Source organism: Paraburkholderia sp. RAU2J, from assembly GCF_003634845.1.
Lineage (GTDB): Bacteria > Pseudomonadota > Gammaproteobacteria > Burkholderiales > Burkholderiaceae > Paraburkholderia > Paraburkholderia fynbosensis.
The window spans coordinates 684,578-913,668 of record NZ_RBXG01000001.1 but is presented as its reverse complement, the minus strand read 5'-3'; the positions used below and the strand labels follow the sequence as shown (position 1 = coordinate 913,668).

The 229,091-nt window shown below is 63.9% G+C and carries 205 protein-coding genes, 4 tRNA genes, 3 rRNA genes, 1 other RNA gene, 2 pseudogenes and 1 riboswitch (2 of these 216 running past the window's edge); of the genes and pseudogenes, 132 read left to right on the top strand and 83 right to left on the bottom strand.

Annotation, left to right across the window (positions count from 1 at the left end; translation table 11 throughout):
* Positions 1-340, bottom strand: the start of a protein-coding gene (gene paaN / locus B0G69_RS04210) for a phenylacetic acid degradation protein PaaN (protein WP_121315786.1). The gene continues 1,361 nt to the left of window position 1, outside the view; 340 of the gene's 1,701 nt are visible here — the first part of the coding sequence; its start codon is at positions 338-340; its stop codon lies off the left edge, out of view.
* A 133-nt stretch (positions 341-473) separates the two neighbouring features.
* Between paaN and B0G69_RS04205 the strand changes: the two genes are divergently transcribed.
* The 6 genes from B0G69_RS04205 (at position 474) to rrf (ending at position 7,106) form a co-directional block, all read left to right on the top strand.
* Positions 474-1,250, top strand: coding sequence for an enoyl-CoA hydratase (locus B0G69_RS04205; RefSeq protein WP_121315785.1), 777 nt, complete (start codon positions 474-476; stop codon positions 1,248-1,250).
* Between the two features lie 470 nt (positions 1,251-1,720).
* A 16S ribosomal RNA gene (locus B0G69_RS04200) occupies positions 1,721-3,253 on the top strand.
* Between the two features lie 66 nt (positions 3,254-3,319).
* Positions 3,320-3,396: transfer RNA gene (locus B0G69_RS04195), tRNA-Ile, on the top strand.
* A 54-nt stretch (positions 3,397-3,450) separates the two neighbouring features.
* Positions 3,451-3,526, top strand: a tRNA-Ala gene (locus B0G69_RS04190).
* 384 nt (positions 3,527-3,910) lie between these two features.
* Positions 3,911-6,791: ribosomal RNA gene (locus tag B0G69_RS04185) — 23S ribosomal RNA — on the top strand.
* A gap of 201 nt (positions 6,792-6,992) precedes the next feature.
* Positions 6,993-7,106: ribosomal RNA gene (gene rrf, locus B0G69_RS04180) — 5S ribosomal RNA — on the top strand.
* Together the 16S, 23S and 5S rRNA genes with 2 tRNA genes alongside form the textbook arrangement of a ribosomal RNA operon.
* A 291-nt stretch (positions 7,107-7,397) precedes the next feature.
* On the opposite strand, the gene B0G69_RS04175 is transcribed toward rrf, so the two are convergent.
* Positions 7,398-8,594: a M20 aminoacylase family protein gene (locus tag B0G69_RS04175; RefSeq protein WP_121315784.1), complete on the bottom strand. Its 1,197-nt coding sequence runs from the start codon at positions 8,592-8,594 to the stop codon at positions 7,398-7,400.
* A gap of 188 nt (positions 8,595-8,782) precedes the next feature.
* Here B0G69_RS04175 and B0G69_RS04170 point away from each other — a divergent pair, with 188 nt between their 5' ends.
* Both B0G69_RS04170 and B0G69_RS04165 read left to right on the top strand, forming a co-directional pair.
* A complete protein-coding gene (locus B0G69_RS04170) occupies positions 8,783-10,861 on the top strand; it encodes a molybdopterin oxidoreductase family protein (RefSeq protein WP_121315783.1) in 2,079 nt (692 codons plus the stop codon).
* Between the two features lie 146 nt (positions 10,862-11,007).
* Positions 11,008-12,681 carry a long-chain fatty acid--CoA ligase gene (locus B0G69_RS04165; protein WP_121315782.1) on the top strand — a complete coding sequence of 558 codons (1,674 nt, stop codon included), beginning with the start codon at positions 11,008-11,010 and terminating at the stop codon, positions 12,679-12,681.
* Positions 12,682-12,879: 198 nt separating this feature from the next.
* Here B0G69_RS04165 and B0G69_RS04160 read toward each other — a convergent pair whose 3' ends face one another.
* Positions 12,880-14,049: a porin gene (locus B0G69_RS04160; RefSeq protein WP_121315781.1), complete on the bottom strand. Its 1,170-nt coding sequence runs from the start codon at positions 14,047-14,049 to the stop codon at positions 12,880-12,882.
* Positions 14,050-14,350: 301 nt separating this feature from the next.
* Here B0G69_RS04160 and coq7 point away from each other — a divergent pair, with 301 nt between their 5' ends.
* The 18 genes from coq7 to lpxC all read left to right on the top strand — a co-directional run bounded on the left by coq7 (position 14,351) and on the right by lpxC (position 34,846).
* A complete protein-coding gene (gene coq7 / locus B0G69_RS04155) occupies positions 14,351-14,989 on the top strand; it encodes a 2-polyprenyl-3-methyl-6-methoxy-1,4-benzoquinone monooxygenase (RefSeq protein WP_121315780.1) in 639 nt (212 codons plus the stop codon).
* Positions 14,990-15,450: 461 nt separating this feature from the next.
* Positions 15,451-15,879: a division/cell wall cluster transcriptional repressor MraZ gene (mraZ, locus tag B0G69_RS04150; protein WP_120289375.1), complete on the top strand. Its 429-nt coding sequence runs from the start codon at positions 15,451-15,453 to the stop codon at positions 15,877-15,879.
* Between the two features lie 15 nt (positions 15,880-15,894).
* Positions 15,895-16,848: a 16S rRNA (cytosine(1402)-N(4))-methyltransferase RsmH gene (gene rsmH / locus B0G69_RS04145; protein ID WP_121315779.1), complete on the top strand. Its 954-nt coding sequence runs from the start codon at positions 15,895-15,897 to the stop codon at positions 16,846-16,848.
* Positions 16,845-17,195, top strand: coding sequence for a cell division protein FtsL (gene ftsL, locus B0G69_RS04140; protein WP_121315778.1), 351 nt, complete (start codon positions 16,845-16,847; stop codon positions 17,193-17,195). The genes rsmH and ftsL overlap by 4 nt, the downstream gene beginning before the upstream one ends.
* Positions 17,192-19,057, top strand: coding sequence for a penicillin-binding protein 2 (locus B0G69_RS04135; protein ID WP_121315777.1), 1,866 nt, complete (start codon positions 17,192-17,194; stop codon positions 19,055-19,057). The genes ftsL and B0G69_RS04135 overlap by 4 nt, the downstream gene beginning before the upstream one ends.
* Positions 19,054-20,601 carry a UDP-N-acetylmuramoyl-L-alanyl-D-glutamate--2,6-diaminopimelate ligase gene (locus tag B0G69_RS04130; protein ID WP_121315776.1) on the top strand — a complete coding sequence of 516 codons (1,548 nt, stop codon included), beginning with the start codon at positions 19,054-19,056 and terminating at the stop codon, positions 20,599-20,601. Before B0G69_RS04135 ends, B0G69_RS04130 begins: the two co-directional genes overlap by 4 nt.
* Complete coding sequence (murF, locus tag B0G69_RS04125; protein WP_121315775.1) at positions 20,598-22,010, top strand: UDP-N-acetylmuramoyl-tripeptide--D-alanyl-D-alanine ligase; 1,413 nt, start codon at positions 20,598-20,600, stop codon at positions 22,008-22,010. Before B0G69_RS04130 ends, murF begins: the two co-directional genes overlap by 4 nt.
* 17 nt (positions 22,011-22,027) lie before the next feature.
* A complete protein-coding gene (gene mraY / locus B0G69_RS04120) occupies positions 22,028-23,197 on the top strand; it encodes a phospho-N-acetylmuramoyl-pentapeptide-transferase (RefSeq protein ID WP_063497428.1) in 1,170 nt (389 codons plus the stop codon).
* A gap of 30 nt (positions 23,198-23,227) precedes the next feature.
* Positions 23,228-24,742: a UDP-N-acetylmuramoyl-L-alanine--D-glutamate ligase gene (gene murD / locus B0G69_RS04115; protein ID WP_121315774.1), complete on the top strand. Its 1,515-nt coding sequence runs from the start codon at positions 23,228-23,230 to the stop codon at positions 24,740-24,742.
* Positions 24,739-26,016, top strand: a complete 1,278-nt coding sequence (ftsW, locus tag B0G69_RS04110; RefSeq protein WP_121315773.1) for a putative lipid II flippase FtsW — start codon at positions 24,739-24,741, stop codon at positions 26,014-26,016. Before murD ends, ftsW begins: the two co-directional genes overlap by 4 nt.
* Positions 26,013-27,131 (top strand): undecaprenyldiphospho-muramoylpentapeptide beta-N-acetylglucosaminyltransferase, encoded by a 1,119-nt coding sequence (murG, locus tag B0G69_RS04105; protein ID WP_121315772.1) that lies wholly within the window; start codon positions 26,013-26,015, stop codon positions 27,129-27,131. The genes ftsW and murG overlap by 4 nt, the downstream gene beginning before the upstream one ends.
* A complete protein-coding gene (gene murC, locus B0G69_RS04100) occupies positions 27,128-28,531 on the top strand; it encodes a UDP-N-acetylmuramate--L-alanine ligase (RefSeq protein WP_121315771.1) in 1,404 nt (467 codons plus the stop codon). Before murG ends, murC begins: the two co-directional genes overlap by 4 nt.
* 1 nt (position 28,532) lies before the next feature.
* Positions 28,533-29,474 (top strand): D-alanine--D-alanine ligase, encoded by a 942-nt coding sequence (locus tag B0G69_RS04095; protein WP_121315770.1) that lies wholly within the window; start codon positions 28,533-28,535, stop codon positions 29,472-29,474.
* A gap of 24 nt (positions 29,475-29,498) precedes the next feature.
* Positions 29,499-30,251, top strand: a complete 753-nt coding sequence (locus B0G69_RS04090; protein ID WP_121315769.1) for a cell division protein FtsQ/DivIB — start codon at positions 29,499-29,501, stop codon at positions 30,249-30,251.
* Between the two features lie 27 nt (positions 30,252-30,278).
* Positions 30,279-31,511: a cell division protein FtsA gene (gene ftsA / locus B0G69_RS04085; protein WP_007180311.1), complete on the top strand. Its 1,233-nt coding sequence runs from the start codon at positions 30,279-30,281 to the stop codon at positions 31,509-31,511.
* A gap of 157 nt (positions 31,512-31,668) precedes the next feature.
* Positions 31,669-32,871 (top strand): cell division protein FtsZ, encoded by a 1,203-nt coding sequence (ftsZ, locus tag B0G69_RS04080; protein WP_121315768.1) that lies wholly within the window; start codon positions 31,669-31,671, stop codon positions 32,869-32,871.
* A 264-nt stretch (positions 32,872-33,135) separates the two neighbouring features.
* Positions 33,136-33,639 (top strand): peroxiredoxin, encoded by a 504-nt coding sequence (locus B0G69_RS04075; RefSeq protein WP_121315767.1) that lies wholly within the window; start codon positions 33,136-33,138, stop codon positions 33,637-33,639.
* 289 nt (positions 33,640-33,928) lie between these two features.
* Positions 33,929-34,846 (top strand): UDP-3-O-acyl-N-acetylglucosamine deacetylase, encoded by a 918-nt coding sequence (gene lpxC, locus B0G69_RS04070; protein ID WP_121315766.1) that lies wholly within the window; start codon positions 33,929-33,931, stop codon positions 34,844-34,846.
* A gap of 67 nt (positions 34,847-34,913) precedes the next feature.
* On the opposite strand, the gene B0G69_RS04065 is transcribed toward lpxC, so the two are convergent.
* Positions 34,914-35,399: a DciA family protein gene (locus B0G69_RS04065; protein WP_121315765.1), complete on the bottom strand. Its 486-nt coding sequence runs from the start codon at positions 35,397-35,399 to the stop codon at positions 34,914-34,916.
* A gap of 290 nt (positions 35,400-35,689) precedes the next feature.
* Here B0G69_RS04065 and secA point away from each other — a divergent pair, with 290 nt between their 5' ends.
* The 4 genes from secA to B0G69_RS04045 all read left to right on the top strand — a co-directional run bounded on the left by secA (position 35,690) and on the right by B0G69_RS04045 (position 41,240).
* Positions 35,690-38,506: a preprotein translocase subunit SecA gene (gene secA / locus B0G69_RS04060; RefSeq protein WP_121315764.1), complete on the top strand. Its 2,817-nt coding sequence runs from the start codon at positions 35,690-35,692 to the stop codon at positions 38,504-38,506.
* 150 nt (positions 38,507-38,656) lie between these two features.
* Positions 38,657-39,898, top strand: a complete 1,242-nt coding sequence (gene argJ, locus B0G69_RS04055; RefSeq protein ID WP_121315763.1) for a bifunctional glutamate N-acetyltransferase/amino-acid acetyltransferase ArgJ — start codon at positions 38,657-38,659, stop codon at positions 39,896-39,898.
* Between the two features lie 53 nt (positions 39,899-39,951).
* Entirely contained in the window at positions 39,952-40,821 is an 870-nt protein-coding gene (locus tag B0G69_RS04050; protein ID WP_121315762.1) for an ATP-binding protein, read from the top strand.
* Positions 40,818-41,240: an NUDIX domain-containing protein gene (locus tag B0G69_RS04045; protein ID WP_121315761.1), complete on the top strand. Its 423-nt coding sequence runs from the start codon at positions 40,818-40,820 to the stop codon at positions 41,238-41,240. Before B0G69_RS04050 ends, B0G69_RS04045 begins: the two co-directional genes overlap by 4 nt.
* A 59-nt stretch (positions 41,241-41,299) precedes the next feature.
* On the opposite strand, the gene yacG is transcribed toward B0G69_RS04045, so the two are convergent.
* The 9 genes from yacG to B0G69_RS04000 form a co-directional block, all read right to left on the bottom strand.
* Positions 41,300-41,497, bottom strand: a complete 198-nt coding sequence (gene yacG, locus B0G69_RS04040) for a DNA gyrase inhibitor YacG (RefSeq protein WP_121315760.1) — start codon at positions 41,495-41,497, stop codon at positions 41,300-41,302.
* A 125-nt stretch (positions 41,498-41,622) separates the two neighbouring features.
* Entirely contained in the window at positions 41,623-42,378 is a 756-nt protein-coding gene (gene zapD, locus B0G69_RS04035; protein WP_042320771.1) for a cell division protein ZapD, read from the bottom strand.
* A 240-nt stretch (positions 42,379-42,618) separates the two neighbouring features.
* Positions 42,619-43,221, bottom strand: a complete 603-nt coding sequence (gene coaE / locus B0G69_RS04030; RefSeq protein ID WP_121315759.1) for a dephospho-CoA kinase — start codon at positions 43,219-43,221, stop codon at positions 42,619-42,621.
* 3 nt (positions 43,222-43,224) lie between these two features.
* The gene (locus B0G69_RS04025; RefSeq protein ID WP_121315758.1) at positions 43,225-44,166 is read right to left on the bottom strand and encodes an A24 family peptidase; all 942 of its coding nucleotides are present in this window, start codon (positions 44,164-44,166) and stop codon (positions 43,225-43,227) included.
* A gap of 27 nt (positions 44,167-44,193) precedes the next feature.
* Positions 44,194-45,423 carry a type II secretion system F family protein gene (locus B0G69_RS04020; RefSeq protein ID WP_121315757.1) on the bottom strand — a complete coding sequence of 410 codons (1,230 nt, stop codon included), beginning with the start codon at positions 45,421-45,423 and terminating at the stop codon, positions 44,194-44,196.
* A complete protein-coding gene (locus B0G69_RS04015; RefSeq protein ID WP_121315756.1) occupies positions 45,420-46,715 on the bottom strand; it encodes an ATPase, T2SS/T4P/T4SS family in 1,296 nt (431 codons plus the stop codon). Before B0G69_RS04015 ends, B0G69_RS04020 begins: the two co-directional genes overlap by 4 nt.
* Positions 46,716-46,868: 153 nt before the next feature.
* Complete coding sequence (locus B0G69_RS04010) at positions 46,869-48,167, bottom strand: HlyC/CorC family transporter (protein WP_199731138.1); 1,299 nt, start codon at positions 48,165-48,167, stop codon at positions 46,869-46,871.
* Positions 48,168-48,364: 197 nt separating this feature from the next.
* Positions 48,365-48,441 (bottom strand) — tRNA-Pro (locus B0G69_RS04005).
* A gap of 48 nt (positions 48,442-48,489) precedes the next feature.
* Positions 48,490-49,482 carry a polyprenyl synthetase family protein gene (locus tag B0G69_RS04000; protein ID WP_042320787.1) on the bottom strand — a complete coding sequence of 331 codons (993 nt, stop codon included), beginning with the start codon at positions 49,480-49,482 and terminating at the stop codon, positions 48,490-48,492.
* Between the two features lie 240 nt (positions 49,483-49,722).
* On the opposite strand from B0G69_RS04000, the gene rplU reads away from it, so the two are divergent.
* The 4 genes from rplU (at position 49,723) to proB (ending at position 52,863) form a co-directional block, all read left to right on the top strand.
* Positions 49,723-50,034, top strand: a complete 312-nt coding sequence (rplU, locus tag B0G69_RS03995) for a 50S ribosomal protein L21 (protein WP_007180329.1) — start codon at positions 49,723-49,725, stop codon at positions 50,032-50,034.
* 25 nt (positions 50,035-50,059) lie between these two features.
* Entirely contained in the window at positions 50,060-50,323 is a 264-nt protein-coding gene (gene rpmA, locus B0G69_RS03990; protein WP_020071242.1) for a 50S ribosomal protein L27, read from the top strand.
* Between the two features lie 227 nt (positions 50,324-50,550).
* A complete protein-coding gene (gene cgtA / locus B0G69_RS03985; protein WP_121315755.1) occupies positions 50,551-51,669 on the top strand; it encodes an Obg family GTPase CgtA in 1,119 nt (372 codons plus the stop codon).
* Positions 51,670-51,744: 75 nt separating this feature from the next.
* On the top strand, positions 51,745-52,863 hold the full coding sequence (gene proB, locus B0G69_RS03980) for a glutamate 5-kinase (protein WP_042320793.1): 1,119 nt from the start codon (positions 51,745-51,747) through the stop codon (positions 52,861-52,863).
* Positions 52,864-52,991: 128 nt separating this feature from the next.
* Here the strand turns inward: proB and B0G69_RS03975 are convergent, their stop codons facing one another.
* Both B0G69_RS03975 and B0G69_RS03970 read right to left on the bottom strand, forming a co-directional pair.
* Entirely contained in the window at positions 52,992-53,549 is a 558-nt protein-coding gene (locus B0G69_RS03975) for a CNP1-like family protein (RefSeq protein ID WP_121319090.1), read from the bottom strand.
* 76 nt (positions 53,550-53,625) lie between these two features.
* On the bottom strand, positions 53,626-54,366 hold the full coding sequence (locus B0G69_RS03970; protein WP_121315754.1) for an RNA pyrophosphohydrolase: 741 nt from the start codon (positions 54,364-54,366) through the stop codon (positions 53,626-53,628).
* A gap of 304 nt (positions 54,367-54,670) precedes the next feature.
* On the opposite strand from B0G69_RS03970, the gene B0G69_RS03965 reads away from it, so the two are divergent.
* Both B0G69_RS03965 and B0G69_RS03960 read left to right on the top strand, forming a co-directional pair.
* The gene (locus tag B0G69_RS03965) at positions 54,671-56,407 is read left to right on the top strand and encodes a proline--tRNA ligase (RefSeq protein ID WP_121315753.1); all 1,737 of its coding nucleotides are present in this window, start codon (positions 54,671-54,673) and stop codon (positions 56,405-56,407) included.
* A gap of 12 nt (positions 56,408-56,419) precedes the next feature.
* Positions 56,420-57,019 carry a MarC family protein gene (locus B0G69_RS03960; protein ID WP_121315752.1) on the top strand — a complete coding sequence of 200 codons (600 nt, stop codon included), beginning with the start codon at positions 56,420-56,422 and terminating at the stop codon, positions 57,017-57,019.
* A 161-nt stretch (positions 57,020-57,180) separates the two neighbouring features.
* Here B0G69_RS03960 and B0G69_RS03955 read toward each other — a convergent pair whose 3' ends face one another.
* Positions 57,181-57,732 (bottom strand): hypoxanthine-guanine phosphoribosyltransferase, encoded by a 552-nt coding sequence (locus B0G69_RS03955; protein ID WP_121315751.1) that lies wholly within the window; start codon positions 57,730-57,732, stop codon positions 57,181-57,183.
* A gap of 166 nt (positions 57,733-57,898) precedes the next feature.
* Complete coding sequence (ffh, locus tag B0G69_RS03950) at positions 57,899-59,266, bottom strand: signal recognition particle protein (protein WP_121315750.1); 1,368 nt, start codon at positions 59,264-59,266, stop codon at positions 57,899-57,901.
* Between the two features lie 81 nt (positions 59,267-59,347).
* Between ffh and ccsA the strand changes: the two genes are divergently transcribed.
* From ccsA to B0G69_RS03910, 8 genes are all read left to right on the top strand, one after another.
* Positions 59,348-60,274: a cytochrome c biogenesis protein CcsA gene (gene ccsA, locus B0G69_RS03945; protein WP_121315749.1), complete on the top strand. Its 927-nt coding sequence runs from the start codon at positions 59,348-59,350 to the stop codon at positions 60,272-60,274.
* A gap of 10 nt (positions 60,275-60,284) precedes the next feature.
* The gene (locus B0G69_RS03940) at positions 60,285-60,605 is read left to right on the top strand and encodes a PP0621 family protein (protein ID WP_121315748.1); all 321 of its coding nucleotides are present in this window, start codon (positions 60,285-60,287) and stop codon (positions 60,603-60,605) included.
* Positions 60,602-61,198 carry a 1,6-anhydro-N-acetylmuramyl-L-alanine amidase AmpD gene (gene ampD / locus B0G69_RS03935; RefSeq protein ID WP_121315747.1) on the top strand — a complete coding sequence of 199 codons (597 nt, stop codon included), beginning with the start codon at positions 60,602-60,604 and terminating at the stop codon, positions 61,196-61,198. Before B0G69_RS03940 ends, ampD begins: the two co-directional genes overlap by 4 nt.
* A 526-nt stretch (positions 61,199-61,724) precedes the next feature.
* Positions 61,725-64,721: a ribonucleoside-diphosphate reductase subunit alpha gene (locus B0G69_RS03930; RefSeq protein WP_121315746.1), complete on the top strand. Its 2,997-nt coding sequence runs from the start codon at positions 61,725-61,727 to the stop codon at positions 64,719-64,721.
* A 220-nt stretch (positions 64,722-64,941) separates the two neighbouring features.
* On the top strand, positions 64,942-65,397 hold the full coding sequence (locus B0G69_RS03925) for a hypothetical protein (protein ID WP_121315745.1): 456 nt from the start codon (positions 64,942-64,944) through the stop codon (positions 65,395-65,397).
* Between the two features lie 11 nt (positions 65,398-65,408).
* A complete protein-coding gene (locus B0G69_RS03920) occupies positions 65,409-66,632 on the top strand; it encodes a ribonucleotide-diphosphate reductase subunit beta (protein ID WP_121315744.1) in 1,224 nt (407 codons plus the stop codon).
* Between the two features lie 86 nt (positions 66,633-66,718).
* On the top strand, positions 66,719-67,036 hold the full coding sequence (locus B0G69_RS03915) for a hypothetical protein (protein ID WP_121315743.1): 318 nt from the start codon (positions 66,719-66,721) through the stop codon (positions 67,034-67,036).
* 30 nt (positions 67,037-67,066) lie between these two features.
* Complete coding sequence (locus B0G69_RS03910; protein ID WP_121315742.1) at positions 67,067-67,699, top strand: histone H1-like repetitive region-containing protein; 633 nt, start codon at positions 67,067-67,069, stop codon at positions 67,697-67,699.
* A 290-nt stretch (positions 67,700-67,989) separates the two neighbouring features.
* Here B0G69_RS03910 and B0G69_RS03905 read toward each other — a convergent pair whose 3' ends face one another.
* From B0G69_RS03905 to B0G69_RS03860, 10 genes are all read right to left on the bottom strand, one after another.
* Positions 67,990-68,466, bottom strand: a complete 477-nt coding sequence (locus B0G69_RS03905; protein WP_121315741.1) for a hypothetical protein — start codon at positions 68,464-68,466, stop codon at positions 67,990-67,992.
* A 25-nt stretch (positions 68,467-68,491) separates the two neighbouring features.
* A complete protein-coding gene (locus B0G69_RS03900; protein WP_121315740.1) occupies positions 68,492-69,430 on the bottom strand; it encodes a carbohydrate kinase family protein in 939 nt (312 codons plus the stop codon).
* A 96-nt stretch (positions 69,431-69,526) separates the two neighbouring features.
* Complete coding sequence (gene tpx, locus B0G69_RS03895) at positions 69,527-70,027, bottom strand: thiol peroxidase (protein ID WP_121315739.1); 501 nt, start codon at positions 70,025-70,027, stop codon at positions 69,527-69,529.
* A 73-nt stretch (positions 70,028-70,100) separates the two neighbouring features.
* The gene (locus tag B0G69_RS03890) at positions 70,101-71,396 is read right to left on the bottom strand and encodes a zinc-ribbon and DUF3426 domain-containing protein (protein WP_121315738.1); all 1,296 of its coding nucleotides are present in this window, start codon (positions 71,394-71,396) and stop codon (positions 70,101-70,103) included.
* A 48-nt stretch (positions 71,397-71,444) separates the two neighbouring features.
* Positions 71,445-72,347, bottom strand: coding sequence for a 50S ribosomal protein L11 methyltransferase (gene prmA / locus B0G69_RS03885; RefSeq protein ID WP_121315737.1), 903 nt, complete (start codon positions 72,345-72,347; stop codon positions 71,445-71,447).
* Between the two features lie 3 nt (positions 72,348-72,350).
* Positions 72,351-73,718, bottom strand: a complete 1,368-nt coding sequence (accC, locus tag B0G69_RS03880; RefSeq protein ID WP_020071265.1) for an acetyl-CoA carboxylase biotin carboxylase subunit — start codon at positions 73,716-73,718, stop codon at positions 72,351-72,353.
* A gap of 117 nt (positions 73,719-73,835) precedes the next feature.
* Entirely contained in the window at positions 73,836-74,300 is a 465-nt protein-coding gene (gene accB, locus B0G69_RS03875) for an acetyl-CoA carboxylase biotin carboxyl carrier protein (RefSeq protein ID WP_121315736.1), read from the bottom strand.
* A 77-nt stretch (positions 74,301-74,377) separates the two neighbouring features.
* Positions 74,378-74,833: a type II 3-dehydroquinate dehydratase gene (gene aroQ / locus B0G69_RS03870; protein ID WP_121315735.1), complete on the bottom strand. Its 456-nt coding sequence runs from the start codon at positions 74,831-74,833 to the stop codon at positions 74,378-74,380.
* Between the two features lie 194 nt (positions 74,834-75,027).
* Positions 75,028-75,576, bottom strand: a complete 549-nt coding sequence (locus B0G69_RS03865) for a TlpA disulfide reductase family protein (RefSeq protein ID WP_121315734.1) — start codon at positions 75,574-75,576, stop codon at positions 75,028-75,030.
* Positions 75,577-75,587: 11 nt separating this feature from the next.
* Positions 75,588-76,241: a UDP-N-acetylmuramate--alanine ligase gene (locus B0G69_RS03860; protein ID WP_121315733.1), complete on the bottom strand. Its 654-nt coding sequence runs from the start codon at positions 76,239-76,241 to the stop codon at positions 75,588-75,590.
* A gap of 203 nt (positions 76,242-76,444) precedes the next feature.
* Here B0G69_RS03860 and mpl point away from each other — a divergent pair.
* The 20 genes and pseudogenes from mpl to pyrF all read left to right on the top strand — a co-directional run.
* Positions 76,445-77,836, top strand: a pseudogene (gene mpl, locus B0G69_RS03855) (UDP-N-acetylmuramate:L-alanyl-gamma-D-glutamyl-meso-diaminopimelate ligase); the annotation flags it as partial.
* The gene (locus B0G69_RS03850) at positions 77,836-78,438 is read left to right on the top strand and encodes a YqiA/YcfP family alpha/beta fold hydrolase (RefSeq protein ID WP_121315731.1); all 603 of its coding nucleotides are present in this window, start codon (positions 77,836-77,838) and stop codon (positions 78,436-78,438) included. The pseudogene mpl and the gene B0G69_RS03850, both read left to right, overlap by 1 nt.
* Before the next feature lie 308 nt (positions 78,439-78,746).
* On the top strand, positions 78,747-80,882 hold the full coding sequence (locus B0G69_RS03840; protein WP_121315729.1) for an RNB domain-containing ribonuclease: 2,136 nt from the start codon (positions 78,747-78,749) through the stop codon (positions 80,880-80,882).
* Entirely contained in the window at positions 80,879-81,742 is an 864-nt protein-coding gene (aroE, locus tag B0G69_RS03835) for a shikimate dehydrogenase (protein ID WP_121315728.1), read from the top strand. Before B0G69_RS03840 ends, aroE begins: the two co-directional genes overlap by 4 nt.
* 48 nt (positions 81,743-81,790) lie before the next feature.
* Complete coding sequence (mtgA, locus tag B0G69_RS03830) at positions 81,791-82,513, top strand: monofunctional biosynthetic peptidoglycan transglycosylase (protein WP_121315727.1); 723 nt, start codon at positions 81,791-81,793, stop codon at positions 82,511-82,513.
* Between the two features lie 55 nt (positions 82,514-82,568).
* A complete protein-coding gene (locus tag B0G69_RS03825; RefSeq protein WP_121315726.1) occupies positions 82,569-83,489 on the top strand; it encodes a LysR family transcriptional regulator in 921 nt (306 codons plus the stop codon).
* A gap of 178 nt (positions 83,490-83,667) precedes the next feature.
* Positions 83,668-85,125: an FAD-dependent tricarballylate dehydrogenase TcuA gene (tcuA, locus tag B0G69_RS03820; protein ID WP_121315725.1), complete on the top strand. Its 1,458-nt coding sequence runs from the start codon at positions 83,668-83,670 to the stop codon at positions 85,123-85,125.
* Positions 85,112-86,335, top strand: coding sequence for a tricarballylate utilization 4Fe-4S protein TcuB (tcuB, locus tag B0G69_RS03815; protein ID WP_121315724.1), 1,224 nt, complete (start codon positions 85,112-85,114; stop codon positions 86,333-86,335). The genes tcuA and tcuB overlap by 14 nt, the downstream gene beginning before the upstream one ends.
* 57 nt (positions 86,336-86,392) lie before the next feature.
* Positions 86,393-87,703 (top strand): MFS transporter, encoded by a 1,311-nt coding sequence (locus B0G69_RS03810; RefSeq protein ID WP_121319087.1) that lies wholly within the window; start codon positions 86,393-86,395, stop codon positions 87,701-87,703.
* A gap of 422 nt (positions 87,704-88,125) precedes the next feature.
* Positions 88,126-89,079, top strand: a complete 954-nt coding sequence (locus B0G69_RS03805; RefSeq protein ID WP_121315723.1) for an IclR family transcriptional regulator — start codon at positions 88,126-88,128, stop codon at positions 89,077-89,079.
* Positions 89,076-90,134: a 2-dehydro-3-deoxygalactonokinase gene (locus B0G69_RS03800; RefSeq protein WP_121315722.1), complete on the top strand. Its 1,059-nt coding sequence runs from the start codon at positions 89,076-89,078 to the stop codon at positions 90,132-90,134. Before B0G69_RS03805 ends, B0G69_RS03800 begins: the two co-directional genes overlap by 4 nt.
* Positions 90,135-90,181: 47 nt before the next feature.
* Positions 90,182-90,862, top strand: coding sequence for a 2-dehydro-3-deoxy-6-phosphogalactonate aldolase (locus B0G69_RS03795; protein ID WP_121315721.1), 681 nt, complete (start codon positions 90,182-90,184; stop codon positions 90,860-90,862).
* A complete protein-coding gene (locus B0G69_RS03790) occupies positions 90,859-91,635 on the top strand; it encodes an SDR family oxidoreductase (protein WP_121315720.1) in 777 nt (258 codons plus the stop codon). Before B0G69_RS03795 ends, B0G69_RS03790 begins: the two co-directional genes overlap by 4 nt.
* Before the next feature lie 144 nt (positions 91,636-91,779).
* Positions 91,780-92,778 (top strand): arabinose ABC transporter substrate-binding protein, encoded by a 999-nt coding sequence (locus B0G69_RS03785; protein ID WP_121315719.1) that lies wholly within the window; start codon positions 91,780-91,782, stop codon positions 92,776-92,778.
* Positions 92,779-93,007: 229 nt separating this feature from the next.
* Positions 93,008-94,546 carry an L-arabinose ABC transporter ATP-binding protein AraG gene (araG, locus tag B0G69_RS03780; RefSeq protein WP_121315718.1) on the top strand — a complete coding sequence of 513 codons (1,539 nt, stop codon included), beginning with the start codon at positions 93,008-93,010 and terminating at the stop codon, positions 94,544-94,546.
* Between the two features lie 55 nt (positions 94,547-94,601).
* Complete coding sequence (araH, locus tag B0G69_RS03775; RefSeq protein ID WP_121315717.1) at positions 94,602-95,618, top strand: L-arabinose ABC transporter permease AraH; 1,017 nt, start codon at positions 94,602-94,604, stop codon at positions 95,616-95,618.
* A 52-nt stretch (positions 95,619-95,670) separates the two neighbouring features.
* Entirely contained in the window at positions 95,671-96,471 is an 801-nt protein-coding gene (locus B0G69_RS03770; protein ID WP_121315716.1) for an SDR family oxidoreductase, read from the top strand.
* 8 nt (positions 96,472-96,479) lie between these two features.
* The gene (locus B0G69_RS03765) at positions 96,480-97,382 is read left to right on the top strand and encodes an SMP-30/gluconolactonase/LRE family protein (RefSeq protein WP_121319085.1); all 903 of its coding nucleotides are present in this window, start codon (positions 96,480-96,482) and stop codon (positions 97,380-97,382) included.
* Between the two features lie 210 nt (positions 97,383-97,592).
* Positions 97,593-98,699, top strand: coding sequence for an aldose 1-epimerase (locus B0G69_RS03760; RefSeq protein WP_121315715.1), 1,107 nt, complete (start codon positions 97,593-97,595; stop codon positions 98,697-98,699).
* A 107-nt stretch (positions 98,700-98,806) separates the two neighbouring features.
* Complete coding sequence (pyrF, locus tag B0G69_RS03755) at positions 98,807-99,622, top strand: orotidine-5'-phosphate decarboxylase (protein ID WP_121315714.1); 816 nt, start codon at positions 98,807-98,809, stop codon at positions 99,620-99,622.
* Positions 99,623-99,804: 182 nt separating this feature from the next.
* Here the strand turns inward: pyrF and B0G69_RS03750 are convergent, their stop codons facing one another.
* The 4 genes from B0G69_RS03750 to thiL form a co-directional block, all read right to left on the bottom strand.
* A complete protein-coding gene (locus B0G69_RS03750; RefSeq protein WP_121315713.1) occupies positions 99,805-100,317 on the bottom strand; it encodes a cupin domain-containing protein in 513 nt (170 codons plus the stop codon).
* A 23-nt stretch (positions 100,318-100,340) separates the two neighbouring features.
* Positions 100,341-100,841 (bottom strand): CinA family protein, encoded by a 501-nt coding sequence (locus B0G69_RS03745; RefSeq protein ID WP_121315712.1) that lies wholly within the window; start codon positions 100,839-100,841, stop codon positions 100,341-100,343.
* 64 nt (positions 100,842-100,905) lie between these two features.
* Positions 100,906-101,478 carry a phosphatidylglycerophosphatase A gene (locus tag B0G69_RS03740; RefSeq protein WP_121315711.1) on the bottom strand — a complete coding sequence of 191 codons (573 nt, stop codon included), beginning with the start codon at positions 101,476-101,478 and terminating at the stop codon, positions 100,906-100,908.
* Complete coding sequence (thiL, locus tag B0G69_RS03735) at positions 101,468-102,478, bottom strand: thiamine-phosphate kinase (RefSeq protein WP_241991259.1); 1,011 nt, start codon at positions 102,476-102,478, stop codon at positions 101,468-101,470. The genes B0G69_RS03740 and thiL overlap by 11 nt, the downstream gene beginning before the upstream one ends.
* A gap of 197 nt (positions 102,479-102,675) precedes the next feature.
* Here thiL and B0G69_RS03730 point away from each other — a divergent pair, with 197 nt between their 5' ends.
* The 4 genes from B0G69_RS03730 (at position 102,676) to B0G69_RS03720 (ending at position 106,435) form a co-directional block, all read left to right on the top strand.
* Positions 102,676-105,015, top strand: a complete 2,340-nt coding sequence (locus B0G69_RS03730) for an NADP-dependent malic enzyme (RefSeq protein WP_121315710.1) — start codon at positions 102,676-102,678, stop codon at positions 105,013-105,015.
* A gap of 40 nt (positions 105,016-105,055) precedes the next feature.
* Positions 105,056-105,259, top strand: a complete 204-nt coding sequence (locus B0G69_RS40560) for a hypothetical protein (RefSeq protein ID WP_147440694.1) — start codon at positions 105,056-105,058, stop codon at positions 105,257-105,259.
* Positions 105,260-105,441: 182 nt separating this feature from the next.
* Positions 105,442-105,858: a ribonuclease gene (locus B0G69_RS03725; RefSeq protein WP_121315709.1), complete on the top strand. Its 417-nt coding sequence runs from the start codon at positions 105,442-105,444 to the stop codon at positions 105,856-105,858.
* 16 nt (positions 105,859-105,874) lie between these two features.
* Positions 105,875-106,435, top strand: coding sequence for a barstar family protein (locus tag B0G69_RS03720; protein WP_121319081.1), 561 nt, complete (start codon positions 105,875-105,877; stop codon positions 106,433-106,435).
* A 131-nt stretch (positions 106,436-106,566) separates the two neighbouring features.
* Here the strand turns inward: B0G69_RS03720 and B0G69_RS03715 are convergent, their stop codons facing one another.
* The 3 genes from B0G69_RS03715 to speE all read right to left on the bottom strand — a co-directional run bounded on the left by B0G69_RS03715 (position 106,567) and on the right by speE (position 108,724).
* Positions 106,567-107,307 carry a 16S rRNA (uracil(1498)-N(3))-methyltransferase gene (locus tag B0G69_RS03715; RefSeq protein WP_121315708.1) on the bottom strand — a complete coding sequence of 247 codons (741 nt, stop codon included), beginning with the start codon at positions 107,305-107,307 and terminating at the stop codon, positions 106,567-106,569.
* A 19-nt stretch (positions 107,308-107,326) separates the two neighbouring features.
* A complete protein-coding gene (locus tag B0G69_RS03710) occupies positions 107,327-107,740 on the bottom strand; it encodes a VOC family protein (RefSeq protein ID WP_121315707.1) in 414 nt (137 codons plus the stop codon).
* Positions 107,741-107,851: 111 nt separating this feature from the next.
* Positions 107,852-108,724: a polyamine aminopropyltransferase gene (speE, locus tag B0G69_RS03705; protein ID WP_121315706.1), complete on the bottom strand. Its 873-nt coding sequence runs from the start codon at positions 108,722-108,724 to the stop codon at positions 107,852-107,854.
* Positions 108,725-109,003: 279 nt separating this feature from the next.
* Here speE and tkt point away from each other — a divergent pair, with 279 nt between their 5' ends.
* Positions 109,004-111,025 carry a transketolase gene (gene tkt / locus B0G69_RS03700; protein WP_121315705.1) on the top strand — a complete coding sequence of 674 codons (2,022 nt, stop codon included), beginning with the start codon at positions 109,004-109,006 and terminating at the stop codon, positions 111,023-111,025.
* A gap of 95 nt (positions 111,026-111,120) precedes the next feature.
* Entirely contained in the window at positions 111,121-112,131 is a 1,011-nt protein-coding gene (gene gap, locus B0G69_RS03695) for a type I glyceraldehyde-3-phosphate dehydrogenase (RefSeq protein WP_121315704.1), read from the top strand.
* Between the two features lie 106 nt (positions 112,132-112,237).
* On the opposite strand, the gene B0G69_RS03690 is transcribed toward gap, so the two are convergent.
* Positions 112,238-112,930: a FadR/GntR family transcriptional regulator gene (locus B0G69_RS03690; protein WP_121315703.1), complete on the bottom strand. Its 693-nt coding sequence runs from the start codon at positions 112,928-112,930 to the stop codon at positions 112,238-112,240.
* Positions 112,931-113,158: 228 nt separating this feature from the next.
* Here B0G69_RS03690 and B0G69_RS03685 point away from each other — a divergent pair, with 228 nt between their 5' ends.
* The 3 genes from B0G69_RS03685 to B0G69_RS03675 all read left to right on the top strand — a co-directional run bounded on the left by B0G69_RS03685 (position 113,159) and on the right by B0G69_RS03675 (position 116,158).
* Positions 113,159-114,487 (top strand): C4-dicarboxylate transporter DctA, encoded by a 1,329-nt coding sequence (locus B0G69_RS03685; protein WP_121315702.1) that lies wholly within the window; start codon positions 113,159-113,161, stop codon positions 114,485-114,487.
* 135 nt (positions 114,488-114,622) lie between these two features.
* Entirely contained in the window at positions 114,623-115,633 is a 1,011-nt protein-coding gene (gene alc / locus B0G69_RS03680) for an allantoicase (protein ID WP_121315701.1), read from the top strand.
* A gap of 12 nt (positions 115,634-115,645) precedes the next feature.
* Positions 115,646-116,158: an ureidoglycolate lyase gene (locus B0G69_RS03675; RefSeq protein WP_121315700.1), complete on the top strand. Its 513-nt coding sequence runs from the start codon at positions 115,646-115,648 to the stop codon at positions 116,156-116,158.
* A gap of 107 nt (positions 116,159-116,265) precedes the next feature.
* Here the strand turns inward: B0G69_RS03675 and fur are convergent, their stop codons facing one another.
* Positions 116,266-116,694, bottom strand: a complete 429-nt coding sequence (gene fur, locus B0G69_RS03670; RefSeq protein WP_121315699.1) for a ferric iron uptake transcriptional regulator — start codon at positions 116,692-116,694, stop codon at positions 116,266-116,268.
* A 158-nt stretch (positions 116,695-116,852) separates the two neighbouring features.
* Here fur and bamE point away from each other — a divergent pair, with 158 nt between their 5' ends.
* The 9 genes from bamE (at position 116,853) to B0G69_RS03625 (ending at position 126,648) form a co-directional block, all read left to right on the top strand.
* Positions 116,853-117,701 (top strand): outer membrane protein assembly factor BamE, encoded by an 849-nt coding sequence (bamE, locus tag B0G69_RS03665; RefSeq protein ID WP_121315698.1) that lies wholly within the window; start codon positions 116,853-116,855, stop codon positions 117,699-117,701.
* Positions 117,702-117,857: 156 nt separating this feature from the next.
* Entirely contained in the window at positions 117,858-118,655 is a 798-nt protein-coding gene (gene dapB / locus B0G69_RS03660; RefSeq protein ID WP_121315697.1) for a 4-hydroxy-tetrahydrodipicolinate reductase, read from the top strand.
* An 89-nt stretch (positions 118,656-118,744) separates the two neighbouring features.
* The gene (locus tag B0G69_RS03655) at positions 118,745-119,455 is read left to right on the top strand and encodes a MotA/TolQ/ExbB proton channel family protein (protein WP_121315696.1); all 711 of its coding nucleotides are present in this window, start codon (positions 118,745-118,747) and stop codon (positions 119,453-119,455) included.
* Between the two features lie 89 nt (positions 119,456-119,544).
* Positions 119,545-119,991 carry a biopolymer transporter ExbD gene (locus tag B0G69_RS03650; RefSeq protein WP_121315695.1) on the top strand — a complete coding sequence of 149 codons (447 nt, stop codon included), beginning with the start codon at positions 119,545-119,547 and terminating at the stop codon, positions 119,989-119,991.
* A 179-nt stretch (positions 119,992-120,170) separates the two neighbouring features.
* Entirely contained in the window at positions 120,171-122,762 is a 2,592-nt protein-coding gene (leuS, locus tag B0G69_RS03645; RefSeq protein ID WP_121315694.1) for a leucine--tRNA ligase, read from the top strand.
* A gap of 91 nt (positions 122,763-122,853) precedes the next feature.
* Positions 122,854-123,405: an LPS assembly lipoprotein LptE gene (lptE, locus tag B0G69_RS03640; RefSeq protein WP_241991258.1), complete on the top strand. Its 552-nt coding sequence runs from the start codon at positions 122,854-122,856 to the stop codon at positions 123,403-123,405.
* Positions 123,406-123,471: 66 nt separating this feature from the next.
* A complete protein-coding gene (gene holA, locus B0G69_RS03635; RefSeq protein ID WP_121315692.1) occupies positions 123,472-124,590 on the top strand; it encodes a DNA polymerase III subunit delta in 1,119 nt (372 codons plus the stop codon).
* 292 nt (positions 124,591-124,882) lie between these two features.
* Positions 124,883-126,154, top strand: a complete 1,272-nt coding sequence (locus B0G69_RS03630) for a glutamate-5-semialdehyde dehydrogenase (RefSeq protein ID WP_121315691.1) — start codon at positions 124,883-124,885, stop codon at positions 126,152-126,154.
* 77 nt (positions 126,155-126,231) lie between these two features.
* On the top strand, positions 126,232-126,648 hold the full coding sequence (locus B0G69_RS03625) for a CopD family protein (RefSeq protein WP_121315690.1): 417 nt from the start codon (positions 126,232-126,234) through the stop codon (positions 126,646-126,648).
* 112 nt (positions 126,649-126,760) lie between these two features.
* Here the strand turns inward: B0G69_RS03625 and B0G69_RS03620 are convergent, their stop codons facing one another.
* Positions 126,761-127,606, bottom strand: a complete 846-nt coding sequence (locus B0G69_RS03620) for a MurR/RpiR family transcriptional regulator (protein ID WP_121315689.1) — start codon at positions 127,604-127,606, stop codon at positions 126,761-126,763.
* A gap of 288 nt (positions 127,607-127,894) precedes the next feature.
* On the opposite strand from B0G69_RS03620, the gene edd reads away from it, so the two are divergent.
* From edd to B0G69_RS03600, 4 genes are all read left to right on the top strand, one after another.
* Positions 127,895-129,835, top strand: a complete 1,941-nt coding sequence (gene edd, locus B0G69_RS03615; RefSeq protein ID WP_121315688.1) for a phosphogluconate dehydratase — start codon at positions 127,895-127,897, stop codon at positions 129,833-129,835.
* A gap of 26 nt (positions 129,836-129,861) precedes the next feature.
* Positions 129,862-130,503, top strand: coding sequence for a bifunctional 4-hydroxy-2-oxoglutarate aldolase/2-dehydro-3-deoxy-phosphogluconate aldolase (eda, locus tag B0G69_RS03610; RefSeq protein ID WP_121315687.1), 642 nt, complete (start codon positions 129,862-129,864; stop codon positions 130,501-130,503).
* Positions 130,504-130,753: 250 nt separating this feature from the next.
* The gene (locus B0G69_RS03605; RefSeq protein ID WP_121315686.1) at positions 130,754-132,145 is read left to right on the top strand and encodes a GntP family permease; all 1,392 of its coding nucleotides are present in this window, start codon (positions 130,754-130,756) and stop codon (positions 132,143-132,145) included.
* An 18-nt stretch (positions 132,146-132,163) separates the two neighbouring features.
* Positions 132,164-132,658 carry a gluconokinase gene (locus B0G69_RS03600; RefSeq protein ID WP_121315685.1) on the top strand — a complete coding sequence of 165 codons (495 nt, stop codon included), beginning with the start codon at positions 132,164-132,166 and terminating at the stop codon, positions 132,656-132,658.
* 115 nt (positions 132,659-132,773) lie between these two features.
* Here B0G69_RS03600 and purB read toward each other — a convergent pair whose 3' ends face one another.
* A complete protein-coding gene (purB, locus tag B0G69_RS03595) occupies positions 132,774-134,162 on the bottom strand; it encodes an adenylosuccinate lyase (protein WP_121315684.1) in 1,389 nt (462 codons plus the stop codon).
* Between the two features lie 332 nt (positions 134,163-134,494).
* Here purB and B0G69_RS03590 point away from each other — a divergent pair, with 332 nt between their 5' ends.
* The 6 genes from B0G69_RS03590 to B0G69_RS03565 all read left to right on the top strand — a co-directional run bounded on the left by B0G69_RS03590 (position 134,495) and on the right by B0G69_RS03565 (position 140,341).
* Entirely contained in the window at positions 134,495-135,451 is a 957-nt protein-coding gene (locus B0G69_RS03590; protein ID WP_121315683.1) for a LysR family transcriptional regulator, read from the top strand.
* Positions 135,452-135,641: 190 nt separating this feature from the next.
* A complete protein-coding gene (locus tag B0G69_RS03585; protein WP_121315682.1) occupies positions 135,642-136,964 on the top strand; it encodes a Glu/Leu/Phe/Val dehydrogenase in 1,323 nt (440 codons plus the stop codon).
* A gap of 263 nt (positions 136,965-137,227) precedes the next feature.
* Entirely contained in the window at positions 137,228-138,121 is an 894-nt protein-coding gene (locus tag B0G69_RS03580; RefSeq protein WP_121315681.1) for a glutamate/aspartate ABC transporter substrate-binding protein, read from the top strand.
* Positions 138,122-138,201: 80 nt separating this feature from the next.
* The gene (locus B0G69_RS03575; RefSeq protein WP_121315680.1) at positions 138,202-138,942 is read left to right on the top strand and encodes an amino acid ABC transporter permease; all 741 of its coding nucleotides are present in this window, start codon (positions 138,202-138,204) and stop codon (positions 138,940-138,942) included.
* Positions 138,942-139,619: a glutamate/aspartate ABC transporter permease GltK gene (gene gltK, locus B0G69_RS03570; RefSeq protein WP_121315679.1), complete on the top strand. Its 678-nt coding sequence runs from the start codon at positions 138,942-138,944 to the stop codon at positions 139,617-139,619. Before B0G69_RS03575 ends, gltK begins: the two co-directional genes overlap by 1 nt.
* Entirely contained in the window at positions 139,616-140,341 is a 726-nt protein-coding gene (locus B0G69_RS03565; RefSeq protein WP_042320997.1) for an amino acid ABC transporter ATP-binding protein, read from the top strand. The genes gltK and B0G69_RS03565 overlap by 4 nt, the downstream gene beginning before the upstream one ends.
* A 104-nt stretch (positions 140,342-140,445) precedes the next feature.
* Here the strand turns inward: B0G69_RS03565 and B0G69_RS03560 are convergent, their stop codons facing one another.
* The gene (locus B0G69_RS03560; RefSeq protein WP_121315678.1) at positions 140,446-141,387 is read right to left on the bottom strand and encodes a class II glutamine amidotransferase; all 942 of its coding nucleotides are present in this window, start codon (positions 141,385-141,387) and stop codon (positions 140,446-140,448) included.
* Positions 141,388-141,555: 168 nt separating this feature from the next.
* On the opposite strand from B0G69_RS03560, the gene pyrC reads away from it, so the two are divergent.
* The 3 genes from pyrC (at position 141,556) to rnpB (ending at position 144,057) form a co-directional block, all read left to right on the top strand.
* Positions 141,556-142,617: a dihydroorotase gene (gene pyrC / locus B0G69_RS03555; protein WP_121315677.1), complete on the top strand. Its 1,062-nt coding sequence runs from the start codon at positions 141,556-141,558 to the stop codon at positions 142,615-142,617.
* 11 nt (positions 142,618-142,628) lie between these two features.
* On the top strand, positions 142,629-143,489 hold the full coding sequence (locus tag B0G69_RS03550; RefSeq protein WP_121315676.1) for a DUF3025 domain-containing protein: 861 nt from the start codon (positions 142,629-142,631) through the stop codon (positions 143,487-143,489).
* Positions 143,490-143,643: 154 nt separating this feature from the next.
* An RNA gene (gene rnpB, locus B0G69_RS03545) (RNase P RNA component class A) lies at positions 143,644-144,057 on the top strand.
* Positions 144,058-144,168: 111 nt separating this feature from the next.
* On the opposite strand, the gene B0G69_RS03540 is transcribed toward rnpB, so the two are convergent.
* The gene (locus tag B0G69_RS03540; RefSeq protein ID WP_025602559.1) at positions 144,169-144,591 is read right to left on the bottom strand and encodes an OsmC family protein; all 423 of its coding nucleotides are present in this window, start codon (positions 144,589-144,591) and stop codon (positions 144,169-144,171) included.
* Between the two features lie 689 nt (positions 144,592-145,280).
* Between B0G69_RS03540 and rplM the strand changes: the two genes are divergently transcribed.
* The 3 genes from rplM (at position 145,281) to erpA (ending at position 146,757) form a co-directional block, all read left to right on the top strand.
* Positions 145,281-145,709 (top strand): 50S ribosomal protein L13, encoded by a 429-nt coding sequence (gene rplM, locus B0G69_RS03535; RefSeq protein ID WP_020069304.1) that lies wholly within the window; start codon positions 145,281-145,283, stop codon positions 145,707-145,709.
* Positions 145,710-145,720: 11 nt separating this feature from the next.
* On the top strand, positions 145,721-146,113 hold the full coding sequence (gene rpsI, locus B0G69_RS03530; protein ID WP_011489810.1) for a 30S ribosomal protein S9: 393 nt from the start codon (positions 145,721-145,723) through the stop codon (positions 146,111-146,113).
* Positions 146,114-146,391: 278 nt separating this feature from the next.
* The gene (gene erpA, locus B0G69_RS03525) at positions 146,392-146,757 is read left to right on the top strand and encodes an iron-sulfur cluster insertion protein ErpA (RefSeq protein ID WP_013340463.1); all 366 of its coding nucleotides are present in this window, start codon (positions 146,392-146,394) and stop codon (positions 146,755-146,757) included.
* A gap of 82 nt (positions 146,758-146,839) precedes the next feature.
* On the opposite strand, the gene B0G69_RS03515 is transcribed toward erpA, so the two are convergent.
* Positions 146,840-147,970, bottom strand: coding sequence for an anhydro-N-acetylmuramic acid kinase (locus tag B0G69_RS03515; RefSeq protein ID WP_121315674.1), 1,131 nt, complete (start codon positions 147,968-147,970; stop codon positions 146,840-146,842).
* A 228-nt stretch (positions 147,971-148,198) separates the two neighbouring features.
* Between B0G69_RS03515 and tyrS the strand changes: the two genes are divergently transcribed.
* From tyrS to B0G69_RS03500, 3 genes are all read left to right on the top strand, one after another.
* Complete coding sequence (gene tyrS / locus B0G69_RS03510) at positions 148,199-149,449, top strand: tyrosine--tRNA ligase (RefSeq protein ID WP_121315673.1); 1,251 nt, start codon at positions 148,199-148,201, stop codon at positions 149,447-149,449.
* 48 nt (positions 149,450-149,497) lie between these two features.
* A complete protein-coding gene (gene dtd, locus B0G69_RS03505) occupies positions 149,498-149,956 on the top strand; it encodes a D-aminoacyl-tRNA deacylase (protein WP_121315672.1) in 459 nt (152 codons plus the stop codon).
* 114 nt (positions 149,957-150,070) lie between these two features.
* Complete coding sequence (locus tag B0G69_RS03500) at positions 150,071-150,745, top strand: histidine phosphatase family protein (protein ID WP_121319079.1); 675 nt, start codon at positions 150,071-150,073, stop codon at positions 150,743-150,745.
* 113 nt (positions 150,746-150,858) lie between these two features.
* Here the strand turns inward: B0G69_RS03500 and B0G69_RS03495 are convergent, their stop codons facing one another.
* The 4 genes from B0G69_RS03495 to ruvC form a co-directional block, all read right to left on the bottom strand.
* Complete coding sequence (locus B0G69_RS03495; protein ID WP_199731137.1) at positions 150,859-151,800, bottom strand: oxygenase MpaB family protein; 942 nt, start codon at positions 151,798-151,800, stop codon at positions 150,859-150,861.
* A gap of 61 nt (positions 151,801-151,861) precedes the next feature.
* Positions 151,862-152,926 carry a Holliday junction branch migration DNA helicase RuvB gene (gene ruvB / locus B0G69_RS03490; RefSeq protein WP_121315671.1) on the bottom strand — a complete coding sequence of 355 codons (1,065 nt, stop codon included), beginning with the start codon at positions 152,924-152,926 and terminating at the stop codon, positions 151,862-151,864.
* A gap of 226 nt (positions 152,927-153,152) precedes the next feature.
* Complete coding sequence (gene ruvA / locus B0G69_RS03485; RefSeq protein WP_121315670.1) at positions 153,153-153,734, bottom strand: Holliday junction branch migration protein RuvA; 582 nt, start codon at positions 153,732-153,734, stop codon at positions 153,153-153,155.
* 250 nt (positions 153,735-153,984) lie between these two features.
* Positions 153,985-154,527 (bottom strand): crossover junction endodeoxyribonuclease RuvC, encoded by a 543-nt coding sequence (ruvC, locus tag B0G69_RS03475; RefSeq protein ID WP_042321028.1) that lies wholly within the window; start codon positions 154,525-154,527, stop codon positions 153,985-153,987.
* 129 nt (positions 154,528-154,656) lie between these two features.
* On the opposite strand from ruvC, the gene B0G69_RS03470 reads away from it, so the two are divergent.
* Positions 154,657-154,896 (top strand): hypothetical protein, encoded by a 240-nt coding sequence (locus B0G69_RS03470; protein WP_121315669.1) that lies wholly within the window; start codon positions 154,657-154,659, stop codon positions 154,894-154,896.
* A gap of 249 nt (positions 154,897-155,145) precedes the next feature.
* On the opposite strand, the gene purH is transcribed toward B0G69_RS03470, so the two are convergent.
* The 5 genes from purH to B0G69_RS03445 all read right to left on the bottom strand — a co-directional run bounded on the left by purH (position 155,146) and on the right by B0G69_RS03445 (position 161,025).
* Positions 155,146-156,711, bottom strand: coding sequence for a bifunctional phosphoribosylaminoimidazolecarboxamide formyltransferase/IMP cyclohydrolase (gene purH, locus B0G69_RS03465; RefSeq protein ID WP_121315668.1), 1,566 nt, complete (start codon positions 156,709-156,711; stop codon positions 155,146-155,148).
* A 46-nt stretch (positions 156,712-156,757) separates the two neighbouring features.
* Positions 156,758-156,991: a Fis family transcriptional regulator gene (locus tag B0G69_RS03460; protein WP_007180440.1), complete on the bottom strand. Its 234-nt coding sequence runs from the start codon at positions 156,989-156,991 to the stop codon at positions 156,758-156,760.
* Positions 156,988-158,064, bottom strand: coding sequence for a tRNA dihydrouridine synthase DusB (gene dusB / locus B0G69_RS03455; protein WP_121315667.1), 1,077 nt, complete (start codon positions 158,062-158,064; stop codon positions 156,988-156,990). The genes B0G69_RS03460 and dusB overlap by 4 nt, the downstream gene beginning before the upstream one ends.
* A gap of 228 nt (positions 158,065-158,292) precedes the next feature.
* Positions 158,293-159,600, bottom strand: a complete 1,308-nt coding sequence (locus B0G69_RS03450; RefSeq protein ID WP_121315666.1) for a UbiH/UbiF/VisC/COQ6 family ubiquinone biosynthesis hydroxylase — start codon at positions 159,598-159,600, stop codon at positions 158,293-158,295.
* Positions 159,601-159,606: 6 nt separating this feature from the next.
* Positions 159,607-161,025: an aminopeptidase P N-terminal domain-containing protein gene (locus B0G69_RS03445; RefSeq protein WP_121319075.1), complete on the bottom strand. Its 1,419-nt coding sequence runs from the start codon at positions 161,023-161,025 to the stop codon at positions 159,607-159,609.
* 182 nt (positions 161,026-161,207) lie between these two features.
* Here B0G69_RS03445 and B0G69_RS03440 point away from each other — a divergent pair, with 182 nt between their 5' ends.
* Positions 161,208-161,822: a glutathione S-transferase C-terminal domain-containing protein gene (locus B0G69_RS03440; RefSeq protein WP_175158144.1), complete on the top strand. Its 615-nt coding sequence runs from the start codon at positions 161,208-161,210 to the stop codon at positions 161,820-161,822.
* A gap of 331 nt (positions 161,823-162,153) precedes the next feature.
* Here B0G69_RS03440 and lnt read toward each other — a convergent pair whose 3' ends face one another.
* From lnt to B0G69_RS03405, 7 genes are all read right to left on the bottom strand, one after another.
* On the bottom strand, positions 162,154-163,908 hold the full coding sequence (gene lnt, locus B0G69_RS03435; RefSeq protein ID WP_121315664.1) for an apolipoprotein N-acyltransferase: 1,755 nt from the start codon (positions 163,906-163,908) through the stop codon (positions 162,154-162,156).
* Positions 163,909-163,975: 67 nt separating this feature from the next.
* Positions 163,976-164,869 carry a transporter associated domain-containing protein gene (locus B0G69_RS03430; protein WP_121315663.1) on the bottom strand — a complete coding sequence of 298 codons (894 nt, stop codon included), beginning with the start codon at positions 164,867-164,869 and terminating at the stop codon, positions 163,976-163,978.
* A 444-nt stretch (positions 164,870-165,313) separates the two neighbouring features.
* The gene (locus B0G69_RS03425; protein WP_121315662.1) at positions 165,314-166,015 is read right to left on the bottom strand and encodes a gamma-glutamylcyclotransferase; all 702 of its coding nucleotides are present in this window, start codon (positions 166,013-166,015) and stop codon (positions 165,314-165,316) included.
* A 62-nt stretch (positions 166,016-166,077) separates the two neighbouring features.
* Positions 166,078-166,539 carry an rRNA maturation RNase YbeY gene (gene ybeY / locus B0G69_RS03420; protein WP_121315661.1) on the bottom strand — a complete coding sequence of 154 codons (462 nt, stop codon included), beginning with the start codon at positions 166,537-166,539 and terminating at the stop codon, positions 166,078-166,080.
* Positions 166,540-166,618: 79 nt separating this feature from the next.
* The gene (locus B0G69_RS03415; protein ID WP_121315660.1) at positions 166,619-167,686 is read right to left on the bottom strand and encodes a PhoH family protein; all 1,068 of its coding nucleotides are present in this window, start codon (positions 167,684-167,686) and stop codon (positions 166,619-166,621) included.
* Between the two features lie 34 nt (positions 167,687-167,720).
* Positions 167,721-169,091 (bottom strand): tRNA (N6-isopentenyl adenosine(37)-C2)-methylthiotransferase MiaB, encoded by a 1,371-nt coding sequence (gene miaB, locus B0G69_RS03410; RefSeq protein WP_121315659.1) that lies wholly within the window; start codon positions 169,089-169,091, stop codon positions 167,721-167,723.
* A gap of 237 nt (positions 169,092-169,328) precedes the next feature.
* Positions 169,329-170,303, bottom strand: a complete 975-nt coding sequence (locus B0G69_RS03405) for a LysR family transcriptional regulator (RefSeq protein WP_121315658.1) — start codon at positions 170,301-170,303, stop codon at positions 169,329-169,331.
* A 132-nt stretch (positions 170,304-170,435) separates the two neighbouring features.
* Between B0G69_RS03405 and B0G69_RS03400 the strand changes: the two genes are divergently transcribed.
* The 4 genes and pseudogenes from B0G69_RS03400 (at position 170,436) to ribB (ending at position 174,468) form a co-directional block, all read left to right on the top strand.
* Positions 170,436-170,852 (top strand): VOC family protein, encoded by a 417-nt coding sequence (locus tag B0G69_RS03400; protein WP_121315657.1) that lies wholly within the window; start codon positions 170,436-170,438, stop codon positions 170,850-170,852.
* Between the two features lie 16 nt (positions 170,853-170,868).
* Positions 170,869-172,050 (top strand): MFS transporter, encoded by a 1,182-nt coding sequence (locus B0G69_RS03395; protein WP_121315656.1) that lies wholly within the window; start codon positions 170,869-170,871, stop codon positions 172,048-172,050.
* Positions 172,051-172,549: 499 nt separating this feature from the next.
* Positions 172,550-173,203: pseudogene (locus B0G69_RS03390) on the top strand (XRE family transcriptional regulator); the annotation flags it as partial.
* A gap of 220 nt (positions 173,204-173,423) precedes the next feature.
* A riboswitch (FMN riboswitch) is annotated at positions 173,424-173,606 on the top strand.
* Between the two features lie 145 nt (positions 173,607-173,751).
* Positions 173,752-174,468, top strand: a complete 717-nt coding sequence (gene ribB / locus B0G69_RS03385) for a 3,4-dihydroxy-2-butanone-4-phosphate synthase (RefSeq protein ID WP_121315655.1) — start codon at positions 173,752-173,754, stop codon at positions 174,466-174,468.
* A 160-nt stretch (positions 174,469-174,628) separates the two neighbouring features.
* Here ribB and B0G69_RS03380 read toward each other — a convergent pair whose 3' ends face one another.
* The 3 genes from B0G69_RS03380 to glpD all read right to left on the bottom strand — a co-directional run bounded on the left by B0G69_RS03380 (position 174,629) and on the right by glpD (position 178,777).
* The gene (locus tag B0G69_RS03380; RefSeq protein ID WP_121315654.1) at positions 174,629-175,315 is read right to left on the bottom strand and encodes an HAD family hydrolase; all 687 of its coding nucleotides are present in this window, start codon (positions 175,313-175,315) and stop codon (positions 174,629-174,631) included.
* Positions 175,316-175,576: 261 nt separating this feature from the next.
* Positions 175,577-177,076: a glycerol kinase GlpK gene (gene glpK, locus B0G69_RS03375; protein WP_121315653.1), complete on the bottom strand. Its 1,500-nt coding sequence runs from the start codon at positions 177,074-177,076 to the stop codon at positions 175,577-175,579.
* Between the two features lie 171 nt (positions 177,077-177,247).
* Positions 177,248-178,777 (bottom strand): glycerol-3-phosphate dehydrogenase, encoded by a 1,530-nt coding sequence (glpD, locus tag B0G69_RS03370; RefSeq protein WP_121315652.1) that lies wholly within the window; start codon positions 178,775-178,777, stop codon positions 177,248-177,250.
* Positions 178,778-178,978: 201 nt separating this feature from the next.
* On the opposite strand from glpD, the gene B0G69_RS03365 reads away from it, so the two are divergent.
* Complete coding sequence (locus tag B0G69_RS03365) at positions 178,979-179,353, top strand: hypothetical protein (RefSeq protein WP_199731136.1); 375 nt, start codon at positions 178,979-178,981, stop codon at positions 179,351-179,353.
* Between the two features lie 436 nt (positions 179,354-179,789).
* Here B0G69_RS03365 and B0G69_RS03360 read toward each other — a convergent pair whose 3' ends face one another.
* Both B0G69_RS03360 and B0G69_RS03355 read right to left on the bottom strand, forming a co-directional pair.
* On the bottom strand, positions 179,790-179,987 hold the full coding sequence (locus B0G69_RS03360; protein WP_175158158.1) for a hypothetical protein: 198 nt from the start codon (positions 179,985-179,987) through the stop codon (positions 179,790-179,792).
* Positions 179,988-180,289: 302 nt separating this feature from the next.
* On the bottom strand, positions 180,290-181,069 hold the full coding sequence (locus B0G69_RS03355; RefSeq protein WP_121315649.1) for a DeoR/GlpR family DNA-binding transcription regulator: 780 nt from the start codon (positions 181,067-181,069) through the stop codon (positions 180,290-180,292).
* Between the two features lie 329 nt (positions 181,070-181,398).
* Between B0G69_RS03355 and B0G69_RS03350 the strand changes: the two genes are divergently transcribed.
* The 4 genes from B0G69_RS03350 (at position 181,399) to B0G69_RS03335 (ending at position 186,554) form a co-directional block, all read left to right on the top strand.
* Entirely contained in the window at positions 181,399-183,036 is a 1,638-nt protein-coding gene (locus B0G69_RS03350) for a gamma-glutamyltransferase family protein (RefSeq protein WP_121319066.1), read from the top strand.
* A gap of 295 nt (positions 183,037-183,331) precedes the next feature.
* Positions 183,332-184,696 (top strand): MFS transporter, encoded by a 1,365-nt coding sequence (locus tag B0G69_RS03345; protein WP_121315648.1) that lies wholly within the window; start codon positions 183,332-183,334, stop codon positions 184,694-184,696.
* Positions 184,697-185,064: 368 nt separating this feature from the next.
* Positions 185,065-185,892, top strand: a complete 828-nt coding sequence (locus tag B0G69_RS03340; RefSeq protein WP_121315647.1) for a ferritin-like domain-containing protein — start codon at positions 185,065-185,067, stop codon at positions 185,890-185,892.
* A 137-nt stretch (positions 185,893-186,029) separates the two neighbouring features.
* Positions 186,030-186,554, top strand: a complete 525-nt coding sequence (locus B0G69_RS03335; protein ID WP_121315646.1) for a hypothetical protein — start codon at positions 186,030-186,032, stop codon at positions 186,552-186,554.
* A 45-nt stretch (positions 186,555-186,599) separates the two neighbouring features.
* Here B0G69_RS03335 and B0G69_RS03330 read toward each other — a convergent pair whose 3' ends face one another.
* The 4 genes from B0G69_RS03330 to B0G69_RS03315 form a co-directional block, all read right to left on the bottom strand.
* Positions 186,600-188,147 carry a DEAD/DEAH box helicase gene (locus tag B0G69_RS03330; RefSeq protein ID WP_121315645.1) on the bottom strand — a complete coding sequence of 516 codons (1,548 nt, stop codon included), beginning with the start codon at positions 188,145-188,147 and terminating at the stop codon, positions 186,600-186,602.
* A 212-nt stretch (positions 188,148-188,359) separates the two neighbouring features.
* Positions 188,360-188,980 carry a hemolysin III family protein gene (locus B0G69_RS03325; RefSeq protein WP_121315644.1) on the bottom strand — a complete coding sequence of 207 codons (621 nt, stop codon included), beginning with the start codon at positions 188,978-188,980 and terminating at the stop codon, positions 188,360-188,362.
* Positions 188,981-189,098: 118 nt separating this feature from the next.
* Positions 189,099-190,397 (bottom strand): cytochrome c, encoded by a 1,299-nt coding sequence (locus B0G69_RS03320; RefSeq protein ID WP_121315643.1) that lies wholly within the window; start codon positions 190,395-190,397, stop codon positions 189,099-189,101.
* A 21-nt stretch (positions 190,398-190,418) separates the two neighbouring features.
* Entirely contained in the window at positions 190,419-191,150 is a 732-nt protein-coding gene (locus B0G69_RS03315; protein ID WP_121315642.1) for a c-type cytochrome, read from the bottom strand.
* A gap of 403 nt (positions 191,151-191,553) precedes the next feature.
* Here B0G69_RS03315 and copC point away from each other — a divergent pair, with 403 nt between their 5' ends.
* Positions 191,554-191,931: a copper homeostasis periplasmic binding protein CopC gene (gene copC / locus B0G69_RS03310; protein WP_121315641.1), complete on the top strand. Its 378-nt coding sequence runs from the start codon at positions 191,554-191,556 to the stop codon at positions 191,929-191,931.
* Positions 191,928-192,857, top strand: a complete 930-nt coding sequence (locus B0G69_RS03305) for a CopD family protein (protein WP_121315640.1) — start codon at positions 191,928-191,930, stop codon at positions 192,855-192,857. The genes copC and B0G69_RS03305 overlap by 4 nt, the downstream gene beginning before the upstream one ends.
* Before the next feature lie 347 nt (positions 192,858-193,204).
* Here B0G69_RS03305 and B0G69_RS03300 read toward each other — a convergent pair whose 3' ends face one another.
* The 4 genes from B0G69_RS03300 to dgoD all read right to left on the bottom strand — a co-directional run bounded on the left by B0G69_RS03300 (position 193,205) and on the right by dgoD (position 195,315).
* A complete protein-coding gene (locus B0G69_RS03300; RefSeq protein WP_121319064.1) occupies positions 193,205-193,435 on the bottom strand; it encodes a YodC family protein in 231 nt (76 codons plus the stop codon).
* A gap of 26 nt (positions 193,436-193,461) precedes the next feature.
* Positions 193,462-193,764 carry a hypothetical protein gene (locus B0G69_RS03295; protein WP_121319062.1) on the bottom strand — a complete coding sequence of 101 codons (303 nt, stop codon included), beginning with the start codon at positions 193,762-193,764 and terminating at the stop codon, positions 193,462-193,464.
* Positions 193,765-194,004: 240 nt separating this feature from the next.
* Positions 194,005-194,136, bottom strand: a complete 132-nt coding sequence (locus B0G69_RS42650) for a hypothetical protein (protein ID WP_277873504.1) — start codon at positions 194,134-194,136, stop codon at positions 194,005-194,007.
* Between the two features lie 30 nt (positions 194,137-194,166).
* Positions 194,167-195,315 (bottom strand): galactonate dehydratase, encoded by a 1,149-nt coding sequence (dgoD, locus tag B0G69_RS03290; protein WP_064268791.1) that lies wholly within the window; start codon positions 195,313-195,315, stop codon positions 194,167-194,169.
* A gap of 255 nt (positions 195,316-195,570) precedes the next feature.
* Here dgoD and B0G69_RS03285 point away from each other — a divergent pair, with 255 nt between their 5' ends.
* On the top strand, positions 195,571-196,248 hold the full coding sequence (locus B0G69_RS03285) for an FCD domain-containing protein (RefSeq protein ID WP_121315639.1): 678 nt from the start codon (positions 195,571-195,573) through the stop codon (positions 196,246-196,248).
* A 20-nt stretch (positions 196,249-196,268) separates the two neighbouring features.
* Here B0G69_RS03285 and B0G69_RS03280 read toward each other — a convergent pair whose 3' ends face one another.
* Positions 196,269-197,807 carry a DHA2 family efflux MFS transporter permease subunit gene (locus B0G69_RS03280; RefSeq protein ID WP_121315638.1) on the bottom strand — a complete coding sequence of 513 codons (1,539 nt, stop codon included), beginning with the start codon at positions 197,805-197,807 and terminating at the stop codon, positions 196,269-196,271.
* A gap of 136 nt (positions 197,808-197,943) precedes the next feature.
* Between B0G69_RS03280 and B0G69_RS03275 the strand changes: the two genes are divergently transcribed.
* Positions 197,944-198,387, top strand: coding sequence for a MarR family transcriptional regulator (locus tag B0G69_RS03275; RefSeq protein ID WP_121315637.1), 444 nt, complete (start codon positions 197,944-197,946; stop codon positions 198,385-198,387).
* A 62-nt stretch (positions 198,388-198,449) separates the two neighbouring features.
* Here the strand turns inward: B0G69_RS03275 and B0G69_RS03270 are convergent, their stop codons facing one another.
* The 5 genes from B0G69_RS03270 to B0G69_RS03250 all read right to left on the bottom strand — a co-directional run bounded on the left by B0G69_RS03270 (position 198,450) and on the right by B0G69_RS03250 (position 203,442).
* Positions 198,450-198,788: a hypothetical protein gene (locus B0G69_RS03270; RefSeq protein WP_121315636.1), complete on the bottom strand. Its 339-nt coding sequence runs from the start codon at positions 198,786-198,788 to the stop codon at positions 198,450-198,452.
* 287 nt (positions 198,789-199,075) lie between these two features.
* A tRNA-Met gene (locus B0G69_RS03265) sits at positions 199,076-199,152 on the bottom strand.
* A gap of 86 nt (positions 199,153-199,238) precedes the next feature.
* A complete protein-coding gene (locus B0G69_RS03260; protein WP_121315635.1) occupies positions 199,239-200,897 on the bottom strand; it encodes an MFS transporter in 1,659 nt (552 codons plus the stop codon).
* A gap of 217 nt (positions 200,898-201,114) precedes the next feature.
* Complete coding sequence (locus tag B0G69_RS03255) at positions 201,115-202,665, bottom strand: sensor histidine kinase (protein WP_121315634.1); 1,551 nt, start codon at positions 202,663-202,665, stop codon at positions 201,115-201,117.
* A 9-nt stretch (positions 202,666-202,674) separates the two neighbouring features.
* The gene (locus B0G69_RS03250) at positions 202,675-203,442 is read right to left on the bottom strand and encodes a response regulator transcription factor (protein ID WP_121315633.1); all 768 of its coding nucleotides are present in this window, start codon (positions 203,440-203,442) and stop codon (positions 202,675-202,677) included.
* Between the two features lie 231 nt (positions 203,443-203,673).
* Here B0G69_RS03250 and recA point away from each other — a divergent pair, with 231 nt between their 5' ends.
* From recA to B0G69_RS03205, 9 genes are all read left to right on the top strand, one after another.
* Positions 203,674-204,750 carry a recombinase RecA gene (recA, locus tag B0G69_RS03245; protein ID WP_121315632.1) on the top strand — a complete coding sequence of 359 codons (1,077 nt, stop codon included), beginning with the start codon at positions 203,674-203,676 and terminating at the stop codon, positions 204,748-204,750.
* 7 nt (positions 204,751-204,757) lie between these two features.
* The gene (gene recX, locus B0G69_RS03240) at positions 204,758-205,465 is read left to right on the top strand and encodes a recombination regulator RecX (protein ID WP_121315631.1); all 708 of its coding nucleotides are present in this window, start codon (positions 204,758-204,760) and stop codon (positions 205,463-205,465) included.
* Between the two features lie 167 nt (positions 205,466-205,632).
* Positions 205,633-206,358 carry a DUF2889 domain-containing protein gene (locus B0G69_RS03235; RefSeq protein ID WP_121315630.1) on the top strand — a complete coding sequence of 242 codons (726 nt, stop codon included), beginning with the start codon at positions 205,633-205,635 and terminating at the stop codon, positions 206,356-206,358.
* Positions 206,355-207,524 carry an ADP-forming succinate--CoA ligase subunit beta gene (gene sucC, locus B0G69_RS03230; RefSeq protein WP_064268774.1) on the top strand — a complete coding sequence of 390 codons (1,170 nt, stop codon included), beginning with the start codon at positions 206,355-206,357 and terminating at the stop codon, positions 207,522-207,524. Before B0G69_RS03235 ends, sucC begins: the two co-directional genes overlap by 4 nt.
* Before the next feature lie 116 nt (positions 207,525-207,640).
* The gene (gene sucD / locus B0G69_RS03225) at positions 207,641-208,522 is read left to right on the top strand and encodes a succinate--CoA ligase subunit alpha (protein ID WP_062124510.1); all 882 of its coding nucleotides are present in this window, start codon (positions 207,641-207,643) and stop codon (positions 208,520-208,522) included.
* A gap of 146 nt (positions 208,523-208,668) precedes the next feature.
* The gene (locus B0G69_RS03220) at positions 208,669-209,373 is read left to right on the top strand and encodes a TerC family protein (RefSeq protein ID WP_121315629.1); all 705 of its coding nucleotides are present in this window, start codon (positions 208,669-208,671) and stop codon (positions 209,371-209,373) included.
* 178 nt (positions 209,374-209,551) lie between these two features.
* The gene (locus B0G69_RS03215; RefSeq protein ID WP_121315628.1) at positions 209,552-210,175 is read left to right on the top strand and encodes a pilin; all 624 of its coding nucleotides are present in this window, start codon (positions 209,552-209,554) and stop codon (positions 210,173-210,175) included.
* A gap of 1,264 nt (positions 210,176-211,439) precedes the next feature.
* Positions 211,440-213,146: a group II intron reverse transcriptase/maturase gene (gene ltrA, locus B0G69_RS03210; protein WP_121315627.1), complete on the top strand. Its 1,707-nt coding sequence runs from the start codon at positions 211,440-211,442 to the stop codon at positions 213,144-213,146.
* A 127-nt stretch (positions 213,147-213,273) separates the two neighbouring features.
* Complete coding sequence (locus tag B0G69_RS03205) at positions 213,274-215,061, top strand: Wzy polymerase domain-containing protein (protein WP_121319060.1); 1,788 nt, start codon at positions 213,274-213,276, stop codon at positions 215,059-215,061.
* Between the two features lie 66 nt (positions 215,062-215,127).
* Here the strand turns inward: B0G69_RS03205 and moaC are convergent, their stop codons facing one another.
* Positions 215,128-215,604 carry a cyclic pyranopterin monophosphate synthase MoaC gene (gene moaC / locus B0G69_RS03200; RefSeq protein ID WP_121315626.1) on the bottom strand — a complete coding sequence of 159 codons (477 nt, stop codon included), beginning with the start codon at positions 215,602-215,604 and terminating at the stop codon, positions 215,128-215,130.
* Positions 215,605-215,747: 143 nt separating this feature from the next.
* Here moaC and B0G69_RS03195 point away from each other — a divergent pair, with 143 nt between their 5' ends.
* Positions 215,748-217,457, top strand: a complete 1,710-nt coding sequence (locus B0G69_RS03195; RefSeq protein WP_121315625.1) for a M48 family metalloprotease — start codon at positions 215,748-215,750, stop codon at positions 217,455-217,457.
* Between the two features lie 79 nt (positions 217,458-217,536).
* On the opposite strand, the gene B0G69_RS03190 is transcribed toward B0G69_RS03195, so the two are convergent.
* The 6 genes from B0G69_RS03190 to B0G69_RS03165 form a co-directional block, all read right to left on the bottom strand.
* A complete protein-coding gene (locus B0G69_RS03190) occupies positions 217,537-218,118 on the bottom strand; it encodes a DUF2946 family protein (RefSeq protein WP_121315624.1) in 582 nt (193 codons plus the stop codon).
* Positions 218,111-219,181: an alpha/beta fold hydrolase gene (locus B0G69_RS03185; protein WP_121315623.1), complete on the bottom strand. Its 1,071-nt coding sequence runs from the start codon at positions 219,179-219,181 to the stop codon at positions 218,111-218,113. The genes B0G69_RS03190 and B0G69_RS03185 overlap by 8 nt, the downstream gene beginning before the upstream one ends.
* Before the next feature lie 50 nt (positions 219,182-219,231).
* Positions 219,232-219,678 (bottom strand): nuclear transport factor 2 family protein, encoded by a 447-nt coding sequence (locus B0G69_RS03180; protein ID WP_121315622.1) that lies wholly within the window; start codon positions 219,676-219,678, stop codon positions 219,232-219,234.
* Positions 219,679-219,860: 182 nt separating this feature from the next.
* Entirely contained in the window at positions 219,861-220,886 is a 1,026-nt protein-coding gene (gene waaF, locus B0G69_RS03175) for a lipopolysaccharide heptosyltransferase II (RefSeq protein WP_121315621.1), read from the bottom strand.
* A 369-nt stretch (positions 220,887-221,255) separates the two neighbouring features.
* A complete protein-coding gene (locus B0G69_RS03170; protein WP_121315620.1) occupies positions 221,256-221,450 on the bottom strand; it encodes a zinc-finger domain-containing protein in 195 nt (64 codons plus the stop codon).
* Between the two features lie 85 nt (positions 221,451-221,535).
* Positions 221,536-222,459 (bottom strand): branched-chain amino acid transaminase, encoded by a 924-nt coding sequence (locus B0G69_RS03165; RefSeq protein ID WP_121315619.1) that lies wholly within the window; start codon positions 222,457-222,459, stop codon positions 221,536-221,538.
* Between the two features lie 222 nt (positions 222,460-222,681).
* Between B0G69_RS03165 and B0G69_RS03160 the strand changes: the two genes are divergently transcribed.
* From B0G69_RS03160 to B0G69_RS03135, 6 genes are all read left to right on the top strand, one after another.
* Complete coding sequence (locus B0G69_RS03160) at positions 222,682-223,428, top strand: AzlC family ABC transporter permease (protein ID WP_121315618.1); 747 nt, start codon at positions 222,682-222,684, stop codon at positions 223,426-223,428.
* The gene (locus B0G69_RS03155) at positions 223,425-223,751 is read left to right on the top strand and encodes an AzlD domain-containing protein (RefSeq protein WP_121315617.1); all 327 of its coding nucleotides are present in this window, start codon (positions 223,425-223,427) and stop codon (positions 223,749-223,751) included. Before B0G69_RS03160 ends, B0G69_RS03155 begins: the two co-directional genes overlap by 4 nt.
* 272 nt (positions 223,752-224,023) lie before the next feature.
* Positions 224,024-225,217, top strand: a complete 1,194-nt coding sequence (locus B0G69_RS03150; protein WP_121315616.1) for a phosphoglycerate kinase — start codon at positions 224,024-224,026, stop codon at positions 225,215-225,217.
* 421 nt (positions 225,218-225,638) lie between these two features.
* The gene (gene pyk / locus B0G69_RS03145; protein WP_121315615.1) at positions 225,639-227,075 is read left to right on the top strand and encodes a pyruvate kinase; all 1,437 of its coding nucleotides are present in this window, start codon (positions 225,639-225,641) and stop codon (positions 227,073-227,075) included.
* A 220-nt stretch (positions 227,076-227,295) separates the two neighbouring features.
* Positions 227,296-228,360: a class II fructose-bisphosphate aldolase gene (fba, locus tag B0G69_RS03140; protein WP_121315614.1), complete on the top strand. Its 1,065-nt coding sequence runs from the start codon at positions 227,296-227,298 to the stop codon at positions 228,358-228,360.
* Positions 228,361-228,489: 129 nt separating this feature from the next.
* Positions 228,490-229,091 carry the 5' portion of a phosphoribosylaminoimidazolesuccinocarboxamide synthase gene (locus tag B0G69_RS03135; RefSeq protein WP_042321200.1) on the top strand. The gene runs 289 nt beyond the window's last position, so 602 of the gene's 891 nt are visible here — the first part of the coding sequence; its start codon is at positions 228,490-228,492; its stop codon lies beyond the right edge, outside the window.

Below are 229,091 nucleotides of genomic sequence, written 5' to 3'. Positions count from 1 at the left end.
CGCCGATCCACGCCTGCGGGCCTGCCGCGCGCCAGTCACGCTGCGCGGCGGCGGCTGCTTCGATCAGTGCGTCAGGGTCCGCTTTCGGATAGCGCACGCCGAGCGGGAAGCCGAACGGCGAAACTTCGGCGCCGACCGTTTCTCCCGTTGACGGTTGATCCAGTTCGAACGTCGTATTGAGCAGCGCCTTGAAAGCGGCTTCGCCGTCCGCGTTGGCTGTTTCCCCGTACACTTTCGGACTGGGCATTTCGACGAACGGGCTCCAGTAGCCGCGCGTTTCAACCGCGGTGAGAGCCTTTTGCAGCGTGTCTTCGTGCTTGGTGAATAGCGGATGTGTCATGGCAGAGGGGCTTGGCTGTGCGTTGGGGAAAAGCCTGTCTAATAATTGACCGACCGGTTGGTTGGGGAATGGTAGCATTATTAAGAGAGCCGCGCGAAGCGTTTTCGCGTGTGATTAACCATTAGGAGGCGGCATGGCTTACGAGAACATTTTGGTTGAGACGCGGGGGCGGGTTGGTCTGATCACGTTGAATCGTCCGAAGGCGTTGAACGCTTTGAGCGACGCATTGATGGACGAGTTGGGGGTCGCGCTGCGCGAGTTCGATGCCGACGACGCGATCGGTGCGATTGTGGTGACGGGGAGTGAGAAGGCGTTTGCCGCCGGCGCCGACATCGGCATGATGTCGACCTACACCTATATGGACGTGTACAAGGGCGACTACATCACCCGCAACTGGGAAACGGTTCGCTCGGTCCGCAAACCGATCATTGCCGCGGTAGCAGGGTTCGCTCTTGGCGGCGGCTGCGAGCTGGCGATGATGTGCGACATCATTTTTGCCGCCGATACCGCGAAGTTTGGTCAGCCGGAAATCAAGCTCGGCATCATGCCGGGGGCGGGTGGCACGCAGCGATTGCCGCGCGCCGTGTCGAAAGCGAAGGCGATGGATCTCTGTCTGACCGCCCGTTTCATGGATGCGGCTGAGAGTGAGCGTGCCGGATTGGTTTCGCGTGTTATTCCGGCCGCCTCCCTGCTTGATGAGTCGATAGCCGCGGCTGCGACCATCGCGGAATTCCCGCTTCCGGCGGTGATGATGGTGAAGGAGTCGGTCAACCGCGCATATGAAACGACGCTCGCAGAAGGCGTGCATTTCGAGCGCCGGCTGTTCCATTCGCTCTTCGCCACCGAAGACCAGAAAGAGGGCATGGCGGCGTTTGTGGAGAAGCGCAAACCGGTTTTCAAGCATCGTTAATACGCTTGTCAAAATAACGCTTGCAAGTCCCCTTGGGGCTCGCTAGAATTCCGCTCTTTCGTGCTTCGGATGCCGGGGCACGGAGAAGCGGGAAAGCCAGCAGTGGCAAGGCTTCCAGCGCGGTGGGCAGGTTGGGCAAGTGATAAAAACCTGTTGACGCTGCTGCGAAAGTTCTCCATAATCTCGTTTCTCTGCTGCTGATGCAGCGACGCAGAACGACGCAGTGCCGGGTGGTTGAAGTGGGTGCTGTGCGTGAGCGGATCGATCTTTAAAAATTAACAGCCGATAAGTGTGGGCGCTTGATGCGTGACGCGACGGTGGATTCTGCGGAATCTGCCGTAAAAGCGGAAGTATCAAGTCTCACACAGTAATGAAAGGAAGGTTTGACCATCGGAAGATGGTCGGACACTTCGTCAGTACGTTGAGTGAGCGACCGGTTTCGAAAGAGACCGAAAAACAGTAACAGGTTTGAACTGAAGAGTTTGATCCTGGCTCAGATTGAACGCTGGCGGCATGCCTTACACATGCAAGTCGGACGGCAGCACGGACTTCGGTCTGGTGGCGAGTGGCGAACGGGTGAGTAATACATCGGAACGTGTCCTGGAGTGGGGGATAGCCCGGCGAAAGCCGGATTAATACCGCATACGCTCTGAGGAGGAAAGCGGGGGATCTTTCGGGACCTCGCGCTCAAGGGGCGGCCGATGGCAGATTAGCTAGTTGGTGGGGTAAAGGCCTACCAAGGCGACGATCTGTAGCTGGTCTGAGAGGACGACCAGCCACACTGGGACTGAGACACGGCCCAGACTCCTACGGGAGGCAGCAGTGGGGAATTTTGGACAATGGGCGCAAGCCTGATCCAGCAATGCCGCGTGTGTGAAGAAGGCCTTCGGGTTGTAAAGCACTTTTGTCCGGAAAGAAATCCCTTGGGCGAATACCCTGGGGGGATGACGGTACCGGAAGAATAAGCACCGGCTAACTACGTGCCAGCAGCCGCGGTAATACGTAGGGTGCAAGCGTTAATCGGAATTACTGGGCGTAAAGCGTGCGCAGGCGGTTCGCTAAGACAGATGTGAAATCCCCGGGCTTAACCTGGGAACTGCATTTGTGACTGGCGGGCTAGAGTATGGCAGAGGGGGGTAGAATTCCACGTGTAGCAGTGAAATGCGTAGAGATGTGGAGGAATACCGATGGCGAAGGCAGCCCCCTGGGCCAATACTGACGCTCATGCACGAAAGCGTGGGGAGCAAACAGGATTAGATACCCTGGTAGTCCACGCCCTAAACGATGTCAACTAGTTGTCGGGTCTTCATTGACTTGGTAACGTAGCTAACGCGTGAAGTTGACCGCCTGGGGAGTACGGTCGCAAGATTAAAACTCAAAGGAATTGACGGGGACCCGCACAAGCGGTGGATGATGTGGATTAATTCGATGCAACGCGAAAAACCTTACCTACCCTTGACATGTATGGAACCTGGCTGAGAGGCCGGGGTGCCCGAAAGGGAGCCATAACACAGGTGCTGCATGGCTGTCGTCAGCTCGTGTCGTGAGATGTTGGGTTAAGTCCCGCAACGAGCGCAACCCTTGTCCCTAGTTGCTACGCAAGAGCACTCCAGGGAGACTGCCGGTGACAAACCGGAGGAAGGTGGGGATGACGTCAAGTCCTCATGGCCCTTATGGGTAGGGCTTCACACGTCATACAATGGTCGGAACAGAGGGTTGCCAAGCCGCGAGGCGGAGCCAATCCCAGAAAACCGATCGTAGTCCGGATCGCACTCTGCAACTCGGGTGCGTGAAGCTGGAATCGCTAGTAATCGCGGATCAGCATGCCGCGGTGAATACGTTCCCGGGTCTTGTACACACCGCCCGTCACACCATGGGAGTGGGTTTCACCAGAAGTAGGTAGCCTAACCGCAAGGAGGGCGCTTACCACGGTGGGATTCATGACTGGGGTGAAGTCGTAACAAGGTAGCCGTATCGGAAGGTGCGGCTGGATCACCTCCTTTCTCGAGCTAAGCGCGTCAGAAGTGTTGAGCGCTCACGCTTATCGGCTGTGAAAAAGACAGACTCAGGGGTCTGTAGCTCAGCCGGTTAGAGCACCGTCTTGATAAGGCGGGGGTCGATGGTTCGAATCCATCCAGACCCACCAAAGTCTTGTCTGGTGAGCTGACCGGCTAAAAACCTCTGGGGTATCTGCATGACTGGGGGATTAGCTCAGCTGGGAGAGCACCTGCTTTGCAAGCAGGGGGTCGTCGGTTCGATCCCGTCATCCTCCACCAATCCTCAATGCTGGTTTGTCTGCATGCGCTAACGGGAGTTGGCGGTGTAGTGAAACAAGCATTGGCGATTGAGCCAGTCAGAGCGATACGCAATCAGGGATTGCGCGATCGGCTGTCGTTCTTTAACAATCAGGAAGAAGTAGTAAAGAGATTCACGAAAGCCTGCCTGGAGATGGGGAGGTGAGTAGGTGAATCAGGGTTGTGATTGTATCAATGTATTTTTTAAGTGATCGAAAGATTGCTTTGGAATACGGCGCAACACGAATACTCAACCTGTAGCGGAATGTGAACTGGAGAGTCCTTCGGGAACCTTGTCCCCTTCGGGGATGAGCCCCGCGTAAGCGCTAAAGCGCTAACGCGGGCCGCAAGACACACCCGTTATAGGGTCAAGCGAACAAGTGCATGTGGTGGATGCCTTGGCGATCACAGGCGATGAAGGACGCGGTAGCCTGCGAAAAGCTTCGGGGAGCTGGCAAACGAGCTTTGATCCGAAGATGTCCGAATGGGGAAACCCACTCCGAATGGAGTATCCATGACTGAATCCATAGGTCATGCGAAGCGAACGCGGTGAACTGAAACATCTAAGTAACCGCAGGAAAAGAAATCAACCGAGATTCCCAGAGTAGTGGCGAGCGAAATGGGACCAGCCTGTACTCTTTATCTTCACTGTTAGCTGAAGGCTCTGGAAAGTGCTGCCATAGCGGGTGATAGCCCCGTAAGCGAAAACAGCGAGGAAGAACTGGGTGTACGAGAAGTAGGGCGGGACACGTGAAATCCTGTCTGAAGATGGGGGGACCATCCTCCAAGGCTAAATACTCGTGATCGACCGATAGTGAACCAGTACCGTGAGGGAAAGGCGAAAAGAACCCCGGGAGGGGAGTGAAACAGATCCTGAAACCGCATGCATACAAACAGTCGGAGCCTTCGCAAGGGGGTGACGGCGTACCTTTTGTATAATGGGTCAGCGACTTACATTCAGTGGCAAGCTTAACCGATTAGGGCAGGCGTAGCGAAAGCGAGTCCGAACAGGGCGTTCAGTCGCTGGGTGTAGACCCGAAACCAGGTGATCTATCCATGGCCAGGATGAAGGTGCGGTAACACGTACTGGAGGTCCGAACCCACTAACGTTGAAAAGTTAGGGGATGAGCTGTGGATAGGGGTGAAAGGCTAAACAAACCTGGAAATAGCTGGTTCTCTCCGAAAACTATTTAGGTAGTGCCTCGTGTATCACCTTCGGGGGTAGAGCACTGTCATGGTTGTGGGGTCCATTGCGGATTACTACGCCATAGCAAACTCCGAATACCGAAGAGTGCAATCACGGGAGACAGACATCGGGTGCTAACGTCCGGTGTCAAGAGGGAAACAACCCAGACCGCCAGCTAAGGTCCCCAAATATTGCTAAGTGGGAAACGAAGTGGGAAGGCTAAAACAGTCAGGAGGTTGGCTTAGAAGCAGCCATCCTTTAAAGAAAGCGTAATAGCTCACTGATCGAGTCGTCCTGCGCGGAAGATGTAACGGGGCTAAGCAATATACCGAAGCTGCGGATGCACATTTATGTGCATGGTAGGAGAGCGTTCCGTAAGCCTGCGAAGGTGCACTGGAAAGTGTGCTGGAGGTATCGGAAGTGCGAATGCTGACATGAGTAGCGATAAAGGGGGTGAAAGGCCCCCTCGCCGTAAGCCCAAGGTTTCCTACGCAACGTTCATCGGCGTAGGGTGAGTCGGCCCCTAAGGCGAGGCAGAAATGCGTAGCTGATGGGAAGCAGGTTAATATTCCTGCACCATTGTTAAATGCGATGGGGGGACGGATCGCGGAAGGTTGTCCGGGTGTTGGAAGTCCCGGTCCTTGCATTGGAGAAGGCGCTTTGGCAAATCCGGGCGCGCAATTCAAGGGTGTGAGGCCATTCACTTCGGTGAAGAAGCAACTGGAAGTGGTTCCAAGAAAAGCCTCTAAGCTTCAGTTTAACAGGACCGTACCGCAAACCGACACAGGTGGGCGAGATGAGTATTCTAAGGCGCTTGAGAGAACTCGGGAGAAGGAACTCGGCAAATTGGTACCGTAACTTCGGGATAAGGTACGCCCCGGTAGCCTGACTGGCCTGCGCCAGAAGGGTGAAGGGGTTGCAATAAACTGGTGGCTGCGACTGTTTAATAAAAACACAGCACTCTGCAAACACGAAAGTGGACGTATAGGGTGTGACGCCTGCCCGGTGCCGGAAGATTAAATGATGGGGTGCAAGCTCCTGATTGAAGTCCCGGTAAACGGCGGCCGTAACTATAACGGTCCTAAGGTAGCGAAATTCCTTGTCGGGTAAGTTCCGACCTGCACGAATGGCGTAACGATGGCCACACTGTCTCCTCCCGAGACTCAGCGAAGTTGAAGTGTTTGTGATGATGCAATCTCCCCGCGGCTAGACGGAAAGACCCCATGAACCTTTACTGTAGCTTTGCATTGGACTTTGAACCGGTCTGTGTAGGATAGGTGGGAGGCTGTGAAGCGTGGACGCCAGTCTGCGTGGAGCCGACCTTGAAATACCACCCTGGTCTGTTTGAGGTTCTAACCTTGGCCCGTGATCCGGGTCGGGGACAGTGCATGGTAGGCAGTTTGACTGGGGCGGTCTCCTCCCAAAGTGTAACGGAGGAGTACGAAGGTACGCTAGGTACGGTCGGAAATCGTGCTGATAGTGCAATGGCATAAGCGTGCTTAACTGCGAGACCGACAAGTCGAGCAGGTGCGAAAGCAGGTCATAGTGATCCGGTGGTTCTGTATGGAAGGGCCATCGCTCAACGGATAAAAGGTACTCTGGGGATAACAGGCTGATACCGCCCAAGAGTTCATATCGACGGCGGTGTTTGGCACCTCGATGTCGGCTCATCTCATCCTGGGGCTGTAGCCGGTCCCAAGGGTATGGCTGTTCGCCATTTAAAGAGGTACGTGAGCTGGGTTTAAAACGTCGTGAGACAGTTTGGTCCCTATCTGCCGTGGGCGCTGGATATTTGAAGGGGGCTGCTCCTAGTACGAGAGGACCGGAGTGGACGAACCTCTGGTGTACCGGTTGTCACGCCAGTGGCATCGCCGGGTAGCTATGTTCGGAAGAGATAACCGCTGAAAGCATCTAAGCGGGAAACTCGCCTTAAGATGAGATATCCCCGGGGCTTCGAGCCCCTTGAAGGGTCGTTCAAGACCAGGACGTTGATAGGTCAGGTGTATAAGCGCAGTAATGCGTTAAGCTAACTGATACTAATTGCCCGTAAGGCTTGATCCTATAACAGGTGTGTTTTGCGATGACCGTCAGTGCTTCGGCACTTATGGACATCCCACCCCCGAAGGGGGCAACAGACACCCAGGTTGAGATCAGTGTTGTGCCTCGAACAACACAGCCCGCCTCCTCTGGTGAGTATCACCAGACACTACTTCTTCCCGATTGGTTGTGTTGCCCCCAGAGGCGACACGACAACAAGTCATGCCTGATGACCATAGCGAGTCGGTCCCACCCCTTCCCATCCCGAACAGGACCGTGAAACGACTCCACGCCGATGATAGTGCGGATTGCCCGTGTGAAAGTAGGTAATCGTCAGGCTCCCCAGCAGCAACAGAAACCCCACCCCCAAAAGGTGGGGTTTCTGCGTTTACGGGGCGGCAGGGCACCGGACGGAATAGAGGACAACGGCCCGGGCAGGCGCTTCGCGCGTTGCTCCGGACCGGCACGCCAGCCCCTCAGCGTTTCCCGATCCGCAGCGCATCCGCATAAGCCAACAGTTCCAAATGGCGGCGAGTACACTCCCCCGCCAATCACACTACCCACCCCCATCACGCGCCCGGCAGCACAATACAAGCGGCGACGCCTCACACTTTTGCCGTGTGCCGGTCACTACTTCCCCTGCGCCAGAAACCGTTGTGCCAGACGAACCCAATATGTCGACCCGATTGGCAATAATTCGTCGTTGAAATCGTAACTCGCGTTATGCAGCATACAAGGGCCAGCTCCATGCCCGGCATCCCGGTGGCCGCCATCGCCGTTGCCTAGAAAGGCGTAGCAACCCGGCTTCGCCAGCAGCATGAACGAAAAGTCCTCGGCGCCCATTGTCGGCTCAACCGCGTCGTCGACATTCTCTGCCCCAACGATCTCCTTCATAACCGAAGCAGCAAAACGGGCTTCCTCGCCACTATTGATAGTCGGCGGATAATTTCGATGAAAGTGGATCGTGACGGAGCAATCGTAAGCGTCGGCCGTATTTTCAGCGATCTTGCGCATACGCGCTTCGATCAGGTCGAGCGTTTCAGTGGTAAATGTTCGAACCGTCCCGGCGAGCCACGCATCATTGGGGACGACATTGACCGCGTCGCCGGCGTGAATCTGGGTAATTGACAGGACGGCAGTATCGAGCGGCTTTTTGTTCCGCGTGATGATGCTCTGCAGCCCGTTTGCGATCTGCACCGCCGTAAACACAGGATCCCGGCCGTTGTGCGGAAGCGCCGCATGCGAGCCCACCCCTTTAATTTCGATCCGGAACTCGTTGCTCGATGCCATGATCGGGCCTTCGGTCACGCCGAAGTGGCCCGCCGGCATTCCCGGCCAGTTATGGATGCCGAACACCGCATCCACCGGAAACTTGACGAACAGACCGTCGTCGATCATCGCCTGGGCGCCGGCTCCGCCTTCTTCCGCCGGCTGGAAAATGAATACGATCGTACCGTCGAATTCGCCGTGTTTGACCAGATGCCGGGCGGCACCGAGAAGCATCGCGGTATGTCCGTCATGGCCGCACGCATGCATTTTGCCGTTGTTTTTCGACCTATGATCGAAGCTGTTCAACTCCTGAATCGGCAGCGCGTCCATATCGGCGCGCAGGCCAATGGCGCGGGGACTACTGCCGCGTTTCAAGACGCCGACCACGCCGGTTTTGCCTAATCCGCGATGAGTCTCAATGCCCCAGGACTCAAGCGTTCTGGCAACGAGATCTGCAGTCGAAGTCTCTTCGTAACGCAGTTCAGGGTTGGCGTGAATTGTTCGTCGAAGGGTCTGAATTTCGCCGTGAGCGGCTTGGATTTCTGGGATCAGTTTCATGATGGAGTGATATTGCGCTTGTGCTTTGACTTGCGTGGGATCGCTCGGGGTCACATCGACCCGGGCACGGTGATAAACGATTCTACGCCGAAGGCGATTTTGGCGGCACCATCCAGGCTAACTGCCAGTGGACGTAATAAAATCCCGCTTTACTCACCGCTTACTGCTTCTTCGACGAAGTTCCGACAATGAACGCCCCGACTGAATTCGCTCGCGCCGTGTGCCCGCACGATTGCCCTGACACCTGCGCGATGCGTGTGACCGTCGAGAATGGTCGAGCGATCAAGGTCGCCGGCGATCCCGACCATGCGCCGACGCAAGGCGCCTTGTGTACCAAGGTCAGCCGCTATGCGGAGCGTGTGTACCATCCGAACCGGCTCACCACGCCGATGAAGCGTGTCGGTCGCAAAGGCGAGGGCCGCTTCGAGCCGATCACCTGGGACGAAGCGTTGGAGCTCGCGGCCACCCGTTTGTCAGAGATTGCGCGCCGCTCGCCGGAGGCGATCTTGCCCTACAGCTATGCCGGCACGATGGGGCTGGTGCAGGGCGACAGCATTGCGCAGCGGTTCTTTCACAAGCTCGGCGCCTCGCAACTCGACCGCACGATTTGCTCGGCGGCCGGCGCGGCCGGCTTGAAATATACCTACGGCGCAGGCATCGGCATGCACACCGAGTTTTTCGCCGAGAGCGAGGTGATCCTCATCTGGGGCGCGAATCCCATCGCGTCGAGTCTGCATTTCTGGACCCGCGCCCAGGAAGCCAAGCGTCGTGGCGCGCGACTGATTGCGATCGATCCGTACCGTTCGCTGACGGCGGAAAAATGCCACCAGCACATCGCACTGAAGCCCGGTACGGATGGCGCCCTGGCGCTCGGCATGATGCACGTGCTGATTACGGAGAACCTGCTCGATCACGCTTACATTGCGGCTCACACACTGGGCTTTGCGGAACTGAAGGCACGAGCGCTCAGCTACCCGCCGTCGCGAGTCAGCGAGATTTGCGGCATCGAAGAGTCGGTGATCGTCGATCTTGCGCGACTTTACGCCAGTACGAAGAAAGCCGCGATTCGCATGAACTACGGGTTGCAGCGGGTGCGCGGCGGTGGCAACGCCGTACGCGCGATTGCTTGCCTGCCGTCGCTGACGGGCGCATGGCGCGAAAGAGCGGGCGGGGCGTTGCTATCGTCGGGAGGCTGGGCACCGGTCGATTCGCATGCGCTGCAGCGTCCGGACCTGATGCCGGGTTGGCCCGCCAAGCCAAGTCGCGTGATCAATATGAACGCGATTGGCGACGCGCTGCTGCATCCGGGCGACGCCACGTTCGGCCCTAAGCTCGAAGCCATCGTCGTCTACAACTCGAATCCCGTTGCGGTCGCGCCGGACTCGGAACGGGTCGCGGCGGGTTTCGCGCGCGAAGACCTGTTCACCATCGTCCTCGAGCATTTTCAGACTGACACCGCGGACTACGCCGATCTGCTCCTGCCCGCGACGACGCAGCTCGAACATCTCGACGTGCACAAGTCGTACGGTCACACGCATGTGATGCTCAACTTGCCGGCGATCGCCCCGGTCGGCGACGCACGTCCGAATACGGAAATATTCCGTGGCCTCGCACATCGGATGGGCTTCGACGAACCGGCGCTGTTCGAAAGCGACGAAGCCGTCGCGCAGGCCGCCTTCCGCTGGCAGGACAGCACGCTGGAAGGCGCGGACTGGGAGGCGTTGAAGAAAGTGGGCTGGGCAAAGCTGAATCTGCCCGACGCGCCTTTCGCCGACGGTGGTTTCCGAACCCCGTCCGGCAAATGTGAGTTCTACAGTGAGCGCCTCGCGCAACAAGGCCTCGATCCGCTGCCCGACTACCTGCCGCCGTACGAGTCCGCCGACGGCGCGCCCGAACTCGCCGCGCGTTACCCGCTCGCGATGATCTCGCCGCCCGCCCGCAATTTCCTGAACAGCACGTTCGTGAACATCGAAAGTCTGCGCGCGACGGAAGGCGAGCCGCATCTGGACATCCATCCTGCGGATGCGCACGCACGGGACATCGTCGACGGTGTGCAGGTGCGCATCTTCAACGATCGCGGCTCGATGCAGGCGCGCGCCCGCGTCACCGACAAAGCGCGCGAAGGGCTGGTCGTCGGCCTTTCCATCTGGTGGAAAAAGCTCGCGCCGGATGGCCGCAACGCGAACCAGGTGACAAGCCAGGCGCTCACCGATCTCGGCGGATCGGCCACTTTCTACGACTGCCTCGTCGAAGTCGAGCGCGTCTGAAATCCGTCAGGAATCCCGGCAGCGTTCGCCTCCAGCGGGTTGGAGGCTGTCGTCTAACCCGGCCGCTTTTCGCAAATAGCAACGGGATGCGCATGCTACGATGCGTTTTTAGCACGACCATTCGAAAATAATTCAGGAGACGCTGCATGGACAAAATCTGGCTGAAATCTTATCCGCCCGGCGTTCCCGCAGACATTGACCCATCGCGCTATTCATCGGTTGCCGACCTGCTCGAAGAAGCCTTTCGTGAGCATCGCGCCAAACCAGCGTTCGTCTGTATGGGCAAGGAGATCAGCTATGGCGAGCTCGACGCGCTTTCACGCAAGCTTGCTGCGTGGTTTCAGTCGAAGGGCCTCGCGCGCGGCGCGCGCATCGCGATCATGATGCCGAACGTGCTGCAATATCCGGTCGCGATTGCCGCGATTCTGCGTGCCGGCTACGTGGTCGTGAACGTGAACCCGCTATACACGCCTCGCGAACTCGAGCATCAGTTGAAGGACTGCGGCGCGGAAGCGATCATCCTGCTCGAAAACTTTGCGCATACGCTGCAGGCGATCGTGCGCAATACCTCGGTCAAGCACGTCGTCGTGGCGGCGATGGGCGATCTCATGGGCATCAAGGGCACGCTGGTCAACTTCGTCGTCCGCAAGATGAAGAAGATGGTGCCGGCGTGGAGCCTGCCGGGCCACGTCAAGTTCAACGCCGCGGTCTCGGAAGGCGGGCGCCAGCATTTCAAGCCGGTGCAACAGGGTCCGGATGACGTCGCGTTTCTCCAGTACACGGGCGGAACGACCGGCGTGGCCAAGGGCGCGACGTTGCTGCATCGGAACCTGATCGCCAATGTCTTGCAGTCGGAGGTGTGGCTCAATCCGGTTCGCGCGAACCGTACGGACATCGATCAGTTCATCACCGTCGTCGCACTGCCGCTCTATCACGTGTTTGCGCTGACCGTGTGCGGGCTGCTGACGATCCGCACCGGCGGACTAGGCGTGCTGATTCCGAATCCGCGCGACATCCCGGGCATGATCAAGGCGCTGGAAGGTTATGCGATCACGACGATCCCCGCCGTCAATACGCTGTACAACGCGTTGCTGAACAGCCCGGACTTCCACAAGCTCGACTTCTCGAAGCTGCTCACCGCGAACGGCGGCGGCATGGCCGTGCAGGAGGCGGTCGCCAAACGCTGGTTCGAGTTGACGAATACGCCGATCGTCGAAGGTTACGGGTTGTCGGAGACGTCGCCATGTGTGACGTGCAATCCGGTGACCGTCACCGAATACAGTGGGACGATCGGTTTGCCGTTGCCATCCACGGAAGTGTCGATTCGCGACGACGAAGGCAACGAAGTGCCGCTCGGTCAGCCAGGCGAAATCTGCATTCGCGGCCCGCAGGTGATGGCAGGCTACTGGAACCGGCCGGACGAAACCGCCAAGGTGATGACGCCGGACGGCTTCTTCAAATCGGGCGACGTCGGTCTGATGAACGACGGCGGCTTCGTGAAGATCGTCGATCGCAAGAAGGACATGATTCTGGTGTCCGGCTTCAATGTGTATCCGAACGAGATCGAGGACGTGGTCGCCAAGTTGCCGGGCGTGTTCGAAGTCGCAGCGGTCGGCGTGCCGGACCAGCACTCGGGCGAGGCCGTAAAGCTGTTCGTCGTGAAGAAGGACGAGGCGCTGACCGACTCGGATATCTTCGCGTACTGCAAGACGCAATTGACCGGCTACAAGCGGCCGAAGGTCGTCGAATTCCGCACGGAACTGCCAAAGAGCAATGTCGGCAAGATTCTGCGCCGCGAGTTGCGCGACGGGCGCGCATAGGAGCAACCGTCGAAGCGCCCGATTCCGCACGAAGCCGACATCAGGGAGCGCATAGCAAAAAAGAGAAAGCCCCGGCAGACGGAAGTCTGCCGGGGCTTTCTCTTTTGTCACCACATTGCACCACGCAGCCAAGCGCAACCGCCATAAAAAAAAGGCGCCCGAAGGCGCCTTTGAGGCAGACTGCTTTATTACGACTTATTAGAACTTGTGGCGGATGCCGACGCGAGCTGCGAACTGGTTCTGGTTCGACGAACCCGTCAGGCCGTTGATGCCTGCCGTGGCGTCGACCGTAGCGCCAGCCTGGTTGAGCGTTTCGCCCAGAGCGTGCTGGTACACGCCGATCAGGTAGACGTCGGTACGCTTGGAGAGGAAGTAATCCACGCCCACCGAGCCTTGGTGATACTGAGCACGGTCCGCGCCGTTGATTTCCGCGCCGCGCGTGTAGTCATACGCTGCGCCAACCAGCAATGCCGGGGTCAACTGATACTTGAAGTTGATTTCGCCGTTGTTGAACGTAGCCGACTGGCCAGCGAACGGCGACGCGAACGACTTGCCGAGGTTGGCGAAGCGGATGTTCGAGTACGTCAGGCCGATCGTTGCCGCGCCGAACGTGTATGCGCCGCCCGCACCGATCACCTGGTACGTGTTAGCCGACGTGAAGCCACCGTAGATCGGGTTCGTCACTGCGGCAGCTGCTGCAGTCGTCGTGCCGCCGTTGTTGAACAGGCCGCCCGTCGCTGCCGGCGTGCGTGCGTTCAGGTAGCCGACGCCCAACACGAGAGGACCGTTGTTATAGCCAGCACCCAACGACCAGATCTGGTTGCCGGTGAAGTTGCCTGCTTGGCCACCGAGGCTGTACGTGCCGCCGAACGTCAGGCCGCCGTAGTTCACGCTCGTGAACTTGACCGTGTTGTTGGTGCGGTATGCGTTGTTGAAGTTGTCGATGTCGCCCGGGTGAGCACCGATGTAGCCGCCCCATTGGTCGCCCGATTCCAGCGGACCGACGTAGTCGACGACTGAGTCGTACTGACGACCCAGCGTGACCGTGCCGAACTGGCTCGACAGACCGACGTAAGCTTGACGACCGAACATCAGGCCGCCTTGACCCAGCTTGCCGTTGGTCACGTCAAAGCCGTTTTCCAACACGAAGATCGCCTTCAGACCACCGCCCAGATCTTCCGTACCGCGCAGGCCGAAACGCGAGCCTTGCAGAACGCCGCTGGACATGTCGTACTTATGTTTGCCACCCGCGTTGGTGTTCATGTTGATACCAACGTCAACGATACCGTACAGGGTCACGCTGCTCTGAGCATGTGCGACGCCTGCGAATGCGCCCAGTGCTGCGAGAGCGAGAAGCGACTTTTTCATCGAATGATCTCCAAGGATTACGAATCTTTTGTACAAGGCGAATATTTATCTAGCGTTGAGGCCTTGCTGTCTAACTTCGCGAGAAGTTGCACGTAATGTAACAAAAGGCATACATGGCACAAAGAAAAAGGAGGCCGCCAGGAACGTTCCTGTTTCGTTTACGCAACATGGTCTAAAATCGAAAATTGGCCGGTTGATTCATGCGAATTCGTGCTTGCCGCGAAACGGGTTTTGCGCCGCAAACCCCTGTCGCACGGACCCGCCGGTTCGATGAAGCGGTTGTTGAATCAGGGAGTGCTTAATGTTTCTGGACGAGTTGATTAGCGAGTTTGATCGGGGTTTACGCTCAATCACGGGCGTATCGCGGATGAGTCGTCCGTTGCCGGTTCCGCAAGAATCGGCGGTGACGGCGCAGGCGCCCGAACTGTCACCAGCGGAGCGCGCGCACGCGGCCGCATTGATGCGCGTCAATCACGTGGGCGAGGTGTGCGCGCAGGCGCTGTATCAGGCTCAGAAACTCGCGACCCGGTCGCCGTCGTTGCGCGCCGTGTTCGATCACGCCGCCGTCGAGGAAGAGGATCACCTTGCATGGACCGCCAAACGTCTCGAAGCGCTCGACTCGCGTCCCAGCCTGCTGAACCCCCTGTGGTATACCGGGGCGCTGGCGATCGGCCTCGCGGCGGGACGCCTCGGCGACCGCGTCAGCCTCAGCTTCATGGCTGAAACCGAGCGTCAGGTGGAGCAGCATCTCGACAGCCATCTGGATCACCTGCCCGCTGCGGACCATGAGTCGCGCGTGATCGTCGAGCAGATGCGCGCGGACGAAATGGCGCACGGCAAGGCGGCCATGGATGCCGGCGGCGTCGAGTTGCCGTTCCCCGCCCGCGCGCTGATGCGTGCGGCTTCGAAAGTCATGACTCGCACCGCCTATTACATATAAAGGCGCGGCCACCGCGCACCCGTTTCCGAAGTGGGACGGCGCCTCGCGCGCCGTCCGCCGCAGGTCCCCGAATCGCCGTCTGCCGTCTCTTAATTCCCCGCTGCGATCTCTTTCATTCCGTACTGTTCCCTCAGACTTTTCACGTATCACCTTCACAAGTTGCACTAGCTCATTCATTTATAACGGTTTTCCGTTTTATGTCTGATGTGAAGTAGGCGCGCTAAGTCCTTGTTCTAACAAACAAAATTCGCTCGAAAAGCGGCGGGCTCCCTTGACCCCTGTTTGTCGTTACTCTAAAGTGGGAGACAGTGTGAGAAAGTGTATTTTTGTGTGATCTCGCGGGCGGTTTGCGGTAGATTTTCACGAATCGGACAGCGGGCACAAAAGTGCCGCGAGCAACCAGTTGCATGGGACCGGAGTAAGCGCTAAAGCGCCAACTCCGGTCGACAGGGGAGAACGAAGTGTTCCAAGGGGCGTCGGCGCTGACGCTCGATGCGAAAGGGCGGATGTCGATTCCCTCTCGCTATCGGGATGCGCTGCAAACACAGGCAGAGGGCCGGGTGACGATCACCAAGCACCCGGACGGCTGCCTGTTGCTCTTTCCTCGCCCTGAATGGGAAATCTTCCGCGACAAGGTCGACAAGCTGCCGATGAACGCGGCCTGGTGGAAGCGCATTTTTCTCGGCAACGCAATGGATGTGGATATGGACGGCGCAGGCCGCGTGCTCGTGTCGCCGGAACTGCGCACGGCTGGTGGGCTGGAGAAAGAAGTGACCTTGCTCGGCATGGGGCGTCACTTCGAGTTATGGGATGCACAAACCTACGCCGCGAAGGAACAGGCGGCGATCGCCGAGGGCATGCCCGAAGCGTTGAAGAATTTCACGTTCTGATCGCGGCTTACATATATGGCACCTGCGATGGGAAACGAATTGCAGCATCGCACGGTGCTGCTGGATGAAGCGGTCGATGCGCTGGTCACGCGCGCGGACGGCGTGTATGTGGACGGTACGTTCGGGCGCGGCGGTCATAGCCGCCTCGTGCTGGAGCGGCTGAGCGAGTCGGGGCGTCTGATCGCGTTCGACAAGGACCCGCTCGCCATCGCCACGGCGCAGCAGATCGCGGATTCGCGCTTTGGCATCGTGCACGAGAGTTTTGCTTCACTGCGCACCGCGATTGCGGAGCGCGGGGTAGGACGGGTGTCGGGCGTTTTACTGGATCTGGGCATATCGTCGCCGCAAATCGACGATCCGGAGCGGGGCTTCAGCTTCCGCGCCGACGGCCCGCTCGACATGCGGATGGACCCGACGCGCGGCGAGTCTGCCGCTGACTGGCTCGCGCGGGCCACGGTGCAGGAACTGACGGAGGTGATACGAGATTATGGGGAAGAACGGTTTGCTTTTCAGATTGCAAAGGCGCTTGTTGCTCGCCGGGCAGAGTCCGACCGTCTTGGGCCTCTCGTCAGCACGGGCGAGCTTGCCCAAATCGTGGCTAACGTCGTCAAAACCCGTGAGAAGGGCAAGGATCCGGCAACCCGCACCTTTCAAGCTATACGGATTCACATCAATCAAGAGCTTGCGGAGCTGCAAGTCGTTTTAGAAGCAGCGTTGTCGCTGCTGGAGCAAGGGGGGCGGCTGGTGGTCATCAGCTTTCATTCGCTCGAGGACCGGATCGTCAAGCGATTCATGCAGGCGCACGCCAGTGCGCCTGCGGTCGATCGCCGTCTGCCGATCCGCGCCGTCGATTTGCCGAGCCCCCCGCTCAAAATCATCGGCCGCGTGTTCGCGAGCGACGCTGAAGTCGCCGCGAATCCGCGCGCCCGTTCTGCCGTGATGCGTGTGGCGGAGCGGATCGCGCCATGAATCGTCTCAACATCTTCCTGCTGATCATCGTGATGGGTTGCGCCTTGTCGGTCGTCAATGCGACCAACCAGCAGCGGCAGATCTTCATCCAGTTGCAGCGCGCTCAATCGCAGGAGCGCCAGCTGCAGCAGGACTATTCGCAGCTTCAATATCAGCAGAGCGCGCTCTCCAAGACCTCGCGCATCGAGCAGCTCGCCACCGCCTCGCTGAAGATGCAATCAGTCACGACCGGCCGCACGCAATATCTGACGCTCGGTGCGGGCGCCGCGCGCGCCGAGGACGCGCCGATTCCGACATCCGGTCCGGCGTCCGCGCCGGCGGCGACCCGTCGCGGAGGCGTGCGATGAAAAAATCGTCGGCTCGCAAGAGCGTGGCCTTTTCGGCCAATCCGATCCTGTCCGTGCGTCTGCCGATGTGGCGCTCGAAACTCGTCGTGTTCCTGCTGTTCATGGCGTTCGTCGCGCTGGCCGCGCGCGCCTTCTGGATTCAGGGGCCGGGCAACGCGTTCTATCTGAAGCAGGGTGAAATCCGCTATCAGCGCCGGCTCGAGTTGCCGGCTACGCGCGGCAAGATTCTCGACCGCAACGGTCTCGTGCTCGCCACGAGCCTGCCGGTGCGCGCGATCTGGGCGATTCCCGAATCGGTGCCGGACGACCTCGGCGCGGACAAGCTGAATTCGCTCGGGCAATTGCTCGGCATGACGAACAAAGAACTGCGCCGCAAGCTGTCGGAAGACAAGAACTTCGTCTACGTGAAGCGCCAGGTGCCGGTCGACGTCGCTGCGAAAGTGACGGCGCTAAACATCCCCGGCATTTATGCGCGCGACGAATACAAGCGTTTCTATCCGGAAGGCGAGATCACGGCTCACCTGATCGGCTTCACGAACGTCGAGGACGAAGGCCAGGAAGGCGTCGAACTCGGCGACCAGAAGCTGCTCGCCGGCATGTCGGGCAGCCGGCGCGTGATCAAGGACCGAATGGGCCACATCATCGAGGATGTGGACGAGCAGGTCGTGCCGCACAACGGCCAGGATGTCGATCTGTCGATCGACAGCAAGATTCAGTACATCGCGTACACGAACCTGAAAGCGGCCGTCGAGAAGTTCAAGGCGAAGGCCGGCGCGGCGATGGTGGTCGACGTGCGCACCGGCGAAGTGCTCGCGCTCGTCAACTATCCGACCTACAACCCGAACGACCGCACGCACCTGACCGGCGACCAGTTGCGCAACCGCATCCTGACCGATACGTTCGAGCCGGGCTCGATCATGAAGCCGTTCACGGTGTCGCTCGCGCTCGATCTGCACCGCGTGACGCCGACTACACTGGTAGATACGGGAGGGGGCCGCTTTGTGCTCGATGGCGCACCGATTACCGACGACAGCGGCTTCGGCGTGTTGACGGTGGGCGGCGTAATCCAGAAGTCGAGCAACATCGGCGCGACGAAGATCGCGATGCAGCTCAAGCCCGAAGAGATGTGGAACATGTACACCAGCATCGGTCTCGGCCAGGCGCCGAAGGTCGGTTTCCCCGGCGCGGCGGCGGGCCGTCTGCGTCCGTGGAGAAGCTGGCGCCGCATCGAGCAGGCCACCATGTCGTACGGCTACGGCCTGTCGGTGTCGCTGTTCCAGCTGGGCCGCGCGTACACCGCGATCGCGCATGACGGCGAGATCATGCCGGTGTCGATTTTCCGCACCCCAGGCGACCAGCCGGCCACCGGCCCGCAGATTTTCGCGCCGACCACCGCGCGTGAAATGCGCGCCATGCTCGAAACCGTGACGGCGCCCGGCGGTACGTCGCCCGATGCGGCGGTGCCGGGTTATCGCGTCGGCGGCAAGAGCGGTACCGCGTATAAGCATGGTGCGCACGGCTACGACCACTCCAAATACCGCGCCTCGTTCGTCGGCATGGCGCCGATGCCGAATCCGCGCATCGTCGTGGCCGTGTCCGTCGACGAACCGACGGCGGGCAGCCACTTCGGCGGCCAGGTGTCGGGCCCGGTGTTCTCGGGCATCGTCGGCGATACGCTGCGCTCGCTGAACGTGCCGCCGGACATGCCGGTCAAGCAGATGGTCGTGTCCGACGATCCGGCGCCGGCCGCCGCCGGCGCGCCGGCTACGCCGCCGGGCGCGAGGAAGATTTCCACCAGCGCCGGCGCGAAGAAGATGACGATTTCCGCCAGCGCGAAGAGCCACCCCGGAGTCGAGCGATGAGCGCGCTGCGTACCAAGCACCCAGCGCACCGGCAGATCGCCGACGCCCTCACCTGGCTGCACGCCCGCGTGCAGCCAGACGCGCATCTGCATGCCGACACGCGCTCGCTCGCGGCCGGCGACGTGTTTTTCGCCTACGCGGTGGATGGCGCGGACAACCGCCCGTTCATCGACGGCGCGATCGAGCGTGGCGCGGCCGCGGTGCTGGTTCAGCCCGAAGGCTTCGGCGGCGCGATCGATGCGTCCATCGCGCTCGCCGTGCCGGCGCTGAACGAACTCGCCGGTTCGATCGCGAGCGGCTGGTACGACGACCCGAGCGACAGCATGCTGACGGTCGGCATCACCGGGACGAACGGCAAGACCTCGTGCAGCCAGTGGATCTCGGCGGCGCTGACCGCGCTCGGCCAGCGTTGCGCGATCATCGGCACACTCGGCACCGGTTTGCCTGGCCAGCTCGTGCACACCGGTTTCACGACCCCCGACGCGCCGCAACTGCAGCGCAGCCTCGCGCAATTGCGCGAGGCGGGCGCGCAGGCGGTGGCGATGGAAGTGTCGTCACACGCGCTGCATCAGGGGCGCGTGAACGGCACCGCGTTCGACATCGCCGTGTTCACGAATCTCACGCAAGACCACCTCGACTATCACGGCACGTTCGACGCCTATGAGGCGGCGAAGGCGCGTCTGTTCGCGTGGCCCGACCTGCGCGCGGCCGTGATCAATCGCGACGATGCCGCCGGCCGTCGTCTGCTCGCCAGCACGCGGCGCCACGCGCGCACGATTGCCTACGGTCTCGACGCCGCACTGCAGGACGCGCCGCAAGCCGACGCGCTGCTGCTCGCATCGACCATACGCGCAACCCCCACCGGCACCGCATTCCAGCTGAACACGTCGGACTGGGGCAACGCCGAAGTCGAAGTGCAAACGCTCGGCGCGTTCAACGTTAGCAATCTGCTCGGCGTGCTCGGTGCGCTGCTCGCCGCCGACGTGCCGTTCGATGCCGCACTCGCCGAACTCGCGAAGCTCGAATCGGTGAACGGCCGCATGCAACGCCTCGGTGGCCGCCTGCAGAACGACGAGCCGCTCGTTGTAATCGATTACGCGCACACGCCGGACGCGCTCGAAAAAACGCTCGACGCGCTGCGCCCGATGGCGGCCGCGCGCGGCGGCGAACTGATCTGCATGTTCGGGTGCGGCGGCGACCGCGACGCGACCAAGCGTCCGCTGATGGGCGCGATCGCCGAGCGATTCGCGGACGGCGTCGTCGTGACCAGCGACAACCCGCGCAGCGAAGACCCGCAGTCGATCATCGAACAGATCGCCGCGGGCATGAAGGACGCGTCGAAGGCGCGCCGCATCGAGGACCGCGCGAGCGCGATCCTGCAAGCGATCCGCGGCGCCGCGCGCGAAGACGTCATCGTGCTGGCCGGCAAGGGGCATGAGGCAACACAGGAAATCATGGGCAAGAAACGCGCTTTCTCCGATCAGGACCACGCCCGCCTCGCGCTCGCCGCGCGGGCGACGCATGCACGCGGAGGTGGCGAATGAGCATGTTCACGCTGCGTGAAGCCGCCGCGCTGATTCCCGGCGCAACCGCATTCGGCGACGATGGCGTCGCATTCGAACGCGTGTCGACCGACAGCCGCAGCGCCGGTCCCGGCGATCTGTTCGTCGCGATCAAGGGCGAGCGTTTAGACGCGCACGATTTCCTGCCGGAAGTCGCCGCGCGCAACGTGACGGCCGCGCTCGTCACGCGCACGCCGGACGGCTGGAGCGTGCCCGCGATTCGCGTGGCCGACACGCGCGTCGCGCTGGGCGCGCTCGCGCGCGGCTGGCGTCGCCGGTTCGGCATGCCGCTCGTCGCGGTGACGGGCAGCAACGGCAAGACCACGGTCAAGGAAATGATCGCGTCGATCTTCGCCGCCGCCGTCGGCGATCACGCGCGTCTTGCGACCGCGGGCAACTTCAACAACGACATCGGCTTGCCGCTCACGCTGTTCCGTCTGCACGCCGCGCATCAACTGGCGGTGGTCGAACTCGGCATGAACCATCCGGATGAAACCTCGCTGCTCGCAAAAATCGCCGAGCCGACGGTGGCCGTGGTGAACAACGCGCAGCGCGAGCATCAGGAGTTCATGGCGACCGTCGAAGCGGTCGCGCTCGAACACGCGAGCGTGATTCACGCACTCAAGCCAGAAGGCGTCGCGGTTTTCCCGGCGGACGACGCCTACGCGAGCATCTGGCGCGTAGCGGCAACCGGCAACCGCATCATCGACTTCGCGTTGAACAACGATGGCCGCGCGACCGAAGCAGCGGTGACGGGCGCGTTCGACGGCAAGCAACTGAGCATCGACACGCCCGAAGGCCATCTCGACGTCACGCTGCAAGTGCTCGGCGACCACAACGCGCACAACGCGTTGGCGGCGACATCCGCCGCGCTGGCTGCGGGCGTGTCGCTCGACGCGATCAGGCGCGGCCTCGAATCGTTCGGCGCCGTCAAAGGCCGCTTGCAGGTGAAGCAGGCCGTGCTCGGCGCGCTCGCCGGCGCCACCGTGATCGACGACACCTACAACGCCAATCCCGACTCGATGCGCGCCGCGATCGACGTGCTCGCCTCGCGCGCGGCACCGCGCGTGCTGGTGATGGGCGACATGGGCGAAGTCGGCGACAACGGTCCGGCGTTTCACCGCGAAATCGGTGCGTACGCCAAAGAGCGCGGCATCGACGCGCTGTATGCGATGGGCGACGCTTCGCGCGACGCCTGCAGCGCATACGGCGCGGGCGCGCATCACGTGGCCGACGTCGGCACGTTGATCGCGCAATTGCAGCAGGCCGGTTTCGGCGCTGCCGCAACGTTTCTCGTGAAAGGCTCGCGCTTCATGCAAATGGAGCGCGTGGTGGACGCCGTAACGAGTCCACAACCCAGCGCAGCGGGCTCGACGCCCGCCGCACATTGAAATAGAAGGACCGAAGCATGCTACTGGCGCTGGCGCAATGGCTGCAGAATGACGCAAGCTTCCTGCGCGTGTTCAGTTATCTGACTTTCCGTGCGGTGATGGCGACCATCACCGCGCTGCTGATCGGGCTCGTCTGTGGCCCGGCCGTGATTCGCAAGCTGACCGCGATGAAGGTCGGGCAGGCCGTCCGCAAAGACGGCCCGCAGACTCACCTCGTCAAATCCGGCACGCCGACCATGGGCGGCGTGCTGATTCTGCTCGGCATCGCCGTGGCCACGCTGTTGTGGGCCGACCTGACCAACCGTTTCATCTGGATCGTGATGCTCGTCACGTTCGGTTTCGGTGTGATCGGCTGGGTCGACGATTATCGCAAGGTGGTCTACAAGGACCCGCGCGGCATGTCCTCGCGCGAGAAGTATTTCTGGCAGTCGGTGATCGGTCTGTTCGCGGCGGTGTATCTCGCGTTCAGCGTGTCGGAAGCGAGCAATGTGCGCGTGTTCGATCTGTTCATGGCGTGGGTGCGCAGCGGCTTGTCGATGGGCTTGCCCGCGCGCGCCGACCTGTTGCTGCCGTTCGTCAAGTCGATCAGCTATCCGCTCGGCGTGTGGGGCTTCATCGTGCTGACGTATCTGGTGATCGTCGGCGCGAGCAATGCGGTCAATCTCACCGACGGTCTCGACGGTCTCGTGATCATGCCGGTCGTGCTGGTCGGCGCATCGCTCGGCGTGTTTGCGTACGTGATGGGCAGCTCGGTCTATTCGAAGTACCTGCTGTTTCCGCATATCGCCGGTGCCGGTGAATTGCTGATCTTCTGTTCGGCGATGGGCGGCGCGGGGCTCGCGTTCCTGTGGTTCAACACGCACCCGGCGCAGATGTTCATGGGCGACGTCGGCGCGCTCGCACTCGGCGGCGCGCTCGGCACGGTCGCGGTGATCGTGCGTCAGGAAATCGTGCTGTTCATCATGGGCGGCATTTTCGTCGCGGAGACGCTCTCCGTGATGTTGCAGGTCACGTGGTTCAAATTCACCAAGCGCCGGTTCGGCGAAGGGCGGCGTCTCTTCAAGATGGCGCCGCTGCATCACCATTTCGAACTGTCGGGATGGAAGGAAACGCAGGTGGTCGTGCGCTTCTGGATCATCACGTTGATGTTGTGTCTATTTGGTTTGTCCACGCTCAAGCTGCGTTAAGCAATAGTCGAAGTTAAGGGAAAGCAAGCGATGTTCGGCGAGAAGTTTCGGGATCGGCAAAAGCCGATGGTGCTCGTGCTGGGACTGGGTGAATCCGGTCTCGCGATGGCGCGCTGGTGCGCGCGGCACGGCTGTCGGCTGCGTGTGGCCGACACGCGCGAAGTGCCGCCGAACCTGTCCGCGCTGGAAGCGCACGGCGTCGACGCCGATTTCGTCGGCGGCCCGTTTTCGCCCGTGCTGCTCGAAGGGGTGGAGCTGGTCGCGATCAGCCCGGGCCTTTCGCCGCTCGCCGCCGACCTGTTGCCGCTGATCACGGCGGCGCGCGAACAGGGCATCCCCGTGTGGGGCGAACTCGAATTCTTCTCGCAGGCGTTGAAGACGCTCGGCGAAAGCGGCTACGCACCGAAAGTCATCGCGATCACCGGCACCAATGGCAAGACCACGACCACGAGCCTGACCGGCCTGCTGTGCGAGCGCGCCGGCAAGAAGGTCGCGGTGGCCGGCAACATCAGCCCGGCCTTGCTCGACAAGCTCAGCGAAGCGATCGAGCACACAGCGCTGCCCGACGTGTGGGTGCTCGAACTGTCGAGCTTCCAGCTGGAAACCGCGCACACGTTTTCGCCGGATGCGGCAGTCGTATTGAACATCACGCAGGACCACCTCGACTGGCACGGCGGGCTCGATGCGTACGCCGCCGCGAAGGGCCGCATCTTCGGTACACAGACCGTGCGTGTGCTGAACCGCGATGACTCGCGCGTGATGTCGCTCGCACCCTCGGGCGACAGCGAAGCGGACACGATCACCTTCGGCGTCACCGAGCCGAAGAATGACGGCGACTACGGTTTGCTGCGCGAGAACGGCATGATCTGGCTCGTCGAAGCACACGATCGCGACGCGAGCGATGAGCCCACGCCGAAGCGCCGTCGCAAGAACGAAGTGGCGACGCCGCCGGACATCGCGCTCAAGCGTCTGATGCCCGCCGACGCGTTGCGCATCCGGGGCCTGCACAACGCCGCGAACGCGCTGGCCGCGTATGCGCTCGCGCGCGCGATCGGCTTGCCGGGCGCGCCGTTGCTGCACGGTCTGCGTGAATACCATGGCGAGCCGCACCGCGTGGAGTTGATCGCGTCGATCGACGGTATCGACTACGTGGACGACAGCAAGGGCACCAATGTCGGTGCGACGGTGGCCGCGCTCGACGGCCTCGCGCAGCGCGCGGTGCTGATCGCTGGCGGCGACGGCAAGGGCCAGGCGTTCGAGCCGCTCGCCGCGCCGGTGATGCGCTGGTGCCGCGCGGTGATGCTGATCGGCCGTGACGCGCCGCTGATTCGCGCGGCGCTCGAACACTGCGGCATCGCCATGACCGATCACGCCACGCTCGAAGAAGCGACGCGTGCCGCCGCCGCGCTGGCCCAACCGGGCGACGCCGTGCTGCTCTCGCCGGCTTGCGCGAGCTTCGACATGTTCAAGGGTTATGCACACCGTGCCGCCGTGTTTCGCAGCACGGTGGAAGACATCGCGGCCGAACGGGGGACGATGATATGAGCTGGTCGGAACGTTTCGGTTCGCGAGAGGCGGCTGCCGGCGATGCGGGCGGCTCGGGTGGAGCGGCGCGCATGGCGGGCCGCACGGGCGGCAGCGGGCTCGCGAGCGCCGTCAACGGTGTGCGTCCGCTGCGTTCGCGGATGCTCGACTACGATCACTCGCTGCTGTGGGTCGTCGTCGCACTGCTCGGACTCGGCGTCGTGATGGTGTATTCGGCATCGATCGCGATGCCCGACTCGCCGAAGTACGCGTCGTATCGCGACTACGCGTTCCTCGTGCGCCAGATCATTTTCGTGACGATGGGCGCGGTGGTCGGCGTCGTGTCGTTCCGCATCCCGATTTCGACGTGGGACAAGTACGCGCCGAAGCTCTTCCTGATCTCGCTCGTCGCGCTGGTGATCGTGCTGATCCCACACGTCGGCAAGGGCGTGAACGGTGCGCGCCGCTGGATTCCGCTCGGCATCACGAACATGCAGCCGTCGGAAATCATGAAGCTCGCGGTGACGATCTACGCGGCGAATTACACGGTGCGCAAGCAGGAATACATGCACAGCTTCGCCAAGGGCTTTCTGCCGATGGCGGTCGCGGTCGGTCTCGTCGGCGCGTTGCTGCTGCTCGAACCGGATATGGGCGCGTTCATGGTGATCGCGGCAATCGCCATGGGCGTGCTGTTCCTCGGCGGCGTGAACGGCAAGCTGTTCGGCGGTCTCGTCGCCACGGCGGTCGGCACGTTCAGCTTGCTGGTGTGGGCGTCGCCGTGGCGTCGCGAGCGGATTTTCGCGTACCTCGATCCGTGGGACGACCGTTACGCGCAGGGCAAGGCCTATCAATTGACGCACTCGCTGATCGCGTTCGGGCGTGGCGAGTGGTTCGGCGTGGGGCTCGGCGGCAGCGTCGAGAAGCTCAACTATCTGCCGGAAGCGCATACCGACTTCATCCTCGCGGTGATCGGCGAGGAACTCGGGTTCGTCGGCGTGCTGGTCGTGATCCTGATGTTCTACTGGATCGTGCGCCGCTCGTTCGAGATCGGCCGTCAGGCGCTCGCGCTCGACCGCACGTTCGCGGGTCTCGTCGCGAAGGGCGTGGGCATCTGGTTCGGCGCGCAGACGTTTATCAACATGGGTGTGAATCTCGGCTTGCTGCCCACTAAAGGTCTCACGCTGCCGCTCGTGAGCTACGGCGGCTCGGGCATTTTGCTGAACTGTGTCGCGGTCGCTGTGTTGATGCGCGTGGATTACGAGAATCGTGTGTTGATGCGTGGGGGCAAAGTATGACCGCTCTCCACCAACGCACGCTGATGGTGATGGCCGGTGGCACCGGAGGACACGTGTTCCCGGGGCTCGCGGTCGCGCATCTGATGCAGGCGTGGGGCTGGAAGGTCGTGTGGCTCGGCAACCCCGCGGGCCTGGAAGCGACGCTGGTGCCGAAGCACGGCATCCCGATGGAATACGTGCGCTTCGGCGGACTGCGCGGCAAAGGTCTGAAGACCAAGCTGATGCTGCCGCTGAATCTGCTGCGCGCGTGCACGCAGAGCCTCTCCGTGCTGCGTCGCGTGAAGCCGGACGTCGTGCTCGGCATGGGCGGCTACATCACGTTCCCGGCTGGATTGATGACCGCGTTGAGCGGCCGTCCGCTGGTGCTGCATGAACAGAATTCGATTGCGGGCCTCGCCAACAAGGTGCTCGCGAAGCTCGCCAAACGCGTGCTGGTTGCGTTTCCGAACGCGCTGCCGCACGGTGAATGGACCGGCAATCCGATTCGTGAGGAACTTGCGCGCGCGATTGCACCCAAAGCACGCTACGCGCAACGCACGGGTCCGCTGAATGTGCTGGTGGTGGGCGGCAGTCTCGGCGCGGCGGCGTTGAACGAAGTGGTGCCGCGCGCGGTCGCGCTGCTCGAGCCGAACGAACGGCCGCACATCGTGCATCAGGCGGGTGCGAAGCATATCGACGCGCTGCGCGAGAACTACGCGGCAGCGGGTCTGCAAAGCGGAGCCGAGGTCGAACTCGTGCCGTTCATCGACGATATGACGAGCGCGTACGCGAAGGCCGACCTCGTGATTTGCCGCTCCGGCGCGATGACGGTGTCGGAGATTTCGGCGGTAGGCGTGGCGGCGTTTTTCGTGCCGTTCCCCTATGCAGTAGACGATCACCAGACCACCAATGCAGCGTTTCTCGCCGATAACGGCGCGGCGCTAGTCGTGCAGCAACGTGACCTGTCGGCGGACACACTCGCCGACTGGTTGCGCAGCCAGACGCGGGAAACGCTCGCGGAAATGGCGGAGCGTTCGCGCTCGCTCGCGAAACCCGACGCCACGCAGCAGGTCGCGCAGATTTGCGCGACCGTGGCGGGTTCGATTTCGGGCGCGAGCCCAGAAGGAAAGCAATGAAACATATCGTCAAACACATTCACTTTGTCGGCATCGGCGGTGTCGGCATGAGCGGCATCGCGGAGGTGCTGGTCAACCTGGGCTATCAGGTAAGCGGCTCGGATCTGTCGAGCAACGCAATCACGGATCGCCTCGCCGCGCTCGGCGCGCGCATTGCGATCGGTCACGCGGCCGAGAACATCGAAGGCGCGAACGCGGTGGTGGTTTCCACGGCAGTGCGCAGCGACAACCCCGAAGTGCTGGCCGCGCGTCATCGCCGCATTCCGATCGTGCCGCGCGCGGTGATGCTCGCGGAACTGATGCGCCTGAAGCAGGGCATCGCGATTGCCGGCACGCACGGCAAGACCACGACCACTTCGCTGGTGGCGAGCGTGCTGGCTGCGGGCGGGCTCGATCCGACCTTCGTGATCGGCGGGCGGCTCATCAGCGCGGGCGCGAATGCGCGACTCGGCACGGGCGACTTCATCGTCGCCGAAGCGGACGAATCGGACGCGTCGTTCCTGAACCTGTTTCCGGTGATCGAGGTCATCACGAACATCGACGCCGATCACATGGACACCTACGGCCACGACTTCGCGCGGCTCAAGCAGGCGTTCATCGAGTTCACGCACCGTCTGCCGTTCTACGGCATCGCGGTGCTGTGCGTCGACGATCCGAACGTGAAGGAGATTCTGCCGTTCGTGTCGAAGCCGATCATCCGTTACGGTCTCGCGCCGGACGCGCAAGTGCGCGCGGTGAACGTAGAGGCGCGCGGCGGCAAGATGCATTTCACCGCGATGCGCGAAGATGCGGCGCCGCTCGACATCGTGCTGAACCTGCCCGGTGAGCACAACGTGCAGAACGCGCTGGCCGCGATTGCGATCGCGACTGAACTTGAAGTGAAAGATGCCGATATCCAGCGAGCGCTCGCGGATTTCAACGGCGTGGGCCGGCGCTTCCAGCGCTACGGCGAAGTACCGGTTGCAACCGGGGGCGAGGTCGTGGGCGCTTACACGTTGGTCGATGACTACGGTCACCACCCGGTCGAGATGGCCGCCACGGTGGCGGCGGCGCGCGGCGCATTCCCGGGCCGTCGTCTGGTGCTCGCGTTCCAGCCGCACCGCTTCACGCGCACGCGCGATTGCTTCGAGGATTTCGTGAAGGTGTTGTCGACCGTCGATGCGCTCGTGCTGACCGAAGTCTATTCGGCCGGCGAAGCGCCGATCGTCGCCGCGGACGGCCGCGCGTTGGCGCGCGCGCTGCGAGTGGCGGGCAAGGTCGAGCCGGTGTTTGTCGATACGGTGGATGAAGTGCCGGACGCGCTCGCAGCCGTGGTGCGCGACGGCGATGTGGTGATTACGATGGGCGCGGGTTCGATCGGCGGTGTGCCGGGTCGCCTCGCGCAGGAACTGAAGGTGTGAGATGAGCAGTATCGACCCCAAACAATTTGGCAAAGTGGCAGTGCTGCTCGGTGGAGATTCCGCCGAGCGCGAGGTATCGCTCAACTCCGGACGTCTCGTGTTGCAGGGCCTGCGCGACGCTGGCGTCGACGCGCATCCGTTCGATCCGGCCGAGCGCCCGCTCGCCGCGTTGAAGGAAGAAGGCTTCGTGCGCGCGTTCAACGCGCTGCATGGCGGCTACGGCGAGAACGGCCAGATTCAGGGCGCGCTCGACTTCTACGGCATCAAGTACACCGGCAGCGGCGTGCTCGGCTCGGCGCTGGGTCTCGACAAGTTCCGCACCAAGCTCGTGTGGCAGCAGCTCGGCATTCCGACGCCGCCGTTCGAAACAGTGCTGCGCGGCGACGACTATGCCGCGCGCGCGGAAGACGTCGTCGCGAAGCTCGGCTTGCCGCTCTTCGTGAAGCCGGCGAGCGAAGGATCGAGCGTCGCGGTAATCAAGGTGAAGAACGCGGACGCATTGCCGGCCGCGCTGATCGAAGCGGTGAAGTACGACAGGATCGTCGTGGTCGAAAAGAGCATCGAAGGCGGCGGCGAATACACCGCGTGCATCGCGGGCGACCTGGACCTGCCGGTGATCCGCATCGTGCCGGCCGGCGAGTTCTACGACTACCACGCGAAGTACATCGCCAACGACACGCAGTATCTGATTCCGTGCGGTCTGGCGGCGCACGAGGAAGCGCGCCTGAAAGTGCTGGCGCGCCGGGCGTTCGACGTGCTTGGCTGCACCGACTGGGGCCGCGCCGATTTCATGCTCGACGGCGAGGGCAATCCGTACTTTCTGGAAGTGAACACGGCGCCTGGGATGACCGATCACTCGCTGCCGCCGAAAGCGGCGCGCGCGGTGGGCATCAGCTATCAGGAACTGGTTGTCGGCGTGTTGGCGCTGACGCTGCAGGATTAACCGGGGCGACCCGAAAGCAACACCATGTGGAACAACGTTCGCCAGCTCAATTTCGCCACCAACGCATTGCATGTGTTGCTGGTGCTCGTGCTGCTGGCGGCGGGCGGTTACTGGCTGATCCAGCGCCCGAATTTCGCGCTGCGCGAAATCCAGATCGATGGCGACACCGAGCACATCAATTCGCCGACGGTGCGCGCCGGTGTAGTAGGGCGGTTGAAGGGCAACTTTTTCACGGTCGATCTCGACGTCGCGCGGCAGGCGTTCGAGCAGATGCCGTGGGTGCGTCACGCGAGCGTGCGGCGGGTCTGGCCGAATGCGCTGGCTGTCACGCTCGAGGAGTACAAACCGCTGGGAACATGGGGCAGCGATCAGCTGGTCAGCGTCGACGGCGAGCTGTTCACCGCGAACCAGGGCGAGCTGGAACAAGACCTGCCCGCGTTCGACGGCCCGGACGGCACGGCAAAAGAGGTGGTCGCGCGTTATCACGACTTCCAGAAGTGGTTTGCGCCGTTGGGCGCGACGCCGGACGAAGTGACGCTGTCGCCGCGCTACGCGTGGACGGTGAAGCTGTCGAACGGCACGCAGGTTGAACTTGGACGCGAACGCAATCAGGACACGCTGCTCGATCGCAGCAAGCGTCTGACGGCGGCGTGGAGCGCGGTGACGCAACGTTGGGGAAAGGATATCGAGTATGCGGACTTGCGCTATCCGAACGGTTTCGCGATTCGCGCGGCTGGCATGCGCTTTATCAGCGAACCCGACAAGGGCAAGAAGTAAACGGACATCACACGCAATGAGCACGCTATGAGTAAAGACTATAAAGATCTGCTGGTCGCCCTCGACATCGGGACGTCGAAGGTCGTGGCCATCGTCGCCGAGTTGAAGGGCGAAGGTCACTACGAGGTGATCGGCCTCGGCCAGAGCGAATCGAAGGGGCTCAAGAAAGGCGTGGTGGTGAATATCGAAGCCACCGTGCAGTCGATTCAGCGCGCGCTCGAAGAAGCCGAGCTGATGGCCGACTGCAAGATCACGAATGTGTTCACCGGGATCGCCGGCAGCCATATCCGCAGCTTCAATTCGAGCGGCATGGTGGCGATCAAGGAGAAGGAAGTCACGCAGACGGACGTCGCGCGTGTGATCGAAACGGCGAAAGCGATCAACATCCCGACCGATCAGCAGGTGCTGCATATCCTGACGCAGGAATTCATCATCGACGGTCAGGAAGATGTGCGCGAGCCGATCGGCATGAGCGGCATCCGCCTCGAAGTGAAGGTGCACATCGTCACCGGCGCGGTGAGCGCGGCGCAGAACATCGTCAAGTGCGTGCGCCGCTGCGGGCTCGAAGTGAACGATCTGATTCTGCAGCCGCTCGCGTCGTCGCTCGCGGTGCTGACGGAAGACGAGAAGGAACTCGGCGTGGTGCTGGTCGATATCGGCGGCGGTACGACGGATATCGCGATTTTCAGCGAAGGCGCGATCCGTCATACGGCCGTGATTCCAATTGCCGGCGATCAGATCACGAGCGACATCGCGATGGCCTTGCGCACGCCGACGCCGGACGCCGAAGACATCAAGGTCGATTACGGCATCGCCAAGCAGGCCTTGGCCGATCCGGACGAGATGATCGAAGTGCCGGGTCTGGGCGAGCGCGGCCCGCGCACGCTGTCGCGCCAGGCGCTGGCGGCGGTGGTCGAGCCGCGCGTCGAAGAACTGTTTTCGCTCGTGCAGCAGGTGGTGCGCGAGTCGGGTTACGAGGAACTGCTGAGCTCCGGCGTGGTGCTGACCGGCGGCGCGTCGATGATGCTCGGCATGGTCGAACTGGGTGAAGACATTTTCCTGAAGCCGGTGCGCATCGGCGTGCCGGAATACGCGGGCGGTCTGGCCGACGTCGTGCGCAATCCGCGCTATTCGACGGCAATGGGCCTGCTTGTCGAAGGACGCTCGCAACGCATGCGCGGCCGCAAGGTCGCGGTGCAGTCGGGCTCGATGGGACAGGTGTTCACGCGCATGAAGGACTGGTTCCTCGGGAACTTCTGACGCAACGGTTTTGCTGCACAGATTTAGCTGAACGGGTTTCGAACGGGTTCTAAAAAATACGCGCTGGTGCCGGCGGCCGGCGCGCGACAGGCGGTTGCCCGATCTCCTGCCGAATAACGGCCGAGTGGCTGTAATTTTTTATCTTGACGGAGGCAACATGGAATTCCAGATGCTGGAAACCGAAACGAACGGCACCATCATCAAGGTGGTCGGAGTAGGTGGCGCTGGCGGCAATGCCGTTCAGCACATGATCAACAAAGGCGTGCAAGGCGTCGACTTCATCGTGATGAACACGGACGCGCAGGCACTGTCGCGTTCGCGCGCCACCGCGGTGATCCAGCTCGGCAATACGGGTCTGGGCGCAGGCGCCAAGCCGGAAATGGGCCGCGCCGCAGCCGAAGAAGCACGTGAGCGCATCGCCGACGCATTGCGCGGCGCACACATGGTCTTCATCACGGCCGGCATGGGCGGCGGCACGGGCACGGGTGCAGCACCGGTGGTCGCGCAGATCGCCAAGGAAATGGGCATCCTGACCGTCGGTGTGGTCAGCAAGCCGTTCGAGTTCGAAGGCGGCAAGCGCATGCGCGTCGCTGAAGCCGGTTCGCAGCAACTGGAGGATCACGTCGATTCGCTGATCGTCGTTCTGAACGACAAGCTGTTCGAGGTGATGGGCGACGACGCCGAGATGGACAAGTGCTTCCAGTGCGCGGACGATGTGCTGAACAACGCAGTGGCCGGCATCGCGGAAATCATCAACGTCGACGGTCTGGTGAACGTCGACTTCGAAGACGTGAAGACGGTGATGGGCGAGCAGGGCAAGGCGATGATGGGCACGGCGACGGTTGCCGGCGTCGATCGCGCGCGGCTGGCCGCCGAGCAGGCCGTTGCCAGCCCGCTGCTGGAAGGCGTGGATCTGTCGGGCGCGCGTGGCGTGCTGGTCAACATCACGTCGAGCCGTTCGCTGCGTCTGTCGGAAACGCGCGAAGTGATGAACACGATCAAGAGCTATGCTGCAGAAGACGCAACCGTGATCTTCGGCGCGGTGTACGACGATGCGATGGGCGACGCGCTGCGCGTGACGGTCGTGGCAACGGGTCTGGGCCGTGCGGCGAAGAAGCAGCAATCGGCACCGATGACGCTCCTGCGCACCGGTACCGACAACCAGCCGATCGGCGCGATGCAGCACGCAGCGCATGCTCCGTCGGCATCGCACGCGAGCACGGCCGATTACGGTGCGCTGGACACGCCGGCAGTGTGGCGCACCTCGCGCGATACGGCCGCTTCGCACGTGCAGGCGTTGCAGGAAAAGGGCGTCGACACGTACGACATTCCGGCATTCCTGCGCAAGCAGGCGGACTGAGCGCGCGAGCAGGCTTTCGTTGCCGCGCTGTCGATAGCAGCGCTGGCCGGCGAATGCACGAGCGTGGCGGGTGAACGGCGAACAGGCCGCGTATCGTTCAGATTCGCGGCAGGAAAAGTGCCCTCTTCGGATTCGCGAAGCGGATTGGGCGACTGTCGCCGAACGGCGGAGCCAGTAGTACGAGTAGTACGTTAAGGCCCAGCCGGATTTCACTGCGACACGAGAACGTGCGAGCGTGCTTCGCATCGATGCAAAGGACTGAGCATGATTCAAGCAGGTGACAAGCTGCCCGACGCAACGCTTTTCGAGTTTGTCGAAGACGAGCGGGCGGGCTGCACGTTGGGGCCGAACAGCTTCAGCGTGCGCGAGCAGACGGCGGGCAAGCGCGTGGTGATCTTCGGATTGCCGGGCGCGTTCACGCCGACCTGTTCGGCCAAACATGTACCGGGTTATGTCGAGCACGCCGGGCAGTTGCGCGCTCTTGGCATCGACGAGATCTGGTGCGTGTCCGTCAACGACGCGTTCGTAATGGGCGCGTGGGGACGCGATCAGCACGCCTCGGGCAAGGTGCGCATGATGGCGGACGGCAGTGCGGCTTTCACACGGGCGCTCGGTCTCGAGCAGGATTTGTCGGCGCGCGGCATGGGAATCCGTTCCCAGCGCTACGCGATGGTGGTCGACGACGGCGTGGTCAAGACGTTGAACGTCGAGGCTGCCGGCAAATTCGAAGTCAGCGATGCAGGGAGTATTCTCGCCACGTTGAGCTAGTTGCGCGGCGTCGCGCCTTCGCCTCTCCTCTGCGCGGATGTGCCGCGTTGCGGCAGGGCAACGGCGAGTAAGACGCTTTTGTGACAGGCCGTTACGCGGGCCGATGACCGGAAACGCCTCCGTTCCGGACATCGGCCCGTCACGCTTTCCCTGACGGGCGCCCATTGGGTAATGCAGCGAAACAGATTGATACGTTCCGCGCTACGACGCTCCTTAGGGTATTGGAGTATAATTCGCGCTATGGAATAAAAAGTCCCGATTGGGATTTTCAATCGAATAGAAGATCACCATGTTGAAGCAGCGCACTATCAAATCAATCGTCAAGACAGTTGGCATCGGCCTGCACTCCGGCCGTAAAGTCAACCTGACGCTCCGCCCGGCGGCGCCGGACACTGGCATCGTGTTTTCGCGCGTGGATCTGCCCACGCCGGTAGACATCCCGGCGTCGGCGATGGCGATTGGCGATACGCGTCTCGCTTCCGTGTTGCAGAAAGACGGCGCGCGCGTGTCGACCATCGAGCACCTGATGTCCGCCTGCGCCGGTCTCGGCATCGACAATCTTTACGTCGACGTCACCGCCGAAGAAATTCCGATCATGGACGGCAGTGCCGGTTCGTTCGTGTTCCTGATCCAGTCGGCGGGTATCGAAGAGCAGAACGCGGCGAAGAAATTCATCAAGGTCACCAAGCCGGTCGAAATTCGCGACGGCGACAAGTTTGCGCGCCTCGATCCCTACTTCGGTTTCAAGCTGAAGTTCACGATCGACTTCCGTCACCCGGCCGTTGACAAGACCGGCCAGGCGCTGGAAGTGGATTTCGCCAACACGTCGTACGTGCGCGAAATCGCGCGTGCCCGCACGTTCGGTTTTGCGCATGAAGTGGAAATGATGCGCGAACTGGGTCTCGCGCGCGGCGGCAGCATGGACAACGCGATCGTGCTCGACGAATACCGCATTCTGAACAACGACGGCCTGCGCTACGACGACGAGTTCGTGAAGCACAAGATGCTCGACGCGATCGGCGACCTGTATGTGGTCGGCCATCCGTTGCTGGCATCGTACGACGCGTACAAGTCGGGTCACGGCCTGAACAACGCACTGCTGCGCGAGTTGCTGGCGCATGAAGACTCGTACGAAATCGTCACGTTCGAAGACACGCAGAAAGCACCACGCGGCTTCGCGTACGAAACGCAAACGGCATTTGCATGACGCCTTTGTTTGATCGCGCGGAAGCAAGTGCATAAAAAAACGGCCCACACGGGCCGTTTTTTTTCGTTCAGCGATTTCTCCGATGCCGCGCCGCCATTCTCGCCAGCGCTTCCTGGAGCGGCGACGGCGCGAGCGACTCGGAGAGAGCATACAGTGCGTCGGCGCCGGTCGGCGTCATGCGCGCCTGCTTGACCGGCGGGGGCGCTTTGACCGGCTGCGGCCGCACCCGAATTCTCAGCGCATTGACCGGCCAGCCGCGCTGCTGGAGGTCCGCCAGTAGCCGTGGCTCCAGATGCCGCAGCCGCGCGGCGAGCGCATTGTGCGCAGCAAAGAGGGCCAGCACGCCGTCCTTGATGAAGCCCGGCTCGACGCTCATCGCCAGATAATCGGGCAGCAGCGCACGCAGATCCTTTTCCAGCGCGGCAATCTGCTCGACGCCCGCGCGCAGGGCCGCGAAGGCGTCCGTGCGATTGAGCACCTCGGCGACAGGCAGGGGGCGGCGTGCCTTGAACTGCTGGGGCGGCGGCCTTGAAAAGGACGGAAAACGGCTCATGTTTGACGGTAGCGGCGTGTTCGCACCCGATGCGCGTCCACGCTGCGATTGTACCGTGCGGGATGCCCGCGAGCCCGTCTCGATGCGTCCTGTCAAAGATCGCTGCGGCGGCCTTCAGAGGCCTTGCCGCCGTCGCGGCTCTGACACAGGCGCTGCCGGGGGCGCGTGCTAAAATGCCCGATTCGAATTCACTCTTGGACTAAGCCGCCGAGGCCCTTCCGACCCCGGAGCGCGCGTGCCTGAACAGCACGCCGCGACCCAGCCGAAGCCGCGACGCAGACACCGATCCGATGACCACCGGTTTTCTACAAAAGATTTTTGGCAGCCGCAACCAGCGGTTAGTCAAGCAATATCAAAAGACCGTCGCGGCGATCAATGCGCTCGAACCGCAGATCGAGCAATTGACGGACGATCAACTGCGCGCCAAAACGGGTGAATTCCGCCAGCGCGTCGCGAGCGGCGAATCGCTCGACAAGCTGCTGCCCGAAGCGTTTGCCGTGTGCCGCGAGGCCAGCAAGCGGGTGCTGAAAATGCGCCACTTCGACGTGCAACTGATCGGCGGCATGGTCCTGCACTACGGCAAGATCGGCGAAATGCGCACCGGCGAAGGCAAGACGCTCGTCGCCACGCTGCCGGTGTACCTGAACGCGCTGTCGGGCCGCGGCGTCCACGTGGTCACGGTCAACGACTACCTCGCTCAGCGCGACGCCGAATGGATGGCGCGTCTGTACAACTTCCTCGGTTTGTCGGTCGGCATCAACCTGTCGCAGATGGACCACGAAGCGAAGCAGCAAGCGTATGCCGCCGACATCACGTACGGCACGAACAATGAATTCGGCTTCGACTACCTGCGCGACAACATGGTCTACGAGACCGAAGCGCGCGTGCAGCGAGCATTGAATTTCGCGGTGGTCGACGAGGTCGACTCGATCCTGATCGACGAAGCGCGTACGCCGCTGATCATCTCCGGCCAGGCCGAAGATCACACCGAACTCTACGTGCGCATGAATGCGCTGCCGCCGCTGCTCGAACGCCAGATCGGCGAAGAGAAAGCGGACGGCACCGGCGTCGAAAAGCCGGGCGACTATACGCTGGACGAGAAGGGCCGTCAGGTGTTCCTGACCGAGTCGGGCCACGAAAAGGCCGAGCGCCTGCTCTCCGAGTGGGGCCTGATCGGCGAGGGCGAAAGCCTGTACGCGCCGCAGAACATCACGCTGATGCACCACGTGTACGCGGCACTGCGCGCGCACACGCTGTTCTTCAAGGATCAGCACTACGTCGTGCAGAACAACGAAGTCGTGATCGTCGACGAATTCACCGGTCGGCTGATGGCGGGCCGCCGCTGGTCGGACGGCTTGCACCAGGCAGTGGAAGCGAAGGAACACGTGAAGATCCAGAGCGAGAACCAGACGCTCGCATCGATCACGTTCCAGAACTACTTCCGCATGTACGCGAAGCTGGCCGGCATGACCGGCACGGCCGATACCGAAGCGTACGAATTCAACGAGATCTACGGTCTCGAAACGGTCGTGATCCCGACCAACCGGCCGCCCAAGCGGATCGACAAGCAGGATCAGATTTACAAGACCGCCAAGGAGCGCTACGACGCGGTGATCCGCGACATTCGCGAGTGCTACGAGCGCAGTCAGCCGGTGCTGGTCGGCACGACGTCGATCGAAAACTCCGAGCTGCTCTCGCATCTGCTGAAGCAGGCCGGTCTGCCGCACGAAGTGCTGAACGCGAAGCAGCACGCGCGTGAAGCCGAGATCGTCGCCGAAGCGGGCCGCCCGAAGCGCATCACGATCGCCACCAACATGGCCGGCCGTGGTACCGACATCGTGCTCGGCGGCAATGCGGAAAAGCAGGCGTCGTTCATCGAGCAGGACGAGACGCTGTCCGACAACGAGAAACAGCGCCGCATCCAGAAGCTGCACGACGAGTGGCAGGCGCTGCATGATCAGGTGAAGGCCGCGGGCGGTCTGCACATCATCGGCACCGAGCGTCACGAATCGCGCCGGATCGACAACCAGTTGCGCGGCCGCGCCGGCCGTCAGGGCGATCCGGGTTCGTCGCGCTTCTATCTGTCGCTGGAAGATCCGCTGCTGCGCATTTTCGCGGGCGACCGTGTGCGCGCGATCATGGATCGCCTGAAGATGCCGGAAGGCGAGGCGATCGAAGCGGGCATCGTCTCGCGCTCGATCGAATCGGCGCAGCGCAAGGTCGAAGCGCGCAACTTCGACGTTCGCAAGCAATTGCTCGAATACGACGATGTGTCGAACGATCAGCGCAAGGTGATCTATCAGCAGCGCAATGAACTGCTCGAAGCGAACGACATCACCGAGACCATCGGCGCAATGCGTCATGGCGTGATCGCCGACATCGTTCACCAGTTCGTGGCAGCGGGCAGCATCGAAGAGCAGTGGGATGTGCCCGAGCTCGAGGAAGTGCTGCGCAACGAATGGCAGCTCGACCTCGCGATCCAGGAAATGATCAACGAGTCGAACTCGATCAGCGCGGACGAGATTCTCGACGCGGTCGAAGCCGCCGCCGACGAAGCGTACGAGGCGAAGGTCGAACTGGTCGGGCGCGAATCGTTCAGCGCGTTCGAACGCTCGATCATGCTGCAAACGTTGGACCGTAGTTGGCGCGAACATCTGGCCGCGCTCGACCATCTGCGCCAGGGCATCCATCTGCGCGGCTATGCACAGAAGAACCCGAAGCAGGAATACAAGCGCGAAGCGTTCGAACTGTTCGCCGCGATGCTCGACGCAGTGAAGCTCGAAGTCACCCGCGTGGTGATGAACGTGCAGATCCAGTCGCCCGAACAGTTGGAAGAGGCGGCCGAACAACTGGAAGAGCAGGGCAGCCATCTCGAGAACGTCGAGTTTCGCCACGCCGAGTTTGCCGAAGCTGCGGCCGCAGCGCCGGTCGCCGCCGAAGCGGCCACCGCTGCGATGATCGGCGACGCGATGAGCCACGGCCACGGTGCGGCGTCGCAAGCGACGGTGAATTTCGGTGCGGACAACGTGCCGAAGGTCGGCCGCAACGACCCCTGCCCGTGCGGCAGCGGCAAGAAGTACAAGCAGTGCCACGGCAAGATCGCCTGATGCCGAAAGCGGCGCGCTCCTGAGCGCGCCGCGTCGTTTTACGCAGTGCTTTGCTGTTGATTTCGCGGTGGCCCGGCAACCTGCCCGGGCCATCAGTTCCGTTTCCTCGATGCCGGCGCCTGCCGGCATTTTCTTCGACAGGTCGCGACCATGGCTGTCAATTTCCCCTCGATCGATCCCGCTCAACTCCACCCCGTCGCCGGCGTTACGCTCGGCTGGGCCGAGGCGAACATCCGCAAGCCGAACCGTAAAGACGTGCTCGTCATCTCCGTCGACGAAAGCGCGACGGTAGGCGGCGTGTTCACGCAGAACCGTTTTTGCGCGGCGCCCGTCACGGTGTGCCGTGAGAATCTGGCGCGCGTGCGCGCCGGCGGCAAGCCGATCCGCGCGCTGGTGATCAACACGGGCAACGCGAACGCGGGCACGGGTGAGCCGGGTATCGTGGCGGCGCGCGAAACGTGCGCCGAACTCGCGCGTCTCGCCGACATCGCGCCGGAACAGGTGCTGCCGTTTTCGACCGGCGTGATTCTCGAACCGCTGCCGGTCGATCGTCTGAAGGCCGGTTTGCCGGCCGCGCTGGCCAACCGTAAGGAAGCGAACTGGTACGACGCCGCGCAGGCGATCATGACCACCGACACGCTGCCGAAGGCCGCCTCGCGCCAGGTCACGATCGACGGCCACACGGTCACGCTGACCGGCATCAGCAAGGGCGCGGGCATGATCAAGCCGAACATGGCGACCATGCTCGGCTTCCTCGCGTTCGACGCAGCGCTCGCGCAGCCGGTGCTGGACGCGCTGGTCAAACATGTCGCGGACCGCTCGTTCAACTGCATCACGATCGATGGCGATACGTCGACCAACGATTCGTTCATCCTGATCGCGTCGGGCAAATCGAGCCTGCCGGCGATCACGTCCACCGATTCGCCCGCTTATGCAGCGTTGCGCGATGCGGTGACCGAAGTCGCCCAAACCCTCGCGCAACTGATCGTGCGCGACGGCGAAGGCGCGACCAAGTTCATGACCGTGCACGTCGAAGGCGGCTCGAGCGCCGGCGAATGCCGCCAGATCGCGTATGCGATCGGTCACTCGCCGCTTGTGAAGACAGCCTTCTATGCATCGGACCCGAACCTCGGCCGCATTCTGGCGGCCATCGGCTATGCCGGCGTGGACGATCTCGACGTCGGCAAGATCGATCTGTATCTGGACGACGTGCTGGTCGCGACCGCCGGCGGCCGCAACCCGGCCTACCGTGAGGAAGACGGCCAGCGCGTCATGAAGAAGAGCGAGATCGGCATTCGCGTCGTACTCGGCCGCGGCGATGCGCAAGCCACGATCTGGACTTGCGATCTGTCGCACGACTACGTGAGCATCAACGCTGACTATCGCTCGTAACCAGGTTCATTGCGCGGCCTCCGGCCGCGCATTGGGCCGCTTACTTCACCGTCATGGACAAACTCGAACACTTTTTGACCCGGGCCGAGGCCGTGCTCGTCCGTCTGGAGGCGATGCTTCCGCCCGCCGCGCCTGAGATCGACTGGTCGGCCGCGGTCGCTTTTCGCTGGCGCAAGCGCCAGGAGCGCGGCTACCTGCAGCCGGTGCCCGCCATCTCGTCGATCACGCTCGACGACCTGCAGAACATCGATCGCCAGAAAGGGCTGATCGAGCAGAACACGCGCCAGTTCGTGCACAGGCAACCGGCCAATAACGTGCTGCTGACGGGCGCGCGCGGCACCGGCAAATCGTCGCTGATCAAGGCGTGCCTGAACGCGTACGCGAAAGACGGCCTGCGTCTGATCGAAGTGGACAAGGACGATCTGCACGATCTCGGCGATATCGTCGACCTGATCGCGAAGCGGCCGGAGCGCTTCGTGGTGTTTTGCGACGATCTGTCGTTTGAAGACGGCGAGTCGGGCTACAAGGCGCTGAAGGTCGCGCTCGACGGTTCGATCGCCGCCCAGTCGGACAACGTGCTGATCTACGCGACGTCGAACCGCCGTCATCTCTTGCCCGAGTACATGAGCGACAACGAGACGTACAAGCACACGTCCGACGGCGAGATTCATCCGGGCGAGCTGGTGGAAGAAAAGATTTCGTTGTCAGAGCGTTTCGGGCTGTGGGTCAGCTTCTACCCGTTCAAGCAGGATGACTACCTGTCGATCATTGCCCACTGGCTGCGGCATTTCGGTTGCGACGACGCCGAAGTCGAGGTCGCGCGCGGCGACGCGCTGGTTTGGGCGCTCGAACGCGGCTCGCGGTCCGGACGCGTCGCGTGGCAATTCGCTCGCGACTGGTCCGGCCGGAAGAGCCCGGCATGAGCGACGCGCAGAAGAATGCCGCGGGCCGTCCGGTGACGGAAGTCGCCGTCGGCGTGCTGATTCAGCCGGACGGGCGCTATCTGCTGGCGCAGCGTCCGGCGGGCAAACCGTATGAGGGTTATTGGGAGTTTCCGGGTGGCAAGCTGGAGGCGGGCGAGTCGGTCGAGGCCGCACTTGCGCGCGAGCTGCACGAGGAACTGGGGATCGATGTAGAGGCAAGCCATCTTTGGCATACGCTCGAACACGATTACCCGCACGCCTATGTGCGGCTCTTCTTCTGCAAGGTGACGCAGTGGTCCGGCGAGCCACACGGCCGCGAAGGCCAGGCGTTCGTCTGGCAGGCGTTGCCTGCCGACGTCGCGCCGCTATTGCCGGCGACCATTCCGGTACTCGAATGGCTCGCGGCGGAAAAGAACTGATAGACAGAAGGGTACGGCGGGCGCTGTGCTAGTAGCGTCCGCCGACACAGCGAGCCCGCTCAATGCGGGTTGTAGTCCCCGCCGGGTGTCTCATCCGACGACGCTTCCTGATCGGTCCCACCGATCTTGTACTTCTCAGCGGCCCAGGCGCCGAGATCGATCTGCTTGCAGCGATCGGAGCAGAACGGACGGTAGCGGCTTTCGGGGGTCCAGCGGACATCCTTGCCACAAGTGGGGCATTTGACGACGGTAGGCATACGGTCAGGCAGTCAATCGCAAACGGAACAAGTAACGAATATAGGGGCATTTCGCGCCACTTTAAAGGCACATCCCTCTATCCGGATCTGGCGGGCGAACGTCGCACGCCAGGTTGCGGGCCTGTTTACAGGCTGCAAAGCGTGAGCTGGAACGGCACGTCGACATCCACGGCACGCGGACGCAAATCGCCGTCCTGCACCGTGAAACGCACCCACAGCATGTACTTGTTGGCACTCGCCTCGGGAATCACCCGCAATTCAGGCGCCACCCGAACCTGCATCAATTGATACGAACGCCCCGACAGCATCTGCTGATAGCTGCCTTGCATCGCCATCACCTTGGATGCCTGGCCGGATTCACGCGCGAGCCGCAGAACGATGGTGGCCGCGTCGCGCAGCGGCAATAGCGGCGTGACCCACTTGGCGATGTCCTGGCGGCGCTGATCGGGATGAAGCTGTTGCCACGCGTAGTAGGACGGCAGGTCGAATTTGCACGTGCCACCAGGGATGATCGCGCGGCTGCGAATGCTGGCAAGCCACTCGTTGTCTGCAAGATGCTGGCCGGTCTTACCCTGCATCTGCCCGAGTCCCGCGAGAGTCTGTTCGATTTCGCCGAGCACGGCTTCCAGCGCGTTCTGCTCGATTCCCGGGTTGCCGCGAAACGGCGCCAGCGTTTGCCGTTGACGCTCGAGTTCCTTCATCAGATCAGACTTCAGATCCGCGCGACCCGCAACTTCTGAGATTTCGAACAACGTTGTCAGTGCGACGTGATGTTCCCTGGCGTCTTCCTGAGTCAGAAAGAACGTGAAGCGCTCGAACAGATCTTCGAGGCGCAACAGCGTTCGGATTCGCTCGTTGAAGGGATACTCGTAAAGGATCAAGCGGGCTCGCCTCGGGCGTGGTCGGTGACGGGAATGCAGAACATTCTAATGCCGTGGGACTACCCTAGCAATCACGCACTTTTTCAGCGCGCTTTCGCAACTTTTTTCACGTGTTTCGGGCGCTTTGTGCGTGCTTTGGCTTAGACGCTGCCGCAAAGTTCAACGAGAAGGGCATGCGGCGGCGCGCGGTTTTCATGTGTCGTGCGCGTTTTTCGCTTCGCCGATGGCGCGGTTTCGCGCTCAAGCGCCCGCGAGGGACAGATACGCGCGATGCTGCTTCTCAACTTGCGCCTTCAGCGTGCTGAGCGGCGCGTTGTCGTTGTCGATCACGTCGTCGGCTGCGGCGAGGCGCGCTTCGCGCGTGGCCTGGCGGGCGATGATCGCCAGCACCTGGTCGCGGCTGAAGCCGTTGCGGCTCATGACGCGCGCGATCTGCGTCTCGACGCTGCAATCGACGGTCAGCACACGGTTCACGCGATGCTGCCAGCTTCCCGACTCGACCAGTAGCGGCACCACGACGATCACATAAGGGCCCTGCGCTTCGCGCTGCTCGCGCTTGGTCTCCGCACGAATCAACGGATGCGTGATGGCTTCGAGACGTTTGCGGGCGCCCTCGTCGCTGAATACGAGTTCCCGCATGCGCGCGCGCTCGAGTGAGCCGTCGGCGGCGACGAACGCGGGGCCGAATTCCGCGGCAATCGGCGGCATCGCGATGCCGTGCGGCGCGGTGATGCGATGCGCGATCAGGTCCGTGTCGACGAGCGACACGCCGTGCGCGGCGAACAGATCGGCGACGGTCGATTTACCACTGCCGATGCCGCCGGTGAGTCCTACGACAAACATGCTTCAGCCTCCCAGAGCCAGATACAGCGGTGTGCCGAGAAACAGCGTGAGCGCGCCACCCGCTGCGAGAAACGGCCCGAACGGCAGCGGCTCTTCGAAGCGCATGCGGCCGCGCCACGTCGCCGCGAGGCCGACCACCGCGCCCGTCACCGCCGCGATCAGCACGATCTGCGGCAAGGCGGCCCAGCCGAGCCACGCGCCGAGCGCCGCGAGCAGCTTGAAATCACCGTAGCCCATGCCTTCGACGCCGCGCACCAGCCGGAACAGCCAATGCACGGCCCACAGCACAAGGTAACCGAAGATGGCGCCGAGCACCGCATCGTGCAGGCTCGCAAACATGCCGTTGAAATTGACGATGAGGCCCGTCCACAGAAGCGGCAGCGTCATCGAATCGGGCAGCAGATGCGTGTCGATGTCGATCGCGCTCATCGCGAGCAGCGCCGCGCACAAGCCGAAGGCGGCGAGCGCCGTGGTCGTCGGGCCGAACAGCGCGAGGGCGCCCGCCGCGAACGCGGCGCTGGCAATTTCGAGCAGCGGATAGCGCAGGCTCACGTGTGCGTGGCAGGCGGAGCAGCGTCCACGCAGCAGCACATAGCTCAGCACCGGCAGATTCTCCCACGCGCGCAGGACGTGCCCGCAATGCGGACACGCGCTACGCGGTACCCACAGGTTATAGCGCGCAGGCAGGCCGTCTTCGGGCGGCAGCTGGTCGCTGGTGTCGCTGATTTCCGCATGCCACGCACGCTCCAGCATGATCGGCAGCCGATGCACGACCACGTTCAGGAAGCTGCCGATCACGAGGCCGAACACGATGGCAAACGCCATCTGCAGACCGGCGGGCAAGCTGCCGAACGCGAGGCCGAAACCGGTCGCGAGGTGGCTGGGCAGCAAGCCCGAGAGCAGACTGGAAGAAGTTTCTGACACGAGTGGAAAAGGCGCCTGCATGGATAAGGGATGGATTCGGCTGCGATCCTACACCACGTTGCCGAGTTGAATAATGGGAAGATACATCGCGATCACGAGGCCGCCGACCAGCGTCCCCAGCACGACGATCACGAGCGGCTCGCACAGGCTCGACAGCGTGCCGATCTTCTCGTCTACCTGACGATCCGCGAGCGACGCCACGTCGATCAGCATGGTGTCGAGCGCGCCGGACTCCTCGGCCACTGCCACCGGCTGCACGACCTCGGGCGGAAAGCAGCGCGCCGCGCGCATGGCCGTCGCAAGTCGCTCGCCGCGCCGCAGCCGTGCGGCGATGTCGAGCGTGGCCCGGTCGAAGAACGCGTTGCCGGTCGCGTGAGTCAATGAATCGAACGCGTCGGCGAGAGGTGTGCCGGCCGATAGCAAGGTGCCGAGCGCGCGGCTCCAGCGTGCCGCGCACAGCGTACACAGCAACGGCCCGACGACCGGCATTCTCAGCGACAGACGTGCGAACCGGATGCGGGCAATGTCGGAACGTCGTAGCAGGAAAGTGACAGCCGAAGTCAACACGAAGATCAACGCGATGACGGGCAGGCTCCAGCGCGCCGCGCCCGACGACAAGGCAAGGACGAACTGTGTCGGTGCGGGCAGCTTAGCGCCGAAGCCGTCGAAGATCTGTTTGAAGGTCGGCACGACCCACACCAGCAAGGCAGCGGTGATCGCCGTGGCCAGCAGCAGGATCGCGACCGGATAGGTCAGTGCCGCGCGCACTTTCGCGCGCTGCGCGGCGGCGCGTTCGCGGTCATCGGCGATTTTCGCGAGGACGGCGGCCAGCGCGCCAGCCGCCTCGCCGACTTCGACGAGTTGACAGTACAGCGCATTGAATTGCCCCGGGTGCCGCTGCAACGCCGCGGAAAAGCGCAGGCCCGCGGTGATGTCGCGCGCCAGTGCGCCGACGATCCGCGGCATGCCCTGACGGTTCGACGATTGCCCTTGCGCCAACAGATCCAGCGCGGGCGCGAGTGGCAAACCGGCACGCAGCAGACTGGCGAGTTGTCGTGTGAATAGCGTGACGTCCGCGGCGCGCGCCTTGGGGCGCGGCGCCGCTCCATGCGAGGCGAGTTCGACGATGAACAGATCTTCGCGCTTGAGCATGGCTCGAGCGGTGCTCGCGTCCGGCGCGATCAGCGTGCCGTTCTTATGTAGGCCGGCGACGTTGACGCCGCGCCACCTGAAGCGCGTGTCGGCCGCAAGATGCGGATGAGTCGTGACCGTGTTCATGCGATTTCGGTGGCAGCCAGTGCTTCAGCGAGACTGGTGGTGCCGTCGCGTACACGTGCCAACGCCGCGTCGCGCAACGTGGCCACCTGTTCGGTTTGCGCGAGCCGTGCGAGCTCATGCGTGCCGGCGCTTGCGACGATCAGTTCGCGCATCGCATCGGAGACAGGCATCACTTGATGAACTCCGACGCGGCCTTTGTAACCGATGCCGTGACACGCCGCGCATCCGGTTGCCGCATACGGCTGCCAGCCGTCGAGCTGACGATCGTCGAAGCCAGCGGCCCGCAGCGCGGTCGCCGATTGCGGCGCGGGCGTACGGCACGCGACGCACAGACGCCGCACCAGCCGCTGTGCCGTCACCATCCGCAGCGCTGCCGCGAGGTTGTACGGCTCGACGCCGATATCGATCAGGCGCGCGATCGCGGCAGGCGCATCGTTCGTGTGCAGGGTCGACAGAACGAGGTGGCCCGTTTGGGCGGCTTTCACGGCGACATCGGCGGTTTCATCGTCGCGAATTTCACCGACCATGATCACATCGGGGTCCTGTCGAAGGAATGCGCGCAGCGCCACCGCGAAAGTGAGCCCGGCCTTTTCACGCACGCTGACCTGATTGATGCCGGCCAGCTGGATTTCCGCCGGGTCTTCCACCGAGCACAGATTGCGCGCCTCGCCGTTCAACAGATTCAGGAAGCAGTACAGCGACAGCGTCTTGCCGCTGCCCGTTGGCCCCGTGACGAGCACGAGACCGTGCGGCGCGTGAATCGCGGCGTCGAGCGCCTCGCGTTGGCGCGCATCGAGGCCCAGCGAGTCGAGCGAAAGATCGGCGGGCAATGCGTCGAGCCGCCGTAAGACCAGTTTTTCGCCGAACAGCGTTGGCAGCGAATTGACGCGATAGTCCTCGATCCGCCCGGGCGACGTCGCGATACGCAGGCGACCGTCCTGTGGCACGCGCCGCTCGGCGATGTCCATGCGCGCCAGCACCTTCACCCGCGTAATAAAGGCGTCGCGCAAATGAGCGGGCGGCTGCGGGATCCCATGCAGCACGCCGTCGATCCGCAATCGCACGCGCCAGCCGTGCTCGGCCGGCTCGATGTGAAGGTCCGACGCGTTGCGCCGGGTCGCTTCCTGCAATGTGTCGGTCAACAGACGTACGGCAGGCGCGTTGTCGGGATCGCTGAGCTGGGCCGCGCCAGCTTCGGCGGTGAATGGAGTGGGCTTCGTGCGCGACGTGCTGTCGTTATCGAAAGCGATGGGCCGCGGCGACGTTGCCGCAACCGGAAAAGATGCTTGCATGGGAAACCGGTGGTGAGCCGCCTGTAGAACATGACGGCTTCATCTTCCGGTAACGCGGCTGGCGCCGCCATTCGGCCAAACGGCTAATGGCGCGCGCCGTAGGAGGGTGCGATGCTGTCTGCGGCATATCGGACACCGACGGCGTGAAGGACCTCAGCCGAGCAGTGCTTTGCCGCCCTTCGTGCGCGTCGGCGGCTTGAACAGCTTGACGGTGCGAATCGCCTGATCGTCGCTGCGCATGACTTCGAGTTTGATTTCGCCGATCTGCACGCACACGTCGCCATCGGGAATGTCCTCGAGAATTTCGAGGATCAGGCCGTTGAGCGTCTTAGGGCCGTCGGTGGGCAGTGTGAGTTGCAGCCAGCGGTTCAGCTCGCGCAACGGCATGCTGCCCGCGACGATGCATTCACCATTCTCATTCCAGCCACCGCGCGAATTGGCGCTACGCGGAATCGACGTGGTGAATTCGCCGATCAGTTCCTCGATGATGTCTTCCGGCGTGACGAGGCCTTGCAGTTCGCCGTACTCGTTGACGACCAGCGCGGTGCGGTGACGGCTTTCCTGAAAGTATTGCAATTGCTGGAACACTGGTGTGCCGCTCGGCACGAAGTACGGCTCGGCCAGCAGTTCGCGTAGCGTCTCGCGCTCCAGCTCCTGGTTGTGCAGGGCCGCGAGCGTCTTGCGAACATGCAGCACGCCCAGCACCCGGTCGATGTCGCCCTGGTAGACGATCAGCTTGTTGTGATAGCAGGTTTCCAGTTGATGCAGGATCTCTTCGAACGGTGCATCGAAGTCGAGCGCTTCGATCCGGCGGCGCGGGATCATCACGTCGTCGACGGAAATGTTTTCGAGGTCGAACAGGTTCAGCAGGATGCTGCGGTGCTTGGTCGGCATGAAGCTGCCCGACTCCAGCACGATGGTGCGCAGTTCCTCGGTGGACAGACGCTGGTCCTGCGCGCCTTTCGTATTGATGTGCAGCACGCGCAAGATGCCGTTGGCGAACAGGTTCACGAACCAGACGAGCGGCTTCGCGGCGCGCATCAGCGGCGCGATCAGCAGGCTCGCCGGCAGCGCGATCTTTTCAGGAAACGTCGCCCCGACGATTTTCGGCGTGATCTCCGCGAACACGATGATGAGGAACGCAACGATGCCGGTTGCGATCGACAGCACCAGGTTGTTGCGGCCGAACGTGTGCAAGGCGATCGAGGTGGTGAGCACCGGGATGATCGTGTTGAACAGGTTATTGCCGATCAGCACGACGCTCAACAGTTGATCGGTGTGGGCGAGCAGACCCTGAGTGGTCTTTGCGCCGAGCGCGTTCTGGCCGGCGAGGTGCTTCAGGCGATGGCGATTGATCGCCATCATCGCTGTTTCGGAAATCGAAAAGAAGCTGGAGCAGATAAGCAGCAGAAAGACGGCGCCAATCTGCGCCCATAAGGGAAGTTGTTCCACGCGTCGTGAAGAATAGGGGAGAGGATGGAGAGAATATAGCAGAGGGGGCGCGGCGAGCCGTCTGGGCGGAGGGCGGGCTGTGCTCAATCGCATAGGCGGCGAGCGTCGCGCATGATGCAGGAAAATCGCGCGTAAAACAAAAAAACCGCCCAGCAAGCTGCGGCGGTTTTTCGAGCCTCGAACTGACAAGGCAAATCTGGTCGGGGTGAGAGGATTCGAACCTCCGGCCTCTACGTCCCGAACGTAGCGCTCTACCAGGCTAAGCTACACCCCGATTTCTACTGCGAACTCGATTCGGACTAGCCCGGCGTTTCAGTCTCGTTCAAGACTGTCTTGCCGTCGAGTAAGAGCATAATTCTAGCAGGCTATCTTTGAAAATGGAACTGGGAAACGAAGAAATTGCTGCTGCGGCTGCCTGAGCTTCCTGTTTCGCGCATTCGAGCGTGTGGTCCAGCGCGCCTGAACGCGTGATAGCCTCGAAAATCGTGTCGAAACGGTCCGTGCCGCCTTGTTCGATCGCTTCGCGCGCCAGTGCCGATTGCTCGGGCGTGCCGCGCTCGATCAGATAGATCAGCGGGAGCGTGGGTTTGCCTTCGCGCAGATCGTCGCCGGCGTTCTTGCCCATCGACTCGGCCGTGCCGGTGTAGTCGAGCCAGTCGTCCATGATCTGAAAAGCGGTGCCGATGCGGCGGCCGAATTCCGCGGCGGCCGCTTCGGTTTTCGCGTCCGAACCGGCCAGCACCGCGCCGAGCTGGGCGGCGGCTTCGAACAGCTTGGCGGTTTTGTAGCGGATCACCTGCATGTAGCGGGCTTCGTCGACGTCCGCGTCGTGCATGTTCAGCAGCTGCAGCACTTCGCCCTCGGAGATGATGTTGGTCGCCTCCGACAGGATCTCCATCACGCGCATCTTGCCCACACCCACCATCATCTGGAACGAGCGCGAGTACAGAAAGTCGCCGACCAGCACGCTCGCGGCATTGCCGAACAGCGCATTGGCGGTCTGGCGGCCGCGCCGCAGATCGGATTCGTCGACCACGTCGTCGTGCAGCAGTGTCGCAGTGTGGATGAACTCGACGACCGCCGCCAGTTCATGCCGGTGCCCGGTGGTTTCGCCCAACGCGCCCGCCACCAGCAACAGTAGCGCGGGCCGCAGCCGCTTGCCGCCGGCGCTGATGATGTACTCGGAAATCTGGTTGATCAGCATCACGTCGGACGCAAGACGGTGCCGGATGACGCGATTGACCTGCTGCATGTCTTCGGCGATCGGAGCAAGCAGGCTGGCGGCGTTGGAGGAGGGGGTGGCAGTCGACGACATGATGGCTGAATTGGGTAGTGCCGCGAATTATAAGGCGAATCGCAGCAGTTCCGGGTCGCTGGCTGCGGCGCGGCGCGCTCGGGGGCTCATTCAGGACCGCGCGCCGGGGCCGTGCGGCAAGGCGCCGGGCTTCGCGCGCGGCGGCTCTCAATGAGTTTTGACCAAGCAGCTAACTCTATGTATAATCACGGGTTTCCGCGCGCGGTGCGTGGGAAAAATGAACACAGAGTGAGGTTCTCAATGTACGCGGTCATAAAAACCGGTGGCAAGCAGTATAAAGTTGCCGTCGGCGAAAAACTTAAAGTAGAACAGATACCGGCAGACATTGACGCTGAAATCACGCTCGACCAGGTTCTCGCAGTGGGCGAAGGCGAATCGATTAAGTTCGGTACGCCGCTGGTCAGTGGGGCTTCCGTCAAGGCTACCGTCGTGTCGCAAGGTCGTCACGCAAAAGTGACGATCTTCAAGATGCGTCGCCGGAAGCACTACCAGAAGCATGGCGGCCACCGCCAGAACTATACCGAACTGCGCATCGACGCGATCAACGCGTAAGCGCACCGGTTAAGGAGCAAATCAAATGGCACACAAAAAGGCAGGCGGATCATCCCGCAACGGCCGCGACTCTGAATCGAAGCGCCTCGGCGTGAAGGTTTATGGCGGCCAGGCTATCAACGCTGGTGGCATCATCGTGCGTCAACGCGGTACGCGTATGCACGCTGGTGAAAACGTCGGTATCGGCAAGGATCACACCTTGTTCGCGCTGACGGACGGCCACGTCCAGTTCTCGACGAAAGGCGCAGCGAAGAAGCACATGGTCAACGTCGTCCCGGCAGCAGTCTGAGTTTACTCAGGCACGGGCTTCAGGACCGGAAAAAGGCCCCGCGAAGTTAGCGGGGCTTTTTTTATTGCAGCGCTTTCGCCTGATTCGCGAGATCGATCATGCATGACGAGGCGGCTATGCCGTTCGGTCGATTGATCAACCTGCGGCGGGCGCGGCAAAATAGCAGCATCCGATAGCAACAAACTTGGCAGCACCATCTGGCAGTACACCACGGGACGGAGTTACGCATGAAGTTCATTGACGAAGCGAGGATTGAAGTCATCGCCGGCGACGGAGGGGATGGCAGCGCGTCGATGCGCCGCGAGAAATTCGTTCCGTTCGGCGGCCCGGATGGCGGCGACGGCGGCCGGGGCGGCAGCGTGATCGCGGTCGCAGACCGCAATATCAACACGCTGATCGACTACCGCTACGCGAAAAAACACCTGGCGCGCAACGGCGAAAATGGCCGTGGCGCGGACTGCTACGGCAAAGGCGGCGATGACATCACGCTGCGCATGCCGGTTGGCACTACGATTACCGACATGGAAACCGGCGAGCTGATCGCCGATCTGACCGAGCACAACCAGAGCGTGCAGATCGCGCAGGGCGGCGCGGGCGGCCTCGGCAATCTGCATTTCAAATCCAGTACGAACCGCGCGCCGCGTCAGAAGACCGACGGCAAGCCGGGCGAGCGCCGCATGGTGCGCCTCGAATTGAAGGTGTTGGCCGACGTCGGCCTGCTCGGCATGCCGAACGCAGGCAAGTCGACCTTCATCTCGTCGGTGTCGAACGCGAGGCCGAAGATCGCCGACTACCCCTTCACCACGCTCGCGCCGAATCTCGGCGTGGTGCGTGTCGGGCCGAGCCGCAGCTTCGTCATCGCCGACATCCCTGGTCTGATCGAGGGCGCGGCCGAAGGTGCGGGTCTCGGTCACCAGTTCCTGCGTCACCTGCAACGCACCGGCTTGCTGCTGCACATCGTCGACCTCGCACCGTTTGACGATGCAGTCGATCCGGTCGCGGAAGCCAAGGCGATCGTCAACGAGTTGCGCAAGTACGACGAGCTGCTTTACGAAAAAACGCGCTGGCTGGTGCTGAACAAGCTCGACATGGTGCCCGAAGACGAGCGTGAAGCGCGGGTTTCGGCATTCCTCGAAGGCTTCGGCTGGGACGGTCCGGTGTTCGAAATCTCGGCGCTGACCGGTCAGGGCTGCGAAAACCTCTGCTACGCGGTGTTCGATCACATCGCTGCGCATTCGGACGCGCAACGCGCAGCGGAAGCCGAAGATCTCGCGGCCGACGTGCGTTTTCGCGAGAAGCCGGAAGCACCGGCTGCAGCCGACGAATCCAGCGCCGACCCACAGTAATAAAAAGCTCGAGCGCCGGCAGGCTTGGACGGGCTGCCGGCATGCATCATGCGTCATCTTGGGAGACAGCGCACAATGCGTTCCGTCATCGCAGATTCTCGGCGATTGGTAGTGAAAGTCGGTTCAAGCCTTGTCACGAATGACGGGCGTGGCCTCGATCATGCAGCAATCGGCCGCTGGGCCGCGCAGATTGCCGCGCTGCGTGCGCAAGGCAAGGAAGTGGTGCTGGTCAGTTCGGGCGCCATCGCCGAAGGAATGCAGCGGCTCGGCTGGACCAAACGACCACGCGAAATCGACGAATTGCAGGCGGCTGCGGCCGTCGGTCAAATGGGCCTTGCGCAGGTGTACGAAAGCCGCTTTGCCGAGCACTCCATTCAGACCGCGCAGATTCTGCTTACTCACGCGGACCTGGCCGACCGCGAGCGCTATCTGAACGCGCGCTCCACGTTGCTCACGCTGCTGCGTCTGGGCGTGGTGCCGATCATCAACGAGAACGACACGGTTGTTACCGACGAAATCAAGTTCGGTGATAACGACACGCTGGGCGCGCTGGTCGCCAACCTGATCGAAGGCGATGCGCTCGTCATCCTCACCGATCAGCAAGGTCTCTTCACCGCCGACCCCCGCAAGGACCCGAGCGCCACGCTCGTTCAGCAGGCCGATGCGGGCGCGCCGGAACTCGAAGCAATGGCCGGTGGGGCGGGCTCGAGTCTGGGTCGTGGCGGCATGTTGACGAAGATTCTCGCTGCGAAGCGTGCGGCTCACAGCGGCGCGAATACGGTGATCGCGAGCGGACGCGAAGCGGATGTGCTGTCGCGGCTGGCGTCGGGCGAGGCGATCGGCACGCAGCTAATCGCGCGCACTGCACGGATGGCAGCACGCAAGCAATGGATGGCCGATCATCTGCAGGTGCGCGGCCATGTGGTCATCGACGACGGTGCGGTCGAAAAGCTGACCGCTGGCGGCAAGAGCTTGCTGCCTATCGGCATTGTCGGTGTGCAGGGCGCTTTTGCGCGCGGCGAGGTGATCGCTTGCCTGAGCCCTGCAGGGCACGAAGTGGCGCGCGGCCTGACAAACTACAGCAGCGCGGAAACCAAGTTGATTCAACGGCGTCCGAGCGGCGAGATCGAATCGGTGCTCGGCTACATGCTGGAGCCCGAGTTGATCCATCGCGACAACCTGGTGCTGGTCTGACTCACTGACCGGCAGACGTGTACGGCCGCGATAAAAAAAGCCGTTCCAGCTTCCGCTGGAACGGCTTTTTTTTTTCATGTCCGGGACGCGCCCGCATGATTGAGCACACGGCGCTGAAAAATCGCGCCTCAGTGAATCAACGAGGTCGCGGTACGCTTGTAGCGGATATTTTCGATGATCTGCGCGGCCTTCCCCGTAGGCATCTTGTTCGCGCACATATAGTCCTGGTACAGCGCCGCGTGATAGGCGTTCAACGCGCCGTTCTCGATGCGCGAAAACTCGTTGGCGACCGTCCGGTCCCAGCCGTCATGATCCGCATTCAGGCCCGCATACAGACGCCATTCGTAAGTGTCGCAGCGGATTCCTTCGTAGTTCACATTGCGAGCGCCGCTCGGGCTCGTCACGACCACGGTATAACGCACCACGCCGTCGGTGCCGACGCTCAGCGAATTCCGGTCGATTGCGAACTGCAGCGGTGTATTGCCCGACACCTCGAACGGCAGCAGATTCGACTCTTGCGGCAGCGGCGGCAGGGTGTCCACCTGGTTTTCAACCCAGTTGCCTTTGCGGTCAAGCAGGTAGACGAACGCGCTGTCGTCTTTATTGGTGGGTTTGCCGGCGCTCGAGCAGCCAGCCAGCAGGGCGCCGGTGGCGACACACGCCACGACGAGTGCAAGTGCTTTCAATATGGTTTCCTCGAAACACTGGCGCGGCTCGAGGAGCCGCGCCAGCAGAGGCGGCATGGACAGCCGCACAGAGTTGTTAATTGCGCACGCCCGGGCGGAACAGCAAGCCGGCGGTTTCGTCGGCCGATTCTTCCTGGCGTTCCGGATCGGCGCCCACATCGGCCGCTGACCTGGAATCCTGACCGCAATCCGACGCGATCGTGACGTGAACCGATGTTTCGATGCTGACGGACGTTACGGAAGTCACCGTCATTACCGTGGAATCCGGTGGGCTTTCCATCGACGACGCTATCCGGGGATAACGCGGCCCATGGTGCCCGCCAGGTTTTTCCGCACGCGGCGCAGCCCGGCGCATGAAACGGGATAGCTCCGTCAGCGCCAACTGATACACATCCCGCTTGAACTCGATCACACAGTCGAGCGGCACCCAGTACTCGTTCCAGCGCCACGCATCGAACTCAGGATGGTCAGTGGCGCGCAAGCAGATGTCGCAGTCGCGTCCTACCATCCGGAGCAAGAACCAGATTTGCTTCTGGCCGCGGTAATGACCGCGTACTTCGCGCTTTATGAACTTGTCAGGCACCTCGTAACGCAACCAGTCGCGCGTGCGACCGATCACCTTGACGTGCTCAGGAAGCAGTCCGGTTTCTTCGTGTAACTCCCGATACATCGCTTGCACGGGGGTCTCTCCGTACTTGATGCCCCCTTGCGGAAACTGCCAGGAATGTTCACGGAGCCGTTTGCCCCAAAACACCTCGTTGTGCGCGTTCAAGAGGATGATGCCGACGTTCGGGCGAAAGCCTTCACGATCCAGCATACAACCACCTTCGAATCCTTTAAAATTGCTTTGATTATAAACAGATAACGGACCCGACGCACCGAATCGCACCAGAATGGAACGAATCGCCGCAAAAGCCTCGCATTTGCGGTAGCCTGTCAGTCTTTCCGGGCCTTATCCCTTGTGCATAAGCTTTGCGCGCGGCTTCGGCGCCGCGCTCGGGCAGCGTCGTTGCCGGTGTCAGGCGAACCGTGCTGGCTCAGCGCCGGATCTGTATCGATTTTTCCCACCGTTTTCACCTCTCGGGCGGTCCCTCCGGAGCCGCCGCTTTTGGATAATCTGAATGAAAGCTTCCCGTTTCTTTATCGGCACTTTGAAAGAAGCTCCCGCCGACGCCGAGATCGTCAGCCACAAGCTCATGGTGCGCGCCGGCATGATCCGCCGCGTCGCCGGCGGCATCTATAACTACCTGCCGGTCGGCCTGCGTTCGATCCGCAAGGTAGAAGCCATCGTGCGCGAAGAAATGAACCGGGCAGGCGGGATTGAATTGCTGATGCCGTCGGTGCAGCCGGCCGAGTTGTGGCAGGAATCGGGCCGCTGGGAAAAGTACGGCCCCGAGTTGCTGCGCTTCAAGGATCGCAAGCAGTCCGACTTCGTGCTCGGCCCGACGCACGAAGAAGTGGTCACGGACATCGCGCGCAATCAGATCAAGAGCTATCGCCAGTTGCCGGTCAACTTCTATCAGGTCCAGACGAAGTTCCGCGACGAGATCCGTCCGCGCTTCGGCGTGATGCGTGGCCGCGAGTTCATCATGAAAGACGCGTACTCGTTCGACAAGGACGCCGAAGGTCTGCGCGAGTCGTATCGCAAGATGTACGACGCGTACGTGCGCATCTTTACGCGCCTCGGTCTGGACTTCCGCGCGGTGGCCGCGGACAACGGTTCGATCGGCGGCAGCGGCTCGCACGAATTTCACGTGATCGCCGACACCGGCGAAGACGCGATCGCCTATTGCCCGACCTCGGACTTCGCTGCGAACGTCGAAGCGGCCGAAGCGCTGCCGCTCTACGCGCAACGCGCCGCCCCGGCCGAAGACATGAAGAAGACTGCGACGCCCGGCAAGGCGAAGTGCGAGGCCGTCGCCGAACTGCTGAACATTCCGCTCGAACGCACGATCAAGTCGATCGTGCTGGCAACGGAAAACGAAGGCGCCGAGCCGACCATCTGGCTACTGATGCTGCGCGGCGACCACGATCTGAACGAGATCAAGGCAAGCAAGCTGCCCGGTCTCGCCGACTTCCGCATGGCAACCGAAGCCGAAATCATTGCAACATTCGGTACGCCGCCGGGTTACCTAGGTCCGATCAACACCAAGAAGCCGGTCAAGGTCGTCGCGGATCGCACGGTCGCGAACATGAGCGACTTCGTGGTCGGCGCGAACGAGGTGGATTACCACATCGCCGGGGTGAATTGGGGCCGCGATCTGCCGGAGCCGGTCGTCGCCGACATCCGCAACGTGAAGAAGGGCGATCCATCGCCGGACGGCAAGGGCGAGATCGACATCTGCCGCGGTATCGAAGTGGGCCACGTATTCCAGCTCGGCACCAAGTATTCGGAAGCGATGAACGCGAACTGCCTCGACGAAACTGGCAAGCCGCAGCCGATGGAAATGGGCTGCTACGGTATCGGCATCACGCGTATTCTTGGCGCCGCGATCGAACAGAATTTCGACGACAAGGGCATCATCTGGCCGGAGTCGATCGCGCCGTTCGAAGTCGTGCTGTGCCCGATGGGCTATGACCGTAGCGAGGCCGTGCGCGAGCAGGCCGACAAGCTGTATGCGACCCTGGTCGAAGCGGGCATCGACGTGATTCTCGACGACCGTGGCGAGCGCCCCGGCGTGATGTTCGCCGACTGGGAGCTGATCGGCGTGCCGCATCGTCTCGTGATCGGTGACCGTGGTCTGAAGGACGGCAAGCTCGAATACCAAGGCCGCCGCGACGCCGAACCGACGCTGCTGCCGGTCGAGGATGCCGCCCAGACGGTCATCGGCAAAGTGCGCGCGGCGTTGGCGCGCTAAGCGGAGCGGACGGTGGAGTACACCTTCCTCTCTGCCACCGTCCTGCTGATCCTGATCACCGATCCGCTTGGCAATATTCCGGTCTTCATCAGTTGTCTGCGCGGGGTGGCGCCTGAGCGTCGCACGATCGTCATTTTGCGCGAGGTGGCGATCGCCTTTGCGATCCTGCTGATCTTCATGGTGCTGGGTCAGGGTTTTTTGCGCATGATGAGCCTGAGCGACCAGTCGTTGCGCATCGGCGGCGGGATCGTGCTGTTTCTGATCGCGCTGAGAATGGTGTTCCCGCATCCGGATGGTCCGTTCGGCGGCGACGCGCGCGGCGGCGAGCCGCTCATCGTGCCGCTCGCCATCCCGGCGCTGGCGGGCCCATCGGCGCTGGCGACGGTCATGCTGCTGACGTCGCAGGCGCCCGGCAAGATGTTCGAGTGGATTGGCGCGCTGAGCGTCACGATGATCGTCTGTGCGATCGTGCTCATGCTGGCCGAGCGCATTCAGATCCTGCTCGGCGAGCGCACGATGGCGGCCTTCGAGCGGCTGATGGGTCTCGTGCTGGTGGCGATCTCGGTCGAAATGATGCTCGGTGGTATCCGGTCTTTCGTGCAGCATCTATGAGGCTGGGCCGCACGAGAACCGTTCTGCACAAGCATCGAGTGCGCTCACGTTGCGCTTGCGGCGCAGTAAAAAGCGGCCCACATGGGCCGCTTTTTTACGCCATCTCGCCGCAGGGATCGACACATGCCGCCATGACAGCGGCGCTGTCAAACGCGCCTCGATCAAGCCCCTTCGGTCAGCGCGCGAATCGTCGGCAGGTTGCGCCAGTAACCCTTCGCGTCCATCCCGCAGCCGAACACGTAGCGGTCGGGCACTTCGAAGCCGCAGTAGTCGGGGCGCAGCGGCTTGGCCTTCGCAATGATCTTCTCGCACAGCACCGCGCTCAGGAAGCGCTTCGCGCCCATCGCGAGGATGCGGTCGCGGATCGCGGCCATCGTCTCGCCTTCGTCGAGGATGTCGTCGAGCACCAGCACGACGCGGTCCTTCACCGACTCGGCCGGTGCGACGCGCCACTGCATCTCGTTGCCGCCCTTGGTGGTGTTGCGGTAGCGGGTTAGATGGATGTAGTCGAACTCGAGCGGGAAATCGAGGTGCGGCAGCAGCATGCCGGTGAACACCGCGGCGCCACCCATCACCGACAGCACGAGCGGAAAGTCCTCGCTCATCTCGTCGCGAATGGCGGCCGCCATGCCGCTGATCGACGCGTTGACGTCGCTGGCCGAAACGATTTCTTCGGAGTGGCTAAAAATGTGGAGGGCTTCTTCGCGGTTCATGACGTCTGGCGGGCGGTAACTGTATACATAGGGTGAGAGAGCGCCCCGCAGGAAGCTCCCTTGGGCAACGGCGGCTTGCGGGACAGAATAAACCCGCACGAGCCTGGAGTCAGCCGCGCGCGCCGTGCTTCGTGTTCGTGACGCGCGCCCACCGTTTTGCTAAAGCTTAGCGCATGCCGGGCAACATGCCCTTCATGCCGCGCATCATCTTCTGCAGATTGCCGCCCTTGAGCTTCTTCATCATCGTGCGCATCTGGTCGTACTGGTTCAGCATGCGGTTGACTTCCTGCACCTGCACGCCCGCGCCCGCGGCAATGCGGCGCTTGCGGGTGGCCTTGATCAGATCGGGCTTCGCGCGCTCCAGCGGGGTCATCGAGTTGATGATGCCTTCCATGCGGCGCATCTGCTTTTCGGCCTGGCCCATGTCGGCGCCGGCGGCGGCCTGCTGGAACTGCGCGGGCAGTTTGTCCATCAGCGACGACAGGCCACCCATGCCCTTCATTTGCGTGAGCTGCGCGCGGAAATCGTTGAGGTCGAAGTCGCCGCCTTTCTTGACCTTGTCGGCGAGCTTCTGCGCGGCTTGAACATCCACGCCGCGTTGCGCTTCTTCGACGAGAGCGAGAATGTCGCCCATGCCGAGAATCCGGTTCGCCATCCGATCCGGATAGAAGATTTCGAGGCCGTCGAGTTTTTCCGCGACACCGACGAACTTGATCGGCTTGCCCGTCACGTGGCGCACGGAGAGCGCCGCGCCACCGCGCGAGTCGCCGTCGAGCTTGGTGAGGACCACGCCGGTCAGCGGCAGTGCGTCGCTGAACGCCTTGGCGGTGTTCACCGCGTCCTGGCCGAGCATTGCGTCGACGACGAAGAGCGTTTCCGCCGGTTTCAATTCACCGTGAAGCGCGGTGATTTCCTGCATCATCGCTTCGTCGATACCCAGACGGCCGGCCGTGTCGACCAGCAGCACGTCGTGGTAGTGGCGCTTGGCCCAGTCCACGGCAGCGCGCGCGATGTCGACCGGCTTCTGGTCCGGTTCCGACGGGAAGAAATCCGCGCCGACCTGCTCGGTCACCGTCTTCAACTGCGCGATAGCGGCGGGGCGGTAGACGTCGCACGATACCGTCAGCACCTTCTTCTTGTACTTCTCGCGCAGCAGCTTGGCGAGCTTGCCGACCGTGGTCGTCTTACCGGCGCCCTGCAGACCCGCCATCAGAATGACGGCCGGCGGCGTGACCGCGAGATTGAGCTCGACCGCCTTGCCTTCGTAGTCGCCGCCGATGATCGCGGTTAGCTCGCGTTGCACCACGCCGACCAGCGCCTGACCCGGCGACAGACTGCTGATGACTTCCTCGCCAAGCGCCTTTTCCTTCACCTTGGCGATGAACTCGCGCACGACGGGCAGCGCCACGTCGGCCTCGAGGAGCGCCAGGCGAACTTCGCGCAGCATTTCCTGGGTGTTCGCCTCGGTGAGCCGGGCTTCGCCGCGCAGTGTCTTGACGACGCGCGCCATCCGTTGAGTCAGATTGTCGAGCATGGGGAGCGATGAACAGTGCGGCCCGCGCAGCACGCGACGTGGAAGACGTCGTGGAGTAGGGGCCTAGTGTAAACTTCGAATATGGATATTGTACTGTATGCCCTCACTGCGCTCCTCTATGGCGGTCTTGCCGTGGCAGGCTGGCGCTCGCACCGGCACGCCGCCGCGCGTCCCATGCTGGAGAGCGTGCCGCCGATGCCCGCTGCCGCGCGTGTTCCGGTCGCTTCAGCCGCATCGGGCATGAGCACGCCGGGTCGTGCGCTGTTGTTCGTCGCGCTGCTCGCGCATGGCGTGCTGCTGCATACCACCATCTTCCCGCAGAATGCGATGGTGTTCGGCTTCGCGTTCGCACTGTCGGCCATGTTCTGGCTCGGCGCCGGCATCTACTGGATCGAGAGTTTTTTCTTTCCGCTCGACGGCCTGCGCCTGCTCGTGTTGCCACTCGCGTGCATCGCGTCGCTGTTGCCGCTGGCGTTTAACGGCGTGCGCGTGCTGCCGTATTCGGCCGCGCCGATGTTCAAGCTGCACTTCCTGATCGCCAACATCGCGTATGGTCTGTTTGCGATCGCGGCGCTGCACGCCATTCTGATGCTGCTCGTCGAGCGGCGTCTGCATGCGATGCGCGGCGGGCTCGCGCAGCGGCACGCGGCCGCCGCGGGCAACGGCTGGCTGTCGAGCTGGCTCGACACGCTGCCGCCGCTGCTGACGCTGGAGAAGCTGCTGTTCCGTCTGATCGGCGCGGGCTTCGTGCTGCTGACGCTCACGCTCGTGTCGGGCATCCTGTTCAGCGAGCAACTGGTCGATCGCGCGCTGCGGCTCGATCACAAAACCGTCTTCGCGATTCTTTCCTGGGTGATGTTCGGCGCGTTGCTGACCGCGCGCAAGGTGTCCGGCTGGCGCGGCCGTGCGGCATTGCGCTGGGTGCTGGCGTCGTTCGTCGCGCTGTTGCTGGCGTACGTCGGCAGCCGTTTTGTCTTCGAGGTGCTGTTGCACCGTGCCGTAGTGTGAGCGTGTCCCCATGCGACAAATTTTTTTGCTGATCCTGCTGTTCATCGTCGGCCAATGGCTGGTGAAGGCGGTGCGCCGTCATGATGCGCAAACGGCCCGCCGCACCGGCACGGGCGCGCAGGGCGCTGGCCCCAGAAGCGCCAATGGTGCTGCCAGCGGCGGCGCGCAGCCCACCGCCGCGCCGCAACTCGCCGAGCCGATGATCCGCTGCGTCGAATGCGGCGTGCACGCGCCGAAGAGCGACTCGGTCGTGGTGGCGGGGCAGCCGTTCTGCAGCGCCGCGCACGCGCAGCGTCACGGCGCGCGTCCCTCGGGCCGCGACGCTCGATGAGCGTCGAATTCGCCGTCGATGCAGACGGCTGGGTCGCCGCCGCTCGCCAACTGCCATCGCCGAATTTCGAAGCGCGGCCCGCCGGGGCCGTGCCGACGCTGATCGTCGTCCACAACATCAGCCTGCCGCCCGACGAGTTCGGCGGCACGGCGATCGCCGAACTGTTCCAGAACACGCTCGATTGCGATGCGCACCCGTACTACGACTCGCACCTGCGCGGCGTGCGGGTGTCGGCGCATTTCGTGATTCATCGCGACGGCGCGCTCGCACAGTTCGTCTCGTGCAACGAGCGCGCGTGGCACGCGGGGCCGTCGAATTTTTTCGGCCGCGAGCGCTGCAATGATTTTTCGATCGGCATCGAACTGGAGGGCAGCGACACGACTGCCTTCGAAGCGGCGCAATACCGCACGCTCGGTGCCCTGGTGAGCGCGCTGAAGGCGCGCTATCCGGTCGAAGCGCTGGCCGGCCACTCGGACATCGCCCCCGGTCGCAAGAGCGATCCGGGGCCGCATTTCGAATGGCAGCGGCTGCAAAAAGATACGGCGCTTGCCGATCAGTACTTCCCCTATCTCAAGTTTTCCAAAACGCTGTAACACCCCTTCGCGCGAGTTCGCGTGATGCGAGGAGAGCGAGGCGCGGCCTCGTTCTCCGGGAGGCGGCTTCGCAGCGCGCGATGCAGAAAGTCAACCCCGACGGCCCAAATAAAACGATTTGACCTGTCTTGAATCTCCACTATACTTGGTGCCGTAGATTCAGTTGCACACTATATCTTGTGTCGAGTGTGCATAACTGTGTGGATAACCCGGTGCATAAATCAGCGGCGCCCCGTTCGGTGGAACACGGCGCCGCAAGCATTCCAGCAGAGACAAAATTTTGGGGCACAGCCGGTAGAGACCTCCGGCCGCACCCGGAAGCATTCAGAAAAAGGCACAGCAAGTGATCGCGACACACCCGATGAAGACCGTTACGAATTCGAACCAGGCGTCATCGCAGTCGCATCCCGCCAACCGGGCCGGCCGGCCTTTTTCCTACCCCTCAGCGCTGCCGTTCGCGGCGGCGCAGCGTTCGATTTAATCCGCGGCACCCGCCGCACCATTTCCAGGACCAGGAGCTTTGCACATGCAAACCACCGACAACGTGACGACCCGGTACGAGGGTTCACCGACTGGCCAAGCCTTTGGCCAGGCACAAGGCGCTCAGGCGCTCGCGCCGCAGACGACCTACGCCGACTACAAGGTGATCCGTCGCAATGGCAGCGTGGTGTCGTTCGAACCGTCGAAGATCGCCATCGCCGTGACGAAGGCGTTCCTCGCCGTCAACGGTGGTCAGGGCGCGGCATCGGCGCGCGTGCGCGAACTGGTCGAGCAACTCACGCAGAGCGTGGTGCGCGCGCTCGTGCGCAGCCGCCCGAACGGCGGCACGTTCCACATCGAAGACATTCAGGATCAGGTCGAACTCGCGCTGATGCGCGGCGGCGAACATAACGTCGCGCGTGCTTACGTGCTGTATCGCGAGAAGCGCACGCAGGCGCGCGGTCACGACGAGCAGGTCGCCGCGAGCGCGCCGGGTCTGAACGTCACCGACAACGGCGTCACGCGTCCGCTCGATCTGGTCGCGCTGCGCGGCATCATCGAATCCGCTTGCGCGAACCTGGGCGACGCCGTGAGCGCCGACCCGATCATCGCGGAAACGGTGAAGAACCTGTACGACGGCGTGCCGATGAGCCAGGTCTACGACTCGGCCATTCTCGCTGCGCGCACGATGATCGAAAAGGACCCGGCTTACAGCCAGGTCACGGCGCGCATCCTGCTGCACACGATCCGCCGCGAGATCCTCGAAGAAGAAGTCACGCAAGCCGAAATGGGCGAGCGTTACGCCGAATACTTCCCGCAGTTCATCAAGCGCGGCGTGCAAGCCGAACTGCTCGACGACAAGCTGCTGCAGTTCGACCTGAAGCGCCTCGGCGCCGCGCTCGACAACAATCGCGACCTGCAATTCGGCTACCTCGGTCTGCAAACGCTGTATGACCGCTACTTCCTGCATCACGACAACGTGCGCATCGAAATGCCGCAGGCATTCTTTATGCGTGTCGCGATGGGCCTGTCGCTGAACGAGATCGACCGCGAAGCGCGCGCGATCGAGTTCTACAACGTGCTGTCGAGCTTCGACTTCATGTCGTCCACGCCGACGCTGTTCAACTCGGGCACACGCCGCTCGCAACTGTCGTCGTGCTACCTGACGACGGTCGACGACGACCTCGACGGCATTTACGAAGCGCTGAAGGAAAACGCGCTGCTCTCGAAGTTCGCCGGCGGTCTGGGCAACGACTGGACGCGTGTGCGTGCGCTCGGCTCGCACATCAAGGGCACCAACGGCAAGTCGCAAGGCGTCGTGCCGTTCCTGAAGGTCGTCAACGACACGGCGGTCGCCGTGAACCAGGGCGGCAAGCGCAAGGGCGCGGTGTGCGCGTACCTGGAAACGTGGCACCTGGACATCGAAGAATTCCTCGAGCTGCGCAAGAACACCGGTGACGACCGTCGCCGCACGCACGACATGAACACGGCGAACTGGATTCCCGACCTGTTCATGAAGCGCGTGATGGAAGGCGGCGACTGGACGCTGTTCTCGCCGTCCACCTGCCCGGACCTGCACGACAAGTTCGGCGCCGAGTTCGAAGCGGCTTACACGGCTTACGAAGACAAGGTCGCACGCGGCGAGATCAAGCTGTTCAAGAAGATTCCGGCGGCGCAACTGTGGCGCAAGATGCTGGGCATGCTGTTCGAGACCGGCCATCCGTGGATCACGTTCAAGGATCCGTGCAATGTGCGCTCGCCGCAACAGCACGTCGGCGTCGTCCACTCGTCGAACCTGTGCACGGAAATCACGCTGAACACCAGCGACGCCGAAATCGCGGTCTGCAACCTGGGCTCGGTGAACCTCGTCGCCCACCTGAAGGAACAGGCCGACGGCACGCTCGCGCTCGACCACGACAAGCTCAAGCGCACCGTCAGCGTGGCGATGCGCATGCTCGACAACGTGATCGACATCAACTACTACGCGGTCGCCAAGGCGCGTAACTCGAACCTGAAGCACCGTCCGGTCGGCATGGGCATCATGGGCTTCCAGGACTGTCTGCACCTGCTGCGCACGCCGTACGCGTCGCAAGAGGCGGTTCAGTTCGCCGACACGTCGATGGAAGCGGTCTGCTACTACGCCTACTACGCATCGACCGAACTGGCGCAGGAGCGCGGCCGTTACTCGAGCTACCGTGGCTCGCTGTGGGATCGCGGCATCCTCCCGCAAGACTCGGTGAAGCTGCTTGCCGAAGCGCGCGGCGGTTACGTCGAAGTCGATTCGAGCGAGTCGATGGACTGGACCGAACTGCGTTCGCGCATCGCCACCTACGGCATGCGCAACTCGAACTGCGTCGCGATCGCGCCGACGGCGACGATCTCGAACATCATCGGCGTGTCGGCCTGTATCGAACCGACGTTCCAGAACCTGTATGTGAAGTCGAACCTGTCGGGCGAATTCACAGTGGTCAACGACTACCTGGTGCGCGACCTGAAGGCGCGTGGCCTGTGGGACGAAGTGATGGTCGCCGACCTGAAGTACTTCGACGGCACGCTCTCGCGCATCGACCGTATCCCGGCCGACCTGCGCGCGATCTACGCGACCGCGTTCGAACTCGATCCGGTGTGGCTCGTCGAAGCGGCCTCGCGTCGTCAGAAGTGGATCGACCAGGCGCAGTCGCTGAACATTTACATGGGCGGCGCATCGGGTAAGAAGCTCGACGAAATCTACAAGCTCGCCTGGGTGCGCGGTCTGAAGACGACCTACTACCTGCGCACGATGGCGGCGACGCACGTCGAGAAGTCGACGGTGGCGCACGGCGCGCTGAACGCGGTGAGCTCGGGTGGCGGCGAAGGTTCGGGCGGTGCCGCAGGTGGCGCAGCGGGCGGCTTCGGCGTGAGCGGCGGTGCAGCGTCGGGCGGCATTCAGGCTGCTGCGGCAGCGCCGGCGGTCGCGGTCGAAGCAGCGCCGGAAGCGGATGGTCCGGTGTGCATGATGCGTCCGGGCGACCCTGGCTTTGAAGAGTGCGAGGCTTGCCAGTAAGTACGCGGCAAGCAGCAGGATCGCTGCTTGCTGACGGGTCGTAGGTGATGACCCGCATGCAGCGATCCGCGCACCTGTTCGAGGTGCGGCAGAAGTGAAGTCGATGAGCGCTCCGGCGTCGATCGAGTGGCCGATGCAGGTGAAACGAAGGTGACGCGATCGACGCCGAGCCGCTCATCGACAGCAGTGCAGGCAACGGAAGACGCAGCAAACTGAAGACATGAAGCGAGAGACCTGGCAGCAGCGCGGGGCTCGGCAGTCGGCGGCACCAGACGAAGCGCGCGGCACAGCGCTCAGCAAACGGCTTCGAACGATGGACCGCTCAACCAGGTGGCCGCATGCATCGTTCGACATGGCATTGAACTTCACCTCGCTCACGCTGACGAAGTGGCCAATGCGAGGCAGCAGTCAGCAAGCAGTCGGCAAGCGTAAGACGCTGCAAACACACTCCGCGATACAGATAGATAGAGCAGCGAAATGTCGCTTCGACACGTTGCTCTTCGACCTCGCGAAGCGCCTCGACGACACACGTTCAACACGCTTCACTCGAAGCGTCACACACAGTCTGTTGAACAAAGTGTTGTATGAACGTAGCAACGCGAATCGAAAACAGGATTTTTCGCGAGCGAACTCTTTTATCGCTCGTGAAAAGATGGTACAAACCGTTCTAAATTGATGGTGACATTTATGCTCAACTGGGATGACGAGATCACTGCCGTAACTCCCTCGAGCGGCGCGCAACAGAATGCGTTGCGCAACGCAGCGGGACCGGCTGTCGGTTCGCAAGTCGGAACGCGTTCCGCTCCTCATGCTCCCTCGGCTCAAGACGTGTTCGCGAACGACATCGCTGTCGCTCCCGTCGCTCACGCTTCCGGCGCGGCTGCCGTTTCGGAAGCGCGGGTCAATGTCGCCGACAAACGCATCATCAACGGCCAGACCGACGTCAATCAGTTGGTGCCGTTCAAGTACAAGTGGGCTTGGGAAAAGTATCTGGCTGGTTGCGCCAACCACTGGATGCCGCAAGAAGTGAACATGTCGCGCGACATCGCCTTGTGGAAAGACCCGAACGGTCTGACCGAAGACGAGCGCCGCATCGTCAAGCGCAACCTGGGCTTCTTCGTGACGGCCGACTCGCTGGCCGCCAACAACATCGTGCTGGGCACCTACCGCCACATCACGGCGCCCGAATGCCGCCAGTTCCTGCTGCGCCAGGCGTTCGAAGAGGCGATCCACACGCACGCTTACCAGTACATCGTCGAATCGCTGGGCCTCGACGAAGGCGAAATCTTCAACGCGTATCACGAGGTCACCTCGATCCGCGCGAAAGACGAATTCCTGATTCCGTACATCAACGTGCTGACCGATCCGGGCTTCAAGACCGGCACGCTCGAGACAGACCAGACTCTGCTGCGCTCGCTGATCGTGTTCGCCTGTGTGATGGAAGGCCTGTTCTTCTACGTCGGCTTTACACAAATCCTGGCGCTCGGCCGCCAGAACAAGATGACCGGCGCGGCGGAACAGTACCAGTACATCCTGCGCGACGAGTCGATGCACTGCAACTTCGGCATCGACCTGATCAACCAGATCAAACTCGAAAACCCGCAGCTGTGGACGGCTGAGTTCCGCGCGGAAATCCGCGAGATCTTCCAGCAGGCGGTCGAACTCGAATATCGTTACGCAGAAGACACGATGCCGCGCGGGGTGCTCGGCCTCAATGCGTCGATGTTCAAGAGCTATCTGCGCTTCATCTGCAACCGCCGTTGCCAGCAGATCGGTCTCGATCCGCTGTACCCGAACGAGGAAAACCCGTTCCCGTGGATGAGCGAGATGATCGACCTGAAGAAGGAACGCAACTTCTTCGAGACACGAGTGATCGAATATCAAACTGGCGGCGCGCTGACCTGGGAGTGATCCGGGTTCGTGTCGCAGATGCATTCATCGATGGGGATGCCGCCGGCTTCGGCCGCGGCAATTTTGGTTAGGAGCAAAACCGCCTGATGCAAAGCGTGCCCGGTGCCTTAGCGGCCCACAAACATGACAGGCACTTTGCGAACCCTTCAGTGGGATGGGCAGACTTCCCCCCGGAAAAAGCCGCTGGCGACGCCGCCAGCGGCTCGATCAAGCAATTGCCGGCGTTCCGCTTGAACGCCGACCAGATCTGGCGCGCGGTGCCTTGTGGCACGGCGCGCCTTACCGCATTCATTAGCGTAAGCGCGCGGCACCTGCGTACGCCGATGAATAGCCCGCTTCGTAGCGCGCGCCCTGAGAAGCGTCCGCGGGAAGCGGGTTTTGACGAAGGGTGTAGTTTGAACTGACTCTCATCTGAAAACCTGAAGGAGAAAATGATGGCAACTGCAAAGAAAGCCGCCGCTAAGAAACCCGCAGCGAAGAAGGTCGCAGCAAAGAAGGCTGCTCCGGCTAAGAAAGCTGCTCCGGCAAAGAAAGTCGCTGCCAAGAAAGTCGCAGTGAAGAAGGTTGCAGCGAAGAAGGCAGCACCGGCTAAGAAGGTTGCGGCGAAGAAAGCTGCGCCGGCCAAGAAGGTTGCAGCCAAGAAAGTCGCAGCGAAGAAAGTTGCTGTGAAGAAGGTCGCGGCGAAGAAAGCAGCACCGGCGAAGAAAGCCGCAGTGAAGAAGGTTGCAGCGAAGAAGGCAGCACCGGCGAAGAAGGCCGCAGCGAAGAAGGCTGCACCGGCCAAGAAGGCTGCTGCGAAGAAGGCGGCGCCCGCGAAAAAGGCTGCTGCTAAAAAGGCTGCGCCTGCGAAAAAGGCTGCCGCTAAAAAGGCTGCGCCTGCCAAGAAGGCTGCTGCGAAGAAGGCGGCTGCTCCTGCGAAGAAGGCTGCTCCTGCGAAGAAGGCTGTCGCCAAGAAGGCAGCGCCTGCACCCGCAGCGACTTCTGTCTCGAGCGCACCGGCGGCGACGGTGAAGACCGCGCTGAACCCGGCAGCAGCATGGCCGTTCCCGACGGGCAGCCGTCCGTAAGCAGTCGATAAGCAGTAGAAATACTTCGGCACGTCGCACGATGTGTCCGATGATCGAGTGGCGCTTAAGCGGTGGTAAGCGCTACTCTGTCAGGGTCCCGTTGCCGGTTTCCGGCGGCGGGATTTTTTTTGCCCGGCGTTTTGACGAGCCCGTTTGCGATCGATTGAGGAGCGGCTGAGTGGTTCGGCGGGAAAAACTGCAGGCAAAAAAAACGCATGCACAGGGGAGGGCATGCGTCTGAGGTCGTCGCGGCGGCGTGTCAGCCGGCCGCGCGAGAGGGAAAGCTTGAGTTAGTGCGTGACGCGCGTGACGCCGCCGCTGGAGAGAAGCCGCACGCGGTCGCCCGCGCGGAAGATTTCGCCGGTGGTGGTTTGGGTGATGGCGCGCATGTCGCCATTGTCGAGCCGCACGGTGATCTCGACGCCGTCGCGCATCGCGACGCTGTTCTCGACCGCATTGCCGGCAACCGCACCGCCTATGCCGCCGATGATGCCCGTGGCGATCGAGCCGCGGCCGCCGCCGATCGTGCTGCCGGCCAGTGCACCCAGCGCGCCGCCGCCGACCGCGCCCAGTCCGCTCGGCTGGCCGTTGTTCGAGCTGATCCGTACTGCGCGCACGCTGTCTACCGTGCCCATGCGGACCGTCTGTTCGCGCTGTGCCTGCGACGCCGTGAAGACGTTTGGAGAACTGCTGTTGCTCGCGCAGCCCGACATGGCCAGCGAACCGGCGATCAGCGTAGCGACGATCAGGCGACTCGTTGTTCTCATTCCCTAACTCCCATAGCTCTCGGTATCAAGGCAGGCTGTAACCGAATGCCTGCGCGAACCGTTCGTTGATCTCCGCCCGGGTGGGCGCATAGTTTTGCGGGCCTTGCTGCTCGATTTTCAAAGCACCCATCAGACTCGCGAGGCGTCCCGTGGTGGCCCAGCCAAGCTTGTTCTCGATACCGTACAGCAAGCCGCCGCGGAAAGCATCGCCACAGCCGGTGGGATCGAGCACCTGCTTCGCCTCGACTGCCGGAATGCTTTCGATGCCGCCGGCATGATGGATCTGTGCACCCTGTGCGCCGAGCGTGACGATCAACGCTTCGACCTTGCCGGCGATCTCTTCGATCGACCAGCCGGTCTTGTTGCTCACCAGCTTGGCTTCGTAATCGTTGACAGCTACGTACGTGGCAAGTTCAATCATGCGCCGCAGCGTAGCGCCGTCGAAGAGCGGCAAGCCCTGGCCCGGATCGAAGATGAACGGCACGCCGGCGGCCGCCAGATGTTCCGAATGCTGGATCATGCCGTCGTAGCCGTCCGGTCCCACGATGCCGAGCGTGATGCCTTTCGCTTCGTCAGCGCGGTTCAGATGCGACTGCATCATCGCGCCCGGATGGAACGCGGTGATCTGATTGTTTTCCAGGTCGGTGGTGATCATCGCCTGGGCCGTGTAGGTGTCCGGCACGACGAGCACGCTTTCAGTCGACAGCCCGAGCTGCTCGAAGCGCTCGACGTAGCGCTGCGCGTCCACTGCGCCGAGCGTGCCCATGATGCGTGCGTCGCCGCCGAGCAGATGCAGCGCGTAGGCGATGTTGCCCGCGCAGCCGCCGAACTCGCGGCGCATGGTCGGCACGAGAAAGCTCACGTTCAGGATGTGGACCTGCTCCGGCAGGATGTGCTCCCGGAAGCGCCCTTCGAAAGTCATGATGTTGTCGTAGGCGAGCGAGCCGCAAATGAGCGTAGCCAAGGCGAGCGTTCCTGTAAAAATGCGAGGGAAAGAGGGCGCACGACGATGCGACAGCGCCGCGCTCAAGGCGCGGCGCCGGGTTCGTGCGCGAGGGATTTACTTCAGCGCGGCGAGTGCTGCGTCGTAGTTCGGCTCGTTCTTGATTTCGCTGACCAGCTCGGCGTGCACGACCTTGTCGTTCTCGTCGATCACGACCACGGCGCGCGCCGTCAGGCCGGTCAGCGGGCCGCTCGTCACGTCGACGCCATATGCTTGCGCGAACTCATGGCCGCGGAACGTCGAGGCCGTGACGACGTTCTCGATGCCTTCGGTCGTGCAGAAGCGCGACGCGGCGAACGGCAGATCGCCCGACACGACGATCACGGCCGTGTTGGTCAGCTTCGCGGCGGCTTCGTTGAACTTGCGGGTCGAGGTGGCGCAGGTCGGTGTGTCGAGGCTCGGGACGATGTTCAGCACCTTGCGCTTGCCCGCGAAATCGGCGAGCGTCAGCGGCTTCAGATCCTTGCCGACCAGCGAGAAAGCAGCTGCGCTCTGGCCCACCGACGGGAACGTGCCGGCTACTTCGATTGGGTTGCCACCCAGCGTGACTTGACTCATGTTGTTGTGCTCCGAAAATTCGTCAGTAATGACGGTGAAAGCGCCCAGTCATGGCCGGGCGCACGAGGGTGCGTTACGGATAGAAGATCTGTACGCGGAAATTGGAGGCGACCGCCGTGCCTGTGTCGAGATGCACGATCATGGTTTGCGTCGTGTGCGCCGGCAGGCCGGCTGCGATCGCCGTGCCGGGCGCCACATAGTCTTGCGGCCACAGCACCCGCCGCACGGCCACGTTGTTCTGGTCGTCGAGCAGCGTGAGTTCGATGGCGGGATAGGCGAGCGCGATGCCGTAGCGGTTGTGCAGCGGCATCTTCAGTTCGAGCTTGTGCGGGCCGTCGATCTGCCGCAGATCGGATGGTTCGACCTGCAAACCGTCGATGTCGTGCGGCGGCGTCAGCTGGCAGCCGAGATACGAGCAAGCCTTCACATACAGCGTCTGCGTGCGCGGCAGATATACCTGCACGGTTTCGCGCTGCCACCATGCGAGTTGCGCGAGCAGCACGAAAACCAATACCAGTCCCACAATCGATGCCGCAATCGCCCGGCCCACGCGCCGCGCGTCGGCGGGACGGGTTTCTCGCACGACCGGGAAGGGGTCGCTGCCGTCGTTCACGGGGTTGACGGAGAAGGGTTCGCCGCCGGAAGCGGCCGGAGCCGCACCACCGATGCCGGGACCACCGGGACCGCCCGTGCCTGACCCGCCCGCGCCCGCAGCCGCGGCCGCGGCCGCGCCGAAACCGGCCGCGCCCAGATCCGCGGCGGCGCCTAAGCCCGAGGTGCCGAAATGCGGTTCATTGTCGGCGATGCCATGCAAGCTCGCCGTTTCACCGAGCGCCGGTTCTGACACGCGGTCGGTCTTGTGCCAGACCCGCGGCGCTTCTTCCACGGGCGGTTCGTCGTTGGCCTGGTACGCGTAGGGGTCGAGCGGCGCGTCGGCCAGCACGGGTTCGTCGTCGGGGGGCAGGGGCTTGCTGAAGACGTCGGCCGGCAGTTCCGGTTCGACGGGCTGATCGGGTGTGCGCGCGGCGCCCGCGTCGGTCGAGACGGGCGCGAGCGGCACATTGCCGGCCTTGTGCAGCAGACGGTTGTCGATGGAAGCGTCGGGCACGGGCGCCCCCGGGTCCCACGCTTGGGCGCTGAAGTCGGGGTCTGTAGGACGCACGCCCGACAGCGCCTCGATTGCCGCCGCAGCAGCGACCGGTTTGGCGGTGGAGAAGTCACCGCCTCCGGTGACGTCGAACAGGCTGCTCGACGCGTCGAATACTTCGTGGCAGTGCCCGCAGCGCACGAGCCCGCGGCGCTGCGCGAGCTGCGCCGGTTGCAGACGGAAGACGGTTTCGCAGAAGGGGCAGCGCGTCGCCAGGAGCATATTGAGCCGGTAAGCCAGAAGGCCGATGGTTGGACAATACGCCTTATTCTAATGGCTTTCGCGGCGCGTTCCCGTGAGACATACCCAACCTTCGTGTTCGCGCCACACGCCGATGTCGATCCAGCGCGCGTAGACCTGCGCGACTTCATCGGCCTGCCGCGCCAGAATGCCGGACAATGCGATCCGGCCGCCCGGCTTGACCTTCGACGAAAGCATCGACGCCATCAACTTGAGCGGGTTGGACAGGATGTTGGCGACTACGATATCGAACTCGCCGGTGGGACATTCGTCAGGCAAACCGTAGGTGACTTCGGCCCGGTTGCGCTCGCTGTTGTGACGCGCCGACTCGACCGCTTGCGGGTCGATGTCGATGCCGTACACGGGATTCGCGCCGCACTTCTTCGCGAGGATCGCGAGGATGCCGGAGCCGCAGCCGTAATCGAGCACGGACTGCTCGGGCTTGACCGATTGCTCCAGCCACTCCATGCACAGACGCGTGGTCGGATGGCTGCCGGTGCCGAACGCGAGACCCGGGTCCAGTTCCAGCACGAGTGCTTCAGGGTCCGGCGCATCGTGCCACGACGGCACGACCCAGATGCGTTCACCGATCGGAATCGGATCGAACTGCGATTGCGTGAGCCGCACCCAATCCTGTTCCTCGACTTCCCGCACGGTGAACGACGGCGCGCTTTCCAGCCCGATTTCGTTCGACGCGGCGGTCAGCAACACCGCCGGCTCGTGTTCCGGCGCAAGCAGCGCGATCACGCGCGAACGCTGCCAGGCCGTGCGATCCGGCGTGAGACCGGGCTCGCCGAACAGCGGCTGCTCGTCGGGCGTGTCGGCGTCCGCGTCTTCGACCGATACGGACAACGCGCCCAGCTCGAGCAGCGCGTCGGAAAATTCCTCCGCGTGCTCGCGTGCCAGCTCGGCGATCAGTTCCCGGTAGCTCATGACTTACGCTTCTTCCGGCGCGGCCTGCAGCTTCGCGGCCAACCGGTTTTCGAGGTAGTGAATGCTGGTGCCGCCTTCGACGAACTTCGCGTCCAGCATCAGTTCGCGGTGCAGCGGGATGTTGGTCTGAATGCCTTCGACCACCATCTCCGACAGCGCGATGCGCATGCGCTTGATCGCCTGCTCGCGAGTTGCGCCGTAAGCGATCAGCTTGCCGATCATCGAATCATAGTTCGGCGGAACGAAATAGCCGTTGTACGCGTGCGAATCGACGCGGATGCCGGGGCCGCCCGGCATGTGCCACGAGGTCAAACGACCCGGCGACGGAATGAACTTGAACGGATCTTCGGCGTTGATCCGGCATTCGATCGCATGGCCCTTGAACACGATGTCGCGCTGACGGAAGGCGAGCTTCTCGCCGGCCGCGATGCGGATCTGTTCCTGCACGATGTCGACGCCCGTGATCAGCTCGGTCACCGGATGCTCGACCTGCACGCGCGTGTTCATTTCGATGAAGTAGAACTCGCCGTTTTCGTACAGGAACTCAAACGTGCCCGCGCCCAGATAGCCCATCTTCTTGCAGGCATCCGCGCAACGGTCGCCGATGCGGTCGATCAGACGGCGTGCGATACCCGGCGCCGGCGCTTCCTCGATCACCTTCTGGTGGCGTCGCTGCATCGAGCAGTCGCGCTCGCCGAGCCAGACGGCGTTCTTGAACGAGTCGGACAACACCTGGATTTCGATGTGCCGCGGGTTCTCCAGGAATTTCTCCATGTAGACCTGCGGGTTGCCGAACGCGCGGCCGGCTTCTTCGCGGGTCATGTTGACCGCGTTGACCAGCGCCGCTTCGGTGTGCACCACGCGCATGCCGCGGCCACCGCCGCCGCCGGCGGCCTTGATGATGACCGGGTAGCCGACCTGGCGGGCAATCTTCACGATCTCTTTCGGATCTTCCGGCAATGCGCCTTCCGAGCCCGGCACGCAAGGCACGCCGGTCTTGATCATGGTCTGCTTGGCCGTGACCTTGTCGCCCATCATCCGGATCGTTTCCGGGCGCGGGCCGATGAACGTGAAGCCGGACTGCTCGACACGCTCGGCGAAGTCGGCGTTCTCCGACAGGAAGCCGTAGCCGGGGTGGATCGCTTCGGCGTCGGTCACTTCGGCCGCGCTGATCAGCGCCGGCATGTTCAGATAGCTCAGGTTAGAAGGCGCCGGGCCGATACAGACCGCCTCGTCGGCGAGCTTCACGTACTTGGCTTCCTTGTCGGCTTCCGAATAGACGACGACCGTCTTGACGCCGAGTTCGCGGCAGGCGCGCTGGATACGAAGCGCGATCTCGCCACGATTGGCAATGAGGATTTTTTCAAACATAGCGGGTTTTCGACTCATCAATGGGCGCCGGGTTGGCTGCAACACCGGCCGCCTCAGAGGATCGGTCGCGCGCCTTTCGAACAGCGGGCGCGCGGGCGGCGAACAATGCGTGCCGCGTTAGCCGACCACGAACAGCGGTTGGCCGTACTCGACCGCCTGGCCGTTTTCGACGAGGATTTCCTTCACCACGCCGGACTTGTCCGACTCGATTTCGTTGAGCAGCTTCATCGCTTCGATGATGCAGATCGTCTGGCCTTCCTTGACCGTGTCGCCCACCTGGACGAACGGGTCGGCGCCCGGCGACGGCGCGCGGTAGAACGTGCCGACCATCGGCGAGGTCACCACGTGGCCTTGCGGCGCGGCGACTGCCGGCGTTGCCGGAGCGGCTGCGGCCTGCGCTTCTGCGCCCGGCGCTAGCGGCTGTTGCGCGTATTGCGGCGCGTAGGAGGCGGACGGTTGCACGTAAACCGGCGGCGCATTCTTGACGATGCGCACCTTGCCTTCGCCCTCGGTCACTTCGAGTTCGGAGATACCGGACTCCGAGACGAGGTCGATCAGAGTTTTCAGTTTACGTAGATCCATCAGGAAGCCCCTTTCAATGCGTAAAGTGCCGGCGTTTGCAATCGTGCAGTGGCCGGCTCAAATTAGTCGTGTTGGATTCAGCCGCGCGACGAGCCGGCGGCGAGCCGGTCGAGCGCGAATTCGAGCGCGTACAGATATCCCTTCCAGCCGAGGCCGCAAATCACGCCTTCTGCCTGGTCGGAGAAATACGAGTGATGCCGGAACGGTTCGCGACGATGCACGTTCGACAGATGAATCTCGACGAACGGGATGCCGACCCCCGCCAGTGCGTCCCGAATGGCCACGCTGGTGTGCGTGTACGCGGCGGGATTGATCAGTATGAAATCGGTGTTTTCAGTCCGCGCGGATTGGATGCGATCGACCAGCGCGCCTTCGTGATTACTCTGGAACGACGCAAGCTCGACGCCTGCGTCCGCCGCGCGGTCCGCCAGCGCCTGATCGATCTGCGGCAAGGTCACGCGACCGTAGACCTCGGGTTCCCGGGTGCCGAGAAGGTTGAGGTTGGGTCCGTGCAGTACCAGCAGTCGCGTCATGGTCGCTTCTTTTTCCGTGGAATTGGGCGCACTTTAGCGCTGATTAGAGAAACTTGTCTAGTTTCCCAGACGTACGGAGCGACGCTCGCGCCGCTCCGCCGTCGCGCCGGGCGCCCATCTTCTCGCAAATTCGCGCGATTTGCGCGTATTTTTGCGCGTTCCGCACGGAATCTGTCAGCAAAAGAATGCGAAATTTAAAGGGCGTCGAGGGTCTGCCGGAGCGCGGCCGGGTCGATCTGCCCTAATTTTGTCGAGCGCACGTTGCCCTTCGCGTCGATGACGACGGTGAACGGCAGCCCGCCGGCGGTGTTGCCGAACGCGCGGGCAAGGTCGGCACCGCCGAAGCCGGTCACGTAGACCGGGTAGCCCACCTTGACCTTCTGCAGGAACGCCTGGATGTTTTTCTCGGAATCGACGCCAAGTCCGACGAACTGGATTCCTTTCTTCGCATATTCGCCCTGCAGCTGCGATAGCGCCGGCATTTCCTCGACACACGGGCCGCACCACGACGCCCAGAAGTTGACGACGATTGGATGCCCTTTGTGCAAACTTAGCGACTGCGGCTTGCCGTCGACGCTGGTAACCGGAGCGGCCCACAACCGGTCGACCGCGTTGCGCGGCGAGCCGGCCTGGGCGGCGTGGGCGACCTCGGCGCCGCCGTTGAGCCAGTGATTGGCCAGCACGCCGCCGCCCGCAGCAACGATGGCGACCAGTGCGCCCGCCAGAATCCGTCTCGTGTTCATGCTTGGTTTGTCTAATTAGTGGATGGGGCGGCTTCGCTGTTGGCGAGCAGCGCCTGGACCGCCTGCAGATTCGCCCGAGCCGTGCGGCCGCGCGCATCGGCCTTGACGGCGCCGCGCAGGTCGTCCGTTTCGTACAGCGCCACATGGATGCCGACCGGCTCCGCGTCGCGCCCCTCGTTCACCGGGCGCCACAGGAAACTCAGCGTCTCGACGTAGCCGCGGCCGGCAAAGTGCCGCGTTTCCGATACGTCGTATTGAATGTTGGCATTCAGAAAGTAGATCGCGACTTCCTTCGGGTTGTCGCAGAATGCCTGCAGATGCACGTCCGAGTGTTCGCCCGCCGTGCCGCCTAGCACCGCGCCGGTCAGGTAGGGGTTGAACGGCGCGAGCCGCTCCATCCAGTCCAGCGCGATACAGCGCAGTCGCCGCAGCAGCGCCGGCTGGCTATCGCCCTGAAAAAGCGACTGATATTCGCGGATTTCTTCTTCGATCTGGTCGTTATCCGGCAGCCATTCGCCGGCAACACGGGTCTCGCCGACGACATGCCGCGCCGCTTTGCGCTTGGCCGTGGCGTAGTCCAGACCGTCTTCGGCGATCATGCGCGCAGCCGCGATGGCGATTTCCTCGCGCACGCGCTGCGGATCGAAATGTGATTTGCGGACCATCCGTCAATCATACTAGAGATTGCCGACGGGCCTTTTCGGGCGGGCACGCCGCACAGTGGGCGAGGCGGCGCGGGCGAGCGTGATTGGGCGCGCGGGGGCGCGGATGCTGTCGGTTACAATAGCGTCCTTTGCAGACGGTCGTTCCGGCCGCTTTGCAGCACTCCCATCCCTCGAAAAAAACGCCCGCGCGGCACGACAGGCTTATGCACATCCACATCCTCGGCATCTGCGGCACGTTCATGGGCGGTCTCGCGGTGCTCGCGCGCGGCGCGGGCCACACCGTGACCGGTTGCGACGCCGGCGTCTATCCGCCGATGAGCACGCAGCTCGAGGCGCAAGGCATCCGTTTGATCGAGGGTTACGACGCGGACCAGTTGAACCGCCTCAACGCGGACCTGTTCGTGATCGGCAACGTGGTTTCGCGCGGCAATCCGCTGATGGAAGCGATTCTCGACCGCGGCCTGCCGTACGTCTCCGGCCCGCAGTGGCTCGGCGAGCACGTGCTGAACGGCAAGTGGGTGCTGGCGGTGGCCGGCACGCACGGCAAGACCACCACCAGCTCGATGCTGACCTGGCTGCTCGAAGACGCCGGCCTCAATCCGGGTTTCCTGATCGGCGGCGTGCCGCTGAACTTCGGCGTGTCCGCGCGGCTCACGGATTCGAGCTTCTTCGTGATCGAAGCCGACGAATACGACACCGCGTTCTTCGACAAGCGCTCGAAGTTCGTCCACTACCGGCCCAAGACGGCGGTGCTGAACAACCTCGAATTCGATCATGCCGACATCTTCCCCGATCTCGCCGCGATCGAAACCCAGTTCCATCATCTGATCCGCACGGTGCCCAGCATCGGCCGGGTAGTGACCAACGGCCGTGAAGATGCGCTCGAACGCGTGCTGACGCGCGGCTGCTGGAGTGAGCTCGAGCGCTTCGGCGTGCAGGGCGGCTGGGAAACTCTGCCCGCCGAAGACGGCGTGCCGGTCGACGAACGCTTCGCCGTGTATCACAACAGCGAGCGCGTCGGCGTGGTCGAGTGGCAGGTGCAGGGCGAGCACAACCGCATGAACGCGCTGGCGGCGATAGCCGCCGCGCGCCACGTCGGCGTACCGCCGGCGCAGGCCGCGAAGTCGCTGGCGAGCTTTCGCAACGTGAAGCGCCGCATGGAAGTGCGCGGCAGCGTCGACGGCGTGACCGTGTACGACGACTTCGCGCATCATCCCACCGCGATCGACACGACCGTGGCCGGGCTGCGCGCGCGCGTCGGCCGCGACAACACGCGGATTCTCGCCGTGCTGGAGCCGCGCTCGAACACGATGAAGCTGGGCGTGATGAAAGCGCAATTGCCCGCCAGCCTCGCCGACGCCGACCTCGTGTTCGGCTACGGCGCGCCGAACGGCCGCGACGCACTTGGCTGGAATCTCGGCGAGGCGCTCGCACCGCTCGGCGGCAAGGCGCAGGCCTTCGACAATCTCGACGCGCTGGTCAAAGCGGTGGTCCATGCCGCGCGCCCCGGCGACCAGATTCTGGTGATGAGCAACGGCGGCTTCGGCGGCGTGCATCAGAAGCTGCTCGACGCCCTTTCCGCGCGAGGCAGCTCGTGATTCTCTACCTGCACGGGTTTCGCTCGTCGCCCAATTCGTTCAAGGCGCGCGTGCTGGCGGCGCGTCTTGCCGAACTGGGCCGCGCCGACGAATGGTGCTGCCCGATGCTGCCTGTTTCACCGTTCGACACGGTCGCGCTCGCCGAATCGCTGGTGGATGCCGCAAAACCGAAGAACGTGACGGTGATCGGCAGCTCGCTCGGCGGCTATTTCGCCACGCATCTGGCAGAGAAGCACGGCTGGCCGGCTGTGCTGCTGAACCCGGCGGTCGTGCCGCAGCGCGACCTGAGCGCCTATCTTGGCGAGCAGCCGTTGTGGCATGGCGGCGGCAGCATCGTCGTCGAACCGCGTCATCTGGACGAGCTGCGCGCGCTCGGCGTCGCGTCGATCACGCGGCCCGAACGCTATTATCTGATGGCCGCCACCGGCGACGAAGTGCTCGACTATCGCGAAATGCTTGCGCACTATCCCGGCGCACGCACTACGCTGATCGAAGGAAGCGACCACGCGATCAGCGAGTTCGCGCAATACGTCGACGAGGTGCTGGCCTTTTGCGTCGCCGAAGACGTCGAGCCGCCGGCGCCGCGCGAAGCGGCATGAAGTAATAGCGGTCCGACGCGTCCTGATGTTGCGTGCCGACGCGGCGGCCCGAAGCGACGTCCTGAGTAGAGGCTCAGGCGTACGACCTGGCGGCGCAGCCGCCGCCGGTTACCCGAAGCATCTGACCCGCAGTGAAGCCGCTGCCTGTCACCAGATTGGGATCAGATTCAAGCCGCCGGCGCGCGTATCCGTACGTAAGGCGCCGCGGATCCACTACCACGAACACGTTGCCGTGCCGCGCACGCAGTGACCGATCGCTGAACGAAATCGGGCGCGCCGGCAGATGCAAGTCAGAACGAGAGTATTGAGTGAACGTTTTCTTCGAGGAATCGGGCAGTTTCAAGGCAGGCAGCGTGCTGTCGCGCCAGGGTGACGCGTTTCAGGTCGAGTTGCCGGGCGGCCGGCGCGCGAAGGTGCGCGCCAAAGACGTGCTGATCGAATTCGACAAGCCGAGCGCGGCCGAGCTGATGCAGCAGGCCGACGCCGCCGCGCAGGACATCGACCTGGACTTCCTGTGGGAATGCGCGCCTGACGACGAATTCCCGTTCGCTACGCTGGGCGCCGAGTACTTCGGCGAAAGCTTCGGTTCGATCGAGCGCGCGGCGCTGGTGTTGCGCATGCACGGCGCGCCGGTGTACTTCCGCCGCAAGGGCCGCGGCATGTATCAACGCGCGCCGCAGGAACAACTGAAGATGGCGCTGGCCGGCCTCGAACGCAAGCGTCAACAGGCGCTGGTGCAGCAGGGCTACGAGGAAGAGCTGAAGGCCGGCCGTCTGCCGGAAGCCTTCACCGGCAAGACCGCGCTCGCGTTGCTGACCAAGCCGGACAAGAACACGATCGAATACAAGGCGCTCGAAGGCGCGGCCGCCGCGCGCGGCATTTCGCAGGCGCGCCTGATGCTCGAATGCGGCGCGATCCCGTCGGCGCGCGCGCTGCACGAGGCGAGATTCCTCTCCGAGTTCTTCCCGCACGGCACGGGCTTCCCGCCCGTCAGCGTTGGGAGCTTGCCGGAAGATTTGCCGGAAGCGAACGTCGAGGCGTTCTCGATCGACGACATTACCACCACCGAAATCGACGACGCGTTCTCCGTCGAGCACCTGGCCGACGGCCGCGTGCGGATCGGTGTGCACATCGCCGCGCCGGCGCTCGGCATCCAGCGCGGCGACGAAGTCGACGCGATCGCGCGCACGCGTTTGTCGACCGTCTACATGCCGGGCGACAAGATCACGATGTTGCCCGACAGCGTCGTCGAAGCCTTTACGCTGGCTGAAGGCGGCTTGCGGCCGGCGCTGTCGCTGTATGTGATCATCAATCGCGAGACCCAGGAGATCGTCGCGAGCGAAACGCGCGCCGAGCGTGTGTTCGTGAAGAACAACCTGCGCCACAACACGCTCGACGAACTCGTCACCGAAGAAGCGCTCGCCGCCGGCACCGGCGACTATCCGCACAAGGAAGACATCGCCGTGCTGTGGCCGTTCGCGCAGGCGCTGTTCGAAAAGCGCCAGACCGCGCGCGCGGGCTATGGTCTGCGCCGCGAAGTGCAGCGCAATACGGACTTCAACTTCTACGTGGAAGGCGAGCACATCACGATCACGCCGCGCCGGCGCGGTTCGCCGCTCGACACGATCGTCGCCGAACTGGCAATTCTCGCGAACTCGTCGTGGGGTGCGTTCCTGCACGACCACGGCGTGCCGGGCATCTACCGCACGCAGCGCGCGTTCGGCGCGCCGAGCGGCCCGAAGCGCACGCGCATGCAGACCAACGCCGCGCCGCACGAAGGCCTCGGCGTCACGCAATACGCGTGGAGCACGTCGCCGCTGCGCCGTTACGTCGACCTGGTGAATCAGTGGCAACTGATCGCCTGCGTGCAGCATGGCGTGACCGCGAAACTTGCCGCGCCCTTCAAGCCGAAGGACGCCGATCTGTTCGCCGTCGTGCAAGGCTTCGACGACACTTACACCGCGTATGCCGATCATCAGCGCCGCATGGAGTACTTCTGGTGCCTGCGCTGGCTGAAGCAGGAGAACCGCAAGCAGGTGGTGGCATCGGTGGTGAAGGGCGATCTGGTGCGCCTCGAAGAGATTCCGTTGCTGCTGCATGTGCCGGGCCTCGGCGTGCACGCGCGCGGCACGCGTTTGCAGATGAAAGTGATGTCGATCGACGAGCTGACCGTCGAAGCGTCCGTGCGTCTGTTGCACGTGCTCGACGCGCCGACCGTGACGAGCGGCGCCGAAGCGGAAGAAGCGGATGAAGGCGATGACGAAATCATCGACGCGGCCGACGACAGCGCCGAAGGCGAAGCCGAGGCGCAGGCCGAAGCCGAACCGGACGGCGACGCCGCAGCGGCCGATGCCGATGCCGATACCGATACCGACAACAACAACGACGACGACAGTGCAAGCGGCGCAGCCGCCGATCAACACATCGCGGAGCCGGGACGATGAGCGCCAGTCAGACACGTGAGCGCTATGCGGTCATCGGCAATCCGGTCGGCCATAGCAAGTCGCCGTTTATTCATGGCCGTTTCGCCGAGCAAACCGGCGAGCGGCTCGAATACGGCGCGCTGCTCGCGCCGGTCGACGCATTCGTGCCGCACGTGCGCGCCTTCATCGACGCGGGCGGACGCGGTCTGAACGTGACCGTGCCGTTCAAGCTCGACGCGCATGCGTTCGCCACCACGTTGTCGCCGCGCGCGGCGGCAGCGGGTGCGGTGAACACGTTGCGCTTCGACTCCAACGGCATCTACGGCGACAACACCGACGGAGTCGGTCTTGTGCGCGACATCGAGGTGAATCTCGGCGTGTCGCTGAAGGGCGCGCGCATTCTGTTACTCGGCGCGGGTGGCGCCGCGCGCGGCGTGGTGCTGCCGATGCTGGAGCGCACGCCGCATACGCTGACCATCGTCAACCGCACCGCGGCGAAGGCCGAAGCGCTGGTCGATCAGTTCGCGCAGGCCGCGCGCGACGCCGCGTGCCGCCTGACCGGCGGCAGCGCGCGCGCGATCGAAGCGGGCCAGTACGACGTGATCGTCAACGCGACGGCGGGCAGCCTCGACGCGTCGTTGCCCGACTGCGACGACCGCGCGTTCGGCAACGGCACGCTCGCGTACGACATGATGTATGGCGCGCATCCGACCGTCTTCATGGAACACGCACACAAGCTCGGCGCGCGCGGCGCCGACGGTCTCGGCATGCTGGTCGAACAGGCCGCCGAATCGTTTCACGTGTGGCGCGGCGTGCGGCCCGACGGCGCGCCGGTGCTGGCCGAGTTGCGCGCGCTGCTGACGGCGCCGTCGCACGCGTAGAGCCGCGCATCGCCTGACGGTACCGACCATTCGAGAACTGGAGCGCACATGACAGCAACGCGGCGCGCAAGCCGGCCCAGCCCGGTGCGATGGGTGGTCTATCTGGGCGCCGTGCTGGTGATCGCCTGGCTCGCGACGCAGGCGTTCTACTTCACGCAGATCGCGGTCTGGAACGACGTGAACCCGCGCTCGACCGCGTTCATGCGCTCGGACGCGTGGCGCCTGTCGCAGGAGCGGCCGGATCTCTCGTTGCAGCATACGTGGGTGCCGTACGACCAGATCTCGCGCAATCTGAAGCGCGCGATCATCGCCTCCGAAGACGCGAACTTCGTCAACAACAAAGGCTATGAGACCGACGCGATCCTGCAGGCGTGGGAGCGCAACAAGGCGCGCGGCAAAATCGTGCGCGGCGGTTCGACGATCACCCAGCAGCTCGCGCGCAATCTGTTTCTGTCCCGTGAGAAGAGCTATATCCGCAAGGGCCAGGAGCTGATCATTACCTGGATGCTCGAAACCTTGATGGACAAGGAACGGATCTTCGAGATCTATCTGAACTCCGTCGAGTGGGGCAATGGAGTCTACGGCGCCGAAGCGGCGGCCCAGTATTACTACAGGACGTCGGCGGCCAAGCTGACCGCGGCGCAGTCCGCGCGCCTCGCCGTGATGTTGCCGCGGCCCAGGTACTTCGACGAACACCGCAGCTCCGCCTATCTGGCCCAGCGCGCACGCGTGATCGCGCGGCGCATGGGCGCGGCCGAATTGCCGGACTAAACGTATTTCGCACGTGCGGCGCGGCCGCGGGTGCATGGCCTCGCGGGAAACTCCGATGGAACTGCGGCAGCTGCGTTACTTCATCAGCGTGATCGAACACGGCAGCATGGGCAAGGCGGCGCTCGAACTGGGCGTCGTGACCTCGGCGCTGAGCCAGCAGATCGCGCGGCTCGAAAGCGAGCTATCCACCCGGCTGTTGCAGCGAACCTCGAGCGGCGTCGTGCCGACCGATGCCGGGCTCGCGTTCTGGCGGCAGGCTCAGCTGGCACTACGCCATATCGACGACGCGGCGCTCGCCGCGCGCGAGGCGCGGCTCTCGGGACACGTCAGCGTCGGGCTCGCGCCCAGCACCGCCGGCGTGCTCGGTCTGCCCTTCATGCGCGCGATGCGCGAACGCTATCCGGACATCCGGTTGCGCATGGTCGAAAGCCTGTCCGGCTATCTCGCATCGATGCTCGGCGCGCGGACGATCGACCTGGCCATCCTGTTTCAGGAAGCGCCCACCCAACGCTGGAGCGTCATGCCGCTGCTCGACGAGCGGCTCTTCGTGATCGGTGCGCGTGATCTGGCCGGTATGCCGACGCAACGCGAAGTGCGTTTGTCCAAGCTCCGCGATCTGCCGTTGATCCTGCCAAGCGGCTCGCACGGCTTGCGCGCCTTGCTGACCTCCGCGTTCAAACGCGCGAAGTACGAGCCGCATCTCGCCGCCGAGGCGGACGGCCTCGCGATCCTGATGGACGCGGTGCGCGGCGGATTGGGTGCGACCATTCAGCCCGGCGCGGCGCTCGCGCGATCGGAGAACGCGATGCTTGCAAGCAGCCGTATCGCGGATACCGACGCGGTCAGGGCGAACCTGCTGGTCAGCGTGTCCGACGACGAATTGTCCCCGGCTGCGCTGGCGGCGCGCGTCGTGCTCGCGGACGTCGCGCGTACGCTGGTGAAAGAGGGCCGCTGGCCCGGCGCGAAACTCCGATAACTCGATCCATACCGCCCCTTCACGAAAACTGAAGACCTCTAGCCCGTTTGCTGATGGCGGCATTTGCCGTCACTGACTACAGTTCGCCTCGAAGCAATTACGTTGCATGGGATCGGAGTCAGCGAGGCGCATGGCCGACAGCCAAAGCGCCAACTCCGGTCGACAGGAGGCAAGCTAGATGGTCGATGTACTCGTGATCGGAGGAGGCAATGCCGCGCTGTGCGCCGCGCTGATGGCGCGCGAAGCGGGCGCGTCGGTCCTCCTTCTCGAATCGGCCCCGCGCGAGTGGCGGGGCGGCAACTCACAACACACCCGCAATCTGCGCTGCATGCACGATGCACCGCAAGACGTGCTCGTCGAAGCGTATCCGGAAGATGAATACTGGCGCGACCTGCTGAAGGTGACGGGCGGCATCACGAACGAGCACCTCGCGCGTCTCGTGATTCGCGCGTCCGCAATCTGCCGTCCGTGGATGCGCAAACACGGTGTGCGGTTTCAGCCGCCGCTGTCCGGCGCGCTGCACGTCGCGCGCACCAACGCGTTTTTCATGGGCGGCGGCAAGGCGCTCGTCAACGCGTACTACCGCAGCGCCGAAGCGCTCGGCGTGCGGGTTCTCTACGACACGCCGGTCGACGCGATCGAACTCGACGATGGCCGCTTCGTCGCGGCGCGCAGTGGCAGCCATCGTTTCGAGGCGCGTGCCTGCGTGCTGGCGGCGGGCGGCTTCGAATCCAATCGCGAATGGCTCAGACAAGCGTGGGGCCAGAATGAGCGCGGCGAATGGCCGGCGGATAACTTCCTGATTCGCGGCACGCGCTTTAACAAGGGCGTGTTGCTCAAGTACATGATCGACGCGGGCGCGGATTCGATCGGCGATCCGTCGCAATCGCATTGCGTCGCGATCGACGCGCGCGCGCCGCTCTACGACGGCGGTATCTGCACGCGGATCGACTGCGTGTCGCTGGGCGTAGTGGTCAATCGTGACGCCGAGCGGTTCTATGACGAGGGCGAGGACTTCTGGCCCAAACGTTACGCGATCTGGGGACGCCTCGTTGCGCAGCAGCCAGGGCAGACCGGCTATTCGATCATCGACGCCAAGGCAATCGGCCGTTTCATGCCACCGGTGTTTCCTGGCGAGAAATGCGACACGCTGGCCGGACTGGCTCGCCAGCTCGGTCTGCCGGAAGCGGCGTTCGTGCGGACCATCACCGCGTACAACGACGCCTGCCGGGTCGGCACGTTCGATCACACCGCGCTCGACGACTGCCACACCGAGCAGCTCGTCCCACCGAAGACCCACTGGGCCCGGCCGATCGACACGCCGCCGTTCTACGGCTACGCGCTCAAGCCCGGCATCACGTTCACTTACCTGGGGCTCAAGGTCAACGACCGGGCTCAGGTGCATTTTGGCGGCCAGCCGAGCGAGAACCTGTTCGTCGCGGGCGAGATGATGGCCGGCAATGTGCTCGGCAAGGGCTATACGGCAGGGGTCGGCATGTCGATCGGCACGGCCTTCGGGCGCATCGCCGGCACCGAGGCGGCGCGGGCCGCACAGGCGGCTGCGCAAGCGGGGTACGCGGGGCAAGCGGCTCGCAGCGCACACGAATCATCGGGAGTTCTCAGTGCAGAAAATTGAAGCGCTGGCGCGTGAAGCGCAGCAATTGGCCGACTCGCCCGGCCGCGCCGATCCCTCTGTCGAGCGTGATCCGCAGTCGCGAGTCATCCGGATCGCGCCGCTGACCGATCACGAAACCGAAGTCGCGCGGCAGATGCAGATATGCAACGCGTGCCGCTATTGCGAAGGTTTTTGCGCGGTATTCCCGGCGATGACGCGCCGCCTCGAATTCGGCAAGGCCGACGTCAATTACCTGGCGAACCTGTGCCACAACTGCGGCGCGTGCTATCACGCGTGCCAGTACGCACCGCCTCACGAATTCGCGGTGAACGTCCCGCAGGCGATGGCGAAAGTGCGGCTCGAAACCTATGCCGAGTACGCGTGGCCGCCCGTGATGGGCGCGCTGTACAAACGCAATGGCCTGACCGTCTCGCTCGCGCTGGCCGCCGGGCTCGCGCTGTTTCTGATACTCGGCACCGCGCTGTCGGGTTCGCTGCTCGACTACCGCCCGGGTGCGCAGACGTCGAGCTTCTACGCGATCTTCCCGCACAACCTGCTCGCGCTGATCTTCGGCGCGGTGTTCGGCTTCGCGGCGCTCGCGCTGGGTATCGGCGTGACGCGGTTCTGGCGCGACGTGTCGGCGGGTACGGCCTCGGCGCCGGCGATTGTCGAAGCGACGCGCAACGTGCTCGGACTCACCTATCTCGACGGCGGACACGGCGACGGCTGCAACGAAGCGGACGACCGCTTCACGCTCGCGCGCCGGCGCTTTCATCACTTCACGTTCTACGGCTTCATGCTGTGCTTCGCCGCGACCGTGGTGGCGACGCTGTATCACTACGTGCTGGGCGAGGAAGCGCCTTATCCGATGCTGAGCCTGCCGGTCGTGCTCGGCTCGTTGGGCGGCGTCGGTCTGCTGATCGGCCCGGCCGGTCTGCTGTGGCTCAACCTGCGGCGCGATCCCGCGCGCGGCGACGCGAAGCAGCGTCCGATGGATCGCGGTTTCATCGCCTTGCTGTTGCTGACGAGCGCCACCGGCCTCGCGCTTCTGATAGGCCGCGACACGTCCGCCATGCCCGCGTTGCTCGCGTCGCATTTGGGCGTGGTGATGGCGCTGTTCGCGACGCTGCCGTACGGCAAGTTCGCGCACGGCCTATATCGCAGCGCCGCGCTCCTCAAGTCCGCGATCGAAAAACGCGGCGGTAGCGGCCTGCAAGCCGGCGCCGACTGAGCCTGACGCGTGAAGCGTCGCCGGCATCGCAAAGACAATATAACGGAGACTTCGATGATGAACCCCACAAACACGATCGAGACAAGCGCGGCCACGTCCCGCGTGTCGAAAGTCGGCGCGGTACTGCGCGTGACCAGCGGCAACTTTCTCGAACAGTTCGACTTCTTTCTGTTCGGCTTTTACGCGCCTTACATTTCGAAGGTGTTCTTCCCGACGAGCAGCGAATTCGCGTCGCTGATGCTCACCTTCGCCGTGTTCGGCGCGGGTTTCCTGATGCGGCCGCTCGGCGCGATTTTCCTCGGCGCGTACATCGACCAGGTGGGGCGTCGCAAGGGCTTGATCGTGACGCTGTCGATCATGGCGAGCGGCACGATACTGATCGGCTGCGTGCCGGGCTTCACGTCGATCGGTCTGCTGGCGCCGGCCCTCGTGCTGCTCGGGCGGCTGTTGCAGGGCTTTTCCGCGGGCGCCGAACTGGGCGGCGTGTCGGTCTATCTCGCCGAGATCGCGACGCCGGGTCATAGGGGCTTCTATACGAGCTGGCAATCGGCGAGCCAGCAGGTCGCGATCGTGATCGCGGCGGCGCTCGGCTACGGCCTCAATCACTGGATGAGCGCCGCGACGATCGGCGCGTGGGGATGGCGCATTCCGTTCTTTATCGGCTGCGCGATCGTGCCGCTGCTTTTCGCGTTGCGCCGCTCGCTGGAAGAGACGGAGGCGTTCAAGGCGCAGCGGCATCGTCCCGGCGCGCGCGAAGTGTTCGGCACGCTGTTGCAGAACTGGCAGGTCGTATTCGCGGGCATGCTGCTGGTCGCGATGACCACCACGACGTTCTATCTGATCACCGTCTACACACCGACCTTCGGCAAGACCGTGCTGAAGCTCTCGACCGCCGACAGTCTGATCGTGACGCTGTGCGTCGGCATCGGCAATTTCATCTGGTTGCCGGTTGGTGGCGCGCTGTCGGATCGCATCGGACGCCGGCCGATCCTGATCGCGATTACCGTGCTGGCGATCCTGACCGCGTATCCGGCGCTGTGGTGGCTGGCGTCGTCGCCGGGTGTCGGCCGCATGCTGATCGTGCTGCTGTGGTTCTCGTTCTTCTTCGGCATGTACAACGGCGCGATGGTTGCCGCGCTCACCGAAGTGATGCCGGAGAACGTGCGCGTGGCCGGTTTTTCGCTTGCGTTCAGCCTCGCTACGGCGGTCTTCGGCGGCTTTACGCCAGCGGTGTCGACCTACCTCATCCAGGTGACGGGCGACCGGGCGGCGCCGGGTTACTGGCTGAGCTTCGCCGCCGTATGCGGCCTGATCGCGACGTTGATTCTCTATCGTCGCAGTGAGGTGGCGAAGCGGTTTGCGACGTAGCTCTTGTGACGATTCTGCCTCGGAAAGCCCGCCTTCGCGGGCTTTTTTCATGCGCGGCGAAACGGGCGCGACAGTCCGGTGAGCGCTTTGCCGCCGGCCCCGGCGCTCCCTGAGCGTTGGCGACATCAGCCTTCTCACGATCCAATCCGGACCAAAACACCATAAATCCCATTATCTGAATTCGCCATTCACATATTGGAGATTTCTCAAAAACGGTCCTACAATCCAACCCAACACGCAACGTGAGCCGGGAAGCCCTATTCATCCGGCCGCGCAAAAGCGACAGCAAAAAAACTGGAGACAAGGCCAAACCATGCCCGACATCACGAGGCAGCACCGCTGCGCCCGCCGCTTCGCGCGTCCTCAAGGCTTCTCCTCCGGCCCCGCGCTGTAAGCGCACACACCACCCAAAGCTAATCGCCATGAACAAAGCGATGCCTACTCACGCCGCAAGCGCGTCCGAAGCCAATCACGCGGACAACGCCGCGCCGCGCCCGGCCACCGCCGCCAAGGCGCGCGCCAGCGTTCAACCGGCTGGCGTCGACGGAATCGCCGTGCCCAGCACGCTGCTCGACATCACGCCGCAACAGGCCGGCACGCAGACGCTGTTGCGCGGCCTCGCGATTCTCGAAGCCGCCGCCGCTGGCGTGCGCGATCTGCGCACCTTCGGCGCCGCACTCGGCACGACCCGCAGCACGACGCACCGGCTGGTGAGCAGCCTCGTGCAGGCGCGCTATCTGCGCCAGGTGCAAGGCGGCTATCTGCTCGGCCCGAAGCTGATCGAACTCGGCACCATCGCGCTCGAACAGATGCCGCTCACGGCGGTCGCGCGTCCGCATCTCGAATCGCTCGCGGAACAGACGCTCGACACGATTCACCTCGGCGTGCGCGACGGCGACGACGTGCTGTACATCGACAAGATTCCCGGCACCCGCGGCCTCGAAATGCGTTCACGCGTCGGGCACCGGATGCCGCTCGCGTCGACGGGGATCGGCAAGGCGATGATGCTCGACCTCACGCCGGACGTCTGGCAGACACTGTTCGACGCGTCGCGCCGCGCGCTCGCCGGCGTCACGTTCAAGCCGGACAACCGCCCCGACGCGCCGACCTTCATGCAGCGCATGACCGGTTACGCAGCCGGCGGCTACACCTTCGACCTCGAAGAGAACGAAGCGTCGATCCGCTGCGTCGCGGCCCCGGTGCGTGATGCGTCGGGCGCGGTGGTGGCTGCGTTGTCGGTGGCGAGCACGATTCCATACATGCCGCTCGAACGCATGGACGAACTGATTCCGGTCGTGCAGCGCGAAGCGCGCGCGATCTCGGAAGAACTCGGTTGGCGCGCTCCCCAACCGACAACCCGCAGGATCAAACGATGACACAGGCGGGTTCTCTCACACCGGCAGGCAGCCATCCGGCCACAGGTGTCGTCGCCGACGCAGGCTTCGCGAATGCCGCGCTGATCGCGCTCGACTGGGGCACGACCTCGTTGCGCGCCTATCTGTACGACACCGACGGCCAGGTGCTGGCGACGCGCGCGTCGCCGGCCGGCATCATGAATCTACCGCGCAGCGCGGAGCAGGGCGGTTTCGACGCCGCTTTCGACGACGTGTGCGGCGCCTGGCTCGACGCGGCGCGCGGCGTACCGGTGATCGCGGCGGGGATGGTCGGCAGCGCGCAGGGCTGGCTGGAGGCGCCGTACGTCGACGCACCGGCGAGCGCCGATGCGCTCGTGAGCGGCCTCGTTCGCGTGCAGGCGGCATGCGGCGCGACGCTGCACATCGTGCCGGGCATCCTGCAACGCGGTGAACTGCCCAACGTGATGCGCGGCGAAGAAACGCAGATTTTCGGCGCGCTCGGCGAGGACGCGAACGCCGCGGACTACGGCAAGCGCGCGCTGATCGGCTTGCCGGGCACGCACGCGAAATGGGCGGTCGTGCAGGCAGGCCGCATCGAACGTTTTCATACCTTCATGACGGGCGAAGTGTTCGCGGCGCTGCGCGAGCATACGATTCTCGGCCGCACGATGGCCACGCCGGATCGTCCGGATACCGAAGCATTCCTGCACGGCGTGAGCATCGCGCGTGAAAAGGGACAGGCGGGCATGCTCGCGACCGTTTTCAGCGCCCGCACGCTCGGTCTCACCGGACAACTCGCGCGCGACGAGCTGCCCGACTATCTGTCGGGCCTGCTGATCGGCCACGAACTGGCCGGCCTCGACGCCGTGCTGACGCAACAGCAGAGCTCGCTCGCCGCGCAGAGCCTGCGCCTGATCGGCAATGAAGCGCTGTGCGAGCGCTATCGACTCGCACTCGCGCAATTCGGCTGCACCCAGGCGGAACTGGTGAAGCAGGCCACCGAGCGCGGCCTGTGGCGCGTCGCCTCGCAGGCGGGGCTCGTCAATCCGGCCGCTCACGCGGCGCGCGCCGACTAAGCGGCGCGCAGGCCATCTCCGTGCCGCTCACGAAACAAGGAACCGACATGCAACCTCACATCAATCTGCCCGCACCGTACATGCCGCACGCGGGCCTGATCGCGGCGTTCGAAGTCTGTCCGTTGATCGCGATCATGCGCGGCGTGACCCCCGCCGACGCGGCCGATCACGGTCAGGCGCTGTACGAAGCGGGCTTTCGCATCGTCGAAGTGCCGTTGAATTCGCCGCAGCCGTTCGACAGCATCGCCGCGATCCGCAAGGTGTTGCCGGCGGATGCGATCGTCGGCGCGGGCACGGTGCTGCATCCGAGTTTCGTCAACGACGTGAAGTCGGCGGGCGGCGAACTGATCGTGATGCCGCATAGCGATCCCGAAGTCGTCGCCGCCGCGAAAGCGCAGGGCCTCGCCTGTGCGCCGGGCGTCGCCACGCCAACTGAAGCGTTCATCGCGCTGAAGAACGGCGCGGACGTGCTCAAGATGTTCCCCGCCGAACAACTCGGCTGCCAGGTCGTGAAGGCATGGCGCGCGGTGATCGCGGCGCAGGTGCCGCTGGTGCCGGTCGGCGGCATCACGCCGGACAACATGGGGCCGTTCCTGAGCGCCGGTGCGAACGGCTTCGGCCTCGGCTCGGCGCTGTACAAGCCGGGTCAGAGCGCCGCCGTGACCGCCTCGCATGCGAAGGCGTTCATCAACGGCTTGCGCATCGCCCGCGCAGGCGCGAAGAAATGAAACGGCTCGCCGGCAAAGCCGCCCTGGTGACCGGCGCCGGACGCGGCATCGGCGCGGCGATCGCACTTGCGTTCGCGCGTGAAGGCGCGTCGGTCGTGCTCGCGGAACTGGATATCGACACCGCCCAGCAGACGGCGGCGCACATCAAGGCGCAAACCGGCGCACGCGTGCTCGCGGTGCGCACGGACGTGACGCAGTCCGCGTCGGTTCAGCGGGCGGTGAGCGAGGCGGAGCAGGCGTTCGGCGCGGTGGACGTGCTGGTGAACAACGCAGGCATCAACGTGTTCTGCGATCCGCTCACCATGACCGACGACGACTGGCGGCGCTGCTTCGCGGTCGATCTGGACGGCGTGTGGAACGGTTGCCGCGCGGTGTTGCCGGGCATGGTCGAACGCGGCACGGGCAGCATCGTGAATATCGCGTCGACCCATGCATTCAAGATCATTCCGGGCTGCTTTCCGTACCCGGTGGCCAAGCACGGCGTGATTGGCCTGACGCGCGCGCTCGGCATCGAATACGCGCCGCGCAACGTACGCGTGAATGCGATCGCGCCGGGTTACATCGAAACGCAATTGACGCACGACTGGTGGAACGAACAGCCCGATCCGGCCGCCGCGCAGCAGGCGACGCTCGATCTGCAGCCGATGAAGCGCATCGGCCGCCCGGAAGAAGTGGCGATGACGGCGGTGTTTCTCGCCTCGGATGAAGCGCCGTTCATCAACGCCAGTTGCATCACCGTGGATGGCGGCCGCTCGGCGCTGTATCACGACTGATTCACGACGGATTTTTGCAGTACGCAGGTTTGCGCAGGGGCGCAAAAGTACACCGGACGACGCGCTGGCCGCGTGTGTCATCACCGGTACAAGAAGACGCGGCCGCTTACCTTCTCGTTATCAATTAGTCAGGAGACACGCATTATGAAACGTAGAATTTTCCTCACGCTGGCAGCAGCGGCGACGGGTGTGCTCTTCAACGCACCGGTCGCGCAGGCGGCCGATCCGGTCAAGATCGGCTTCCTCGTGAAGCAGCCGGAAGAGCCGTGGTTCCAGGACGAATGGAAGTTCGCCGAAATCGCTGCGAAGGAAAAGGGCTTCACGCTCGTGAAGATCGGCGCGCCGTCGGGCGAGAAGGTGATGAGCGCAATCGACAACCTGTCGGCGCAGAAGGCGCAAGGCTTCGTGATCTGCACGCCCGACGTCAAGCTCGGACCGGGCATCGTCGCGAAGGCGAAGGCCGACAAGCTGAAGATGATGACGGTGGACGACCGCCTCGTCGACGGCGCGGGCAAGCCGATCGCATCGGTGCCGCATATGGGCATCTCGGCGTACAACATCGGCAAGCAGGTCGGCGACGGTCTCGCGGCCGAAATCAAGAAGCGCGGCTGGGACATGAAGGACGTGGGCGCGATCGACGTGACCTACGAACAGCTGCCGACCGCGCATGACCGCACCAGCGGCGCGACCGACGCACTGGTGGCCGCCGGCTTCCCGAAGGCGAACGTGATCGCCGCGCCGCAAGCGAAGACGGACACGGAAAACGCGTTCAACGCCGCCAACATCGCGCTGACGAAGAACCCGCAATTCAAGCACTGGGTCGCTTACGCGCTGAACGACGAAGGCGTGCTCGGCGCGGTGCGCGCAGCGGAAGGCCGCGGCTTCAAGGCGGACAACATGATCGGTATCGGCATCGGCGGTTCGGACTCGGCGTTGAACGAGTTCAAGAAGCCGACGCCGACGGGCTTCTACGGCACGGTCATCATCAGCCCGAAGCGCCACGGCGAAGAAACCTCGACGCTCATGTACGACTGGATCACGCAAGGCAAGGAACCGCCGCTGCTCACGCTGACGACCGGCATGCTGGCCACGCGTGACAACGTCGCCGATGTGCGCCAGAAGATGGGCCTCGCGTCGAACTGAGCGTGTGACACGCGGTGCGATGAAGTGAGCTGCCGGCGCGTCATGGTCGAAACATGACGCGCCGGCGGCAGCGATAAAAGATCAGCAGTAGAGACAAGCCGTGTTTGCGCCTGCCCGTGAGGTACGAAGTACCAGGCACGGCGAGGCGCGGTTCACGTAAAACGGCAACTAACTTGCATGGGACGGGAGTAAGCGCTAAGCGCTCACTCCCGTCGACACAGGAGGCGAAGTGTCAGCGACGCTACGTTTTGACAATATCGGCAAGGTCTTTCCAGGCGTGCGTGCGCTCGACGGTGTGTCCTTCGAGGTCAACGTCGGCCAGGTTCACGGCCTGATGGGCGAAAACGGCGCAGGGAAATCGACCCTGCTGAAGATACTCGGCGGTGAATATCAACCCGATTCGGGCCGCGTGCTGATCGACGGCAACGAGGTGCGCTTCTCGAGTGCGGCGTCGTCGATCGCGGCGGGGATCGCGGTGATTCACCAGGAACTGCAGTACGTGCCCGATCTGACGGTCGCGGAAAACCTGCTGCTCGGCCAGCTGCCGAACTCGCTCGGCTGGGTCAACAAGCGCGAAGCCAAGCGCTTCGTGCGCGAACGCCTCGAAGCGATGGGCGTGGCGCTCGATCCGAACGCGAAACTACGCAAGCTCTCGATCGCGCAGCGGCAGATGGTCGAAATCTGCAAGGCGCTGCTGCGCAACGCACGCGTGATTGCGCTCGACGAGCCGACCAGTTCGCTGTCGCATCGCGAGACCGAGGTGCTGTTCAAGCTGGTGCGCGATCTGCGCGCCGACAATCGCGCGATGATCTACATCTCGCACCGCATGGACGAGATCTACGAACTGTGCGACGCCTGCACGATCTTCCGCGACGGTCGCAAGATCGCCTCGCATCCGACGCTCGAAGGCGTGTCGCGCGACACCATCGTCAGCGAGATGGTGGGGCGTGAAATTTCGGACATCTACAACTATTCGGCGCGCCCGCTCGGCGAAGTGCGCTTCGCGGCGAAAGCGATCGAAGGCCATGCGCTCGCGCAACCGGCCAGCTTCGAAGTGCGGCGCGGCGAGATCGTCGGTTTCTTCGGACTGGTGGGCGCGGGCCGCAGCGAGCTGATGCATCTGGTCTACGGCGCCGATCACAAGAAGGGCGGCGAACTGCTGCTCGACGGCAAGCCGATCAAGGTGCGCAGCGCGGGCGAAGCGATCAGGCACGGCATCGTGCTGTGCCCGGAAGACCGCAAGGAAGAGGGCATCGTCGCGATGGCGACGGTCTCGGAGAACATCAACATCAGTTGCCGCCGTCACTATCTGCGCGCGGGGATGTTTCTCGATCGCAAGAAGGAAGCGGAAACCGCGGACCGTTTCATCAAGCTGCTGAAGATCAAGACGCCGAGCCGTCGCCAGAAAATCCGTTTCCTGTCGGGCGGCAATCAGCAGAAGGCGATTCTGTCGCGCTGGCTCGCCGAGCCCGATCTGAAGGTCGTGATTCTCGACGAGCCGACGCGCGGCATCGACGTCGGCGCGAAGCATGAAATCTACAACGTGATCTATCAGCTGGCCGAACGCGGCTGCGCGATCGTGATGATTTCGTCGGAATTGCCGGAAGTGCTCGGCGTGTCCGACCGCATCGTCGTGATGCGTCAGGGCCGAATTTCCGGAGAGCTGGCGCGCCGGGATGCCACGGAGCAATCGGTGTTGAGCCTCGCGCTGCCGCAAAGCTCGACTGCGCTGCCTGAGACCGCAGCCGCCGCCCAGCACGCGGCCTGAACCTTATTTGGACGCAAGTCCGGCAACCCGTGGGGATACGGGAGGAGTATTGAACATGCAAGCCAGAGAAAACCTCGCGCAACAGGCCGCCAAGAGCGCCGCCGATGCGCTGATTCCGCAAGCCAACGACAAGGCGAAATGGTGGCAGCAGATCACCGAATACAGCCTGATCCTGATCTTCGTCGTGATGTTCGTCACGATGTCGCTGACCGTCGATCACTTCTTCTCGATCGAGAACATGCTCGGCCTCGCACTGTCGATTTCGCAGATCGGCATGGTCGCGTGCACGATGATGTTCTGTCTCGCCTCGCGCGACTTCGACCTCTCCGTGGGATCGACCGTCGCCTTCGCCGGCGTGTTGTGCGCGATGGTGCTCAACGCCACGGGTAACACGTTTATCGCGATCATCGCGGCGGTCGCGGCAGGCGCGGTGATCGGTTTCGTCAACGGCGCGGTGATCGCGTATCTGCGCATCAACGCGCTGATCACGACGCTCGCGACGATGGAAATCGTTCGCGGCCTCGGCTTCATCGTGTCGCACGGTCAAGCCGTGGGCGTGTCGTCGGATACGTTCATCGAGCTGGGCGGCTTGAGCTTCTTCGGCGTGTCGCTGCCGATCTGGGTCACGCTGCTGTGCTTCATCGTGTTCGGCGTGATGCTCAACCAGACCGTGTACGGGCGCAATACGCTCGCGATCGGCGGCAATCCGGAAGCGTCGCGTCTGGCCGGTATCAATGTCGAACGCACGCGGGTCTACATCTTCCTGATTCAAGGCGCGGTGACCGCGCTGGCCGGTGTGATTCTGGCGTCGCGCATCACGTCGGGTCAGCCGAATGCCGCGGAAGGCTTCGAGCTGAACGTGATCTCGGCGTGCGTGTTGGGCGGCGTGTCGCTGCTCGGCGGACGCGCGACGATTTCCGGCGTCGTGATCGGCGTGCTGATCATGGGCACCGTCGAGAACGTGATGAACCTCATGAACATCGACGCGTTCTATCAATACCTCGTGCGTGGCGCGATCCTGCTCGCCGCCGTGCTGCTCGACCAGTTGAAGAATCGCGGTTCGCGCGACTGACCCCGCGACTGAACCCGTCACTTATCCAATCAGCTCTCAAAGGAATCGAACGATGTCGTCTCCGGCCAATGCAAATGCCCGTCTCGCGGACAGCGCGTTCGCGCGCTATCCGAGTCTCGTCGACCGCACGGTGTTGATCACGGGCGGCGCGACCGGTATCGGCGCATCGTTCGTCGAGCATTTCGCGGCGCAGGGCGCGCGCGTCGCGTTCTTCGATATCGACGCGAGCGCCGGTGAAGCGCTCGCCGACGAACTCGGCGATTCGAAGCACAAGCCGCTGTTCCTGACGTGCGATCTGACCGATGTCGACGCGCTCCAAAAAGCGATCGCCGATGTGAAGGCCGCACTCGGCCCCATCCAGGTGCTGGTCAACAACGCGGCGAACGACAAGCGCCACACGATCGGCGAAGTGTCGCGCGAGTTTTTCGACGCGGGCATCGCGGTGAATCTCCGCCACCAGTTCTTCGCGGCTCAAGCGGTGATGGAAGACATGAAGGCCGCGAACAGCGGCTCGATCATCAACCTCGGCTCGATCAGCTGGATGTTGAAGAACGGCGGCTATCCGGTGTATGTGATGTCGAAGTCGGCGGTACAGGGTTTGACGCGCGGTCTCGCGCGCGACCTCGGGCACTTCAACATCCGCGTCAATACGCTGGTGCCGGGCTGGGTGATGACGGAGAAGCAGAAGCGCCTGTGGCTCGACGACACCGGCCGCCGCCAGATCAAGGAAGGGCAGTGTATCGATGCCGAGCTGGAGCCGTCCGACCTCGCCCGCATGGCGCTGTTCCTCGCCGCCGACGACAGCAAGATGATCACCGCGCAGGACATCGTCGTCGATGGAGGCTGGGCGTGAGCGCTGACATGCCGTCGCACGCCGCTGCGTCGCGCGCGTCGCTGCTGATCGACACGCAATGCATGCTTGGCGAAGCAGCGACCTGGTGCGCGAGAACCGGCCGCTTCTACTGGACCGATATCGAAGGCGCGCGCCTGTGGCGCTACGATCCGCGCGACGGCGGCAGCACGTTCTGGCCTATGCCCGAGCGGCTCGCGACGTTCGCGCTGTGTGCGAATCCGCGCTACCTGCTGCTCGGTCTCGCCACGCATCTGGCGTTTTTCGATCTGACGACCGGCGAGACACAGCGCATCGTCGACGTGGAGCCCGGCTTGAACACGCGCGTGAACGACGGCCGTTGCGACCGTCAGGGGCGCTTCGTGTTCGGCACGAAAGACGAAAGCGGACTGGCGCAACCGGTCGCCGGCTTTTACCGGTTGAATCACGATCTGTCGCTGGAGCGCCTGCCGTTGCCTGCGCCGGCCATCTCGAACAGCATCGCGTTCAGTCCAGACGGCGCGACGATGTATTACTGCGATTCGAAGGTGCCGGAAATTCGCGCGTGCGACTATCGCGCGGACGGCAGCGTCGCCAACGACCGGCTGTTCACCCGCGTGAGCGACGCGGGCGTGGAGCCGGACGGCTCGACCGTCGATCGCGACGGCGGCCTGTGGAACGCCCAGTGGGCTGGGGCGAGCGTAGTGCGCTACGGCCCCGACGGCGTGGAAACCGGGCGCGTCGACGTGCCGACCGCGCAGCCGAGCTGCGTCGCGCTCGGGGGACCGGAATTCGACACGCTGTACATCACGAGCGCGCGCGCCGACCTCGACGCCGCCGCGCTTGCGGCCGATACTCGGGCGGGCGGCGTGTTCGTCGCGCCGGCCGGACGGCACGGTTTGCCCGAGCCGGAGTTCCAGGGCGCGCCCGCATAGCGCAGAATGACGCAGCCCCGCTCGCGGGGCCGCACCGCGGGCACGACTCGCAATGATTTTGAAAGTGAACCAGAAGGTGATGTCGCAATTCCAGTGGCAGCAAATCGGCAGCATGCAGTTCGGACCCAGAGGCGACCCGTTCCAGAAAGTCGCCCTACAGCATCCGTCAGCAATGACGGCAACGTCCCTCGCCTCTCGATGGAGCCAGATATGACTGTTGCGAATCTTGTTTCCGCTTCCTCACCCGTTTCCTCGCTCGCTTCTTCGTCCGCTTCTTCGTCCGCTTCTTCGTCGACCTCTCAGAGCCGGCGTTCGCGCCTCGCGGCGGCCGCCAATCCGGTGCTGGCCGGGCCGAGCACGTCGGCGGTGGCGGTCGGCGAAGGCAGCGCCGGCGATGTCGCGTGCATCACGCTCGCCAACGCGCATTTGCGGCTCGACGTCGCGCCGACGCTGGGTGGCGGCGTCACCCGATTCGACTGGCGCAACGACGGCGCGCTCACGCCGATTTTCCGGCGCTGCCGCCATGTCACCGCCGACACGCAGCCGAACCAGCTCGCCTGCTATCCGCTGCTGCCGTATTCGAACCGGATCGGCGGTGGTCATTTCAACGTGGCTGGGCGGCGCATCGAGGTGCCGCGCAATCGCGCCGACGAACCCTTGCCGATTCACGGCGACGGCTGGCTCTCGGCGTGGCAGGTGGCGGAGTCGGATCGCGAAAACGTGCGCCTGACGCTCGATCGACATGACGGCAAGCCGTACGCGTACCGCGCGGCGCAAACCTATGCGCTGGACGGCCCGACGCTCGTCGTCACACTGGAGATCGAGAATGCCGGGCGCGACGCGCTGCCGTTCGGGCTGGGCGTGCATCCGTTCTTCGTGCGCGATGCGGACACCGAGCTGTCGGCGGCGGCCGGCGGCCTGTGGCTGTCCGGTGAAGACTGGCTGCCGGTGCGCCATGTGCCGGCGCCGCCCGCGTGGCAATTCGGCGTCGCGTATCCGCTGCCGGAGACCATCGTCAATCATGCTTTTACCGGCTGGAGCGGCCAGGCGGCGGTGGTGTGGCCGAAGCGCCGTCTGTCGTTGAACATCGCCGCCGACACCGATTACTACGTGCTGTACACGCCTCCCGATGAAGACTTTTTCTGCTTCGAGCCCGTCGATCATCCGATCAACGCGATGAATCTGGCCGGTGGCGCATGCGAAAACGGTATGACGCTGCTCGCGCGCGGCGAGCGGCTGGCGCGTACGTTCCGGTTTACCGTCGAACGTACCGGGCTGCGGTCGATGCCGGGCGCGCGTGGGGCGCGGCGACAGTAAGCAGTGGGGCGGAGCGGCGGACAGCGGCGGCGTTCGGGCGCGGCCCGCCGCGCAGGACAGGTAAAATACCCGCCTCTTCCGCTTACCGGCTCGCCGCGAGACCCACCATGTCCAATTTCATCCAGACACTCAACGATGCCTGGCAGCGCACCAACTCGCTGCTGTGCGTCGGCCTCGACCCCGAGCCGAGCAAATTTCCGGGCGCGCTCGCCGGCCGGCCCGACGCGATTTTCGATTTCTGCCGCACGATCGTCGATGCGACCGCGCCGTACGCGTCGTCGTTCAAGCCGCAGATCGCCTACTTCGCCGCGCATCGCGCGGAAGACCAGCTCGAACAACTGATCGCCCACATTCACGCGAACCATCCCGGCCTGCCGGTGATCCTGGACGCGAAGCGCGGCGACATTGGCAGCACCGCCGAACAGTACGCGCGCGAAGCGTTCGAGCGCTATCAGGCGGACGCGGTGACGGTGAATCCGTACATGGGCTTCGACTCGATCCAGCCGTATCTGGAGCACGAAGGCAAGGGCGTGATCGTTCTGTGCCGCACATCGAATGCGGGCGGCTCCGATCTGCAATTCCTGGAGACGGGCGGCCGTCCGCTGTACCAGGTCGTCGCGCAACTGGCGGCGGACAAGTGGAACGCGAGCGGGCAGTTGGCGCTGGTGGTCGGCGCGACGTTCCCGAAGGAAATCGAAGCGGTGCGGGGGATCGTCGGCGATATGCCGCTGCTGATTCCGGGCATCGGCGCGCAAGGCGGCGATGTCGAGGCGACCGTCAACGCCGGGCGTACCGCGAACGGCACGGGCATGCTGATCAACTCGTCGCGCGCGATCATCTACGCGGGCAAGGGCGACGATTTCGCGCAAGCCGCCGCGAAGGCCGCGATGGAAACGCGTGACCGGATCAACGCGTTCCGGTAAGCGCGAAAGTGGTTGATGAAGCCGGCGACGCGGTAATAGCCGGCTGTTTGAACGGCCCGGGTTCGGGCCGGTTTTAGGGGATGGTTCAGACCGTCGCGCCTGATGAGAGCTGAACGGGGCTCACGAGACCTGGCGGACCGACTGGCCAGCGAGGCACCGCGGCAAACCACCGAAAGCTCGGCTCAACCCACCGGTCCCAGCCGCGCAATCACCCCCGCATGCTGTGGATGCTCCGCCTTCAGCGCATCCACATCTCCGATCTCGAACTCGCTGAACTCGAATCCCGGCGCGACCGTGCAGCCCACCAGCGCGAACGTCGCCGGATCGGCGCATTCCGCCGCGAACCACAAGCCCGTCGGCACGACCGCCTGAAATACGGCGTCGTGATGCGTCAGCGCATTGCCCAGCTTATGCGTGACCAGCGCGCCACTCGCATCGAGCACGTGGACATTCAATGGCTCGCCCGCATAGAAGTGCCAGACTTCGTCGGACCTGATGCGATGCCACGCCGAATGCGCGCCGTCGCATAGCAGGTAGTAGATCGCGGTCGACGCCGAGCGATTCTGCGTTGAACCGCCGTCGCGAATCACACGCTGCGCTGACCGATACGTTTCGTTAAAAAATCCGCCTTCTGGATGCGGCTTCAGATCGAAGCGGCGGATCAGTTCGTCCCTGCTTGCGTGCGAATCCGGCATCGTTCCCGCCTGTTGAACGAGGGTCAATGTTCACGTTCGTCGAGCAGCGCGAGCACGCCGCGCAGCGCATGCGCCGCGGCCTGCACGCGGATCTGTTCGCGGTCGCCCTTGAAAATCTTCGTTTCCACCGACGTATGCAGCCGGTTGCTCCAGCCGAACGACACCATGCCGACCGGCTTGGTCTCGGTGCCGCCGCCCGGCCCGGCGACGCCGGTGATCGACAGCGACACCTGCGCGCGGCTGTTGCGCAGCGCGCCCTCGGCCATTGCACGCGCGACCGGCTCGCTGACCGCGCCGTGCTTGTCGATCAGATCGGCGGGCACGCCGATCATCTCGCTCTTTGCCTGATTCGAATACGTGACGAAGCCGCGCTCGAACCAGCCGCTGCTGCCGGAAATATCGGTAATGGCGGTCGCCACCATGCCGCCCGTGCAGGACTCGGCGGTGACGAGCATCAGGCGTTCCTCGCGCAGACGGTTGCTCACGCGAATCGCGAGCTGGTGAACGACGGAATCGGTAGGCATGGCGTCAATCCGGAAAACGGAAGCCGGCGGTCAGGCACGGCAGGCGGCGATTGCCGGGTGGCGGCTAAACCGACATGCGCCAAAGCGCAATCACGAGCAACGTGAAAAAAGCGGCGACCAGGTCATCGAACATGATGCCAAAGCCACCTTTCAGACGGCGGTCGAAATAACTGATGGGCGGCGGCTTCACCATGTCGAAGAAGCGGAACACGATGAAAGCCCACAACTGGCCGGTGAGCGTGGCCGGCGTCACCATCAGCAGCACCAGCCAGAACGCGACGATCTCGTCCCACACGACCGGCGACGGATCGTCGATGCCCAGCCGCTTCGCGGTAAACCCGCAAATCGCAATACCGCCGATGAAGCCCACGCCGATCAGAACGCCCCACTCGATGACGGTGAGATAGCGGCTTAGCACGGCGAACGACGCCCACGCGAACAGCGTGCCGACCGTGCCCGGCGCCACCGGCGACAAGCCGCTGCCGAAGCCGAGCGACAGCAGGTGCAACGGATGCGACAGCATGAAGCGAGCGGTGGCGCGGCGCGGTTGTGGCCGCGGCGCGCCGGGTTGCGGCGCCTGGGGCGGCTCGCCGCCGATGAGATCGTCGGCGGGGCGGAGCGGAGGGTCAGTCTGCATGGAAGTGATCGAAGCCTTGCAACGTCAGGGTGAGTGGCGCGCCGGCGGCATCGCGCCAGTCGATGGCCGGGCGGTCGTCTGCCGCCGGGAGAGCGCTTATTGTACCGACGCGGGTGACCGGTACGGCCGCCTCGCGCCCCGCCGCTTCGACCGCGGCGCGCGCTGTGGCCGGCGCGGTGAAGCACAGTTCGTAGTCGTCGCCGCCGGCGAGCGTGCAGCGTCGTTGAATTTCGGGTGCGAGGCGGCGCAGCGCGGTGGAGCGTGGCACGGCGTCGGCGTCGACCGTGGCGTGCATGCGTGAGCGTTCGAGGATGTGCAGCAGGTCGCCCGCGAGGCCGTCCGACAGGTCCAGCGCCGCGTGCGCGATGCCGCGCAGCGCCAGCCCGAGGGGCACACGTGGCTCCGGCCGTTCGAGGGCGCGGCGAAACGCCGCAGTGTCGGCCGCGTCTGCCGGCCACTCGCCGCGCAGTACACCGAGGCCGGCGCGCGCGTCGCCGAGGGTGCCGGAAATCCAGATGTCGTCGCCCGGCTGGGCGGCGTCGCGACGCAGCGCCGCTTGCGGCGGCACGCTGCCGAACACGGTCACGCATAGATTCAGCGGGCCGCCCGTCGTGTCGCCACCGATCAGTTCGCAGCCGTAGCGCGCGGCCAGCGCGAAGAGTCCTTCGCTGAACGCGGCGAGCCACGCTTCGTCCGCTTTCGGCAACGAGAACGCCAGTGTGAACGCCTGCGGCTGGGCGCCCATCGCGGCGAGGTCCGATAGATTCACCGCGAGCGTCTTGTGACCGAGCGCTTCGGGATCGACATCGGCAAGGAAATGGCGGCCTTCTACCAGCATATCCGTCGATATCGCCAGCATTTCGCCCGCGCGTGGCGCGAGCAGCGCGCAGTCGTCGCCGATGCCGAGCGTGCCGGCGCCAGCGTCGGAGTGGCGAGCGGCGGCGGCCCGGCGGCCAAAGAAGCGGTCGATCAGCGAAAACTCGGAGAGCATGGTGGCCATGGATGAGCGGAAGAAGTGCCGCGAACGGCGGCTAACGGCGCGCATTGTACGAAGTTGCCGCGCGATCGGCGCTGCTTGCCGTGCAGCGCCGCTTCGGGTCAAGCCGAGGCGACGCATGGCAGCCCGCCCGTTGGCTCCGTTTAAGTCGCGGCAGTTGTACCCGTATTGAAGGAATCGCGTAGGCAATTGGGGCTACAATGCCGTCGAACGTCTATTCTAATCCGCACTTCGAAGCCCGCCTTATGTCGAATCCCGTCAATAGCAAACTCCGCGAAGCCGCACTCGATTACCACGAGTTCCCGACCCCCGGGAAGATCGCGATCGCCCCCACCAAGCAGATGATCAACCAGCGCGACCTCGCGCTGGCGTATTCGCCGGGCGTCGCGTTCGCGTGCGAGGAAATCGTCGAGAACCCGCTGAACGCCGCGCGTTTCACCGCTCGCAGCAACCTGGTCGGCGTCGTCACGAACGGCACCGCGGTGCTGGGTCTGGGCAACATCGGGCCGCTCGCGTCGAAGCCGGTCATGGAAGGCAAGGCCGTCCTGTTCAAGAAGTTCGCCGGCATCGACGTGTTCGATATCGAGCTGAACGAGTCGGACCCGCACAAGCTGGTCGACGTGATCGCCGCGCTGGAGCCGACTTTCGGCGGCATCAACCTGGAAGACATCAAGGCGCCGGACTGCTTCATCGTCGAGCGCGAATGCCGCAAGCGCATGAAGATTCCGGTCTTCCACGACGACCAGCACGGCACCGCGATCGTCGTCGCGGCGGCGATTACCAACGGTCTGAAGGTGGTCGGCAAGGACATCAAGAACGTCAAGCTGGTGTCCTCCGGCGCGGGCGCGGCTGCGCTGGCCTGTCTGGACCTGCTGGTCGACATCGGCCTGCCGCTCGAGAACATCACCGTCACCGACTTGGCCGGCGTGGTCTACAAGGGCCGCGTCGAACTGATGGACCCGGACAAGGAGCGCTTTGCGCGTGAAACCGACGCGCGTACGCTTGCCGAAGCGATCGGCGGCGCGGACGTGTTTCTTGGCCTGTCGGCGGGCGGCGTGCTCAAGCAGGACATGGTCAAGCAGATGGCCGACAAGCCGCTGATTCTCGCGCTGGCCAATCCGACGCCGGAAATCCTGCCGGAACTGGCGCTGGAAGTGCGCCCGGACGCCGTGCTGTGCACCGGCCGCACCGACTACCCGAATCAGGTGAACAACGTCCTCGTGTTCCCGTTCCTGTTCCGCGGCGCGCTGGATGCCGGCGCAACGACGGTCACTCGGGAAATGGAAATCGCCGCGGTCAACGCGATCGCCGAACTGGCGCGCCAGGAGCAGAGCGACATCGTCGCGACGGCCTATGGCATTCAGGACCTGTCGTTCGGCCCGGAATATCTGATTCCGAAGCCGTTCGATCCGCGTCTGATCGTCAAGGTCGCGCCGGCGGTGGCGAAGGCCGCGATGGATTGCGGCGTCGCCGAGCGTCCGATCGAGGACATGGATGCGTACGAACAGCATCTGCAGCAGTTCGTGTATCACAGCGGCACAACCATGAAGCCGATTTTCCAGCTCGCGCGCAGCGTCGAGCCGGAGAAGAAGCGCATCGTGTTCGCGGAAGGCGAAGAAGAACGTGTGCTGCGCGCCATGCAGATCATCGTCGACGAAAAGCTGGCAAAGCCGATCCTGATCGGCCGCCCGGCGGTGATCGAGCAGCGTATTGCGCGCTACGGTCTGCGTCTGGTCGCCGGTCAGGACTATACGGTCGTCAACACCGATCATGACGAGCGTTACCGCGATTTCTGGCAGGAATACCACAAGATGATGTCCCGCAAGGGCATCACGGCGCAAATGGCGAAGCTCGAAATGCGCCGCCGCACCACGCTGATCGGCGCGATGCTGGTGAAAAAGGGCGAAGCGGATGGGATGATCTGCGGCACCGTCAGCACGACGCACCGGCATCTGCACTTCATCGATCAGGTGATCGGCAAGAAGGAAGGCGCCAAGGTCTACGCGGCGATGAACGCCCTCGTGTTGCCGAATCGCCAGATTTTCCTGGTCGATACGCACGTGAACGTCGATCCGACGCCGGAGCAACTGGCCGAAATCACGATCATGGCCGCCGACGAAGTGCGCCGCTTCGGTATCGAGCCGAAGGTCGCGCTGGTCTCGCACTCGAACTTCGGTTCGAGCAACGCGCCGACCGCGCAGAAGATGCGCGACACGCTGGAGATCCTGCGTGAACGCGCGCCGGAACTCCAGGTGGACGGCGAAATGCACGGCGACGTGGCGCTCGACGCGAATCTGCGCCGCGAAGTGCTGCCCGATTCGACGCTCGAAGGCGACGCGAACCTGCTGGTGCTGCCGAACATCGACGCAGCCAACATCTCGTACAACCTGCTGAAGACGGCGGCCGGCAACAACATCGCGATTGGCCCGATGCTGCTGGGCGCGGCCCAGCCGGTGCACGTGCTGACGCCGTCGGCGACGGTGCGCCGGATCGTCAACATGACGGCGCTGCTAGTGGCGGACGTGATCGCCGCCCGCTAATTACGGTGCGGGTAATTGCACGGCGCCGGATGATCGCGCCGTGCAAAAAAACGGCGTGCCCGCAACGGGCACGCCTCAGGGCGAGCAGGGGATTGCCACCCAAAAAACGGCAAAAGGCACATCAAAGGGCACATTGAACCTTCAAAATGACTGCCGGCCCGCAGCGCTCGCCACGGACATGAAGGCGCTTCAGGCGGTCTGCCGATTAGCCCAAATTCCCCTTCAAATTGCACAGTCGGGCTAAGTTTAGTCCGCTCAGGCTAAACATTCTGTCAAAAGTCGTCAAAGGCCCGGCTGCGGCCTTTTCCACGCGATCAAGAAGGCCCAAGCTACCCGTCGAACGTTGATTCCAAAGGCCATTAGCGATACCCTTACGACTTTCATGGTCGTCAAACTCGTGATCTAACAGCGGGGGAACCCTGATACATGGCACGCAAGTGGCTGCGCATCAAAGGCGTGCTGACCGGTGCTCTTACGCTGTGCGCGTTATCCGGCTCCGTGCCTGGCGCGTTCGCACGCGACTTCACGGCGCCCGCCGATGCGAACGCACAAGGGGTGGGTACGGTCGCGCTGGCGCAGTTGCCGCGCGAAGCGGTCAAGACATTGAACTTGATTGCCGCGGGCGGGCCTTACCCGTATGAGAAGGACGGCATCGTATTCGGCAATCGCGAGCGGTTGCTGCCGGCCCATCGGCGCGGCTATTACCACGAATACACCGTTCCCACGCCTCGCGCGCGTAATCGCGGGGCGCTTCGCATCGTCTGCGGAGGTCCGCTACAGCGAACCGATAATTGTTACTACTCGGACGACCACTACACCAGTTTTAATCGTATTGTTGAATGACATCGGGATGAACGGCATGAGCGACAACGTCTACGCGCACGACACCGGAGTCGCGACGGATCTTTTCGCGGCCGGCGACGGCAATTTGTTCCAACGCGTCATGAAGATGCGCGCCGGCGATCAGGGCCGCGCCAACCAGGGCGAAGCAGGCACTGCGGTTTCATCGAACGAGGAGCCCATGAGTCTTTTCAAGACCGTGCGACCGAACATCGTACAGTCGATCCGCGCTTTCCGCGTGCAGGATCTCGCCGACGAGGCCGGCCGGCTCGGCCAGCATTTTCTGTATGCGTATTGCGCCAATGCGCTGTCCAAGCAGGAAGTGCTCGAGACGATCGCCACCTCGTTCCTGTTCCCGAAGCATTTTGGCAAGAACTACGACGCGCTCTACGATTGTCTGACCGACCTCGTCCATAAGGCCGGCACGCAGCCGGGCTTTGTGATCGTGCTCGAGCAGTTGCCGGTTGCGCAGAAGTTCGACAAGGAAGGGCGCGAGACGCTGCTGGACGTGTTCCGCGAGGCGGCCGAATTCTGGGCCGAGCGCAAGGTGGCGTTCCGGGTGTTTTATTCGTTTGCCTGAATTTCGCCTGACTGGGCGTGGCGAGTCGCTATAGACGCCGCAGTGAGAGACAGCAAAAGGCCCGCCAATCGGCGGGCCTTTTGCTTTTGGCGGCTTGCTTGTGCGCCTACGCGTGGCTCTTGTGCAACTGCTTACCAACCACCCCAGCGTGCCGCCAGCGCGGACAGCACCGCTATTCCCGCGGTCTCGGTGCGCAGTACGCGTGGTCCGAGGCCGACGGCGGTAAATCCGTGATCGGTGGCCGCTGCTTCTTCGGCCGCGGAAAAACCGCCTTCGGGGCCGACCAGCACGGTCACGCGGCCCGTCGGATGTGTGCCCGGCAGCGCCGAAAAACTGATGCTGGCGCGCGGCGACAACAGAATACGCATTTCGCCTTCGCCGGGTTCGCGAGGCAGCGCCCCCAGCCAGGTGGCGATCTCGCGTACCGGCATGACTTCCGGCAGGCGATTGCGCCCGCATTGTTCGCACGACGCGCGCACGATGCCTTGCCAATGCGCATGGCGGCGCTGTGCCCGCTCGCCGGAAAGCCGCACGACACTGCGTGTGGTGGTCAGCGGCATGAAGCACGAAGCACCGAGTTCGACCGCCTTTTCGATCAGCCAGTCCATCTTGTCGCCGCTGGCAATGCCTTGCGCGAGCGTGAGGTGATAGGGCGCCTCGACTTCGATCGGGCGGAATTCGTGAATTCTGACTTTGGCCGAGCGGCGTTCTATCTCGACGAGCTCGGCGCTGTATTCGCCGCCCTCGCCGTTGAAAAGCACGATCGAATCACCGGGCTGCAAACGCAGCACCAGAACATGGCGCACGACGTCATCGGGAAGCGGCATGATGTCGTCGGGGTTCAGCGACGTACCGACGAAGAAGCGGGGCATCAAAAAAATACTCATTAGCTCAGGAAAGGTGGCGAGCGAGCGCCCAGCGGTAGCCGTCCAGATCTTCGACCTGAGCGAACCGGTCGCCCCAGAACTGATCTTGCGGCTCGCTCAGCGATTTTGCGCCGGCAGCCAGCGCCCGCGCATAAACCGCGTCGACATCGTCGACATAGACATAGAACGATTGCGGGGCGATTGCGCCCGCGCTTTTGGGTGTTTTCGCAGCCGAGCCGAACGCGCCTTCCGGCGCGAACATCACGATCAACTGGCCTTGATAGGTCATCTCGACGTGCATGACGACACCGTCGTCCTGAACACTGTCGCGAACTTCGAAGCCGAATGCCGCAGAGAAAAACGCAGTCGCGGCACGCGCGTCGCGTACCGTCAGATAGGGGGTCAACCAGGGCACACCGGCTGGGCGGGGGGCGGTCATGGACTTCTCCGGATCTCGAGGGTTGGCGGGACGCATGCTGCGGATTCTGGCGGCTGCGCCTACCGATGTATCGAGACGCGATCCGACCCAGCCGGGCATTGTGCCCACACGTTAGCCTAATGGCTTTAAGAATTGGCTTAGTTTATCGCGCATAGAACGGGACGCCGAGAAGAGTCCTGCATGCATGGACGGATCGTAGTGCTTCAGCGATCCGATACGGCGAGCAGCGACGCGCTCCGTCAGCGTGTCAGCGGGGAGTGCGGCGGGATCGAGCGTGTCGCTGGCGGTCGCCATCATCCACAGCGAGCCGTAGAGCGGGACGAAGGTGTTCATCGTACGCACGACGCGGAACGTAGCGCGCAGATCGTCGAGCAGGCCGGCAATGCGGCGAGCGTGGAAATAGGGCGAGCCGAGATGCAGCGAGAGGGCGGCGGGCGCACGCATCGTCCGCTTGAGTTGCGCGTAGAAGGCTGGCGAGTACAGGCTGGCGGCGGGCGAATCCGGCGGCGTCAGATCAAACACGACCAGGTCGAACTGCGCCGGCGCCGCGCCCGCGACGTACTGCGCGGCGTCGCCGATCACCAGTTCGACGCGCGGATCGTCGAGTGCGCCGCCGTGCACCTCGGGCAAATGCTCGCGACTCAGGCGGACCACTTCCGCATCCAGTTCCGCCACCACGATCCGTTCGATATCCGGATGCGCCAGCAACTGCCGCGCGGCGCCGCCATCGCCGCCGCCCAGCACCAGCGCCGCGCGCGGCGCCGGATGCGCGAGCGCGATCGGATGCGCCATGCATTCGTGATAGATGAACTCGTCGCCGGTGGACGTCATCGGGCGACCGTCGAGCGTGAAAAGCCGGCCGAGCAGCGGCGTGTCCCACACCTCGATGCGCTGATAAGGCGAATCGACGCGCGCGACGAGCCGCGCATGCGGAAATCCGTAGACGGCGTCGGGACTCGGTTGGAACAGCAGCGGAGCGCTCACGGATGTCGGGGCTCCAGCGGGAGCGTAGCGGGTTGGGTTGTCCGATTGTAAAGGGCCAAGCGCGCCGCGAGCCCGGTATGTGCGGTGAAACTCACAGCCAGGCGGCTTTGCGGGCCGGAGGCGGGGCAACGTTCTGTTAGAATGTCTCGCTTTCAGCCTTGTCCGTTTGCTCTGCCCGTTTCGCGCTCCTGGCGCCGCATCGTGCGCCGAAGCGAACAGGCATTCGAGCTCCCGGTCCTCAAGCGCGCACCGCTTTCTGACTCTGTCTCCGGACTCGACATGACGACCTCGTCTCCCGCACCCACCTCTTTGATGGCCAACGCAATCCGCGCGTTGTCCATGGACGCCGTTCAAAAAGCGAATTCCGGTCACCCGGGCATGCCGATGGGCATGGCCGAAATCGGCGTGGCTTTGTGGTCGCGTCACCTGCGTCACAACCCGAAGAACCCGCAGTGGGCCGATCGCGACCGTTTCGTGCTGTCGAACGGCCACGGCTCGATGCTGCTGTACTCGCTGCTGCACCTGACCGGCTACGATCTGCCGATGGAAGAGCTGAAGAACTTCCGCCAGATGCACTCGAAGACGCCGGGCCACCCGGAATACGGCATCACGCCGGGCGTTGAAACCACCACCGGCCCGCTCGGCCAGGGTCTCGCGAACGCGGTCGGCATGGCGCTCGCCGAGTCGCTGCTCGCCACCGAATTCAACAAGCCTAACGCGAAGATCGTCGATCACCACACGTACGTGTTCGTCGGCGACGGCTGCCTGATGGAAGGCATCTCGCACGAAGCGTGTTCGCTGGCCGGTGTGCTGAAGCTGAACAAGCTGATCGCGTTCTACGACGACAACGGCATCTCGATCGACGGCGAAGTGGTGCACTGGTTCCGCGACGACACGCCCAAGCGCTTCGAAGCGTACGGCTGGAACGTGATCCCGAACGTGGTCGGCCACGACGTCGACGCAGTGGACGCCGCGATCAAGCAGGCCAAGCTCTCCGACAAGCCGACGCTGATCTGCTGCAAGACCGTGATCGGCGAAGGCTCGCCGAACAAGGCCGGCAGCCATGATTCGCACGGCTCGGCGCTCGGCGACAAGGAAGTCGCGGCCACGCGTGAAGCGATCGGCTGGAAGTGGGAACCGTTCGTGATTCCGCAGGAAGTCTACGCGGCGTGGGATGCGAAGGAAGCCGGCGCGCACGTCGAAGGCGAATGGGACAAGGCATTCGCGGCCTACGCGGCCAAGTATCCGCAGGAAGCAGCCGAATTCAAGCGCCGTGACGCGAAGCAACTGCCGGCAGACTGGAAGGAAAAGGCGAAGGCGATCATCGCCGGCGCGAACGAGCGCGCGGAAACCATCGCGACGCGTAAGGCATCGCAGCAGGCCATCGAAGGTTTGTCGGTGGTGCTGCCCGAACTGCTCGGCGGTTCCGCCGACCTGACCGGCTCGAACCTGACCAACTGGAAGGCCGCGAAGCCGGTGCGCGTGAATGCGGATGGCAAGGCAACCGGCAACTACGTGAACTACGGCGTGCGCGAATTCGGTATGAGCGCCGCGATCAACGGTATCGCGCTGCATGGCGGCTTCAAGGCGTTCGGCGGCACGTTCCTGACTTTCTCGGACTACAGCCGCAACGCGCTGCGCGTCGCCGCGCTGATGAAAGCGCCGTCCATCTTCGTGTTCACGCACGACTCGATCGGTCTGGGCGAAGACGGCCCGACCCACCAGTCCATCGAACACGTCGCGAGCCTGCGCCTGATTCCGAACCTGCAAGTGTGGCGCCCGGCCGACACCGTCGAAACGGCGGTGGCCTGGACTCACGCGGTTGAGCATCACGGCCCGTCGTGCCTGATCTTCAGCCGTCAGAATCTGGCGTTCTCGGAGCGCACCGACGCGCAGATCGCCAACATCGAGAAGGGCGGCTACGTGCTGCGCGACTGGAACGACGAGATCGTCGCGCGCAAGATCATCCTGATCGCCACCGGCTCGGAAGTCGAACTGGCGCTGAACGCGGTCGAGCCGCTGGCACGCGAAGGCATCGCGGCGCGTGTCGTGTCGATGCCGTCGACCACGGTGTTCGACAAGCAGGACGCCGAGTACCGCGAACGCGTGCTGCCGCACGGCGTACGCCGCGTCGCGGTCGAAGCGGGCGTGACGGATTTCTGGCGCAAGTACGTGGGTCTGGAAGGCGGCGTGGTCGGGATCGACACGTTTGGCGAATCGGCCCCGGCTGGCGTGCTGTTCAAGCATTTCGGCTTCACCGTCGAGCATGTGGTAAAGACGGCTAAAGCCGCACTGGGCTGATGTAGGCGAGGCGTTGCCGCATGGCGTATGAACGCGCGGCAACGCAGCCTGTCAGACGAACGAGACGTATTTTTTCAGCCATCAGGAGATAGACCATGACGATTCGCGTCGCAATCAACGGCTACGGCCGGATCGGCCGCAATACCCTGCGCGCCTTCTACGAAAACGGCAAGAAGCACGATATCGAAATCGTCGCCATCAACGATCTCGGCGATGCCAAGACCAACGCTCACCTGACGCAATACGACACGGCGCACGGCAAGTTCCCGGGCGAAGTGTCGGTGGACGGCGATTACCTGGTCGTCAATGGCGACAAGATCCGCGTGCTCGCCAACCGCAACCCGGCCGAACTGCCGTGGGGCGAGTTGAACGTCGACGTCGTGATGGAATGCACGGGCTTTTTCACGACCAAGGAAAAGGCTAGCGCGCACATCAAGGGCGGCGCAAAGAAGGTCATCATCTCGGCGCCGGGCGGCAAGGACGTCGACGCAACGATCGTCTACGGCGTGAACCACAACGTGCTGAAGGCATCGGACACGGTGATCTCCAACGCATCGTGCACGACCAACTGCCTGGCGCCGCTCGTCAAGCCGCTGAACGACAAGATCGGCCTCGTGAACGGCCTGATGACGACGATCCACGCGTACACGAACGACCAGGTTCTGACCGACGTGTACCACGAAGATCTGCGCCGCGCGCGCTCGGCGACGCACAGCCAGATCCCGACCAAGACCGGCGCGGCATCGGCGGTTGGTCTCGTGCTGCCGGAACTGAACGGCAAGCTCGACGGCTACGCGATTCGTGTCCCGACGATCAACGTGTCGGTCGTCGATCTGTCGTTCATCGCCGCGCGCGACACGACGGTCCAAGAAGTCAACGCGATCATGAAGGAAGCCTCGGAAGGCGCGCTGAAGGGCATCCTCGGCTACAACGATGCACCGCTCGTGTCGATCGACTTCAACCACAACCCGGCTTCGTCGACGTTCGACGCGACGCTGACCAAGGTGTCGGGCCGTCTGGTGAAGGTGTCGAGCTGGTACGACAACGAGTGGGGTTTCTCGAACCGCATGCTGGACACGGCTGTGGCGCTCGCCAACGCGAAGTAAGCTATCGCGCCTCGCTGCGCTCTGCGCTGTGAAGCCGGCCTCGGGTCCGGCGGCAGGGCAGCGCAGGGCAAGGGTAAAAAAAGCCGCTCCTCGGAGCGGCTTTTTTTTACATCAGCGGCGTGGGGAAATGAACGCCGGCGCGTTGCGCGGCATTCGAGATGTGGGTTTCGATCGCCTTGCCCGCCGCTGCGGAATCGCGTGCGCTGAGCGCGTCCAGAATCGCGCGATGCTCGGTGTACGTCGATAGCACCAGTTCGCGGCGGTAGAACGGCATCCGCTGGCTTTCCTTCATGATTTCCGCGCTGCTTTGCAAGATCGATTCGATTGCCGCATTGCCGGCAATGCTCACGATGCGCATGTGGAACGCGTAGTCGAGGCGTGCGGCTTCGTCGAGTTCGTCGCAGGCGAGCGCGGTTTGCATCTCCGTGATGTTGTTCTCGAACCAGGCGAGGTCGGCGTCACGCACGGCAAGCGCCGCCATGCGCGTGACGAAGCCTTCCAGCGCGAAGCGCATCTGATAAGTGTCGGGTAGCGACGACTGCTCGGAGAAACGCCACGATTGCGCAGCCGCGGCCTGCGCGCTTTCCACATACACGCCCTTGCCGGGCCGGATCACCAGCAGACCGAGCGCCTCGAGCGTGGAGAGCGCCTCGCGCAGCGACGCGCGGCTGATCGACAGTTCTTCGGAAAGTTGACGCTGGGCCGGCAGCAGGCTGCCCACCGGATAGTCGCCCGCTTCGATCCGTTCGCGGATGGTCGCGATGGCGGCATCGGTGACGGTATGCGGAACGTTTTTCATCGTGGCTCACTGGGTAGCGCGGTCTGACCAGTATTGTAATACTCGGTCCGAACGCGTGCACGGTCGGGCGGCCGGCCTCTACGATCCGACCCGGAATGGCCGCATAAACAACGGGTAAACACTGTTTTATGAATCCTTGACGCCAGTATATCGACTTCCTACTATTAGCCATAACAGTACTGGTCCGACCAGTCTGAACAGGTAGGATTCGAAAACCAGGAGGAAGCCGTGTTGAAATTCTTCAATTCGCTGTTTGGCCGGGTCGTCTTAGCGCTCGTGGTGGGCATTGTGATCGGCGCGTTTTATCCGCATTTCGCCCAATCGCTGCGTCCGCTCGGCGACGGCTTTCTCAAGCTGATCAAGATGGTGATCGGTCCGATCGTGTTTTGCGTGGTGGTCAGCGGCATGGCGCATGCCGGCGATCTGCGCAAGGTGGGGCGTGTCGGGATGAAGGCGGTGGTCTACTTCGAAATCATGACGACGATCGCGCTCGTGATCGGCGCGGTGCTCGCCTACGTCACGCGGCCCGGCGTCGGCATGAACATCGATCTGCGTTCACTCGACCCGGCCTCGCTCGCCACCTACACCGAGCACGCGAAGAGCCTCAAAGATACCGCGGGCTTCCTGCTGAAGATCATTCCCGACACGGCAATCAACGCCTTCGCGACCGGCGACATCCTGCAGATTCTGGTGTTTTCGGTGCTGTTCGGCTCGGCGCTGTCGCTGCTCGGCAAGAAGGCGCAGCGCGTGAGCAGCCTGATCGACGAGCTGTCGCAGGTGTTTTTCCGCGTGATGGGCTTCATCATCAAACTCGCGCCGCTCGGCGTGCTCGGCGCGATTGCATTCACCACCGGCACCTACGGCGTCGAGTCGCTCAAGCAGCTCGGCATGCTGGTGCTGGTGTTCTACGCGAGCTGCTTCGTGTTCGTCGCGGTGGTGCTGGGCATCGTGATGCGGCTCGCCGGTTTCAGCCTCTTCAAGCTGATTCGCTATCTGCGCGAGGAACTGTCGATCGTGCTCGGCACGGCATCGTCGGACGCCGTGCTGCCGCAGATCATGCGCAAGCTCGAATGGATGGGCGTGAAGGATTCGACCGTCGGCCTCGTGATTCCGACCGGCTATTCGTTCAATCTCGACGGTTTTTCGATCTATCTGACGCTGGCGGTGATCTTCATCGCGCAGGCCACCAACACGCCGCTATCGATGCACGACCTGATCGTGGTGGTGCTGGTGTCGCTGGTGACGTCGAAGGGCGCGCACGGTATTCCCGGCTCGGCCATCGTGATTCTGGCTGCGACCTTGTCCGCGATTCCGGCGATTCCCGTGCTCGGGCTCGTGCTGATCCTGCCGATCGACTGGTTCGTCGGTATTGCCCGCGCGTTGACCAACCTGATCGGCAACTGCGTCGCGACGGTGGTGGTTGCCGTGTGGGAAAACGACATCGACCGGGCGCGCGCTCATCGCGTGCTGAACCGCGACGCGGCCTTGCGCTACGTGCCGGCGGGCGACGACGTGGGCGCCGAGCCGATCGGCGGCGAACACGCCCACGCGATCTGACGCGAGCGGGCCGACACACGCAACCGCTTCGTTATCCGAACCGAGAATTCGCGCGCCGGCTCGGCGCGCTTTCCACAGCGGCGGATGCCGTGACTCCGCCGCTTGTCCTTCATCTTCCGCAGCCTGACCGAGACTATGGCCAATCCGATCCTCGACCCCAACGCTCCTGCCTTCACGCGCCGCTACATGAATCTCGCCGACCCGCGCCTGGGCGCGAAGGCGCTCTTCGCCAGCGACGAATTCTTCGCGCCGAAAGAGCGCATGCTCGAACCGCAGCCGGCGGTCTTCATCCCCGGTAAATACGACGACCACGGCAAGTGGATGGACGGCTGGGAAACCCGCCGCAAACGCACCACCGGTCACGACCATTGCGTGATCCGGCTCGCGCGGCCGGGCGTCGTGCACGGCGTCGACCTGGATACGAGCCACTTCACCGGCAATTTCCCGCCGGCCGCGTCGATCGACGCCTGTTATGCGGACGGCGACGTGCCGCCCGACAACGCCGACTGGCAAACGCTCGTGCCGGCCACGACGCTGCAGGGCAACCAGCACCACTACGTCGAAGTGAACGACGCGCGTGCGTTCACCCATCTGCGTGTGAATCTGTATCCGGACGGCGGCCTCGCGCGGCTACGCGTGTACGGCCAGCCGAAGCGCGACTGGGAGCGGGTCGAGCGCGGCACGCTGCTGGATCTTGCCGCGATCGAAAACGGCGCGTACCTCGTCGCCGCGAATAATCAGCACTTCGGAGCAGCTTCGCAGATGCTGATGCCGGGCCGCGGCGTCGACATGGGCGACGGCTGGGAAACGCGACGCCGCCGCGAGCCGGGCAACGACTGGGCGATCGTTGCGCTGGCGCGGCCGGGCGTGATCCGCAAGATCGAAGTGGACACCGCGCACTTCAAGGGGAATTTCCCGGACCGCTGTTCGCTGCAGGCGGCGTCGGTGACGGGCGGTACGGACGATTCGCTCGTCACGCAGGCGATGTTCTGGCCGGTGCTGCTCGGCGAACAGAAGCTGCAAATGGACCACGTCCACACGTTCGCGGACGGCCTCGCGTCGCTGGGGCCGGTCACGCACGTGCGTTTCAATATCTTTCCTGACGGCGGCGTGTCGCGCCTGCGTCTGTGGGGTGAGATCGCTTAACGGAGCCGCGTGATGAAGACATTGCAGATGGAGCGTTTGACGCGGGCGGCCTTCGCCCCGTTCGGCGACGTCATCGAGCTGGACGGCGCGCGCCATTTCCCGATCAATGGCGGCACCACCGAGCGCTATCACGATCTCGCTGCCGTCGACGTGACCGCGCAGGGCGGCCGCCCGCTGATCAACCTGTTTCGTGCGCAGTCGCGCACGCTGCCGGTCGACATCACGATGATGGAGCGGCATCCGCTCGGCAGCCAGGCTTTCATTCCCTTGCGGCAGGGCCGCTACCTGGTGGTGGTCGCGCCGCCGGGCGAGTTCGATCCGGCGCGGATGCGGGCCTTCTGGACCGACGCCTGGCAGGGCGTGAATTACGCGAAGGGGGTCTGGCATCATCCGCTGCTGGCGCTCGATCACGTGAGCGATTTCGTGGTGGTCGATCGTGGCGGCGACGGCAACAATTGCGATGAACTGTCATTGCCCGAGCCGTGGCGGCTGGCGTTTGAAGTAAGCGCCGAACTTATCGCATAGCGGCACATACAGCGCCAGCGTGAACGTGAAAAGACCCGGCCGATTCGTATCGGCCGGGTCTTTTTCATGGCCACCTCACGCACCCCGGCGCGGGCGGCGCAACGGCGTCAATGCTTGCGATGCGGGCAATTCTCCTTCGTGCAGGCGCCATACAGCGCCAACGCGTGTTCCTGCAGCTTGAAGCCGCGTTCCTTCGCAATAGATTGTTGACGGCTCTCGATTTCGGGATCGAAAAACTCTTCCACAATCCCGCAGTCGAGACACACGAGATGGTCGTGATGCGACCCTTCGTTGAGTTCGAACACTGCCTTGCCCGATTCGAAATTGCTGCGCGAGAGCAGGCCTGCCTGCTCGAATTGCGTCAGCACGCGATACACGGTTGCGAGGCCGATATCGAGTTCCTCGTGCAGGAGGTTGCGGTACACGTCTTCGGCCGTCAGATGACGTACCGGGCTGTGCTGAAAAATCTCAAGGATTTTGAGGCGCGGAAGGGTCGCCTTGAGGCCGATATTCTTGAGATCGGTTGGATTGGTCATGACAAGGGATCCCTAGAGTACAATGCTGGGCTCTCATAGTAATGTGTTTTTGCCGTTCTGGTCATCTTCGATGGAATGAAACTCGCGCGGCTCGTCAGCGGGCCCGCACGGTGAGTGAAATGATTTCAAAATCTCAATTGATCTACCGGGGGAGCCGCATGCGGGGTACCTTGATCGCTGTTGCGACTGTCGCGGTTCTTGCCGGATGTTCCACGTACGACAGTCTCACGCAGCGAGTCGCCCAAAGCATCACGCCGTACCGGATCACGGTGGTGCAAGGCAATTTCGTCTCGAGTGAAATGGCGTCGCAAATGAAGGTCGGCATGACGCGCGCACAGGTGCGCCAGGTGCTCGGCACGCCGCTTTTGACCGACATGTTCCACGCGGACCGCTGGGACTACGTGTTCTATTTCAAGCGCGGCTCGACCGCTGTCGTGCAGCAACGCGACTTCGTCGTGTTCTTCTCGGGTGACGTCGTCGCCAGCTGGACGGGTGGCGAAGACTTGCCGTCCAACCTCGAATTGCTGGCCGAGATCGACGGCGACCGGCGCGGCAACAGAAGGGCGGTCGCGAGCGCGCCGGGCGCGGCCAGCGCCGCCGAGGCGAACGCCGCAAGCGCGCCGGCGGCCACGGCGCTCGCCCCGGCCACGGCGGACACCGCGCGTTCGCCGTCGGTCGAGGGCGCTGCCGCAGCCGCTGAGCCGTCCACGGACGCCAACGCGGAGGCCGCGCAAGCCGCCAATCGTGCGACCAATGCAGTGCAATCGCCGTCAAACGCGCGGTCGTCGGTGCGTTCCACGGCGCCGACCCCGAATGCGGGCGGCGTGCCGTCGCAAAGACCGACCTCTGGCGGGCAGCCGCAGTTCCAGTTCCACCGTCCGCCGCCGCCGGCTCCGACTACGCAGAGCAATCCGGTCGGACCGACGGGCCCGCAAAGCAGCAACAGCGGCCCAGCGTACAACGCGCCAGTGACTTCGCCTTCGTCGACGTCGGGAACGGGCGACTAATCTCGCTGTCCTTGTTTTAAGGCGGGCACGGCGCCATGCGCGCGGCGCCCGCCGGATTCTCCGCTTGTCCAATGAGTGCGGCGCCCGGGTGTGCTGTCCGCCGCCGCCGCTTTTGCCCGCATTTGCCGGGTTTTGTCTTTTCGAATCCTCGTAGCCATGAAAATTGCCATTGCTGGCGCATCGGGCCGTATGGGCCGCATGCTCATCGAAACCGTCCTCAATGATCCCGCTGCCACGTTGTCCGGCGCGCTCGTGCGCGCGGGCTCCGCGCAACTGGGGCAGGATGCGGGCACGTTTCTCGGCAAACAGACCGGCGTGCCGATGACCGACGACATCGAGCGCGTGTTCGCCGAATCCGATTACCTGATCGACTTCACGCGCCCGGCCGGCACGCTGGAGCATCTGGCGGCGGCGCAGCGCCACAACGTGAAAATGGTGATCGGCACGACCGGCTTCGACAACGAGCAGAAAGCGCAATTGCGCGCCGCAGCTGATAAGGTCGCCATCGTGTTCGCGTCGAATATGAGCGTGGGTGTGAACGTCACGCTCAAGCTGCTGGAATACGCGGCGAAGCATTTCGCGACGGGCTACGACATCGAGATCATCGAGGCGCATCATCGTCACAAGGTCGACGCGCCGTCAGGCACCGCGCTGACCATGGGCGAAGTGATCGCCAACGCGCTCGGCCGCAATCTCGACGAGTGCGCGGTGTACGGCCGCGAAGGCGTGACCGGCGAGCGTGATCCGTCCACGATCGGCTTCTCGGCGATTCGCGGCGGCGACATCGTCGGCGACCATACGGTGTTGTTCGCGGGCACCGGCGAGCGCATCGAAATTACGCACAAATCGTCGAGCCGGCTGTCGTATGCGCAAGGCTCGCTTCGGGCAGTGCATTTCCTCGAAGGCCATAAGACCGGCTTTTTCGACATGCAGGACGTGCTCGGCCTGCGTTGAGCGGGCCTTGCGCGGGTTTTGCACCCAGGCCCCAAGGGCATCGCGGCCCCGGCATACGCCCTGAATACACTTTCCCACGGTGAGGTCAGATGGCAGGCAGCAGCGGCATCATCCATTACCTGCAAACCAGCGACGCGATCACGCACGGGGTCGCGTATGTGCTGCTGGCCATGTCGATTGCGAGCTGGTGCTTCCTGATCGTCAAGAGCTGGATGCTGACTCGCGCCAAACGTCAGGCCACGCGGGCGATTGCGCAGTTCTGGCAGGCGCCGACGCTGTCCGAGGGCGTCGCGGTGTTGCGGCGCGCGGACCGTGAGCGCGTCTTCCTGCCGCTCGCCGAGGCGGCGCTGCATGCGGCCGAGGTGGATATTCCGGGCGCGCTGCTCGCGCGTGTCGAGCGTGGCGAGCGGGTGCTGCGGGCGTTGCGCCAGGCGCTCAACGCGTCGCAGCGGCGGCTCGAATTCGGCCAGGTGCTGCTGGCGTCGGTGGGCGCCACGGCGCCGTTCGTCGGCCTGCTCGGGACCGTCTGGGGCATCTATCACGCGCTCGGCAGCATCGCCGCGGCCGGTCAGGCGCAGATCGAGAACGTCGCCGGTCCGGTCGGCGAAGCACTGATCATGACGGCGTTCGGTCTGGTGGTCGCGATTCCGGCGGTGCTGGCGTACAACGTGCTCGGGCGCCTCGTGCGGCAGTTGTCCGAAGAACTCGACGGCTTCGCGCATGATCTGCACGCGTACGTGTGCGCGCCCGCGGAGCAGCCTCACGCGCCGGTGCGCGCGCAGCAGGCTTCGACCCACTAGGCGCGCGGTTCGCAAAGGCCCAGGCATAACGCCGAGGCAGAAGCCCAGCATCAGACTCAAGCGGAAAGCTCAGACGGAAGGAGGCGATCATGGCATTCGGCGGACTCGAGAAAAAGCAGACGGCTGCGCCGATGGCCGAGATCAACATGACCCCGTTGATCGACGTGATGCTGGTGCTGCTGGTGATTTTCATCATCACCGCGCCGTTGTTCACGCACGCGATCCGGCTCGATCTGCCGAAAGTCGCGGCCACGCCCGCGCGCGAAACGCCGCAAACCATTTCCCTGTCGATCGACGCCGCCGGCAAGCTGTACTGGAACGGCAAGCTCATCACGCTCGCGCAGATGCGCACCCAGTTCGCGCAAGCGGCGAGCGAAGCCAGGCAGCAGGCGCAGCAGCCGGAGATCCATCTGCGCGCGGAGCGCTCGACGCGCTACGAGGTCATTGCGCAGGTAATGGGCGCGGCGCAGCAGGCCGGCCTCGAGCGGATCGGTTTCGTGACGGACCCGCCGCCGCCAGCGGACGCGGCGCATTAAACCCTGCACCGCCCTTCACACCCACTGCTCGGCACCCGCGCGCCATCCCGCGCGGCGTAGCGGTCCGCGAACGGTATAATCAGCCCTTTCCCCGCCGACGGGGAAACGACGCCATTTCATTCAGCAGAGCACCAAAGCGGCCGGTGCGAAAGCACCGAACCCAGCGATCCCATCACACCATGCACGAAAAATACGTTCCCTCCGACGTCGAATCCGCCGCGCAAGGGCAATGGCGCGCCATCGACGCGTACAAGACGACGGAAACCACCGACAAGCCCAAGTTCTATTGCGTCTCGATGCTGCCGTACCCGTCGGGCAAGCTGCACATGGGCCACGTGCGCAACTACACGATCAACGACGTGATGTACCGCTATCTGCGGATGAACGGCTACAACGTGCTGATGCCGATGGGCTGGGACGCGTTCGGCATGCCGGCGGAAAACGCCGCGATGGCCAACAACGTGCCGCCCGCGAAGTGGACCTACGACAACATCGCTTACATGAAGAAGCAGATGCAGTCGATGGGCCTTGCGATCGACTGGACCCGCGAAGTCGCGACCTGCAGTCCCGACTACTACAAGTGGAACCAGTGGCTGTTCCTGAAGATGCTCGAAAAGGGCATCGCTTACAAGAAGACCGGCACCGTCAACTGGGACCCGGTCGACCAGACCGTGCTCGCCAACGAGCAGGTGATCGACGGCCGCGGCTGGCGCTCGGGCGCGCTCGTCGAGAAGCGCGAAATCCCGATGTACTACATGCGCATCACGCAGTACGCGGACGAACTGCTGAACGACCTCGACGGCCTCGGCTGGCCCGAGCGCGTCAAGATCATGCAGCAGAACTGGATCGGCAAGAGCTTCGGCGTGAACTTCGGCTTCCCGTATGAAATCGACGGCGAACGGAAGCTGCTGCGCGTGTTCACCACGCGCGCCGACACGATCATGGGCGTGACCTTCTGCGCGATCGCCGCCGAGCATCCGCTTGCCACGCGTCTCGCGCAAGGCAAGCCGGAGCTGCAGGCGTTCATCGAAGAATGCAAGCGCGGCGGCGTGGCCGAAGCCGACGTCGCGACAATGGAAAAGAAGGGCATGGGCACCGGCTTCTACGTCACGCATCCGCTGACGCAGGAACCGGTCGAAGTGTGGATCGGCAACTACGTGCTGATGAGCTACGGCGAAGGCGCGGTGATGGGCGTGCCCGCGCACGACGAGCGCGACTTCGCGTTCGTGAAGAAATACGGTCTGCCAATCAAGCAGGTGGTGGCAGTCGAAGGCAAGGAATTCTCGACGCAAGCCTGGCAGGAATGGTACGGCGAGAAGAACGGCACGCTGGTCAACAGCGGCAAGTACAATGGCCTCGCGTACGAAGCTGCGGTCGACCAGATCGCGGCAGATCTGAAGGAACTCGGCCTCGGCGACAAGCAGATCACGTGGCGTCTGCGTGACTGGGGCGTGTCGCGTCAGCGCTACTGGGGCACGCCGATTCCGATCATCCACTGCCCGGCGTGCGGCGACGTGCCCGTGCCGGAAAAAGATCTGCCGGTGGTGCTGCCCGAAGACCTCGTGCCGGACGGCACGGGCAACCCGCTCGCGAAGTCCGAAGCGTTCGTGAACTGCACCTGCCCGACCTGCGGCGGCGCGGCGAAGCGTGAAACCGACACGATGGACACCTTCGTCGATTCGTCCTGGTACTTCTACCGCTACGCGTCGCCGGATGCGAAGACCATGGTCGACGAGCGCACCGACTACTGGGCGCCAATGGACCAGTACATCGGCGGTATCGAGCACGCGATTCTGCACCTGCTGTACTCGCGTTTCTGGGCGAAGGTGATGCGCGACCTCGGCCTCGTCAAGTTCGGCGAGCCGGCGAAGAACCTGCTCACGCAGGGCATGGTGCTCAACGAAACGTATTACCGCGAAAACGAAGCGGGCAAGAAGACCTGGTACCACCCGGCCGACGTCACCGTGTCTTTCGACGACAAGGGCCGTCCGGTCGGCGCGATCCTGAACGCGGATGGCCAGCCGGTGGTGCTCGGCGGCGTCGAGAAGATGTCGAAGTCGAAGAACAACGGCGTCGATCCGCAATTGCTGATCGATCAGCACGGCGCGGACACCGCGCGTCTGTTCGTGATGTTCGCGGCTCCGCCCGAGCAACAACTCGAGTGGTCCGGTTCGGGCGTGGAAGGCGCGAGCCGCTTCCTGCGCCGCGTCTGGAATTTCGGTCACACGAACGAAGGCGCGTTGCGTGCGGGCGGCAAGCTCGACGCCGCGCAATTCGGCGAGGCCGACAAGCTGCTGCGCCGCGAGATCTACGGCGTGCTGAAGCAGGCCGACTTCGACTATCAGCGTCTGCAATACAACACGGTGGTATCGGCCGCGATGAAGATGCTCAACGCGCTCGACAGCGCGAAGAGCGCCCAGCCGGCCGTGCTGCGCGAAACCTACAGCGTGATGCTGCGTGTGCTGTACCCGGTGGTGCCGCACCTGACGTTCCAGCTGTGGCAGGAACTCGGTTACGCCGACGAATTCGGCTCGCTGCTCGACGCGGCATGGCCGAAGGTCGACGAGAAGGCGCTGGAGCAGGCCGAGATTGAACTCGTGCTGCAGGTGAACGGCAAGGTGCGCGGCGCGATCACCGTGGCGAAAGACGCGACTCGTGAAGCGATCGAACAGCTCGCGGCCGCGCATGAGATGGTCGCGAAGTTCAGCGAAGGCAAGGCCCCGAAGAAGATCGTCGTGGTGCCGGGCCGTCTCGTGAACGTGGTCGTTTGACGGGCCACGAAAACATGTCGGCGGACAGGACGCCGCCGCGCATGGCGGCGCTTGTCCGCGCTGCGAAATCTACTGCGAACCGGGAGCCAATGTGACTCGCAGATCGTTTTTAACGCTGGCTTGCAGCGTGATGATGTTATCGGCCTGCGGCTTCCAGTTGCGCGGCCAGCAGGACTACGCATTCAAGCGCCTCTATGTTTCCGGAGGTTCGCCGGCGGCGGCCGCGCGGCTGACGCGCATGGTGCAGGGCGGCAGCGACACGGTCGTGGTCAATTCGATCGCCAATGCCGACGCGATCCTGCACATCACTCAAGGCCGCAGCACGAGCACGCTGACGCTGAACTCGCTGGGCGTGGTCGCGGAGTATCAACTGAATCTGTCGATGGGCTACACGCTGACCGGCAAGGACGGCACCGTGCTGATTCCGCCGAGCGTGATCGCGCTGAATCGCGCAATGACCTATAGCGACCAGTTCTCGCAAGCGAAGGCGGCCGAGTCCGACATCCTGTTCGCCGATATGGAAAACGACGCGATCGACCAGTTGATCCGCCGTCTGGGGGTTGTGCGCTCGCTGAACCCCGCGCCGGGTGAGGGCGTGCCGGCCGTCGCGCCGCGTGCGCCGTTGCCGCCGCCGCCGCTGTGAGCGTGATGGCGTATCCGCTGCTGTGTATGATTCACCGCACCTGTTCAACCTCGCCGACCAGTAGCCATGCAACTGCGACTTGACGCGCTAGAAGCGCATCTTGCGAAGGGACTCGCCGGACTATACGTCGTGTACGGCGACGAGCATCTGCTCGCGCAGGAAGCGTGTGACCGGATTCGCGCGACGGCGCGCGCGGCCGGGTTCACCGACCGCTCGGTGTTCACGGTCGAGCGCGGTTTCGACTGGAGTTCGCTGCTCGGCGCGAGCCAGTCGATGTCGCTGTTCGGCGACCGCCAACTGGTCGAGTTGCGCATTCCTTCGGGCAAGCCCGGCAAGGAAGGCGCGGATGCGCTGAAGGCGCTCGCCGCCGCCGTCAACGACGACGTGCTGACGATGGTCACGCTGCCGCGGCTCGACGCGGCCACGCAAAAGTCCGCGTGGTTCACGGCGCTCGCCGATGCGGGCGTCGCGTTGAAGATCGACCCGGTCGAGCGCGCGCAGTTGCCGAACTGGGTCGGGCAGCGGCTCGCGGCCCAAGGTCAGCGCGTCGCGGCCGGCGAAGAAGGGCGGCGCGCGCTGGCGTTCATCGCCGAGCGGGTGGAAGGCAATCTGCTTGCCGCGCATCAGGAAATCCAGAAGCTCGGGCTGTTGTATCCGGCCGGCACGCTCAGCTTCGAACAGATTCATGACGCCGTGCTCAACGTCGCGCGTTACGACGTCTTCAAGCTGAACGAAGCGATGCTGGCGGGCGACGTCGGCCGCCTCGCGCGCATGCTCGATGGCCTGCGCGGCGAGGGCGAGGCGTCGGTGCTGGTGTTGTGGGCGGTCGTCGAAGAAGTGCGCACGCTGCTGCGGATCAAGCGCGGCGTCGCCGCCGGCAAGCCGCTCGCGATGCTGGTGCGCGAGAACCGCGTGTGGGGTCCGCGCGAGAGGTTGATCGGGCCGGCGCTGTCGCGCGTCACCGAAGGCGCGCTCGAGAAGGCGCTCGCTTTGGCGGCGCGGCTGGATCGGCAGGTGAAGGGTTTGTCCGGCAGCACGCCGGGCAATCATCGCAACGATCCGCCGCCCGATCCGTGGGACGGTCTCTTCGAACTCGCCATGACGGTGGCCGCGCCGAAAACCGTGCCGGTGCCGCCGCCGCGACCTCGGGCTGGCGCCGTGACGCCGGCGCGACGGCCGGCGTGAACCGAGGCGTGAAGGGCGCGTAGCGGCATTGGATCGCTTCGCGGAAGGTTGGGCAAATGCGGCGCCGTTAGCGTGTCGCGATGTGCTCCTCGAGCGCCGCGTTTGCCGCCCTGTTCGCCACCGTGTCGGCCAGCGCATTTGCCCGTTCAGACGCGCGCAGGTTCGACGCCGGCTACGCCGCCCACGCCGCTGTGCCGAGCAAAGCACCTGGACCGGACTTACAATCGTTTCTTCTTTCGCCAATCCTGCCAGTCCGCCGCACATCGACGTGCGCGGCACCACGAGAATGACCATGGATATCGACCAGTACATGACCGACCTCGGCCGACGCGCGCGCCAGGCTTCGCGCGCGATGGCACGAGCCGCGAGCGCGGCGAAGAACGCCGCGCTCGCGGCCGTCGCGCAGGCTATCGAGCGCGATGCCGCGCTGCTCAAGGAGGCCAATGCGCGTGACCTCGCGCGCGCCCGCGACAAAGGACACGACGCCGCGTTCATCGACCGTCTCACGCTGTCGGACAAAGCGTTGAACACGATGGTGGAAGGCTTGCGGCAGGTCGCGTCGCTGGCCGATCCGATCGGCGAGATCAGCAATCTGAAGTACCGGCCGAGCGGCATCCAGGTCGGCCAGATGCGTGTGCCGCTGGGAGTGATCGGCATCATCTACGAATCGCGTCCGAACGTGACGATCGACGCCGCGGCGCTGTGCCTCAAATCCGGCAACGCGACGATTCTGCGCGGCGGCTCGGAAGCGCTCGAATGCAACACCGCGCTGGCCAGGTTGATCGGCGAAGGGCTGCAAGCCGCCGGTTTGCCGCAGGACGCCGTGCAGGTGGTCGGCACGTCGGATCGCGCGGCGGTCGGCAAGCTGATCACGATGACCGAGTATGTGGACGTGATCGTGCCGCGCGGCGGCAAGAGCCTGATCGAGCGGTTGATCAACGAAGCGCGCGTGCCGATGATCAAGCACCTCGACGGCATTTGCCACGTGTATGTCGACGATCGCGCGGATCTCACCAAGGCGCTGAACGTCTGCGACAACGCGAAGACGCACCGCTATGGCACCTGCAACACGATGGAAACGCTGCTGGTCGCACGCGGCGTCGCGGCAGAGGTGCTGCCGCCGCTCGGCAAGCTGTATCGCGGCAAGGACGTCGAGCTGCGCGTGGACGCGGCGGCGCGCGCGGTGCTCGCGGACGCGGGTGTGGGTCCGCTCGTCGATGCCACCGAGGAAGACTGGCGCACCGAATACCTCGCGCCGGTGCTCGCGATCAAGGTGGTCGACGATCTCGACGCGGCGATCGATCACATCAACGCCTACAGCTCGCACCACACCGACGCGATCGTCACGGAAGACCACGATCGCGCGATGCGCTTCCTGCGCGAAGTGGATTCGGCGAGCGTGATGGTCAACGCGTCAACGCGTTTTGCCGACGGCTTCGAGTTCGGTCTGGGCGCGGAAATCGGCATTTCGAACGACAAGCTGCATGCGCGCGGCCCGGTCGGCCTGGAAGGCCTGACCTCGCTCAAATACGTCGTGCTGGGTCACGGCGAAGGCCGTCAGTAAGGCGGCATCATTTCTGGGCGCGGTCATAGGCAAGTGTGCCTGGCAGCGCCAGCCACAACGTTGCACGAGGACCGCTGATGCTTTGGGTAAAAACGTTTCACATCGTCCTGGTTGCCTCCTGGTTTGCCGGCCTGTTCTATTTGCCGCGCATCTTCGTCAATCTTGCGATGGAAACGGAACCCGCCGCTACCGCGCGCCTGCTGATCATGGCGCGCAAGCTGTTCCGCTTCATGACGCTCATCGCGGTACCGGCGCTGGTGTGCGGGCTGTGGCTGTGGCTCGTGGTCGGCATCGGCAGCGGGCAGGGCTGGATTCACGCGAAGGTCGGTGTGGTCGTGCTGCTGGTCATCTATCACGCGTATTGCGGCGTGCTGCTGCGGACTTTCGAGCGCGGCGAGAATCGTCGCTCGGACAAGTGGTATCGGATGTTCAATGAGTTGCCGGTGTTGGGGATGCTCGCGGCGGTCGCGTTGGTCGTGATCAAGCCGTTCTGATTCGGCGGTTGTCATACGCGGCACTGAACAACGAAGAAGGGCGGTTTGCCGGCTGATCGGCAAACCGCCCTTGTCGTTTATGGCGTGCTGCTTGCGAAGGAACCGCCGCGTTTTATCCGCGCGAATCCACTCTGCGCCGGTGAATCACCTCCTTGGTCTGCGCGAGCTTTTCCAGCAGTTCCGGTCCACGGCTGAGCGCCACGCCCACCGCCAGAATGTCGCCGATCGCCAGATGCGACACGCGCGAGGTCATCGGCGAAAAGATATCCGTGTCCTCGTCGACGTTCGCGAACAGGCCAACTGTCGCGAGGCGCGCCAGCGGCGAATTGCCGTGCGTAATCGCAATGACCTTCGCGCCCGCGTTGAGCGCGGCCTTCGCGGCGTCGATGATGTCGCGCGTGCGGCCGGTGTTCGAAATCGCGACCACGACGTCGCCTTCGGCCAATAGCGCCGCCGACATCAGAAACGTATGCGGGTCCGAATACGCGACGCTCGGCATGCCGAGCCGGAAGAACTTGTGCTGCACGTCGAGCGCGGCGATGCCCGAGCCGCCCGCGCCGTAAAACTCGATGCGCCGCGCTTGCGCCAGCATGTCGATCGCCGCCGCCACGCTGTCCGACGACAGATTGTTGCGCACCTGGATCAGCGCGCCGATGGTCCGGTCGAGCACCTTCGCGGCGACGCCCGGCGTCGGCTCGTCGGGGCGCACGTCGCGATAGACGGCGGGCACCTCGGCGGCAATGCCCTGGGCGAGCCTGATCTTGAACTCACGAAATCCCGAAAAGCCGAGCGCATGACAGAACCGCGCGATGGTCGGCTGGCTCACGCCCGCACGGGCGGCGACTTCGGTCATCGACAGGTCGAGCACCTCGCGCGGTGCTTCGATCACGTAATCGGCCAGCTTGCGCTCGGAGGGGCGCAACTGTTCGCGCATCTCTTCCACTTGGGACAGCATCATTGGAAAACTCGCACTATGCTGAGAATGCGTGGACTATATCTGATTGCATGAGAAGGTACAAAAACTACATATCCGGCTCTAGGTGTAATCCCTAGGTTTTTGTCGCTCAGCGCTTACCGGCTTCCAGTAAGGCGCAGCGCGACATGACCCAATGCCGCGGCGCAACAGGAAACGGCGTTGCGATCGTGTAGTTTTTCTACTAAGATGGCGTCGTCGGTTGATCCGACGCCCCCGCGATACCTACCTGGCAAAGTGCGCGCGCCTGCCGCCAGCGCCGAAGGAGCTCCGATGGTTTCCCCGCATTCGCAATTGTTGAAGGTCACGCGGCGCGTGATCGAGCGCAGCAAGCCCACCCGTGACGCGTATCTGGCCCGCATCCACCATGCGCAAGGCAAGTTCCCGGCGCGCGGCGCGCTCTCGTGCGCCAACCTGGCTCACGGTTTCGCCGGCCTCGAGGGCAACGACAAGCTCGTCATCAAGCAGATCCGCGAGCCGAACATCGGCATCGTGTCCTCGTACAACGAGATGCTGTCGGCCCACGCGCCGTACAAAAACTACCCGGACATCATCAAGCAGGCCGCGCGTGAAAACGGCGGTGTCGCGCAATTCGCGGGCGGCGTGCCGGCCATGTGCGACGGCATCACGCAGGGCAATGCGGGCATGGAACTGTCCCTGTTCTCGCGCGAAGTCATCGCGATGGGCACGGCGGTCGCGCTCACGCACAACATGTTCGACGCCGCGCTGTGCCTCGGCATCTGCGACAAGATCGTGCCGGGTCTGCTGATCGGCGCGCTGCAATTCGGCCATCTGCCGACCATCTTCGTGCCGGCCGGCCCGATGGCGAGCGGCCTGTCCAACGACGACAAAGCGAAGACGCGCCAGCAGTTCGCCACCGGCCAATGCGGCCGCGACGCGCTGCTCGAAGCGGAAGCGGCCGCCTACCACAGCCACGGCACCTGCACGTTCTACGGCACCGCGAACAGCAACCAGATGCTGATGGAAGTGATGGGCCTGCATCTGCCGGGTTCGGCCTTCGTGCATCCGCATACGCCGCTGCGCGACGCGCTGACCGCGCAGGCCGCGCGCCGCGTGCTCGATCTGACGGTGGAGCGCGGCAACTACATGCCGATCGGCCACGTGATCGACGAGAAGGCGGTGGTCAACGGCATCGTCGCGTTGCTGGCGACGGGCGGCTCGACCAACCACACGCTGCATCTGGTCGCGATTGCACGCGCAGCGGGCATCGTGATCGACTGGGACGACTTCGACACGCTGTCGCAAGTGGTGCCGCTGCTCGCGAAGATCTACCCGAACGGCAAGGCCGACGTGAATCACTTCCACGCGGCCGGCGGCGTCGCGTTCCTCGTGCGCAATCTGCTGGAAGGCGGTTTGCTGCACGACGACGTGAACACGGTCGCGGGCAAGGGGCTCGCGCATTACACCGAAGAGCCGAAGCTGCTCGACGGCAAACTGCAATGGGTGCCGGCCGTCGAGGCGAGCGCCGATACGGCGGTGCTGCGCGGCATCGACGAGCCGTTCCAGCCGGACGGCGGCTTGCGTCTGATGCAGGGCAAGCTCGGCCGCGGCGTGATCAAGATTTCGGCGGTGGCGGCGGCGCATCGCAAGGTGAAGGCGCCGGCGATCGTGTTCGATTCGCAGGAAGCGGTGCAGGAGGCGTTCGACAAAGGCGAGCTGAAGCGCGATTTCATCGCCGTGGTGCGCTTCCAGGGCGCGCGCGCAAACGGTATGCCCGAGCTGCATCGTTTGACGCCGCTGCTCGGTGTGTTGCAGGATCAGGGTTTTCATGTCGCATTGGTGACGGACGGCCGCATGTCCGGCGCGTCGGGCAAGGTGCCGGCGGTGATCCATCTGTCGCCGGAAGCATTGCTGCAAGGCCCGATCGGCAAGGTGCGCACGGGCGACATGCTGGTGATCGACGCCGAAGCGGGCGTGCTCGACATCGAGATCGACGCGGCCGAATGGGCGGCGCGCCCGAACGCCGAGCCGCTGCATCAGGCGGAAAACGAAGTCGGCTTCGGCCGCGAACTGTTTGGCGTCTTCCGCGCGGCGGCGGCGCCGGCGGAGCAAGGCGCGTCGGTGTTCGGCAAGATGGTGGGTGAAGACGCAATCTCGCACGCTACCCCGCACGCAGATCGGCATGCAACGCATCACGGTGCCGCGGCCAAAGCGCATACCGACAAACACACAAGCACCACGCAAGCCAGCTAAGTGCTGCAGAAACAAGGAGTCTGACTATGACGTCGAAAACAGTAAGCGATATCGTGCGCCTCGGCCCGGTGATTCCGGTGCTCGCGTTCGACTCGGTCGAACAGGGCGAACACGTGTCGCGCGCGCTGCATGCGGGCGGCGTGAAGGTGCTGGAAATCACGTTGCGCACGGCGGCCGGCCTCGAAGCGATCGAGCGCGCGAGCCAGTTGGCCGAGGACATCGTGGTCGGCGTCGGCACGATCACGAAGCCGGAGCACTGCGCGCAGGCGAAGAAAGCGGGCGCACAGTTCGGCGTGTCGCCGGGTTTGACGAAGGACATGCACAAGGCCGCGCAGGATGCGGGCTTGCCGCTGCTGCCGGGCGTGATGACGCCCACCGACATCATCACGGCGCTGGAGCTCGGCTACGAGATCGTGAAGTTTTTCCCGGCGCAGCAAGCCGGCGGCGTGCCGATGCTGCAGGCATTCCACGGCCCGTTCCCGACGCTGAAGTTCTGCCCGACCGGCGGCATTACGGCCGAAACGGCGCCGCATTTCCTGTCGTTGCCGAACGTGGTGTGCGTAGGCGGTTCTTGGCTCACGCCGAAGGCCGCGCTGGCCGCGCAGAACTGGGATGAAGTCACGCGTCTCGCGCGAGCCGCCAGCCAGTTGGCCGCGCCGGCCCACTAAAAGCCGCGCGCACAACAAGCCGCCCCGCAGCGGTGACATGCAAAAGAGCCTCGTCGATACAGCCGCCCGGCTGTCGCGCCGAGGCTTCTTTGCGATTTGCATAGCGGATTCACGCGCGCTATCAGGAAACAAACAGTAAAATTCAGCGTCCGCGCGGTCAGCCGGGTTCTCCGGCACCGCACAGGCCGCCGTGAGACGAAGTGCTGACCGTGTTCCGCACTCAGAATCAATAACGCAAAGGAGGAGCTTCATGGAAGCTGTTCACGGCAGCATGCTGCTGGTTTACGGGGTAGTCGCGATCGTCTTGCTGATCTTGCTGATCACGCGCTACAAGGTTTATCCGTTCCTTGTTCTCATCATGGTGTCGCTGCTGCTCGGCCTCGTCGCCGGCATGCCGATGGCCACCATCGTCAAATCGTTCGAAACGGGTAACGGCAACACACTTGGGCACATCGCGGTCGTGGTCGGTCTCGGCACGATGCTCGGCAAGATGATGGCCGAATCGGGCGGCGCCGAGCGCATCGCCACCACGTTGATCAACTTCTTTGGCGAGAAGAACATCCACTGGGCGATGATGGTCGTCGCGATCATCGTCGGCTTGCCGGTGTTCTTCGAGGTCGGTTTCGTGCTGCTGATTCCGATCGCGTTCAACGTCGCGAAGCGCACCAACAAATCGCTGCTGCTGGTCGGCTTGCCGATGGTCGCGGGTCTGTCCGTCGTGCACGGGCTCTTGCCGCCGCACCCGGCCGCGATGCTCGCGGTGCAGGCGTATCACGCGGATATCGGCAGGACCATCGCCTATGGGTTGATCGTCGGTGTGCCGACCGCGATCATCGCCGGTCCGCTGTTCGCGCTGCTGGTCAGCCGCTATATCAAGCTGCCGAAGGAAAATGCGCTCGCCGCGCAATTTCTCGGCCATGACAATGGCGGCAACGGCGCCAACGCAAAAGCCGGCGCGGCGCCGAAGCGCGAATTGCCGAGCTTCGGCATCACGCTGTTCACGATCTTGCTGCCGGTGCTTCTGATGCTGATCGGCAGCTGGGCCGATCTGATCTCCACGCCGAAGACCCTGCCGAACGATCTGCTGCGCTTCTTCGGCAACTCGGACGTCGCGCTGTTGACGGCCGTGCTCGTCAGCTTCTGGACCTTCGGCGCGAGCCGCGGCTTTACGCGCGAACAGATCCAGAAGTTCTGCGGCGAATGTCTCGCGCCGATCGCGGGCATCACGCTGATCGTCGGCGCGGGCGGCGGTTTCGGCCGCGTGCTGATGGATAGCGGCATTTCGAAGGAAATCGTCAATGTGGCAACTTCCGTGCATATGTCGCCGCTGCTGTTCGGCTGGCTGGTCGCGGCGCTGATCCGTCTCGCGACCGGTTCTGCCACGGTGGCGATGACCACCGCCTGCGGCATCGTCGCGCCGATCGCGGCGGCGGGCGCGGTGCAGGTCAAGCCGGAATTGCTGGTGCTCGCCACCGGTTCGGGCTCGCTGATCTTCTCGCACGTGAACGACGGCGGCTTCTGGCTGATCAAGGAGTACTTCGGTATGACGGTGGGGCAGACCTTCAAGACATGGTCGCTCCTCGAGACCATCATCTCGCTGATGGGTTTGGGCTTGACCTTCGCGCTCGCGGCGGTCCTGTAAGGAAGTAAGGAGTTTTTGATGATTTTGATCGCAATGGGCGTGTCGGGCGCCGGCAAGACGAGAATTGGCGAAATGCTGGCGGAGCGCCTGCACTGCGCGTTCACCGACGGCGACGCGTTCCACAGCGCCGCCAACAAGGAGAAGATGCACCAGGGCATTCCGCTCACCGACGAAGACCGTTGGCCGTGGCTGAAAACCATCCGCGCTGCGATCGAAGACAAGCAGAAGGCAGGCGAGACGGCGGTGTTCACGTGTTCGTCGCTCAAGCGCTCGTATCGCGACATCCTGCGCGAGGGCGACAAGGACGTGTGCTTCGTCTACCTGAAGGGATCGCGCAAGGTGCTCGAAGAGCGTCTGACTACGCGCACCGGGCACTTCTTCGATCCGTCGCTGCTGCAAAGCCAGCTCGACACGCTCGAAGAGCCGGGCGCGGACGAGGCGATCACGGTGAGCATCGAACTGTCGCCGGAAGAGATCGTCGACGACGTGTTGAAGCAGGTCGAGGCGCGGTGAGCTTGCGCTAGCTCATTCGCTCGTCGTTGTAGAGACGAAAAAAAGGCCGCTCCTCGGAGCGGCTTTTTTATGCCCGCCTCGCGCGTCACGAGGCGGGCTTGCATCGAGCGGCGAATCAGCCGATGCGCTTCGCCAGTTCGACTGCTTTGCCGATATACGAACCCGGCGTCATCGCGAGCAGGCGGTCTTTCGCGTCCTGCGCAATCGCGAGGCCGTTCACGAAGGTTTGCAGCGCTTCACGCGTGATGCCCTTGCCGCGCGTCAGTTCCTTCAACTGCTCGTACGGGTTCTCGATGCCGTAGCGGCGCATCACCGTTTGCACCGGCTCGGCCAGCACTTCCCAGCAGTTGTCGAGGTCTTCGTTCAGACGCTGCGCGTTCACTTCGAGCTTGTCGAGGCCGCGGATCAGCGAGTCGTACGCGAGCAGCGAGTAACCGAACGCGACGCCGATGTTGCGCAGCACCGTCGAATCGGTCAAATCGCGCTGCCAGCGCGACACCGGCAGCTTGTCGGCCAGATGGCGCAGCGTGGCGTTCGCGAGACCGAGGTTGCCTTCGGAGTTTTCGAAGTCGATCGGGTTGACCTTGTGCGGCATCGTCGACGAACCGATTTCGCCGGCCTTGGTGCGCTGCTTGAAGTAGCCGACCGAGATGTAGCCCCACACGTCGCGGTCCAGATCCAGCAGGATCGTGTTCGCGCGCGAAACGGCGTCGAACAGTTCGGCCATATAGTCGTGCGGCTCGATCTGGATCGTATACGGATTGAACGTGAGCTTCAGACGCTGCTCGACCACTTCGCGCGAGAACGCTTCCCAGTCGAACTCCGGATACGCGGACAGGTGCGCATTGAAGTTGCCGACCGCGCCGTTCATCTTGCCGAGCAGTTCGACCTTCGCGATACGGTCGATCGCACGTTCGAGGCGCGCGGCGACGTTGGCCATTTCCTTGCCGAGCGTGGTCGGGCTGGCCGGCTGGCCGTGCGTGCGCGACAGCATCGGTTGAGCGGCGTGAGCATGTGCCAGCGCGACGAGGCGCTGATGCACCGAGCGCAGCGCCGGCAGGATCACGTGTTCGCGCGCGCCGGCCAGCATCAGGCCGTGCGACGTGTTGTTGATGTCTTCCGAGGTGCACGCGAAGTGGATGAACTCGCTCGCGCGTTCCAGTTCTTCCTGACCCTTGACCGATTCCTTCAGCCAGTACTCGACCGCTTTCACGTCGTGATTCGTTACGCGTTCGATGTCCTTGATGCGCGCGGCGTCGTGCGCGGTGAAGCGCTCGGCCAGTTGCAGCAGGAATTGCTCGGACGCTTCGGAAAAGCGCGGCACTTCGGCGAAGCCGGCGCGCGACAGCGCGATCAGCCAGTGAATTTCAACCGTCACGCGATTGCGCATGAAGGCGGCTTCCGAGAGCCAGTCGCGCAGGGCTTCGGTTTTCGACGCATAGCGGCCGTCGAGCGGGGAGAGCGCGTTGAGCGCGAACAGGGTGTCGGGGCGGGTGTCGGACATGATGGGGGCCGGGTCGAAGCGTTGAGCGCTCAGAGAGCGGATCGGGAACGGAGGGAACCGCGAATTTTACCACTGTGCGGGTGGCTGGCCGTTGGCGGCCGCGAATTTGCCGCGCGTGAGGCTGCGAGGCGCGGGGCGCGGCGCGCGGCGTCTTTGCATGCTGGTCGCTATCTTCCGCTGCGTGAGCGCGGCACGCCGACCCGCGACCTGGCTCGTCACGCTAGAGGCAGATCCAAAGCGAAAGCCAAAGCCGCGCCTCGACCCGCAGCGCCACGCTGGGCCCGCGCCGCTAGAATGCTGTCTTCTTCCTCTCGCCCGGCAGCACACTCCGCATGGAACTGAAATGGCTCGAAGACTTCGTTTCGCTCGCGGAAACGCGTAGTTTCAGCCGCTCGGCCGAACTGCGCCACGTCACGCAACCGGCGTTTTCACGGCGCATCCAGGCGCTCGAAGGGTGGCTCGGCACGGAACTGATCGACCGTTCGGTTTATCCGACGCGGCTCACGGCGGCCGGCCAGGTGTTCAACGAGCAGGCGCTCGCGATGCTGTCGCAATTCCACGAGGCGCGCGCGCTGCTGCGCGGCCATACGGCGACGCCTCAGGCGACCATCGAGTTTGCCGTGCCGCATACGCTGTCGCTCACCTATTTCCCGCGCTGGCTGCAACGCATCGAAGCGCAGATGGGCCCGATCCATACGCGGCTGCGGGCGTTGAACGTGCACGACGCGGCGTTGTCGCTGGTGGAAGGCGGCTGCGATCTGATGATGGGTTACCACCACCCGAGCCATCCGGTCGCGCTCGATCCGGCCCGCTACGACATGCTCACGCTCGGCAACGAGCCGATCAGCCCGTTCTCGGCGCCGGGCCGCGCCGGCCGGCCGCGGCACACGTTGCCGGGCACGGCCGAGGCGCCCGCGCCGTATCTGTCCTACACGCCGAACGCGTATCTGGGACGCATGACCGAAGTGATCCTCGCGAACGCGCCCGAGCGTCTGTACCTGGACCGGCTGTACGAGACCGACATGGCCGAAGGGCTCAAGGCGATGGCGTTGGCCGGCCACGGCATCGCGTTTCTGCCGCACAGCGCGGTGGAAGACGCGGTCGCCGACGGCAAGCTGATTCGCCTCGATCGTGCGACACGCGGCACGCCGGAAGGGCAGCTCACGCTGAGCATGGAGATTCGCCTGTACCGCGACAAGCTCGCGGCGAAAAGCGACGATGCGCGGCAGATACTCGTGCGGCAATTGTGGGAGGTAGTGTCGGCGGAACTGGGGCAGCACGCAGCATAAAAGGGAACCACGGGGAACCGCGCAGCATAAAAGTGAACCGCGGGGAACCGCGAAACCTGCGCCGCCACGACGTGAATTTGCCGCTTTCCGAAGGTTATGCAAAAAAAACATAATCGGATAAGGAAACGGCATTGGATTTCATAACGACGTTTTTCGACAATGCACGCATTCGATCAACGCCGGAGCGTTCATGTCTTCCCAGCAGCAAGCCGCCCAAGCAGCCCAATCCGCAGCATCGTTGCAGTCCGTTCCCTCCTACCTCAACAGCGAAGACCTCGGCCCCTGGGGCAACTATCTGCGCCAGGTCGACCGCGTCGCGCCGTACCTCGGCTCGCTGTCGCGCTGGCTCGAAACCCTCAAGCGCCCGAAGCGCATCCTGATCGTCGACGTGCCCATCGAACTCGATAACGGCACCGTCGCGCACTTCGAAGGCTATCGCGTGCAGCACAACGTGTCGCGCGGTCCGGGCAAAGGTGGCGTGCGTTATCACCAGGACGTGACGCTGTCGGAAGTGATGGCGCTGTCCGCGTGGATGTCGGTCAAGAACGCGGCCGTGAACGTGCCGTACGGCGGCGCGAAGGGCGGCATCCGCGTCGATCCGCGCACGCTCTCGCGGGGCGAACTGGAGCGCATGACGCGCCGCTACACGAGCGAGATCGGCATCATCATCGGACCGAATACCGACATTCCCGCGCCGGACGTGAACACGAACGAGCAGATCATGGCGTGGATGATGGACACGTACTCGATGAACCAGGGCCAAACGGCCACGGGTGTGGTGACCGGCAAGCCGATCACGCTCGGCGGTTCGCTGGGCCGCCGCGAGGCGACGGGCCGCGGCGTGTTCGTGGTGGGCTGCGAAGCGGCACGCCGCATCGGCTTCGATATCGAAGGCGCGCGCATCGCCGTGCAGGGCTTCGGCAACGTCGGCGGGATTGCCGCGCGGCTGTTCCAGGAAGCGGGCGCGAAGGTGGTCGCGGTGCAGGATCACACCGGTTCGCTGTACAAATCGACCGGCATCGATGCGGGCGCATTGCTCGAACACGTCGCGAAGACGGGCGGCGTGGGTGGTTTCGCTGAAGCGGACGCCGTAACCAACGAGGAATTCTGGACCATCGAATCGGACATCCTGATTCCGGCTGCATTGGAAAACCAGATCACCGAGAAGAACGCCGGCAAGATCAGGACCAGAATCGTCGTGGAAGGCGCCAATGGCCCGACCACCACGGCGGCCGACGACATCCTGCACGATCGCGGCATTCTCGTGATTCCGGACGTGGTGGCCAACGCGGGCGGCGTGACGGTGTCCTATTTCGAATGGGTGCAGGACTTCTCGAGCTTCTTCTGGACCGAGGACGAGATCAACCAGCGTCTGGAGCGCGTGATGCGTGAGGCATTTGCCGCGGTATGGCAGGTGTCGAGCGAACAGAACGTGTCGGTGCGGACCGCGGCGTTTATCGTCGCTTGTAAGCGGATTCTGCAAGCACGCGAAATGCGCGGCCTGTATCCCTGATTTACGTTTGAACGGCGAGTGCGCTACCCTGCGGATTCGCCGGCAATTTTTGCTTTAACGCGGTCCACGAGACGGCGTGTCGTACCCGGCGGGCGGCATCGGATCGATGCCGCCCGCCTTTGCATATCCGGAGCCGGTCCGCGGATCGGTCCAAGGCGTCCCACGCCCTTAGCGGCGCGCGCGCAACAACATGGTTTATAGCCATACTTTCAGAATAATTACTTTGCTAAACTGGCGCCGGTTCTTGCCAAGGAGATCACCACATGAAGGTTAAAAAAGCTGCGCTGCTGCTCGCGACTCTCGGACTGTTTACGGTTGGCGCGCAGGCGCAAGACGCGGGTACGCTGAAGAAGATCAAGGACACGGGCGTCATTTCGCTGGGTCATCGCGAATCGTCCATCCCGTTCTCGTACTACGACGACAAGCAGAATGTCATCGGCTACTCGCAGGAATTCGCCATGAAAGTGGTGGAGGCCGTCAAGCAGAAGCTGAACATGCCTAACCTCAAGGTGAAGCTGATTCCGGTGACGTCGCAAAACCGTATCCCGCTGGTGCAGAACGGCACGGTGGACATCGAATGCGGCTCGACCACGAATAACCTCGAGCGCCAGCAACAGGCCGCGTTCTCGAACACGATCTTCGTGATCGGCACCCGCATGATGACCAAGAAGGACTCCGGCATCAAGGATTGGGCGGACCTGAAGGGCAAGACGGTGGTCACGACCGCCGGTACCACCTCCGAGCGCCTGCTTCGCAAGATGAACCAGGACAAGAGCATGGGCATGAACATCATCAGCGCGAAGGACCACGGCGAGTCGTTCCTGACGCTGTCGACGGGCCGCGCCGCGGCGTTCATGATGGACGACGCACTGCTCGCGGGCGAACGCGCGAAGTCGAACAACCCGGGCGATTTCGTGATCGTCGGCACGCCGCAATCGCGTGAAGCGTACGGCTGCATGATGCGCAAGAACGATCCGGAGTTCAAGAAGGTCGCCGACGACGCGATCGCCAAGGTCCAGACTTCGGGCGAAGCCGATGCGATCTACAAGAAGTGGTTCGAATCGCCGATTCCGCCGAAGGGCCTGAACCTGAACTTCCCGCAAAGCGACGATATGCGGGCGCTGTTCAAGAATCCGAATGACAAGGCAATCGATTAACCTCAGGTGTTTTTTGAAACGCTGAACGAAACGGAAGGAGCCACGCGCTTCTTCCGTTTCTTTTTGCTGGAGTCTTGGTCATGTCATATCACTGGAACTGGGGCATTCTGCTGAGTCCGGTCTCCACCGGCGAGCCGACCACCTATCTGGGCTGGTTGTTCTCGGGCCTCTGGGTGACGATCACCGTGTCGCTGGCGGCATGGGTGATCGCGCTGATCGTCGGCTCGCTGTTTGGCGTGCTGCGCACGGTGCCGAACAAGTGGGCGTCGGGCATCGGCACGGTCTACGTCGCGATTTTCCGTAACATTCCGCTGATCGTGCAGTTCTTCATCTGGTATCTGGTGATACCGGAGCTGCTGCCCGTGTCGATGGGCAACTGGTTCAAGCAACTGCCGCCAGGCGCGCAGTTCTTCTCGTCGTCGATCATCTGTCTCGGGCTGTTCACTTCCGCGCGCGTGTGCGAGCAGGTGCGCTCGGGCATCAACGCGTTACCGCGCGGCCAGCGCGCCGCGGGTCTCGCGGTGGGCTTCACGCAATGGCAGACGTATCGCTATGTGCTGCTGCCGGTCGCGTACCGGATCATCGTGCCGCCGCTCACGTCCGAATTTCTGAACATTTTCAAGAACTCGGCAGTGGCTTCGACGATCGGTCTGCTGGATCTGTCCGCGCAGGCGCGTCAGCTGGTCGACTACACGTCACAGACCTATGAGTCGTTCATCGCGGTCACGGTGGCGTATATGCTGATCAACCTGGTCGTGATGCAACTGATGCGCTGGGTCGAAGCCAGAGCCCGGTTGCCCGGCTATATCGGAGGCAAGTGATGCACCATTTCGACTGGAGCGGTATTCCGGGCGCACTGCCTACGCTGTGGACCGGCGCCATCGTCACCTTCAAGATCACATTGATCGCGATCGTGTTCGGCATCGTCTGGGGCACCATTCTCGCGATGCTGCGGTTGTCGTCGTTCAAACCCTTCGAGTGGTTCGCGAAGGGGTACGTAACGATCTTCCGTTCGATCCCGCTGGTGATGGTGCTGCTGTGGTTCTTCCTGATCGTGCCGCAAGTGCTGCAGAACGTGCTCGGGCTGTCGGCGGATATCGACATTCGCCTTGCCTCGGCCATGGTCGCGTTCTCGCTGTTCGAGGCGGCGTACTATTCGGAGATCATCCGCGCCGGCATTCAGGCGGTGCCGCGCGGCCAGGTCAACGCGGCGTTCGCGCTCGGCATGAACTACGCGCAGGCGATGCGCCTGATCGTGCTGCCGCAGGCGTTCCGTGCGATGGTGCCGCTGCTGCTCACGCAGGGTATCGTGCTGTTTCAGGATACGTCGCTCGTCTACGTGATCAGCCTCGCCGACTTCTTCCGCACCGCCACGAATATTGGCGACCGTGACGGTACGAATGTCGAGATGGTACTGTTCGCGGGCGCGTGTTATTTCGTGATCTGTGTGGTCGCGTCGAGCCTCGTCAAAGGTCTTCAGAAAAAGGTCGCAAGATGATCTCTATCAAGAATGTTTCGAAGTGGTACGGTCAGTTTCAAGTGCTGACCGACTGCACGACGGAAGTCAAAAAGGGTGAAGTGGTGGTGGTGTGCGGGCCGTCGGGCTCGGGCAAGTCCACGCTGATCAAAACCGTGAACGGCCTCGAACCGTTCCAGAAGGGCGAGATCGTCATCAACGGCCAGTCGCTGACGGACAAGAAAACCAATCTGTCGAAGCTGCGTTCGAAGGTCGGCATGGTGTTCCAGCACTTCGAGCTGTTCCCGCATCTGTCGATCGTGCAGAACCTGACGCTCGCGCAGGTGAAGGTGCTCGGCCGCTCGAACGATGAAGCCACCGCGAAGGGGCTGAAGCTGCTCGATCGAGTCGGCTTGCGTGCGCATGCGGACAAGTTCCCGGGGCAATTGTCGGGCGGTCAGCAGCAGCGCGTGGCGATTGCGCGCGCGTTGTCGATGGACCCGATCGCGATGCTGTTCGACGAACCGACTTCCGCGCTCGATCCGGAGATGATCAACGAAGTGCTCGACGTGATGGTCGAACTCGCGCAGGAAGGCATGACCATGATGTGCGTCACGCACGAAATGGGCTTCGCGAAGAAGGTCGCGCACCGCGTGATCTTCATGGACAAGGGCTTGATCGTCGAGGACGACCGCAAGGAAGACTTCTTCGCCAATCCGAAGTCGGATCGTGCGAAGGATTTTCTGGCGAAGATCCTGCACTGAGGTTCGTGCGCGGGCCGGCCGGTGCAGGCTGGCTCGTGCGGACCGAAAAAAAGCCGCTCTTTGGAGGCGGCTTTTTTTTTGCTGGTGCGCGTGCGATCAGTTGTTCAGGACCCGAAGGCCGCGGCGTCATCTGCCGCTTCGAGGTCGGCTTCGCTGTCGTCGGCCATGATTCCGGTCCCAGCGGTTGAGGCTGCAATCGTGGTGGCGGAGGCCGACGCATCCAGCGCGGGATTGCGCAGCTTCTCCAGCACCGATGCCGGCACCGGCACGTTGATGTGGCCGATCACATCGCCATGCTGGAACATCATCAGATCGCCCGGCTCGAATGCGCTCCAGACTTCGTTGTCGGTCAGCGGCTTGGTGGCAATGACCGCGACGCGGTCTTCAGGCGTCGTGTACTTGGCGAAGTCGATCGACACGTCCGCGTCGACCAGATGCGCGGTGGAAAACGGCCAGCACCGCACGATGTAGTGCAAATGCGTCGAGCAATGCGCGAACAGCGCCTGGCCGTTAGACATCAGAAAATTGAACACGCCGAACTGCGTGATTTCACGCGTGAGCGCTTCGAGCGTGACGAACAGTTCGTCGAGCGGCGGCTGCTGCGCGCCCGGAAACGCCTTGCGCAACCCTTCGAGCAACGCGCAGAAAGCGAGTTCGCTGTCGGTCGTGCCGACCGGCTGATACACGCCCGACAGTTGCGGCGCATAGTCTTGCAGATCGCCGTTGTGCGCGAAGATCCAGTGACGCCCCCACAGTTCACGCATGAACGGGTGACAGTTTTCGAGCAGGATGTGCCCTTGCGTCGCCTTGCGGATATGGGCGATGGTGTTCTTCGATTTGATCGGATAACGCTTGACCATCTCGGCGATCGGCGAGGTGGCCGACGATTGATGGTCGATGAACAGGCGGCAGGCTTTGTCCTCGAAGAAGGCGATCCCCCAGCCGTCGGCATGGTGATCGGTGACGCCGCCGCGCGCCGCAAAGCCGGTGAACGAGAACGTGACGTCCGTCGGCGCGGCGCAGTTCATTCCGAGAAGTTGGCACATGTTGCGGGTAAGCCTGTGAACGGGGCGAGCCGTTACAATGATGACTTTCCAAGCATATCACCGAGCCAGAAACGCCAAATAGCGAAATTGACGTGTGTTCGGGCCGCAACAGGGCGGTTTGACCGGGTCGATTGGCTTTTGTCGCCGAGTCTCGTTGCCCTTTTTGCCATGACCGCTTCCAACGTTTCCCTCGATTCCATCACGCTCGCCCGTCCCGACGACTGGCACCTGCACGTTCGCGACGGCGCGATGCTGGCCGCCGTCCTGCCGGACACCGCGCGCCAGTTCGGCCGCGCGATCATCATGCCGAACCTGAAGCCGCCGGTCACGACCACCGCCATGGCGCAGGCGTACCGGGAGCGGATCGTCGCCGCGATCCCCGCAGGCGCGAAGTTCGAACCGCTGATGACGCTGTACCTGACCGACAACACGCCGCCTGACGAAATCCGCCGGGCGCGCGAGAGCGGCTTCGTGCATGGTGTGAAGTTGTATCCGGCGGGTGCGACCACCAACTCGGACGCGGGCGTCACCGACATCATGAAGTGCGCGAAAACGCTCGAAGCGATGCAGGAAGTGGGCATGCCGCTGCAGGTGCACGGCGAAGTGACGGATTCGTCGATCGACCTGTTCGACCGCGAGAAGGTGTTCATCGACCGTGTGATGACGCCGCTGCGCCGCGCGTTTCCGGCGCTGAAGGTCGTGTTCGAGCACATCACGACGAAAGACGCGGTCGACTACATCCGTGAGGCCGGCGTCGCGCCGGAGCTGCTCGGTGCGACGATCACCGCGCACCATCTGCTGTACAACCGCAACGCGATCTTCCAGGGCGGCATTCGTCCGCATTACTACTGCTTGCCGGTGTTGAAGCGCGAGACGCACCGGGTGGCGCTGGTCGAAGCGGCGACATCGGGAAATCCGCGCTTCTTCCTCGGCACAGATAGCGCCCCGCATCCGAAGGGTTTGAAGGAGCACGCGTGCGGTTGCGCGGGCTGCTATACGGCGCTGCATGCGCTGGAGCTTTACACGGAAGCATTCGACAAAGCCGGCGCGCTGGACAGGCTCGAAGGCTTTGCGAGCTTCTTCGGCGCGGATTTCTACAGCCTGCCGCGCAATGCGGAGCAGGTCACGCTGCGTCGCGAGGAATGGACGTTGCCGGCCGAACTGCCGGTCGGCGATACGCCGGTGGTGCCGCTGCGCGGCGGGGAGTCGATCGGTTGGCGTCTGGTTTGAGCTTGAGCTAGATGCAGGTGCAAGACGCGGGGCAGGCAGAAGGGCAGCAGGCGGGGCCGCAAGCCGGCTTCGCGGTGATCGACTGGTCGAAGCCTTGGTTCGCGCCCTTCGGCGGCCGCGGCCGACGCTGGCAGCAGGCCGCGCTGACGAGCTACGCCGCGTTGCTCGCCGAAATGAACGCCGAGGCCGCCGAAATGCGGCAGACCACAGGGCGCGGCCAGCGCCTCGCGTTCATCGCGCAGGACGATTTGCCGCCCGGCGCAGCGTACGAAGCGCACATCGCGTCGACCGGCTGCGTGCCGACGCGCCATAATCTGCACGACTTCTTCAACGGCTCGATGTGGTTTGCGTTTCCGCGCATCAAGGCGGCGCTGAACGCGCGGCAGTCGGCGGCCATCGACGTGTTGGGCGTCGGCCCGACCCGTGGTGGCGTGCGCGACACGCTGACCTTGTTCGATGAGAACGCATTGCTGTTCGCGTGCGCCGATCCCGGTTTGAGCGCTGCGCTGCGCGGCTTCGACTGGCGGACCCTGCTCGTGACCCGGCGCGAGGCGTGGGGTTCGAGCTGCGAAGTGCGCTGCTTCGGCCACGCGTTGCTCGAAAAATTGATCGCCCCGTTCAAGGGCTGCACGGGGCATGCGTGGATCGTCGACGTGCCGCCCTCGTACTTCGAATGGAATGCCGCGGCGCGCGATGCATGGCTCGATGAATCGGTCAGCGCAGCGCTGCTCGACACCGACGCGTTGACGAGCCGCATGTTCGCACCGCTGCCGGTGCTGGGCATTCCGGGCTGGTGGCCCGAGAACGACTCGCCCGTGTTTTACGACGACGCGTCCGTGTTTCGCGCGGGGCGGCGCACCCGTCTGGCCTAGGCCTCTGAAGGTTTCGTGCGGGGTCGTGCCGCACGGGCCCACCCTCGCTACGGCGGCCTGTCCGAATCCCACGCTGCCCTCTTTCTTGGCCATTCGGCTATTTCAAGCGTCGAAACGGCTCGTCTTCCGCGCAGGTGTTAAAATTCGCCGCAGCAAAGCAGGCCAGGCAGTCGCGGCCTTGGCGGCTTCGGCCAAAGAGGGCGAGGAAAGTCCGGACTCCACAGGGCAGGGTGATGGCTAACGGCCATCCGTGGCAACACGCGGAACAGGGCAACAGAAAGCAAACCGCCGATGGCCCGGCGCAAGTCGGGATCAGGTAAGGGTGAAACGGTGCGGTAAGAGCGCACCGCGGCTGCTGCAAGGCAGACCGGCACGGTAACCTCCACCCGGAGCAATTCCAAGTAGGCAGGCGCGCATCTTCGAGATGCAGGACGGGGCCCCCGTCTCGTCTGCGGGTAGGAAGCTTGAGCGCGTCAGTAATGGCGCGCCTAGAGGAATGGCTGCCACGCGCGTCGCGTTTTCGGACGTTGCGCGTGCACAGAATCCGGCTTATCGGCCTGCTTTGCCACCCAACAAGAAATGCCGGCGTCCGTGAGGACGCCGGCATTTTCATTTGCTGCGCGCAATTCGTGCGTAAGGCGGGTGCAGCGGCGCCAGGCCTGGCAGTCCGCTGCCGCGCTCAGTTCGCCACGATGTCGAACGAGTGCGTGAGTTCGGCGGTCTTGGCGATCATGATCGACGCCGAGCAGTATTTGTCGTGCGACAGATTGATCGCGCGCTCGACGGTGGCGGGGTTCAGGTTCTTGCCCGTCACGGTGAAATGGAAATGGATTTTGGTGAACACCTTCGGATCTTCACTGGCGCGCTCGGCCTTCAGCGTGACCGAGCAGCCGGCAATTTCCTGGCGGCTCTTCTTCAGAATCATCACGACGTCGTAGGCGGTGCAGCCGCCCGTGCCGAGGAGAACCATCTCCATCGGACGCGGCGCGAGATTGCGGCCGCCGCCTTCAGGCGCGCCGTCCATCGCAACCAGATGACCGCTCCCCGTCTCGGCCGCAAACGCCATCCCGTCCTGCCCCATCCAGCTTACTTTGCATTCCATGCTGTGCTCCACCGCGCTTCGCTAATATCGAGAGGGCATTGTAGCCCGCGCTCTGCGGATCCGCCCGAGGCGACTTCCGTCGAAACATATGCGGGATGGCCGCTTGTGTGTTGCGGTGCGGCATGTTTAGCCGGGTCGGGAATTCCCTGGAGCGTTTAGGGGTTTTACTCTAGAAGATGTTCGCCGGCTGTGGCCGGCAGGACGGCTTAGTGTTTGATCTAAAAGGAAATTTGCGAGCGATGAGGGCGATCGCCGGAATGTCACAATGTGAAATCGCATTTCGCAATGCAAATGTTCTTGCGTCGCACAAGGGTGACTCATATAATCCATTCCATCGTTGCAGCAGTTCTGCAACTCCGCTGTCTCCTCCACCTCCTCCTTTGGTGGATTAAACCCGAACCAATCGTTCGGGTTTTTTTTCGCCTGCGGCAAGCGCGGACCTATCCCGCGCCAAGGCCAATTCCGGGCGGCAAAGGCTCGAAATAACCACTGTCGCTGACCGGATCGGCCGCCCGGTTTCGTCAAACTCCGGTACGTTTTGACTTGCCGTAGGAAATTCCTTTATAATTCAGGGCTTTTCCGCATCCGCGCCCGCGGAGGAAGAACCAGGGAGAGCCTGCACGCGCCTCGATGCGCACATTACAAGCAGGAAAAAACACATTGGGCGCAGCAATTTTTTTGGATCGATCATGAAGACGTTTTCCGCAAAAGCCCATGAGGTGACGCGCGAATGGTACGTGATTGACGCGACGGATAAGGTTCTCGGGCGTGTCGCCAGCGAAGTGGCACACCGTCTTCGCGGCAAGCACAAGCCTGAATTCACTCCCCACGTCGACACCGGTGATTTCATCATCGTTATCAACGCCGGCAAGCTGAAGGTCACGGGCAACAAGGCTACTGACAAGAAGTACTATCGCCACTCGGGTTACCCGGGCGGTATCTATGAAACGACGTTCGGCAAGATGCAGGAACGCTTCCCGGGCCGCGCGCTCGAGAAAGCGGTCAAGGGCATGCTGCCGAAGGGCCCGCTCGGCTACGCGATGATCAAGAAGCTGAAGGTCTACGCTGAAGCAACGCATCCGCATTCGGCGCAACAGCCGAAAGCGCTCGAGATCTAAGGGGAGCCCACATGATCGGTAACTGGAATTACGGCACGGGCCGCCGCAAGAGCGCCGTCGCACGTGTGTTCATCAAGGCAGGCAAGGGCGACATCGTTGTGAACGGCAAGCCTATCGCCGATTACTTCTCGCGCGAAACGTCGCTGATGATCGTGCGTCAGCCGCTGGAACTCACGAACCACGGCGTTACGTTCGACATCAAGGTCAACGTGACGGGTGGCGGTGAAACGGGTCAAGCCGGTGCGGTTCGCCACGGCATCACCCGCGCGCTGATGGACTATGACGCAACGCTGAAGCCGGAACTGTCGAAGGCAGGCTTCGTGACGCGTGATGCTCGTGAAGTCGAACGTAAGAAGGTCGGCTTCCACAAGGCACGTCGCAGGAAGCAATTCTCGAAGCGTTAATCGTTTCGAGTGCGAGCCGGCTGCAAGGCCGGTGCGCAGCAAAAGTCGCCAACGCTTTCGCGAAGGCGGCTTTTTTTATGCTTTTTTATGGTTATGCGGTCCGGTCTCGTGACCACGGCGTGGCCGCTGGAGCGAAGATTTTCGCCGTTCAGGCCGGCTGGTGGCGGCAATCGCGCCGGCTGTGCGTGTGCCGCGATGAACCCATTGATTTTGTGGGCTTCAGCACGATATCGAGATCGGCCCTACAATAGCGGCTAGAAGCTTTTTGGAGAGTTCGAATGAACGCAGTCACCGAAACACCCGTGACCGAGATGCCCGCCCCCTTCGTTTTCACCGACGCAGCGGCTGACAAGGTCAAGCAACTGATCGAAGAAGAAGGCAATGCGGACCTCAAACTGCGCGTTTTCGTGCAGGGCGGCGGCTGCTCGGGCTTTCAGTACGGTTTTACGTTCGACGAAGCCGTCAACGAAGACGACACCGTGATGAACAAGAGCGGCGTCCAGCTGCTGATCGATTCGATGAGCTACCAGTACCTGGTCGGCGCTGAGATCGACTATAAGGACGATATCAACGGCGCGCAGTTCGTCATCAAGAACCCGAACGCGACGACCACGTGTGGTTGCGGCTCGTCGTTCTCGGTTTGATCGCCGTCAGGCAACAGGTTGTGTAAAAGACGGGGCCCCGCGGCCCCGTTTTTTATTGTCCGCGCTCCGCACCGCGCTTCACTCATCGCGGATAAACCGCTCCGAGCACGCGTTCAGCAGTCGCGCCAGTGACGGCCGGCAAATTGCCCGGCGCCCGCGCGATGCAGCGCATCGCCAGCCACGCGAAGGCCAGCGCCTCGACCTGGCTCGGCGGCACGCCGAGCGCGTCGGTCGTCATGACCGGCACGCCGCTCACGCCGCTGTCCTCCAGCGCCTGCTGCAACGCCTTCAGGATCTCGGGATTGCGCGCGCCGCCGCCGCACACGTAGACCGCTCTCGCATCCGACGCGTGCCGCTCGATTTCGCGAGCAATCGTCACCGCCGTCAGCGCGACGAGCGTCGCCTGCACATCGGCCGGTTCGAGTGCGGAGAACGGCTGGAGTTTCGCGTCGAGCCATTCGGCATTGAACAGATCGCGGCCGGTGCTTTTCGGCGGCTGCTGCGAGAAAAACGGTTCGTCGAGCAAGGCGTTCAGCAGCTTGCGATCCACCTGGCCGCCGGCCGCGAAATGGCCGTTCTCGTCGAACGGCTTGCCGAGATGGCGCTGCGCCCATTCGTCGAGCAGCGCGTTCGCCGGTCCGCAGTCGAAGCCGCGCACGCTGCCGGTCGCGTTCAGGACCGTGATGTTGCTGATACCGCCGAGATTGCACACCACGCGCGTTTCATTTTCCGCCCCAAACACCGTCGCGTGAAAAGCCGGCACGAGCGGCGCGCCTTGGCCGCCGGCCGCGACATCGCGGCTGCGGAAATCGGCGATCACGTCGATGCCCATCATCTCCGCGAGCAGCGCGGGGTTGTTGATCTGTCGCGTATAGCCCTTTTCCGGCCGATGCCGCACGGTCTGCCCATGCACCCCGATCGCGCGCACTTCGGCGGCCGAGATGTAGCTGTTGCGCAGCAGTTCGTGGCAGCACACGGTGTAACGCGTGGCGAGCGCATTGGCGGCCAGCGCTTCGCGCTCGATCTCATTGTCGCCCGGCTGCTGCAGCGCGAAGAGCGCCTCGCGGATGCCCGCGGAGAAGCCGACGAACGCCTCGGCCAGCACCTGCGGCGGCTTTCCTGCGGCAAACCGGACGGCCACGCCGTCCACACCGTCCATGCTCGTGCCGGACATCAAGCCAAAGTAGATGCCGTCTGCGGGGTCTTGCGCCACGTTGCTGCTCCTGTCGAGGGTTCGATGCGATCCGTTTTAGCAGATTATCGGCGCGAGCGCGGTCCAAATATAAGCGCCACGGCGCTGCCTGCGCGCCGCACCGCGCACACATCATGCGCTGCGGTCCCGTTCCGAGGCTGCTCATAGCCAGCTTATGGCCGCGTCGGTGGGCGCGGCGGTGCGTATGTATGGGACAATCTCCCTTTTTCGCGACTTCACGTTTCCAGCATGAGCACCGAGTCCACCAAGCCCAATCCCGCTGCCGCCTTTCCGATCACCGACGAAGTCCGTCACGCGCTCGCCGTCACCAAGCGCGGCGTCGACGAACTATTGATCGAAGACGAATTCGCGCAAAAACTCGCGAAAAGCGCGGCGACCGGCAAGCCGTTGCGCATCAAGCTCGGGCTCGATCCGACCGCGCCCGACATCCATATCGGCCACACGGTTGTGCTGAACAAGATGCGCCAGTTGCAGGATCTCGGCCACACGGTGATCTTTCTGATCGGCGATTTCACTTCGCTGATCGGCGATCCGTCGGGCCGCAACGCGACCCGTCCGCCGCTCACGCGTGAGCAGATCGAGTCGAACGCGAAGACCTATTTCGAGCAGGCCGCGCTCGTGCTCGACCGCGACAAGACGGAGATCCGCTACAACAGCGAGTGGTCGATGCCGCTCGGCGCCGACGGCATGATCAAGCTCGCGTCGCGCTACACGGTGGCGCGGATTCTCGAGCGCGAAGATTTCACCAAGCGTTTTCAGGGCGGCGTGCCGATCTCGATCCACGAGTTCCTGTACCCGCTGATGCAAGGCTACGATTCGGTCGCGCTGAACGCCGACCTCGAACTCGGCGGCACCGACCAGAAGTTCAACCTGCTGGTGGGTCGCGAGTTGCAGAAGCAGTACGGCCAGGAGCAGCAGTGCATCCTGACGATGCCGCTGCTCGAAGGGCTCGACGGCGTCGAAAAGATGTCGAAGTCGAAGAACAACTACATCGGCATCAGCGAAAAGCCGACCGACATGTTCGGCAAGCTGATGAGCATTTCCGACGTGCTGATGTGGCGTTACTTCGAACTGCTGTCGTTCCGTCCGATGGACGAAATCGCCGGCTTCAAAAAAGAGATCGAAGCGGGCCGCAATCCGCGCGATTTCAAGGTGCTGCTCGGCCAGGAAATCGTCGCGCGCTTCCACTCGCAAGCCGACGCCGAGCGTGCGCTCGAAGACTTCAACCATCGCGCGAAGGGCGGCGTGCCGGACGATATCCCGGCGGTGACGCTCGCGGGCGCGCCGCTCGCAATCGGCCAGTTGCTCAAGCAGGCCAATCTCGTGCCGTCCACCAGCGAAGCGCTGCGCAACATCGAGCAGGGCGGCGTGAAGATCGACGGCGCGACCGTGTCCGACAAGGGCCTGAAGGTCGAGGCGGGCGAGTACGTGGTGCAGGTCGGCAAGCGCCGCTTCGCGCGCGTCACGCTGACGGCCTGATCGTCCGGTGATGCGTCGAACCTTGCCCCCTTCGAAGGCGAGCCGCCGATGATCGCGCTGATCCAACGCGTGCGGCGCGCCGAAGTGCGCGTGGCCGACCGGGTGACCGGCGCGATCGACGCGGGTCTGCTCGCGCTCGTGTGCGCCGAACGGGGCGACACGGAGGCCGCCGCCGACCGGCTGCTTGCCAAGGTGCTCGGCTACCGCGTGTTCAGCGACGCGGCCGGCAAGATGAACCTCTCCGTGCAGAATCTCGACGGCGCCGGGCGCGCGGGCGGCCTGCTGCTCGTATCGCAATTCACGTTGGCCGCGGATACCAACAGCGGCCTGCGTCCGAGCTTCACGCCGGCCGCGCCGCCGGACGAAGGCAAGCGGTTGTTCGACTACTTCGTGTCTGCCGCGCGCGGGAAGCATCCGATTGTCGAGACCGGCGAGTTCGGCGCGGATATGCAGGTCTCGCTCGTCAACGACGGGCCGGTCACGTTCTGGCTGCAGACGAACGCCTGAACCGGGCATCGTCTCTCCATCCCGATGCGCGCCGCCGCGCGCGTCATACCCTCCAGCCGTTTTTGCGACAATAGCGGCTCGGCAAAACCGGCGAACGGCGCCCACTTCCATCTCATGACTACGCAGATCCTGTTCATCCGGCACGGCGAGACCGACTGGAACCGCATCAAGCGCATTCAAGGCCACATCGACATTCCGCTCGCGACGACCGGGCTCGCCCAGGCACAACGTCTCGCGCGCCGCATCGCTACCGAAGCGGAGCAGGGCGCGCGGCTCGACGCGATCTACTCGAGCGACCTGCAACGCGCGCAGCAAACCGCCCAGCCTATCGCCGCCGCGCTCGGCTTGCCGCTGCAATTGCGCGAGGGTCTGCGCGAGCGCTCCTACGGCGCGTTCCAGGGCCACGACAGCGAGGAGATCGCACAACGTTTCCCCGATGAATATGCGCACTGGCAAACCCGCGATCCCGGTTTCGCACCGCCTGAGGGCGAGTCGCAGCGCGTGTTCTACCATCGCGTGGTGCACGCCATAGAGCCGCTGGTTGCCGCGCATCCCGGTGGTCGGATCGCCTGTGTCGCGCATGGCGGCGTGCTCGACTGCGTGCGCCGGTTCGCGAGCGGTTTGCCGCTCGATGCGCCGCGTGACTATCCGTTGCTGAACACGAGTGTGAACGTGGTGAATTTCGACAATGGAGCGGCGGCCATTGTGTCGTGGGCGGACGTCGCCCATCTCGACGCGCCTGCCGAGGACGATGGATTCAGAAAGGCAATCCCGCAACCGGGACGGTAATTGATTCGACGCGCCGCGGGCTGGGCGCAGCCGCCCGCCGCAGGCATCTTGAGCGGCGCGGTGGCGTACGGATCAGCACGCGCGGGCACGCGGTGAGTGCGCCGAAACCTGCATCAATCAGGCTCGGGCGTGGCAGCCACACGCCGGCGCGCGCGTTTCGACACGCCATTCACCAGCGCCCAACGGATAACCGGCGCGACGACACGCACACCAGGCCGCGCGAACGTGCGGCGCAGTGCGGCATAGCGTTCGAATCCCAGCATCGACTGCGCCCAGTCCGGCAGAAGATCGACTCCGGCGTTGAGCATCAACGTACCGGCGGGCCGCATCGCGATGCTCGGGGCGGGCGCGCTCATCAGAATCTTCACGACTTCGCGGGTGCGCTCGCTGGCCACCAGCGCAGGCCGCATCGCCTGCAAGTAGGTGTCGATCTCAGCGCGCGAGCGCGGAATGTTTTCCGCGCCAAGCATCTCGGCGATGCGCGCGGCTTCCGCATAATACTGATCTTGCGCGGCGACCGACAGCAGCGGATTCACGTAGCGCAAGTGCGCGGTCATGAAACTCGACACCTCGGCGACATGCACCCACGTCAGCAACGCGGGCTCGCTCGCGCGATACGGCTGCCCGTCCGGCGCAATGCCGCTCACGCCGAGGTGAATGCGCTTCACGCGTTCGATCAGCGCTAGCGCATCGTGCCGGCTGCCGTAGGTCGTGCCTGCGATGAAAGTCGCGGTGCGGCGCAAGCGCCCGAGAATATCGGTGCGGAAGGTCGAATGGTCCCATACCCCGGCGAGCGCCAACGGGTGCAATGCCTGGAGCAGTAGCGCGCTGATGCCGCCAGTCATCATCGAGGTGAAGTCCGCGTGGACTTTCCAGCAGACGGAGTCCGGCCCGAAGAGGCCCGGGTCGCCCGGTGGCGACGAATAGTCGAGCATGGGGCCGCTGCCGCTCGTCAGATGCGTGACGCCGGCAGCCAGTTTCGAACGGAGCCTGCGCGTGAGCAACTGGCCGATTCCACCTGATGAGCCGGAGCGCCGCGTCGTCTGGTCGGACATGCTCGGCGGCCTCGTTACGCGCGGCTCAGGGTGCGGTTCACGACGCGCCTCACGACGTGCCTCACTGCGCGGCCGAATCCCACAGACCGGGTAGCGCGCTCGACGCGTCCGGCGCGGCGAGGCCGAAATGCCGGTAGGTGAGCAGCGTGGCGACGCGGCCGCGCGGTGTGCGCTGCAGGAAGCCTTGCTGGATCAGATATGGTTCGAGCACGTCTTCGATCGTGTCGCGTTCTTCGCCGATGGCCGCCGCCAGATTGTCGACGCCGACCGGGCCGCCGTCGAACTTGTACAGGATCGCTTCGAGCAGCTTGCGGTCCATCAGGTCGAAGCCGACCGCGTCGACGTCGAGCATTTTGAGCGCGGCGTCGGCCACTTGCGCGGTGATGTTGCCGTCCGCTTTGACCTCGGCGAAGTCGCGCACGCGCCGCAGCAGACGATTCGCGATACGCGGCGTGCCACGCGCGCGTTTGGCGATTTCGAACGCGCCGTCCGGATGAATCTGCGCGTTCAGCAGCGACGCCGAACGCGTGACGATGCGCGCCAACTCCTCGGCGTTGTAGAACTCGAGCCGAGCGACGATGCCGAAGCGGTCGCGCAGCGGATTGGTCAGCATGCCCGCGCGCGTGGTCGCGCCGACCAGCGTGAACGGCTGCAGATCCAGCTTCACGCTGCGCGCGGCGGGCCCTTCACCGATCATGATGTCGATCTGATAATCCTCCAACGCCGGGTACAGAATTTCTTCGACGACCGGCGAGAGCCGGTGGATTTCGTCGATAAAGAGGACGTCGTTGGCTTCGAGATTGGTCAGGAGCGCGGCGAGGTCACCGGCGCGTTCGAGCACCGGTCCCGACGTTTGCCGCAGATTGACCCCCATCTCCCGCGCGATAATGTGCGCGAGCGTGGTCTTGCCGAGGCCAGGCGGGCCGAACAGCAGCACGTGGTCGAGCGATTCGGAGCGGCGCTTGGCGGCCTCGATGAAGATTTCCAGCTGGCCGCGGACTTTTTCCTGCCCGACATATTCTTCGAGCTGGCGCGGGCGCAACGCGCGCTCGAACGCTTCTTCGTTCGGCGAGACGGGCGTGGCCGCGATGATGCGCTCGGCGGCGAGTTTGTCGGTTTCGATCATGCGGGCATTGTACCGCGCGTGGTTCGGAGGAAGGCTCCTGGGGGGCGCCGAAGGAAGTCCGTTTGAAGGGGGGCTGCGAAACGGGCCCGGAATGGTCAGGCGGCCCGGCTACCCGTCGATGCTGCCATCTTCGGGGCGAGCCCCCAAGTGCGCTTCGATCGGAGCGCGAGCGTGCGAAGCCTGACTCATCGAGAGCAGGCCAGGCGCCTGACGCGAAGGCCGTCCATCACCCCTTCGACAACGCCTTCAACGCGAGCTTGATTCCCTCGGAAACACCGGTGCCAGCCGGCACGTTCTTGATGGCCGCCAGCGCTTCTTTTTCGGAGTAGCCCAGGGCGAGCAGCGCGTTCAGGATGTCGGACGCGTGGTCGGATGCCGAGGCCGCGCCCGCCATCGCGCCGAGGTCGGCGCCGAGCTTGCCCTTCAATTCGAGGAGCAGCCGCTCCGCCGTCTTCTTGCCGATGCCCGGCACACGCGTGAGACGTGCCGCGTCCTGCATCGTGACGGTCTGTGCGAGTTCGTGCACGCTCATGCCCGACAGCACCGCGAGCGCCATGCGTGCGCCGATGCCGGAAATTTTCAGCAGTTCGCGAAAGGTCGAGCGCTCTTCGGCGGTGCCGAAGCCGTACAGCAGATGCGCGTCCTCGCGCACGATCATCTGCGTGAGCAACACGACGCGCTCACCGTTCGAGGGCAGGTTGTAGAACGTGCTCATCGGCACATCGACTTCGTACCCGACGCCGTTGCAGTCGACGAGCAGATGCGGCGGGTTTTTTTCCAGCAGAACGCCGGCAATGCGACCGATCATGGCGAATTCAATCTCGAGAGAAAGGGCGAGTGTAGCGCAGCGAGTGAGCGGCGCGTGATGCGCAATCGCGTCGATCGGCGTCGACCAGCATTGGCCGCCGTCGACTCGCGCGAGCGGCGTCCCTGGACTGAGATCCCTTTTCGCGGGTTCTCCACCCGTTCACCCACAAGGAACTTCCATGCTGAGCCTGATCACGCTCGCGCTATTTGCCGGCGCGTGTCTCGCGTTGACCGCCACGCCCGGCCACCTCTTACCCCACCAACCGCCCACGCCTCACCCTCAGCCCCTTCTTCGCCAGCGCAGGGGCGATGCCCCCCAGCGTGCTCAGCGTCGTGCCGCCATGCGCATGACAGATCGCCATGCCGAGCGCGTCGGCGGCATCGGTGCCGGGCACGCCCGACAGGTTGAGCAGCCGCACCACCATCTGTTGCATCTGCTCCTTGGTCGCGCGGCCGTAACCCACCACGGCCTGCTTCAATTGCAGCGCCGTGTATTCGGCGACCGGCACGCCGCCCGCCACCAGTCCGCAGATCGCCGCGCCGCGTGCCTGGCCGAGCAGCAGCGTGGATTGCGGATTGACGTTGACGAACACTTTTTCGATCGCCGACTGATCCGGTGAATGCTGGCGGATCAGCGTCGAGATGCCTTCGAAGATGGTGCCCAGACGCGAGGGCAGATCGGCGTCGGCGGTTTTGATGACGCCGCTAGCGACATAGCTGAGGGTATGACCGCTTTGGTCGATCACGCCGAAGCCGGTGACGCGCAGGCCGGGGTCGATGCCGAGAATTCTCATGAGATGCCGCAGATGCGCCAAAAACCAAGTGCTTGCGATACTACAACACGCACGCCATATGGCGGTCGGCAGGCGGCGCTGCCGGCGGAATAAAAACTGCTGCAGCCACGGCGAGGAGGCTTTTCGCAGATGGAGCGCTATCGGAATGTCAGCGGCGACTCGGGCGTCGATGCGTATGAAGTCGGCGACGATTTCATCAAGGTTCGCTTCAGGCCCGGCGTCGTGTATTGGTACACGACGGCGAGCGTCGGGGCGCGGCATCTCGGTGTGCTGAAGCGTCTTGCGCGACGCGGGCAGGGGCTTGGCACTTACATCAGCCAGCATCCTGATGTGAAGGGCGGCTACGCGAAAAAAGAAGCGGACGACTGAGTTGCGCAAAGAGAGTGCGAAGCGTACGCACCTGGCCGGCCTGACAAGCGGCGGCTCCGCAGTGTCGCAGCAAAGAGACGACCTCCAACACGAAGCGAAGGCGGTCCAAAAAAGAAAACGGCCCGGTGGAAAATCCACCAGGCCGTTTTTCTGAACTTCAACACCTCAACCTTCATCCGGCAACTTGCGCCGCATCAGGAACGAGGACGGGGGACGAGGCAGCAAACACCGCCGGTCACCCCGCCTCACTCAATGACGGAAGTGACGCACGCCCGTCAGCACCATCGCGATGTTGTGCTCGTCGGCGGCGTTGATCACTTCGTCGTCGCGCATCGAGCCGCCCGGTTGAATCACGCAGCTCGCGCCTGCCGCCACGACCACGTCGAGGCCGTCGCGGAACGGGAAGAACGCGTCCGACGCCACTGCCGAACCCGTCAACGTCAAACCGGCGTTCTGCGCCTTGATGCTGGCGATGCGCGCCGAGTCCACGCGGCTCATCTGGCCCGCGCCGACGCCGAGCGTCATGCCGTTCGCGCAGAACACGATCGCGTTCGACTTCACGTATTTCGCGACGCGCCATGCGAACAGCAGATCGTCCATTTCCTTCGGTGTCGGATGACGCTTGGTCACCACGCGCAATTCGTGCGGCTGCACGTTCTTCGAATCGAGCGATTGCACCAGCAGGCCGCCCCCGACGCGCTTCAGATCGAACGCGTTATGGCCTTCGCCCAGCGCGATTTCGAGCAGACGCACGTTCTGCTTCGCCGCGAACACCTGGCGTGCTTCGGCGCTGAACGACGGCGCGATCAGCACTTCGACGAACTGCTTGGCCACCGCTTGCGCCGCCGCTTCGTCCACTTCGCGGTTGAACGCGATGATGCCGCCGAACGCCGAGGTCGGATCGGTCTGGAACGCCTTCGAATACGCTTCGTGCGCGTTTGCGCCGACCGCCACGCCGCACGGATTCGCGTGCTTGACGATCACGCAGGCCGGCACGTCGAAGGTCTTCACGCATTCCCACGCCGCGTCGGAATCCGCGATGTTGTTGTAAGACAGTTCCTTGCCTTGCAGCTGGTTGTAGTTCGCCAGTGCGCCGGCCGGCACGCTCAGGTCGCGATAGAACGCGGCGCTCTGGTGCGGGTTTTCGCCGTAGCGCAGGTCCTGCACCTTGTCGAACGCCAGGTTGAACGTGGCCGGGTACGTGTTGCGCGAGGCGTGTTGCAGCTCGTCGGTCAGGCTCGTCAGGTAGTTCGTGATCGCGCCGTCGTATTGCGCGGTGTGCGCGTACACCTTGGTGGCGAGGCGGAAATTCGTCTTGTACGACACCGCGTTGCCGTTCGCGCGCATTTCTTCGAGCACGACTGAGTAGTCGGCCGGATCGACCACCACCGTCACGTCGCGGTGATTCTTCGCGGCCGAGCGCAGCATGGTCGGGCCGCCGATGTCGATGTTCTCGATCGCGTCTTCCAGCGAGCATTCTTCCTTCGACACCGTCTGCACGAACGGGTACAGGTTCACGACCAGCAGATCGATGGTCGGAATGTCGTGCTTCTCAAGCGCCGCCATGTGTTCCGGCAGGTCGCGGCGCGCGAGGATGCCGCCGTGCACCTTCGGATGGAGCGTTTTCACGCGCCCGTCGAGCATTTCCGGGAAGCCCGTGTAATCGGCGACTTCGGTGACGGAGAGGCCCGCGTCCGCGAGCAGTTTCGCGGTGCCGCCGGTCGACAGGATCTTGATGCCGAGGTCCGACAGCGACTTAGCGAAGTCGACGATGCCCGACTTGTCGGAAACGGAGATGAGCGCTTGCTTGATCATGATGAAGACGAAAAGCCGAAGAGAAACGTGGCGGGGCGCCCGAAAATTACAACAAACCGTGCTGTTGCAGTTTCTTGCGCAGCGTATTGCGGTTGATGCCGAGATACTCGGCGGCCAGCGACTGATTGCCGCCGGCCTGCTCGAGCACCACTTCGAGCAGGGGTTTTTCCACGCATGAAATGACCATGTCGTAGACGTCGTGCGGATTGGAGCCGTCGAGATCCTGGAAGTACATACCCAGGCTGTCGCGGACAGATTGTTCGATATTGTTCTTGCTCATGCTGCCAGTCGGTCGGTGTGATTCTCGCCCTTGTTGTCGAGCCCGGGGTTGCCGGGTGATTCGTCGACGTAGACGAGGCGGTCGGAGATCGCCTTTTGTGCGTCAAAGAATTCGTTGACGGCGAGGAGTTGTTCGCGCGTGGTGTCCAGCGTATTCATGCGATGCCGGAACACGTTGGCGCCAGAAAGGCCGCGAGTGTACCAGCCGATGTGCTTGCGCGCAGTGCGGACACCCGTAAATTCCCCGTAGAACGCGTAGTGATCTTCGAGGTGCTCGTTCATGACCTGCTGGATTTCGTCGATGCGCGGCGACGGCAGCAATTCGCCCGTTTGCAGGAAATGCTCGATCTCGCGAAACAGCCAGGGGCGCCCCTGCGCCGCGCGGCCGATCATGATCGCGTCGGCGCCGGTAAGGGCCAGCACCTCGCGCGCCTTGTGCGGCGAGCTGATGTCGCCGTTGGCGACCACCGGAATGCGCACCGACGCCTTGACTGCGGCGATGGTCTCGTATTCGGCGTCGCCGTGGTACAGGTCGGCGCGCGTGCGGCCGTGCACGGTCAGCATCGAAATGCCGGCGTCCTCGGCCAGATGCGCGACGCTCAACGCATTTTTGTTGTCGCGGTCCCAGCCGGTGCGGATCTTCAGCGTGACGGGCACCGCGTCCGGGCCGACGCCCACTGCGCCCACCACCGCCTCGACGATCCGCTGCACCAGCGGTTCGTTCTGCAGCAGAGCCGAACCTGCGGCCACGTTGCACACCTTCTTGGCCGGGCAGCCCATGTTGATGTCGATGATCTGCGCGCCGTTCGCCACGTTGTAGCGGGCCGCTTCGGCCATCATGGCCGGATCGGCGCCGGCGATCTGCACGGCGATCGGCTCGACCTCGCCCGCGTGATTGGCGCGGCGCATGGTCTTTTCGCTCTTCCACAACTGCGCGTTCGAAGCGACCATTTCCGACACCGCATAGCCCGCGCCCAACCGTTTGCACAGTTGCCGGAACGGCCGGTCGGTCACGCCGGCCATTGGGGCGACGAACAGGTTGTTGCGCAGATTGTGGGAGCCGAGAGTGGGCATGACGTGGACGCGCGCCTCGCCGATCGTTCCATATTTGACAATCGGCGCAACGCGAAATGCGAGGGAAAACCGCTATTTTAGCGTTAACAGGTAAGCGGCACCCGACATGTCCGTGTCGTAACCCATTAAATCTTCTATGAAAGTGCGCCGGTTCATAGAACCGGCGGCGCTCGCGCGGCCTTCCCGAAGCTGCTCAAAAAAGCCGCAGCGCGTGACCCAACGGCATGTTTAGCGGCGCTGTCCGAACATCATCTGGCGCGCCAGCGCGGTTTTCACCGGCGGCGCGAACTCGAGCGCGGTGAGCGCGAGGCCGCGCATGATCGCGAGCGGCGCGAAGTCGACGGTGAACAGGCGCGCGAGTGTGTCGGTGGCGCCGATTGTCATGCGCCGGTCGAGCGCGCGGCGTTGTGCGAAGGTCGCCAGCGCAAGCGGAGTCGGGCCTTCCGCCGACAGCGCATCGGCGAGCGCGTGCGCATCGCGCAGGCCGAGATTCAAGCCCTGGCCCGCGACGGGGTGCAATGTCTGCGCCGCATTGCCGATGGCAACGATGTGGCCGTTCACGAGCGTCTCGACCGCATTCAGTCCCAACGGGAACGACGCGCGGCCCTTGATGTGCGTAAAGCGTCCCATGCGCTCGCCGAACGCGGCGCCGAGTTCGCGCAGGAACGCGTCGTCGGAAAGTTGCGCGCGGCGGGCGGCTTCGTCGGGCGCGCAGCACCAGACCATCGCGTAGTCGGCGCCGCGCACGCCGCCCATCGGCAGCAACGCGATCGGACCTTGCGACGTGAAGCGCTCCCACGCTACGTGCGGCTGGGGCGCGGACACGCTGACGGTGCCGACCAGCGCGGTTTGGCCGTAGTCGCGCGCGCCTTTGCGGGCCGTGCTTCCAGTCGCGCTTGCAGCCGCGCCTGTACCGGCTTCAGCTTTGGCGTCGCTGCCGCCGTCCTCGGTCGCGTTCTTGCCATCCTCTCGCTTGCGCGTTTTCTGATCACCGAACAACCCGCCTTCGGCATTCACCAGAATGCGCGTGCGCAGCCGGCGCGTGACGCCCGCGGTTTCTATCGGCAGCGTGACGCCGTCGAGTTCCTGCACCGGTTCGCCGGCGGCCGTGGAGCGGAACCAGTGCACGGGCGTGGCGCGCACCGCGTCGGCGAGACTGTGCACGATCGAGCCGTAGCGCAGCACGTAACCGAGCGCGGGCAAGCCGTGCTCGCCGTGATCGATCAGCGTGCGGCCGAAGTGGCCGCGCTGTGACACATGGATGCGCTGGATCGCGGTGGCCTCGGCGGGCCAGCGCAGCGGCTCGAGAATCATGCGGCTGCCGTGCGACACGGCGATCGCGCGCGGATCGGCGATCGAGTCTTCCGGCTCGCGTGCGTCGATCAGCGCGATCTTCAGCGCGCGCGTCACGCTGCGGCGCGCGAGCCAGCCGGCGAGCGCGAGCCCGACCGGGCCGGCGCCGACGATCGTCACGTCGAAATCGAAGGAATGCGCGGCCGGCTTCAGAATCACCGTCGACGGAGAGGCGTCGTGCATGGCGGGTTACGTCCTTGTTCCGTGAGCCGCGCTATAGGCCGCGTGGGCTTCCTGCATCAGCGCCTCGATTTCGTCGGCGGCGACCGGCACGTCGCGCGTGATCAGCTCGCAGCCGTCCGGGGTGACGATCGCGTCGTCCTCGATGCGGATGCCGATGTTCCAGTAACGCTCGGGCACCCCTTCGGCGGGCCGGATGTACAGGCCGGGCTCGATGGTCAGCGTCATGGACGGCCGCAGCGTGCGCCATGGCAACGCGCCTGCTTCGTCGCGCGGCGCGCCGCGTTCCCGATAGTCGCCGACGTCGTGCACGTCCATGCCGAGCCAGTGGCCGGTGCGGTGCATGTAGAACGGCGCGTAGGCGCGCTCGGCGATCACGTCGTCCACCGACGCGAACTTCGCGGGCCCGATGATGCCCGTGTCGAGCAGCCCTTGCGCCAGCACACGCACGGCTGCCTGGTGCGGATCGTCGAAGCTCGCGCCGGCGCGGGTCGCGTCGACGGCGGCCTGCTGCGCGGCCAGCACGATGTCGTACAGCTCGCGCTGCGCGGGCGTGAAGCGGCCGCTCGCCGGGAAGGTGCGGGTGATGTCCGACGCGTAGCCGTCGAGTTCGCAGGCGGCGTCGATCAGGATCAGGTCGCCGTCCTGCGCGATCGCGTTGCCGGCCGGGTAGTGCAGCACGCAGGCGTTTGCGCCCGCCGCGACGATCGACGTATAAGCCGGCGCCTGCGCACCGAATTTGCGGAACGTGTAGAGCAGTTCCGCTTCGAGTTCGTACTCGCGCACGCCGGGGTGGCACGCAGCCATCGCGCGCCGATGCGCGACGGCGGAAATCTGCCCGGCCCGACGCATGATGGCAAGTTCGTGATCGTCCTTGACGAGCCGCATCTCGTCGAGCAGGGGCAGCAGGTCGCGTGCGGCCTTAGGCGCGGCGATGCCGCCGCGGCCTTGAGCGCGCACCGCGTCGAGCCAGCCGCGCACCTGTTCGTCGAGTTGCGCCGAGCTGCCGAGCGCATAGTGCAGCGCTGGTTTGTCGGCGAGCAGTCGCGGCACTTGCGTGCCGATTTCGCTTACCGCGAACGCGGCGTCGAAGCCGAACGCCGCGCGCGCGCCGTCGGGACCGAAACGGAAGCCTTCCCACGTTTCGCGCTCGACGTTCTTCTCGCGGCAGAACAGCACCGATGCCGGCTCGCCGGGTGCGGCGCTGGCGTCGAGCACCAGCAGCGCCTCGGGTTCGGTGAAGCCGGTCAGATAGTAGAAGTAGCTGTCGTGCCGGTACGGATAGTCGGCGTCGCGGTTGCGCAGCGCTTCCGGTGCGGTGGGAACGATGGCGACGCCGCCGCCCGCGGCGCGCAGCGCGGCGAGTACGCGCTCGCGGCGCGTGCGATAAACGTCGATGGCGATGGTGGGTTCGGTCGGCTGGTTCATCGTGCGATTGTAGCGCCCAACGAGCGGACTTATTTGTGCGCGCACCGGTGGCGGGACGGCCGCCGGCATGTTGCAATCCGTCCACAGCGCCCCCGCGCACCGCTTGCGAAGACAGGGCGTGACACTCGTGAAGGCCCCGGAGCACTTATACTTTCGCCGGATTCAGTTAAAGGCAGATGGTCATGATGAAACTCATCGGTTCGCTCGGCAGCCCCTTCGTGCGTAAAGCGCGGATCGTGCTGGCCGACAAGAAGATCGACTACGAACTGGTGCCCGAGAACGTCTGGGCGCCGGACACCCGGATTCACACGTTCAATCCGATCGGCAAAGTGCCGTGCCTCGTGATGGAAGATGGCGAAGCCGTGTTCGACTCGCGGGTCATCTGCGAATACGTGGATATGCTGTCGCCGGTTGGCAAACTGATTCCGCAGTCGGGACGCGAACGCGTCGAAGTGCGCTGCTGGGAAGCGCTCGCCGACGGCGTGCTGGACGCGGCGGTGCTGATTCGTCTCGAAGGCACGCAGCGCACGCCCGAGCAGCGTGTCGAGGCATGGGTCGCGCGGCAGCAGCGCAAGATCGACGAAGGTCTGATCGCGATGTCGCAGGGGCTGGGCAGCAAGTCGTGGTGCGCGGGCAATCACTACACGCTCGCGGACATCGCGGTGGGCTGCGCGCTGGGTTATCTGGACTTCCGCATGCCGGGGCTCAACTGGCGCGAAGCGCATCCGAATCTGGACAAGCATTTCCAGAAGCTTTCGCTGCGGCAGTCTTTCATCGACACGGTGCCGGCGGATTGAGCGGAGCGCTCAGTCGCGGCAAGATTGCGTTCAGGCGAGCTGAAAGAGGGTGTTCAAGCTCCCGAAAGCCCGAACGAAAGCGTGCATGCGAGTTGAAAAGTTGAAAATGCGCCTGCCTGTCAGGCGCATTTTTTTGCGCCGGTGATTCGCAGCGGCGTGCGCCGCGCGGTCCGGTGCCGGAACCGCGCACATGAACCGCGCGCGAGAGCGGCGGCGCATATGATTTTGCGCAGGTGATTCGCCGCGGCGCTCAATGCCGCAAGCCGCACGCACGACCGCTCTGCCCAAGCGGCGGCGCGCACGAATGCGGCCTGTCGCGACGCCCGGCCGCTTACTGCCTGCCGTTGCGGCGCCGTGTAATCCCCGGTCCGAACGCGAAACCGAACGCCAGCATCAGCAGCGACACCGCCAGCACCGTGTTGTTGCCGCTCGTCACATAGGGCGTGTTGCCCGCCGTGCCTTGCACTTTCAGGTCGAGCGAGCCGACCGTGTACGGCGTCAATCGGCCGAGCACCCGGCCGTTCGCGTCGATTGCGGCAGTCATGCCGGTGTTGGTCGCGCGCAGCATCGGCCGGCCGGTTTCCAGCGTACGCATGCGCGCAATCTGCAGATGCTGATCCAGCGCGATCGTGTCGCCGAACCACGCGAGGTTGGTCGAGTTGACCAGCACGCCGGCGGGCGTCGTGCTCTCGCGGATGGTCCGCGCAATCTCTTCGCCGAAGATGTCCTCGTAGCAGATGTTCACCGCGACCGGCTGGTTGTGCACCATGAACGGCTTCTGCACCGGCGCGCCACGGAAGAAATCGCCGAGCGGAATGTTCATCAGATTGACGAACCAGCGGAAGCCCCACGGTACGAATTCGCCGAACGGCACGAGGTGATGCTTGTCGTAGCGGTACAGGTCGCGCGAGCCGGGCGTGACGCCGAACAGGCTATTCGTATAGTCGACCACCCGACCCTCCGGGGTGATCGTGCCGCCGATCGCGCCGAACAGGATCGCGCTGCCGGTCGAGTCGGAGAACTCGCGGATCGATGCCGCGAACGGCGCCGGCAATTGCTGCGCGAGCACGGGAATCGCAGTTTCCGGCGTGACGATCAGATCGGCCGGCTTCGACGTGATCATCTGCTGATACTGGTCGATCGCCGCGCGCATGCCGGCTTCCTCGAACTTCATCTCCTGCTTGACGTCGCCTTGCAGCAGGCGCACGGTCAGTGGCGCGTTGGCCGGCACGGTCCATTGGACGAGCGGCAGCAGCAGGCCGGCCGCAATCAGCGCCAGCGCGACGCCGCCCGGCACCGCGCTGCGCGCCATGTTTCGTGGCGCTGCCCGACTGCCGTGCGCGACGTCATTGCGGCTGATGGCCGCCGCCGCGCCGCGCGGCTCGCGTGAAGACCCCGAAGACCGTTGCGGCAACAGCGGCAGTAACGCCTGCGCGATCAATGCGGCAGCCAGCGCCAGCATCCAGCCGACGCCATAGACGCCCACCACCGGCGCAAATCCCGCGAACGGGCCGTCCACTTGCGCGTAACCGCTCGCGAGCCACGGAAAGCCGGTGAACACCGTGCCGCGCAACCATTCGCCGATTGCCCAGGCACTCGCGAAGGCCAACGCGCCATGCCAGGTGGGGGAGAATGGTGCGTCGTCGGCCGCCGCGCCGTTGCGCGCATGACCCGCGCAGAACGACCAGATGCCCGCGGCCAGCGCCGGATAGAGCGCGAGATAGAGGGAAAACAGCACGACCGCCGCGCCTGCGAGGGGCGCGGCCATGCCGCCGTAGTCATGCATGCTGACGTAGAGCCACCACACGCCGGTCATGAAATTGCCGAAGCCGAACGCGCCGCCCGTCAGCGCGGCGCTTTTCCAGCCGGTGGCGCGGGTGAGCCAGCCGAAGAAGAACACGAAGATCGCGAGTTGCAGCCAGCCGCCGTGCGGCGTCGGCGCGAACGACAGCGTGTTGGCCGCGCCCACGGCCAGCGCGACCAGGTAATGCCAGCGCGGCAGCGTGCGGCCACGCGATTCGTCGGCGGCGGCAGCAGGGGAAGTGCTCACGCCGCGGCGCGAACGGGAAGTCATCGGGTCGGCCATTGTTGCGCGGTCGGCGTGAGAAGTTGAAAAAGCAGGTTGGAAACTGAAGACGTGCGGGCAGCGAGGCTCAGGTCTGCACGTGCTGCGCGTCGCGCTCGCGTTGGCCGGCCAGCGGATCGCGGCGCACCAGCAGCATGTGAATCTGGCGGGCGTCGCCGCGCAGAATCTCGAAGATCAGATCGTCGAGGCGGACCTTTTCGCCGCGATGCGGCACCCGCCCGAAGTGATGCGTGACGAGCCCGCCGATGGTATCGACTTCGTCGTCCGAGTAGTGCGTGCCGAAGGCCTCGTTGAACTGCTCGATCTCGGTCAGCGCGCGTACGCGGAAGCGCCCGTCCGGCGAGGCGATGATGTTGCCGCTTTCCTCGTCGAAATCGTATTCGTCCTCGATGTCGCCGACGATCTGCTCCAGCACGTCTTCGATCGTGATCAGGCCGGCCACGCCGCCGTATTCGTCGACCACCACCGCGAGGTGATTGCGATTCACGCGGAAGTCGTGCAGCAGCACGTTCAGCCGCTTCGACTCGGGGATGAACACCGCGGGGCGCAGCATGCCGCGCACGTCGAATTCTTCTTCGGCGTAGTAGCGCAGCAGGTCTTTGGCCAGCAGCACGCCGATGATGTTGTCGCGATTGCCCTCGAAGACCGGATAGCGCGAGTGCGCTTTCTCCAGCACGTACGGGATGAATTCGGCGGGATTGTCCGCGATGTTGATCGCGTCCATTTGGGCGCGCGGCACCATGATGTCGCGCGCGCTGAGTTCGGTCACCTGGAACACGCCTTCGATCATCGACAGCGAGTCGGCGTCGATGAGGTTGCGCTCGTGCGCGTCCTGCAGAATTTCCAGAAGCTCGGCGCGCGAGTCGGGCTCGGGCGAGATGAAGTCGGTCAGACGCTCGAGGAGCGAGCGCTTTTCCTGCGGTTTGTCGGTTTGGCGTCGACTGGGATACGTGTCGTTCATGGTAGTGCGCCCGGCAAGACTGGGCGCGCTGTTGCAGAGCATTAAGGATACACCAGGCACATGGCAGGACCGTGTCCCGCCGGGCTGGGCGATGGGTGAAGCGGCTCCGTCGCGAGCGGCGGGGCGTGGGTCCATCCTAACTGATTACGCGCGGAAAAGCGGTGTTGGGCAAAAAAGTGGCGGTTGTGGCGGGAGGAGCGGGCGGATGCGGGGGCCGCGCTTTCTTTGCGGTTTGAGGGCAAACAGGCGCGTGGCCAAGGCCAGAGGTTCGGAGTTGCGGGGCGAGACGCTGGAGGCTGCGCTCTTGCGGGCTGCAGCGGTTTTGCGCGTCTGGCGCGCAGGCACGAGTGGACGGCGGGACTGCCGGCTAACAGCGCATCGGACGCAAAAAATTCAGCGAACGTATCGCGCTCGCCAGCCTCAACTCCCCCCTTGCGCCGATTCTTATCCGGACACCTGCCCGGATTGCCGAGCGGCGTCGCGTTCGCGGCCTTCCTCCTGGCAACGTTCCAGCAGCGCTTCGAGCGCGCGGTCGGGCATGCCGCTTTCGCGCAGCGCATGGACCGTGCGGCTGACGTAATCGAGTGTGGTGCCATAGCGGCCGCACGCACAGCCGAACACGGTCTTGACGACCTCGTCGCGCAGCTTGCCGGTGTAGCTTGGCACGTCGCGGCGCATCACGAACGCCAGCGCGTCGACGCGCCGGCCGTCGGCGAGCACGCACGGCAGCCAGGCGGGGCGATACGACCCCATCGCCATTTCACGGCGCCACAATGCTTCGAGATGCGGTGCCGAACCCTCGGCGGCGAGCCGGAACGCGATGCCGGTGCAGGAGCCGCCGCGATCGAGCGCGAGCACGAGGCCCGGCTGTTCGGGGGTGCCGCGATTCACGCGCGACCATAGATACAGCCCGCGGTGATAGCCGTGCACCTTCGAGCGGCTCGCCTCGACGGTGGGCAGGCCGGGATTCCAGATCAGCGAGCCATAGCCGAATAGCCACAGGTCGCTCTTGCGGTCCCAGTCGCGCAGCGTGCATTCGAGCGACGCGCGCAATTCCTCGTCGCTCAGAAGCCGCGACTCGCCGAGCGCTGGCGGATAGTCCGGGCAGGGCGTGCGGGTGTCGGCTTCAGGGGACGAGGTGCTCACGGTGTGGGTTCGAACGTGGATGGACGTTGGGGAGAGGCGGGCGGCGCGGCGATGAACGACGCCTACTGATACGGATCGGGAAACCCGAGCTTACCGAGGATTTCGGTTTCGAGCGCTTCCATCTCTTCGGCTTCTTCTTCGACTTCGTGGTCGTAACCCTGCGCGTGCAGCGTGCCGTGCACGAGCAGGTGCGCGTAGTGGGCGATCAGCGGCTTGCCCTGCTCGGCGGCTTCCTTCTCCACCACCGGGCAGCACAGGATCAGATCGCCCGTCACCGGATCGTCTTCCGATTCGGCGTACGCGAAGGTCAGCACGTTGGTCGAGTAGTCCTTGCCGCGATAGGTGCGGTTCAGCGTGCGGCCTTCTTCGGCATCGACGAAACGCACCGTCAGCTCGCCGTCCGCGAACAGCGCCGCCTTGATCCAGCCGGCCACGGCGGCGCGCGGCAGCAGCGCCTTGTGTTCCGGCCAGGCTTTGGCGGCGGGGAATTGCAGATTCAACGTCAGTTTCGGGGCGCGGCTCATGCGGTGTCGGTGTCGTGCGTGGTTGGCGTGTTTTGCACTCGTGACGGCGGCAGCTCCAGTGCGCGCGGATTCGCGTCAATCACCGCGAATCCGCCGGACTGGCGGTTTTCTGCGAATGCGCATCGTACGCTTCCACAATTCGCGCGACCAGCGGATGCCGCACCACGTCCGCGCTCGTGAAGCGCGTGAGCGCGATGCCGCGCACGTCCGCGAGCACCTGCTGCGCTTCGATCAGCCCGCTCTTGTGGCCGCGCGGCAAGTCGACCTGGGTCGTGTCGCCGGTGACGACCGCCTTCGAGCCGAAGCCGATCCGCGTGAGGAACATCTTCATCTGCTCGGGCGTGGTGTTCTGCGCCTCGTCGAGGATGATGAACGCGTGGTTCAGCGTGCGCCCGCGCATGTACGCGAGCGGCGCGATTTCGATCATCTGCCGCTCGAACATCTTCGCGGTCTTGTCGAAGCCGAGCAGGTCGTACAGCGCGTCGTACAAGGGGCGCAGATACGGATCGACCTTCTGCGCCAGATCGCCCGGCAGAAAGCCGAGGCGCTCGCCCGCTTCGACCGCGGGCCGTGTCAGCACGATGCGTTTGACCTGGTCGCGCTCGAGCGCATCGACCGCGCAGGCCACCGCGAGATAGGTCTTGCCGGTGCCGGCCGGGCCCACGCCGAAGGTCACGTCGTGCGAGATGATCTGCTTCAGATACTCGCGCTGCGCCGGCGTACGGCCGCGCAGATCCGCCCGCCGCGTGTATAGCTTCGGGCCGAGTTCTTCGAGGTCGTCGTCGGCTGCGTCGGCGGGCTCGTCGAACGGATGGTCCGGATTGCCGGGGAAACGCGGATCGCCGGCTGCGTCGCCATTGCCGTTCGGGCGATGGCGCGCCGGATGACGCACTTCGACGAGCGCAAGCTGGATGTCGTCGACCGACAGCGGCTCGCGCGCGTTGTTATAGAAATTTTCGAGCGCGGTGAGCGCGAGTTTCGAGCCGCGCCCGCGGATCGTGATGCGGTGGCCACGGCGCTGCAAGGTCACGTCGAGCGCCTGCTCGATCTGCCGCAGATTTTCGTCGAGCGGTCCGCAGAGGTTGGCGAGCCGCGCGTTGTCATCGCGCGGAGCGGTGAATTCCAGATGCTGCTGAGCGGTCTTCAAGGCGGTGGGTCGATCCTGTCGGTTTCAGTACAGCTTAGTGAGTGGTGGTGGCGTCGTCGTGGACCAGCACGAGTTCGCCACGCAGCGAATGTGGGTACGCGTGAACGATTTTCACGTCGACCATCTGGCCGATCAGCCGCGCGTGCGAGGCGACCGGCGCCGGGAAATTCACCACGCGGTTGTTCTCGGTGCGTCCCGCGAGTTCGTTAGGGTCCTTGCGCGCAGGGCGCTCAACCAGAATGCGCTCGATCTTGCCGACCATCGACTCGCTGATACGTTGCACGTTCTCTTCGATGGTCGCCTGCAGGTGTTGCAGACGCTTGAGCTTCACTTCGCGCGGCGTGTCGTCGTGCAGATTCGCGGCCGGCGTGCCGGGACGCGGGCTGTAGATGAACGAGAAGCTGGTGTCGTACTTCATCTCGTGCACCAAAGCCATCATCTTGTCGAAGTCTTCTTCGGTCTCGCCGGGGAAGCCGACGATCATGTCCGTGGACAGCGACAGGTCCGGGCGGATCGCGCGCAGCTTGCGGATCACGGACTTGTATTCGAGCACCGTGTAGCCGCGCTTCATCGCCATCAGGATGCGGTCGGAGCCGTGCTGCACCGGCAGATGCAGGTGGCTGACGAGCTTCGGCACCTTCGCGTAGGTGTCGATCAGACGCTGCGTGAATTCCTTCGGATGCGACGTGGTGTAGCGAATCCGTTCGATGCCCGGAATGTCGGCGACGTATTCGATCAGCGTCGCGAAGTCGGCGATCTCCGATGAGCCTAGCGTCAGGCCGCCACGATATGCGTTGACGTTCTGGCCGAGCAGCGTGACTTCGCGCACGCCCTGGTCGGCGAGACCGGCGATTTCGGTGAGCACGTCGTCCAGAGGACGCGACACTTCCTCGCCGCGCGTGTACGGCACGACGCAATAGCTGCAGTACTTGCTGCAGCCTTCCATGATCGACACGAACGCGCTCGGGCCGTCGACGCGCGCCGGCGGCAGGTGATCGAACTTTTCGATTTCGGGGAACGTGATGTCGACTTGCGCACGGCCGCTTTCGCGGCGCTTGTCGATCATTTGCGGCAGACGGTGCAGCGTTTGCGGACCGAACACCAGATCGACGTACGGTGCGCGCGCGACGATCGACGCGCCTTCCTGGCTCGCCACGCAGCCGCCCACGCCGATGATCAGATTGGGATTTGCTTCCTTCAGCTCGCGCACGCGGCCGAGGTCGGAGAAAACTTTCTCCTGCGCTTTTTCGCGCACCGAGCAGGTGTTGAACAGGATCACGTCGGCGTCTTCCGGCGTGTCGGTCTTGACGAGCCCTTCAGCCGCGCCGAGTACGTCGACCATCTTGTCGGAGTCGTACTCGTTCATCTGGCAGCCAAAGGTCTTTACATAAACTTTCTTGGTCATCGAATTTTCGCCGGTCGCAGTGGTTGATCTGGGGGCGTCGTTTAAGAGGTGATGGGGCCGAACGTGCGGGCGGCGGGTGTGACAGGCCGCCGGGCGGCGCTTAGGGCGCTTTAGGGCTGCTTGAAGCCTGCTTGAAGCCTGCGCGAGGCCTGCTGTTCAAGGCCGACTCGCGGCCCGATGCGTTGCGCCTGCGCGATCCGCATGCACGTCTGCGGCGTAACGCAACATTATAGCCCTTCACGGCGTGCGGGTTTCGCTGCCCGCACCGCTGCCCGACCGCTCCGGCGGCAAGCCCAGCAGGCTTTCCAGTTCGCCCGACACCTGCGCGAAGCGCTCGCTCAGAAAATCCAGCAGCACCCGCACGCGCGGCGCCATGAAGCGGTTGCGGTGATAGAGCGCGTGCAACGGGGCATCCGGGTAACGCCACTGCGGCAGCAGGATTTTCAGGCCGTCGGCGCGCAGGTCCGCTTCGACGTCCCACATCGACTTGATCACGATGCCGTAGCCGCGCAGCGCCCATTCGCGGGCCACCGCGCCGTCGTTGGTCTCGCGGGCCGACTCGGACGGCACGGTGTAGTTCTGCTCCTCGTCGCCGCGCGTGAAGCGCCACTCGTTCGCGAGCCCCGAGGCGGTGCTCAGCACGATGCAATCGAAGTTGGCGAGGTCGTGCGGGTCTTTCGGCTCGCCCTTGCGCGCGATGTAATCCGGCGACGCGCACAGCACGCGCCGGTTCGGCGCGAGCTTGCGGGCGACCAGCGAGCTGTCTTGCGGCACGCCGAAGCGGATCGCCAGGTCGATGTCCTCCGCCACCAGATTCGCCAGCGAGTCCGACAGCGTCAGCGCGAACGTCACGTCCGGATAGAGCGCGTTGAACTCGTCGAGCCAGTGCATCAGCAGATTGCGGCCGAAGTCCGAAGTCGCCGACACCCGCACCTTGCCGCGCACCACGCCCTGACCGGCTTGCAGCGCGGCTTCGGCGTCGTCGAGCGATTGCAGCGCCTGACGGCAGCAGTTCAGGTAGAGGCGGCCTTCGTCGGTGAGCCGCAACTGACGCGTGGTCCGCTCGAAGAGGCGCGCCTTCAGCCCGGTTTCGAGCTTGGCGAGCCGCGCGCTCGCGGCGGCCGGGGTGAGCCCCATCTTGCGGCCCGCGGCCGAGAGGCTGCCTTGCTGCGCCGCTTCGACGAACAGGCGAATGTCACCGAGGTTATCCATCGTTGGGTCTTTCAAAAAACATTTGAAAATGCTTCAAATACTACGCCAATTATCAAATTGCCGTCGTCCCGTGACAATGCACCCTCGACAACCCTTAATTCCGCGCGCATAGCAGCCCGCGCCACCCCGTCCATGCAACTCGATCACGCAACGATCGTCACCGCCGATCTCGATACCGCCCGGCATTTCTTCGTCGAGATCGCTGGACTGACCGAAGGCGCGCGGCCGCCATTTGCGGTGGCGGGCTACTGGCTGTATGCGAACGGCCGGCCGGTGCTGCATCTGCTCGACGCAACCGCGACAGCGCCTCGCGCGGCCGGCCGGTCAGCGCCACGCGTCGACCATCTCGCTTTCCGGCTGGACAGCGCCGCCGAATGGCAGGCCTTGCTCGCGCGCCTGCACGCGGCCGGCGTCGACCACCACACCGCGCAAGTCCCGCAGATGGGCGCGCAAGCCGCCGAACAGCAACTGTTCGTCGCGCTGGTGCCCGGCGTCGTCATCGAATTCGTGACGGCCTTGCCGCATGGCCAACTTCACGCACAACGTTAAAACTGGAGTAGAAAAAATGCCTATCCCATTACTGGCGCTGGCGATCAGCGCATTCGCGATCGGCACGACCGAGTTCGTCATCATGGGCCTGCTGCCCGAGGTCGCGCACGATCTGGCGGTGTCGATTCCGTCGGCGGGTTTGCTGGTGAGCGGCTATGCGCTCGGCGTCGCGGTCGGCGCGCCGCTGCTCGCGGTGGTCACCAGCAAGATGCCGCGCAAGCTCGCGCTGCAATTGCTGATGGGTGTGTTCATCGTCGGCAATACGCTGTGCGCGGTGGCGTCGAGCTATTCGGTGCTGATGATCGCGCGCGTGGTCACTTCGTTCGCGCACGGTTCGTTCTTCGGCATCGGCGCGGTGGTGGCGGCGTCCCTCGTGCCGGCCGAGAAGCGAGCGAGCGCGATTGCGCTGATGTTCACGGGCTTGACGCTCGCGAACGTGCTCGGCGTGCCGTTCGGCACGTTCGTCGGGCAGCAGTTCGGATGGCGCATGGCGTTCTGGATCGTCAGCGCGTTCGGCGTGGTGTCGCTGCTGGGCGTCACGGCGCTGGTGCCGAATCGTCACGATGCGGGCCCGGTCGGGCTCGGTCACGAAGTGCGCGTGCTGAAAGACCCGCAAGTGTGGACCGCGCTCGCGATGACGGTGCTCGGCTTTGGCGGCGTGTTCGTCGTGTTCACCTATATCGCGCCGATTCTCGAACAGGTGAGCGGCTTCTCGCCGCGCGGCGTGACGCTGATCCTGGTGCTGTTCGGCGTGGGGCTGACGATCGGCAACATGGTCGGCGGCAAACTCGCGGATCGCGCGCTGATGCCTTCGCTGATGGGCATTCTCGCCGCGCTCGCGGTGGTGATGGCGCTGTTCGCGCGCACCAGTCATTCGCAGGTAGCCGCAGCGCTGACGATTTTTGTATGGGGCATTGCCGCGTTTGCCACGGTGCCGCCGCTGCAGATGCGCGTGGTCGAGAAAGCGGCGGCGCCGAATCTGGCGTCGACGCTGAACATCGGCGCGTTCAATGTCGGCAATGCGGGCGGCGCGTGGCTCGGCGGGCTGGTGATCGATCACGGCCATTCGCTCGATACGCTGCCGTGGGTTGCGGCGGCAGTCAGCGTAGTGGCGTTGCTGCTGACGTGGTTCGCGGCGCGTATGGATGCAGCGCCCGCGAGCGTGGCGCGGCGTGTAGGCGTGCACGAGCGCGTGTGATTGGCCAAGCGGGCCGGTGAGCGCGGCTCGGGCGGCATGCTCGCGACGGCGGGCGGCGTCGTCTTCGACGGCGAAGGCAATGCCTTGGGCTGAGGAGGAAGTGTGGCGGTGGCTGCTGACGTGGTTCGCGGCGCGCACGAATCCAACGATCTCGATCCTGGTCGAGCGTGGTCGTGTGCATGAACGGTAGCGGACCGATGCGCGGCTCGGACGAAGGCACAAAACAGAAGCCGCGAACGCCCGCGTGACAGTTCGCCATGCGCGTGAATCGCCACGCGAACGCTCCGCAAAATGTCCGCACGTCCGCACAACGCCGTGCAACCGCCCGAACCAGCGGCCAACGCCGCCCATATGAAAAATGCGCACAAGCTTTGCGGGAATCGTCCTCCGCAATGCTGATAACACTGTGAAGATAACTTCGTTGGGCGCGGCGGGGCGCGATGCTATCTTGCTTCCACTAACCGCTTGCGCGCCGTCAGGTGGCGCTTTGGAGGCAATCATGCATTCCCCGCTCGCGCTGGTTCGCGACCCCTCGGCCGACCTCGATGCGTTGGCGCGTGCCGCCGAACCCTTCGATGCACTGGAACATCTGGTCGGCGTCAACCTCGCCCGCTTGCGCGCCGAACGGCAACTGTCGCTCGATGCGCTGGCCCGCGCGTCCGGCGTGTCGCGTGCGATGCTCGCGCAGATCGAATCGGCGCGCAGCGTGCCGTCCATCAAGGTGCTGTGCAAGGTGGCGGCGGCGTTGAAGGTGTCGGTGGCGGCGTTCTTGCGGCGTCACGCGACCAACGGCTTGGAGCATCTGCCCGCGGAGCGCTCGACGCGCGTCGTCAGTGCGAACGGGCGCTATTCGGCCCGGCCGCTTTATCCCGATGCCGAACCGGCTGCCGCCGAGTTCCACGAGTTGCGTATCGCACCGTTGCACACCGAAGCCGGCACCCGCCGTGCGCCGGGCACGACGGTCAACCTGGTGGTCAGCGAAGGCACGCTGGAAGTCAGCGTGCACGACCAGCGCCAGTTGCTCGCGACCGGCGACGCGATCGTGTTCGACGCCGACCAGCCGCATAGTCTGCGCAATCCGGGCGACACCGAAGCGCGCGCGTTTCGCGTGACGCTGAACGCAGAGACGCCGCCGCGCTGGGACGTCCCGGCGCAGCACGAAGCGCGCGAGGGGCGGCATGAAGCGCGCCATGAAGCCCGCCATGAAGCGCGGCACGAAGCACGCCACGTCACGCCGCACGAGACCGCGCCGGTCTGATTGCATTTCCCCGATGCAGGCGCCTCGCGTTCGAGCCTCCATCGGACCAGTAGGGTTGCGCTGCAGGTCTCGCGCGACTGTTGTATGCTTCGCCAGCCGGTCGATCCGGCAATCAGTGCGTCTTCAGGGCGGGGCGAAATTCCCCACCGGCGGTAGGCCGGCAGCGCGAGAGCGTGAGCCGGTGAGCCCGCGAGCGCCCGCGTCGTGCGTCTTCGGAGTATCGGAGCGCCCAGCGGGGTCAGCAGATCTGGTGAGAAGCCAGAGCCGACGGTCAGAGTCCGGATGGAAGAAGATGTGCAGATAGTCATGTGCGTGTCCGTGGCGCCGCCCGTGGTTGGGGCGGGCGTGAGCGTCGCTTAGCGCGGCGCCCGACGGCGCGTCGTTGTCTGTTTGCAATGCCCTGAAACGTTTTTCGCCCAACTTTTGCGATGAGCGTTTCAACTATGTCCTTTGCTACCTTTCCTGCTCCGTCGACATTTGCGCCCGACGCATCTGCCGATCTCCCGCTGCTCGACACCGAAGTTCCGCCGCGTATCGCCGCCGCATTGCAAGCGATGCGCGATGGCCGCGCCGTCGTTCTGCAAGACGACCACGACCGCGAGAACGAAGCCGATCTGATCGTGTCGGCCGAGCGTCTTTCCGTCGAAACCATGGCCTTGCTGATCCGCGAATGCAGCGGCATCGTTTGCCTGTGCCTGCCCGACGACAAGATCCGCGCGCTCGAACTGCCGCCGATGGCCGTCAACAACGAAAGCCGTCACGGCACCGCGTTCACGGTGTCGATCGAAGCACGCGAGGGCGTGACCACCGGCGTGTCCGCGCTCGATCGCGTGACGACGATTCGCGCGGCGATTGCCGATCACGCGAAGCCCGCCGACATCGTGCGTCCGGGCCACGTGTTCCCGTTGCGGGCGATGCCCGGCGGCGTGCTGGCGCGCCGCGGCCACACCGAAGGCACGGTGGACCTCGCGATTCTCGCGGGTCTGAAGCCGGCCGGCGTGCTGTGCGAACTGATGAACGCGGACGGCACGATGACGCGCGGCGCGGACGTCGAGCGCTTCGCCGCGCAACACAATCTGCCGATGCTGACGATTGCCGAACTCGTCGAGTTTCGTGAGGCGCTGGCGCAGGCGCGCGAATGCGTCGCCGACGAAGCGTGAGATGCGACGCGCGTCGCGTCGTGTTGGGGTGACGTGATGGGTGCTGCAAAAACGAAAGGCCGGTTCTGTCTCGAACCGGCCTTTTTTTGTCGGCGCCGCTTGAGTCGAAGCTGGCGGCGCCTGCACAACGCTACATGACGCGTTCTGTCACGCCAGTGCGCTACGACTGCACGTCGGCGAACTCGCCGCGCACTCCAGCTTCGATCAGCGCGGGCAGTTCATCCATGTGCCGCATGATGCGCGTCATGCCCATCTTGCGCAGCGCGTCCGCATAGCCGTCGGGGATATGGCTCGCGCCGACGAAGGCGATCGTCTTCATGCCCGCCGAGCGCGCCGCGTTCAGACCGGCGATGCTGTCCTCGACGACGACGCAGCGCGACGGCTCCACGCCGAGCGTTTGCGCGGCGAACAGATAGACGTCCGGATAGGGCTTCGGCCGCGCCACCTGTTCGGCGCTGAAAATCCGCTCGCCGAAAATCTGTTGCAGACCCGCGCGCCGCACCGACGCGCTCACACGCGTCATGCGGCTGTTCGACACGACCGCGGCCGGCAGCGTCACGCGTTGCAAAGCCTCGCGCACGCCGTTGATCGGACTCAGCGACGCCGCGAGTTCCAGCTCGACGTTGTGTTCGATGGTGTTGAGAAAATTGGCGGGCAGCGTGATGTCGAAGGACTTCTCGATGCCTTCGAGAAAGCGTGACGTCTGCTGGCCAAACGCGGTTTTGACGACGGGCTCGAAGTCGAGGCCGGGAAAGGCCACGGTGAGCGTTTCGAACATCACGCGGTCGGCGATGACTTCGCTATCGACGAGCACGCCGTCGCAATCACAGATGAGGTGGTCGATCATGCCTGGAAACGGAAAGCGGGGAACGCGGGAGCAGGATGGTTGCAAGCTCGGGCGCGCAGAGTGAAAGCGTCATGATACGTGCTTTCAATCTCCGCGCAGCAGGATGCCGCGGGTGATCGGTGAAGCCGCCGAATGGGCGGCGTCGCGCTGGCGAACGCGGGTTGGCGGTGAAACAACGGGCGGGACACTGGCGTACTCAGGTGCTCAGACCGCTCGGGTGCTGAGGCGAGCGAGGGCACTCAGCTGCCCGCGCCAGTGCACTCAGTGCATATCCGCCCATGCCTTTGCGGCGCGGACCGCGCGCTGCCAGCCGCCGAGGCAGGCCTTAACTTCAGCGTGCGGCAACGCCGGTGTGAAGCGGCGCTCGAGCTTCCACTGCTGCTGCAGTTCGTCGACGTCCTTCCAGTAGCCGACCGCGAGACCGGCGAGATACGCCGCGCCCAAGGCGGTCGTTTCCGCCACCTTCGGGCGCACCGCGTCGACGCCGAGAATGTCCGCCTGGAATTGCATCAGCAGATTGTTCGCGCAGGCGCCGCCGTCCACGCGCAATTCGCCGATGCGAATGCCGGAGTCCGCTTCCATCGCCTGCAGCACGTCGAGCGACTGGTAGGCGATCGAGTCGAGCGCGGCGCGCGCGATATGCGCGGAGCTTGTGCCGCGCGTCACGCCGAACAGCGTGCCGCGCGCATGCGCGTTCCAGTGCGGCGCGCCAAGGCCGGCGAAGGCGGGCACCAGATACACGCCGTCGCAATGCGGCACGCCGCGCGCGAGCGTTTCGATCTCGGCGGCGTTCTTGATGATGCCGAGGCCGTCGCGCAGCCATTGCACCACCGCGCCGCCGATGAAAATGCTGCCTTCGAGCGCGTAGTTGATCTTGTCGCCGATCTGCCACGCGATCGTGGTCACGAGATTGTTCTTCGATTCGATCGGCTTGTCGCCGGTGTTCATCACGAGAAAACAACCGGTGCCGTAGGTGTTCTTCACCATGCCCGACTCCGTGCACATCTGGCCGAACAGCGCGGCATGCTGATCGCCGGCGATGCCCGCGAGCGGAATCTTCGACGCGAACACGGTGGTCTTGGTCGGCCCATACACTTCCGACGACGGCCGCACTTCCGGCAGCATGCTGCGCGGAATGTCGAGCGCGTCGAGCAGTTCGTCGTCCCATTGCAGCGTGTGGATGTTGAACAGCATCGTGCGCGACGCGTTGGTCACGTCGGTGACGTGCAGGCTGCCCTTGGTGAAGTTCCACACGAGCCAGCTGTCGACCGTGCCGAACGCGAGGCGCCCTTGCCGCGCTTTTTCGCGCGCGCCTTCGACGTTGTCGAGAATCCAGCGGATCTTGGTCGCCGAGAAATACGAGTCGATCGGCAGGCCGGTTTTCGCGCGGACCTTGTCTGCGAGCCCGTGCTCCTTGAGCTGATCGCAGAAATCGGCGGTGCGCCGGTCCTGCCAGACGATCGCGTTGTAGACCGGGTGGCCGGTTTCGCGATCCCACACGATGGTGGTTTCGCGTTGATTGGTGATGCCGATCGCGGCGATCGAGGTGCCGTTCATGCCGGCGCGCGTCACGGCTTCGGCGGCGACGCCGGCCTGGGTCGACCAGATTTCCTGCGGGTCGTGCTCGACCCAGCCGGGGTGCGGATAGATTTGCTGGAACTCTTTCTGGGCGATCGACACGACATTGCCGAGCCGGTCGAACAGCATTGCACGCGAGCTGGTCGTGCCCTGGTCAAGCGCGAGGATGTACTGATCCTGCATTGTCTCTTCTCCATGCGTGGGCGATTCCCCGGCCTGTCGACCGGCGCTGGGAGCCGCCTGTTGTTTTAGCCGGGCTGCAATCGTGGATGAGGTTGTGCAGCCCGCGCTGGTCCAGCCGAAAGGGGGAGTTGACCGGAGGCCGAGCCGGTCTTCGCAGACTATGCGCGCAGTCTATGCGCTTTGTCGCGCGGGTTCGCGGGCGAACCAGGCGTCGATGTCGTGCGTGATCGACGCGAGTGTGCCCGGCTCGACGTGCAGCCCGAGTTTCGAACGGCGCCACAGCACGTCCTGGGCGCTGCGCGCCCATTCGGTGTCGCGCAGGTACGTCAGTTCGGCTTCATAGAGACCCGGCGCGAACGCCCGGCCGAGATCGGCCACCGAGCGCGCTTCGCCGATCACCCGTGTGGCGCGCGTGCCATAGGCGCGCGCGAGCCGGTGCGCCAGCTCGGCCGGCAGCCACGCATGCTGCTGCCTGAAGCCAGCAAGGAAGCGGTCGAAGTCCGCGCGCGGAATATCGCCGCCCGGCAACGGCGCACCGACGGTCCACGCGGGCGCGCCATTGTGCAACGCCTGCGCGAGCATGTCGACGGCTTGCTCCGCGAGTTTGCGAAAGGTCGTGATCTTGCCGCCGAACACCGACAGAAGCGGCGCTTCGCCCACGGGCGCGTCCAGTTCGAGCGAGTAATCGCGCGTGACCGCCGACGGGTTGTCCGCGCCTTCGTCTTCGAGCAACGGACGCACGCCCGAATAGGTCCAGCGCACGTCGGCCGGCGAGATCTTCTGTTTGAAGTAGCGGTTGATCGAGTCGCACAGATACTGCGTTTCGCCGGCGTCGATCGCCACTTGCGACGGGTCGCCGCGATATTCGAGGTCGGTCGTGCCGATCAGCGTGTAATCGCCTTCGTACGGAATCGCGAAGATGATCCGCTTGTCGGGGTTCTGGAAGATGTACGCGTGGTCGTGTTCGAACAGGCGCCGCGTGACGATATGGCTGCCTTTCACGAGGCGGACACTGTGCGATGCCTGGCGGCCGAGCGCGCCCTGCAGCAGTTCGCCGACCCATGGGCCCGCGGCATTCGCGATCGAGGCAGCGCGCACGTCGAGGGTGGTGCCGTCGGCGCGCCGCAGTTGCGCGCGCCATTCACCGCCCGCGCGCACCGCGCTGACGAGCTTCGTGCGCGTCAGAATCGTCGCGCCGTGTTCCTGCGCGTCGAGTGCGTTCAGCACGACCAGACGCGCGTCGTTGACCCAGCCGTCCGAATACACGAAACCGCGTTTGATCGAATCGATCAGCGGCGCGCCGGCCGGATGTTTGCGCATCGAGATGCCGCGCGAACCGGGCAGCAATTCGCGTTTGGCGAGATGGTCGTACAGAAACAGGCCCGCGCGGATCAGCCAGGCCGGGCGCAGATCGGGCATGTGCGGCATCACGAAGCGCAGCGGCCACATGATGTGCGGCGCGGCGCGCAGCAGTGTTTCGCGCTCCTGCAGCGCTTTGCGCACCAGGCCGAACTCGCGGTATTCGAGGTAGCGCAGGCCGCCGTGGATCAGCTTGGTGCTGGCCGACGACGTATGCGCGGCCAGATCGTCCTGTTCGCAGAGCAGCACCGACAGGCCGCGACCGGCCGCATCGCGTGCGATGCCTGCGCCGTTGATCCCGCCGCCAACGACGAGCAAATCGTATCTCGAGCCTTGCGTCACCTGCTGTGTCCCCTGCGTTGCGCTTGAAAGTCGTGTGGAAGGCCTGCCGAACAGGCTGTGTTCGTTTTCGAACTTTAATGAACATATTCGAAAAAGTAAAGTTCGCTTTATCTGAACGCGCCCTACCCGAACGGCCAAGGGTGTGGCGCAACGGGCGGCCACGGACGATACTCTCGGCAGTAGCCACTTCGAGGTGAATGAATGCGTGGACTTTTGATGATCGGCGCCGCCGCGCTTCTCACGGGGTGCGTCAGCTCGCCCAGCCTGACGGGGACGATGGGTGCGCCGTCGTTCGAAGCGTTGCAGCGGATGTGCACGGCGCAACCTGTCGACTACGGCAAGGATGCGCAAGGCGTCTACGCGGCGCTATTCGACGCCTATGTGGCGAACCGGCGCGGCGCGTTGTCGAAGGACGATTTCTGCGCGTTCCAGGCCGACATCGCCCAGCGTCATGCGAGCGAAGGCATGAGCGCCGATCCGCACGCGCGCAATCAGTGGGTCGAGTTTTTCACCGCCCAACGGGCCAAGGCGCTGAGCTGGCGCGCGGCGGTCGATCCGACCTTGCGCAGTGGTTGAGCGGGGTCGTTGCTGCGTTTTCCTTTCCGCGCAGGCGGGCCGCGTGGGCCGCTATCTCTAACCGGGTGGGGTAAGGGGGGCGGCGGCGGTTCGCGCATCGTCACAAGGCTCGCGCGCCGGGTGTGGCGAGCGCATTTCCCCGCCAAGCGTTGAGTCGAGTCGCTGGGAGGAATTGCCGAATGCCGCTCGGGGCAAAGCGATGTTGACAGGCGCGAGGGCCGAAGGCTCGTCGCGTCAATTCATTGTGTCAACGAGTCGGGCACGACGACGCGGCAAAGCGGCCTCTTGACCGGCTGCCCGCTCCGGCTTCGTTGAGGCATAGAAAAAACGAGGCAATCGACAGGGAGCGGGGGCGTACGAACCGTGTACGACGCACCCTGCCGTCATTGCAAGACCGCGCGTCGACTGCAAAAAACAGCGACAAGCTTTCGCGACATCAGGAAAAACGCTTGATAGCCCGCAGCGCCTCGTCGCCGGTTTCCGTCACACGCCATTGTTCGTTGCCCGACGCGAGTCGTTCGAGTTGTACCAGCTGGCGTTCCAGCAGCGCGTCGAGTTCTTCTCGCCCCATGTCGACCTGATTGGGGGCGTCCTTCACGAGCAACAACGTGGCGAATTCATGCGGACTCAGCATCGTTCTCTCCATGTCAAGCAAACGCGGACGGCCTTGCCGGCGACTGGCGAGATGCCAGTGAAGTCCGCTAGAGGATCAGGCGGGAAGTACGGCTCGCACAACACAATCACGCAACCGGCGCTACGCAGAATGCGGAACGCACAGCGGGAACTGGAGTGTAGTCAACCGCACGTTAAACGCCAAATGCGCCCCCGCAAATATTCCCTTTGACAATTGAGGGGCCCGACGGCGGTTGGGAATAGCGGCCTGATCCTTGATTTCACTCGAAGTTTTGTATGCGCTGCAGCATGACAGAACGCTGGTTAACCCGCGACGTACACCTGACAGTTGGCCGCGGTGAGGGCTTCGAGCATCGGGGCGGCGGGCGCGGCATCGGTGAAGAGCGCATCGATCTGGTCGAGATGGCCTTGGCGGACCAGCGCCGGGCGGCCGAATTTCGAGCTGTCGGCGGCGAGGAATACGGTGCGCGCGTGCTGGATGATGGCCTCGGCCACGCGCACTTCGCGGGTGTCGAAATCGCGCAGTGTGCCGTCCGTTTCGATACTCGACGTGCCGATGATCGCGAAATCCACCTTGAACTGACGGATGAAATCGATCGCGAGTTCGCCGACGATGCCCTTGTCCCAAGGCCGCACGATGCCGCCCGTCACCAGCACCTCGCAATCCGGATAGCCGCTCATCATGCTCGCGACATTCAGATTGTTGGTGATCACCCGCAACCCGCGATGCCGGTTGAGTGCGCGAGCGACTTCCTCGGTCGTGGTGCCGAGGTTGATGAAGAGTGACGCCTGATCGGGAATGTGAGTGGCCACCAGCGCTGCGATGCGCCTCTTCTCGTCATGGAACATCCGCTGGCGTGCGGTGTACGAGACGTTCTCGGAACTGGTCGGCAGACTGGCGCCGCCGTGATAGCGGCGCAGCAGGTTCATGTCGGCAAGCCAGTTGACGTCGCGGCGGATCGTTTGCGGCGTCACGTCGAAGTGCGCCGCGAGGTCGTCCACGGTCACGAAGCCGTCGCGTTGCACCCACTCCAGCAATTCCTGTTGCCGGGCATTGAGAGTGAGGCGGGGGTCTCGGGTCATGTGTCTCGGGTCGTGGGATTTTATCGGGCGCTGCCCGCCGCCGGCGCGATGTGCCAAGCCGGAAACCGGGTCACGCGTGAACGGGATATGAGTATTGTAAGACCATCAGTCCCCTTGTCCGCCAACTCGTGCCCCATGCATAAGCTGCGCGACGGCAATCGTCTGATCCATTCAGGCGCCAGGTGCATTTATTCATTTGATAAATGAATTTGTTTTTTGGGCCGGTTCGCGCTGCAATCCACGGTTTCGCGTTCTACCCCTGTTTTCATGATTTCCCGCGTACCCGGCGGTTTTCCTCGCGCCGGATCGCGCTTTCGAGAGTGTTCGACATGACTGGCTTCAACTGGCAAAACCCCTATCCGACGCCCCGGTTGCCCGTATTCGCGCGCAACATCGTTTCGACTTCGCATCCGCTCGCCGCACAAGCCGGGCTGCGCATGCTGTGGAAAGGCGGCAATGCCGTCGATGCGGCGATCGCGGCGGCCGCCGCCATCACGGTGGTCGAGCCGGTGTCGTGCGGCCTTGGCGGCGACGCGTTCGCTCTGGTGTGGGACGGCAAGAAGCTGCATGGCCTGAACGCGTCGGGCGTCTCGCCGGCGGCGTGGAACGTCGATTACTTCAAGCGCAAATACGGCGTGGAAAACGGGCTCGCGAAGCAGCCCACGCGCGGCTGGGATGCGGTGACGGTGCCCGGTGTGATCGCGGGCTGGGAAGCGCTGCATCAGAAGTTCGGCACGCTGCCGTTCGCCGACCTGATGGAGCCGGCCATCGAAATCGCCGAGCGCGGGCATGCGGTGGCGAGCATCGTTGCGTACAAGTGGGCGGCGGCCGTGCCGGAACTGAAGGACCTGCCGGGCTTCGCGCAAACCTTCATGCCGCGCGGCCGCGCGCCTGAAGTGAGCGAGCTGGTGCGCTTCCCCGGCCACGCGAAGACGCTGCGCAAGCTCGCCGAGCTAGGCCCGCGCGCGTACTACGAAGGCGAGATCGCCGAGCGGATCGCGGCGTTCGCGCGCGAAGGCGGCGCGGCGCTCACGCTCGACGACCTGCGCAACTACCGCGCGGACTGGGTCGAGCCGATCGGCAAGGACTATCGCGGCTACACCGTGCATGAGATTCCGCCGAACGGCCAGGGCATCGCGGCGCTGATCGCGTTGGGCATTCTTGAACAGTTCGACGTGGGCTCGCTGCCGATTGACGGCGTCGAATCGCAGCATCTGCAGATCGAAGCCATGAAGCTCGCGTTCGCCGACGTGTACCAGTACGTCGCCGATCCGCGTTCGATGGAGGTCACGCCCGAACAGATGCTCGACGACGCGTACCTGAAGTCGCGCGCGAAGCTGATCGACCCGAAGCGCGCCACGCAGTTCGACTTCGGCATGCCGAAGGCGGGCGGCACGATCTACATGTCGGTGGCCGACGAGCGCGGCATGATGGTCAGCTTCATCCAGTCGAACTACATGGGTTTCGGCTCGGGCATCGTGGTGCCGGACAGCGGCATCGCGATGCAGAACCGCGGCTGCGGCTTCTCGATGGACCCGAAGTCGCCGAACGTCGTGGAAGGCGGCAAGCGCCCGTTCCACACGATCATCCCGTCGTTCCTCACGCGGCAGGTGAACGGCCAGCAGGAAGCGGTGATGAGCTTCGGCGTGATGGGCGGCGACATGCAGCCGCAAGGCCATCTGCAATCCATCGTGCGCATGCTCGATTACGGTCAGCAACCGCAGGCCGCGTGCGACGCGCCGCGCTGGAAGGTCAACCGCGACTTCACGATCGACATCGAATCCACGCTCGATCCGAAGACCGCCGAGGCGTTGCAGAAGCTGGGCCACACGATCAAGTCGGTCGACGATCCGTACATGGACTTCGGTTCGGGCCAGTACATCTGGAAGCTCGACCGCAACGATCCGGAGCGCGGCTACGTGGCGGCAAGCGACAGCCGCCGCGACGGGTTGGCCGCCGGGTTCTGATCCATTCACGCGTGATGGGCGGCGCAGCCGGGGAGGCTGCTTCTGGGAGTGCCCCGGCGGCGCCTCGCTGAACTTGGCGAGGCCGCGGGCGGGGCATATTGCATATCGCCGAATGGCTCCCATCGCATTCGCGGTGGTCGGCATGCGAGCCACCCGCCGCGCTGCTACGCGGGAGCGCCGTCATCGAGCGACATCGGCGCGCCTCGCGCGTCACGCCCATCAGTCACGTTTCAGATACACCCCGCACGCCAGGCATACGGCGTCAAAGCAGGCATTGAACAAGGCAGGAGACATCATGCACACCCACGCGTCGCCATCCACGACAGCTTCCCCTCACGCGTCGTCCGCACCGCTCTCCAAAGCGATGGTGCGGCGGATCGTGTTTTCGTCATCGGTCGGCAATGCGCTCGAATGGTTCGACTTTCTGGTCTACGGCTATTTCGCGACCATCATTGCCAAACAGTTTTTCCCGATGCAGGACGAGTGGCTCTCGACGCTGCTCGCCATCGCCACGTTCGGCATCTCGTTCCTGATGCGTCCGCTGGGCGCGGTCGTGCTGGGCATCTACGGCGACCGCAAGGGTCGCAAGGCGGCGCTCACGCTCGCCATCGCATTGATGATGGTCGGCACCTTCACGATGGCCGTGATGCCGCCGTATGCGTCGATCGGCATCGCGGCGCCGTTGCTGATCCTGCTCGCGCGGCTCGTGCAAGGCTTCGCGGTAGGCGGCGAGTTCGGCAGCGCGACGGCCTTCATGGTCGAGCACAGTGCGTCGCGCCGAGGTTATTACGCGAGTTGGCAGTTCGCGAGCCAGGGCCTCGCGGCGATCACCGCCGCCACCTTCGGCTCGCTGCTGACCGCATGGATGTCGCCCGAGCATCTCAGTAGCTGGGGCTGGCGCCTGCCGTTCGTGTTCGGTTTGCTGGTCGGGCCTGTCGGCTTCTACATCCGTTCGCATCTCGACGAAACGCCGGAGTTTCTCGCGTTGCGCAAGGCACGTGAAGCGGCCGGCGAGCGTAAAGACGCGAGCGAAGCGAAGGGCGTATCGTTCGCCAACCAGTGGGTCAACCTGGTGCTCGCGGTCGGCATCGTGGCGCAGTCGACGGTTGGCGTTTACGTGCTGCAACTCTACATGCCGATGTACGCGGTCAAGCAGTTGCACATGTCGGCGGCCGCGTCGTTCGGTGTGGTGGTGCTCAACGGCGGACTGCAGTTCATCTTCTCGCCGGTGATGGGCGCATTGTCCGACCGCATCGGCCGGATTCGCATCATGCTGACTACGTCGATCCTGATGGGCGTGATGATCTACCCGATGTTCGCGTGGCTGCAGTCTCATCCGACGATCGGCTGGCTGATGGCGCTGCAAGCCATCGCGGGCATCTTCAAGGCCGCTTACTCCGGACCGATGCCCGCGCTGATGTCCGAGATCTTCCCGACGCACGTGCGCTCGACCGGTCTCTCGATCGGCTATAGCATCGGCGTGACGATCTTCGGCGGCTTTGCGCCGACGATCGTCGAGACCTTCATTCATTTGACCGGCGACAAGCTCGCGCCAAGTTATTACGTGCTGCTTGCGGCGGTGCTGTCGGGCGTGTCGTTGATCATCGTGGCGCAACGCATGCGCCGCGTGCGTCCGCTCCAAAGCGTGCAGCCTGCCTGAGCATCGCGCACCGCGGCGGGGCGGGCGGGGGCGCGGTCGCTCGCTGGCTCCGGCGTCTCTGCGGTGACTCACGGGGCTCACAGGCTTCATGCCCTGCCTCAAAGCCAGCTCTTTCGAGCTGGCTTTTTTCGTCTGACGCCCGATGTTTTCTCGACCGAGCGTTTCGACTATCTCCGAATTGGAACTGAGCCCGTCCGGCATGGTCTGTGCTGGGTTGTCTGCAGAGTTGGTTAACACCGGCTAAGATGCAGACACAAGGGGTTAACTCTAATTCAAGCGCTGTGTCCGACATAGCGAACCGTCACGGCGAATGCTGGGCGGTTTCGCGCAGGCAGCACGAGTCGGGACAGCATTCGGAGCAAGACACCATGCATACCGAGCCGAACCATGTCATGCCCTGGCGGATCGAGGACATCGACCTCACCCGCATTGATCGGCAGAAGGCCGTCGCTAACGAAGACCTGCTGCTGCTCCTGTGCGCGGCTTCGTTCATTGAAAGCGGCACCGATCTTTACACGAGCAATCTGAGTACCTTTTTCAACGGCGATCCCGAGGTCTCGGCCTGGCTCAACAACGAGTGGGAGCCGGAAGAGATGCAGCATGGCCGCGCGCTCAAAACGTATGTCGCCTATGTGTGGCCCGAATTCGACTGGGACACCGCCTTCCGCAATTTCATGGACGAGTATTCGCTGACCTGTTCGGTCGAAGATTTCGAGAAGACCCGCGCGCTCGAAATGGTCGCGCGCTGCGTGGTGGAGACCGGCACGGCGACGCTGTACCGCGCGATCGGCGAATGTTCGGATGAACCAGTGCTCAAGCAGATCACCGACAACATCCGCACCGACGAAGTCCGTCACTACAAGCACTTTTTCAAGTTCTTCAAGAAGTACAACCGGATCGAAGGCAACGGACGGCTCGCGGTACTCGGCGCGTTGATGCGGCGCGTGATGGAGATCAAGAACGAAGACTCGGAGATCGCGCTGCGTCATGTGTTCGCGATTCGCTATCCGGAGCGCGTGCATGATTCGGCGTATAACCGCGAGCGGGCGGCGCGTATCAATGCGCTGGTGCGGCGCAACCTGTCCGCCGACATGTGCGTGAAGATGCTGCTCAAGCCGCTCAATCTGCCGGCGAAGATTCAGCCGGGCGTGCACTATCCGCTCGCGAAGATCACGCAGCATGTGTTCTTCCGCTGAGTCGCTGGCGAGCCGCGTGTCTTTGGCGTACTGAAACGCAATTACGCAACGACATGCAGAAAAATGGCCCGCTAACGCGGGCCATTGCTTTTTCGAGGCATGATTGAGCCTTCCCCACTTTCAACCGGATCGACAGCATGAGCGATTCCTCCGCACCTGCTCGTCCTCTCGAACAGAACGTGTTCGACGAATGGCCCGATGCCGTGCGCGCGTTGTTCGACGGTTCGTCGCTGGCGAGCAAGACAGGATTCACCGCGTCGCTGCTAAGTGTCGATACGAACGGCCACGTGCGCACGTCGTTGCTCGGTGTCGGCGAGTTGTACGCGCCCGATTCGCGCACGCTGTGCGTCGCGTTGTGGCCGCAAGCGAGGGCGGCGCGCGCGATCGCGCAAAGCGGACGCGCTGCGCTGAGCTTCGTCTGCGACGCAGCTTTCTATCAGGTGCAGTTGCTTTTCACGCCGCTGGCGGGTGTCGCTGGAGACGACAGCGGGTTGGTCTATCTGATCGGTTCGATCGATACGGCCGAGGCGCAGAGCGTGCGTTATGCGCGCCTGACGAGCGGCATCACGTTCGAACTGCAAGGGCAGGGAGGTGCGGTGCTCGACCGTTGGGAACGGCAGGTCGAGCACCTGAAGCAGGCGGCCGCCGCGGCCGGCCGTTAGTCCTCGACTAGCGAGGACCAAGCGGCAAGACGGGAGTCTTGCAGCTTAACGGCCGCGCTGGCCGCTGCGTGACGGCTGGCCGCCACGCGGTGCGTCGTTGCGCGGCTTCGCGCCGCCCAGCAACGCACCCGGATTGCTGCCTTGCGGCTTGTTGGCGTGCGGCTTGCGCGGCGCATGTTGCGCAGCGCTGCCTTCATGCGCGACCGCGCGCGGACGGTCGTCATGACGCTGACCGTCGCGACGCGGCTGGCCGCCGTTGCCCGCCGGCTTCGCGCCCTGCGGCTTCGGCTGTTGCTGACCGTTCGCCGGACGCTGGCCCGAACGCTGAGCAGGCTTCGCCGCAGCGGCGCCATCACGCTTCGGCGCGCCTTGACCTTGACGCGGCGAACGACCACCGCCGCCGCCGCCACCCTGGCCGCGGCGCAGGATCGGTTCCGGCTTCGCGGTCGGGTCCGGTTCGAAACCGGCGATCACTTCCTGCGGCACCGGACGCTTGATCAGCTTCTCGATGTCCTTCAGCAGTTGCAATTCATCGACGCACACCAGCGACACCGCTTCGCCCGTCGCGCCCGCGCGACCCGTGCGGCCGATACGGTGCACGTAATCTTCCGGCACGTTCGGGAGATCGAAGTTGACCACGTGGGGCAACTGGTCGATATCGATGCCGCGCGCGGCGATGTCGGTCGCGACCAGCACCTGCAGCGTGCCGTCCTTGAACTCGGCGAGCGCGCGCGTACGGGCCGACTGGCTCTTGTTGCCGTGAATCGCGAGCGCGCTGATGCCGTCCTTGGTCAGTTGTTCGGCGAGGCGGTTCGCGCCGTGCTTCGTGCGCGTGAACACCAGCACCTGAAACCAGTTGTGCTGCTTGATCAGATGCGTGAGCAACTCGCGCTTCTTGTCGCGGTCCACCGGGTGAATCTTTTGTGCGACCGTTTCCGCCGTCGTATTGCGGCGAGCCACTTCGATCAGCGCCGGCGAGTCGAGCAGGTTGTCGGCGAGGGTCTTGATCTCGTCGGAGAACGTGGCCGAGAACAGCAGGTTCTGACGCTTTGGCGGCAACTTGGCGAGCACGCGCTTGATGTCATGGATGAAGCCCATGTCGAGCATGCGGTCGGCTTCGTCGAGCACGAGAATCTCGAGATGCGACAGATCGATGGTCTTCTGCTGCATGTGATCGAGCAGACGGCCCGGCGTCGCGACGACGATGTCCACGCCGCTACGCAACGCGCCGATCTGCGGATTGATGCCGACGCCGCCGAACATCACGGTCGACTTCAGCTTCAGATACTTGCCGTAAGCACGCACGCTTTCTTCGACCTGCGCGGCCAGCTCACGCGTCGGCGTGAGGATCAGGGCGCGCACCGCGCGCTTGCCCGAGGCGGTGGCGACGGCCGGCATCGAATTCAGACGCTGCAGGATGGGTAGCGTGAAACCGGCGGTCTTGCCGGTGCCGGTCTGCGCGCCGGCCAGCAGGTCGCCGCCGTTGAGCACGGCGGGGATCGCTTGCGTCTGGATGGGAGTCGGCGTGGTATAGCCGAGTTCGTGTACAGCGCGGACCAACGGTTCGGACAAGCCGAGGGAATCAAAAGACATAAATACTCTTTGCAATGCAGTTTCGCGAACGGCACAAATGGGCTCAAGCAGGCATGAATGCAGCATGAACGCGCCAGCATGGCGCGTTCGATGCCCAAGCCCAGTTCCGGTCGCAGAGAAATCGGCGGCACGCTCAAACACGTGCCGAATGCTTCAACGCGCTATGCAGACACGTTGACTGGCCTTAAGTTGCATTTCGTCGCCGTGGGGTGTCACGCGACATAGCGCGCAACACTGACGAATTGACACAGACTGCCCGCCAGTACGAACAGGTGCCAGATACCATGTCCATGCCGGATGCGCTCGTCGTTGATGAAGAAGTAGATGCCGGCGCTGTAGATGACCCCGCCGGCCACGAGCCAGGCGGTACCCGCTGCAGGTAAGGCTTGCAGCAGCGGGTGGACGGCAACGAGCGCGAGCCATCCCATCAAAACATACAGCACCATCGACACGCTGCGGGTGCGTCGCCCGAGCGTCAGTTCCTGCACGATGCCGAGGGCGGCAAGCCCCCAACTCACGCCGAATAACGACCAGCCCCACGGCCCGCGCAAGGTGACAAGCGTGAACGGAGTGTAGCTGCCGGCGATCAGCAGGTAGATCGCCGAATGGTCGCATTTTTGCAGGACCGCTTTGACGCGCGGGTTACGCGCGCTGTGGTAAAGCGTCGAGATAGCATACAGCACGAACAGCATCGCACCGTATACCGCGAAGCTGACCACCTTGTACGCGTCGCCGTCGAGCGCGCCCATCGTGACGAGCGTCACCAGCCCCACCACCGACAGCACGGCGCCGACAAGATGGGTCATGCTGTTCAAACGCTCACCGACATGCACGGCTCTTTCCTCCTGCGCGGTTTCATCAGGGTAAATACCGACATGATACCGGTCCTGCAAAAACGAAGGGCGCGGCCGCGAATTTCGCAGGCCGCGCCCGGGGTGCAACGAAGGCTGCTTAGTCGAGCGGCGCCGAACGCAGATCGGACACTTGCTGCGGCGACACCGGCGTGCCGTGGTTGCCCCACGACATACGGATGTACGTCACCACCGCGGCGACTTCCGTGTTCGACAGCGACTGTGCGAACGGCGGCATGCCATACGGATGCGGGTTGGCTTCCGTGCTCGGCGGATAACCACCGTTGAGCACCATGCGGATCGGGTTGACCGCCGACGGCATCTGGATCGACTGATTGTTCGCGAGCGGCGGGAACGACGGCGGCATGCCGAGGCCGTTTTCCGCGTGGCACTTCGCGCAGTTGTCAGCGTAGATCTTCGCGCCTTGCTTCAACAGTTCGCCGCCGAACTTTTCCGACGTTTCGAGCTGCAGCGGTTCAGGCGCCTCGCTCTTTTGCGGAATCGTCTTCAGGTACGTGGCCATCGCGTTGATGTCTTCGTCCGACATGTACTGCAGGCTGTTGTGAACCACTTCAGCCATCGGACCGAACACCGCGCCGCGATTCGACACGCCGGTCTTCAGCAGATCGGCGATGTCCTTCAGGTCCCAGTCGCCGAGGCCGGCTTCACGGTTCGACGTGAGCGACGGCGCGTACCAGTTCTGCAGCGGGATCAGGCCGCCCGCGAAGGCCGCCGAATTGACCGGGGCGCCCATCGCGTTGATCGAGGTGTGGCACATGCCGCAATGGCCGAGGCCTTCGATCAGGTACGCGCCGCGGTTCCATTCGACCGACTTGGTCGGATCCGGCTTGAACTCGCCTTCACGGAAGAACAGCGTGCGCCAGCCGATCAGCATGTTGCGCTGGTTGAACGGGAATTTCAGTTCGTGCGGACGGCTCGGCACGTTGACCGGCGGGACCGAGCGCAGGAACGCGTAGATCGCGTCCGAGTCGGCGCGCGTGACCTTCGTGTAGCTCGTGAACGGGAAGCCCGGATACAGCAGGCTGCCGTCCTTCGAGCGGCCGGTGTGCATCGCGCGATAGAAGTCGTCCTGGGTCCACTTGCCGATGCCGTACTGGTCGTCCGGCGTGATGTTCGGCGTGAACATCGTGCCGAACGGCGTGGCCATCGGCAGGCCGCCGGCGAACTGCTTGCCGCCGCGCACCGTGTGGCAGGCGATACAGTCGCCGGCGCGGGCGAGGTACTCGCCCTTCTTGATCAATTCGGCCTGATCGGCGGGCGTGGCCGCCATCGCCGAGCCGTTATGCAGGTTGTCGCCGCCCGACCACAGGACGGGAACGAGTGCGGCAGCCGCAACCACGACGACTGCCGAGAGGGCGAACAAGGACTTGCGTTTCATTTGAGTGTCTCTCCCGGTGCCTTATTGCGGTTCGCTGCCGCAGGCAAGCGGAGTCTTCAACGAGCGGGCCGGAGCCGGCACGGGGTTTTGTGGAGCCTGCTGCGTGGAAAGCCATGCCGCAACGGCGTTCACGTCTTCGTCGCTCAGGCGCGTGGCGATGGTGTGCATGCAATCAGGTGCGATGGCATGACGCGTACCCGAGCGCCATGCGCCAAGTTGCGCGCTGATGTAGTCGGCGTGCAGGCCGACTAGGCCGGGGATAGCCGGCTCCATGCCCGTCAAGGCCTTGCCGTGGCAGGCCGCGCAAGCCGGGATCTGCTTGCCCGCGTCGCCGTTCAGCACGATCTGCTGGCCGCGCGCGAGCGTGGCCGACGACACAGTCGGCTTGGCCGGCGGCGGATACGGCGGGCGCTGCTGCGAAAAGAACGTCGCGATCTTATGAAGGTAGTCGTCCGAAAGATACGTGACGAGGTAATTCATGGGCGGGTACTTGCGACGCCCTTCGCGGAAGTTCTGCAACTGGTTGAACAGATAGTCTGCCGGCTTGCCCGCGAGGCGTGGGAAGTAGTCGTTGTCGGTACCTTGCCCGTGCGAGCCATGGCACGCCGTGCAACCCTGCACGCGCGCTTCCATTGTGTCGGGGGCCTTCGGTTGAGTCTGCGCTTTCGCAGCGCTATAGACACCCGCGGAGCCGATCAGGAGAAGGGCGAGCAACGGGCGGAAAAGGCGTCTAGAAGACACGCGTAACTCCATCAAAATCGGGGACCTGACCGAACTTCGAGCGGCTCGGTGTGAAGGGCAGCCGGCGCTGCGGCGACGCAGCATTCTAGCATTGAAGGGTGATGGTGACTATTTGCCACATTAGAGAAGGTTCCTGGGTGTAACAGCAATGCGACACTTTGACGCGCAATACTGCTTCCTGTGGCGTTTTTCGTTATCTCAATTTAGCTGTTCCGTTCCACCCCGTTCCACCCCGTTCCGCCCCGTTCCGCCCCGTTGACGCGGGGCGCGCGCCATGCCATTCGACAAACCAGGTTGAACCGATGCCCGAGTGATCCATCGAAGCGTACACTTCCGGGCTCGCCGGCCGCTGTCCGAGCCAGATGCGCCCGGCTCGACACTGACCGTTTTCCTGTTCATCAGCTATCGGCCTTACATGAAGCTATTCCATTTTTCCCGTCCGACGCTGCGTGCGTTGATGGTCGGCGCCGCGGCGCTGGTTGTGACGTCTGCCGCATCCGCGCATGCGCATCTGGCGTCGAGTGAGCCGGCGGCGAACACCGACGCCGTCGCGCCCACCGCGGTGACGATCCATTTCACCGAGCCGCTCGAGCCGGCGTTCAGCAGGATCACGCTGGCCGATGCGAGCGGCAAGGCGGCCACGCAGGCCGCCTCGGAAGTCGACAAGCAGGACGCCAGGGTGATGCGCCTGCCGCTGCCGCCATTGAGGGCGGGCCGCTATGCGGTGCACTGGATCGCGGTCGCCACCGATGGCCACCGTACCCAAGGCGACTTCGCGTTCAACGTCAAATGACCGTCGACGGATTGTGGATCGGGCAGGTTGCCATGGCCGCGCTCATGAACGTCGCGTTTGCGTTTGCCGTCGGTTCGGCCTTGCTCGGCGCGTGGCTCGCGAACGACGCCCAGCAGAAAATCTCCCCTGCGCGCCCGGCTTGGATGCGCGCGCAACGATCGCTGCTGATCGCGACGGTCGTACTGGTGCTCGCGGACCTCGGCTGGTTGCTGTATCAGGCGGCGTCGATGGGCGGGGTCGCGTTGCCGGCCGCGTTCGGCGTCGTGCCGACCGTGCTGACGCAAACGCATGTCGGCTACGGCTGGAGCGTCGCATTTGCCGGCGCGCTGGTGTTGCTCGGCACGGCGATGACCAGTCACACGGGCATGCTGCGCAATGCGCTGCTGTGGCTCGCGGTGGTCGCGGTCGCGGCGGGCAAGGCGTCGCTCGGGCATGCGGCCGATGCCGGCGTGGCGTCGGCGGCGATCGGCATGCAAACGCTGCACGTGCTCGTCACGAGCGTGTGGGGCGGGCTGGCGATGGCGGCGGGGCTGGCGATTCTGCCGGCGCTCGGCACCTCGACCGCGCGCGGGATGCTGATCCGCACCGCGACGCAGGTGTCGAATGTGTCGGTGGTGGCGGTAGGGTTCGTGCTGCTGTCGGGCATCTTCAATGCCGTGCGCGGCTCCGGCGGCTCGCTCCAGGCGATTCAGTCCAGCACATGGGGTCACGTGCTGACGCTGAAACTCGTGCTCGTCGCGATGGCGCTCGTGCTCGGCGGACTCAACCGTTTCCTCGCGCTGCCGCGCCTGCGCCGCACGGCGTCGACGATGGATGCGCATACCTTCGTCAACGTGCTGTACCTCGAAGCGCTGGTGATGATCGGGGTATTCGTCGCGGCGGCGGTGCTGTCGCATAGCGTGCCGGCGTTTGAGGCATTGGGGTGAGGCCGTCGGGCGGTTGAGCAGGATTGAGTTGAATTGAGCGGGGCGGGCGAAGGGCGTGATGTGGGGTGTTGCGCCAATCTGTGCGACGCGCGCATGAAATCGCCAACGTCCGGTGCGGGACGGCCACGCCGCGCAAGGGGTTTTGCGGCAATAAGCGTGTGCGCCCCAGACTCGCAAACGGGGCGGCGTCTCAAGACTCTTGCGGTACGCGTCCGGGCGCCCGCCGCCCGCTCGTCCACCTTGCTTCATTCCTGCAACGGAACACCACAAAAAAGCGCCGCACTGCAGGAGCGTGCGGCGCAATACACACGGTCGCCTGGCGGTGGCCGGCAATCCGCTACTGCTCTTCAGGCGGCGAGCGCGTCCTGGCTCGCCCGTTCCAGCGTCTCCTCCTGAAACATCTCCTGCTGCAACTCCCCGGCGTCGCTGATCCATTGGCAGATCAACCAGTTGCCCGGTGCGAACAGCACCGGACCGCTCCCGGTGGCGGTCATCGGGTGTCCGCCAGATCCGAGCTTCAGCACTTCGCTCGCGTGATACGCAGGTTTCGCGCGTCTCTTCGCCAGTCGCAGTCGCATGGTGAGCATCCGCTTGATGAAGCCGCTTATTCGAGGCCGAGCCGATGGCCGACGATCGGCGCGCAAAAGAGCGCGATCGCGCAGCCCGCGGCCTTGCCTTCGAGTTCGGCGCCGGCGGCGCGCGCGCCGTACATATGCATCAGCAGATCGAAGAGTTGCGGCAGGCAGTAGATGACGGCGGCGGCAACGAAGCATTTCTCGACCACCGAGATGCGCCAGCCGCGTTCGAACGCCAGCATCGCGCCGAGGATGCGTAGCACGCCGAACGCGACCAGTGCGCCGACGGCCGCCTGTTCGCGGATCAGATAGTCAGGAAGGAATTCGCCCATGATGTGCCCCGATGCGTGCGTTGTTTGCAAGCATTTCAGCAATGAGCGGGCCATGCGTATGTCTGGTGCCGTACAAATGGCTTGAAAGCCTTGATGGATAAGGCTTTTCGAGAAATGAAGCCGGGCGGGTGGCGGTCTGTGAAACGCGTGTCTCAGCGTACGCGGTCCGGGATGTTACGTTGCTGCGAAGGCCCGTGCGTCACGTCGCCGTAACATGCGGGCGGGCGGTCGTAACGAGGCTTAGGCGGTCAGGTCGATGTTGCCCCGGACGAGCAAAGAGAACGATGCGCAGACCTTGCCGAGCGCATTCGCGAGCGTTGACGCAAGCCAGGCATCGCAGACCGGCCCCAGCTCGCCGATCAAAGCGAACATGCCGCCCGCAGGCGGCACGTCTTCACACTCTTACCACTCGGCGACGCTGCCGTCCTCGTGACGCCACACCGGGTTGCGCCAGCGATGTCCGACCTTGGCCATCTCGCGCACCTTCTCTTCGTTGACCTCGATACCGAGGCCCGGGCCTTGCGGAATCGACACGAAGCCATCTTCGTACTTGAAGACTTCCGGGTTCTTGATGTAGTCGAGCAGGTCGTTGCCCTGGTTGTAGTGAATCCCGAGGCTCTGTTCCTGGATGAACGCGTTATAGCTGACCGCGTCGATCTGCAGGCAGGTTGCCAGAGCGATCGGGCCGAGCGGGCAGTGCAGCGCGAGCGCGACGTCGTACGCTTCGGCCATCGACGCGATCTTGCGGCACTCGGTGATGCCGCCCGCGTGCGACGCGTCCGGCTGGATGATGTCCACGTAGCCGCCCGACAGGATGTGCTTGAAGTCCCAGCGCGAGTACAGACGCTCGCCCAGCGCGATCGGCGTATTGGTCTGGTTGACGATGTCGCGCAGCGCTTCGGCGTTCTCCGACAGCACCGGCTCCTCGATGAAGAGCAGCTTGTACGGGTCGAGTTCTTTCGCCAGCACCTTCGCCATCGGCTTGTGCACGCGGCCGTGGAAGTCCACGCCGATACCGATGTTCGGCCCGACCGCCTCGCGCACCGCCGCGACGTTGTTGATCACGCCTTGCACCTTGTCGAACGTGTCGATGATCTGCAACTCTTCCGAGCCGTTCATCTTCACGGCCTTGAAGCCGCGCTCGACCACCGCGCGGGCGTTGTTCGCGACGTCGCTCGGACGGTCGCCGCCGATCCACGAGTACACCTTGATCTTGTCGCGCACCTGGCCGCCGAGCAGCGCATGCACCGGCACGCCGTGATGCTTGCCCTTGATGTCCCACAACGCCTGGTCGACGCCGGCAATCGCGCTCATCGTGATCGGGCCGCCGCGGTAGAAGCCCGCGCGGTACATCACCTGCCAGTGGTCTTCGATCAGCAGCGGGTCTTTGCCGATCAGATAGTCGGACAGCTCTTCCACCGCGGCCGCGACCGTGTGCGCGCGGCCTTCGACCACCGGCTCGCCCCAACCGACGATGCCTTCGTCGGTCTCGATCTTCAGGAAGCACCAGCGCGGCGGAACGATGAAGGTTTCGAGCTTGGTGATTTTCATGGTGTGCGTCTCCTTGCGGCCTGGGTGCCACGCGAAATATTTCGAGGATTCACATGCTACAACAAAAGCGCGTTTAAGTACTATTAATAGTATTATTCGCCAGATAGTGGCCACGAGTGGCCACAGATGGCCGCACCGGAAGGAGTCGAGTCAAGGCGGCAGGACGCCGACAGGCGGGATGATGGCCGGACGCTCCCGTCGGACGCTGGATTCCATGATCAATAAACGGCGCCGCAAGGCCGCTGGGAGAAATTTATTCAGCACGATCTGCATGGGCGCGTCGCCCATCTGCTGGCGACCGCGATTCTGCGCGGCGACTACGCGCCCGATTCGATCCTGCCGCGCGAGGCGGAGTTGATGGAAACGTTCGGCGTGAGCCGCACGGTGCTGCGCGAAGCGCTGCGCACGCTGACTTCGAAAGGGCTGATCGAATCGCGGCCGCGCGTGGGCACACGCGTGCGGCCGAAGCCAGCGTGGAATCTGCTCGATGCCGATCTGCTCGACTGGTATTCGCGCGTCGCCGAGCCGATGGCGTTCGCGCTCAAGCTGCAGGAAATGCGCGAAATGATCGAGCCGTATGCCGCGGCTCTGGCAGCCGCCTCGCACACGGACGATACATTCCGCGCGCTCGCGGCCGCACATGCGGCGATGGTGGCGGCGCGCAACGTCGACGAGTGGGTGCGCGCCGATCTGGAATTTCATTTGAGCGTGCTGACCGCGTGCAGCAACGAATTGCTGATCCCGCTCGGCACGCTGATCGAGCGTACGTTGGAGGCGCAATTGCGCCTGAATGCGAAACGCGCGGACGTGTTCAACGCGTCGCTGGCCGAGCATACGGCGGTGTTCGACGCGATTCGCGAGCGCAACGCCGCTGCCGCGCGTGCGGCGATGGCGTCGTTGCTCGGGGTGACGCGAGGGCGGATCGAGGGGTGATCGAAGGCGCGTGGCCGCGTTCAATCCATCGCGGCATGCGCGACCGACGCATCCGGCGCCTTGTGCGAAGGGCGGATCAACAGCAGTAGCGGGATCACCAGCAACGTCGCCACGAACATCAGCTTGAAGTCGTTCAAATAGGCGATCATCGACGCCTGCTGTGTGATCGAAGCGTTCAGCGCCGCGATATCGTAGGCCGAGCCACTGCTGAGCATCGGCTGCATCGCGGGATTGAACGGCGTGACGTTCGCCGCGAGGTCCGCGTGCGAGATCTGCGTGTTGCGCGTCATCAGCGTCTGCACGATCGAAATGCCGATGCTGCTGCCGATATTGCGCATCAGGCTGTAGGTCGCGGTGCCGTCCGCGCGCAGTTCGGGCGCGAGCGTCGAAAAGGTCAGCGCGCTCAGCGGCACGAACACGAGACCGAGCCCGACACCCTGAATCACGCCCGGCCACACGATGTCCGACGCCGACAGCACGATCGTGTAATGCATCATCTGCCACAACGCGAACGCCGAAATCAGAAACCCGGCGAGCAGCAACAGCCGCGCGTCGATCCGCTTCAGCAGGCGTCCGGCGATCAGCATCGCGACCATCGTGCCCGCGCCGCTAGGCGCGGTGACGAGGCCGGTGGTCGCGACCGGATAGTTCATCAGGTTTTGCAGCATCGGCGGCAGGAGCGCGCGCGTCGCGTACATCACCGCACCGATCACGAAGATGAAGAAGGTGCCGGTCGCGAAGTTCGGGTCCTTCAGCAACTTGTATTTGAAGAACGAGCGCTCGCCGACTGTCGCCGTGTGCACGAGGAAAAACGCAAAGCTGATCGCCGCGACGAGCGCCTCGATGACGATCTCGGTCGACGCGAACCAGTCGAGCTGCTCGCCGCGATCGAGCATCGCCTGCAATGCGCCGATCGCGAGACCAAGCGTGATGAAGCCGAACGCGTCGAACTTGACGTCGTGTTTCGGCTCGCGCGAGGGCAGGAAGGTCGCCACGCCGAACAGGGCGAACGCACCGATCGGCACGTTGATGAAGAACACCCAGCGCCAGTTATAGCTGTCGGTGAGCCAGCCGCCGAGCGTCGGCCCGAGAATCGGCCCGACCATCACGCCCATGCCCCACACCGCCATCGCCTGGCCCTGCTTTTCGCGCGGATTGATGTCGAGCAGGATGGACTGCGACAGCGGCACCAGCGACGCGCCGAAAATCCCTTGCAGCAAACGCGACGCGACGATCTGCGTCAGCGTTTCCGACAGCCCGCACAGCGCCGACGACACCGTGAAGCCGCCGATCGCAACGATCAGCAGGCGCTTCACGCTCAGCCGGTCGGACAGCCAGCCGGTGAGCGGCGTCGCGATCGCGGCAGCGACGATGTACGAAGTCAGCACCCACGTGATCTCGTCCTGCGACGCGGACAGCGTGCCCTGCATATGCGGCAGCGCCACGTTCGCGATTGTGCTGTCGAGCGTCTGGATCAGTGTCGCGAGCATGATCGAGAGCGTGATCATCGGCCGGTTGAGCGGCGCGGTCGCGCTCGTCGGCGAGGAGGCGGAGGACATGAGTGAGCGGGGTCGGCGATATAGTAAGCATGCTTAGTATATCGGTTGCACGCGCGAGCGCCATCAGGAGTGATGCGGAGGCTGAATTACGCTCGCAGCCGCGCTCGAAGGCGAAAGGTTTTCGTATAATCCGCGCATGAAAACCCAACTCGAAGAGCGCTTCGGCTTCCTGGTCTCCGACGTCGGCCGGCTGGCAGGCAAGCGTTTCGACGACCTCGCGAAATCCTCGGTCGATCTGACGCGCGCGCAGTGTCGCGTGCTTGCTTATCTCGCCCATTACGGCGACATCAATCAGGCCCGGCTCGCGGATCTGCTCGAAGTCGCGCCGATTTCGGCGGGCCGGTTGCTGGACCGGATGGCGGAGGGCGGCTGGATCGAGCGCATCGCCAATCCGCAGGATCGCCGTGAGTATCTGGTGCGCATGACGCCCAAAGCCGGACGTACGCTCGGCAAGGCGCGCAAGGTGGGCGATGAGGTGGCGCTCGAAGCGCTTAACGGTTTCAGCGATGAAGAGGCGCAGCAACTGATCGCGCTATTGCAGCGGGTGCGCGGCAATCTGAGTCGCCTGGTGGATCGTTGAGGTGCGCATACGATGGCGTGGTGGCCCGCGCTTGACGATGCGCGGGCTTATCGCACGTGCCGTTACTTCGATTCGCTAGCCGGTGCGGTTCCCGATGGCGGGACCAGTTCGAAGCAGGCGGGTGCTTTCGTGCGCGCGTCTGGCAGCTGCGGGTCGATGCATTTGAACGCGCTCTGATCGCGCTGAACGAAGATCGTGTCGGCCGGCCCGGCGGCGCCGTGCGCGCCATTCACGACGGCGACGATCTTGTAGCCGTCCTGCAGCAGCGTGGACAGGGTGATCGGGCTTGCGCGCCACTGACTGTCGGTCGGTATCTGGGCCCGCGCCGTCAACGTGGACGTGACGCCTAGCAGCGCGATGGAAACGGTGGCCGCGGCGAGCGCGATGGTGCGGAACGTCATCAAGAACCCTCCTTGAAGTTGCGATCGGGAAAGCCAAAATAAAAAAAAGCCGCTGAACCTTGAGGGTTAGCGGCTCTTTTGCAACTGGCGAAGAATCGATGCGAGGAGGATAACTCACTCCATTGAAGACATCGTTTTAGTGATGTTAACACGGGCGGGGTGATGGCCTTGTAAGCGGTTGTTCGCACGGCTGACGTAACTCGCCCGCCGGTTCACCGCAGCAAAATCGTCGCTGAAAAACGAAAGGCCCGCTCTTGGTTAAGAGAAGCGGGCCTTGCGAGTGATACTGGTGGCGAATCAGGGACTCGAACCCCGGACCTGCGGATTATGATTCCGTCGCTCTAACCAACTGAGCTAATTCGCCGAAAGAAGCGAGATTATGCTGACGGCGCCGGAGGCTGTCAACCCCCCGGCGCACAAGTTTTTTAAATTACCCGGCCAACACGCGTTTCAGTCCTTTGCGTAGATGTCCGAGTCCTTGGTCTCCCGCACGAACAGCATGCCGATCACGAACGTAACCAGCGCGATCACGACCGGATACCACAGCCCCGAATAGATGTTGCCCCTTGCCGCGACGATCGCGAATGCCGTGGCTGGCAGGAACCCGCCGAACCAGCCATTGCCGATGTGATACGGCAGCGACATCGACGTATAGCGAATCCGCGTCGGGAACATTTCCACCAGCATCGCCGCAATCGGACCGTAGACCATCGTCACGTAGATCACGAGGATCGTCAGGATCACCACGGTCATCGGCCAGTTGATCTGCGAGGGATCGGCCTTCAGCGGATAGCCCGCGGCCTTCAGTGTCGCTGCGAGCGTCGTATCGAACAGTTTGCCTTGCTCCTTCGCATCGGCGGCGCGGCCGTCGAACGTGTTGACCACCGTGTCGCCGACCCGGATCTGCGCCTGCGTGCCCGCCGGCGCCGCGACGTTCTCGTAGTTCAGGCCCGCCCGCGACAGCGCGCTCTTCGCGATGTCGCAGGAACTCGTGAACTTCGCCGTGCCGACCGGATTGAACTGGAACGAGCACTGCGCCGGATCCGCGATCACGACGATCGGAGCCCGCAGCGTTGCGGCTTCCAGCGCCGGGTTCGTGTAGTGCGCGAGCGCCTTGAACAGCGGGAAGTAGGTGAGCGCGGCGATCAGCAGGCCGGCCATGATGATCGGCTTGCGGCCGATGCGGTCCGACAGCGAGCCGAAGAACAGGAAGAACGGCGTGCCGATCAGGAGTGCGATCGCGATCATGATGTTGGCGCTGCTGCCGGCGACCTTCAGCGTCTGCGTCAGGAAGAACAGCGTGTAAAACTGGCCCGTGTACCACACCACGGCCTGGCCGGCGGTCAGGCCGATCAGCGCGAGAATCACGACCTTCAGGTTCTTCCACTGGCCGAACGCTTCGGAAAGCGGCGCCTTGGACGTCTTGCCCTCGGCCTTGATGCGCTCGAACACCGGCGATTCATGCAGTTGCAGGCGAATCCACACCGACACGGCCAGCAGCAGAATCGACGCGACGAACGGAATGCGCCAGCCCCAGGCGCCGAATGCGTCTTCGCCCATTGCCGTGCGCACGCCGAGAATCACCAGCAACGACAGGAACAGACCGAGCGTCGCGGTGGTCTGGATCCACGCCGTATAGAAGCCGCGGCGTCCCGGCGGCGCATGTTCCGCCACGTAGGTCGCGGCGCCGCCGTACTCGCCGCCGAGCGCGAGGCCTTGCAGCATCCGCATGGCGATGAAGATCACCGGGGAAGCGATGCCGATCGCTGCGTAGCCCGGCAGAAAGCCGACCAGGAACGTCGACACGCCCATGATCACGATCGTGACGAGGAACGTGTACTTGCGCCCGACCATGTCGCCGAGCCGCCCGAACACGATCGCACCGAACGGCCGGACCGCGAAGCCCGCGGCGAAGCTGAGCAGCGTGAAGATGAAGGCGGCCGTCGGATTGACCCCGGAGAAGAAGCTTTTGCTGATGAAGGCCGCGAGCGAGCCGGCCAGATAGAAGTCGTACCACTCGAAAATCGTCCCGAGCGACGATGCGAAGATCACCCGCTTCTCCTCGCGCGTCATCGGCACGTGCGAGATTTGCCCGCCAACGCTAGCCATATGCTGTCTCCAATATTGATATGCACGCGGAGCGCCGGTAAAGGCGTTCCCGTGGAACCGATTATTGGAGTGGAAACTTACGGCGTACTGACGTCGCGAGGTGAATGGGCATAATTCGAAGTGCTGGCTTCGATTCGGCAACGTCTGTTAAATTCTTTCAAACGTTTCCGAACGTTCGCTCAACGTCTCTCAAAAATGTGTGCGCAAGTTTTTTCGTTCAGGGTGCGTTAGGGTAAGTCCCGCCCCGCTCATGCACGTGCAAACTGACACGCACGAGCGTCCCCGCAAGCCTCGGCGACTCCTGATAGACGTTGTCGTCGATAGTCAGCTCGCCGCCATGCATGGTCGCGATCTCGCGGACGATCGCCAGCCCGAGCCCGCTGCCCTCGCCTTCGCGGCCGAGAATCCGGTAGAAGCGCTCGATCACCCGCGAGCGTTCGGCGACCGGAATGCCGAGGCCGGTATCTTCGACTTCCAGATGCACCAGCCGTGCCGCCGCGTCGTGTCTCACCGTGACGGTGATGCGCCCGCCCGGCGGCGTATAGCGGATCGCATTGTCGATCAGGTTCGACAGCATTTCGCGCAGCATCACCGGATTGCCGTCGACTTCGACGGGTCCGTCGGGCGCTTCGTAGCCGAGGTCCATCTGCTTGGCGAGCGCGGCCTGCACCCAGTCGCGCACGGCGTTGCGCGCGACCTCGCTAACCTCGACCGGCGCGAATATCTGCCCCGACATACGGTTTTCCGCGCGCGCGAGCGCCAGCAACTGAGTGACGAGCCGCGCGGCGTGTTCCGAACTGGTGGCGATCTGTTCGAGCGAGCGGTGCACTTCCGCCGACACGTCCTGGCGCAGCGCCAGCTCGGCCTGCATGCGCAAGCCGGCGAGCGGGGTTTTCATCTGATGCGCGGCGTCGGCGATAAAACGCTTTTGCAGTTCCATGTTCTGTTCGAGGCGCGTCAGCAGATCGTTGAAGGACGTCACCAGCGGCTCGATTTCCGGCGGCGCGCGGCGCGCCTCGAGCGGCGACAGATCGTCCGGGCGCCGCGCGCGGATGTGCGCCTGCAGCGCATGCAGCGGCGCAAGGCCGCGCGAGAGGCCGAACCACACCAGCAGGATCGCGAGCGGCAGAATCACGAACTGCGGCAGGATCACGCCTTTGATGATGTCGTTGGCCAGCTGGCTGCGCTTGTCGAGCGTTTCGGCGACCTGTACCAGCACGGGCTGCGCGCCGGGCGTGCGCGGAAATTCGACGGTCGTGTAGGCGACGCGGATGTCGTTGCCGTGCAGCACGTCGTCGCGGAATTCGACGATGCCCGGCGGCGGCCGGTCCTCTTCATGCGGCAACGGCATGTCGCGCTCGCCACTCACCAGTTCGCCACGCGTGCCGAGCACCTGATAGAACACGCTGTCGACGTTGTCGGCGCGCAGGAAGTCGCGCGTCGAGTCGGGCAGCGCCAGTTCCGCCACGCCATTGACCGGATGGATCTGGCGGGCGAGCACGTAGGCATCGGTTTCGAGCGCGCGGTCGAACGGGCCGTTCGCGATCGACTTGGCGACCAGATAGGTGACTGCGAGGCTCATGGGCCAGAGCAGCAGCAGCGGCGCCAGCATCCAGTCGAGAATCTCGCCGAACAGCGAGCGCGGGCGTGCTGCTGCGGCGGCCTCCGTTTCGTCGGGCGGGGCGAACGGATTGGCGTAGCGCTCGTCGCGCGCCTCGTCGAGGTCCGCCGCGTGCGCCGCCGGGGCGCGATCTGCGCGCGCGGACATGGATGCCCTCTATTTGTAGTGATGACTCGCCGGCATCGCGCCGAACGGCGGCGAGGCGGACGGGTCGGGCTCGGTGGGGGCGTGGTTGCCGGCACCCGCGCCGGCGTGCGCCGCGGCTTTTTCGAGGCAGTAGCCGAGGCCGCGCACGGTGATGATGCGCACGCCGCTCGGCTCGATTTTCTTGCGCAGGCGGTGCACGTAGACTTCGATCGCGTTATTGCTGACTTCCTCGCCCCATTCGCACAGGTGGTCGACGAGCTGTTCCTTCGAGACCAGCCGGCCGATCCGTTGCAGCAGCACTTCGAGCAAGCCGAGTTCACGCGCCGACAAATCGATCACCTGCTCGTTCACATAGGCAATCCGGCCCACCTGGTCGAACGACAGCGAGCCGTGCCGCACGACCGTCGGGCCGCCGCCCGCGCCGCGCCGCGTCAGCGCGCGCACGCGCGCTTCGAGTTCGTTCAGCGCGAAGGGCTTTGCCATGTAGTCGTCGGCGCCGAGGTCGAGTCCTTTGACGCGTTCGTCGACGCTGTCCGCGGCGGTCAGGATCAATACCGGCAGAGTCGAATTGCGCGCGCGCAGGCGGCGCAGCACCTCGAGCCCGGGCATGCGCGGCAGGCCCAGATCGAGGATCAATAGGTCGAAAGTCTGCATTGACAACGCGGTATCGGCTTCCACGCCGCTCTTCACGTGATCGACCGCATAGGCCGATTGGCGGAGTGATCGAACCAGACCGTCCGCGAGTATGCTGTCGTCTTCGGCAATCAGAATTCGCATGATGCGCCAGCCTAGCCTTGCCGGCACCGTGGGTGTTCCCGGCGCACAGCGGTCTCCGAAAATTATTGTGGGTAGTTTGCGCAGCGCGACGGTAAAAATGCGTGTTCGCATGAGAATCGTGCTTGCCAAAACTACTGTTTTTTTATACAGTGTCTGGGTTTCGTGTGCTGTCCTTCAAAAGTGGACGGTACACCTGCCTCAGACGCCGTTCATCATAGCAAAGGACGATTCATGGAAGAAAGCAAGAAAGGCTCGGCTGGACTGACTGCTGAAAAGAGCAAGGCGCTGGCTGCCGCGCTCGCGCAGATCGAAAAGCAGTTCGGCAAAGGGTCGGTCATGCGGCTCGGCGCAGGTGAGGTAGTCGAAGACATCCAGGTGGTTTCAACCGGATCGCTCGGCCTCGACATCGCGCTGGGCGTCGGCGGTTTGCCGCGTGGCCGTGTGGTCGAAATCTATGGTCCGGAATCGTCCGGTAAAACCACGCTGACGCTGCAGGTCATCGCCGAAATGCAGAAGATCGGCGGCACGGCGGCATTCATCGACGCGGAACACGCCCTGGACATCCAGTACGCGGGCAAGCTCGGCGTGAACGTGAACGACCTGCTGGTTTCGCAGCCGGACACCGGCGAACAGGCGCTCGAAATCGCCGACGCGCTGGTGCGCTCGGGCTCGATCGACATGATCGTGATCGACTCGGTCGCGGCACTCGTGCCGAAGGCTGAAATCGAAGGCGAAATGGGCGACTCGCTGCCGGGTCTGCAAGCGCGTCTGATGTCGCAAGCGCTGCGCAAGCTCACCGGCACGATCAAGCGCACGAACTGCCTCGTGATCTTCATCAACCAGATCCGCATGAAGATTGGCGTGATGTTCGGCAACCCGGAAACCACCACGGGCGGCAACGCGCTGAAGTTCTACGCGTCGGTGCGTCTGGACATTCGCCGGATCGGTTCGATCAAGAAGAACGACGAAGTGATCGGCAACGAAACGCGTGTGAAGGTCGTCAAGAACAAGGTGTCGCCACCGTTCCGGGAAGCGATTTTCGACATTCTGTACGGCGAAGGTATTTCGCGTCAGGGCGAAATCATCGACCTGGGCGTGCAGGCCAAGATCGTCGACAAGGCTGGTGCCTGGTACAGCTACAGCGGCGAGCGAATTGGTCAGGGCAAAGACAACGCGCGCGAATTCCTGCGTGAAAATCCGGACATCGCTCGCGAGATCGAAAACCGTATCCGCGAATCGCTGGGCGTCAATGCAATGGCGGAAGCCGTGACCGGCGCGAGCGCTGAAGTCGCGGACGAAGAAGAGTAAGCATCAAGTGATACGCAAGGGCCGACCGTGGTCAGATGGCGGACGCCATTCGGCCGGCCCGCGCGATGACGGTGACGATCCGTTCGATCCTTTCGAATCGTTCGACGCACACGACCGCGCTGCGGGCCACGGCCAGCAGCGTGCGCAGTCTGAACCCTCGCAGTCCTCAACCTCGGTCCCTTCCGAGACCACGTACACCCGTTCGCGTCGCACTCCTGGCGAAGCGAAAACGGGGCAAGACGAAGCAAAAAAATCCCAACGTCCCGCACGTTCGCTGAAAGGGCGCGCGCTCGGCTATCTGTCGCGCCGCGAATACAGTCGCACCGAACTCGCACGCAAACTGAAGCCATTCGTGGAAGAAACCGATTCGCTCGACACGGTGCTCGATGCGCTGGAGGCCGAAAACTGGCTGTCCGACTCGCGTTTCGCGGAAAGCCTGGTTCACCGTCGTTCGTCGCGGCTCGGCGCGAATCGGATTCTCGGCGAACTGAAGCAACACGCGCTCGACCAGACACTCGTCGAAGAGGCGAGCGCGCAATTGCGAGAGACCGAACTCGCGCGTGCTCAGGCCGTCTGGCGCAAAAAGTTCGGCCAGCTTCCCGAAACGCCCGCCGAGCGGGTCAAGCAGACGCGCTTTCTGGCGGCGCGCGGTTTCTCGGGCGCCACGATCGGCAAAATCCTCAAAGGCATCGACGAGGAATGGGGCGGCGAATAGCCGCGTTGACTTCGGCTGCCGTTTTTGGGCCTTCCCTTCCGGCCTCACACCCATTTCCTTCGAGACAGGCTCCCAGCCTCGCTGGCCGCCCTTGCGGATTCCAACCTGTCTCAAATACCCAGTATGCTAAAATTCGTGGGTTTTCCAATCCGGCCTTTCCTTCCCGCATGCCGCTTTCCTCGCCAGTGTCCCGTCAGTTGCGCCACCGTCGCGCAATCAGAGCGGAAGCCTATGAGCGAGCCGATGGCCTGTGGGATGTGGAAGCGTGCTTGACCGACGAAAAACCACGCGATGTGGAGCTTGCGTCGGGCGTCCGGCCCAATGGTCAGCCGATCCATGAACTCTGGCTTCGCATCACCATCGATCGCAAGCTCAATGTCGTCGACGCCGAGGCGTCGTCCGACTGGGTGCCCTATCCTGGTTTGTGCCAAGTCAGCAATCCCGCCTACCGTGCCCTCATCGGGCTCAATCTCCATCACAACTTTCGTCGCGATGTTGCCCGTTTGCTCGGCGGCACGACCGGTTGCACGCATCTCACCGAGTTGTGTGCGATTCTGCCGACCGCCGCGATCCAGGCATTCGCCGGCGACGTGTGGGACACCGGTGACTCCAATGGCGGAACGCGAGGCGCGAGCGCAGGTTCAGGAGACGAATCGTCTAACAGCACAGGCGAGCATTCCAACGACAAACCGCCATTCCAGCTGGGACGCTGCCACGCGCTGCGTTTCGACGGCGAGGCGGTGCAACAGTTTTATCCGCGCTGGTATGGCCACGCACCGCGGTCAGCGGATCGCGCGGCATCGTCAGGCGAGGGCGGCAACGCGTCCGGCATGAACGACGGCAGCGGAAACGAAGTTCAATCCAACTCTCAGACTGAAGGGAATCACGCATGAAGATTCACGAGTACCAGGGTAAGGAAATCCTGCGGAAATTCGGCGTCGCGGTACCGCGCGGCAAGCCGGTCTTCTCGGTGGATGATGCGGTCAAGGCCGCGGAAGAGCTCGGCGGCCCGGTATGGGTCGTGAAGGCTCAGATCCACGCGGGTGGCCGTGGCAAGGGCGGCGGCGTGAAGGTCGCGAAGTCGCTGGAACAGGTTCGCGAATACTCGAACCAGATCCTCGGCATGCAGCTCGTCACGCACCAGACCGGTCCGGAAGGCCAGAAGGTGAACCGTCTGCTGATCGAAGAAGGCGCGGACATCAAGAAGGAACTGTATGTCGGTCTCGTGATCGATCGCGTTTCGCAGAAGATCGTCGTGATGGCGTCGAGCGAAGGCGGCATGGACGTCGAAGAAGTCGCGGAAAAGACGCCTGAGCTGATCCACAAGATCGCCGTCGACCCGGCGACCGGTCTGAAGGACGCTGAAGCTGACGAACTCGCAACGAAGATCGGCGTGCCCGCCGCTTCGCTGCCGCAAGCGCGCGCGATCCTGCAAGGTCTGTACAAGGCATTCTGGGAAACCGACGCATCGCTGGCCGAAATCAACCCGCTGATCCTGACCGGCGACGGCAAGGTCATCGCGCTGGACGCCAAGTTCAACTTCGATTCGAACGCACTGTTCCGTCATCCGGAAATCGTCGCGTACCGCGATCTGGACGAAGAAGATCCGGCTGAAGTCGAAGCATCGAAGTTCGACCTCGCGTACATCTCGCTCGACGGCAACATCGGCTGCCTCGTGAACGGCGCAGGCCTCGCAATGGCAACGATGGACACCATCAAGCTGTTCGGCGGCGAACCGGCGAACTTCCTCGACGTGGGCGGTGGCGCCACGACCGAGAAGGTCACGGAAGCGTTCAAGATCATGCTGAAGAACCCGAATCTGACCGCGATTCTGGTCAACATTTTCGGCGGCATCATGCGCTGCGACGTGATCGCGGAAGGCGTGATCGCGGCGTCGAAGGCCGTGTCGCTGAAGGTGCCGCTCGTGGTCCGCATGAAGGGCACGAACGAAGACCTGGGCAAGAAGATGCTCGCCGAATCCGGTCTGCCGATCATCGCGGCGGACAGCATGGAAGAAGCGGCTCAGAAGGTCGTCGCGGCCGCTGCGGGCAAGGCGTAAGCCAAAACCCCCAGCGCGTTTACCAGGATTACGAATGGCGACGTGCGAGCGACGCGGGCGAGGACATTGCGCCTCGCGGCGCAACCGCATGACGCCAAACGAACAGAGGTTTATACATGTCGATTCTGATTAACAAAGACACCAAGGTCATCACGCAGGGCATCACCGGCAAGACCGGTCAGTTCCACACGCGTGCTTGCCGTGAATATGCAAACGGCCGCGAAGCGTACGTTGCAGGCGTGAATCCGAAGCGGGCCGGCGAAGATTTCGAAGGCATTCCTATCTACGCGAGCGTCGCGGAAGCCAAGGCTGAAACGGGCGCGACCGTGTCGGTGATTTACGTTCCGCCGGCGGGCGCTGCTGCGGCAATCTGGGAAGCGGTCGAAGCCGACCTGGACCTCGCGATCTGTATCACGGAAGGCATTCCCGTGCGTGACATGATCGAGCTCAAGGCCCGTATGCGCGCAGAAAACCGCAAGACGCTGCTGCTCGGACCGAACTGCCCGGGCACGATCACGCCGGACGAACTGAAGATCGGCATCATGCCGGGTCACATCCACCGCAAGGGCCGCATCGGCGTCGTGTCGCGTTCGGGCACGCTGACGTATGAAGCAGTCGGCCAGTTGACGGCGATTGGCTTGGGCCAGTCGTCGGCAGTCGGTATCGGCGGCGACCCGATCAACGGTCTGAAGCACATCGACGTGATGAAGATGTTCAACGACGATCCGGATACGGACGCCGTCATCATGATCGGCGAAATCGGCGGTCCGGACGAAGCGAACGCCGCTGAGTGGATCAAGGACAACATGAAGAAGCCGGTGGTTGGCTTCATCGCGGGTGTCACGGCGCCTCCGGGCAAGCGCATGGGCCATGCCGGCGCGCTGATCTCGGGCGGTGCGGATACGGCTGAAGCGAAGCTGGAAATCATGGACGCCTGCGGTATCAAGGTCACGAAGAATCCGTCGGAAATGGCGCGTCTTCTGAAGGCGATGCTGTAAGCACGAAATTCGCGCGCTGTTGCGGCGCGTTTTTTGTTACGCTTACGAAGTCCTTTCGTGAGCGGGCGGTCCCGAAAAAGCGGGGGGGTTTTAGCCCCCCGCTTTTTTATTGTCCGCGCGGCAGATTTTTTCTTATTCTTCTTCTCATGCTCGAATTCCTCACCACCCTCCATTGGGGCGCGGTCTTCCAGATCATCGTCATCGACATCCTGCTGGGTGGCGATAACGCTGTCGTGATCGCGCTGGCCTGCCGCAATCTGCCGCCCGCACAACGCATACGCGGCGTACTGTGGGGGACGGCTGGGGCGATCGTGCTGCGTGTGGCGCTGATCGCGTTCGCGGTCGTGCTGCTCGACGTGCCGCTGCTGAAGTTCGCGGGCGGGCTGTTGCTGCTGTGGATCGGCGTGCGTCTGATGGCGCCTGCGCACGACCCGCATGAGAACATCAAGCCGGCCGACCGGTTGATGTCGGCGATCAAGACCATCATCGTCGCGGATGCGGTGATGAGCCTCGACAACGTGATCGCCATAGCGGGCGCGGCTGAAGCGGCCGATGAGCAGCATCGAATCGCGCTGGTGATTTTCGGCCTGGTGGTGAGCATTCCGCTGATCGTTTGGGGCAGCCAGATCGTCCTCAAGCTGCTCGACCGTTTCCCGATTGTCATCCTGCTCGGCGCCGCGTTGCTGGGCTGGATCGCGGGCGGCCTGATCGTCAACGACCCGGCCGGCGACCGTTGGCCGATTCTCGACACGCCCGCCGCCGAATACGGGATGAGCATCGCGGGCGCGTTGTTCGTCGTGATCCTCGGCTATCTGTTGAAGCGCCGCAACGCCAATCGTGCGGCGGCGTGAGGCGCACGATTCGCATGCGCGCATGAGTCCGAACCTGAAGCAGAACCTGCTGCCGCTGTAGCGCTTCAGCGCAACGTTAGCCATTCGGCTGACTGTGAGCCGCGAGCCTCGCTGGCTACGATTGAAACGCCTGTCCCCGATCCGGGGGGCAGGCGTTTTTCGTTTCAGGAGCCTGCCGATGATCGTTACCTTGCCGTATTCCCCTTATTCCCAGTCCTCGCTTGCCGCGCGTTCCCTGTTCGGGCGAGCGGCGTGGTCCGCGCGGCTCGCGCGCGTTTGCCGCCGCTTCGGCGTCGGCTTCACGCTGATCGAACTGATGATCGTGCTGGCGATCGTCGGTGTGATCGCGGCCTATGCGATTCCCGCGTACCAGGACTATCTGGCTCGCAGCCGGGTGGGCGAGGGGCTGTCGCTCGCCTCGTCCGCGCGGCTCGCGGTCGCCGAAAACGCCGCGAGCGGCAATGCGTTCAGCGGCGGTTACGCGTCGCCGCCCGCGACGCGCAACGTGGAGTCCATCCGGGTCGACGACGACACCGGCCAGATCACGATCGCCTTCACGACGCGCGTCGCGCCCGCCGGTTCGAACACGCTGACGCTGGTGCCGTCGGTCCCTGACAATGCGGACGCACCTACCGCGCGGGTCGCATTGGCCAAGGACTCGGTGCAGGGCGGCGCGCTAACTTGGGAGTGTTTCGCGGGCGGCAAAACTGCTTCTTCGTTGCCGGCGCCGGGCGCGGGGCCCGCACCCGCCGACGCACCCACGCTGGCGTCGAATCTCGCACCGCCGGAATGCCGCTCGTGATCGAGCGCGTGATTCGGCCAACGCGTGGCCGCATGAAGGCGGAGCGCACGTAAAAGGCTGATTTTCGGCATATTTCGGCCGGGCCGGCGCACAGCGCAAGGAATTTTTTGTATAGTGCGCCGGTTGGTGCGACACGCATGCTCGTGTCCGGGTAGCCCCAACGTAAGGGGCATCGACTAGCGGCAAAGGAGGCGTCGGTATGAGCCTAACCGGTCGCGAAGATATCACGTGGAGCATCGGGAAGGGGCGTGAGTCCCTCGACGCAACTGCTCAGAAGCGGGGTATCTCTTTTAGCGAAGCGAGAGCCGGTAGAGGTTTGCCGGGTCTCGTTCATACGAGTCTCGGTAGAGCACATTCTCCGAGAGTTCGCATTGCATTGACCTGATTACCGTCAGGTTCCGCCCCGTCAGCGGCTTCACCTCCGCCGACAGGGTGGAGTGATGTATGCAATTCCTGCGCCGTCAGCGGCAATGGATTCGCGAACCGATACGAGCGAAAGCTCGGTGTGTCATTGTTTGGCCTCGTCAGTTGTACGGCGAGGATAGTGAACCTGCTGTGCGACCAGCGGTAGCCTAAGAAGACATGCGTCACTGGTAACGGTGGGGTGTGAAGCTCTTCTGACAATGTAGCCCTCGGATGTTTCGGGCAGATCGATTCCGCGAGGAGCGATCTGGATACTCCCAGCAGCAAGGGGGTTGAGGAGCTAGGCTGGCTGATAGGGTTAACGTAAGTGAACTGCTGATAAACCTCGTAAGCACTGAGGAGCCAAAGCTGCTTGAACATTGGGCTCTAACCAAAAGGTATGTGGCTGGTTAATCCGCTCAACCGTCGGATTACGTCGTCACCTAGCCACCGGGGAAGAGGCAGAACCTACGTCAGTCGTGTGACATGCCGGGAACGTGGTAAGCCTGTACGGTTGCCAGCGCAGTCAGGCTGGCAAGCGAACCGTAAGGGACGCTGTTGATTGTGCAGGTATGGGAGGACGGAAAAAGCGAAGGTCGGGCTGTAACGGTCCGGATAGGGGTTGGAACATCACCCCACGCGAAAGCGGGCAGACTTCCGTCTGGTCTACCGTCGCAAGACGGCTGACTACCCTCTGTCACTTGGTTAGATGCGGGCGCATGCGCCCGTATTGAGGAGTTTGTCCGAGATGTGAGTGCATGCGCTCATATTGAGGTGTCTGTTGTTCCCCAGCGGGGTGCGTCTTCCCCGCTGGGGGAGATGCGCCTTCTGCCGGGGATCTAATCCAAGGTAGGAGAGCAGCATGAAAGTATCTGGTCGAAAGACCGGATCTGCGCTTTCCCACGCGCCGGACAATTGGCACGCCATCGATTGGCGTCGAGTTGAGCGGAACGTGAGAGGGATGCAGATTCGAATTGCGAAGGCGACGCGGGAAGGTAACTGGCGCAGGGTGAAAGCCTTGCAACGGATGCTGACCCGCACGTTGTCCGCAAAGCTGTATGCGGTGCGACGTGTTACGCAGAACCAGGGTGCGCGAACGGCTGGAGTCGATCGCGAGCTATGGGACTCGCCTGAAAGCCGATGGCTTGCTGTCGGCAGGTTGAAGCGGCATGGATATAAGCCTCTGCCTTTACGGAGGGTCTTTATCCCCAAGGCCAATGGGAAGGAGCGCCCTCTGGGCATTCCCACCATGCGGGACAGGGCGATGCAAGCCTTGTATCTGTTGGGCTTGGAGCCGGTAGCAGAGTCGACGAGTGACCCGAACTCCTATGGGTTCAGGCTCAACCGTTCGACGGCTGATGCCATGTCTCAAATTTTCGTTGTCATGGCCCGCCGCAGTTCAGCGCAATGGGTACTTGAGGCGGATATCAAGGGATGCTTTGACCACATCAACCATAAGTGGCTGGAAAACCATGTCCCGATGGACAGCGTGATCCTCCGCAAATGGCTGAAGGCTGGCCTGATTTACAAAGGGCAGCTACAGGCGACGGAGGCCGGTACGCCGCAGGGAGGCATCATTTCCCCGACGCTGGCAAACGTGACGCTGAACGGGCTGGAACGTGAACTGATTGCGCACCTTGGTGCGAAATTTGGGATCGGGAAAGCGAAGAAGCTGAAAGTAAATGTGGTGCGATACGCGGACGACTTCGTTATCACCGGCGACTCGAAAGAGGTGCTGGAACAGGAAGTCCGGCCTTGGATAGAAGCCTTCCTTGAAACACGGGGACTGCAACTATCGGAGGAGAAAACCCGGATCGTCCGCATTGACGAAGGCTTCGATTTCCTTGGGTGGAATTTCCGTAAGTACTCGGGGACGCTACTCATTAAGCCGAGCAGGAAGAACGTGCAGACGTTCTACCGCAAGGTGGCGGATACGATCAGCGGTCACAAGGGGGTAAAGCAGGAGGAGCTGATCCGATTGCTGAATCCGATGCTACGAGGCTGGGCGCAATATCACAGCCCCGTAGTTGCCAAGCAGGCGTATAGCCGTATGGAGTCGTTGGTGTTTTATCGACTCTGGCGGTGGTCGAAGCGGAGGCATCCACAGAAGAGCGCCGAGTGGGTGAGACGGAAGTATTTTCACTCGATTGGCAATCGGCATTGGGTGTTCGCCGCTCCCGTAGTCCAAGAGGACGGCAGCAAGGGTTTGCTTGAGTTGTACCGGATCAGCGGTACGGACATCAGGCGCCACAGGAAGGTCAAAGGGGAATTCAATCCTTTTGATCCAATGTGGGAGCAGTACAGCGAGCAATTGCGGCAGGATCGCATGGAGTACTCGATGCGCTATCGCAAGCAATGGGTGGCGCTGTACAAGTCACAGGGCGGATTGTGTGCGCACTGTGGCTGGGCTCTGACGAACGAGACAAGTTGGCACGACCATCATCTGGAATATCGGATGCATGGCGGGACCGACGCTCTGTCCAACAGGGTTTTGCTACACCCCGACTGCCACCGGCAGGTACACGTTGGTAAACTTGTGGTAACTAAGCCGGCTCCGTCGTTGCACTGACGGGGCTTTGTAAAAGAAATATGTAGGCTTGAGCCGTATGCGGGGAAACTCGCACGTACGGTTCTTAGGGGGCCCCTCTTCCGCAAGGAAGGGGGGCTACCCTACCTTGACGCCCTCCGGTTACTCGATGCCCACCCCATTTGCGCGCTACCTGTCTCTCATTCTGCTGGCTCTCGCGTTGGTGCTGCCGTATGCGGTCGCCAACCATACGTACCCGATTCCGACCTTCTACGCTGAGTTCACCGCGCTCGCGCTGTATCTGCTGACCGGTGCGGGTGTCGTGTTGCTGATGGCGACGGCGAGACCACGCATCACGTTCGCATCGCCGATGGTCGCGCTGGTGCCGTTGCTGTTCGGACTGGTGCTGGTCGCGCAAGCGTTGCTGCTGCCGGTCGCACAGCCGTCGATGAACTGGCTCGGCGGCGGTTTCCTGCTCGCGGGGTTCATGGCGGTTCATGCGGGCTACGGCTTCTCGCGCGCCAAGCTCGACGAGACCGCATTGCGCTGGGCGGCTGGCGCGCTGATCGTGGGTGGGTTGTTCGCGGTGTTCAGTCAGGTAATCCAGCTCTTTCACCTGGAGACGCGCGTGGCGCCGTTCGTCGTCGCGTATAACGTGACCGTTGAGCGCCGGCCGTTCGGCAATATGGCGCAGGCGAACCACCTCGCCACCTATATCGCCTTCGCGATGGCGGGCGCGCTGTACCTCGTGCAGACGCGGCGGCTGGCCGTCGGCATCTGGCTGCTCGTATCGACGATCTTCGCGGCGGGACTGGCGCTGACCGTATCGCGCGGCCCGTGGCTACAGATGGGGGTGATCGTCGTTGCGGGTTTCTGGATGGCATTCGCGCAGATTCGCAGCGAACCTCTGCTACGCCGCAGCAACCGCGAGTGGATCATCCCGATCGCTCTTGCCGTGCTGTTCTTCGTGGTCAACGCGCTGATCCGCTGGGCCGATGTGCACTATCACCTTGAACTCGCACAGTCGGCGGCGGACCGCTTCAAGGACGCCGGTCAGATCGCGCCGCGCCTCGCGCTGTGGAAGTACGGCTGGACGATGTTCAGGACCCATCCGCTGCTGGGCGTCGGCTGGGGCGAATTTCCGAGCTACCAGTACGAGCTGGTGAGGACGCTCGGCGGCGTCGAGATCGCCAATAATTCGCACGATATCTTCATCGATCTGCTCGCGAAGACCGGCCTGATCGGTGTGGCCATCGTGCTGTTCGGGCTCGTCGCCTGGCTCGTGCGCGTCGCGCGTGCCCCGCAAAGCGCGACGCGCGTGTTCGGCATCGCGCTGATTGGCGTGCTGACGATGCATGCGCTGGTCGAATATCCGCAGCAGTACATGTTCTTCCTGTTGCCGGCGATGTTCGTGTTCGGCTTGCTCGAGACCCGGCCGTTGCGGCTCGTGCCCGCACGTCTGTCGTTCGGCGCGTTTGCGGTGGTGGTGTTCGGCGGACTGGCCGCGCTGTATCCGGTATATCGCGACTATGCGCGCGCGGAGGTGCTGTACTACGGCTCGCGGCCGGCGGAGCAATACACTGCGGCCCCGTCGTTCCTGTTCCGGGCGTGGGGCGAGTACGGCCTCGCGACGTTGCAGCCGATGAATTCGGTCGACCTGCAACGCAAGCTCGCGATGCACAGGCAGGCCATTGCGCTGCTGCCGGGCGAAACCGTGTTGCGACGCTATGCGGTGTTGCAGGCGCTGAGCGGAGATACGGCGGCGGCGCTCGATACCGTCGAACGCCTGAAGATTTTTGCCGAGGAGTTGAAGGACTGGCCGTCGCAACTGGGCTATCTGTACCAGTTGACCGATGAGCACAAGTCGCTGGCCGCCTTCAAGGCGGAACTGGTCAAGCGCTATGGCATGCCGTCGTCCGACGTCAATCAGCACGACGACGAGAGTGACGAGGATTGACGCCGGTCGCGTCCGTCGCAGAGATTCAAAGCGTCAGGGGAAGTGGGTTGATGGCGTAGGCCGCCATCAAGCCGCCACCCAATCCCCCGACTTCCCGCCGTGCTTCTCCAGCACCTTCACATCGGTGATCGTCATCCCGCGATCCACCGCCTTGCACATGTCATACACCGTCAGCAGCCCCACCTGCACGGCGGTCAGCGCTTCCATCTCCACACCTGTTCGACCGAGCGTTTCCACCTGAACCGTGCAGTGCACGCCAGGCAGCGTTTCATCGAGTTCGAAGTCCACTTTTACGCGCGTCAGCGCGAGCGGATGACAGAGGGGGATCAGATCGGCAGTGCGCTTCGAGCCTTGAATCGCTGCAATGCGCGCGATGCCGATCACGTCGCCCTTTTTGGCGTTGCCGTCGCGGATCAGCCCGAACGTCTGCGGCAGCATGCGGATCGAGCCGCGCGCGATGGCGATGCGCTTGGTCTCCTGCTTGCCGCCGACGTCCACCATATGCGCTTGGCCCGCGGCGTCGAAATGAGTGAGTTCAGGCATGGTTGGCTCCTTCAGAGGGCGCCTATCATAGCAGTGCGACGCAACCACCCGGAGCGCCGCATCGACTGATTACAATTGCCCCGTGCCCGCTATCTTAGACCGAGCGGCGGGCGTCGCTTTCCGACTTCGTTACCGATCTCGCGATGCGTCTGAAACGGTTTCTTGCTGCGTTGGTGTCTGTCGCGCTCGTGGCGCCGCCGGGCGCGTTCGCGCAATCGCATGCCGCGCCGAAACTCGCGCTCAACGTGCAGCCCGCTGAATCGCCGTTGATCAGCGGCCCGTCCGACGCCTACGCCGGCCCGCTCGTGCCGCCCGACATCGCGCAAGGCGTGTTCGGCGTGTACGGCGGCGCGCAGAGTCGCCTCTCCGGCAACGCCGGTCTGAACAGCAGTTGGCGCGCGCCGATCGCTACCCAGCAATTGCCCGACCTCGGTAGCGGAGGCTCGGGCGCGCTCACGCCGCAAGCCGAGCGCAAGCTCGGCGAGCGTGTGATGCGCGAAGTGCGTCGCGACCCCGACTATCTCGACGACTGGCTCGTGCGCGACTACCTGAACTCGGTGGCCGCCAAACTCGCGGCGGCGGCGAGCGCGCTCTATATCGGCGGCTATCGTCCGGACTTCGAGCTATTCGCCGTGCGCGATACACAGATCAACGCGTTCTCGCTGCCGGGTGGGTTCATCGGCGTGAATACCGGTTTGATCGCGACGACGCAGACCGAGTCCGAACTGGCGTCGGTACTGGGTCACGAAATGGGCCACGTGCTGCAGCGTCACATTTCGCGGATGATCTCCGCCAGCGAGCGCAGCAGCTATGCCGCGCTTGCCGGCCTGCTGTTCGGTGTGCTGGCGGGCGTGCTCGCGCACAGCGGGGACCTGGGCAGCGCGATTGCGATCGGCGGCCAGGCGTATTCGGTCGACAACCAGCTGCGCTTTTCGCGTTCCGCCGAGCACGAGGCTGACCGCGTCGGCTTTCTGCTGCTGGCCGGCGCGGGCTACGACCCCTACGCGATGGTGACCTTCTTCGGCCGGCTCGATCGCGCGGCAATGAGCGAAACGGGTGTTCCCGCATACGCGCGCACACACCCGCTGACCGGCGAGCGGATCGCCGACATGGAAGACCGCGCGCGCCGCGCGCCGTACCGGCAGCCGCATCAGGCGCCCGAATACGGTTTCGTGCGCGCACGGGCGCGTTTGCTGCAGGACCGCTCGCGCAGCGAGTATGCTGACGAGATTTCGCGCCTGCGCTCGGAGATCGACGACCGCACCGCGGTCAACGTCGCGGCGAACTGGTACGGCATCGCGTATGGGCAGATGCTGCTCGACCGTTATGACGATGCGGTGGCGTCACTCGCGACCTCGCGCGCCGCATTCGCGACCGGCGAGCGTACCGAGGGCGCACCCGCGCGCAGTTCGCCGAGCCTCGACGTGCTGGCCGCCGACATCGCGCGGCGTGCGGGCCGCAACGACGAAGCCGCGCGTCTCGCGGAGTTTGCGCAGAAGCGCTGGCCGCAGTCGAATGCCGCCATCGACATGCACATCCGCACCTTGCTGACCTTGCGCCGTTTCGCCGACGCGCAGGCGCTCGCACAGAAGGAAACGCTCGCGCACCCGGATCAGCCTGCCTGGTGGCTGTATCTCGCGCAGGCGAGCGCGGGCAGCGGCGATGCGTTGACGCAGCATCGGGCGATGGCGGAGAAGTTCGCGCTGGAGGGGGCGTGGCCGTCGGCAATCCGGCAACTGAAAGACGCGCGCGATCTGAAGACGATCGGCTACTACGATCTCGCGACCGTCGATGCGCGCCTGCACGAAATGGAGAGCCGCTACAAGGAAGAACGGCTCGATGAGAAGAGCTAGGAGCTAGCTAGCGGTTAAGGCGGATCCGATCATCTGCGCGTACTGAGCACTTTACGTCGTGCACGCCAGGTCCTTGGCCCTAAACCTTCGCCGCCGGACTCGGCTCGAACCCGAAGCGCGTGGCGACCTCGCCGCGCCGTATCGCTTGCAGCGGCAACACGGCCTGGTCGTTCCAGTGGAACTCGCCGCTCATCGAATCGTCGGCTAGCGTCGCGTGATTGGAGAAGATCTCCAGATCGTGATCGTGCAAAACCGCGACTCTCGGGCGCGCCGCGTTGTCGGCATTGTCGGCAAACAGAATCCCGCCTTCTTCGTCGACAAACGCAGCCGCGGGCTCGAAGGCACCGCCTGCCTGGTCCTGCAACGCGAGCGTCCCATCGGCGTTCGCCGACAACCGTACCACCCACGGCGTGTAGCCCAACTCCACGTACACCCGCTGCGGGCCGTTCTGGAAAAACCACTGCCCGTGTTCGTCGGCGCCGTAGTTCCGGTTGATGAAGCCGAGCAGCGCCTCATGCCGGATCGGCGTGCCCGGCGAGCCGCTCGCCTGGGCCGCTTCGTCACGCATGCGCCAGTTGCCACGCCGGTCCAGCATCAGCCAGCCCGTGCAGCTCGGCACGTTCGGCCATTTGGCCAAAGCCTGTTTGACGATGTCATCCATGATCGACGTGCCGCTCCAGGTAGCCGAACACGCGCCGCGACAGCCAGTCGATGCGGCCCGGGAACGGCCCGGTCATGAAGCCGGCGTGGCCGCCGTGCCTCGGTTGGTCGAGCTCCACAGCCGCCGAGACTTCATGCCGCGACGGCAGGGCCTCCGCCGGCAGGAACGGGTCGTTGCGCGCATTGAGCACCAGCGTCGGCACCTGGATGTGCGGCAACAGCGGCCGCGTGGTCGCGCTGCTCCAGTAGTGGTCGGTATCGCGAAAGCCGTGCAGCGGCGCGGTCACCACGTTGTCGAACTCGTACATGGTGCGGCTCGCCAGCATCGCGTTGCGGTCGAACAGGCCGGGAAACTGGGCCAGCTTCTGGTCGGCCTTCTGCTTGAGCGTCTTCAGGAAACTACGCGTATAGACGAGGCCGAAGCCTTGCGATAACGCACGGCCGCCCGCATGCACGTCGATTGGCGTCGAAATCGCGGCGGCCGCCGCGACCACCGACGCGGCGTCCTCGCGCCGTTCGCCGAGCCAGCGCAGCAGTACGTTGCCGCCGAGCGACACACCCGCTGCCACGACCGGCCCGCGATGCGCGGCGCGCAAACGGCGCAGCACCCAGTCGACTTCGTTGCTGTCGGCGAGGTGATAAAAGCGCGGCAGACGGTTCATCGTGCCACTGCAACTGCGAAAGTGCGGCACGACGCCGTGCCAGCCGTAATCGCGCGCGGCCGCCATCAGCGTCGCCGCGTAGTGCGAACCCGAACTGCCTTCGAGGCCGTGAAACAACACGAAGAGCGGGGCGTCGACGGCGGGTGCATGGGGTGCGGCGGACTGGCCGTCCGGCACGACCCAGTCGAGATCGATGAAATCGCCGTCGGGCGTGTCCCAGCGCTCGCGGCGAAACGACACCGCCGGGCGGCGCGCAAACAGCGACGGGACGATAGTCTGCGCATGCCGGTTCGGCAGCCACAGCGGGGCACGGTAGAGCAGCTCGACAGTGGCCTCGACGGCGGCCGCGACCGTGGTCTGGGCCGTGCCGGAGGAAACGGGTTTATCGTGCGTCGAACTCATGCCGGCGTTGGAGCAAAAAATAAAGCGCGAACCTGATCCAAGACCGCACGTCAGTGCAGCGAGCCCTGACCATGCCGCATCTTGGTGGCGAACTGGCTCGCGGCCTCGTTCGGCATCGGGCTCGCGTGAATGTGCGCGATGCGCCACTCGCCGCGTTCGTGGACCATCACGTAAGTAGTGAAGACCATGGCAGGCGTAGCGGTGGGGCCGGCTGGCCGATGCGCCTCGGCAATCGCATAGACGACGGTGCCAAGACTGTCGTAGACGCGGATGTCGAGCGGCTCGATCGACACGCGCGCGGCCTCAAGCTGGCTCTGCAAGCCGGCGCGAATGCTGTCGAGACCGTGCAGGTGCGAGCCGTCGGCGCAGATGCAGCTGACGAACTCCTCATCGATCCACAGGCCCATCAAGCTGTCGATATTGACCTCGGCGACGGCCTGATAGTAGGCGTTCAGGGTGTCGGCGGCGGCTTCGAAGATATGGGCAAAACGTGGCATGGCTCGTCAGTCTCTTGTGCGCGGCGCGCGGTTGCGGAGCAGCGGTCAGCGGGACAGTCCGGCGCACCGGACCTGTCGGCCCCGCAGCGTCAGCATGCCCGTGCCGCAAGGCGCGAACATGACGCGACGCGCACGGGGGCGTGCGGTGTTGCGTGCAAGTATCAAGTCGACTATCAGTCGGCTCAGCGTTGCGCGAGCAGCATGCCGCGCAAATCGCCGAAGACCTGTTCGGCGCTCAGTTGCTTCAGACAGTTCAGATGCCCGAGCGGACATTCGCGCTCGAAACAGGGGCTGCATTCGAGATGAAGCCATTGTACCTTCGCGAGCTCCGACAAGGGCGGCGTGTGGCGCGGATCGGTCGAACCGTACACGGCCACCAGCGGCCGGCGCAGCGCGGCTGCCACGTGCATCAGGCCGGAGTCGTTGGTGACGACCGCGTTGGCCCGCGAGATCAGCGCGCAGGCTTCGCCGAGCGCCGTCTGGCCGCACAGGTTGCGCACGTTCGGCGCCTTCTCGGCGATCGCCTGGGCGAGCGGCGCGTCTTTCGGCGAACCGAGCGCCACGATCTGCGTGTACGGGAACGACTGGCCGACCATCTGCGCGAGCGCGGCGAAGTGTTCGGGCGGCCAGCGCTTGGCCGGGCCGTACTCGGCGCCCGGACAGAACACCAGCAGCGGCACGCGCGTATCCAGATTGAAGCGCGCCGACACGCGCGACGCTTCGTTCAGGTCCGTGTCGAGGCGCGGCATCGGCAGGTTGTCCGGGATTTTGGCGCCGGGCGCGTAGGCGAGGGCGGCGTACTGGCCGACCATCGGCGGGCGCTCGTCCTTGCGCGGATTCGCATGCCGCACGTTCAGCAGGCCATAGCGGCTTTCGCCGGTGTAGCCGATGCGCAGCGGAATGCCCGCCAGCCACGGAATCAGCGCCGACTTGAGCGAGTTCGGCAGCACATAGGCCGCGTCGTAGCCGACATCGCGCAAATCGCTCGCCAGTTGCCAGCGGCGCAACATCTGCAGCTTGCCGTGCGCGAGGTCGGTGGCGTAGACGTCGCGGATTTCCGGCATGCGTTCGAGCACGGGCGCGACCCACGAGGGCGCGACCGCGTCGATGACGATGCGCGGATGCAATTTCACGAGGCGCGCAAACAGCGGCTGCGCCATCAATGCGTCACCGATCCAGTTCGGTACGATAACCAACGCGCGACGCATCAGAGTGAGTGTCCGGTGTCGAAACGAAACGCCGCGCGCGCGATGCGCGTGGCATTCGGATTGATGAAAAGGGAAAAGCCGCGAACCGCGTGGCGCGCTTCCGGGGTAGCCGGAGGCGCCGCGGTCGCGGCCCGATGGCGGCGCCGTCAGAGCGTGCTGACCTGCGAGCTTGCGTGCGCTTGCTGTGTAATGCGCCCGGCCTGCCCGACGACAAGGCGGACAGCACCATGTTCAGCCTGTCAGCCAGCGAACCACACAACGAAACGGCCGACGGGGCGAACCTCAAAACAGCGGCTAACCCGCACCCATCGACCCGCGCCCGACACTCCGAGCCAGCGCCGCCGCGAGGCAACGCTCAGTGCGCCGTGTTCAATGACCCCTGACCACTTCGCCGTCGCGCAGCCTGTAACGCGTGCTGCAGTACGGGCAACGCGCTTCGCCGTGCGTGACATCGATAAAGACGCGCGGATGCGCGCTCCAGCGCGGCATGGCCGGGTTCGGGCAGTACGCCGGCAGGTCTTTTGCCGACAGTTCGACCAGCGGCATTTCCTTGATTTCGCTCATGGGCTTTCTCTTTGTATGCAGGGTGCGGGCGTTGCGCCGGTAGCCGGCCCGAAGGGCAACGGGCCAGAGATGGGCGCAGCGCGCGTTAGATCTTGGTGAGCCAGTGCGCGTACTTGTCGCTCTTGCCGTTCACGATATCGAAGAAGCCCGATTGCAGCTTCTCGGTGACCGGGCCGCGTGCGCCCGAGCCGATCGTGCGGTTGTCGAGTTCGCGGATCGGCGTGACTTCGGCGGCGGTGCCGGTGAAGAACGCTTCGTCGCAGGTGTAGACCTCGTCGCGCGTGATGCGCTTTTCGATCACCTGGATGCCCGCGTCGCGCGCGAGCGTGATGATCGTGTCGCGCGTGATGCCGTCCAGGCACGACGACAGGTCCGGCGTGTACAGCTTGCCGTTATTCACGAGGAAGAAGTTCTCGCCCGAGCCTTCCGACACGTAGCCGTCGACGTCGAGCAGCAGCGCTTCGTCGTAGCCGTCGGCGATCGCTTCCTGGTTGGCGAGGATCGAGTTCACATACCAGCCCGACGCTTTCGCGCGGACCATCGACACGTTCACGTGATGGCGGGTGAACGACGACGTCTTCACGCGGATGCCCTTGGCCATGCCGTCTTCACCGAGGTAAGCGCCCCACGGCCACGCGGCGATTGCGACGTGGATCGTGTTGCCCTTGGCCGACACGCCGAGCTTTTCCGAACCGACCCAGATGATCGGGCGCAGATAGCAGGACTCGAGCTTGTTCTCGCGGACCACTTCGCGCTGCGCGGCGGCGAGCGTTTCGTGGTCGAACGGCACGTCCATCTGGAAGATCTTGGCGGAGTTCAGCAGCCGCTTGGTGTGCTCCTGCAGACGGAAAATCGCGGTGCCGCCGGCGGCCGTCTTGTAGGCGCGTACGCCTTCGAAAACGCCCATGCCGTAGTGCAGCGTGTGGGTGAGCACATGGATTTTGGCGTCGCGCCAGTCGATGAGTTTGCCATCCATCCAGATCTTGCCGTCGCGGTCGGCCATTGACATACGATTCTCCAGCGGGTGCGTTGTGAAGTGCGGCTACGCGCGTCAGGGGCAGCCAAGAGCGTTATTTTAGCGTCTTTTGCACACGGAACGGGCATTTGGGCACATCCCGGACGCTATAATCCGGCACACGCATAATTCAAATCCGGATGCGCCAGCGGGTGCCTGACGACCTGGCGCCGACTTCCCTTCGTTGCGGCGCCTTGCGCCGGCTCGTTTCGCCTCATGCTCGCTCGTCTGTCTGATACCGATCGCCGTGCCTTCCGTGAGGGCGCGCGCGACTACTCGCCCACGCTGATGGCCATTTTCTCGTGGGGGCTCGTCACCGGTATCGCGATGAGCAAATCCGTGCTCACGCTGCCGCAGGCGCTCAGCATGTCGCTGCTGTGCTACGCGGGCTCGTCGCAACTGGCGGTGCTGCCGCTGCTCGCCGCCAAGCTGCCGATCTGGACCGTGCTGCTCACCGCGGCGATGGTCAACACGCGGTTCGTGATCTTTAGCGTCGGGCTCGCGCCGCACTTCTCCTATCTGTCGATGTGGCGGCGCATCGTGCTCGGCTATTTCAACGGCGACGTGATCTATCTGCTGTTCCAGAAAAAGAGCTTCCCGACCGGCTACGTGCCGGGCAAGGAGGCGTACTTCTGGGGCATGGCGGTGTGCAGTTGGCTCTCCTGGCAGGTGTCGTCGATCGCCGGCATCCTGCTCGCGAGCCTGATTCCCGACAACTGGGGACTCGCGCTGGCGGGCACGCTGGCCCTGCTGCCCATCATGGTGTCGGCGATCGCGACGCGCTCCACGCTGGTCGCGGTCGGCGTCGCCGGGGTCGTGTCGCTGCTCGCATTCGACCTGCCGTACCGGCTCGCGCTGCCGCTCGCAGTGATCGCGGCGATCATCGCCGGCAGCGCCGCCGACCTGATGGTCGAGCGCGCCGATTTGCGCCGTATCCGCAACAGCGCCGGAGATTCACGATGACATCCACGCAAGTCTGGCTGGCCATTTTCGGCATGACCTTCGTCACCGCGGTGACCCGGGCAATGTTTCTGATCGGGGGGGAGCGCACGGTGCTGCCCGCGCGCGTGCAGCGCATGCTGCGCTACGCACCCGCCGCGGCGCTGGCCGCCGTGGTCTTGCCCGACGTGCTGACGACGCCGGACGGCGCCCTGTCGTTCGCACCCTCCAACCATGAGTTTTACGCGACGCTATCCGGTCTCGGGTGGTTTTTGTGGCGGCGCACCATGCTCGGCACGATCGTCACGGGGATGGTGGTGTTCACGCTATTGCGCATCTTCGTATGAGGGGACGGATGGCGAATGCTGCGCCGCGTCATGGACGGTGCCGTCTCCAAATACGCGAGATTCGCCTGTGTGCGGGTCAGAAGGGAGTGTGGATCAGTTAAAATGTCGGTTCCCGGGTTATGCGCGCTGCTGCAAACGCGCGAGAGCCGCGGCCTTGCCGGCGGCGCCCGATCACGCGGAGCCGCTGCCGTGTCACAGCGCTGGAATTCGCCGCGCTCGACGCCTGTGCGCCGTCCGCTACCGCCTTCTCATCAACTCGCACACACACGCCCATGAACAAGGTATTGCGTCTCTCCGATCTGATCGCCGAAGGCAAGCTAGCCGGCAAACGCGTGTTCATCCGCGCCGATCTGAACGTGCCGCAGGACGATCAAGGCAACATCACCGAAGACACCCGCATCCGCGCCTCCGTGCCGGCTATCAAGGCGGCCCTCGATGCAGGCGCCGCGGTGATGGTCACGTCGCACCTCGGTCGCCCGACCGAAGGCGACTTCAAGCCGGAAGACTCGCTCGCGCCAGTCGCGAAGCGTCTGGCCGACCTGCTCGGCCGCGACGTGCCGCTGGTGGCGAACTGGGTCGACAACGGCGTAAACGTCGCGCCGGGCTCGGTCGTGCTGCTGGAAAACTGCCGCGTCAACAAGGGCGAAAAGAAAGATTCCGACGAGCTCGCCCAAAAAATGGCGAAGCTCTGCGACGTCTACGTGAATGACGCGTTCGGCACCGCGCACCGCGCCGAAGCGACCACGCACGGCATCGCGAAGTACGCCCCGGTCGCCTGCGCCGGCCCGCTGCTGGCGGCTGAGCTCGAAGCGCTCGGCAAGGCGCTGGGCGCGCCCAAGCGCCCGTTGGTGGCGATCGTCGCCGGGTCGAAGGTGTCGACCAAGCTGACCATCCTGAAGTCGCTGGCCGATAAGGTCGATCAGCTGATCGTCGGCGGCGGCATCGCGAATACGTTCATGCTGGCCGCGGGCCTGAAGATCGGCAAGTCGCTCGCCGAAGCCGATCTGGTGAACGAAGCCAAGGCCATCATCGACGCGGCCAAGGCGCGCGGCGCCTCGGTGCCGATCCCGACCGACGTGGTCACGGCCAAGGAGTTTTCGCCGAGCGCCAAGGCTGAGGTCAAGGCCGTCGCGGACGTCCAGGACGACGATCTGATTCTCGATATCGGACCGGAAACGGCCAGGGCGCTCGCCGCGCAGCTGGAAAAGGCCGGCACGATCGTCTGGAACGGCCCGGTCGGCGTGTTCGAATTCGACCAGTTCGGCAACGGCACGAAGACGCTGGCGGACGCGATCGCCAAGTCGTCGGCGTTCTCGATCGCAGGCGGCGGCGATACGCTCGCGGCGATCGCCAAGTACGGCATCCACGACAAGGTCAGCTACATCTCGACGGGCGGCGGCGCTTTCCTCGAGTTCCTCGAAGGCAAGAAGTTGCCGGCGGTCGAAGTTCTGGAATCGCGGGCTTAACGTGGCGACGCGCTCCCCAACGTCAAAGTCAGCGAAAGCGCGTAGCGGCCAGCGTGCCAACAAGCCGCGCGATACCGCGGCAGCGACGGCAGGGGAGCGCGCGGCGCGCTCCGCCGCTACGCCGGCGGCACCCGCCGCAACAGAAGAATCCGGCTCGTCTCTCGCGCCCGCGGAGTTGACCACCGCCGGCGAGGCAGCGGAAGTGTCCAGCGGACCTTGCGCGCCGTCGCCCGCGGAACTCCCCGCCGCGGAGACCGTCCCTCCACCGGCACCCTCCGTGCCGGTATCGAACACCGCTTCAACCTATAAAGCGACGCTGGTTTCAACCGGCGCGCAACCCCTGTCAGCATCTTTCGGTGCGCAGCCTCCGCATCCGACTCGCAGCGCTCTTTCCAGCGATCCTATCCAGACGAGGAGACTCATGCATCGCGCCACCAAGATTGTCGCTACCATCGGACCGGCTTCCAACACGCCGGAAATCCTGCTGCAAATGATTCAGGCAGGGTTGGACGTGGTGCGGCTCAATTTCTCGCACGGCACCGCCGACGACCACCGCCAGCGCGCCGAATTCGTGCGCGAGGCGGCCCGTCAGGCCGGCCGTGAAGTCGCCATCATGGCGGACCTGCAAGGCCCGAAGATCCGCGTCGGCAAATTCGAAAACGGCAAGGTCACGCTGGTCGCCGGCGAGCCGTTCATCCTCGACGCCGACTGCGAACTCGGCAACGAGCAACGCGCCGGTCTCGACTACAAGGACCTGCCGCGCGATCTGAAGTCGGGCGACGTGCTGCTGCTCAACGACGGCCTGATCGTGCTGAACGTCGCGCGCGTGATCGGCGATGAAATCCACACGATCGTGAAGATCGGCGGCGAGCTGTCGAACAACAAGGGCATCAACCGCCAGGGCGGCGGCCTGTCCGCGCCGGCGCTCACCGCGAAAGACATGGAGGACATCCGCACGGCGATGTCGCTCGGCGTCGATTACGTCGCGGTGTCGTTCCCGAAGAACGCGACCGACATGGAAATGGCCCGCCAGCTGGCGAACATCGCCGGCGCGCCGTTCGGCATCAAGCCGAAGATGATCGCCAAGATCGAGCGCGCGGAAGCGATTCCGGCGTTGCAGGGCATCCTCGACGCGTCGGACGGCATCATGGTCGCGCGCGGCGACCTCGCCGTGGAAGTGGGGAATGCCGCAGTCCCCGCGCTGCAAAAGCGGATGATCCGTATGGCGCGCGAATCGAACAAGTTCGTGATCACCGCGACCCAGATGATGGAGTCGATGATCTACGCACCGGTGCCGACCCGCGCCGAAGTGTCGGACGTCGCGAACGCGGTGCTCGACGGCACGGACGCGGTGATGCTGTCGGCGGAATCGGCGGCGGGCAAGTACCCGGTGCAGACCATCGAAACGATGGCGGCGATCTGTATCGAAGCCGAGAAGTCGGAGCAGTCGGAGCTGGACCGCGATTTCCTCGACCGCACGTTCACGCGGATCGACCAGTCGATCGCGATGGGCGCGCTGTTCACCGCCTATCATCTGGGCGCGAAGGCGATCGTGGCGTTGACCGAATCCGGCTCGACCGCGCTGTGGATGTCGCGTCACTGGACCCACGTGCCGATCTTCGCGCTGACGCCGCGGGTCGGCAGCGAGCGGGCGATGGCGCTGTACCGCAACGTGACCTCGCTGCATCTGGACACCAACACCGACCGCGACACGGCGTTGCAACAGGCGTTGGAGACCGTGGTGAGCAAGGGTTACGCGTCGCACGGCGACATGGTGGTGCTGACCGTCGGCGAGCCGATGGGGCAGGCCGGTGGTACCAATACGTTGAAAATCGTGCGGGTCGGAGAACCGTACTGATCAGGCAGCAGACTGCTCGATCGGCACCGGCCTGATTGAGCGAAGCAGGCCCGCATGCCCCGGAGAGGCGGCGCACCGCCCTCAATCGCGTCTTGAGCGGACAAGGACCGCTCGGCGCGTTAAGGCCCGTGCGACAGGGTATGCGGCTTGCTTCGCGATAAAATCGCCCCAAAAAAGATGCCGACGGCACAAGAATTCGTTTCAATCCAAGGAGTTAAGCATGCCTCTCGTATCAATGCGTCAACTGCTGGACCATGCCGCCGAAAACGGTTATGGCCTTCCGGCATTCAACGTGAACAATCTGGAGCAGGTTCAGGCGATCATGGCGGCGGCCGACAAGGTCAACGCCCCGGTGATCATGCAGGCTTCCGCCGGCGCGCGTAAGTACGCGGGCGAGCCGTTTCTGCGCCACCTGATCGAAGCGGCAGTGGAGTCGTATCCGCATATTCCGGTCGTGATGCACCAGGACCACGGGCAGTCGCCGGCGGTCTGCATGGCGGCGATCCGCAGCGGCTTCACCAGCGTAATGATGGACGGCTCCCTCGAAGCCGACGGCAAGACCGTCGCGTCTTACGAGTACAACGTCGAGGTGTCGCGCAAGGTCGTGGAAGCGGCTCACTCGATCGGCATCACGGTGGAAGCGGAACTGGGCGTGCTCGGCTCGCTGGAAACCATGAAGGGCGACAAGGAAGACGGCCACGGCGCAGAAGGCACGATGACCCGCGAGCAGCTGCTGACCGATCCGGAGCAGGCTGCCGACTTTGTCAAGCTGACGCAGTGCGATGCGCTGGCGATCGCGATCGGTACGTCGCACGGCGCGTACAAATTCAGCAAGAAGCCCACGGGCGACATCCTGTCGATCCAGCGCATCAAGGAAATCCACCAGCGCATTCCGAACACGCACCTGGTGATGCACGGTTCGTCGTCGGTGCCGCAGGAACTGCTCGCGGAAATCCGCGAATTCGGCGGCGACATGAAGGAAACCTACGGCGTGCCGGTCGAGGAAATCCAGGAAGGCATCCGTAACGGCGTGCGCAAGGTCAACATCGACACCGACCTGCGTCTGGCGATCACCGGCGCAATTCGCCGCTACATGGCGACCAACCCGGGCAAGTTCGATCCGCGCGATTACCTGAAGCCGGCGCGCGAAGCGGCGATGAAAATCTGCGTCGACCGTTACATGCAATTCGGCTGCGAAGGCCAGGCCGGCAAGATCAAGCCGCTTTCGCTTGATAAAATCGCGGAGAAGTACAAGTCGGGTGAGCTTGCGCAAGTCGTCCGATAAGCTATAACTGCTCTGCGCCTGGCCGTTTGGCCAGGTTGTCGTTAGATCGCCGTTCCCGCATCATCCGGGGAACGGCGTTTCCCTTTTGTTCCGCACACACTTTTGCCTCACTTTTAGCGAACCACGACGATGTCTACCCTCTACGAATCCACGCTCCGCTCGCTGCCGCTGCTCGGCCGCGGTAAAGTCCGCGACAACTATGCGGTGGGCAACGACCAGTTGCTGATCGTCACGACCGACCGTCTGTCGGCGTTCGACGTCATCATGGGCGAGCCGATTCCGAACAAGGGTCGCGTGCTCAACGAAATGGCGAACTTCTGGTTCGAAAAGCTGAAGCATGTGGTGCCGAACCACCTGACGGGCGTAGCGCCCGAATCCGTGGTCGCGGCAGACGAAGTCGAGCAGGTCAAGGGCCGCGCGGTGGTCGTCAAGCGCCTCGAGCCGATCCTCGTCGAAGCGGTGGTGCGCGGCTATCTGGCCGGCAGCGGCTGGAAAGACTACCAGGCAACCGGTTCGGTGTGCGGCGTCGAACTGCCGCCGGGTCTGCAGAACGCGCAGAAGCTGCCCGAGCCGATCTTCACGCCCGCCGCCAAGGCCGAGATGGGCCACCACGACGAAAACATCACGTACGACGAGATGGAGCGCCGCATCGGCACCGAACTGTCGGCCACGATCCGCGACATCTCGATCAAGCTGTACAAGGAAGCCGCGGACTATGCCGCGACGCGCGG

Excerpts from the sequence above, each read along its gene's own strand:
- aroE (WP_121315728.1), top strand. The coding sequence starts at position 80,879 with ATGAGCGCCAGTCAGACACGTGAGCGCTATGCGGTCATCGGCAATCCG.
- B0G69_RS03630 (WP_121315691.1), top strand. The coding sequence starts at position 124,883 with ATGGATATCGACCAGTACATGACCGACCTCGGCCGACGCGCGCGCCAG.
- accC (WP_020071265.1), bottom strand. The coding sequence starts at position 73,718 with ATGTTTGAAAAAATCCTCATTGCCAATCGTGGCGAGATCGCGCTTCGT.
- B0G69_RS03795 (WP_121315721.1), top strand. The coding sequence starts at position 90,182 with ATGCAACCTCACATCAATCTGCCCGCACCGTACATGCCGCACGCGGGC.
- dapB (WP_121315697.1), top strand. The coding sequence starts at position 117,858 with ATGAAAATTGCCATTGCTGGCGCATCGGGCCGTATGGGCCGCATGCTC.
- B0G69_RS03770 (WP_121315716.1), top strand. The coding sequence starts at position 95,671 with ATGTCGTCTCCGGCCAATGCAAATGCCCGTCTCGCGGACAGCGCGTTC.
- purH (WP_121315668.1), bottom strand. The coding sequence starts at position 156,711 with ATGATCAAGCAAGCGCTCATCTCCGTTTCCGACAAGTCGGGCATCGTC.
- B0G69_RS04175 (WP_121315784.1), bottom strand. The coding sequence starts at position 8,594 with ATGAAACTGATCCCAGAAATCCAAGCCGCTCACGGCGAAATTCAGACC.
- B0G69_RS04090 (WP_121315769.1), top strand. The coding sequence starts at position 29,499 with ATGTGGAACAACGTTCGCCAGCTCAATTTCGCCACCAACGCATTGCAT.
- ampD (WP_121315747.1), top strand. The coding sequence starts at position 60,602 with ATGAGCGTCGAATTCGCCGTCGATGCAGACGGCTGGGTCGCCGCCGCT.
- B0G69_RS03690 (WP_121315703.1), bottom strand. The coding sequence starts at position 112,930 with ATGAAAAACGTTCCGCATACCGTCACCGATGCCGCCATCGCGACCATC.
- B0G69_RS03260 (WP_121315635.1), bottom strand. The coding sequence starts at position 200,897 with ATGGCTAGCGTTGGCGGGCAAATCTCGCACGTGCCGATGACGCGCGAG.
- B0G69_RS03195 (WP_121315625.1), top strand. The coding sequence starts at position 215,748 with ATGCGTCTGAAACGGTTTCTTGCTGCGTTGGTGTCTGTCGCGCTCGTG.
- edd (WP_121315688.1), top strand. The coding sequence starts at position 127,895 with ATGGTTTCCCCGCATTCGCAATTGTTGAAGGTCACGCGGCGCGTGATC.
- B0G69_RS03865 (WP_121315734.1), bottom strand. The coding sequence starts at position 75,576 with ATGAACACGAGACGGATTCTGGCGGGCGCACTGGTCGCCATCGTTGCT.
- B0G69_RS03295 (WP_121319062.1), bottom strand. The coding sequence starts at position 193,764 with ATGGGCGAATTCCTTCCTGACTATCTGATCCGCGAACAGGCGGCCGTC.
- coaE (WP_121315759.1), bottom strand. The coding sequence starts at position 43,221 with ATGTTTGTCGTAGGACTCACCGGCGGCATCGGCAGTGGTAAATCGACC.
- sucD (WP_062124510.1), top strand. The coding sequence starts at position 207,641 with ATGTCGATTCTGATTAACAAAGACACCAAGGTCATCACGCAGGGCATC.
- B0G69_RS04160 (WP_121315781.1), bottom strand. The coding sequence starts at position 14,049 with ATGAAAAAGTCGCTTCTCGCTCTCGCAGCACTGGGCGCATTCGCAGGC.
- murD (WP_121315774.1), top strand. The coding sequence starts at position 23,228 with ATGTTCGGCGAGAAGTTTCGGGATCGGCAAAAGCCGATGGTGCTCGTG.
- pyk (WP_121315615.1), top strand. The coding sequence starts at position 225,639 with ATGCATCGCGCCACCAAGATTGTCGCTACCATCGGACCGGCTTCCAAC.
- B0G69_RS03180 (WP_121315622.1), bottom strand. The coding sequence starts at position 219,678 with ATGCCACGTTTTGCCCATATCTTCGAAGCCGCCGCCGACACCCTGAAC.
- B0G69_RS03235 (WP_121315630.1), top strand. The coding sequence starts at position 205,633 with ATGCCGCTTTCCTCGCCAGTGTCCCGTCAGTTGCGCCACCGTCGCGCA.
- thiL (WP_241991259.1), bottom strand. The coding sequence starts at position 102,478 with ATGGCCACCATGCTCTCCGAGTTTTCGCTGATCGACCGCTTCTTTGGC.
- tcuA (WP_121315725.1), top strand. The coding sequence starts at position 83,668 with ATGGTCGATGTACTCGTGATCGGAGGAGGCAATGCCGCGCTGTGCGCC.
- copC (WP_121315641.1), top strand. The coding sequence starts at position 191,554 with ATGAAGCTATTCCATTTTTCCCGTCCGACGCTGCGTGCGTTGATGGTC.
- cgtA (WP_121315755.1), top strand. The coding sequence starts at position 50,551 with ATGAAGTTCATTGACGAAGCGAGGATTGAAGTCATCGCCGGCGACGGA.
- B0G69_RS03575 (WP_121315680.1), top strand. The coding sequence starts at position 138,202 with ATGTCATATCACTGGAACTGGGGCATTCTGCTGAGTCCGGTCTCCACC.
- glpK (WP_121315653.1), bottom strand. The coding sequence starts at position 177,076 with ATGCAGGATCAGTACATCCTCGCGCTTGACCAGGGCACGACCAGCTCG.
- B0G69_RS03305 (WP_121315640.1), top strand. The coding sequence starts at position 191,928 with ATGACCGTCGACGGATTGTGGATCGGGCAGGTTGCCATGGCCGCGCTC.
- B0G69_RS03155 (WP_121315617.1), top strand. The coding sequence starts at position 223,425 with ATGACATCCACGCAAGTCTGGCTGGCCATTTTCGGCATGACCTTCGTC.
- ftsW (WP_121315773.1), top strand. The coding sequence starts at position 24,739 with ATGAGCTGGTCGGAACGTTTCGGTTCGCGAGAGGCGGCTGCCGGCGAT.
- B0G69_RS03725 (WP_121315709.1), top strand. The coding sequence starts at position 105,442 with ATGGCACGCAAGTGGCTGCGCATCAAAGGCGTGCTGACCGGTGCTCTT.
- erpA (WP_013340463.1), top strand. The coding sequence starts at position 146,392 with ATGAACGCAGTCACCGAAACACCCGTGACCGAGATGCCCGCCCCCTTC.
- accB (WP_121315736.1), bottom strand. The coding sequence starts at position 74,300 with ATGGATCTACGTAAACTGAAAACTCTGATCGACCTCGTCTCGGAGTCC.
- B0G69_RS03650 (WP_121315695.1), top strand. The coding sequence starts at position 119,545 with ATGGCATTCGGCGGACTCGAGAAAAAGCAGACGGCTGCGCCGATGGCC.
- B0G69_RS03940 (WP_121315748.1), top strand. The coding sequence starts at position 60,285 with ATGCGACAAATTTTTTTGCTGATCCTGCTGTTCATCGTCGGCCAATGG.
- rpsI (WP_011489810.1), top strand. The coding sequence starts at position 145,721 with ATGATCGGTAACTGGAATTACGGCACGGGCCGCCGCAAGAGCGCCGTC.
- B0G69_RS03800 (WP_121315722.1), top strand. The coding sequence starts at position 89,076 with ATGACACAGGCGGGTTCTCTCACACCGGCAGGCAGCCATCCGGCCACA.
- fba (WP_121315614.1), top strand. The coding sequence starts at position 227,296 with ATGCCTCTCGTATCAATGCGTCAACTGCTGGACCATGCCGCCGAAAAC.
- B0G69_RS03655 (WP_121315696.1), top strand. The coding sequence starts at position 118,745 with ATGGCAGGCAGCAGCGGCATCATCCATTACCTGCAAACCAGCGACGCG.
- B0G69_RS03760 (WP_121315715.1), top strand. The coding sequence starts at position 97,593 with ATGACTGTTGCGAATCTTGTTTCCGCTTCCTCACCCGTTTCCTCGCTC.
- B0G69_RS03190 (WP_121315624.1), bottom strand. The coding sequence starts at position 218,118 with ATGGATGACATCGTCAAACAGGCTTTGGCCAAATGGCCGAACGTGCCG.
- alc (WP_121315701.1), top strand. The coding sequence starts at position 114,623 with ATGGCCAATCCGATCCTCGACCCCAACGCTCCTGCCTTCACGCGCCGC.
- B0G69_RS03710 (WP_121315707.1), bottom strand. The coding sequence starts at position 107,740 with ATGACCGCCCCCCGCCCAGCCGGTGTGCCCTGGTTGACCCCCTATCTG.
- B0G69_RS03580 (WP_121315681.1), top strand. The coding sequence starts at position 137,228 with ATGAAGGTTAAAAAAGCTGCGCTGCTGCTCGCGACTCTCGGACTGTTT.
- B0G69_RS03450 (WP_121315666.1), bottom strand. The coding sequence starts at position 159,600 with ATGCACGACGCCTCTCCGTCGACGGTGATTCTGAAGCCGGCCGCGCAT.
- B0G69_RS03470 (WP_121315669.1), top strand. The coding sequence starts at position 154,657 with ATGGAGCGCTATCGGAATGTCAGCGGCGACTCGGGCGTCGATGCGTAT.
- yacG (WP_121315760.1), bottom strand. The coding sequence starts at position 41,497 with ATGCCTACCGTCGTCAAATGCCCCACTTGTGGCAAGGATGTCCGCTGG.
- purB (WP_121315684.1), bottom strand. The coding sequence starts at position 134,162 with ATGTCCGACACCCGCCCCGACACCCTGTTCGCGCTCAACGCGCTCTCC.
- ruvB (WP_121315671.1), bottom strand. The coding sequence starts at position 152,926 with ATGATCGAAACCGACAAACTCGCCGCCGAGCGCATCATCGCGGCCACG.
- holA (WP_121315692.1), top strand. The coding sequence starts at position 123,472 with ATGCAACTGCGACTTGACGCGCTAGAAGCGCATCTTGCGAAGGGACTC.
- B0G69_RS03380 (WP_121315654.1), bottom strand. The coding sequence starts at position 175,315 with ATGATCGACCACCTCATCTGTGATTGCGACGGCGTGCTCGTCGATAGC.
- B0G69_RS03270 (WP_121315636.1), bottom strand. The coding sequence starts at position 198,788 with ATGACGTTCCGCACCATCGCGCTCGCCGCGGCCACCGTTTCCATCGCG.
- B0G69_RS03790 (WP_121315720.1), top strand. The coding sequence starts at position 90,859 with ATGAAACGGCTCGCCGGCAAAGCCGCCCTGGTGACCGGCGCCGGACGC.
- B0G69_RS03540 (WP_025602559.1), bottom strand. The coding sequence starts at position 144,591 with ATGGAATGCAAAGTAAGCTGGATGGGGCAGGACGGGATGGCGTTTGCG.
- B0G69_RS03905 (WP_121315741.1), bottom strand. The coding sequence starts at position 68,466 with ATGAGAACAACGAGTCGCCTGATCGTCGCTACGCTGATCGCCGGTTCG.
- B0G69_RS03395 (WP_121315656.1), top strand. The coding sequence starts at position 170,869 with ATGCCTATCCCATTACTGGCGCTGGCGATCAGCGCATTCGCGATCGGC.
- bamE (WP_121315698.1), top strand. The coding sequence starts at position 116,853 with ATGCGGGGTACCTTGATCGCTGTTGCGACTGTCGCGGTTCTTGCCGGA.
- B0G69_RS03185 (WP_121315623.1), bottom strand. The coding sequence starts at position 219,181 with ATGAGTTCGACGCACGATAAACCCGTTTCCTCCGGCACGGCCCAGACC.
- proB (WP_042320793.1), top strand. The coding sequence starts at position 51,745 with ATGCGTTCCGTCATCGCAGATTCTCGGCGATTGGTAGTGAAAGTCGGT.
- pyrF (WP_121315714.1), top strand. The coding sequence starts at position 98,807 with ATGTCCAATTTCATCCAGACACTCAACGATGCCTGGCAGCGCACCAAC.
- ffh (WP_121315750.1), bottom strand. The coding sequence starts at position 59,266 with ATGCTCGACAATCTGACTCAACGGATGGCGCGCGTCGTCAAGACACTG.
- B0G69_RS04170 (WP_121315783.1), top strand. The coding sequence starts at position 8,783 with ATGAACGCCCCGACTGAATTCGCTCGCGCCGTGTGCCCGCACGATTGC.
- murG (WP_121315772.1), top strand. The coding sequence starts at position 26,013 with ATGACCGCTCTCCACCAACGCACGCTGATGGTGATGGCCGGTGGCACC.
- B0G69_RS03930 (WP_121315746.1), top strand. The coding sequence starts at position 61,725 with ATGCAAACCACCGACAACGTGACGACCCGGTACGAGGGTTCACCGACT.
- tpx (WP_121315739.1), bottom strand. The coding sequence starts at position 70,027 with ATGAGTCAAGTCACGCTGGGTGGCAACCCAATCGAAGTAGCCGGCACG.
- lnt (WP_121315664.1), bottom strand. The coding sequence starts at position 163,908 with ATGGCCGACCCGATGACTTCCCGTTCGCGCCGCGGCGTGAGCACTTCC.
- B0G69_RS03860 (WP_121315733.1), bottom strand. The coding sequence starts at position 76,241 with ATGGTCCGCAAATCACATTTCGATCCGCAGCGCGTGCGCGAGGAAATC.
- B0G69_RS03920 (WP_121315744.1), top strand. The coding sequence starts at position 65,409 with ATGCTCAACTGGGATGACGAGATCACTGCCGTAACTCCCTCGAGCGGC.
- B0G69_RS04075 (WP_121315767.1), top strand. The coding sequence starts at position 33,136 with ATGATTCAAGCAGGTGACAAGCTGCCCGACGCAACGCTTTTCGAGTTT.
- B0G69_RS04050 (WP_121315762.1), top strand. The coding sequence starts at position 39,952 with ATGGACAAACTCGAACACTTTTTGACCCGGGCCGAGGCCGTGCTCGTC.
- B0G69_RS03500 (WP_121319079.1), top strand. The coding sequence starts at position 150,071 with ATGACTACGCAGATCCTGTTCATCCGGCACGGCGAGACCGACTGGAAC.
- sucC (WP_064268774.1), top strand. The coding sequence starts at position 206,355 with ATGAAGATTCACGAGTACCAGGGTAAGGAAATCCTGCGGAAATTCGGC.
- B0G69_RS03220 (WP_121315629.1), top strand. The coding sequence starts at position 208,669 with ATGCTCGAATTCCTCACCACCCTCCATTGGGGCGCGGTCTTCCAGATC.
- fur (WP_121315699.1), bottom strand. The coding sequence starts at position 116,694 with ATGACCAATCCAACCGATCTCAAGAATATCGGCCTCAAGGCGACCCTT.
- B0G69_RS04020 (WP_121315757.1), bottom strand. The coding sequence starts at position 45,423 with ATGAACACGGTCACGACTCATCCGCATCTTGCGGCCGACACGCGCTTC.
- ftsZ (WP_121315768.1), top strand. The coding sequence starts at position 31,669 with ATGGAATTCCAGATGCTGGAAACCGAAACGAACGGCACCATCATCAAG.
- B0G69_RS04015 (WP_121315756.1), bottom strand. The coding sequence starts at position 46,715 with ATGCAAGCATCTTTTCCGGTTGCGGCAACGTCGCCGCGGCCCATCGCT.
- B0G69_RS03925 (WP_121315745.1), top strand. The coding sequence starts at position 64,942 with ATGAAGCGAGAGACCTGGCAGCAGCGCGGGGCTCGGCAGTCGGCGGCA.
- B0G69_RS03720 (WP_121319081.1), top strand. The coding sequence starts at position 105,875 with ATGAGCGACAACGTCTACGCGCACGACACCGGAGTCGCGACGGATCTT.
- B0G69_RS03345 (WP_121315648.1), top strand. The coding sequence starts at position 183,332 with ATGCACACCCACGCGTCGCCATCCACGACAGCTTCCCCTCACGCGTCG.
- rsmH (WP_121315779.1), top strand. The coding sequence starts at position 15,895 with ATGGCACCTGCGATGGGAAACGAATTGCAGCATCGCACGGTGCTGCTG.
- ccsA (WP_121315749.1), top strand. The coding sequence starts at position 59,348 with ATGGATATTGTACTGTATGCCCTCACTGCGCTCCTCTATGGCGGTCTT.
- B0G69_RS03740 (WP_121315711.1), bottom strand. The coding sequence starts at position 101,478 with ATGCAGACTGACCCTCCGCTCCGCCCCGCCGACGATCTCATCGGCGGC.
- B0G69_RS03160 (WP_121315618.1), top strand. The coding sequence starts at position 222,682 with ATGCTCGCTCGTCTGTCTGATACCGATCGCCGTGCCTTCCGTGAGGGC.
- gltK (WP_121315679.1), top strand. The coding sequence starts at position 138,942 with ATGCACCATTTCGACTGGAGCGGTATTCCGGGCGCACTGCCTACGCTG.
- B0G69_RS03890 (WP_121315738.1), bottom strand. The coding sequence starts at position 71,396 with ATGCTCCTGGCGACGCGCTGCCCCTTCTGCGAAACCGTCTTCCGTCTG.
- ftsL (WP_121315778.1), top strand. The coding sequence starts at position 16,845 with ATGAATCGTCTCAACATCTTCCTGCTGATCATCGTGATGGGTTGCGCC.
- dusB (WP_121315667.1), bottom strand. The coding sequence starts at position 158,064 with ATGCCCACTCTCGGCTCCCACAATCTGCGCAACAACCTGTTCGTCGCC.
- B0G69_RS03280 (WP_121315638.1), bottom strand. The coding sequence starts at position 197,807 with ATGTCCTCCGCCTCCTCGCCGACGAGCGCGACCGCGCCGCTCAACCGG.
- B0G69_RS03600 (WP_121315685.1), top strand. The coding sequence starts at position 132,164 with ATGATTTTGATCGCAATGGGCGTGTCGGGCGCCGGCAAGACGAGAATT.
- B0G69_RS04065 (WP_121315765.1), bottom strand. The coding sequence starts at position 35,399 with ATGAGCCGTTTTCCGTCCTTTTCAAGGCCGCCGCCCCAGCAGTTCAAG.
- B0G69_RS04135 (WP_121315777.1), top strand. The coding sequence starts at position 17,192 with ATGAAAAAATCGTCGGCTCGCAAGAGCGTGGCCTTTTCGGCCAATCCG.
- gap (WP_121315704.1), top strand. The coding sequence starts at position 111,121 with ATGACGATTCGCGTCGCAATCAACGGCTACGGCCGGATCGGCCGCAAT.
- B0G69_RS04000 (WP_042320787.1), bottom strand. The coding sequence starts at position 49,482 with ATGTCGTCGACTGCCACCCCCTCCTCCAACGCCGCCAGCCTGCTTGCT.
- B0G69_RS04095 (WP_121315770.1), top strand. The coding sequence starts at position 28,533 with ATGAGCAGTATCGACCCCAAACAATTTGGCAAAGTGGCAGTGCTGCTC.
- miaB (WP_121315659.1), bottom strand. The coding sequence starts at position 169,091 with ATGACCAAGAAAGTTTATGTAAAGACCTTTGGCTGCCAGATGAACGAG.
- lpxC (WP_121315766.1), top strand. The coding sequence starts at position 33,929 with ATGTTGAAGCAGCGCACTATCAAATCAATCGTCAAGACAGTTGGCATC.
- B0G69_RS03745 (WP_121315712.1), bottom strand. The coding sequence starts at position 100,841 with ATGCCTACCGATTCCGTCGTTCACCAGCTCGCGATTCGCGTGAGCAAC.
- ruvA (WP_121315670.1), bottom strand. The coding sequence starts at position 153,734 with ATGATCGGTCGCATTGCCGGCGTTCTGCTGGAAAAAAACCCGCCGCAT.
- B0G69_RS03340 (WP_121315647.1), top strand. The coding sequence starts at position 185,065 with ATGCATACCGAGCCGAACCATGTCATGCCCTGGCGGATCGAGGACATC.
- waaF (WP_121315621.1), bottom strand. The coding sequence starts at position 220,886 with ATGCGTCGCGCGTTGGTTATCGTACCGAACTGGATCGGTGACGCATTG.
- B0G69_RS03715 (WP_121315708.1), bottom strand. The coding sequence starts at position 107,307 with ATGCCCCGCTTCTTCGTCGGTACGTCGCTGAACCCCGACGACATCATG.
- recA (WP_121315632.1), top strand. The coding sequence starts at position 203,674 with ATGGAAGAAAGCAAGAAAGGCTCGGCTGGACTGACTGCTGAAAAGAGC.
- B0G69_RS42650 (WP_277873504.1), bottom strand. The coding sequence starts at position 194,136 with ATGTTCGCTTTGATCGGCGAGCTGGGGCCGGTCTGCGATGCCTGGCTT.
- ltrA (WP_121315627.1), top strand. The coding sequence starts at position 211,440 with ATGAAAGTATCTGGTCGAAAGACCGGATCTGCGCTTTCCCACGCGCCG.
- leuS (WP_121315694.1), top strand. The coding sequence starts at position 120,171 with ATGCACGAAAAATACGTTCCCTCCGACGTCGAATCCGCCGCGCAAGGG.
- B0G69_RS03215 (WP_121315628.1), top strand. The coding sequence starts at position 209,552 with ATGATCGTTACCTTGCCGTATTCCCCTTATTCCCAGTCCTCGCTTGCC.
- B0G69_RS03550 (WP_121315676.1), top strand. The coding sequence starts at position 142,629 with ATGCAGGTGCAAGACGCGGGGCAGGCAGAAGGGCAGCAGGCGGGGCCG.
- rplU (WP_007180329.1), top strand. The coding sequence starts at position 49,723 with ATGTACGCGGTCATAAAAACCGGTGGCAAGCAGTATAAAGTTGCCGTC.
- araH (WP_121315717.1), top strand. The coding sequence starts at position 94,602 with ATGCAAGCCAGAGAAAACCTCGCGCAACAGGCCGCCAAGAGCGCCGCC.
- tkt (WP_121315705.1), top strand. The coding sequence starts at position 109,004 with ATGACGACCTCGTCTCCCGCACCCACCTCTTTGATGGCCAACGCAATC.
- B0G69_RS03315 (WP_121315642.1), bottom strand. The coding sequence starts at position 191,150 with ATGGAGTTACGCGTGTCTTCTAGACGCCTTTTCCGCCCGTTGCTCGCC.
- B0G69_RS03440 (WP_175158144.1), top strand. The coding sequence starts at position 161,208 with ATGATGAAACTCATCGGTTCGCTCGGCAGCCCCTTCGTGCGTAAAGCG.
- B0G69_RS03170 (WP_121315620.1), bottom strand. The coding sequence starts at position 221,450 with ATGAGCGAAATCAAGGAAATGCCGCTGGTCGAACTGTCGGCAAAAGAC.
- B0G69_RS03330 (WP_121315645.1), bottom strand. The coding sequence starts at position 188,147 with ATGTCTTTTGATTCCCTCGGCTTGTCCGAACCGTTGGTCCGCGCTGTA.
- B0G69_RS03405 (WP_121315658.1), bottom strand. The coding sequence starts at position 170,303 with ATGGATAACCTCGGTGACATTCGCCTGTTCGTCGAAGCGGCGCAGCAA.
- B0G69_RS03255 (WP_121315634.1), bottom strand. The coding sequence starts at position 202,665 with ATGTCCGCGCGCGCAGATCGCGCCCCGGCGGCGCACGCGGCGGACCTC.
- B0G69_RS03165 (WP_121315619.1), bottom strand. The coding sequence starts at position 222,459 with ATGTCAATGGCCGACCGCGACGGCAAGATCTGGATGGATGGCAAACTC.
- B0G69_RS04205 (WP_121315785.1), top strand. The coding sequence starts at position 474 with ATGGCTTACGAGAACATTTTGGTTGAGACGCGGGGGCGGGTTGGTCTG.
- B0G69_RS03810 (WP_121319087.1), top strand. The coding sequence starts at position 86,393 with ATGAACCCCACAAACACGATCGAGACAAGCGCGGCCACGTCCCGCGTG.
- B0G69_RS03365 (WP_199731136.1), top strand. The coding sequence starts at position 178,979 with ATGCGTGGACTTTTGATGATCGGCGCCGCCGCGCTTCTCACGGGGTGC.
- eda (WP_121315687.1), top strand. The coding sequence starts at position 129,862 with ATGACGTCGAAAACAGTAAGCGATATCGTGCGCCTCGGCCCGGTGATT.
- B0G69_RS03915 (WP_121315743.1), top strand. The coding sequence starts at position 66,719 with ATGCAAAGCGTGCCCGGTGCCTTAGCGGCCCACAAACATGACAGGCAC.
- rplM (WP_020069304.1), top strand. The coding sequence starts at position 145,281 with ATGAAGACGTTTTCCGCAAAAGCCCATGAGGTGACGCGCGAATGGTAC.
- B0G69_RS03805 (WP_121315723.1), top strand. The coding sequence starts at position 88,126 with ATGAACAAAGCGATGCCTACTCACGCCGCAAGCGCGTCCGAAGCCAAT.
- B0G69_RS03335 (WP_121315646.1), top strand. The coding sequence starts at position 186,030 with ATGAGCGATTCCTCCGCACCTGCTCGTCCTCTCGAACAGAACGTGTTC.
- ybeY (WP_121315661.1), bottom strand. The coding sequence starts at position 166,539 with ATGAGCCGCGCCCCGAAACTGACGTTGAATCTGCAATTCCCCGCCGCC.
- argJ (WP_121315763.1), top strand. The coding sequence starts at position 38,657 with ATGGCTGTCAATTTCCCCTCGATCGATCCCGCTCAACTCCACCCCGTC.
- prmA (WP_121315737.1), bottom strand. The coding sequence starts at position 72,347 with ATGAGCTACCGGGAACTGATCGCCGAGCTGGCACGCGAGCACGCGGAG.
- B0G69_RS03765 (WP_121319085.1), top strand. The coding sequence starts at position 96,480 with ATGCCGTCGCACGCCGCTGCGTCGCGCGCGTCGCTGCTGATCGACACG.
- pyrC (WP_121315677.1), top strand. The coding sequence starts at position 141,556 with ATGACCGCTTCCAACGTTTCCCTCGATTCCATCACGCTCGCCCGTCCC.
- mraY (WP_063497428.1), top strand. The coding sequence starts at position 22,028 with ATGCTACTGGCGCTGGCGCAATGGCTGCAGAATGACGCAAGCTTCCTG.
- ruvC (WP_042321028.1), bottom strand. The coding sequence starts at position 154,527 with ATGAGAATTCTCGGCATCGACCCCGGCCTGCGCGTCACCGGCTTCGGC.
- B0G69_RS03585 (WP_121315682.1), top strand. The coding sequence starts at position 135,642 with ATGTCTTCCCAGCAGCAAGCCGCCCAAGCAGCCCAATCCGCAGCATCG.
- B0G69_RS03250 (WP_121315633.1), bottom strand. The coding sequence starts at position 203,442 with ATGCGAATTCTGATTGCCGAAGACGACAGCATACTCGCGGACGGTCTG.
- B0G69_RS03730 (WP_121315710.1), top strand. The coding sequence starts at position 102,676 with ATGCCGTCGAACGTCTATTCTAATCCGCACTTCGAAGCCCGCCTTATG.
- B0G69_RS03205 (WP_121319060.1), top strand. The coding sequence starts at position 213,274 with ATGCCCACCCCATTTGCGCGCTACCTGTCTCTCATTCTGCTGGCTCTC.
- B0G69_RS03360 (WP_175158158.1), bottom strand. The coding sequence starts at position 179,987 with ATGCTGAGTCCGCATGAATTCGCCACGTTGTTGCTCGTGAAGGACGCC.
- B0G69_RS03965 (WP_121315753.1), top strand. The coding sequence starts at position 54,671 with ATGAAAGCTTCCCGTTTCTTTATCGGCACTTTGAAAGAAGCTCCCGCC.
- B0G69_RS03910 (WP_121315742.1), top strand. The coding sequence starts at position 67,067 with ATGGCAACTGCAAAGAAAGCCGCCGCTAAGAAACCCGCAGCGAAGAAG.
- dtd (WP_121315672.1), top strand. The coding sequence starts at position 149,498 with ATGATCGCGCTGATCCAACGCGTGCGGCGCGCCGAAGTGCGCGTGGCC.
- B0G69_RS03590 (WP_121315683.1), top strand. The coding sequence starts at position 134,495 with ATGGAACTGAAATGGCTCGAAGACTTCGTTTCGCTCGCGGAAACGCGT.
- B0G69_RS03300 (WP_121319064.1), bottom strand. The coding sequence starts at position 193,435 with ATGCGACTGCGACTGGCGAAGAGACGCGCGAAACCTGCGTATCACGCG.
- B0G69_RS03825 (WP_121315726.1), top strand. The coding sequence starts at position 82,569 with ATGGAACTGCGGCAGCTGCGTTACTTCATCAGCGTGATCGAACACGGC.
- B0G69_RS03625 (WP_121315690.1), top strand. The coding sequence starts at position 126,232 with ATGCTTTGGGTAAAAACGTTTCACATCGTCCTGGTTGCCTCCTGGTTT.
- B0G69_RS03565 (WP_042320997.1), top strand. The coding sequence starts at position 139,616 with ATGATCTCTATCAAGAATGTTTCGAAGTGGTACGGTCAGTTTCAAGTG.
- secA (WP_121315764.1), top strand. The coding sequence starts at position 35,690 with ATGACCACCGGTTTTCTACAAAAGATTTTTGGCAGCCGCAACCAGCGG.
- B0G69_RS03495 (WP_199731137.1), bottom strand. The coding sequence starts at position 151,800 with ATGTCCGACCAGACGACGCGGCGCTCCGGCTCATCAGGTGGAATCGGC.
- mtgA (WP_121315727.1), top strand. The coding sequence starts at position 81,791 with ATGACAGCAACGCGGCGCGCAAGCCGGCCCAGCCCGGTGCGATGGGTG.
- ribB (WP_121315655.1), top strand. The coding sequence starts at position 173,752 with ATGTCCTTTGCTACCTTTCCTGCTCCGTCGACATTTGCGCCCGACGCA.
- murC (WP_121315771.1), top strand. The coding sequence starts at position 27,128 with ATGAAACATATCGTCAAACACATTCACTTTGTCGGCATCGGCGGTGTC.
- B0G69_RS03400 (WP_121315657.1), top strand. The coding sequence starts at position 170,436 with ATGCAACTCGATCACGCAACGATCGTCACCGCCGATCTCGATACCGCC.
- ftsA (WP_007180311.1), top strand. The coding sequence starts at position 30,279 with ATGAGTAAAGACTATAAAGATCTGCTGGTCGCCCTCGACATCGGGACG.
- dgoD (WP_064268791.1), bottom strand. The coding sequence starts at position 195,315 with ATGAAAATCACCAAGCTCGAAACCTTCATCGTTCCGCCGCGCTGGTGC.
- B0G69_RS03355 (WP_121315649.1), bottom strand. The coding sequence starts at position 181,069 with ATGACCCGAGACCCCCGCCTCACTCTCAATGCCCGGCAACAGGAATTG.
- coq7 (WP_121315780.1), top strand. The coding sequence starts at position 14,351 with ATGTTTCTGGACGAGTTGATTAGCGAGTTTGATCGGGGTTTACGCTCA.
- B0G69_RS03785 (WP_121315719.1), top strand. The coding sequence starts at position 91,780 with ATGAAACGTAGAATTTTCCTCACGCTGGCAGCAGCGGCGACGGGTGTG.
- B0G69_RS03560 (WP_121315678.1), bottom strand. The coding sequence starts at position 141,387 with ATGTGCCAACTTCTCGGAATGAACTGCGCCGCGCCGACGGACGTCACG.
- B0G69_RS03430 (WP_121315663.1), bottom strand. The coding sequence starts at position 164,869 with ATGAACGACACGTATCCCAGTCGACGCCAAACCGACAAACCGCAGGAA.
- B0G69_RS03445 (WP_121319075.1), bottom strand. The coding sequence starts at position 161,025 with ATGAACCAGCCGACCGAACCCACCATCGCCATCGACGTTTATCGCACG.
- tyrS (WP_121315673.1), top strand. The coding sequence starts at position 148,199 with ATGAGCACCGAGTCCACCAAGCCCAATCCCGCTGCCGCCTTTCCGATC.
- murF (WP_121315775.1), top strand. The coding sequence starts at position 20,598 with ATGAGCATGTTCACGCTGCGTGAAGCCGCCGCGCTGATTCCCGGCGCA.
- rpmA (WP_020071242.1), top strand. The coding sequence starts at position 50,060 with ATGGCACACAAAAAGGCAGGCGGATCATCCCGCAACGGCCGCGACTCT.
- B0G69_RS03150 (WP_121315616.1), top strand. The coding sequence starts at position 224,024 with ATGAACAAGGTATTGCGTCTCTCCGATCTGATCGCCGAAGGCAAGCTA.
- B0G69_RS03605 (WP_121315686.1), top strand. The coding sequence starts at position 130,754 with ATGGAAGCTGTTCACGGCAGCATGCTGCTGGTTTACGGGGTAGTCGCG.
- B0G69_RS03275 (WP_121315637.1), top strand. The coding sequence starts at position 197,944 with ATGAAAACCCAACTCGAAGAGCGCTTCGGCTTCCTGGTCTCCGACGTC.
- B0G69_RS03460 (WP_007180440.1), bottom strand. The coding sequence starts at position 156,991 with ATGAGCAAGAACAATATCGAACAATCTGTCCGCGACAGCCTGGGTATG.
- B0G69_RS03955 (WP_121315751.1), bottom strand. The coding sequence starts at position 57,732 with ATGAACCGCGAAGAAGCCCTCCACATTTTTAGCCACTCCGAAGAAATC.
- B0G69_RS03620 (WP_121315689.1), bottom strand. The coding sequence starts at position 127,606 with ATGATGCTGTCCCAAGTGGAAGAGATGCGCGAACAGTTGCGCCCCTCC.
- B0G69_RS03675 (WP_121315700.1), top strand. The coding sequence starts at position 115,646 with ATGAAGACATTGCAGATGGAGCGTTTGACGCGGGCGGCCTTCGCCCCG.
- B0G69_RS04025 (WP_121315758.1), bottom strand. The coding sequence starts at position 44,166 with ATGCAGGCGCCTTTTCCACTCGTGTCAGAAACTTCTTCCAGTCTGCTC.
- moaC (WP_121315626.1), bottom strand. The coding sequence starts at position 215,604 with ATGCCTGAACTCACTCATTTCGACGCCGCGGGCCAAGCGCATATGGTG.
- B0G69_RS03750 (WP_121315713.1), bottom strand. The coding sequence starts at position 100,317 with ATGCCGGATTCGCACGCAAGCAGGGACGAACTGATCCGCCGCTTCGAT.
- B0G69_RS04130 (WP_121315776.1), top strand. The coding sequence starts at position 19,054 with ATGAGCGCGCTGCGTACCAAGCACCCAGCGCACCGGCAGATCGCCGAC.
- B0G69_RS04165 (WP_121315782.1), top strand. The coding sequence starts at position 11,008 with ATGGACAAAATCTGGCTGAAATCTTATCCGCCCGGCGTTCCCGCAGAC.
- B0G69_RS03350 (WP_121319066.1), top strand. The coding sequence starts at position 181,399 with ATGACTGGCTTCAACTGGCAAAACCCCTATCCGACGCCCCGGTTGCCC.
- B0G69_RS03970 (WP_121315754.1), bottom strand. The coding sequence starts at position 54,366 with ATGCTGGATCGTGAAGGCTTTCGCCCGAACGTCGGCATCATCCTCTTG.
- B0G69_RS03320 (WP_121315643.1), bottom strand. The coding sequence starts at position 190,397 with ATGAAACGCAAGTCCTTGTTCGCCCTCTCGGCAGTCGTCGTGGTTGCG.
- B0G69_RS04045 (WP_121315761.1), top strand. The coding sequence starts at position 40,818 with ATGAGCGACGCGCAGAAGAATGCCGCGGGCCGTCCGGTGACGGAAGTC.
- aroQ (WP_121315735.1), bottom strand. The coding sequence starts at position 74,833 with ATGACGCGACTGCTGGTACTGCACGGACCCAACCTCAACCTTCTCGGC.